Origin of the sequence: Pseudomonas sp. HB05 (assembly GCF_016756915.1) — a bacterium.
Classification (GTDB): domain Bacteria; phylum Pseudomonadota; class Gammaproteobacteria; order Pseudomonadales; family Pseudomonadaceae; genus Aquipseudomonas; species Aquipseudomonas alvandae.
In genome coordinates this window covers 1-192,412 of the sequence record NZ_JAESPG010000011.1, presented here as the reverse complement: position 1 = coordinate 192,412, position 192,412 = coordinate 1, and the positions used below count along the sequence as shown (strand labels likewise).

Genomic DNA, 192,412 nt, shown 5'->3' with positions numbered 1-192,412 from the left:
CTCGCGAATGCGGTGGATCAGTCGATACCTTTGTATCTGAAACACCGCATTCGCGAGCAAGCCCGCTCCCACAGGGTTTTGTGTTGATGTCAAGCCAGTGTGGGCAGCGGCCCGAGCTTGCCTTTGTGATAGATCATCGGCGTGACCGGTTGCTCGGGCAGGATCAGGTTCTTCACCGCGCCGACAATGATCGCGTGATCACCGCCGTCGTATTCACGCCACAGTTCGCACTCGATGATCGCCGTGGCTTTGCCCAGCAGCGGGTTGCCCAGGTCGCTCAGGTGCCAATCGATGCCCTTGGCCTTGTCCTTGCCTTTCCCGGCGAAGGCATAGGCTTCGGCGGTCTGGTCGGCGGACAGCAAATGAATCGCGAATTGCTTGCTGTCGCGCAACACCGGGTAGGTGTCGGAGGCGTAGTTGGGGCAGAACAGCACCAGCGCCGGGTCGATGGACAATGCGCTGAAGGCGCTGGCAGTGATGCCAACGATATTGCCGTCCGGGTCCAGCGTCGTCACCACCGTGACGCCAGACGGGAAGGAGCTCATGACTTCTTTGTAGATGCCGGGTTCGATCATTTCTCAGGACTCCTAGCGCATCACGAACGGGTCAGGCATGGAGGCCTGGGAAAGGTTGATCCACACCGTTTTCAGCTCGGTATAGGCCAGCACCGAATCGATGCCGCTTTCGCGTCCGTAGCCGCTGTTCTTGAACCCGCCGATGGGCGCCATGGCCGACACCGCGCGGTAAGTGTTGACCCAGATGATTCCGGACCGCACGTCTCGGGCGAGGCGATGGGCGCGGCCCAGGTCGCGGGTCCAGATGCCGGCGGCGAGGCCGAACTGCGAGTCGTTGGCGATCGCCAGGGCTTCGGCTTCGTCCTTGAAACGAATCACCGAGGCCACCGGGCCGAAGACTTCTTCCTGCATGATCTTCATGGAGTTGCGGTCGCATTCGAACAGGGTCGGTTCGTAGAACCAGCCTTCGCCCAGATGCGCCGGACGCTTGCCACCCAGGCGCAGGCGCGCGCCTTCGGCGATAGCGTCGGCCACCAGGCCTTCGACCACGGCCAACTGCTGTGCGGTGGCCATAGGGCCCATTTCGCTGGTGTCTTCCTGGGGGCTGCCGATGCGGATGCGCTTGGCGCGCTCCACCAGTCGCGAGACGAACTCGTCGTAGATTTCGTCCTGCACCAGCAGTCGCGAGCCGGAGACGCAACTTTGGCCAGAGGCAGCGTAGATCCCGGCAATCGCACCGTTGATGGCGCTGTCGAGGTCGGCGTCGGCGAAGATGATGTTGGGGGATTTGCCGCCCAGCTCCAACGACAGCTTGGCGAAGTTCTCGGCGCTGCTGCGCACCACGTGGCGGGCCGTGGCGGCGCCGCCGGTAAAGGCGATCTTGCGCACCAGCGGATGACGGGTGAGGGCGGCACCGGTGCTCGGGCCGTAGCCGGTGATCACGTTGACCACGCCCGGCGGAATCCCGGCTTCCAGGGCCAGGCGGGCCAGTTCCAGGATCGTCGCCGAGGCGTGCTCGGACGGCTTGATCACGATGGTGTTGCCGGCCGCGAGCGCCGGGGCCAGCTTGATGGCGGTGAGGTACAGCGGGCTGTTCCACGGAATGATCGCCGCAACCACACCCATGGCTTCGTGCACGGTATAGGCGAACAGGTCCGGCTTGTCGAGGGGCAGGGTGCCGCCTTCGAGCTTGTCGGCCAGGCCTGCGGTGTAATGGAAAAACTCCGGCAGGTAACCGACCTGGCCACGGGTTTCACGGATCAGCTTGCCGTTGTCGCGGCTTTCGAGCTGGGCCAGTTGTTCCTTGTTTTCGGCGATCAGGTCACCGAGGCGGCGCAGCAGTTTGCCGCGGGCGGTGGCGGTCAGCCCGCTCCAGGCCGGGCTGTCGAAAGCGCTTTGGGCGGCGTTTACGGCGCGATCGACATCGGCTTCGCCAGCATCGGGCAACTCGGCCCAGGGTTGGGCGAGCGCCGGGTTCAGGCTCTGGAAGGTCTTGCCGGACAGCGCATCGACCCATTCACCGCCGATACACATCGAAAAGCGTGTGAGTGTCATGCAACGATCCCCTTTATTGAATTTTGTCGGGTGCTGGCCGTGTCGAGGAATTCCAGCAACAACTGGTTGACCAGGCGCGGCGACTCTACCGGCATCATATGCCGCTGTTCGGCGAGCACGGCAACTGTCGCGCCGGGAATTCGCTCGGCCAGTTGCCGGGCCATTTGCGGGGTGGAACCAGGGTCCAATTCACCGGTGGCGATCAGGGTCGGCACCTGGATACTGCCCAGGTCGTCGGCGCGGTACATGTCCTGGGTGGCGAACAGTTCATAGGTGGTCAGGTAGCCCTGGGGGTCGTTCTGGGCCAGGGTCTGGCGCAGCGCGGCAATCTGCGCCGGGTTCGCGGCCTGGTACTCACGGCTGAACCACCGCGACAGGGCGGCCTCGGCGTTGGCGTCCGGGCCGTGTTCGGCGGCTTGCGCGGTACGGGCAATGACCCCGGCACGCTGTTCGGCGCTGCGGTTGAACACACTGTTGAGCACCACCAGGCCGTGCAGGCGCTGCGGGTAATGCAAGGCGAACGCACGCGCTACCAGGCCGCCCATCGAAAAACCGATGACCGTGGCCTGGGGCAATTGCAGATGATCCAGCAGTTCCAGCAACTGGTCGGCGTAGCCGAGCAGGTCGGTGCCGGTGGCGGGACGCGGGCTGGCGCCATGGCCGAGCATGTCATAGGCGATGACGCGGTAATTCGTGGCCAGGCCAACGATTTGGCCGCCCCACATTTCTTTGTTCAGGCCCACGCCGTGGATCAAGACCACGGGCTGGCCTTGGCCGGTTGCCAGGTAACTGGTGCCGGCCGGGGTGAGTTCAGCGGTGAGCCGAATCATGGAGCGCTCCTGCATGCCTTTTTTATTGTGGTTGCTTCGGCTGGATCACTGCGCCTTTTCGGCCGCCAGTTCTTCCAGGTCGATGTAGCGGTTGCCGATGCGTGGATGCAGGCGACCACCGTCGGCGCAGCCCAGCACCACGACGATTTCGTCGGCGCGCGGGGCGTCTTCGATCTGCATTTCCAGGGTGATGTAATGCGAGCGCAGGCCTTCGTCGTCCTTGTGCATCATCGGGATCTGGATCGAAGTGCCGGGGCCGCCGCGCTTGTTGGTGAAGCTCAGGTAGCTCTTGGCCTTGACCGCTTCGCGGTAGTGATTGCCGAAGCGCAGGGTATGGATCACAGCCGAAGCGTGCTCGATTTCACCGTCGGCGCCGACGACCGCAGCCTTGCCATAGGCTTCGATTTTTTCCGCACCGCCGATGATGCCCACCAGGCGCTCGACCATCAGCGCACCGAGGTCGGAGCAATTGGCGCGGATTTCCGGTTTCAGGTCTTCGACGAAACCACGGCCCAGCCAAGGGTTCTTCATGACCACCGCCAGCCCAACCATGGTCACCGGCTTGTCGGTGGCCTTGCCGCCTTCGATGAGGGTTTCTTCGACATAGCTGACGATCTTGCGAATTTCGAAACTCATGAGCTGCTCCGTGGGAGGTGAGAAGTGTCTGTGCGTATGATGGTATACCATAATACTGTTCGTGCAAGCGTCCACTTTGAATTTGTTCGAAGGGAGGCGACGGAAGGCTGGGGTTCGAGGAGATAGGGCTCTTGTGGCGAGGGGATAAATCCCCTCGCCACAAGAAATTCGCAGCTACAGTGAATGGGTATTAATTTCCCCTTTTCGGGGCGTTCGGCCTCGACTTCCCGTTTGTCTGCACCGATTCGACCCGTTTGCAGTGTCGACGCCTGAAATCGGGATAAGCGTTTCAGCCTGGAAATTCTTTTCCGTCGCAAAATCGAAAATAAATTTCGCTTTTTCGCCGTTTCGCGCCGGTTTTTCCAGCATCGCCTCGATCGGCCGCACTTAGGCACAGCCCTTGCTACGGCTCCACGACAACCCAACGAACAGGAGATTCGATACGTAGATAAAAGGGGGCGCACGTCATTCGGACGCAAAGGCCTGAATCAGAGACCCATGCCTGACGAGGTACTCGAAGAACCAGGGCTCACAAACTAGGCAAGGCTGCATTGGTGGAATGACGACGTAATAAGAAATGCCGTGTACGACACGGCTTGGAGTTGGCTATGCCCCACGCTTTTTTCAATGAAATGTACGACGCCAAGGGTGACTGCCGCCCGCATTACCAAGCTTTCTCGCGCTGGCTGGCGGACACGCCGCTGGAGTTGCTGGAGCAACGCCGCCGCGAAGCCGACCTGCTGTTCCATCGGGCCGGCATCACCTTCACTCTATATGGGGACGAGCAGGGCACCGAGCGCTTGATCCCGTTCGACATCATCCCCCGCAGCATCAAGGCCAGCGAATGGCAAATCGTCGAACGTGGCTGCATCCAGCGGGTCCAGGCCCTGAACATGTTCCTGGCCGACATCTACCACGGCCAGCGCATTCTCAAGGAAGGCATCATTCCGGCTGAGCAAGTGCTCGCCAACGAGGGCTATCAAATTGCAATGCAGGGCCTGGACCTGCACCGAGGTATCTACGCCCACATCGCTGGCGTTGATCTGGTTCGTGACGGCGATGGCAGCTACTACGTGCTGGAAGACAACCTGCGCACGCCCAGTGGCGTGAGCTACATGCTCGAAGACCGCAAGATGATGATGCGCCTGTTCCCCGAGCTCTTCGCTGCCCAGCGCGTGGCGCCCATCGATCATTATCCGAACCTGCTGCTCGATACCCTCAAGAGCTCCAGCCCGCTGGACAACCCGACCGCCGTGGTCCTGACGCCGGGGCGTTTCAACAGCGCCTATTTCGAGCATGCATTCCTGGCTCGGGAAATGGGCGTGGAACTGGTGGAGGGCGCGGATCTGTTCGTGCGCGACGACCACGTCTATATGCGCACCACCGCCGGGCCCAAGCAGGTGGACGTGATCTACCGTCGCCTGGACGATGCCTACCTCGATCCGTTGTCCTTCAACCCCGACTCCATGCTCGGCGTGCCCGGGCTGATCGCGGTCTACCGTGCAGGCAATGTGGTGCTGGCAAACGCCGTCGGCACGGGCGTGGCGGATGACAAGTCGATCTACCCCTACGTCGACGAGATGATTCGGTTCTACCTGACCGAAGAACCGATCCTGAAGAACGTGCCGACCTGGCAGTGTCGCAAACCCCAGGACCTGTCCCATGTCCTGGCGAACCTGCCGGACCTGGTGGTCAAGGAAACCCAAGGCTCCGGCGGCTACGGCATGCTGGTCGGGCCGGCTGCCACCAAGGCGGAGATCGAAGATTTCCGCGCGCGCCTCAAGGCTCGCCCCGAGGCCTACATCGCCCAGCCGACCTTGAGCCTGTCCACGTGCCCGACCTTTGTTGAAAGCGGCATCGCCCCTCGTCACATCGACTTGCGTCCCTTCGTGCTGTCCGGCAAGGAGACTCGCCTGGTGCCCGGCGGCCTGACCCGCGTGGCGCTGCGCGAAGGCTCGCTGGTGGTGAATTCGTCCCAGGGCGGCGGCACCAAAGACACTTGGGTAGTGGAGGACTAAGACATGCTTTCAAGAACCGCTTCGGACCTCTATTGGATGTCCCGCTACCTGGAGCGCGCCGAGAACCTGGCGCGCATGCTCGAAGTCAGTTATTCGCTGTCGCTGATGCCCCAGGCCGGGCGCGGCGACGGCCAGGCCGAGCTGGCGATGTCGCTGCTGGCGGCCGGTACGCTGGATGACTACAACGCCCGCTATGACGCGCTCAACACCGAACGCATGCTGCACTTTTTCGCCCTGGATGAAACCAACCCCGGCAGCATCTATAGCTGTCTGCGGGCGGCGCGGACCAACGCCCATGCCGTACGCGGGCGCATCACCGCCGACATGTGGGAGAACATCAACGCCACTTGGTTGGAAATGCGCAACATTGCCAGCAACGGCCTCGGCCGCTATGGCATCAGTCATTTCTGCGAGTGGGTGAAGGAGCGCTCGCACCTGTTCCGTGGCGCGACGTCGGGCACGATCATGCGCAACGATGCCTACTGTTTCATTCGCCTGGGCACCTTCATCGAGCGCGCCGACAACACCTTGCGCCTGCTGGACGCGCGCTACGAAATGTTCGGCGAGGAATCGGAGGAGGTCAGCGACAATTCGGCGCGCGGCTACTACCAATGGAGTGCCTTGCTGCGGGCATTGTCGTCGTTCGAGGCGTTCAACGAGATCTACCGTAATGCGCCGAATGCCGAGCAGGTGTCGGAGATGTTGCTGCTGCGGGCCGACGTGCCGCGCTCGCTGCACGCCTGCATCGAGGAGCTTGACCATATCCTCGCCAGCCTGCCGGGCAACAACGGCAGACCCGCTCAACGCCTGGCCGCCGAGCTGAATGCACGGCTGCGGTATTCCGGGATCGACGAGATCCTTGCGTCGGGCCTGCACCAATGGTTGACCGAACTCATCGGCCAGATCCGTCATTTGGGCCAGACCGTCCATGAGTCCTACCTGGAGGTGGTATGAAACTGTCCATACGCCACGACACCACCTACAGCTATGCCGATGAAGTCTGCACCAGCATCCAGTTCCTGCGCCTGACGCCCCGGGACACCCCACGCCAGCGCATCCTGCAATGGCACCTGGAACTGCCGCGCCTGGTGCGCAGCCAGCTCGATCCGTACGGCAATATCCTCCACGTCATGACCATGGACGAGCCCCACGGCGCGCTGATATTGACGGCCTATGGCGAGGTGCAGATCAACCAGACGGTGGAGATGGAGCCCGATGACCAGTCACCGCTGCCGTTCCTGCGCACCAGCCGACTTTCCCTGGCGGATGACAATCTCAGCGCCTTCGCCATGGAACAATGTGGAGACCGGCGAGATCGATCGGCGCTGGGCAACTTGATGAACGGCCTCGCCGACCGCATGCCCTACAGTCCCGGCGCGACGGCCGTCAGCAGCACGGCCGCCGAGGCGTTTGCCGGTGGCGCCGGGGTCTGCCAGGACCATGCCCATGCGTTCGTGGCCTGCGCCCGTAGTTTGGGCGTGCCGGCGCGGTATGTGTCCGGCTACCTGTGCACCGAGGACGAGAATCATTTGGCTAGTCATGCCTGGGCCGAGGCTTGGCTGGATGACGGTTGGTACAGCTTCGACGTGACCAATCGCTTGGTTCGTCCTGACCGCCATTTGAAGTTGGCGATTGGCCTTGATTATCTCGACGCCTGTCCGGTACGTGGAATGCGCCGAGGTGGCGGGGCAGAGCAGATGCAGGCGCGGGTGCAGGTGAGCTCGATGGTGCAGGTGCAGCATCAGTGATCTGACTATTGAAGCCCAAGGCCTTTTCGCGAGCAGGCTCGCTCCCACAATGGATGAGTTGTACCCAAACCCCTGTGGGAGCGGGCTTGCCCGCGAAGGCGGTCTTATAGCCGACCTGACTCTTCCCGTTGTGCGCCGATCCAATTGTGGGAGCGAGCCTGCTCGCGAAGGCGGCCGATGGAATACCGCTATCACAAGCTCGCCTGTGCAACGACCACCGGTTTATAGTGGCCGGCCATGTCGCGTCTCCAGGAAGGAGCCCAATGTCCGAATCCTCGATCACCCTTGCACGTTTTACTGAAGCCCATATCCCCGGCGTCACCGCGCTCTACAACGACCCTGCCGTTACCCGCCAGGTATTGCAGATGCCTTTTCAGTCCGCGGAGGTCTGGCGTCAACGTCTGTCAACAAATGACGAGCGCCAGTTGAAACTGGTGGCCCTTTACCAGGGCGAGGTCATCGGCAATCTTGGCCTGGAGCAGTTTTCTCGCGTTCGTCGCGCTCACTGCGCCAACCTCGGCATGGGTGTCGCGGTGGCTTGGCAGGGCAAGGGCGTGGGGTCGATGCTGCTGGCCGCGGCGCTGGACGTGGCGGACAACTGGATGAACCTGCGGCGGGTCGAGTTGACGGTGTATGCCGACAACGAAGCGGCCATCGGCTTGTACCGCAAGTTCGGTTTCGAAACCGAAGGCCTGCTGCGCGACTATGCCGTGCGTGACGGGCGCTGGGTCGATACGCTGGCGATGGCGCGGCTGCGCTGAACAGGCAAAACTCCGCACATTGGCTATACCTGTAGTTCCGCCCCCGTCAGGTGTGGCCTACAGGAGTAGCACCATGAATCTTGCGTCCATGATCGGCACCGTTTGCATCGCTTCACTCGCATTGATGGGCTGCGCCAGCAAAGTCACCCAGCCGAACGAGTATTCCGGCTTCCTGGGAGACTACAGCCGCCTAAAGGAAGAGAAATCACCGTCGGGAGCCGAGGTGATGCGTTGGGTCGATCCGAAGATCGATCTGGCCAAGTACTCCAGGGTGTATATCGAGCCGACACAGCTCTACCCCAAGCCACAACCGACCGTGAAGATTCCCGCCGCCACGTTGGCCGGTATTACCAGCTACTACGACCAAGCTCTCAAGCGAGAGGCGGGCAAATCCTTGCCCCTGGCGACCAGTCCCGGACCTGGCGTATTGGTGGTGCGGGCGGCTATCACTGCAGTAAGCAGCAAGACCGAAGGGCTGAAGCCTTATGAAGTGATTCCGATTGCCTTGGTGGCCGCCGCGGTCAGTACGGCCAGCGGCATTCGCGACCAGGAAACCACCCTGGGCACCGAAGCGGTTTTTCTCGACGGTGGTAATAATGCAGTGATCGCCCAGGTGGTGCGCAAGGGCACGGGTAAGCCGCTGTCGAACGACTCCCAGGTGATGAAGCCCGACGACTTCAAAAGCGTCATCGATGGCTGGGCGTCGGACTTGCATCAGTCCTACCTGCGTCTCAAGGCGAAATAGCGCCGTTGTAGGAATCGTCACTTTTTTCGTGCAGCCATAGGTCGGAGCACCATTTCATGGTTAACTCCGGCCTCACCATTTTTCAAACCTGTCAGAAGGAATCCGTTCATGGCTCAAGTCACCCTCAAAGGCAACCCGGTCCAAGTCAACGGCCAACTGCCACAAGCCGGTTCCAAGGCGCCAGCCTTTTCCCTGGTTGCCGGCAATCTGTCGGACGTTTCCCTGAAGGACTTCGCCGGCAAGCGCAAGGTGCTGAACATTTTCCCAAGCGTCGACACGCCGACCTGCGCCACTTCGGTGCGCAAGTTCAACGCCCAGGCCAACGACCTGAATAACACCGTGGTGCTGTGCATTTCCGCCGACCTGCCATTTGCACAGGCCCGTTTCTGTGGCGCCGAAGGCCTGGAGAACGTACAGAACCTGTCCACCCTGCGCGGTGCCGAATTCATCGAAAACTACGGCGTTGCCATTGCCGACGGCCCGCTCAAAGGCCTGACTGCTCGCGCCGTGGTGGTGCTGGACGAAAACGACACCGTGCTGCACAGCGAGCTGGTCAAGGAAATCGCTGAAGAGCCGAACTACGAGGCGGCACTCGCAGCGCTGAAATAACCAGTCTGAAATAAAGTATTTATTACAATTGTTAACGGCCTGGCCTGTCCAGGCCGTTTTCATTTGTGTTTCAAAGCCTTAGCCGAGTACGCGAAAGGTAAGCCCAAGGTAAATTGCCGGTAAAGGCGCTTTGCTAAAACCTCGACAGTGCTTATCGTTCAGCCTCCCGTAAAAGAAGCCCACGCGCCCAATGGTTGACCATTCAATGCAATCCTCTGTTTCCCGCAAATCCCGTCGCTGGTTGTTCGGCCTGTTCGTGGTATTGGTCGTCGCGTTGCTCGCCTGGAAATTCTGGCCCGCCAGCACCGACTCGAAAAATGCGGCAGGACAGAAGGGCGCGGCCGGACACATGGGGCGCTCGGGCGGCATGCGGCCGGGCTTCGGCGGTGCGACGGGGCCGATTCCGGTTCGGGTGGCACCAGCGGTCGCCGGGGATTTCCCGCTGTATTACAAGGCGCTGGGCACGGTCACGGCGCTCAACACCATCAACGTGCGCAGCCGCGTGGGCGGTGAGTTGGTGAAAATCGCGTTCGAAGAAGGGCAGATGGTCAAGGCCGGGGACCTGCTGGCCGAGATCGATCCTCGCCCGTACCAGAACGCCTTGCTCCAGGCCGAAGGCACCTTGCTGCAAAACCAGGCCCAGTTGAAGAACGCCCAGGTCGACCTGGAGCGCTATCGTGGTTTGTACGCCGAAGACAGCATTGCCAAGCAGACCCTCGACACCGCCGCTGCACTGGTGGGCCAGTACCAGGGCACGGTCAAGACCAACCAGGCGGCGGTCAACGACGCCAAGCTCAACCTGGAATTCACCAAGATCCGTGCGCCGATTTCCGGGCGTGTGGGCCTGCGGCAACTCGACCTTGGCAACCTGGTGGCAGCCAACGACACCACGGCCCTGGCCGTCATCACCCAGACCCAGCCCATCAGCGTGGTCTTCACATTGCCGGAGAACAACCTCGAAACCGTGCTCACCCGCTACCGCAGCGGGGCGAAGCTGCCGGTCGAGGCTTGGGACCGTGGCGATGTGAAGCTCCAGGCCAGCGGCGTGCTGCAAAGCCTGGACAACCAGATCGACGTCACCACCGGCACCTTGAAATTCAAGGCCCGCTACGAGAACCGCGACCAGTCGCTGTTCCCCAATCAGTTCGTCAACGTGCGCCTGCTGGCCGATACCCTGAAAGGCGTGGTGCTCGCGCCGACGGCCGCCATTCAATTCGGTACCAACGGCACGTTTGTCTATGCCTTGGACGGCGACAAGAAGGTCACGATCAAACAGCTCAAGATCGGCGCCAGCGATGGCGAGCATACGGTGGTCACCGAAGGGTTGGCCGCCGGCGACCGGGTGGTGCTCGAAGGCACCGACCGCCTGAAGGAAGGTAGCGAAGTGGAAGTGGTCAACGACAGCCAGGAAGTGCCGACTACGCCGACCGAGCACCTGCAAGGCAAGAGCGCCGCGGCCCCGACTGAGCCGGCAGTAGCCGACAAGGCGAAAAAGGGCGGCGCATGAATCTCTCGCGGCTGTTCATCCTTCGCCCGGTCGCCACCACCCTGAGCATGCTGGCCATTGTCCTGGCCGGCCTGATCGCCTATCGGTTGCTGCCGGTGTCGGCATTGCCCCAGGTCGATTATCCGACCATCCGCGTCATGACCCTGTACCCGGGCGCCAGCCCCGACGTGATGACCAGCGCCGTGACCGCGCCGCTGGAGCGCCAGTTCGGGCAGATGCCGGGCTTGACGCAGATGGCCTCCACCAGTTCCGGTGGCGCATCGGTGATTACCCTGCGGTTCAACCTGGACATCAACATGGATGTCGCCGAGCAGCAGGTGCAAGCCGCGATCAACGCGGCGACCAACCTGTTGCCCGACGATTTGCCGGCGCCGCCGGTGTACAACAAGGTCAACCCTGCCGACACCCCGGTGCTGACCCTGGCAATTACCTCCAAGACCATGCTGCTGCCCAAGCTCAATGATTTGGTGGACACGCGCATGGCGCAGAAAATCGCCCAGATCAGCGGCGTCGGCATGGTGACGATTGCCGGTGGCCAGCGCCAGGCGGTGCGGATCAAGGTCAACCCGGAAGCCCTGGCATCCGCCGGCTTGAACCTGGCGGATGTGCGCACCTTGATCGGCGCCTCCAACGTCAACCAGCCCAAGGGCAACTTCGACGGCCCGACGCGGGTCTCGATGCTCGATGCCAACGACCAGTTGACCTCGCCCAAGGACTACGCCGAGTTGATCCTGGCCTACGCCAACGGCGCGCCGCTGCGACTCAAGGACGTGGCAGAGATCGTCGATGGCGCCGAAAACGAGCGCCTTGCCGCCTGGGCCAACGAGAACCAGGCCGTCCTGCTGAACATCCAGCGCCAGCCCGGCGCCAACGTCATCGAGGTGGTTGACCGGATCAAGGCCCTGTTGCCCAGCATCACCGACAACCTGCCGGCCGGCCTCGACGTGACCGTGCTGACCGACCGCACCCAGACCATCCGTGCTTCTGTCACCGACGTCCAGCATGAGCTGCTGATCGCCATCGCCTTGGTGGTCATGGTGACGTTCCTGTTCCTGCGCCGGGTCAGCGCCACGATCATTCCCTCCGTGGCCGTGCCGTTGTCGCTGATCGGTACGTTCGGCGTGATGTACCTGGCCGGTTTCTCGATCAACAACCTGACCCTGATGGCCCTGACCATCGCCACGGGTTTCGTGGTGGACGACGCCATCGTGATGCTGGAAAACATCGCCCGTTTCATCGAGGAAGGCGACAGCCCGATGCAGGCGGCGCTCAAGGGCGCGAAGCAGATCGGCTTCACCTTGATTTCCCTGACGTTGTCGCTGATCGCCGTGCTGATCCCGCTGCTGTTCATGGCCGACGTGGTCGGGCGCCTGTTCCGCGAATTCGCCATCACCTTGGCGGTGGCGATCCTGATCTCGCTGGTGGTGTCCCTGACGCTGACGCCGATGATGTGCGCGCGCTTGCTCAAGCGCGAGCCGAAGGAAGAGGAGCAGGGCCGTTTCTACCGGGCCAGCGGTGCCTGGATCGACTGGTTGATCGCCGGTTACGGGCGCAAGTTGCAGTGGGTGCTCAAGCACCAACCACTGACCCTGCTGGTAGCAGTAGGCAGCCTGGTGCTGACGGTGGTGTTGTACCTGGCCGTGCCCAAGGGCTTTTTTCCGGTGCAGGACACCGGCGTGATCCAGGGGATTTCCGAGGCGCCGCAGGCGATTTCGTTTGCGGCGATGGGCGAGCGCCAGCAGCAGTTGGCCAAGGTGATCCTCGCCGACCCGGCGGTGGAGAGCCTGTCCTCCTACATCGGTGTAGACGGCGACAACGCGACGCTCAACAGCGGCCGCTTGCTGATCAACCTCAAGCCTCACCGGGAGCGGGACGACAGCGCCAGCGAAATCATCGCCCGCTTGCAACCGCAGTTGGACCGGCTGGTGGGGATCCGGCTGTTCATGCAGCCGGTGCAGGACCTGACCATCGAAGACCGGGTCAGCCGTACCCAGTACCAATTCAGCCTGTCGTCGCCGGACGCCGAGTTGCTCAGCCTCTGGAGCGGCCGCCTGGTCGAAGCCCTGGCCCAGCAGCCGGAGCTCACCGACGTTGCCAGCGACTTGCAGGACAAGGGCTTGCAGGTTTACCTGGTGATTGACCGTGACGCCGCCTCGCGGCTGGGCGTGTCGGTGTCGAACATCACCGATGCGCTCTACGACGCCTTCGGCCAGCGACAGATTTCCACCATCTACACCCAGGCCAGCCAGTACCGCGTGGTGCTTCAAGCCCAGGCGGGGGAGAAAATCGGCCCGCAGGCACTGGACCAGATCCACGTCAAGACCACCGACGGCGGGCAAGTCCGCCTGTCGAGCCTGGCACGGGTGGAGGAGCGCCAGGCGCAACTGGCGATTGCCCACATCGGCCAGTTCCCGGCGGTGATGATGTCGTTCAACCTGGCGCCAGGCGTGGCCCTCGGGCACGCCGTCGATCTCATTGAAAAGGTGCAGACGGACATCGGCATGCCCGTCGGCGTGCAGACCGAGTTCCAGGGCGCGGCGCAGGCATTCCAGGCGTCGCTGTCGAGCACCTTGCTGCTGATCCTGGCGGCGGTGGTGACCATGTACATCGTGTTGGGCGTGTTGTACGAGAGCTACATCCATCCGATCACGATTCTTTCCACCTTGCCCTCGGCGGCCATCGGCGCCTTGCTGGCGTTGATCCTCAGCGGCAACGACCTGGGCATGATCGCGATCATCGGCATCATTTTGCTGATCGGCATCGTGAAGAAGAACGCGATCATGATGATCGACTTCGCCCTCGACGCCGAGCGTAACCAGGGCATGGACCCGCAGACCGCCATCTACCAGGCCGCGCTGTTGCGCTTCCGACCGATCCTGATGACGACCCTCGCGGCCCTGTTCGGCGCCGTGCCGCTGATGCTCGCCACCGGCTCCGGCGCCGAATTGCGCCAACCGCTGGGCCTGGTGATGGTGGGCGGCTTGCTGGTGAGCCAGGTGCTGACGCTGTTCACCACGCCAGTGATCTACCTGTACTTCGACCGCCTGGGGCGCCGGTTTGCCAGGCCTGAGGAGAAAGAGGTGGGGGTATGACGCATTCCCTGAACCGCAGGGAGCTTTTGTGGCGAGGGGATTTATCCCCGCGGGGCTGCGTAGCGGCCCTTTTTGTGAGCGCTGCGCACTCAAGCGGGGATAAATCCCCTCGCCACGAAGAACCAGCCAAGTCTCGCGGACAGTCGCCTGGCGTCTGGAGCCGCTGCGAATGAACCTCTCCGGCCCCTTCATCCGCCGTCCCGTGGCGACCATGCTGCTGAGCTTCGCCATCATGTTGCTCGGCGGCGTGTGCTTTGGCTTGCTGCCGGTTTCGCCGCTGCCGCAGATGGATTTCCCGGTGATCGTGGTCCAGGCCAACTTGCCGGGAGCCAGCCCCGAGGTGATGGCTTCCACCGTGGCAACGCCGCTGGAGCGCTCGTTCGGCGCCATCGCCGGGGTCAATACCATGAGCAGCCGTTCGAGCCAGGGCTCCACCCGCGTCATCCTGCAGTTCGACCTGGATCGCGACATCAACGGCGCGGCCCGGGAGGTTCAAGCGGCCATCAACGCCTCGCGCAACTTGCTGCCCAGCGGCATGCGCAGCATGCCGACCTACAAGAAGGTCAACCCGTCCCAGGCACCCGTCATGGTGCTTTCGCTGACCTCCGATGTGCTGGAGAAGGGCCAACTCTATGACCTGGCCTCGACGATCCTGTCCCAGAGCCTGTCCCAGGTGGCGGGTGTCGGTGAGGTGCAGATTGGCGGCAGCTCCCTGCCGGCGGTGCGCATCGAGCTGGAGCCGCAATTGCTCAACCAGTACGGCGTGGCGCTGGATGACGTCCGCACGGCGATAGCCAATAGCAATGTGCGCCGGCCCAAGGGTTCGGTCGAAGACGACAAGCGCATGTGGCAAGTCCAGGCCAACGATCAACTCGAAAAGGCCAAGGACTACGAGACGCTGGTCATCCGTTACCAGGATGGCTCGGTGTTGCGGCTCAAGGACGTGGCAAAGGTCAGCGACGGCGTCGAGGACCGCTACAACAGCGGCTTCTTCAACGATGACGCTGCCGTGCTGCTGGTCATCAACCGCCAGGCCGGCGCCAACATCATCGAGACCGTCAACGAGATCAAGAACCAGCTGCCGGCCCTGCAAGCGGTGCTGCCCGCCAGCGTCAAGCTGAACCTGGCCATGGACCGCTCGCCGGTGATCAAGGCCACCCTGCACGAAGCGGAAATGACCCTGTTGATCGCCGTCGCCCTGGTGGTGCTGGTGGTGTTCCTGTTCCTGGGCAATTTCCGTGCGTCGCTGATCCCGACCCTGGCGGTGCCGGTGTCGTTGGTGGGTACGTTCGCGGTCATGTACCTGTACGGTTTTTCCCTGAACAACCTGTCACTGATGGCGTTGATCCTCGCCACCGGGCTGGTGGTGGACGACGCCATCGTGGTGCTGGAAAACATTTCCCGGCACATCGACGAAGGCGTGCCGCCGATGAAAGCCGCCTACCTCGGCGCCGAGGAGGTGGGCTTCACCCTGTTGTCGATGAACGCCTCGCTGGTGGCGGTGTTCCTGTCGATCCTGTTCATGGGCGGGATCATCGAGAGTCTGTTCCGCGAGTTTTCCATCACCCTGGCGGCTGCCATCGTGGTTTCGCTGGTGGTGTCCCTGACGCTCACGCCGATGCTCTGCGCGCGGTGGCTCAAGCCTCATGTGCCGGGCCAGGAAAACCGCTTGCAGCGCTGGAGCCATCACGTCAATGAACGCATGGTCAGGGGTTACGCCCGGAGCCTGGACTGGGTGCTGCGTCATCGGCGCCTGACCTTGCTCAGCCTGTTGGTGACCGTCGGTGTGAACATTGCCTTGTACGTGGTCGTGCCGAAGACGTTCATGCCGCAGCAGGACACGGGCCAGTTGATCGGCTTCGTGCGCGGTGACGACGGGCTGTCGTTCAACGTGATGCAGCCGAAAATGGAAATCTTCCGGCGCGCAGTGCTCAAGGATGAAGCGGTGCAGAGCGTGGCGGGTTTCATCGGCGGCAACAACGGCACCAACAATGCCTTCATGCTGGTGCGCCTCAAGCCGATCAAGGAGCGGGCGATGTCTGCGCAGAAGGTCATCGAGCGCCTGCGCAAGGAAATGCCCAAGGTGCCCGGTGCCCAACTGATGCTGATGGCCGACCAGGACCTGCAGTTCGGCGGCGGCCGCGAGCAGACCACCTCGCAGTATTCCTACATCCTGCAGAGCGCCGACCTGGCGTCCCTGCGCGAGTGGTACCCCAAGCTTGTGGCTGCCTTCAGGGCCTTGCCGGAGCTGACCGCCATCGACGCCCGTGACGGCGGCGGGGCTCAGCAAGTGACGCTGATCGTGGACCGGGACCAGGCCAAGCGCCTCGGCATCGACATGGACATGGTCACGGCGGTGTTGAACAACGCCTACAGCCAGCGGCAGATCTCGACGATCTACGACAGCCTCAACCAATACCAGGTGGTGATGGAGGTCAATCCGAAGTACGCCCAGGACCCCAACACACTTGAACAGGTCCAGGTCATCACCGCCGACGGCGCGCGGGTCCCGCTGTCGGCGATTGCCCACTATGAAAACAGCCTGGAGGACGACCGGGTCAGCCATGAGGGGCAGTTCGCGTCCGAGAGCATCGCCTTCGACATGGCCGAAGGCGTCACGGTGGAGCAGGGCTCGGCCGCCATCGAGCGCGCGATCGCCAAGCTTGGCATGCCCGAGGATGTCATCGCGAAAATGGCCGGTACCGCCGATGCGTTCGCCGCCACCCAGAAAAGCCAGCCGTTCATGATCCTCGGGGCGTTGCTGGCGGTGTACCTGGTGCTGGGTGTGCTGTACGAAAGCTACATCCACCCACTGACCATCCTGTCGACCTTGCCCTCGGCCGGGGTGGGCGCGTTGCTGTCGATCTACGTGCTGGGCAGCGAGTTCAGCCTGATCTCGTTGCTGGGGCTGTTCCTGTTGATCGGCGTGGTGAAGAAAAACGCCATCCTGATGATCGACCTCGCCCTGCAATTGGAACGCGCTGGCCAGACGCCGCTCGAGTCAATCCGCAGCGCGTGCCTGTTGCGGCTGCGGCCGATCCTGATGACCACGCTGGCGGCGATCCTCGGCGCCTTGCCGCTGTTGCTCGGCGGCGCCGAAGGCTCGGAAATGCGCCAGCCACTGGGCCTGACCATCATCGGCGGGCTGGTGTTCAGCCAGGTCCTGACGCTTTACACCACCCCCGTGGTCTACCTCTACCTCGACAACCTGCGCCATCGTTTCAACCGCTGGCGTGGAGTGCGCACTGATGCTGCCCTGGAAACTCCGCTATGACCGACCGTTCGCTTTTCAACCTTGCCGCACCGCTGGCAACCGCCCGTGGCTCGCGAGTATTGAGCCTGGCGCTGTGCGTGGCGCTGCTCAGTGCCTGCGCGATCGGTCCGGATTACCAACGTCCCGCGGCCGCTGCGCCGGTGCAATACAAGGAGGCCCAGGGCTGGCGCCAGGCCAACCCCAGCGACGCCCTGGCCCGTGGCGCCTGGTGGGAGCTATACGCTGACACTCGCCTCAACGAACTGGTGGAAAAACTCAACGGTTCCAACCAGACCGTGGCCCAGGCCGAAGCCCAGTACCGTCAGGCCCAGGCCTTGGCGCGCAGTGCTCGCGGGGCATTCTTTCCAACGGTCGATCTTACGGTCGGCAAGACCCGTTCCAGCCAGGGCACCGGCAGCAGCAGTTCGAGCCTGAGCAGTTCCTCCAGCGGCATTCGCGACACTTACAACGCCCAAGCTGGCGTGAGCTGGGAAGCGGACGTCTGGGGCAAGTTGCGCCGCACCCTGGAAGCCGACGAAGCCAGCGCCCAGGCCAGCTTTGCCGACCTGGCCGCAATGCGTTTGAGCCAGCAATCGGAACTGGTGCAGAACTACCTGCAGTTGCGGGTAATCGATCAGCAGAAGCGCCTGTTGCAGACCACCGTCGACAACTATCAACGCTCGCTGAAAATGACCGAAAACCAGTACCGCGCCGGGGTGTCCGGCAAGGATGCGGTGGCCCAGGCGCAGAATCAGCTCAAGACCACCCAGGGCGACCTGATTGACCTGATCTGGCAGCGGGCGCAGTTCGAGAACGCTATCGCCGTGCTGATCGGCTTGCCGCCCGCCGAGTTCAGCCTGGCCGAAACCCAGGACATCCCGGCACTGCCGCAAGTGCCAGTGGCACTGCCGTCGCAATTGCTCGAACGGCGCCCGGACATCGCCTCGGCTGAGCGCTCGGTCATGGCGGCCAACGCCAACATCGGCGTGGCGAAGGCCGCTTACTACCCGGACCTGACCCTGAGCCTGAGCGGCGGCTACAGCAGCAGTACCTACGATAACTGGGTAAGTGTGCCGAACCGCTTCTGGTCGGTCGGCCCGCAACTGGCGATGACCTTGTTCGACGGCGGCCAGCGCTCGGCGGAGGTCGACCGCAGCGTCGCGGCCTACGACCAGACCGTCGCCACCTATCGCCAGACCGTGCTCGACGGCTTTCGTGAAGTCGAGAACTACATGATCCAGCTCAAGGTGCTCGAAGACGAAGCCCGCGTGCGCCAGGAAGCCCTCGACGCCGCCCGCGAGTCCCTGCGCCTGACGCAAAACCAGTACAGGGCAGGGCTGATCGGCTACCTCGACGTGGTGACCGTCCAGGCCACCGCCCTGAGCAACGAGCGCAGCGTGCTGAGCCTGCAACAGAGTCGGTTGATTGCGAGTGTGCAGTTGATTGCGGCGCTGGGCGGTGGTTGGGATGGGCAGTTGGAGGCGGAGGGTAGGTAACAATTGCGCCAAGCTTTTGTGGCGAGGGGATTTATCCCCGCTGGGTTGCGAAGCGGCCCTAAAGTCTGCCACCTCGGTGTGTCAGCTAGGTTGCACTCAGCTTCCAGGGGCTGCTTCGCAGCCCAGCGGGGATAAATCCCCTCGCCACAGAGATCTCCTGAACATCCCGCGCAAAGTCCCGCTTTTGGCCGATGCACTGCCTACGTCCAATCGTAATCGCTTGGTATAGTTCAGGCCTCTTTCCAGCCGGTAAAAGGATACTGCCATGTCGCAATACCAAGCGTTCAACGTCGAACTTGCAGACAACATCGCCCATGTGCAGATCAATCGACCGGACAAGATCAACGCCATGAATGCGGCGTTCTGGAGCGAGATCGTCGATATCTTCCAATGGATCGACGATACCGACGAAGTGCGGGTGGTGGTCTTGAGCGGCGCGGGCAAGCACTTTTCTTCAGGCATCGACCTGATGATGCTGGCCGGCGTGGCCAATGAACTGGGCAAGGATGTGGGCCGTAACGCCCGCGTGCTGCGGCGCAAGATCCTGCAGTTGCAAGCCTCGTTCAATGCCGTGGACAACTGCCGCAAGCCGGTACTCGCGGCGGTCCAAGGCTATTGCCTGGGCGGCGCCATCGACCTGATTTCCGCCTGTGACATGCGCTACGCCGCCGAGGACGCGCAGTTCTCCATCAAGGAAATCGACATCGGCATGGCGGCCGATGTTGGCACATTGCAACGCTTGCCCCGGATCATCGGGGACGGCATGCTGCGTGAACTCGCTTATACGGGGCGCACCTTCGGTGCCGACGAAGCGCGCAGCATTGGCCTGGTCAATCGTGTCTATGGTGACACAGCCAGCCTGCTCGACGGCGTCATGGGCATTGCCCGGGAAATCGCCGCCAAGTCGCCGATCGCCGTCACCGGCACCAAGGAAATGATCAGCTACATGCGCGACCACCGCATCGATGACGGGCTGGAATACGTCGCCACGTGGAACGCCGCCATGTTGCAATCCAATGACCTGCGCGTGGCCATGGCCGCCCATATGAGCAAACAGAAACCCGAATTTCTGGACTGACCGATCATGATTTCACGCTGGACCACCGCAGTACTCGATACAGATAAACCCGGCGGCTGGGCCGTGGCCCGCAGCCCGGAAGGTTTCCTGTACGACGACAACGGCGCGCTGTTTCCTCGCGACTGGCTCAAGCGCCAGGACTTGTCGATCCTTGCCGAGCACGGCATCGGCCATCTCGATGGCGAGCCGGTCCACTTGCTGGAACTGCACAGCGCCTTGGACATTCCCGGCTGCAACTGGAAAGGCCTGCGGGCCTTCATGCTCGAAGATGACCACACGCTGTTCAAGGTGTTGGGTTATGCCGCGCAGATCGGCACCTGGGCCCGGGAGCATCGCTTTTGCGGCAGCTGCGGCCAGCGCATGAGCCAGGTGCCGCGAGAGCGGGCGATGTATTGCCAGGCATGCGACTTGCGGCATTACCCACGGATCTCGCCGAGCATGATCGTGCTGATCACTCGTGGCGACGAAGTCTTGTTGGCCCGTTCCCCCCGGTTTGTCACAGGGGTCTACAGCACCCTGGCGGGCTTTGCCGAGCCGGGGGAGTCGGCGGAAGATTGCCTTGTTCGCGAGGTCCGCGAGGAAGTCAGCATCGACGTGAAGAACATCCAGTACGTGGGCAGCCAGTGCTGGCCGTTTCCCCATTCGATGATGCTGGGCTTCCACGCCGAATACGCCAGCGGCGAGATCGTGCCCCAGGAGGACGAAATCGAGGACGCGCAATGGTTCAACATCCATGACCTGCCGCCATTGCCGGCGTCGCGCTCGATTGCCCGCTACCTGATCGATCTCTATGTGGCGCGGCGCCTAGGCCATGCTGAACCAGTGTTGCCAGGCTAGGCGTACGGTCAGGGCCAGCACCACGGTGATGAACACCGGCCGGATGAACTTCGCGCCGCCGCTGATGGCGGTGCGCGCGCCGAAGAATGCGCCGACCATCACCGACAGGCCCATGCTCAGCCCGATGATCCAATCCACCTGACCCGAGAAGATGAACACCGACAGGGCTGCGATGTTGCTGACGAAGTTCATGCTGCGGGCCACGCCGCTGGCCTTGACCAGGTCGATGGGGTAGAGCAGCAGGCTGCTGACGGTCCAGAACGCGCCCGTGCCGGGGCCGGCCACGCCGTCATAGAAACCAAGGGTAAAGCCTTGCGGCGACTGCCAGGTCTTCTTGATCGGTGCGTTGCTGTCCAGCGGTGCCTTGGGCGTGCCGCCGAACAGCAAGTACAGGCCGCAGGCGAAGACGATCACCGGCAGCATCTTGTTCAGCCACTCGGCGGGCAGGTAATGGGCGACGACGGCGCCGGCCAAGGCACCGACCAGCGTGCCGACGAGGGCGTGGGTCCACTGCCGCGGATGAAACAGCTTGCGCCTGTAGAACGTGAAGCTGGCCGTGGCCGAACCAAAAGTCGAGCTGAGCTTGTTGGTGCCCAGCACCAGGTGCGGTGGCAAGCCCGCGGTCAGCAGGGCAGGCGTGGTAAGCAGGCCCCCACCGCCGGCGATGGCGTCGATGAAGCCGGCGATGAACGCGACTACGGCCAGGATAGCGAGGGTGGAGAGGTCAACGCTGAGTTCAAAAGGCATGGAATGGGCTTATTCGGCAGGGCGCAGAAGGGCTGCGGGAAAGGCCGGTATGTTACCGATAATGGCGCTGGGCCGCGACTCTCCGGTGAGATGCCGCTAACTCCGTGGCGAGGGAGCTTGCTCCCGCTGGGCTGCGCAGCAGCCCTCTCAAACCACATCATCGACAATAATGTGCCGCTCCTGCCGCGAGCAGCGCTCGATCCGCGCCTGGACCCGGTACACGTCGCGCAGCATCTGCTCGGTGATCACCTCGTCACTCCGGCCGCAGCCTTGCGATGTTCCATTGGCAATGACCAGCACCTGGTCGGCAAACCGCAGGGCCTGGTTCAGGTCGTGGATGGCGATGAACACAATGACCGAGTGTTGGCGGGCGAAGTCGCGCATGAAACTCAACACCTGGACCTGGCGATGCATGTCCAGGGCGCTGGTGGGTTCATCCATCAACAACACCTCGGGTTCGCGCACCAGCGTCTGGGCGATGGACACCAGTTGCTGTTGCCCGCCGCTCAGTTCGCCAAGGTTGCGAAAGGACAGTTCGCCGATGCCCAGGGATTCGAGGATACGGTCCACCACTTCCAACTCGTCGGCCTGCACGGCCCAGCCGGGCGCTTGCTGCTTGCGCGCCAGCAGCACCGATTCGTAGACCGTCAGCCGGGCGCTGGCGTTGAGGTTCTGCGGCATGTAGCAGATGCCGCCCCGCCCTCGGCGCGACCCTTCCAGGCGGACCTGGCCGGGGCCGTCGATCAAGCCGGCGATGCGTTTGAACAAGGTGGATTTACCGGCCGCATTCGGGCCAACCACCGCCACCACTTCGCCGCCGCTGAGCACCGGCGTACTGATTCCTTCGAGTATCGACCGCTGGCCATACCGCGCGCCGACCCCTGCCAGCTCGATCGTTACCATGAGTTTTTCCTGCCGCCCAGAATCAGAGAGATGAAAAACGGCACGCCGATCAACGACGTGACCACGCCGATGGGGAAGATCGCGCCCGGTATCAAGGTCTTGCTCACCACCGAACTCGCTGACAGGATCAGCGCACCGGTCAGCAGCGAGGCGGGGAGGAAGAAGCGCTGGTCTTCGCCGATGAGCATTCGCGCGATGTGCGGGCCGACGAGGCCGATGAAGCCGATGGTGCCGACAAACGCCACGGGAAATGCCGCCAGCAGGCTGACCATGATCAGCGTCTGCAAACGCAACTTGCGCACATTGACGCCGAAGCTCGCGGCTTTCTCATCCCCCAGCCTCAGGGCGGTCATGGCCCAGGCGCGGCGTGCGAAAACCGGCAAGGTGACCAGGATCACCAGGCAGATCACACCGAGTTTCGGCCACGTAGCCTTGGTCAGGCTACCCATTGTCCAGAACACCACGGCGGCCACGGCCTGCTCTGTGGCGAAGAACTGCAACAGCGCCAGCAGGGCATTGAAAGTGAACACCAGCGCGATGCCCAGCAGCACGATGGTTTCGCTGGTCATGCCGCGACGCAAGCTCAGCACGTGGATCAGCAATGCAGACAGCATCGCCATCACGAAGGCATTGAGCGGCACCATGTACTGGGCGATCACCGGGACCAGGGCCACGCCGAATGCCAGTCCTAACGCCGCACCAAAACTGGCCGCCGCCGAGATGCCCAAGGTGAAGGGGCTTGCCAGCGGATTGTTGAGGATGGTCTGCATCTGCGCGCCGGCCAGGGACAAAGCGGCGCCGACGGCCACGGCCATCAGCGCCACCGGCAGGCGAATGTCCCACATCACCACGCGCACCTGGGGCGCCGCCGCGTCAGGGGAAAACAGCGCGCCCAGCACCTCAACCAGGCTGTAGCTGGCCGGGCCGAGGGCCAGGTCCAATAACACGCTGAACAGCAGCAACACCGCCAGGCCGACCAGGATCAGGCGCTTGCGCCAGACCTGCTCGCGATAGATCGTACCCAGGGCGATGTCATCGATTCGGCCGTTCATGGTTGTGCCTGCGCTGGCTTGAGGCTGACGAAGTAGCCGGGCTCGTAGGGCACGGGCAGGAACCGTTCGTGGAACTCGCGGAACGTCGCGTCCGGGTCGAGTTCGGCGAACAGGTCCGGGTGGAACCACTTGGCCAGTTGCTGGATGGCGATGAACTGGTACGGACTGTTGTAGAACTGGTGCCAGATGGCGTGGAACCCCTGGGTTTGCTGGGCCTTGATCCCGGCATAGGCAGGGCGCTGGGTGTACCACTGCAACTTGCGCCGCGCTTCGACCAGGTCGGCACCGGGACCGACGCCGACCCAGTGTCCGCCTGGGGCGAAGGCCTCCCAGTTGGCACTGGTGACCACCACTTGTTCCGGGTTGGCGACCACCACCTGCTCGGCATTCAACTGGCCGAAAGTATTGGGAATGATCGGACTGGCGATGTTGCGGCCGCCGGCCAGCTCGACGAAGCGGCCGAAGTTCTCATTGCCGAAACTCAGGCAGCAATCGTCCGTGTAGCCGCCGATGCGCTCGATGAACACTTTGGGTCGAGGCGGCTGGCGGGCCTGGATAACATCGATGACGCGCCGGATCTGCTGGTTGCGAAAGGTGATGAATGCCTCGGCGCGCGCCTCTTCGCCGAACAGTCGCCCGAACAGACGCATGGTCGGCTCGGTGTTCTGCATCGGGTTGTTGCGAAAGTCCACGTAGACCACCGGAATGCCAAGCGCATCGAGCTTCTCGATGTAGCGCGCATCTTCGGTGGCGTGCTGGGCCTCGATGTTCAGCACGATCACGTCCGGTTGCTGGCTGATCGCTTGCTCGATGTCGAAGGTGCCGTCTTCGAAACCACCAAACGTCGGGACCTTGGCAATGGCCGGAAAGCGCCGCAGGTAAGCGCCGTAGGTGTCCGGGTCGGACTGGATGAGGTCCTTGCGCCAGCCGACGATTCGGCGGATTGGATTATCGGTGTCCAGCGCCGCCACCAGGTACAACTGGCGGCCTTCGCCAAGGATGACCCGGCGCACGGGAATGCGTACCTGGACCTGGCGGCCAAGCAAGTCGGTGACAGTGGTCTTGGTGACGGGCGAGGTGTCCGAAAAACCAAAGCCGCTCAGCAGCAAGGTCGCGGCGCCAAGCAGCCAGGCGGTGAGCTTCGAACGCGTCATGGGTGGAATCAGCATGGTTTGAACCTTGTCAGGGACCGTCCCGCCAGCGGTGCACGCGCTGGCGGGGCGGGTCTCGATCAGAAGTCGACAGTCACCGACAGCAACAGCGTGCGTGGCGCGCCTTGGGAGAACGCGCTGTAGGACGCCACGCCGGACCAGTACTCGCGGTCGAAGACGTTTTGTACCGTGGCGCGGAACGTGGTTGGCCGGCCATCGAGCACGGTGCTGTAACGCGCGCCGGCATCAAAGCGGGTCCACGGGTCGAGTTCCTGGGTATTGGCCTGATCGACGTACTGGCTGCCGGTGTAGATCGCGCCGCTGGTCAGCGTCATGCCCTGGACCCAGGGCGTGTCCCATTCGGCCCAGAGGTTGGCCTGGACTTCGGGTACGCCCACCGGTTTGTTGCCACGATTGGCGGCGGTCCCGCTTTTGGTGAGTTCGCCGTCGAGCAGGGTGACGCCGCCCAACAGCCGCGTACCCTCGCGCAGTTCACCGAACATATTCAGTTCGATGCCGCGGTTACGCTGCTCGCCCTGGACGGAATACACGCTACCGGCCAAGCCATTGGTCAATTCGCCGGCGGGCTTCTTGATCTGGAATAGCGCCAGGGTCGAGGTGAACGTGCCGTAGTCGACCTTGACCCCGACCTCCTGCTGACGCGAGATGTAGGGCTTGAAGACTTCCCCCGAATTGCTGGCGTTGGCCGGCGCGGTGTCGCCCTTGCTCAGGCCCTCGATGTAGTTGTAGTAGAACGACACATGTTCCCAGGGCTTGATCACTGCGCCGAACAAGGGCGTGGTTTCGCTTTCGTCGTAGGAGGGCGAGGTGCGTGCGCCGGTGACGCTGTTGTAATTGTGTGATTCGACCCGTTGCTTACGCAGGCCCAGTGTCACCTGGACCCGTTCATCCAGGATCGACAGGGTATCGGCCAGCGCCATGCCAGACAGTTCGGTGTCGGAAATCTTCGACACGTCGGGCGAGGCAATGGACGGTTTGTCGCGCTCCACCGGGTGGTAGATATTCGAAAAGAGCGGGGCGCCTGAGTTGATCCCTCGTCGCAATTCGTCACGATAACGGCTGACCTGCAAGGTCGCACTGTGGCTGATCGCGCCGGTTTCGAACCGGGCCCGGGCGCCGGCATCGACGGTGTAACGCTCCACCTCGAACTTGTAATAGCCCGGTGTCGAGCGGGTGTCTCCGGCGCTGTTGAGGATCGTCGGTGTCTGGTCCGACAGCCGCGCCACATCGGACTTGCCGCCACCGGCGTGGCCAAACACGGTCAGGTTGTCGTTCACATCATATTCGCCGCTGAGCAAGGCCGATTTGTCGCGAGTCTTGGACCAGGCCCAATCCTGGGTCACGTTGCTGCGCCCGTTGGCCGCCGAAGGCACCTCGACGCCGCGCGCAATGTTGAACGGCCGCGAGGGGGCGTCCCATTGTTCTTCCTGGCTGATCAGGTCCAGGCTGGTCCTGAATCGGTCGCCCTGATAGTCCAGCGAGATGGCACCGATGCCGACGTCCCGGGACTGCTTGTCAATCGCGGTGTCGCCGCCCTGCAGGCTGCCGTTGACGCGCACGCCGAAACGACGTTCCTCGCCGAACCGACGACTGATGTCGACATGCCCACCGGCCTGGGTATCCATTGCGTAGCTGGCCGTCACGCGAGTCAGGTCTTGTTCCAGGGAGCGCTTGGGCACGATGTTGATCACGCCACCGACGCCGCTGTTGGGCGACATGCCATACAGCAGGGCGGCCGGGCCCTTGATGACTTCGATGCGTTCGGCGTACTCGGTGAACACTCGGTAGTTCGGTGCCACGCCATACACGCCGTCGAACGCCAGCTCGCCCAGGTTGCCTTCGCCCACCGGGAAGCCGCGGATGAAGAACGAATCGACGATGCCGCCGGTCTGGCCGGTGGAGCGCACCGAGGAATCGCGCTCCAGCACGTCGGCGGCGGTGACGGCCTGCTGGTCCTTCATCAGGGTCGATGTGTAGTTGCTGACGCTGAAGGGCGTGTCCATCAAGTCCTTGTTGCCCAGCAGGCCAACCCGGCCGCCACGGGCAACCTGGCCACCGCTATAGGCGGCCGGCAAATCACCGGGGCGCACTTCGGCGGCATTGATCGTGGTCTGCGCCAGCGCCAGCTCACCGTCGCCGGCGCTTTTTTGCAAGGTATAGCTGCCATCGTCCCGTAGGACCAGATCCAGGCCGCTGCCAGCCAGCAGCCGATCGAACGCTTCACGGGCGGTGAACTGGCCGGACAGGCCGGGGCTGTTCAACCCTTGCGTGAGGGAAGGCTCGAATGACAGGGCGATACCGGCCTGTACGGCGAACGCCGACAACGTGGCGCCCAAGGGGCCGGGCTGGATGTTGTAGGACTGGCTGGCGACGCTGTCCAGCGGCGCGCCCGGTGCCGCCCAGACCCCGGGGCTCAGGGTACAAAGTGCGACGCTGAGCATGGCACTGCGAATCGCCAGGGTCAGCTTGCGATCCGAACGCAGGGGGCGGGCAACGGGCATGGCGGGGTGATCCTGTTCAGAGGGTTTGCTCTCTAAGCCAGCCAGGATCGAAAAAAGTATCACCCTCGCACGATTATTTTTTCCAGCGCTCACGCCGGCGCCAGCATGACCCAGTAATCGCCCAGGCGGGAGCTCACGTTGATGGGGTAGGTCTGGGCAAGCATGTTCAGGGTGCGCCGGCTGTCGTTGACCGGAAAGGCGCCGGATATCCGCAGGTTGGCAATCGCCGGGTCGCAACGCAGGACGCCACTGCGATAACGGCTCAGTTCGTTCACGAAGTCCGCCAGGCGCATGTTGTCAGCCATCAGCATGCCCTGGGTCCAGGCCAACACCGATTTGTCGACGGGTGTGGGGGCGTCGAAACCCAATGCGCTGAAGCCGCTGCGTTGGCCGGCCTGCACCACCTGTTCGCCAATTCCCTTGACTTGAATGCGCACCGCGCCCTCCAGCACGGCGAGGCGGGTGTGCCCGGTTTCTTCGCGAACGCTGAAGCGCGTTCCAAGCGCTTGCATCCTGCCTTCGTTGGTTTGCACCAGGAACGGTCGGGCGACAGGTGAGGGATCTGCGGCTGTCTGGACCAGTATTTCGCCGCGACGCAAGAGCAGCAAACGCTGGCGATCGTCGAAATACACGTCGATCGCGGTGTCGGTATTCAACGTGACGTGAGTGCCGTCGGTCAGGGTCAAGTCGCGACGCTCGCCCACCGGGGCGCGGTAGTCGGCGGTCCATTGCTGCCAGTCGTTGAGCTTCCAACTGCCCCAAGTCAAGGGCGCCAGCGCAAGCAGGGCGGCGAGTTTGCCCATGGCGGCACGGCGTCCAGGATGGCTCGGCCGGTCCAGCGACGGCATCGCCAGCGCCGGGGGCAAGCCCTGCAGCTTGCTCAGCAATAGTTCGGCACGGGCCCAGGCCTGGCGGTGCGTCGGGCTGCTGTTTCGCCAATGCTCCCATTCCTGGCGCTCGGAGTCGCTGACGCTGCCCTCGCTCAGGCGCATAAGCCAGTCGGCGGCTTCGTCGAGGATGGACGGGTCGAGGGCGTGGCGGTCATGGGACGGCATTCAATCCACCAACGTCAGGCAGTGCAGGAATGCCTGTTTCATGTAGCGCTTGACAGTGATCAGCGAGACGCCGAGCTGCGTGGCGATGTCGTCGTATTTCAATCCATTGATCTGCGACAGAAGAAAGGCGCGTTTTACGTGAGTCGGCAGGGTATCGAGCATGGCGTCGATTTCATGCAGTGCCTCAAGTACCAGCAAGCGTCGTTCGGGGGATGGCACCTCAGGCTCCGGCAATGATGCCAGTGCCTGGAGATAGGCGCGCTCAAGTGCCTTGCGCTGGAACCAATTGACAAGGATGCCGCCGGCAACACAACTCAAGTACGCCCGCGGCTCTTCGATCACTGCCACTTTGGAGGCGAGAATGCGAATGAAGGTGTCGTGCGCCAGGTCGGCGGCGTCCAGCGCGTTGCCAAGCTTTCTATAAAGCCTGGCGTACAACCAGCCATGATGGCCGCTATAGAGGTCTGCGACGGTGCGCAGGTGACAATCATTGACCGCTGACCCTGTATCGCTCATGGCTGTTTATATTTTGTGATAGTGAGAATTATTCCCAATAGTAGTGGAGTCGTTCATCACCGCGCAAGGTCGATCTTGGGCGCGATGGAATTTTGGCCTCGCGTCGTTATTCGGGGGGCTCGCCGAGCATCTTTGCCGGTCTATAGCGCAGCAGGATCAAGGGAGGCAGTGCCATCGCATAGGCAAGACAGACATAGAGATATGTGTATTCCAGGCCATAAACCTGACTGAGCAATGCGCCGAGGGAGATGCCGATAATGGATGCGGTCTGCGAAACGCTCTGTGCCAGTCCAAGCACATGTCCCTGGCGGCTGTTGTCGGCGCTTTTGGAAATGAGCGCGGTCAGCACCGGTGTGGTCGCGCCCAATAGCAGACCCCAGATGAAATAGGCGAGGGCGAAGATTACCGGCTGGCGAGTCAGGCCGGCCACGGCGGTTGCAACGATGCAAGACATCACGATGCCGGTCATGGCGCGTAGCGTCTGCGCCGGATTGCGCTGCTCGAAGTAACGTGACCATGACGTAGCGCAGAGGATGAATCCCAGCGCCAGCAAACCGTAGCAAAGCCCGGTCATGGCATTGCTGACGTTGAAAGTCGACACCACGTACAGCGAGAAGGACGTCTGCGGCAGCATGCGTGCGAGCAGCAGAAGGCCCATGATCCCCAGCAACGATGCGATTGCCGGGCTGGAGACCCCGGGACGCGAGGGCTTGGGTTGGTCGGGCACGGTGGCCGGTGACTTGGCGGGGGGCACGTGGGGCAACGCCAGTGTGGCGACTACGGCACAAATGGCGCACAGGACCGAAGCCACGAGGTTGATCCAGAAAAATGTCGCGTGGTCCAGGATCAACCCGCCGACGACCGCGCCCAACAACGAGCCAACGTTGGTGGATATCTGCAGGATGGCGAAGAGCCTGGCCCGCCGCGAGGGCGCTTCGATGCTCACACCATAGGCCTGGGCGGGGGCGATATAGCCGGCGAATGCGCCTTGCAGGAAGCGCAGGATCAGGATGATCCAGATATCGTCGGCCAACGCCAATCCAAGCTGGGTCAACGACAGGCCCACCAGCGCACGGATCATCATCAGCTTGTGCCCATGCCGATCACCGATACGGCCCCACAACGCACTGGTCAGGATGATGCCCAGCATCGGCCCTACATACACCGCCGTGCTGGCGAAACTGAACAGTGCGTCGTTGGTCGTCATTTGGCGCAGGTGAACGGGCCAGAAGGGACCGCTCATTTCCATCGCACCCATGGAAACCAGTTGAATCGCAAATAACAGATAGACCAGCAAACGGACACTGGAACCCTGGGGGATACCGGCGTGGGACATGGGCAGACTCGCAAGGCGGCTAAGGCTGTGTCTTATCCGACAGTGCGCCGATCCGGGCAAGAAAAAAATGCATCAACCGATGCGTATAAGCTAACCCAGTGGCGAGGGAGCAAGCTTCCTCGCCACTGGATTGATTTCACTCCGGCCGAAAAACTGCTCGCAAACAATCCTGGCGTTTCTCCTTGAACATTGCATAACCCTCCACCGATTGTTCCAGGCCCATGGGGTGAGTCAGGAGATAGGAGGGGTCCAGTTCGCCTTTCTGGATGTGCTCGAACAGCCGCTTCACATAACGCTGCCCCGGTTGCTGGCCGGAGCGCAGGGTCAGTGCCTTGTTGACGATCGCCCCCATCGGGAATTTATCCAGCAAGCCGCCATACACCCCGACTACCGACACTGTCCCACCCTTGCGGCAGGCGCGGATTGACTGGCGCAACACCGTCCCGCGCTCGGTGTGCAGGCGCAGCATCTGCTTGGTCTTGTCGTAGAAATAATCGACTTCGGTGCCGTGGGCTTCCATGCCGACGCAGTCGATGCAGCGATCCGGACCTCGGCCGCCGGTCAGTTCCAGCAGGGCGGCGTGTATGTCCGTGGTCTCGTAGTTCAGGGCGATGGCGCCGGCCTTTTCCTCGGCCAGGCGCAAGCGATCGGGGAAGCGGTCGATGGCGATCACCCGTTCGGCGCCCAACAGATAGGCGCTGGACATCGCCATCAACCCCACTCCGCCGCACCCCCAGACCGCGACCGTATCGCCGGGCTGGATGTCCGCGTTATCGGCTGCGAAAAAGCCCGTGGGCACCGCGTCGGAGACGAACACGGCTTGTTCGTCGCTGACGCCCTCCGGAATGGTGAACAGGTTGACGTCGGCGAAAGGTACCCGGATATAAGTGGCGTGGCTGCCGGCATAACCGCCGAACGCATGGCTGTAGCCGATGATGCCGCAAGCCGGCTGGCCGTAGGCAATGTCCGTTGCGGTGGGGTTTGGATTGGAATTGTCGCAGCAGGAAAAGTCCGAGCGTTGACAGTGCTCGCATTCGCCACAGCCGACAATCGACACCGTGACGACCCGGTCGCCTTTCTTGATTTGCGTGACAGCCGAGCCGGTTTCCACCACTTCGCCCATGAATTCGTGCCCGATGATGTCGCCGGCCTGCATGGTCGGCACGTAGCCGCCCAACAGATGCAAATCCGAGCCGCACACCGAGGACAGGATCACCCGCACGATGGCATCGCGGGGGTTGAGAATGGACGGATCGTCGACGGTCTCGACTTGTAGCTTGTTGGGGCCTTGCCAAGTCAGTGCGCGCATCAGACGGTACCTCCATTGAGTTCGGATTTGTCAGTGGGTGAGTCATTGGCCGGTGCTCGCGTCGCGCTGGAGGCCGGATGTACGAAGAGGAAATCCTTCGTCTGCGGATCGCGCATCTTGTTGGTGCTGATTTCGCCCGTTTCCAACTGCTGTTTTATGCTGCGCAACACGTTCAACAGGGCTTTATCGGAGAACCGCGAGATGGCGGCCGCGAGTGCATAGCCGGCCGCGCCGAGGGGCGTCTCGCATGCCACGATGACTTTGACCTGCGTACCACGACCGGCCGGCGCATCGCTGAAATGCATCTGGATGTCGTGCTTGAAGCGTCTGTCCGGGCCGGCGATCCAATGCAGCTTGCGGCCTTCCTTGGGCTCGCACTGTTCGAGGTCACAATGCAGCGTCTTGTCCATCGGGCCATGGGCGACCCAGCGATAGGTCCGTTCGCCGGTCTGCTCGATGGTGTCGATCCACGGCATCAGCGCGCCAAGATTGGCCGGATCGCTGCAGAACGCATACACCGCCTCCCTGGGCTTGCCAATCGTGATACTGCGGGAAATCACTTTGCTGCCGTCCCAATCGCGATCCTGCTCGAACGTCTGCTCGAAGGGACTGTGGGTCATGGCCCGCTTGATCCTGCAGGTGCCGGAATAGGCGCGCCAGGTGGCGCACGCACCCAGCAGCAATTGCGGCAAGCCCTTGAGTCCTCCCTGACGAAGACCGTTGGCAATCAGCAATGAGCCGGCCGCCAGCGACACCAGTCGCTCCGGCGTGCCGAGATTAGGGTGGGAAGGCGTGGGTACCGGAGCTCGGCTCGCCACCAGTTTTGGGCGTTCAGTCATGATGGTTCTCCTTACTGATCCAGGGACGACATAAGGGATGAACCAAGGTAAAAGGCGGTTGTTCCGTTGGGGTCGGTGGTTTGCCGATGAGCTGGATAGGGGACTGGTTTTGGTTTGTTGCGTTGCCAGGAAAAACAGCCATCAGGTTGATTGCCAGGCAAATTTTTTTTGAAATCAAGGGGTTGTCAGCCTAGGCAAATGAGTACATAATTGCGCCCATCGAATGCATCGAGGCGTAAAAAACTTCAATGTTTTCAAGGGGATAGCTCGCTATTGGCGGCTGTATCCGGATAAGTTTTTATCCGTCTGATGTGGTTTCATTGCATTGGGCGTATTGAGGCCGAATAGCAAAATGGTTATGCAGTGGATTGCAAATCCACCTACGCCGGTTCGATTCCGACTTCGGCCTCCACTTTTAAAAAGCTCTGTAGATCCATGATCTACAGAGCTTTTTTATTTGCGGAGCAATGAAAGGTTTTGTCTTGAAAAGGGCAATGGCGACCTTGCTTCACAGGGGATGGATGTATATATTTCCCCCTCTGTTGTACCCGCCGCGAGCCTGTCAGATACTATTTGCCAGTTTCATGCGGCTTTACCGCGCTACCGCCCGAATGGCGAAACTGGTAGACGCATGGGACTTAAAATCCCCCGCTCGTAAGGGCGTGCCGGTTCGATTCCGGCTTCGGGCACCATCTAAAATCAAGGGTTTGCGGGCGAAAGCTGATGCAAACCCTTGTTTGTTTTCGCTCCGCAATTTTGGCGATGGTCCGCAATGACTGAAGGTGCTTTGCGACGTCTATAGCCTGCGCCGAAACGCCTCAAGTATTTCCCGCATTCCTTTTTTCATCTGCAGCTGGGCGATGGCCTCCAGCGGATGCCACACGCAGTCGCTGATTTCGTTCTGTGGCCTGGCCGCTGTCGAGTCGTTGACCGAAGCTTCGAACACATGATGCTCGGTGCTGCCTTCACTGAACTGCATCAGGTAAAGCAGGTTTTCGGCGCTCAGCCCGGTTTCTTCCGCCAGCTCCCTGAGCGCGGCGTCGGCATGGGTCTCGCCGCGCTCGACCGTGCCACCGGGCAGGGCCCAGCGACGCTTGGGTTTACGCACCAGCAGGATGTGGCGATCTTCTTCACAGATGACGGTCGCTCGAATTTTCATGCCTCGCCCAACCTCGACTGTCATTAAATTGCAATATTACTGCAATATTTGAGCCTTGCCCGATTCAAGTGTTCAACAAAGATTTTGTTACCCCATGACCGTAGGAACGCGGCCCATGGGAAAAGGCTGCGTTTATTTCGCGAACGGTTCGGGGGGACGGGGAGGAAAGGCTGCGCCAATGACCGATCATCGCCAAAAATGAATCAGCGCCGAAAAAACGCATCAATGTTGGGTGGACTGGCCGGCCCCGTCGTGGGGGAGCGAGGAGAGATGACCACCGTTGAAGATTTCAAAGTCAAATCCCATGAGCTCTTGGTCGAGCTCGATGCAGCGACGTCGGAAATGATGGCGCTGATCTGTATCCATCAAATGTCCGGGACCGCCTGGGATGAGGCGGTTCGGCGTCAACATGAGGCCTATGAGCAATGGGTCGACTACCTGAACGAGCGCTTGTAGCTGCACGATCGTCACCGCAATCAGCAGGGCAGATTCTTTGAACGGACCTACGGCGGCCATGCCTAATCCATAGACTGACAAGAGGATTAAGGCCATGTCTGAACTAGCCAGTTATTTCTGGATTGCCGTCGCGGTGTTGCTGTTGCTTGTGGATCTTTGGGCAATCGTCAGCGTCTTTCGGAGCGACAAGGCGGCAGGCACCAAGGCAGGCTGGGCACTGCTTCTGATCATCTTGCCTGTAGTGGGCTTGATCATCTGGGGAGTGGCCGGGCCGCGAGGTGTCAAGAATCCGCCTTCATCGCCGGAGCACAGCAAGGGCTGACGCAGGCGAAGCGAGCCACCCGGTCAGCGGTTTTTCCATTGGCCGCCGGTGGTCTCGCAATCCTTCCGGGCTTGCTGGAGCTTTTGCGTGTCGTAGTAATACCAGGTGACCTGCGCGTTGTCCGGGATATTCGCCGAACCGGCGCTTGGGTCTTTGCTGGTGGAGTGTGGGTTGGCCAGGGCTTCTTGGGTCAACCTGGCTTGGCAGGTGGCCACATAGCCCTCGGCGCAACGCTCGACGGGTTTCTTTTCGGTGCTCAACGTACCCTTGCTTTCGTTGCTGCACGACCAGCCAATGGCTTGCGAAGGCACGCCCTCGTACTCGTAACAACTACGGGTTTCGATTTCCGGGACTGCCTGGCTTTGGGATCGGCTAACGACCTCACACCCTTGCGCCATGACGGTGGCGGGGCAGGCGCAGGCGATGAGCAGCAGGACTCTGGCATTCATGGTGGTTCTCCCTTTTGACGGCTGTTGCATCGATACCTATCAATATCGAGGGGCAAAGGAATGCCGTTGTTCCATCGGGTTTCAACCGGTGGAGTTCAGGGGGAACCGGTGTGGCGCATCAGCGAAACTTTGGCAGTGGGCGTTCCGCAGGCCTGAGGGAAGACAAGGCGCTCTGGATCGAAGGGGCATCTTTTTCGATGTCATTGAGTCGGTCGCGGATGCGCACTGCGGCGGGGTGTCCGCCCTGGTGGTCGACCCAGTCGGCGATTTCCTTGCAGGCTGCTGTCAGTCGCGCCTGGCGCGATTCCAGTAAGGTGAGCAGGGTGGTGATGGACTCTTTTTCGGACATGTCACACCTCCATTCAAATTTGAAAAAAAGGGCAGCACGACGCCCGTCGGTAATGACGGCTCATGCTGAAGTTAAGCGTAGTTGAGTTATTTGCGGTCTGTCGAAGAATCCGGCGCACGACTGGACAGTCGGTGCGCCGGGAACCTTATTTGATTCAGCCAGACTCCTTGATCCAGGATGGCGCGACGGAGGCTCGCCAGCGCACATCGGTAATGCCATATTTCTCTGCCATGGGTTTGGAAACCCGCTTGACCTTCTCCCTGCCGAATTTGGGTATGCGCCCAACACCCGCGTCGCAACTGGCCCAATGCCAAGCTTCGGAGTTATTCATCACTTCCGCGCGAATGATGAAAGACTTGGGCTCGCCATGGAGCATGTAGTCGATGATGTAAAGCGATGGACCGCCCATAAATCCTCCCTAATTGATCCTATACGGATGGATACGGAGGCGTTCGGAAAATTCCATCGGATTTCCAGACGGTCAAGGCCGGGGGTGACAGAAAGGCGTCGCGCGTTGCAGAACAACCGTGCTCACGGTGTGGAACCAAACCCGGGTAACCTTCTCCAAGGTGAGCTTGAAAGCACCGGTGCCAGGGATCTAAGGCGACGCAATGTGGCACTGAATAAAGGCAAGACATGAAAAACATCGCCTGGGCGCTGATCGTGGCGCTTCTCGCCAGTGGCCTGTCGGGTTGCATCGGCCCGCCCATCGAACTGACCGCGCAGACCGAACAACGCTTGCGTGCGCAACCTCCCATCCGTTTCCTGCTGACATTCGATGACGGCCCCAGCGCATCATCTTTATGGAACCCGAGCGACGAGGTACTGGATGCCTTGGCGCAGAACCCGGTCCAGCCTGGGATCAAGGCGGTATTTTTTGTCCAGACGCGAGGGCCGCGAGCCGGCGGCAGTGAAATTGGCCGCTCGATCATGCGCCGTGAGCACTTGGAAGGGCATGTCCTTGGCTTTCATACGGCCACGCATTGGCACACCAACCATCGATTCCTCGATCCTGACGAGTTGGAGCAGTCCCTCGATAACGGCGAAGGCGATATCGCTGCGGTCACGGGCGCGCCGCCCAGCCTGGTGCGGCCGCCGTTCTGGAGCTACGACAAACGCACCTTCGCCGCCTACCAACGTCATGGAATGCACATATTGCTGACAGACCTGAGCGCCAACGACGGCAAGGTCTGGGGCATCACCCTGAGTCCGCGACGACGGATGAACCTGACGCGCCAGCTCTCGGAAGTACGCGAGCGTATCGCTGACGGACAGTTGCCTGTGGTCGATGGGGTGATTCCAGTCGTCGTGACCTTCCATGATCTCAATCGGTACACCGCTCGTCACACTCAGGAATACCTGGAGATTCTGCTCGACAGCGCCAGGCTCACCGGCTTGAAAACCGATGCCAAACCCTTTTACGACGACCAGCAGATGCTGGAACGGGCGGCCATGGCCCGCACGGTCAGGGACACGTCCCAACCGGTGCATTTGCCTGGTTTATGGGACTGGCTGTGGGATTCGGATTCCCATTGAGGCGTTTGAGCGCTTCCTGCTTGAGCGTGAATTGCGACGCTCGGTAGGCCGACCTGTGTCAACCGGTAGTAAGGTAGGCAACGCAACCCCGTTTTCCCAAGGAGGTTAGGTCTATGAGTACTGCAATGTTGACGAAAATGCACATCAATGGCTATGACGTGCTCAGCGTAAACAGCGGCCCCTGGAAGGTGTGCACCCAGGCTGACCGGCTGGGTTCCTTTGCTACGCGCGAAGAGGCGCTGGCCTATGCCGCCGCGTTGCCGACCAGGAGGGCACGTCGCGTGCGCCCTGGGAACATCCAGTAGCCAGGTGCAACGGCTGCACGGCGAGCATCAATGCCCGCCGCGCAGCCCAGCTGTTCAAGCGTCCGCCAATTCCAGCGGAATTTCGAGCGTAAACAGGGCGCCTTGCCCTGGTCCATCACTGTGGACGTAGAGGCGGCCATTCATTTCCACGGCGGCCAACGCACAGCTATGCAACCCGAACCCATGGCCGTCCTTGCGGGTGGTGAAGCCATGATTGAAGATCCGGGCCTGGTTCTCCGGCGCGATGCCTTCGCCGCGATCCTTGACGCTGATGTGCAATGTCGTCGGGTCGACGATGCGGATGCCCAGTGTCATTTCCCGTGGATGATCGACATGAGACATGGCGAACTTGGCGTTGCTGATCAGGTTGATCAGGATCAGCAGCAAGCGGTGTTTATCGCCCATGATCAGCGGGCTGTCCTGATAATCCTTGATCACCGTGACATGGTGTCGACTCAGCGCGCCCGAGTTCATGCGTAGCGCATCTTCGAACAGGTCGCTGACCTTCAGCGGTTCGATCAGCCGGGCAGCACCGGCATAGGTTTGTTGTGTCGTAACGATTTCCTTGATGTGGTCGATGCTCTTGGTCAGCTGCGCCAGCTCTTCAATAAGTTGCACTTGCTCGTTGGCAATGGAATCCACCAGCTCATTGAAATAGCGAGGCAACAACTTGCCTTTTTCGTCCTCGGTGATGAACTGGCCCAAGTCTGTGGCATGTTCATTCATCATCCTGACGGCTTTCCCCAAGCCCTGCGTCTTACTGTTCTTCAACTTGCGCGTCACCAGCTCCGCTGAAATATTCACGCTGTTGAGGACGTTGCCGACATTGTGCAACACGTTGGTGGCGATCTCGGCCATGCCTGCCATGCGCGCCGCGTCCACCAACTCCCGCTCGGCCTCCTTCAGCTCGCGGGTTCGCTCTTGCACGCGCTCTTCCAGCCGGTCGTTGGCGGTTTGAAGTTCATGGTTGATCTGATTGATCACTGAATAGCTGCGCACCAGCCGTACGGCCAGGTAGATCATCAGAAGCGCCATCAGGCTGGCGCACACGGCGAGGTACATATGGTATTGGCGGTCTGTCGCGGCCGTCCGGCGCTGGGTTTCGTTCAGCAGTTCATTGATGCTGTCCAGCTCCTGGGCCACCGGAATCACGCTGATGCGGTCCAGCAGGTCGTTGACTAGCGGCTGTTCCTGGATGACGGTGTTGGCGTGCTGCGTCAGGGAGACAAAAACGGGTCGGTAGGAGGCGGGCAGTTGCTCAATCGCACGTTCGAGTTCGCTTAATTGAGCCTGCACTTCCCTAGCTTTATCCGACGTCACGTAAAGCGCGTATTCCGAGGTGGTCAGAGCCAGGTCGAGCACACTGGAGGCAATGGTCAGGCGAGTTGCTTCGCTGCCGGACTTCTTGTCCTGCAGCAAGGTTTGAATCTCATCCTCGACGGTTGGGAGTTCATCCAGGGACTTGCGTAGGTTGGCGTTGTGTTGTTCGAACTGCTCTACCAGCAGGCGCTTGTTCTGGACGGCTTCTACATAACCCTGCCGGCGTGATGCCCAAAGCGATGCCAAGGGGCCCGAGTTGTTAAGCCGTTCCAATTGCTCCCAACGACTTTGTGCTTCAGGCGGTGGGGCCAGGGACAGGTTGTTGTTGACGCCGATCTTCTTCCTGAGAATTTTCACATTCCAGTTGGCGTCGGCCTGTTTGAGCTGGCGGATGAAATCGCGCGATTCGAAATAGGTCGATGAATCGTACGTATACGACTTGATCAAAAAGAATATCAATGCCGAGAAAACAACCAGCGCCGCAGCCAACAGGGCGGGCCATTTGTATTTCCTGATAAGAATGGTCACGTGTTTCTCCTGTCCAGGACGGCTGCCGGAGCAGATGCCGGGTGGGGGAGTGAAAAGCGGTTATTGGTACGAAGAGCGGAGGGAGGAGTATTGCGCAAGCGTTGCGTTGGTTTTTTGCCTGGGTACACGTTGAGCTCCCTGCTAACGGTAAACGTCTGGTCGTCAGTGAGCAAAGTGTAGCGTCAACCAACGAGGGGGCGATGTTTGTTCGGCTGCGTTGCGCAGGCAGGGTAGCGGAGGCGCGGCCAGAATTGACCGCGCCGATGCAACTTATTTCAGATCGATAAAAGGCAGTGCGCTGTTTGGCAGCATGGTGGTCGGCAATTCGCCGTTCCAGCGCTCGGCCTTGGTCAGCTCAACCAAGTTCTGGTTGCTGGCCAGCGCCTGGGCACGAGCCTTGATCGCCTCGGCTTCAGCCTTGCCGCGAAGCTCGGTGGCCAGGGCGTCCGCCTTGGCCTGGGCCACTTGCGAATCGGCCTCCGCCTGGGCCTGGGTCACGCGAATCTGGGCCTGGACCTGTTCCGTTGCGAGTTGTTGCTCGCGAGTCTTCACTTGGACTTCCGCTGCCATGCGCGCTTCGATGGCTTTTTCATAGGCGTCGCTGAAATCGATGTTTTCAACCTGGACGCTGTCGATGATCACCGGCCCGGTAATCGTCGATTTGATCGCAGCGGAAATATCATTGACCAACTGGACCCGGTTCTGCACAGCGGCGACGGCGTTGAACTTGCCGAACACGTTCTCCACCTGTGTCGGCACCTGCCGGCTGATCATCCGGTCGCGAATACCTTCCAGGTCCTTGAACTGGGTGTAGACCTTCGCCACATCGGAAGGCGCAATGTGCCATGACACGGACACCTTGAGCTCAGCTGATTGCTGATCCTTGCTGTAGGCCTGCAGATCGTCGTACGACGTGACCTGGCTCTGGGTACTGATCAGGCGGACCGATTCGATAAAGGGCGTCTTGAACGACAGCCCCGGCTCAACCACCCCGACCAGTGCGCCGTTACGCAGGAGCACGCCGCGCTCGGTTTCATCAACCGTGTACCAACTGCCAAAGAAGACACACAACAGGGCCACGCCGATAATGGCTGCGCTGATCGAACCGATGGTTTTACTGGTCACTTTACTTTCCTTGAGTGGTTTAGGAGATGGCATGCACTGTTTCCTTTGTGAAGACCGTCACTGTTTTTTTAAACGCCAGACACGAAAAAGCCCTGACAAGTCAGGGCTTTAACATTCAAATATGGCGGAGGCGATGGGATTCGAACTCATGGACCTGTTACAGTCGACGGTTTTCAAGACCGTTGCCTTAAACCACTCGGCCACACCTCCGTATTGCGTTGCGGGCGCCATAATACCCGAATGAAACACACTGTCAAACTCTCTACGTAGCTTGTTACAGAGCGTCTGTTATGATCCTTGCCACTGAATGTTTCAAAACCGGAGGAGTGTCGCCATGCGCGAACAGGATTACGCAGTGAACAACAGCGTGCAGGCTGAGCAGCTAGAAGTTAGCCGCGTCCTGCGCAACACTTATGGCCTGTTGGCACTCACGCTCGCTTTCAGCGGTGTGATGGCCTACGTCGCACAACAGATGCGTGTCGGTTACCCGAACATCTTCGTTGTGCTGATCGGTTTCTACGGCCTTTTCTTCCTCACCAACAAGCTTCGTGATTCGGCCTGGGGCCTGGTTTCGGCTTTCGCCCTGACCGGTTTCATGGGCTTCCTGCTCGGCCCGATCCTCAATCGCTACCTGCAAATGCAGGGCGGCGCCGAAGTGGTCAGCTCGGCGTTCGCCATGACCGCCCTGGTGTTTGGCGGCCTGTCGGCCTACGTGCTGATCTCCCGCAAGGACATGAGCTTCCTGAGCGGTTTCATCACCGCCGGTTTCTTCGTGTTGCTGGGTGCAGTAGTGGCCAGCTTCTTCTTCCAGATCAGCGGCCTGCAACTGGCGATCAGCGCCGGCTTCGTGCTGTTCTCGTCGGTCTGCATCCTTTACCAGACCAGCGCGATCATTCATGGTGGCGAGCGTAACTACATCATGGCGACCATCAGCCTGTATGTATCGATCTACAACCTGTTTGTCAGCTTGCTGCAGTTGTTCGGGTTGATGGGGCGTGATGACTGATATTGCCAGAATGCCTGGTGAGCTGTTGATTTGAGAGACGGCGCTTTTCCGAAAGGAGGGCGCCGTTTTTTTTGGTGTGGTGGTTTGTGTGCATATCCGTTTCTTCGGTATCGGCTGCTGGCGGTTCCGCTCTTACAGCGGGTCACTTTTTTCAGACGCCAAAAAAGTAACCAAAAAGGCTTTGCCCCACCACTCGGCACCTCGCCTAGGCTCGGTGTTCCCTCACTCCGGCCAGCGTGGTTTAACGGGGCGCAAAGATCAAGATCAAGATCAAAATCAAAGTCGAAAGCAGAGCAAGAACTGGGGCATCTGCCACCTGTGGCTGCGCCACTGCTATCCGAGCAAGCTCCACACTGGATTTTCATTAGCCACAACACTGACATGGACAAAAGACCCCTGTGGGCGCTTGTTTGCGCGCGATGAGGCCAGTACATCCAACATCATCATTGGCTGTTACATCGCCTTCGCGAGCAAGCTCGCTCCCACAGGGGAACCAGGTCGGCCACCACCAACGAAGCTCACTCCATCGGCGGCAATCGCCGCTTCACCGGCGTCTTCTTGACAATTGCCGTATTGGTCTCCGCAAGCACATTCAACTTGTCCAGCAACACATCCAACTGTTCCATCGATCGTACATGCAGCCGTGCGATGAAACAGTCCTCGCCCGTCACCTTGTCGCACTCGGTAAATTCACCGATGGCCTGGATCTGTCGCTCCACCTCCTGCAACTGCCCCGCCAGCGGACGAATCCGCACGATGGCCTGTAGCTGATAACCAAAACACTTCGGATCGACCTCAACCGTGTAGCTCCTGAGCACGCCACGTTCTTCGAGTCGTCGCAGGCGCTCGGCTACGCTGGGGGACGACAGGCCGCTCAGGTTCGCCAAGGCCTTGAGCGAACGCCGGGAGTCTTCCATCAAGGCGCTGATGAGGATTTGATCGATGTCGTCAGTCATTTCGGCTCCGTTAGGCAAATACGTGAAGCTGCCTTGATAAAAAAGGTGGAAAGCCAGTTTAGCCTTTTCCAAGCCATGGAGAAGCGGCCCGGTGGATGGGCATACTGTGCTCACTTGACGAAGGAGCCCGAAGATGGACAAGACCTTACGCCGCGGTTCGCTCGAAATGACCGCCGCCATGCTGATTTCCGGAACCATAGGCTGGTTCGTGCTGGTCTCGGGCCAGCCTGTGCTGGATGTGGTGTTCTGGCGTTGCGTGTTTGGCGCCGGCACGCTGCTGTTGATTTGCGCGGGCCTTGGCTTCTTGCGCCGGGACATTCTGACACGCACGACTTTCCTGCTGGCGGTGCTCAGCGGCGTGGCAATCGTCGGTAACTGGGTCTTGTTGTTCGCGTCCTATTCCCGCGCTTCGATTGCTATCGGTACGGCGGTGTACAACGTCCAGCCATTCATGTTGGTGGGGCTGGCGGCGTTGTTCCTGGGGGAGAAAATCACCGCGCAGAAACTGTTCTGGCTGGCGGTTTCGTTTCTCGGGATGCTGGCGATCGTCAGCGCCCATGGCGAACAAGGGCAGGGGGGCGGGAATTATCTGGTGGGTATTGCCTTGGCGCTTGGGGCGGCACTGTTGTACGCCGTTGCGGCGCTGATCATCAAGCGCCTGACGGGCACGCCACCGCATTTGATCGCGCTGATCCAGGTGAGCACCGGGGTATTGCTGCTGGCGCCATGGGCGAATTTCTCGGCGCTACCACAGCAGCCAGAGGCCTGGGCCAGCCTGGTGGCTTTGGGCATGATTCACACGGGCGTGATGTACGTGCTGTTGTACAGCGCGATCCAACGGTTGCCGACTGCCGTGACGGGCGCGCTGTCCTTTATCTACCCGATCGCGGCGATCTTCGTCGACTGGTTCGCCTTCGGCCATCGTCTCGAACCGCTGCAATGGCTGGGCGTGGCGGCGATCCTGCTGGCGGCTGCCGGCATGCAGCAGGGCTGGGGCCTCAAGTGGCGCCGCGCAGCCCTGTCCTGAACAACGGAGGCGGGTCAGAAGATGTAATCGGTGGTCAGGAAGTTTGAATCCCGTTCCCGGATGATGTCGCTGATCAATGCCTTGTTGTTCTCCTGGAACTTGGTCGCCACCAATGTGCGGATCGAAAAGGTGCGCAGGGCATCGTGCACCGACAACGTGCCTTCGGCGGAGTTTTTCCGGCCATTGAACGGGAAGGTGTCGGGGCCGCGCTGGCACTGGGCGTTGATGTTGATGCGCCCGACCTGGTTGGCAAAGGTGTCCACCAGCTTGCCGACTTCGGCCGGGTTGGTGCCGAAGATGCTCAGTTGCTGGCCGAAGTCCGACTCCAGTACGTAGTCGACCACGGTGTTGAGGTCGCGGTACGGCACGATGGGCACCACCGGGCCGAACTGTTCTTCGTGATAGACCCGCATCGCCGTGTTCACCGGGTAGAGCACGGCCGGATAGAAGAACGAAGCCCTGGATTCTCCGCCGTGCTGGTTCATGACACCCGCGCCTTTGGCGATCGCATCGGCCACCAGCGAATGCAAATAATCGACCTTGCCGGCTTCCGGCAAGGGTGTCAGGGCCACGCCATCTTCCCAAGGCATCCCGGGTTTCAAGGCGGCGAGCTTGGCATTGAATTTCTCGATGAATGCCGGGGCGACGTCTTCGTGAACAAACAGAATCTTCAGTGCCGTGCAACGTTGGCCGTTGAATGACAGTGAACCGGTCAGCGCCTCGCTGACGGCGTTATCCAGGTCGACATCACGCAGCACCAGGCCGGGATTTTTTGCATCCAGCCCAAGGGCGGCACGCAGGCGATGTGGGCGCGGATGAAGTTTCTTGAGGTCGCTGGCGGCTTTGTTGGTGCCGATGAACGCGAAGATGTCGATCTTGCCACTGGCCATCAGCGCGCTGACGGTTTCTCGCCCACTGCCGTAGATCACATTGATGACCCCGGCCGGAAAGCTGTCGCGGAAGGCTTCCAGCAACGGACGGATCAGCAGCACGCCAAGCTTGGCCGGCTTGAATACCACGGTGTTGCCCATGATCAGCGCGGGAATCAGCGTGGTAAAGGTTTCGTTCAGTGGATAGTTGTAAGGGCCCATGCACAGGGCAACGCCCAGGGGGACGCGTCGGATCTGTCCAAGAGTGTCCTGTTCCAGTTCGAAGCGGCTGGAGCGACGGTCCAGTTCCTTTAGGGCATTGATGGTGTCGACGATGTAGTCGCAGGTACGGTCGAATTCCTTCTGGGAGTCCTTGAGGTTCTTGCCGATCTCCCACATCAGTAGCTTGACCACGGCTTCACGTTGTTCGCGCATGCGCGCCAGGAAGGTTTCGACATGACGGATGCGTTCGGCGACGCGCATCGTCGGCCATGTGCCTTGGCCGCGATCATAGGCCCGGACGGCGGCGTCGAGCGCGGTGAGTGCTGTCTCGGCATCCAGCAGCGGTGTGCTGCCGAGGATGACCTGCTCATCGCCACCGGGGCTTGCCAGGTAAACCGGGCTGCGCACGGTGGCCAGGGGACCTTGCCAGGTTCTCAGGACGCCGTCGACCAGGTATTCCCGTTGTTCGACCGGGTCACCGAGACGGTAGGCCGGCGGAATATCGGTGGCGCTGGGGAATAGATCGGAAAGTAGGTTGGCTGTGGTCATATCGTTACTCCATCAATGAAATGAGCCATGGGCTGACAGTCTGCAGCGCTTTTAGCGTTATACGCCTTAATGGAGGTGTTTTCGAAGCGGCAAGGGGCGGGCGGCCGGGCTGCCTGCTCCCTCGCAGGGAATGCATCGAAGAGAAAGGCGGACGTTTACCAACGCATCCGCACGCCCAGGCTGGCGATGACGCCGTTGAGGTCGTTGTCATCGACGTCACTGCTGTAGTCGGCGCTGACATACAGGCTTACCACTGGCGTCACCCGGGCGACCAGGCCCAAGCCCACTTCAACGGTGGAAGATTTGCGGCTGCTGCTGATCTTGTCGACCTTGTCCAGGGTCAGGGTGTCGGCGCTCTGGACCGTGTGCCAGAGGTTCGTGCGCACGTAGGGCTCGACGCCCAGGCCGTTGACTTGATAGTTGCCTTTGAGCCGGGCGCCGACGCGACCGCTCCAGGTGCTCAATTCATTGCTGTCACTCTTTTCACTGGAGGGCGTATCCAGGCTGACGCGTTGATTGATCAACTGTGCCTGGGGCTCGACCACCCAGTTGTCACTGATGCCGATGGGAAATCCACCTTCGACCGACAGTGTGACGGCACTGCCCTCGGTGGCTTGGCGCAGACCCTGTTCATTCAGGCTGAAGCCATTGACCCGTCCACCGCTTGCGCTCAGGTCGACATGCCAGCCGGCGGGTCCGGTCAGGCTCCAATAAGCGCCAAGGTTTTCACCCTTCAGACTCAGGGAATCCTGGCCCGGCTCGGCCAGCGCAGGGGGCACGAGCATCCCGCTGCTATTGGCTGTGAGCTGGCTCTGGCCGCTGATCAGACCCATGCGTTGGGTGTGGCCGCTGACGTTTCGCAAGGTGAACAGCGCGGGGCTTTTGCCCGGGACGGGGTCATTGCTCGCCTGGCTGCCGGTGGGTGTCCGGCCATACCAGGGGGCTGTGAGGGGATCTTCCAGTTCGGCCTGTACTTGCATCGACGAGCACAACAACAAGGAAGTCGAGACGGTGCAGAAGGTGGTTTTGAATTCCTGTGGGCGGGGGGACGTTTTCATGGGGGTCTGCCTTGCAATCGCATGCATTTCTCGCTTAGGGCGTCTCTCCTACCCCGAATGAGGGGCGACCGAATGGGATGAGGCAAACCTCTGGCGGCCCGCGATGGCGGGTTCCAGAGGCCTGCCCCTGACTGTGTTCCGGGGGGTAGTACGTTGTAGTCAAGAGGACCGTTGCGGTCACGTCAAGAAATTGGCCGACAAATGGCAGAGTGAAATCACCTAGCGCTAACCCAATGATTTTACGCTTATAAAATCGACCTATTCTGGGCGTCAAATCCTCGTCGTTTCGCCTTACCAACTGATCCGCACACCAACATTCCCAGCCACGCTGCGTTGTTGGTTGCTGTCCAGATTGTTGCTGTAGTCCACACCCGCATAGGCACTGACCGAGGTTGCCAGGCTAACGATAACGCCAACGCCCAGGTCCGCCGTGGAGGCCCGCTGTTCGGTCTCGATGCGTTGGGCACCGTCGAAAGTTACCGTATCGGTGCCTGAAAAGGTGTGCCAGATGTTCGCCCGCAGATAAGGTTCGACGGGTATGTCGCTGACTCGATAAGAGCCTTTGAGTCGCGCGCCGAGGCGTGCGGTCCAGGTGCTGTCGGAATCGAACTTGACCTTGGAAATCCCGTCGTCCTGCGTGCCCAGGGTGATTTTTTGATGAATGATCTGGGCCTGGGGCTCAAGGACCCAGTCACGTGAAACCGCAAACGGATAGCCAGACTCCGCCGACAGGGTCAAGGCATGCCCGCGATTATCGATTTTTAGCCCGCGTTCGGAGCGGTTATCGCCATTCAAGCGAGTGCCCATCACCACCGCATCGAGATAGCCGCCGGATGGATCGATCAACGTCCAGTAGAGCCCGTAGCTGTCGCCGTCGAGTTCGACCTTGCCGGCGCGTCGACCTTTGAAGCCGAGGTTGAAGCCGTCGACGTTGCCGTTCAACTCCGTATGCCCGACAAAAAAGCCGATGCGCTGGGTCTGGCCGTCGGAGGTCGGCGCAGCGTATAGGTCATTACCCACCTGAAAGCCCTTGATGGAGCCATCGAAGCGCGGTGTCACCGTGCCGGCCCAGGTCTGGTCGAGGTCCTTTCCATAGGCTCGGCCCCAACCTGCGCCAAACGTGCCAGTTTCCGTCAGCAGGCGTTGATCGCCCTGGCGATCGTGGAACGTGCCCAGGGCCATCAGGGTCAGTTGCGCCGCCGCCGGAGGCAATACCGACCAGGTCGGTACTTCCGGGCGATACAGCGGAATCGGCGCGGCGCCTGGTACGGCGACTGGCAAGGGCGGCAGCGTTGGGCTGGGCGCGGCCACCGGGCCGGCCACTACCGTTGAGCGCAGGTACCAATTGTTGGCGTTGCCGGTCACGCCACCTTTGAACAGACGATAATCGAACGCCCCCGCCGAGACTGATTGCGCCAAGGAGAAGGCACTGCTGTCGCTGACGGCACCACCCTGTGCCCGGACGAGCTCGATGCCGTCCTGGGCAGTCACGGCTCCGGCGCCCCCCAGGTTCGTGATGGTAATGGCCGTGCTGCCGGTGAGCGTGCCACCGTTGACGATCAGTTTGTCGCTGGGTGAGTCATCGGCCCCGAGCACCGTTTGCAGGCGTAACTGGCCGCCGTTGCCTGCGTAATTGCCTTGCACCGTGAGGGTATCGTCGGTGCGGGTGTTGCCGTCGGCAAGGTCGATTGTCCCGGCGTTGTCGAGTGTGGTCATCTGCCCAGCAGAGAACGGCGCGATGATGCCTTGAGTCGCTGCCAGCACACTGCTGCTGTCGATATCGAGCACGCCTGTGCCGCTCGTGCTGTCGCCCAGGACAAGCGTATCGCTGAGGTCCAGGCGCGAGCCCTGGGAAAGCTTGACGGTCTCAAAATTGACATAGCGGGCGCCCATGCTCGAAGTGGTTCCCTCCAGCGCAAGGGCGTCCTGGCCCAACCCGCCGTCTACGCGTGGCGTAACCATCAACGCTGCCTCATCGAGGGTGCGCAACGAGGCTGTGTCATTACCGGCGCCCATCAAAACGGCCGAGTGGATCAGGCCGCCGCTCCACCCCAATCGGTCGTTGCCAAGGCTGGTGCGAACTTCACCAATGATCTCACCACCGCTCACGCTGATGCTGTCGTTACCATCGCTGACACTGATGTTGCCCCCGATGCGTCCTCCCGACACGATGATGGTGTCCTGACCAAAACCCGTCACCAGATTGCCAATGATATTCCCGCCCGACATGTCAAAGACGTTGTCATCCAGCTTCATGTTCACTCGCCCGATGTTGCCACCGGTCATCTTGGCAACGTCGCCGTCTTCGAAGGCGTCGACGATAGTGCCGCCCGTCATCAAGAACCTGTCGATGCCATCGCCCTGTGACAGGGACAGAATTCGGCCGCCGTTCATTTCGAACGCGTCTTCTTCTGAACCTTGCTCGACGTCACCGTCGATCACGCCGTTGGCATTGATCAGAACGCGGTCGTTTCCGGCGTCGAAGGTAACGTCGCCCTGGATAAAGCCGCTGCCTGAGACGGTCAGGTCGTTGTTTCCCGACAGGTCAGTCAGGCCCGCGGCGGCGGGTGCGCTGTCGCAAACATAGGTGTCGTCGCCTGCCGTGGGTACCAGAGTGCAAGCCGCCATGGTGGATGAGACGGGCAGCAGGAGCGGAGCTGCCACCCACAAGACATTCAACAAGCGATTGAAATGCCGATCGCGCCGACTCATGTGCTATCCCTCTGCATGGGCATCCATGGCATGCCTGTTTCAGCATGGGTTGCACGACAGATGGCACACAGGGCCCGGCAACGCTCGCTGTATGCAAAGCACGCTAACAACGAATGAAGAGGGTCGCTACTGTCAGATCTTACAGGTGGATGCGCTCAGGCCTGGCCGCTACAGATGGACTTCCACCGACAGTGGAAGATGATCGCTCAGGTGCGTCCAAGGTTTGTTGCCAAGTATTTGCGGGGCGTGGCTGGTGGCGTTGCGCAGGTATATCCGGTCCAGGCGCAGCAGGGGGAATCGGGCCGGGTAGGTCCGGGCGGGGCGCCCGTGGTGCTGTTCGAAGGCCTCATGCAGGTATTGGCGACGGGCGAGGGTGACGTTGCCGCGCAATTGCCAGTCGTTGAAATCGCCAGCGATGATGACCGGAGCGTCTTCCGGCAGGGAGTCGAGGAGCTTGCAGAGCAACTTGAGCTGCAATTGGCGATGACTCTCCAGCAGGCTCAGGTGCACGCAGATGCCGTGGACTTCGGCGTGGCCCGGTACGTCCAGCACACAATGCAGAAGCCCACGCCGCTCGGGGCCTGTGATCGACACGTCGAGGTTGCGAAACTGGCGGATCGGGTACTTGGAAAGCAGTGCATTGCCATGGTGGCCGTCCGGGTATACCGCGTTCCGGCCGTAGGCAAAGTCGCTCCACATGCTGTCGGCCAGGAATTCGTATTGGGATGTCTGGGGCCAATTGTCATAACGCGTGGCATGACGATCGTGTTCGCCCAGCACCTCCTGCAGGAACACCAGGTCAGCGCCTGTGCTGCGCACTGCTTCGCGCAGCTCGGGCAAGATGAAGCGGCGGTTCAGGGCAGTGAAGCCCTTGTGTGTATTCACCGTCAGAACACGCAGTCGATGAATCGCCGCGGGCGCTCCCAGCGGTACTGATTCTTCGGCCCGCCAGTCGGGATCGCGAGTCACGTTCACTCCTGAATCAGACGTCTCTGTTCATGCGACTGACGGCGGCTGCGGCAGTTCCGGAATTCTTGATGGGCAGGGTTTTGTGAACGATAAAAAACCAGGTGGGCGCGAGCTTGCTCGGGCCCACAGGTCCTGGGGATTAGATAAAGACGATTTCATAGGGCATGCCCATGCGGTCGAGGATGACCCGGGGCACGAGCGGTGCAATGCCGTTGGCGGGCTCGCCGTTCAGTTGGCTGGTGTAGGCATGCATGGCGTGACGCTTGCGTGCGGTGGTCCAGACGTCCAGGCGTAACTTGCGCGCTCGGTGCCAAGGAATCTTGTTCTGCTCGCGGACGGGCCAATGCCAGGCCCATACGGGCAGCTCATTGAAGGCCGCGCCGATATTGTCGGCGGCCTGGGCTCCGGCGCGGCCGACCGTCTCGTGGTCGCTGTCGCCATCCATGCGCCAGGTGCTGAATACCACGTCGCCGGGTCGCAGGTGATGACGGATGAATGCGCTCAGTTGCGCTTCATGTTCGGCCAGGCCTTTCTCCGGAAAACCGCCGCGCACCCACTGCAGCCCGTGGGACGGTACGCCCAGGCGGTGCAGGGCATCGACGCTTTCCTGGGGATGCGGGCGAAATGTGCGCAGTCTTTCATCGGACCATAATGGCGAGCCGGGAGGGCTTGGGAGGCCGTCGGTGACCGAGATCAACAGCATGGGTTGGCCCAGGTTGCTCAGCAATTGGAGCAGGCCACCGCAGGCACCGACCTCATCGCCGGGGTGCGGAGCCAGGATGACCGCGCGGGCGCCTGATGGGATCAAGGTCTGGGTACTGATGATGGGAATGTCGGCCAGTTGCGGCGAGCTGTTCCATATCTGCGGGTGCTGCCGGCCTTGCGAGTGAGAGGCTGGTTTCATCGGAGTACGTCCTTGTCGTGTTCAATCGTGCAGTCACACAGTGGGCCGGCCGCCCATTGTTGCCCGTAAGGGCCTGACTGTGATTTGCGCTGATCCGAGTCCTGGAGCTTCGCGCAGGGAAAGTATTGACCATGCTGACGGATTCGTCGCGTCGGAATGTGTATCTGAACTGCATTTTTTGCGTTCGAACTGCGCTGCATTGCGACAGAAATCGCGTCCTTGCGGTTTCCGCTGTCTTGTCGCCGTGTATCGCCTGCGCTTAGTCCTCTTCTTCGCGTTGCAATTCGAACAACAATAACGAACGTCCGGTCACTGAATATTCGCAATCAAATTCAAAGCGCTCCTGGCCGCGCACCAAGGGTTGGTTGGTGTCCACCATGCAGGTCCAGAAACTGCCTTCAGGTACCTCAGGCAGGCGGAAATTGACGATGTCATGGTGCGCATTGACCACCAGCAGCAACGTGGCGTCGCCCCCTTTGCGGCGGATGCCGGTTTCCTGGGCGCGTCCGTCCATCAGCATGCCCAGGCAGCGACCGTGGCTGTCCTGCCATTGCTCGATGGTCATCTCGCTGCCATCCGGGGCCAGCCAGGTGACGTCCTTGACGCCGATGTCCTCGTTGTAGTTGCCCACGAGAAAGCGTCCGCGCCGCAGGATCGGATAGGTCAGGCGCAGCTTGATCAAGCGCTTGACGAACTTGAGCAGCGCCTCGCCATCCTGGCTAAGGTCCCAGTTGACCCAGCCGATCTCGCTGTCCTGGCAGTAAGCGTTGTTGTTGCCATGCTGGGTGCGGGCGAATTCGTCCCCGGCGACGATCATCGGTGTGCCTTGGGCCAGCAGCAAGGTCGAGAAGAAATTGCGCATCTGCCGATGGCGCAGGGCGTTGATCTGCGGATCGTCCGTCGGACCCTCCACGCCGTGGTTCCAGGACAGGTTGTTGTTGCTGCCGTCCTGATTGTTCTCGTCGTTGGCTTCGTTGTGTTTATCGTTGTAGGACACCAGGTCATGCAACGTGAAACCATCGTGGGCGGTCACGAAGTTCACCGAGGCGTATGGCCGGCGCCCACGCTGGTTGAACATCTCGCCCGAAGCAGTCATGCGGCTGGCGAAGTCGGCAAGTTGGCCGTCGTCGCCTTTCCAGAAGGCGCGCACGGTGTCGCGGAATTTGTCGTTCCACTCGACCCAGCCCGGCGGGAAACGTCCGACCTGATAGCCGCCAGGACCGCAATCCCAAGGCTCGGCGATCATTTTCACCTGGCGCAGCACGGGGTCCTGTCGACAGGCAACGAGGAAACTGTGGCGCTCGTCGAAGCCGTCGTGGTAACGGCCGAGGATGGTCGCCAGGTCGAAGCGGAAACCGTCTACATGCATTTCCGTGGCCCAATAGCGCAGGGAGTCGGTGACCATCTGCAACACGCAGGGGTGGCTCAGGTCCAGCGTGTTGCCGGTGCCGGAGTCGTTGATGTAATAGCGTTTGTCGTCGGGCATCAGCCGGTAGTACGAGGCATTGTCGATGCCGCGCATGGACAGGGTCGGGCCCTGTTCATTGCCCTCGGCGGTGTGGTTGTAGACCACGTCGAGAATGACTTCGAGGTTGGCCTCGTGCATGTGCGCGACCAGCTCCTTGAACTCGGCGATCTTGCCGCTGGCCAGGTAACGCGGGTCCGGGGCAAAGAAGGCAATGCTGTTGTAGCCCCAATAGTTGGTCATGCCTTTGTGCAGCAGGTGCTGGTCGTTGACGAAGGCGTGGATGGGCAACAGCTCCACCGAGGAAACGCCCAGCTTGCGAATGTGTTCGAGCACATCGTCGACCATCAGGCCGGCGAACGTGCCTCGCAAGTTCTCCGGCACCGAAGGGTGGCGCATGGTGAAGCCGCGCACGTGGGTTTCATACAGGATGGTCTTGTCCCACGGCACGGTGACCCGGTGATCATGGCCCCAGGTATGGGCCGGGTCGATGACCTTGCACTTGGGCACGAACGGGGCGCTGTCGCGCTCATCGAAACTGAGGTCGCCGTCCGGGTGGCCGATGGTGTAGCCGAACAGCGCTTCAGACCACTTCAGCTCGCCAACCAATTGTTTGGCATAGGGGTCGATCAGCAACTTGTTGGGATTGAAGCGATGGCCATTCTCTGGGTCATAAGGGCCATAGACCCGATAACCGTAGATAAGCCCGGGATGCGCGTCTGGCAGATACCCGTGGTAGATCTCATCGGTGTATTCCGGCAGTTCGATACGCTCGAGCTCGACTTCGCCGGCGTCGTCGAAAATACACAGTTCGACCTTTGTGGCGTTGGCTGAGAACAACGCGAAATTGACCCCCAGGCCATCCCAGGTCGCGCCGAGCGGAAACGGCAGCCCTTCACGAATCCGCGAGGCCTCGATAACGGGCGGCGGCGTGGTTTTCTTTGGACGGGTCATAGTTGCTCCTGCAAAAGACAGATTCGGTAATGCGGTGCACGTGGGGCAGGGTGGTGCCCGATGCTTGTGGCGAGGAGACGAATCCCCAGGCCACAGGCGAGCCCCTTCGTTGAAAGAAGGACAGGATTGAAAACGATGAGTTCGGAGGATCAGACCGCTGGTGGTTTGCGCGCCGCTCGTGGCTTTTTCGCTGGGGCCTTGTCAGCAGGCGGGACCACCGCAGCGGTTGCTGCGGAAGGTTTCGCAGCAGGTTTGGCCTTGGGCGTCGTGCTTTTCGTGGCGGCCTTGGCAGCGGGGCTCTTGGCCGCGGCGGGCTTGGCGCCATCCGTTTTGCTGGCGGCGGTCTTGCTCGCAGCCTTGGGCGGTTTGCTCGGTGCCAGGGCTTCGGCTTCCGCCAGTTTGCGCGCCATCTCCCAGTGACGCTTTTCCTGCCCGGCGGGCTTACCCTCGGACTCCCAGATCTGGTAGGCAAATTCACGAATGCGTTTATCGTCGGTACTCATCGCAGTGCTCCTGACTTGACTCAAGATTGGATAAAGACATTGACCGGGAAATCCCCCAGCGCGGCGCTGACCATCAGCTCCCTTTGGGGTGTGACTGTTGCGCTTGCAAAAAGTCCCTTCAGTTTTTCGTCCTCGGCGGCAAACGGTAACGACACGCGGGTATCGCCCCAGTCCGATGCAGTGACCTGGGGCAGGGCACTGTTTTCCAGCAGGCTGGCCGTGTGAATCGGTACCACCACGATTGCCCGTTGCTGCTTGTGCTCGCGCATGAAGGCCAGTATTCGCCCGGCGTGTTCGCCTAGCACCGACAGCGGCTGGTAGCTGCCCTGGCGGAACAGTTGCGAGTACTCGGACCGCAGGGCCAGCGTGCGCGCGATCAGCGCCTGCTTGATCCGACCGTCACGCCAGTCGCGCAGCAGCGCCACGGGTGAGCTGTCGGCCTGCATCGCCTCGCGGCGGGCCGGGAAATCCACCGGGCGGCGGTTGTCGGGATCCACCAGGCTGAAGTCCCAGAACTCGTTGCCCTGGTACAGGTCTGGCACGCCGGGCACGGTCATGCGCAGCAAAGTTTGCGCCAGACTGTTGAGGGCGCCTGCCGGAGCAATGACCTGGACGGCTTCGGCGATGGCGCAACGCAACGGCAGGCCTTCATCGCACAGCAATAGCCGTTCAAGGAACATCTGGGTGGCTTGCTCGTAGGCATCGTTGACCGCCGCCCAACTGCTTTGCAGCTTGGCCTCGCGCAGTGCCTTGCGTTGCCACTGCCACAGGCGTTCGGCGTAGTCGCCCAGGGCTTTCTGATCCTGCAGGTCGAGGTCCAGGGGCCAACTGCCGAGCAGCGCCTGGTAGAGGATCAGTTCATCGCCGGCCGACGGCGCCGCGGGGTCGCTGTGCAGCGACGGCGAGAGGATGCGCCATTGCTCCACGCACGTGGTGTACCAGTCGGGACGTTCGCTGATCACCGCCAGCCGGGCACGGGTGTCCTCGCCGCGCTTGTGGTCGTGGGTGGCGGTGGTGATCAGGTTGTCGGGGAAATGTTTCAGCCGCTCGATGCAAGCATCGTGGAATTCTTGCGTCGGCGCGCTGAACCGCTCGGTGTTGTAGCCCACGTCGTTGCGTGACAGCAGCGCCGCCGAGCGATAGAGCGCGGTGTCCTCGACCGCCTTGGCGGCGGCTGGCGAGGTCAGTTGCTGGAAGCGCACGCAGGCATGCCGCAGGCGTTTACGCTGGCTCCCCCTCGGGCGTTGGCGCCAAGGCATGCCGCCGAGCCAGTTGGCCAGGCAATCGAGTACGGGCCAGTCGGCTTCGCTGAGGGTTTGCCGGGCGCCTTCAAGGGCCTTCTGGAAAAATACCTCGTCCTCGGCGGAGCGACCCAAGGGGCTGATATAGGTGCGATACACCGGGAAATGCACGATCAATTCCTGCAACGCCCGGCGAATCGCGCCGAGGGTCAGGTCGCGGGTCATTACGTCGTCCCGGGCCACTTGCAGCAAGGCCTGGGCGACGCTCTCGAAATCCCCGGCCAGGGAACCGTTGAGAATCTGCTGGCGGGCCAGGCGGGCTTCTTCGATGAAGTGCGCGGGCCGTTCGCTGTGTCGGCTCCAGAATTCGGCGAGGCGCTCGGCACCGGCCGGGTCATGCTGCAGCAGCGAAATCTGGTTCATGAACTCATAGCCGGTGCTGCCGTCGACCTTCCAGTCGCGGCGCAGCGTTTCGTCATCGCCGAGGATCTTCTCGACGAAAATCGGCAGGTGCCGCGAGGGCGAAAGCGAGTCGACGCGACGGCGCAGTTTGCGGCAGTAACCGCGAGGGTCGGCCAGGCCGTCGATGTGGTCGATCCGCAGGCCGTCGACCAAGCCATCGGCGATCAGCTCGAAGATCTTCGCATGGGTCGCCTCGAAAACCGCCGGGCGTTCGACTCGCAGGCCACCCAGTTCGTTGACATCGAAAAAGCGCCGCCAGTTGATGTCATCCGCCGCCGTGCGCCAACTGGCGAGGCGGTAGCTTTGGCGTTCCAGTAGCTGATGCAGGCGTTCGAAACCTTCGGGCTCCAGCGAATCATAACTGCGCAGGTTGTCTTCGATCGCGCCAAGGATGCCCGGCTCGCAAGCCAGGTCTCGCAGGTCCTGTTGCAGGGGCTGGGCCAGGGAATGGGCATCGGTCTGGTAGTTCAGCGTGGTGAAACGCTCGGCCAGTGCCCTGAGCGAGTCGACCTGTTCCGGTGGCAGATTGTCCGAGGGTTTGAGCAGCTCGCCGTACTGCATCGGGCAAATGGGAAAGCGGTGTTCATAGTGCTCGACGAAGAAGCTGCCTTGATCGGCGTCGAAGCGCAGTTTCAGGGTGCCTTCCTGCAAGGCCACGCCATAATCACTGCCCAGGAAAGGCAACAGCAACTGGCCTTCCATCAGCGGGTCGGGTGAATGCCACTGGATGTCGAAGAATTCGCCATAAGGGCTCAGGCGCCCCCATTCCAGCAGGTCGAGCCACCAAGGGTTGTCATTGCCGCCAACGGCCATGTGATTGGACACGATGTCGAGGATCAGGCCCATCCGATGCTCGCGCAAGGTGGCCACCAGGCGCCTGAGCGCGGCCTCGCCACCGAGTTCCGGGTTGACCTGGGTCGGATCGACCACGTCGTACCCGTGCATGGACCCGGCGCGGGCTTTGAGCAGCGGCGAAGCATAGAGATGGCTGATGCCCAGGGAAGCGAAATACGGCACCTGGGCGATGGCATCGTCCAGGGTGAAGCCTTTATGAAATTGCAGGCGCAAGGTCGCCCGCAGCGGTTGAATCAATGTCTGGTTCATCGGTCACGCTCGTTCGCCTGAAGTCTCGCGCAGGCGAGTATTTCCAGACGCCGCGCGGCGTCCGGGTCGTCCAGCAGTTCCCGGCTGTCCAAAGCCAGGCGCCGCCGCCAGTTGGGGTGGGTGTCGGTGGTGCCGGGCAGGTTGGCCTGTTCTTCGACGCCCAGGGCATCTTCGAGTGGCAGCAGCACCAGTGGCGCACGGGTATGCCCGAGGAAACGCACGCTGGCGTCCAGCACCTGGTCGGTTTCGCGATGTTCCTCGCGAAAATTCTGCGGATCCTGGTTCAGCGCGTTGCGCAGCCCGTCGCGTTCACGCTCGCGGTGCCGGCGCCAATCCATCTCGGTGTGGGAATCGATCAAGTCCAGCCGGGCGTTCCAATCGATGTCATGGCCGTGCCACCAGCCATTGAGCGTGGGCAGGTCATGGGTGCTGGTCGTCGCCAGGGCGTTGTCCGGCCAGTCGAGGATGGGCTTGAAGTGGGTGTTGTCCTGTTCGAACAACAGCACGCGCATGCCCAGGATGGAGCGAGCGATGAGCTTGTCCCGCAGGCCGTCGGGCACGGTGCCAAGGTCCTCGCCCAGCACGATGGCCTGGTGACGATGGGACTCCAGGGCCAACAGGCGCAGCAGGTCATCGATGGGGTAATAGAGGTAGGCGCCGTCGGTGGGGGGCGCGTCGTTCGGGATCACCCACAACCGTTGCAGGCCCATGATGTGGTCGATGCGCAAGCCACCCGCGTGAGCAAAATTGGCCCGCAACATCTCGATGAACGCGCGGAAACCATTGCGTACCAGCCCTTCGGGGGAGAAGGCCGAAATGCCCCAGCCCTGGCCCGAGCGATTGAGGATGTCGGGCGGTGCGCCGACGGTGAGCGACGCGAGCAATTCATCTTGCCGGCTCCAGGCCTGGCTGCCGCCACCGTCGGCGCCCACCGCCAGGTCGGCGATCAGGCCGACACCCATGCCACTGGATTTGGCCGCGCTCTGGGCGCGTTCCAGGCAGCGGGCAATCAGCCATTGGCAGAAGGCGTAGAAGCCGATTTCATCGGCGTTTTCCTCGGCTAAACGGGCGATTGCGGCGCTGCGCGGATCGCGCCATTCTGCGGGCCATCGGCGCCAGTCGAGGCTTTCGCCCCGGGCGGCGCGCTCGGCCTGCAGGGCTTCGAAGCGGCAATGGTTTTCCAGGGCTTCGCCACTGCTGTGGCGAAAGCTGCTGAAATCCTCGTGCAGCGGATGCTCGCCCTGGCTGAAACCGTCGTATAGCGCACGAAGAATCCGTTGCTTGGCCTCGGCGGCCACCGGCCAATCGATCAGTGGCTGTTGCTCAAGATTCTGCAGTTGATTGGCCAGGCCCGTGGCGTCGATGGCGGTGCGCAGTGCACGCTCGCCCAGGATGGTGCCCGGCGCGGCGTACAGGCTGTTGAGGAACAGTCGGCTGGACGGTGAATAGGGGCTGTAGCGTCCGGTGTCGCTGCTGAACATCGCATGCATCGGGCTGATGGCCAGCGCGTCGGCACCCCGTTCGCCGGCCACTCGCGCCAACTCTTCCAAGGCCTGGGTGTCGCCGAAGCCGCCATCACCCGGGCGGCGCAGCGAATACAGCTGGGCACTCAGGCCCCAGGCCCGAGGTGTCGGGTCATCGACCGCATCCGCCACGCTGTAGCAGCGAGCCGGGGCCACGGCCAAGGTGAAGTGCTGGCCCTGGATGCTGACATGCTGGTAACCCACCGGCACGATCCCCGGCAAGGCAGCAGCGGCATCGAGTTTCGAATTCAGTGTCGCGCCGTCCTCAAGCTGGATTTCGCAAGGTGTGCCGGGCTCGAAATAGCGGCTCAAATCGACATTGACCCCGACATCCGCCGTGATCAGCGGGGGCAGGCGATGGTTCTGTTGATCTTCCTGCAACTGCAGCAGGCTGGCATCGATTTCCTGGGCGCTGCCAGCGGGATGACCCAGGCCGGTCAGGACCGAGCGCAACACGGCCGGTGATACTTTCTGGGCTCGGCCATTGGCATCGATCCAGTCCACCGCCAGGCCCGCTCGGCCGGCGAGGATTTCCAGTTGCGCATCGCTCATAGGCGCTCTCCAGTAATTGTGGGCAAGGTGGCCGCTTGCGTCAGACTGACCAGCGCGCTATGGGGTGTGAGAACCCCCTGTTGCAACAGACCCATGGCCTGCGGTGGATGTTCGAAAAGAATCTGTGCCTCGTGAGGTGCGCTGTGTTCGACGGCTTGGTCACTGAGGTTCAGGTCGATACGCAGCACACTGCCGTCGCCCAGTTGCCAGCGTGCGCTCACCGCGCCATGACCCAGCACCTCGGCACCCAAGGCATGGGCAGCAGGCAGGCGCGGGACGATTTGCTCACGGCGAATTTTCAGCAATTGGCGATAAAGCGCTTCGCAGGCCAGTTGCTCCGGCTGGTGTGCTTCAAGGGTTGGTCGAGAGGCCTCGAAGGTGCTGGCCGCATTCGGATCAGGGATTCGCGCACGCTTCTCGGGATCGGCAAAGGCGCTGAAAGCCTTGAACTCGTTGCGTCGGCCTTCGCGCACCAGCTCTGCCAGCTCGCCGTGGTGGCTGGTGAAGAACAGGAAAGGCTGTTCGGCGACGACTTCATCGCCCATGAACATCAACGGAATCATCGGCGACAGCAGCAACAGCGCCGTCGCGGCTTGCAGGGCCTGCGGCGCGGCCAGTTGATGCAAGCGCTCACCGAGGGCCCGGTTGCCGATCTGGTCGTGGTTCTGCAGGAACAGCACGAACGCGCTCGGCGGCAGGTGGCCACTGGGTTCGCCACGGGATTCGCCATGGCGGTTGGTATGGCCCTGGAACACGAAGCCCTGGCTCAGGCAGCGCGCGAGTTTTTCCGTCGGTTGCTCGGCGTAGTCGGCGTAGTAGGCGTCGGTCTCGCCCGTGAGCAGGACGTGCAGGGCGTTATGCCCGTCATCGTTCCATTGGGCGTCATAGCCCTGTTCCAGCAGGCTGGCCTGGTTGTGTTCGTTCTCGACGGTCAACCAGACATGCCGCGTCGGGTCCACCTGCTGACGCACCTGGGCGGCCAGTTCCTGCAGGAAATCGGGGTCCTCGATGGCGTGCACGGCGTCCAGGCGCAGGCCGTCGAAACGGTATTCCAGCAGCCACATCAGGGCATTGTCGATGAAGAAGTCGCGGACCTCGCGGCGCCGGAAGTCGATCGCCGCGCCCCAGGGCGTGTGCTTGTCTTCGCGAAAGAACCCCTTGGCGTAGCGATGCAGATAATTGCCGTCGGGGCCAAAGTGGTTGTAGACCACGTCGAGGATGACGGCCAACCCATGGCCGTGGGCGCTGTCGATCAGGTGCTTGAGCTGGTCCGGCGTGCCGTAGGAGGCTTGCGGGGCGTAGGGCAGTACACCGTCGTAGCCCCAATTGCGATCGCCGGGAAACTGCGCCAGCGGCATCAGTTCGATGGCCGTCACGCCAAGCCCGGCCAGGCGAGCGAGTTGTTGCTCGACGCCTTCAAAACCGCCGAGGGCGCCGACGTGCAGTTCGTAGATGACGGCATCGTACCAGGGGCGACCGCACCAACTGGTGTGGCGCCATTGATAAGCATGGGGGTCGACCACCACGCTGTGGCGGTCGATATCACCGTCCTGGGACCGGGACGCCGGGTCAGGCACTTCCAGTTCCCCGTCGATGTTGTAGCGGTAGCGAGTGCCGGCGGCGCAACGGGCCTGGATCATGAACCAGCCATTGGCCTGGGGCAGCATCGGTATGGATTCTCCAGTGTCGAGTTCGACACTGACGTAAAACGCATCAGGGGCCCACAGGGCGAAACGGGTGTGCTCTGGATCAAGCAAGACCGCGCCGTGGGTCCGGGTTTCAGGCATCCTTGACGGCATCGGTTACCTCATTGTCTAGCCGATTTTCCCAATGATTTAGCGACCAGTTGTTCATAGAGTTCGGCGTAGGGTTCTACGGCCTTGCTCCAGTTGAAGGGGGCCGACATCGCGCGGCAGCGCATGGCATTGAGCAGTTCGGGGAATTCGAAAACCTTGAACGCGCGGCTCAAGGCCTGCTTGTAGCTCTCCACGGTCGACTCATCGAACAGGAAACCGGTGATGCCGTCCTCGATGGTGTCCGCCAGCCCGCCAGTGTTGCGCGCAACAGGCAGTGAGCCGAAGCGCTGGGCGTACATCTGGCTCAAGCCGCAGGGCTCGTAGCGCGAAGGCATCAACAGGAAATCACTGCCGGCGAACATCCGTCGCGCGTCGGTTTCGTTGAAGCCGATGCGCACGCCGATCCGCCCGGGGAAGCGCAGCGCCAGTTCGCGCATGGCCTGTTCTTCTTCCGGCTCGCCACGACCGATGATCGCGATCTGCCCGCCGGACTCGACGATGAACTCGGCCACGGCCTCGGTCAGGTCCAGGCCTTTCTGATAGACCAGGCGCGACACCACGGCAAACAGCGGGCCGGTGGAATCCTCCAGGCCGAACAGATCGCGCACATGAGCGGCGTTGGCGGCCTTGCCATCCCAATCGCCTATGGAAAACTGGCGCAGCAAGTGGGAGTCGGTGGCCGAATCCCAGCTTTCATCGATGCCGTTGGGGATGCCGCTGAGCAGGCCTTGTTGAGTCTTGGAAGCAAGGAACCCGTCGAGGCCGCAGCCGAACGCCGGGGTAGTGATTTCCTGGGCGTAGGTGGCGCTGACGGTGGTGATGTGGCTGGAATAGGCCATGCCGGCCTTGAGGAACGACAGCTTGCCGTAGAACTCCATGCCCTCCTGTTGCAGAGCATGTTCCGGGATACCCAATTCAGGGCAGGACGCGAGGCTGACCACGCCCTGGTACGCCAGGTTGTGGATGGTGAACAGGGTCGGGGTGCGTTGGCCGCGCCAGTGCATATAGGCCGGCGCGAGCCCGGCTGGCCAATCGTGGGCGTGGACCAGGTCGGGGCACCAGTGGATCTGCGCCAGGTTGGCAGCGATGTCGGCGGCGGCCAGGCCCAGGCGGGCGAAGCGGATGTGGTTGTCAGGCCAGTCGCGACCGTTGTTGGCGCCGTAAGGAGAACCTTCGCGAGCGTAGAGTTCGGGACAGATCAGTACGTAGATCACCAAGCCGTCGGCCATGTCCATGCGACCGATCTTGCAAGGAGGAAGCGCTGCGTGGCCACCCAGTTCGCCGATGATATGAATAGGATTGCCGCTGTTCATCACTTGCGGGTAGCCAGGGATCAATATCCGCACGTCGTGCAAACCGGCCATGGCGCGGGGCAGGGCGGAGGAGACGTCACCCAGGCCGCCGGTCTTGACCAGGTCGGCGATTTCCGACGTCACGAACAGGATTTTCTTGCGATTGGGATTCTGTCGAACGACAGGTAGCAGTGCCTTGCCTCCGGTGGCCAACACCGGTGCCGTCGGCGATTCGGCCGCCGGCGGTAGTTGAGAACGGACTTGCTGTGGTTCCAAGGCAGCACTGATCATAAATAACTCCTATTTCTCGATCTGTTTCCGGCAAGCGCCAGAGCTGTTGTTTCATTGGCCGAATCCTGCGGCCAGGCGCACGAGCGCTACGCAAGGAGAGCAAAGCGCTGCCCAATGCGGCGAAGCGAATCAGGTGAGGGGGCCGTTGCAAGGAATGCTCCAGCCGTTGTTGCCCTTCCTCTAACCTGACCTGTCGCCGTTGCGAAAAGTTTCGACTTTTTTTCCTCCGGATGACCGGTCGGTTTTCCCCTCGGTTCGGCAGTCTAGGTCAGAAGCTAGAGCGGTGCGGTTCGCTTCGTCGAATTGTCGGACAATCACGCGAACTGTCGGCAATGTCTTACACGACGCAGGGGAATTCGAGCCGACGAAATGCAGCTTGTTTGAAACAGTCGGGGTGTATGGAAGGGCGACGGTTCAATCGCGTGCGCGGTTCAGCGGCGCTGCGCACCATTAAGGGGCGGGCGGGATGGAGGCGTTTTGATGGCTTTCAGGACGAGCGCTTGCATGCCCCTTGTGGGAGCGAGCTTGCTCGCGATAGCGGTGTGTCTGGTCATGATTGTGCGACTGGTCCACCGCTATCGCGAGCAAGCTCGCTCCCACAGGGTACTAGCGGATTTTCAGATTGTGGTGGTCAACACCCGAATCGGTTTGCCAGCCGCCCAAGCGAGCAAATCCTCGATCATCTGGCCATAGAACTGCTGGTAGTTCTGTCGGCTGACATAACCCACGTGGGGTGTCGCCAGAACATTGTCCAGGGTCCGAAACGGGTGGTCGGCTGGCAGCGGTTCCTCGGCGAAGACGTCCAGGGCCGCACCGGCCAGACGCTTGTGCTCAAGTGCCTCGACCAGCGCAGCTTCATCGACGATCGGCCCGCGAGCGGTATTGACCAGCAGCGCCTCAGGCTTCATCCAGCCCAGCGCCTGGGCATCCACCAGACCGCGGGTGCGGTCGCTGAGCACCAAGTGGATCGAAAGAATATCGGCCTGCTCGAACAGCGCCTGTTTGTCGACATAGGTCGCGCCGGCCGCGGCGGCTCGTTCGGCGGTCAGGTTCTCACTCCAGGCGATTACCCGCATGCCGAACACCTGGCCGAACTGCGCCACGCGCGTGCCGATGCTGCCGAGGCCAAGGATCGCCAGGGTCTTGCCATGCAGATCGCCGCCCAGGCCCTGCTGCCACAGCCCGGCACGCAACGCGTTGGCTTCCGGGACCAGGTTGCGCGTCAGGGCCATGACCAGCGCCCAGGTCAGTTCGGGCGCGGCGTGCTTGTAGCTGTCGGTCCCGCAGACCTGGATTCCCAACGCCGTGGCAGCCTTGAGATCGAGCGCAGCGTTGCGCATACCGCCGGTCAGCAACAGCTTGAGGTTGGGCAGGCGACGCAGCAGTGCTTCATCGAAACGGGTCCGTTCGCGCATCACACAAATGACATCGAAGCCTTGCAGGCGCGAGACGAGAGTGTCTTGATCGGCGGGGTAATCGTGGAGAAAAGTTACCTGGCCAATGCTGTCCAGTGGCGACCAGTCCACCACGTCTTGCGCCACGCCTTGCCAATCATCGATGACCGCTATTTGCACCGCCATGGAACACCTCGTCAGGGAATGGGTTTGTCCAGCCAGCCGAGCAGGGCCTTGTGGAACCGATCCGGCTCTTCCATCTGGGGCGCGTGCCCCAAGTTGGGGAACTCCACCAGCGTCGACCGAGGGATCAATTGCGCGACCTGCTTGCCGAGCACCTCGTAGTGGCCAAGCTTGGCTTTTACGGCCGGCGGGGCAATGTCACTGCCGATTGCCGTGGTGTCGGATGTGCCGATCAGCAGCAGCGTTGGCGCCTTGAGGTTCTTGAATTCGTAATAGACCGGCTGGGTGAAGATCATGTCGTAGATCAGCGCCGAGTTCCAGGCGACTTGCGTGTGCCCCGGTCCCTTGTTGAGCCCAGCGAGCATGTCTACCCAACGGTCGAACTCCGGCTTCCAGCGTCCGCCGTAGTAGGTGTTGCGTTCGTAGGTGCGAATGCCCTCGGCGTTGAGTTTCAACTCGCGTTCATACCATTGGTCCACGGTGCGGTAGGGCACGCCGAGGGCTTTCCAGTCTTCAAGGCCGATCGGGTTGACCATCGCCAGGCGCTCGACCTGGTCGGGGAACTGCAAGGCGTAGCGGGTGGCGAGCATGCCGCCGGTGGAGTGGCCGACAACGATCGCCTTCTGCACGCCAAGCGCCTTGAGCAGGGTGTTGGTGTTGGTCGCCAACTGCTGGAAACTGTACTGATAATGGTCCGGTTTGCTGGAGGTGCAGAAGCCGATCTGGTCCGGGGCGATGACCCGGTAACCGGCCTCGCTGAGGGCCTTGATCGAGTCGCCCCAGGTGGCGGCGCAGAAGTTCTTGCCATGCATCAGCACGACGCTGCGCCCGTTGGCCTTGCCTTGGGCAGGCACGTCCATATAGCCCATCTGCAACGGTTTGCCTTGGGACTGGAGGGAAAAATGCTTGAGCGTGTAGGGATACTCGAAACCTTCGAGCTGCGGCCCATAGGCGGGGCCTTCGGGTGGCGTCTCGGCCTGGGCGAACATCGGCAGGGCAGCGAGCAAGAACAGGCTGGGCAGCCAGCGGGTGGTCAAACGCGGCATGATCAATCTCCTTGAGGCAACCGGCCGATCCTGGAACGGCTCGATTATGGCGACATTAATCACAGGCAACCGAACCGCTGGAACGTTCAACCCATCCAGCCCAGGGTCGCGAGCACGAGCACGCCATAACGCAGGCCCTTGGCGAGGGTGACGATCAACAGGAAGCGTCGCCATGGCTCACCCATCACGCCCGCCACCAGTGTCAGGGGATCGCCAATGATCGGCAGCCAACTGAGCAACAGGGACCAGTACCCGTAGCGTTGATAATGCCGACGCGCCTTGTCCAGGTGGGAAGGGCTGACGGGAAACCAGCGGCGATCCTTGAACTGTTCGAGGCGGGTCCCCAGCCACCAGTTCACCAGCGAACCCAGGACATTGCCCAAGGTCGCGATCCCCATCAGCAGCCAGGCTGCTTGACGCTCGCTGAGCACCAGGCCGACCAACAGCGCTTCCGATTGCAGCGGCAGCAGGGTCGCTGCGCCAAACGCGGTCAGGAAAAGCCCGACATAAACGCCAGCCATCAGTGGGCTGGATAATCCGCCACGACGGTTTGCGTGCCGTCCTTCTTCTGCCCGATCACTTGATAGGCATCGCCCATGCCATCCATTTCCATGCCCGGCGAGCCCATCGGCATGCCCGGCGCGGCCACGCCCAGCAAGTCATCGCGCTTGCTCATCGCCAGCACCTGATCGGCCGGCACGTGGCCCTCGACGAATTTGCCGTTGATCTCGGCGGTGTGGCAGGAGCGCAGGTTCGGCGCCACGCCCAGGCGCTGCTTGACCGAACTCATGTCGGCCTCGACATGGTCGTTGACCTTGAAACCGTTGGCTTGCAGATGGGAGATCCATTTCTTGCAGCAGCCGCAATTGGCGTCGCGGTGCACGTCGATGGTGACGGGTTCGGCGGCCTGGGCCAGGGTGGAGATAAAAACGGCGCTCAGGGCGAGCAGGTGCAGGGGATTGGCCATGGGGAACGGTCTCTTGGCGACGAAGTTTGGAAGGATAACAGACTAGCGGCGAGCGCCTGACGGTAGGCTGAGGGACGGATTACAGAATTGTCAGGTTGGAGACGGAACAGAACCCTGCGGGAGCGAGCTTGCTCGCGATAGCCGTCGAACATCCAACATTGATGTAGGCTGATCCGATGCTTTCGCGAGCAAGCTCGCTCCCACAAAAAGGTTGGGGTGAACTCGGGATGCGTGTCCAACCCCAGGAGTGTGTGGGGACGTTCTAGCGAACCTTGAACCGCCCCATAATCGCATTCACCCGACCATTGGCCTCCAGCAACTGCCGGGTATTACGCTCACTCGCCAAGCCGCTTTCCACCAGCTCTTCCACCATGTGACGAATCTGCACCATGCTCCGGTTGATCTCGTCGGTCACCGCACTTTGTTGCTCGGCGGCGGTGGCGATCTGCGTGCTGAGGCTGTTGATCTGGCTGACCGAGCCGGCCATTTCGTCCAGGCCCGAGTTCACCCGGGACGTGGCGTCGGCGGCCGATTGGCAACTGGCCTGGGTGTTTTCCATGGCCGCGACCGACGAGCTCACGCCTTGGGTCAGGCGGGTCAGCATTTCGTTGATTTCCGAGGTGCTGGCCTGGGTGCGGGCCGCGAGGGCGCGGACTTCGTCGGCGACCACCGCGAAGCCACGGCCCTGTTCGCCGGCCCGGGCGGCTTCGATGGCGGCGTTGAGGGCCAGCAGGTTGGTCTGCCCGGCAATCGCCCCGATCACGCCGAGGATCTCGGTGATGCGTTGTGCATCCTGCTGCATGTTCTCGACTTTGCGCGTGGCGCTGGCGACTTCATCGATCAGCGCCACGACGCTGTTGGACGCTTCGCCGACCACGACGCGAGAACGATCGGCATGTTCGTTGGCCCGCTGGGTGAACGCTGCTGTCTCCGCCGCATTTTGCGCGACGCTTTCAGCCGTGGAACTCATCTCGGTGATCGCCGTCACGGTCTGGTCGGTTTCCGAAGCATGACGCATGAGGATTTCGCTGGTGTGGGCCGAAGTCTGCTGCAGGTTGTCCAGGCTCGAGGCCATGGCGCCGGTGGCCTGGGTGACTTCGCCGATCATGTCTTGCAGGTAGGCGATGAACTTGTTGACCGAGTGACCAATGGCGCCCAGTTCGTCTTCGGCGCGGATGGTGATGCGGCGGGTCAGGTCGGCGTCGCCGGTGGACAGCGCATCGATGTTGCCCTTGAGGATCTTCATGCGGTGGGTCAACTGGCGGATCGCATACAGTTGCATCAGCACCAGCAGGATCACCATGGGAATCTGCAGCAGGCTCAGCGTGTTCAATACGTCATCACGCTGGGCGGTGATCAGGCGGGTCGGCAACGCGGTGGCGAGAAACCAGGGCGAGCCTTCGATGGGCCGCATGAAGAACGTGCTGGCTTCGCCCTTGTTGTCGAATTCGACGCGCTGCAGTTGGTCACGGTTGGCCAGGCCAGCCTTGACCTGGGCCGCAAACGGTGAGGTCGCCGCCAGCTCGCTGATGTTCTTGAGCACGATCGGGCCGCTGATCCGCGAGCTGTTGCTGATGATCTTGCCGTCGCCTTCGACGATCAGCATTTCGGCGCTGAGTTCAGCTTCCTTGCGGGCAATCAGGTCGTTGAAGAAACCCAAGGTCACGTCAATGGTGGAGACGCCATAAGGCGCGCCGTTCTTCTGGATCGCCATTGCACAGTTGGTGCGTGGCTCGGCACTGGCGTCGTCCTTATAGGCGGCGGCCCAGGCGCATTTGCCAGGCGGTGTAGCCATGCCGCCCTTGTGCCAGGGTTGCTCGTAATAGTTTGGCGCGGCGTCGCTGTTCCAGAACGTGTTGACGATCAGCTTGCCGGAGGCGTCGCGATGCCAGAAGGTGCTGAACTTGCTGCGGCCTTCCGCACGCTGGTTGGGCAACGGCCAGATCCCGCCGCCAAACACTTTCAGTTCGCCGTATTGATCCACCAGGCCTGGCAACACCTTGTCGATGGCGTCGCTGTCGAGCAATGGAATGGTCTGGGTGATGCTGCGTTGTTGGGCTTGGACTTTGTTCAGTTCGCCCTGGATCTGCTCGGCAACCTCGGCAATGCGGTTCAACGCCACTTGCTCCTCGGTGTGGCGCAGCTTGGGTGCGACCAGGTAGCTGATGCCAACAACGGTGAGGATGGACAACACCAGGATGAACAGAACCAGGAACAGCGTGTAGCGGGCCTGAATGGTGCGCAATGAGGGCATGGGGTGTTCCTTGCACGAGGGCGTCTTTCAGAAACAGTTGGTATGGGCGTACCAGGTTGTATCGGCTTCCTTGCCGATAGCTTAAGTGGGGAGGGGACGTGACGTCAGGCGGCCGAGCTGGCCTGCGTGGTTTTCCAGGCTTGGGCGTGGGCCTGCCACTCATCGTGGAGGCGTTGCATGGAGGCCGATTGCAGATGGAGCTGGCGCGGCTCTGCAAGGCGGTGGAACAGCGCCTGCCAACCTTGTGCGGTGTCAGTGGGCATTATCCCGGTGAAGAAGAACCCGGCAGTCATCAGCAGGCGATGGTCCGTGGCAAAGTGTCGACCGAGGCCGAGCCGTACCGACAATGGCCAATGGAGCGGCAGGCGTTGCAACTGCCCGACGAGGCAGGCGTCCACCCGTTCTGCCACGATGTCGACTCGGCCGGGTAGATGGCTGATCCGCAACGGTTGTGTCCCGGCAGGTCCCTCGTCGAGGCGGGTCCCGAACCGTGATGCCAGCGGCTCCATCAGCCATTGGCAGGGGGCTGGCCACTGGAGCCGCGGTAGCGGTGGGAGGCCGCCGTTGACCCGTTGGCAGCCGATTACAATGGTTTCGGCCTGGTCCGTGGCGAACGGCGAGGGCACGAAATCGGGTAGCAGGCCGACGTCATCAAATCCCAGCCGTCGAGACAAACGTTGGCTGAAGGGATGGCTCGTGACCTGTTTGATCGATAGCCGGGCGAGCCCGAGCGCCCGGGCGCCGTCCAGCAATTGTTGCCCCAGCCGCGAGGCAATTTGTCTGCCCTGCAGGTCGGGGTCCACCGCAACCAGCGCCAGTTCCGCGTCCAGACTGGCTTTGGCGTGTCGGCACAATGCGGCATGACCGACCACGCGGTCCCCCGTCACGGCGACCAGCGAATGCCAGCGCTCCTGCAAATTATGTTGGCAAATCATCTGCGGCATGTAGACGTCTGGCGAGACGTAGTGATCGCCGTATACCCGGCGGAACAGCTCGCAAGTGCTGACACTGTCCGCTGGCTGGAACGGTCGGATGAGCAGATTGTTCATACGGCGTCCCCCGTTGCCTTCGGACCGTACACCCGACGATCGATGATCGACAGATGCTTGCCGGAACGGGGATGACGGTCCAGCGCCTTCGTGTCGCAGATCTGCACGTCGACATGGAGTCGTTCGAGGCCTGGATATTGCTCGATCAGCGCGGCTTTCAGTGCATGCGATCGAGCCTGGCCTGCGTTCGCCTGTGCGTCGGCTACCCACTTGAATAACAAGCGGTCATTGCCCTGTGTGTGCTCGATGATCAGTTGCCATTGCGAACCACCGGCCACGCGCCGCGTGATGTCGCTGATCTCCTCGGGAAACAGCGACAGCACGCCAACACGGACGCGACGGCTTTCTGCGCTGCGTCCCTGGAGGGCGAACTTGCGCTGCGGGGCGCCGGCAGGTTCGCACCAGCTGGCGCGGTCTCCCACCGGATATTTGATGATGGGCATCAGGGTTCGGGTGAGGTTCGTCACCACCAGGTTCCCCGTTTGACCGCACCCCTCGATCACGTTGCCACTCAGGTCGTCGATAATTTCCACGCGTGTGTGTTGGTCGAACACCCGGTGCTCGCCCAAGCCGCAATCAGGCGTGCTGGCGCCCACCAGGCCGGCGTCAACGCTGGCGTAGCCGATGGACGCGAAGCGCGCGTTCGGGAGGACGCGCTTCAATGTCGGCATTTGGCTCTCGAAGAGATTCTCGCCACCAAACAGGACGGTGGTGATCTGCGGCAACACGCGGCCTTGCGCGATGAGGTGGCTGGCGAAGGCGAGCAAGTGCGCAGGAACGCCCACGAGCACGTTGATGCGGTGCGCGGCGATGGCATCGGCCAGCACGTCGAGTTCCACCGAGCCGGTGAAAGGAAATTCGGTGATCCCGACGTCGACGCTGCACAGGGCACCGTGGATAAACAAGAAGCTGGCGTAGAGGTCTCCCGAAAAAAACAGATTGGCGATGCGATCCCCCGCAGCCAGTTGGGCAGACAGGCTCTGGCCAAAACAATCGAGCATCAATTGCCATTCTGCGTGGGTATACACCGACAGCTTGCCTTGGCTGGTCGTACCCCCGGTCTTGAAAACCAGTGCGTCCTTCACGTGATCGGTCAGCACTGGCCAGCTATCCAGATCGTCACTGCCTTTCCAATATTCGCCGAGATTGACGACCGGCAATTGGTTGAATCCACAACCCTGCGTGGGTAGATGACGCAGTTGAGCGTTATAAAACGCCGAATGCGTGCGGATATGGTCGAGCCATTGCTCGTAGGGTAAAGACGCGCTCATCAGGATTTTCTCAAGGCTTTAAGGTCGGCTTATTGATTGGCGGGCGAGATCGACTGGTGGGGCATTCTGCTGTCGATCACCAGCGGGACTTTGCCGCTGTGTTTGTTGCGTTCGAAATGTTCGAGCGGGCAGTGCTGGACATCCAGGACGAGCAGCGTGGCATTGACTGACGTGCGTAGCGGTGCGATTGCCAACACGTTGCGTCGCACCGTGACGGGGTCGCCATCGGTACGAATCAGCAGTCGCTCGCAACCGCTGCTTTCATGGTCGAGCACGATCTGGACGGCCGCTTGCGCCCGTTCGGCCAGTTCGCCGGTATTGATGAACTCCGTGGCAATGCGTATCAGGCGGCCGTGGCGTTCACGCAGCTCGAATCTCGGCGACTCCAGGCCGCACGAGCAGGGGCCGGGCACCCAGCGTCCAAGATCGCCAACCTCATATCGCTGCAACGGATGCGCCTGGCGTATGCGGGAACTGAACAGCAAGCGACCGGTTTCCCCCGGACCGACGGGCGCATCCTGTTCTACATGGACGATCTCCAGGGATTGAATGCTGTCCATGAGATGGAACACGCCGTCACTGCTGTCGATGCAGGCATGGCCGAGCGGGCCTGCGTCCACGGTGCCGTAGATCGCCGAACGAATGCAGGTGACGCCGCATTGCTGGAGCAACGTGCGGCTCTCTTGCCCCAGGTGCTCGCCACCCAGCATGACTTTTCGAACGCCGCCGTAGCCTTGGAGTGCGGCGCGCTGGGAAGAGAACAATCGCTGCAAGGTACTTGGCATGCCGACCAGCGTGTTGATTTGGTGAGCGACGATCAGCGCTGCGATTTCTTCGAAGTTATCGTCCGGTGGCGCGCTCATGGGGTAATGCACGACGTTCATCTGTTCCAGGATCTTGCTGAAACTGAGGAATCCGCCGTACAGGCTGCCGCCGTAGAACAGGTTCATGACCCGATCCTGTGCCGGGTCAAGGCCCGCCGCGCGCAGCCCGTCGGCGGCGGCGCGCATATGGCGATCGAAATCGCGGTAGGTGTAGGGCGACAGCACAGGGGCGCCGCTGCTGCCGCCCGAGCGGAAGAACAGTTGCGCTTCAGGGGCCGGGGGCAGGGCGAGGAACGCGGCCTTGTCCATGATCGGCGTGCCGGCGCCTGGCGATAAAGCCGCCGCAGGCGCATCCAGCGTGACACGGTGACTCGCAGCATGGGCTTCAAGGCCGACCGATACCCGACGACTCAATCGCTGCAATCCATAGACCCCGTCGTGGGGCTCGCCGTCATAGCCCTGCTGGATCTCGGTCGTGGAGGTGATACGGGATACGCCGGCGCTTATCAGGCGGCGCGCCAACGCAGGTGCTCGCCCTGGCTCACAGACGAGGGCGCAACTCTGCAGCACATTGCGCCATGGCAGCAGGGCTTCAGCGAGCATCGCTTCGGGCACTGGCCTTAGCAGCAATGTTCGAAACAGCGGAGAGGGTTGCAGGTCGCGATGGTGTTCCCAGAGGATGCGCCAGCCGTCACCGGCCCAGACCTGACCGGTTTCGTTCGCGAAGCTGTAATCCAGGCGGGCCAGTGCCGTTCGGGTGGTGATTTCGCACGCTTCTGCGGCGGTGGCTTCCAGAATGGGCCAGTGCCCGGTCCGGCGTGCGAAGGCATCTGCCAGGGCGCAGCCCAATGCCTGTAGCTGCGCAGGCTCATCGCTGTCTACCAACAGCCATTGCGGGCTGGAACAGGCTTGTTGATCGAGGCGGCAGACTTCATCAACCAGGGCATCCAGGGTCTGTGCGGTGGCAGCGAACGGCGTGATGTAGGCGAAGCTGATCCGGTGACCCCAGTCAATCCAGCGGCAGCCACTTGGCATCTGTTCGCGCAGCGCCTTCAGGGCTGTTTCACCGCCCCATGCGCTGACGCCCTGGGCCAGTGCGAAGATACGGCCGACCTCCCGGGAGGGGACGGGCAACACCGCCAGGTAGTCTCGCAATCGCCCGCTCGCATCGCACCCGACGAATGCTGCCAGCAGCCGCGCCGTAAGGTCGCCATCACGGGTGCTGGGGCGCAACCAGTTCACGTTGCCCGCCAACAGGCCTTCCAGCGCTGCGCAGAAGCCCAGCAACGGTGAGTTGCTCGGCGTCACGTGCACCACCAGGCCGAGGGGCTGCCAACTTTCGAAGGAGCCGTCGCTGTAGTCGATTCGCCGCAGCGAGCGGCTGTCGGCGCCCAGCTCTCGCTCCAGTTTGAGCTCCAGCGCGGGCCGCCCGCAGAAGGCAACCAGGGCCTGGCGCTGATCCTCGTCGAGCAGTGGCCCTGCGGCTGCCGTGGGCAGCCATTGAACGAACGCCGCTGCACAGCCCAGCACCTCTTCGCTGCGAGGCGGGGCTTCCAGCAGGGCGGGGAGTTGGGCTTGCAAGCGCTCGAGCGCGGCGTCGAATGTCAGCTCGGCAGTCAACCGACCGTTGATGAGGTACATATCAGTTTTCCTTGATCATTTCGGCAGCGGCCATCGCGCAGCTTCGGCTCGCACGGGTGCCGGCCCGGCCATGCAGTTCGAACCACTGGGTTTGCAGGCCACACTCGCAGTTGGCCGGGTGCAGGGTCGCCAGATCGCTCATCACCACGGCGTGGGCGGGACTTGACGAGATGTAGGGCGAGACGAACGACAGCAGCCCTGGCTCGCCAAACGGCTGGACGCTGAAATCCGAAGGGTGACGCACGAAGACTTTCGAATAGACCGGCACGTGGAATCGATGGCGGGCGCATTCGATATAGGGCACCGCGTGTTCGACTGCACCGTAACCGTCGCGGCAGCGTTGGGGCTCGATACCCAATTGGCGGGTAATGCGTGCATAGACCAACTGACGAGGAATTTCCTCGGCTGCCTGTTTTTTCCAGCCGCCGCCCAGGAAGACCAGCGAGCCGGGCGCGAGCCTGAGGTCCTGCATGCCGGTTTCACGCATACGCTCAAGGACATGCCAGAGCAGCGCCGGGAAGCCGAAGATCCGCACCGGCAATCCTTCCTCGGCGAAGGATTGCAGGGCGCTGATAACGCCGAACACGTCGAATTCATGACCTTTTCCGGTGCGTCGTAACGCGTAGGCAACGCGGTTGGCCGGGGCGAATCGGCACAGGAACTGGTCGGTATACGCGGTGCCGAGCCGATTGGCCGCTTCGGGCTCATGACTGAACAGCAGGTAATTGCATGGCGCGTCCGGCGTGGACCAGTCGTAATGTTCGAAGATGTTGGCGACCATGCCTTGGGCCGCGGCCATGCTGCGCTCGTCATAGCGCATGCGACTTTTCTGGCCGCTGGTGCCCGAGGATGTCAGCTCCAGTGCGCCTTCGGCGGTGGGGCTGAGCAGCATCCTCTGTTTGAAGTAGCTGGCGTAGATCGGTGGCAGGCGCGACCAGTCGGCCAGGTGTTCGAGGTCATCGACCGAAAGCCCGTTGGCGTTGAGCCAGTGTTCATAGCCAGGTGTGTGATGGCTGTGGAAGAGGCTGATTTCCGCCATGGCTTTGTCGAACAGGCCCACGGGAACCGAATCGAGGGCATACGGGTGGGGCAATGCACACAGGGCATCTGCGTGTGGAAAATGAATCATCGGGTATTCCTCTGGAGCAGCGAATTCAGACTTGGGCGGTTGGCCGCGAGGCGAAGAGGCGCAAGGCAAGCAGGCAGCCAAGACCGGCGATGCCGACCATCAGCGCGAAGGATTCCAGGCTCGCTCCGGCGCCCAGCAGGGCCAGCAGCGAGCCCGTCGCGCTCATGACCGCGATGGAAATCATCCCGACCATGGCCGATACCAGGCCTTTGCTGTCGTCGCTGGCGAACAGGGCCAGCCGATACAGCGCGGCATTGCCCATGCCGAGCCCGATGGCGTACAGCGACAGGCCACTGACCAATACGGGCAGCGAAAGGGTGAACGGGCTGGCGACGATCAGCGCGACCAGACCGGCACAGAAGGGCCACAGGCTGTAATGGAGCACCTGGCGCACACCGACCCGGTCCACCAGCGCATTGAGGATGAAATTACCGAGGATGACCGCCGAGAAAACCGGAACCTGCCAGATTCCGTACGCCAATGGAGACAAGCCCTGGCCTTGGATCAGCAGCAGGGGCGACAGACCGATCCAGGCAATCAGCGGCAAGCTCATCAGCCCCAGTGCGACGCTGGCCGACATGAACCCCACATGGCCGAGCAGGGCGCCGTATCGCCGGACCAGCGAACGCAAGTCGAACGCTTCGACACTGGAGGCTCGAGCATGGGCGGGCACCCCATGGATCGTCCGAGGCATGAACCACCACAGGGCCAGCCAGCTCACCAGCCCGAGGCCGGCCAGCAACATGAACAGTTCGCGCCAGGACAACCATTGCAACAGCAGCCCGCCTGCCAACGGCCCAAGCAGGGGCGAGAGCAGGGCGAGATTGCCGAGCAACGCCATGACTTTCACGGCAGCGGATTCAGGGAATATTTCCTGGATGGCGGGATAGCTGACTGCAATCACGAAGCCCAGGCCCATTCCCTGGATCAGGCGAAGCCCATTGAAGCCGTGCATGCTGCTGACCTGGGTGATCGCAGCGCACGCCAGCACGAAGCCGGCGCAACCGACGAGCATGTAGGGGCGTCGTCCCTGGCGATCCGACTGGGGGCCGATCAACCACGGCAACAGGACGCCGCCCAGTAGATATAGGTTGAACGCGTAGGGAATCTGGTCCGGGGACGCATCGAGGTCCTGGGTGACCATGAGCATCGCCGGCATGACCAGGTCGCTGGCCATGTAAGTGAGGCATTCGAACAGGGCGATCGCCAGGCAGAAGCCTGCCACGCGAAGGGGTGAAAGAGTGCTTGGCTGAGTTTGCATGGGTTCCCAACGTTGGTTTCAAAAAAGAAGAAATCACTTCTTTTTCGAGAGTACGTTGGCGATATGCACGGTCGGAAGACGCCTTTACCTTTGTTGGCAGGGGAAAGTGCGCTTGTGTTTGTAGGAGGCGTCCTTCAGAGGAAGATTACGCAGCGAGATGGTAAATATTCAGGTGGCCGATGAAGCCGTTGATGATTTCCCGCTACCGCAGTCGCGCGTGTTACTCGGGCGGCGGTACCATAGGGCGCTGCATCGCCCCGTGACACTGGCAAGACGGTGTCTGGAAAACGGGTGAAAGGCAGAACGAATTACTTCAGGAAGCTGGCAAATGACTCATTCGCAACGTTTGAAATACTCGATTCTGGTGGTTGTCGTCGTCCTGGCGATCATGCTCGGACTGTCCTGGATGCAAGGCAAGGGCATGATCAGCGAGCAGCTGTTTCAATACATCGCCATTGCCGTGGCAGTCATCGTCGTGGTGATCAACGGCGTGATGCGGCGCAAGGTCAAGTCCTGAGCGCCGCTCATTCCCTGGCGCTGAGCCGGGCCACGGCCTGGTGATGCAAGCTGTAGCTTTTATCGAGATTGAGCGTGACCACGCCCTCGCTGCACAGGCGCTTCAGGACTTCGCGCACGCTCAGGAAGGACAAGGGAATGTCCAACCCCAACAACTGGCTGTGAACACCTCGCACACCCAGTCGACGGTTTTCATCGGCGGCCTTGAGCAAGGCGTCGATGACCTTCAGGCGAATCAGGCTCGTCCTGAGTCCGTAGCTCTTGAGCAGGCGCTTGATCTGCTCGTTGCTGCCTCGCTCCGCTGACCCGAAGACGCCATTGGACGCGGTCGGCGTGACACGGGACGAACCTGGCTTACCCTCCCTGGGTACTTGCGCGTTATGCATGTAAAAGACTCCATACCAGCCTGACAGAAAAGATCGGATGCTCTCCTGTAATAGGACGAACGAGAGCGGCCAATCATGAGGGGGATGATGTGAAAAAATTGCCTGGATACGCTCAATTCCCTGTAGAGGCGGGTCGCCGGGCCGTTAATTTTTTTTCATCCGGTTCGTTCTCAAGGAAGGTGCTTTTTGCGTTCAAGCACGTCGCCGTTGTATTTCAGGCCAGGCCGCCGGTTTCTACGGCCCTGGTTCTTGAGCGCTTTTGATCAGGAGTGAATGTGGGAATGTCCGGGCAGTTATCGAGGTTTTGTCTCGCCGGTGCCTTGCTGGGGTTGACCCTGGGCTTGAGTACCGTCGTCAGCGCACGAGGCGAGGCCGGGCAGGCCACTGCCGAAATTCGTCGCACCAGTTTTGGCGTGCCGCATATTCGCGCCCAGGATGAGCGGGGGTTGGGGTACGGCATCGGGTATGCGTATGCGCAGGACAACCTGTGCCTGCTGGCCAACGAGATCGTGACGGTCAATGGGCAGCGCTCGCGCTATTTCGGCCCGGAGCAGGTGACTGTCGAGCAGCGGGGAAACCGTGCCAGCGATCTGTTCTTCACCTGGCTCAATACGCCACAAGCGGTGTCCGGTTTCTGGCAGGCCCAGACGCCCCAGGTCCAGCAACTGGTCGAAGGTTACGCCGCCGGCTACAACCGTGCGCTGGCCGAACGCAAGGCGAAAGGCCTGCCGGAACAATGTGCAAGCGAGTGGGTTCGGCCGATCACCGCGCTGGATCTCGTCAAGCTGACCCGGCGCCTGCTGGTGGAGGGCGGCGTCGGCCAGTTCGCCGAGGCCTTGGCCGGCGCGCAGCCGCCCAAGGCCACCGCGCAGGCGGCCGTTTCGACGTCCGGCTTCGCGGTTGCGGCGGCACACCAACAACGCTTTGCCCTGGAGCGCGGCAGTAACGCCCTGGCGATCGGCAGCGAACGGTCATTCAACGGGCGTGGCATGTTGTTGGCGAACCCGCACTTCCCTTGGGTGGGAGGCATGCGGTTCTATCAGATGCACCTGACGATACCGGGCAAGCTGGACGTCATGGGGGCAGCGTTGCCGGGCCTGCCGATGATCAACATCGGGTTCAGCCAGCACCTGGCCTGGACCCATACCGTCGACACGTCCAAGCATTTCACGCTGTACCGCCTGCAACTGGATCCCAAGGATCCGACCCACTATCTGCTGGACGGCAAGTCCGTGCCGATGAGCCAACAGACGGTCACGGTGGACGCCAGGCAAGCCGATGGGCAGGTCAAGCCGGTTTCCCGGGTGGTCTACGGTTCGCAGTTCGGGCCGATCGTGCAATGGCCCGGGAAGTTGGATTGGGACAACCGGTTCGCCTACAGCCTGCGCGATGCCAACCTGGAAAACGACCGGGTGCTGGCGCAGTGGTACGCGATGAACCGCGCCGTCACGCTCAAGGACCTGCAGGATTCGGTCCAGCGGATCCAGGGCATCCCCTGGGTCAACACCCTGGCGGTGGACGATCAGGGACAAAGTCTGTACATGAACGTGTCCGTGGTGCCGAACGTCGACGCCAATAAACTCGCCCGCTGCAGCGATCCCAGGGCTGGACAGAAACTGATTGTACTGGATGGCTCGCGCAGCGAATGTGCCTGGGACGTGGACGCCGGCACTGCCCAGAAGGGCATCTTCGCAGCGGATAAACTTCCGCAATTGCTGCGTCGCGACTATGTGCAAAATTCCAACGATTCGGCGTGGCTGGTCAACCCCGCGCAGCCCTTGTCCGGCTATTCGCCAGTCGTCAGCCAGCAAGACCTGCCGCTGGGGCTGCGGGCGCGTTTTGCCCTGGACAGCCTGGCGCAATTGGCCAAGGCGGGACCGGTCACAGCGAGTGACCTGCAGCGTCTGGTCATGGACGATCAGGTATACCTGGCCGATCAGGTCATGCCAGACCTGCTGGCTTTTTGCGCCGCCGACCTGGGGCCCGACGCGCAGCCTTTGACCGAGGTGTGCACTCGCCTGAAACGCTGGGATCGCACCGCGAGCCTGGACACCGGCGTGGGTTTCGTTCATTTCCAACAGATCATGCAGGCGTTGCAGCCGGTGCCTGGCCTTTGGCGCGTGGCGTTCGACCCGAAGGATCCACAACATACCCCGCGTGGCCTGGCAGTCGAGCGGCCCTCCGTTGCCGAGGCGTTGCGTCAGGCCATGCGCGCATCGCTGGAATCGGTGAAAAAAGCCGGACTTCCGGCTGACAGCCGATGGCAGGATGTTCAGGTCGCCAGCCGTGCTGACCGTCGCATCCCCATTCATGGCGGACCGGGCGAGTTGGGCATCTACAATGCGATCCAGAGCGTGCCGGGTGCGAACGGTAAGCGGGAGGTGGTCAGCGGCACCAGTTATCTGCAAGTGGTGACGTTTGATGGCAACGGTCCCAAGGCCCAGGGATTGCTGGCATTCTCGCTTTCCAGCGATCCTTCATCGCCTTATTCGGTGGATCAGACCCAGGCATTTTCAAAGCGACAGTTGAGTGCGTTGCCGTTCACCGAGCAGCAGATCAAGGCCGATCCGCATTATCAGGCAGTGACCATTCGAGAGGATGAGCCAGTGAGCAGGGTCGTGACGCACTAATTGCGGGCCATGAACAAAAGCCGCGACCCGAAGGGGCCGCGGCTTTTCAGTTTTTGCTCGGTCGGGGGCCGATAGCGTTCAGCACCAGGTTGCCGTCCTTGTTCTGGGTCAGATAGACCGGCAACACCTTGGGCAGCGATGGCACGAGGTTCTTCACCTCGTTGAGGTTGTAGATCCCGCCGATGCGCAGGGTGCCGGTGGTGTTGTCGGCCAGCATGACCGGATGATCGAGGTAGCGGTTGATCAGCGGCAACGCGTCGGACAAGGCCAGGTTGTCGAGGACAAGTTTGCCATTGCGCCACGCCAGCGAGTTATCGTCGGCGGAAACCTCACGGACCTGCGGCTGGTAGTCGCCAGCCTTGTAGCTCGCCTGCATGCCGGGCGACAGTTGCGCCCCGTTGGCATTGGAGGCCTTGTTGCTGGTCACCCACACCGAACCTTCCAGCAGCGTGACCTTGACCTGATCCTGATACAACCAAACGTTGAAACGAGTACCGGTCACGCGCACCTGGCCCTGGCCTGCCCGAACGATAAACGGATGCTGCTTGTCGTGGCTCACGTCAAAAAAAGCTTCGCCCTTTTTCAGCGTCACGCGACGTTCATGCTTGTAATTGGCAAACACCAGTTCACTGCCCAGGTTGAGTTCCACCTGGCTGCCATCGTCCAGCGTGACCTGCCGTCCGGTCGCGCCCGCCTCGAATCGTTGATAGGTGTTCGGCACCCAGCCCAGGTTCCAACCGGTGAAAGCGGCCAAGGGCACGCCCAGCGCGAGCACCGTGGCGGCGACGGCCAGTTGGCTCCAACGCGTGCGAGGGCGACGGTTCGAAGCAGCAGGCGCAGGCTCGACGCGCGGCAGGTGTTCAGCCGTGCCCCAGATCTCCAGCATGGCTCCGTATTCGAAAGCGTGCAGGGGATCAGCGTCGTGCCAATGCTCGAACGCCAGCCGTTCGGCATCCGTGCAGTCGTCAGCATGCAAACGCATGCACCAATGCGCGGCCGCATCGGTGATGGCGTCGTATTCGGCTTCCGAGAGTGTACGTTCGGTCATTGACTCTTCCTGGTTTGCCGCATTCTAACCCTCGGGAGCCATTGTCGAGAACAGCGATGATGGCGTTTGCGCAGTAACTGCCCGGTTTTTCTCGTGTTTGAAAGGTATGCGCATTCGCTCCTGCATCGGACTGTCTCATAAGCGTCGTGAAAAAAAGATCAATGGGGAGGGCTCGGATCGAGTTGGCGTCCCAACTCGCAGATCAGCAGCGTAATGGAATCGGCGTTGCGCAGGATGACGTCGATACGTTTGTCTGCAGAAGTCGGATCGAGGAAGGCATCCCGTGCCGCGTCCATGTTCCGGGTACCGGTCGTTTTCAGGAGTTCCCTGGCAACCTTCTTGTGTCCAGGCAACTGATCAATGCTTTTGTAGGTGTTGGTTGTCTCATCCCAGTCGGTGAACAACTTGGATTTTGGCGTAGCCAGCGAAAGACCTTCCTCCTGCAACTCTTTTTGCTCGTCGTATTTCTTCTGTCCGAGGTGGCTTACCGTCGAGATCAAATCCAGAAAGGGATTCATGGTGTCCAGGTAGATGATATCGATCGTGTGCGTAAGCAGATGGGACATCTCGTGAATAATGACCGCTCCTTGAGCATGGGCGTCAACATCGAAGGGCTGTGGTACGGCGGATCTATACCAACCCAGTTTCATGTGGAAAAAGAATTGGGTGAGATAAATCCTTTTGGCGCCCGAGCCGTCGAACACAAAGGCTGTGGCCCTATCCTCCAGATATTTTAAATGGCCGACTACAAAGCGCTCCCCATTCTGTTTTCCCCAAGTGGGGTTGGCCAATGCCCGGCATATCGGTGAAATTGCTTTTTCTATTTTGCCGAGAAGCTTGGCGTCGACGCTGTTTACCCCGAACATGGTGGTCAGATAGGTATCCATCCGCGAGCCTGGAAGAACCAGTCGCTTCAGATGCCCGAGGTTATGGAGGGCATTGGATGTATAGAACCTTGCTGTTTCCAACGCCTGAACAATCATTTTGGCGCGGCTTGGGTACTTCCTCTGTATTTCAGCCATTCCCCTGGCTTCGATATTCAGTTCTCCCTTGGCTCTCAAGTCGCTGTAGACGACGGACAGTTTCGACGCAGCCTTGCCAAAGTGGATGGTCTGGCGCTCGGTATCGATTACCCAGGTCTCGCCGTCAGAAGAGCGCTTGAGCACTGGTCCCTGGGACTCACCGCGAACGATGCGCCAGGTTTGGTCGTATTTGGCGACCTGATAGACTTTGCCGGCCAGGGGGACATAAAGTCTGCTGGTTGCCAGTGACCTGAAGGTGCCATCCACAGCGTTTTTCTGCAGGTTCGCGAGGCTTATGTTGGTGGCTTCGAACACTTGCAGATCGGTGCGATTCGCCGAGGTGCTTGCGATATCTTTCCAGGCCGACTGTGTCGGGTTACTGGTGCTCGGCTCGATGGGGTCCAGAAGGCCAAACGTATCGTCGCGATTCAAGAAGCCCAATGACACCATCTCTGCCGCGCCGGCAATAAAGTCGTACAGGCCCGCTTTATAGTCATGTTCTTGCAAGGCTTCGGATGAGGCCTTGAAGTCCTCGTAACTCTCCCGAAGCGTTTCCAGGAAGTTGAGTTTGGCAGGCAAGTCTTTTCTTATCAGCTTTGCGCCAGAACTGAGCAGGTGCACGACCGTCGACCAGTCGAACGAGCCATTGTCCTGGTTTTGTGAGGTGAACAAGTTCGAGATCAGCTTCGCGTTATCGCTGTAGATTTCGTCAAGCGTATTAGTGTTGATCGGATTCGAAGCCAGGGTGATTTCCGATGTTTGCCCCAGGGTAGCGGCAAAAAGATTCTTGAAGGTGGCTTGCTGCGCCTCGGGCAGGCGGCGAATCAGCAGGTTCTGCAGCAAACCGGGCTGATTGAAGGCCGCGACGACACTCGCCTCATCCTTGAACTCGGTGAGCTGATGACCTTCGTAGTAGGGGGAGTAAAGGATATGGGAGCCGGTTGGCGCGGTGCTTGAACTGATCAAATAAAGCCCCAATGCCTTCACCGCCGTGGCGCCCTGGGTCGTGATCAATTCCAGGGGCCGAATAAGCGCTTGGGTGCCTTTTACCGCCCGGCGCGCGATCGCGTCCGGCATGTCAAGTACTTGGCGGACAAGGTCGAAGGCTGCCGGGGACAGGTATTGTTGTAGATACCTCGCATGGGCATATTGAAGCAGTTGCCAAGGTAACTGCTGGGCAAAGCGTCGACTGTTGGGCTGGACGTTCCCCGCGTCGCCAGTGAGTACCCGGCTAACGCTTGTTTTATAGGTGGTAGAAATATCCAGCGATGACAGAAGAGCCCTGACGGCTGCCTCGTTAAAACCGTCCGGCAGTTTCTCGGTCGATGTTGACGAAACCGTGAAGTCTTTTTCGGTCACCTCTTTGTGTTGCAGCGCAAAATCCGTCAAGGAGCAGGCTGGCCCGACAATCGCAAGCCTTGGCGTGATTTGAATGGTCTCCGGGTTCAGTTTTTTTCCCGGGAAGCGCGCGTCCATTAACGTCTTCAGTCTTTTCTGCACATAACTGCGCAGAGACTCGACCCCCTCCAGGTAGTCCTTGCCTTCGGCGGTGCTGTTCTTGTATTGCTCGAGTATTTCGATATGCAGGCGTTGCTCTTCAAGGGGGGCCGTGCCCAGCCAGGCGGGAAGCTTCTGCTGCCGCTCGTATGCCCTGGCAATGGACAGGGCGCGTTTCAGATTGGTGGGTGCCCCATTCTTCAAGAGCGCTTTAAGACCGTCGTTTAACTCCGACGGTGTCAGTTCGCTGTTCCCGATCTTCAATGTGCTGAGATAACCATATTCAGCCACCAAGTGGCTAATGAAGGAGTTCATTCGATTCAGAAGTACATTACCGGTGACCAGTTCAAAGTCTTCAAGCTGGTAATGTCGATGGGGCTTGCGTTCGGCTGGCTTCAAATTGACAAGCAAGCCAAAACGCCTCTGGCAGTCGAGCAGTTGCCGATTCAATTGTTGTGTAGCGACCTCGACCGAGCTGAAAGCCTGCAGTCCGTCAGCGGGTGTCCAGAGAATCGCCATGCCCGAATGAGGTGTGTCCAGTCCTCCTCGTTCGGTCAATAGGAAGCAATTGGCGAGCGACTGGAAAACAGTCACATCGTTTGATTTGCAGGACAGTCTCAACGAATAGACGTCGGGTCGAAATCCCCGGACTCCTTTGCGGTCCTCGCGCTGCGGATAATCATTGTCGAACTCAAAAACCGTTTCGATCAGTTCATTTACAATCGATGGCAGGGTTGCATTGGACGCTCTAAGTTCGGCTTCTGCACGGATGCCAAATGAAAAGGCACTGGTGAGTTTCGTACGCAGTTTGTCGAGCTCAACACTCAGATCAGTCACCTTGGTGATGGGCATCCGAGTGAGAAGCTCGTCGACGCCGCTTTCGATCTCCTCATACGTCGTCGCCTTTCGTTGCATTTGGTCGGCCATGTACGTTGAAGGCCGCAGTTTTCCGTAGAACGTAGGTTGGGTGCCCCAATGTCCGGTGACTGTCTGCTTCAGCAGGTCTTTATGGATAAAGGCGCGTATGTCGAGCGCTTTATCAACGAGCGCATGGATATCCACTTCGGCCTGGCGGGACATTTCCAGCGCATATCGCAGGTTCACACGCTGCTTATCAATGATTGTGTTGGCCAGGGACTCGGCGACCGGCAAGTTTATGGGCTTGCCTGAAATCTGCGGCTGGTCAAATTGCAGGAACCGGTTGCGCTCATCCAGGCTCAGGAGTTCATAGATCGCATTTTTTTGCTCGTCGGTATCAAACAGCGTCTCTTTAAAGTCGAGATAACTGTTCACTTTCAGTAGGCCTTGGTGAGGCGTAACCAGATAGTTTTCCTTGCCGCTGATCTTCAAGCTGCCGGCCAGTTCCACGTAGTTCGGTTCATATTCCCAAAGACGTACTGTTTCGATGGACAGCAGAGGTTCATCCCGGCGAGACGGCCTCAGCAGCCGAAGCAATTCCCCGCTTTGCGCGTCGGTCAGGCCCTCTTTTTCCCGTTCGACGAAAATAGTAGCCAACAGGCGGTCATGAATGACCTGGGAAAGAAATTTACGGCGAGAGATGTAGAGCGGACCGAGGGCATCCCAGAACTCAGTGATGCAGTCGGTCAGTTTCGGAATGAGTTTCGTAGCCGTTTCCCGGATTTTTTCTTCCCACGCTTGCGCGGTGTAGCTGGAGGCAGGGGAGCCGGGATGAGTCAGATCAATATCGTGCCCGGCAGGCCATCCTCGGTTGTGAAAATAGACCAGTACAGCATCGCTCAGCGCAATGCTCTCGGTGACCTTGACCGGTTTCACCGCTTGCGGTTGATCGGTCTTCGTAAGCGCAATACGAATCTGCCTGGGGTCAAGGTTCGGCAGGACTTCCTTGAGCGCCTGGTCCACCATCGAGACAAGCGAGGGCAGTGCGATCAGCTCTTTCACCATGGACGAGGCATTAAGGTCCTGGGCATCTTCGATGGATTCGATTTGGGTTTTGAAGATATCGCCATCAATGGTTCTTCGGCTCTGCTGGATAGCGATCGCGCCATTCAATTCGCTGCGTTGGACCATCGACAGGAGACTGAACAGCTTGTCGCGCTCCAAGGGCTTTCTCAGTGCTTGGGCAATGTTGTCCTCGAGTGATTTGGGGGCGTCGAACCTTTTGATTCCATCCCAAGGCGTATACAGAAAAGCGGGGTCGCCTTGCGAACCGTCGTCTTGTGCAGGCCTGCGCAGGGCGAAGCAGCCGGCCAGCGGAATGGGCGGTTTTGAGTCGCCTGCCAATAGAATCGTTTCGGCGATCATCTGCGGCGTTTGGGCTTGGCGCAGCGTGTGGCTGGACAGGGATGCATTTTGCAGCCAGTCGAGCTCTGCCTGCGTCAATCCATGGCCTGCCTTCAAGTCTTGCAGGTATCTGGCGGCCAGTACCTCGGGGAACAGGAGTGGCGTGGTTTCTGTACTCATCGTCGCTTCTCGGTCGTGGCGTCGCAGGGCGGCGCCCAGGTCTATGAAGCGGCCAGACTAGGGAGCGATGAATGAGCAGAGGCGGTACATAGTTACCGCACGTAGGGTTGGGAGGCCTGTCAGCCTCGTGGGGTTTCGAAGGACTTCTACAACGGTTGACAGCGCGCTCGTGCAGCGGTGTTTAATCACCTGGTCTTTCTCTTGCGCTGTTGCTACCTCCAATAAATCCATCAGGAGCTTCAGATGTCCGCGCTACCCGATCATGCCGGTTCTTGCACTTTATCCTTCGACGCTTTGGCGGGTCTGCTGGAGCTGGTTTTCAAACGCCATGGCACCTCGGCCGATGTCGCCCGCACCCTGGCCCTGAACTGTGCCGCCGCCGAGCGTGACGGTGCCCACAGCCATGGCGTGTTCCGCATACCCGGCTATGTCTCGACGCTGAACAGCGGTTGGGTCGATGGCCAGGCGGTGCCGGTGGTCGAAGACGTCGCCTCCGGGTTCGTCCGGGTGGACGCCTGCAACGGTTTTGCCCAGCCCGCCCTGGAAGCTGCCCGGCCACTGCTGGTGGAAAAAGCCCGCAGCGCCGGAATTGCGGTGCTGGCGATACGCAACTCCCATCACTTCGCGGCGCTTTGGCCGGATGTCGAGCCGTTTGCCTATGAGGGACTGGTGGCGCTGAGCGTGGTCAACAGCATGACCTGCGTGGTGCCCCATGGCGCGGACCGCCCGCTGTTCGGCACCAACCCCATCGCCTTCGCCGCGCCACGCGCCGGAGGCGAGCCGATCGTCTTCGACCTGGCCACCAGCGCCATCGCCCACGGTGATGTACAGATCGCCGCGCGCAAAGGCGAGCGTTTGCCACCCGGCATGGGTGTCGACAGCCTTGGCCAGCCGACCTGTGACCCGAAGGCAATCCTGGAGGGTGGCGCGCTCCTGCCGTTTGGCGGGCACAAGGGCTCGGCGCTGTCGATGATGGTCGAGTTGCTGGCAGCGGCGTTGACCGGCGGGAATTTCTCTTTCGAGTTCGATTGGCACAATCACCCGGGCGCCAAGACGCCATGGACTGGGCAACTGCTGATCGTGATCGACCCAAGCAAGGCCGCCGGGCAAGGTTTCGCCGAGCGTAGCCAGGAACTGGTCAGGCAGATGCACGGTGTGGGATTGCGCCGCTTGCCAGGTGATCGTCGGCACCGTGAGCGCAGCAAATCCAATGAGCAGGGGATCACGCTGGACGAGCAGACGCTGGCGCAGTTGCGCGAATTGGCCGGACTGTAAACCGCAAACGATTGTTTTTGTGGCGAGAGAGTACGCTCCCTCGCCATGGACCGGCGCTCAGCGACGCCCGAGCAACAACCCCACCACCAGCCCGAAGCCTGCGGAAATCGCGACGGTCTGCCACGGATGGCCGCCTATGTAGACTTCCGTCGCATCCACCATCGGTCGCGTGCGCTCCCGAGCGCTGGCGACTGCGTCCAGGGCCTGTTGCAGCTTCTGGGCGATCTGGCCGCGCAGGTCCTCGGCATCTTCACCCACCAGGGCGGCACTGCTCTTGAGTAACTTCTCCGACTCCTCGATCAACGCTTTCAGTTCGCTGAAGGCTTGATCCTTGATTTGCTCTCCGTTCGGTTGCGCGACGCTTCTACGAGCCATTGAGGTACTCCTTGAGGATGATGGCAGTGAACAGTGGAGTGTTGCGCTTGCTTGAAAGTTGCAGCATTGGGCGTGCGTCATGCTGGCGCAGTTAAAATCGTGGTTAAGACGTTTCCGCTCAAGGTGTAAGATGGCGCCTATTTACGCAACAGGTAATCCCCCATGAGTTTCAATCTGGCTGACAAGTCCCTGGCCGAGCGTGCGGCGCTGGAGGACGAAAAATCCCGGCTCTTCGAGTTGTGGCAAAACAACCTGGGCAAGGCCAAGGGCGACGCTGCCCGGTTGTTTGGCGAGCGTTCCAAGCGCAAGGGCAAATGGGCCGAATGGGTGCGTGCGGAATTGGACGGCATGTCGCCTCCGGAGTACGCCAACATGGTGCGCAGCGAGGTCAACCGGCTGATGGCCGCCAATAAATAAACATTCAAGCGAAGGTGGCGACGATCGCTTCGCGCACTTTGCTGGCGGCCGGGTCCATCGGCGTGTGGGTTCGCCATCCCAGTTCGATGGGGTAGCGGGGCAAGGCGAGCGGGCAGGGCAGCAATGCCAGGCCGCTGAGGGCCGCAATGGCCTTGGCGGCATGGCCCGGGATCGTCGCCACGGCCTGGCTGCCCTTGAGCAGGAACGGCAGCGCCGCGAAGTGCGTGGTCGAGGCACAGACACGCCGACGCAGGCCGAGCCCGGCCAGCCCCTCGTCGGTGATGCCGATGAAACCTCCAGACGACACCAACAGGTGCTCACGCGCTACGAAGGCGTCCAGGCTCAGGCCCTGCTCACCTTCCTCGAGGCTGGCCGGATCCACCAGGCAGGCGTAGTCGCCTTCTCCCAAGACCTGGCGACTGAGCAGCCGTTCGGTAAACCCCCCCGCCGTGATTGCCAGGTCGAGGCTGCGCTCCATCAAGGCGCGCCCGACGATCTGGCTGTGGGTCTGGCGAAAAATCAAGCGCAGGCCCGGCGCTCGCCGCGCCACTTCCTCGATCAGGCGCCGCCCATGGGCGATCTCGAAATCATCGGATAACCCGACAATGACCGAGCGGCCCTCATAGTGGCTGGCGCCCGGATCGACCATCGCCAGGCTTTGCCGGCATTTGTCCAGCGCATCGCTGATCACCGGCTTCAACTGATTGGCCCGCAGCGTCGGGGCCAGGCCGCGGCCCGTGCGCACGAACAGTTGATCGTCGTACAGCCCTCGAAGCCTGCGCAGCGCGGCGCTGATAGCCGACTGAGTCACGCCCAGGCGCAGGGCCGCGCGGCTGGCGCTGGATTCGTCGTGCAACGCTTCGAAGGTTTTCAGCAGGTTCAGGTCTACGTCGGCGATATTCATTTGGTTCATATCTTTTAGCAGCATGCTGGGCTTTATTCATGATCCGTCGACACTGGAGAATCGGCAACACCTGAAATCACGGAGTTCAAGACCATGCCTAAATCCATCGTCGCTGCCTTGCAGATCGGCTCGTTGCCGGGGGGCAAAGCCGAAACATTGGCACAGATTCTTTCCTACGAAGAGGCCATTCGTGAAGCTGGCGCTCGTTTGGTGGTGATGCCCGAGGCGCTGTTGGGCGGCTATCCCAAGGGCGAGGGTTTCGGAACCCAGTTGGGTTATCGGTTGCCGGAAGGGCGCGAGGCGTTTGCGCGCTACTTCGCCAACGCCATCGACGTGCCGGGCGTCGAGACGGAGGCGTTGGCCGGCTTGTCCGCGCGCACCGGGGCCAGCCTGGTACTGGGTGTCATTGAGCGTGCTGGCAATACCTTGTACTGCACCGCGCTGTATTTCGAACCGGACGCAGGCCTGGTGGCCAAGCACCGCAAGTTGATGCCCACCGGCACTGAGCGACTGATCTGGGGCAAGGGCGACGGCTCGACGTTGCCGGTGATCGACAGCCAGGTCGGGCGCGTAGGTGCGGCGGTGTGCTGGGAGAACATGATGCCGCTGCTGCGCACGGCCATGTACGCCAAAGGCGTGGACGTCTGGTGTGCGCCGACGGTGGATGAACGGGAGATGTGGCAGGTGAGCATGCGTCATATCGCCCACGAAGGACGGTGTTTCGTGGTCAGTGCCTGCCAGGTCCAGGCGTCACCGCAGGCGCTGGGCATCGACGTGGCGAACTGGCCTGCGGAGCGGCCCTTGATCGCGGGCGGCAGCGTGATTGTCGGGCCGATGGGGGATGTGTTGGCCGGACCGTTGAAGGGCTCTGCCGGGTTGTTGACCGCTGAAATCGATACCGACGAGCTGGTGCGGGCGCGCTATGACTACGACGTGGTGGGTCACTATGCCCGGCCGGATGTGTTCGAACTGGTGGTGGATGAGCGCGCCAAGCCGGGCGTGCGTTTTACCGGGTGATCACCAGGCGGCCGTGGATCCGGGCAAGTCGAGGGTTCCGCGGTCGACGAAGCGCATCGTGCCGAACAGTCCGCCAGCGAGTTTGCCCTTGAGTACATAAGGCAGGTTGTCGAGGCTTTGGGTCTGGCTCAGGCCCAGTGTCTGGCGCAACATCGAGAAAGCCGAAATGCTCACCGGTACGCTCAGGATGCCTTCGGAAAAACGCGGGATCGAGCCGGTCTGGTCACTGACCCCGGTCGCCAGGGTATGACCGTTGACCTCCAGGTCCAGCGCTACGCCGTTGTAGTCGATGGTGGTCTCGTTGGGGTTCTGCAGGCGCAGCTTCACCGCAAAACGCAGCTCCAGGCCCTGGCTGGGCAATGGTTCGATGCCGACCACGTTGATATTCAGTGGGTCCCGATGCTGGAACAGGGCGCAGGCGTTCAGGCCGAGTACCGCAAGGATGAGAGACAAACCGAGGATTTTGCGCATGGAGATTTTCTCATCGGGACTGTGGGGCACAACAATAACACTGGGTGGAAGCATCATCCGTGGCGGGAGTACCGTCCTCCTGACAGTTTCTGACACCAGCCTCTGCTAATCTGCTGCGAATTTCCTTCGGATCTTTTTCTATCGTGTCGCGAACCACTCGGCTGCTCACGTTGCTGCAAGTCCTGCGGGGCAAGCGATGCCCGGTCACCGCCGCGACATTGGCGACCGAGTTGAAGGTGTCCGAGCGCACGCTGTATCGCGATATCGCCGAACTCACGGCGATGGGCGCGCCGATCCAGGGCGAGGCGGGCATCGGCTATGTGTTGCGCAGCGGGCTGTTCCTGCCACCCTTGATGTTCACCGCCGATGAAATCGAAGCCATCGTGCTGGGCTTGCGCTACGTCGACCAGCGCGGCGATGAGGTGCTGGGCAAGGCCGCCGCCGACGCCTTGGCGAAGGTCGATGCCGTGCTGGCGCCCGGTTTGCGGGACGCCTTGCATAACCCGACGGTACTGCCGGGCCCCCCGGGTTATGGCTACCCCCAGAACATCGTCGACCTGAACGTCTACCGCCAAGCCATTCGCACTCAGGCCAAGCTGCATATCGATTACGCCGACGTGAACAAGAACCCGAGCCAACGCTTGATCTGGCCCCTGGCCCTGGGATTTTTCAACGAGGCCCGGGTGGTGGTGGCCTGGTGTGAGTTGCGCGGTGCCTATCGGACCTTTCGCACCGACCGGATTGCTGCCGCGACGGCCCAGGGTGAGCGTTATCCGGGCCGGCGCAGTGACTTGTTGCGAGCCTGGTTTGCACTGATGAACCTGGATGAAGCGGGGCGTTTCACTCCTGACAAAAACTGACATGACACTGTTTTAGCATGGCTGCGGATCGATACAACAAGGAGCCCTGACATGTCCAACCCCGTCTCTTCCCTTGCTCCGGCCATTGCCGGTTATATCGCCGCGGCCAACGCCCGCGACAGCTCGGCGGCGACGCGTTTCTTTGCCGAGAATGCCAACGTTTTCGATGAGGGCCATCACCGGGTCGGTACCCAGGCCATCGCCCAATGGATGGAGGACACCGCGCGACGTTACCAGCCGCGGGTCGAAGTCCTCGACGTTCAGCAGCGCACCGGGAGGGTGCTGGTCCACAACCTGATCTCGGGAACCTTCCCCGGCAGTCCGCTGGAGTTACGCTACACGTTCCGGCTCGATGAGCAAGGCAAGATCAGCCGGTTGGATATTTCTGTATGAGAAGTAGGAGCGAAGCTGTGGCGAGGGAGCTTGCTCCCGCTGGGCTGCGCAGCAGTCCCAAAAAATCTTGCGGTCGCTGCGCAACCGAGCGGGAGCAAGCTCCCTCGCCACAAGGTTTGGGGTGAACCATAGGCAGTGAAACGCTCACCGGGTTGCGCTGCATGGCATACTCCGCACCTTCGCCTTCCGGACCTGGGTCGCATGATTTCCAAATCCCCCTTGAGCGCTTGGCAACATGCCATCGAACATCACGGTTTCGTCCAGGATGAAGCCCAGGAGCTGGCCATCATGGCCTTGGAGCAGTGTCACAAGGCATTGCACGAAGGCCGCAAGTCGATCAAGGGTGTGTATCTCTGGGGCCCGGTAGGGCGCGGCAAGACCTGGCTCATGGATCGCTTCTACGAAAGCCTCGAGGTTCCAGCCCGTCGCCAACACTTTCACCATTTCATGGCCTGGGTCCACCAGCGCTCATTCCAGCTCACCGGCACGCCTGACCCGTTGCAGGCCTTGGCCCGCGAGTTGAGTCGCGAGGTGCGAGTGCTGTGTTTCGACGAACTGTTCGTCACCGACATCGGCGACGCCATCATCCTGGGTCGTCTCTTCCAGGTGATGTTCGAGTTGGGCATGGTCGTGGTCAGCACGTCCAACCTGCCGCCCGACGAGCTCTACGCCAATGGCCACAATCGTGAGCGGTTCCTGCCGACCATTGCCGCGATCAAGCAGTACATGCAGGTCGTTCCCGTGAATGGCTGGCAGGACCATCGCCAGCATCCGGGTGTCTTGCAACAGCGCTATTGGCTGCGCGATCCCGGCCTGGTCGATCCATTGGCGGATGTGTTTGCCCGGTTGAGCGCGGGGCAGGCGTCGAGCTGCGCGCCGGTCGAGGTGGGCCATCGCCTGGTCGTGCCGGTGCAGGCCAGCGACACGGTGCTTTGGAGTCGTTACCCGGACCTGTGCGAGCAACCGTTTTCGGCGGTGGATTTCATGGCGCTGTGCGACCGTTTCAAGGCGATCCTGCTCAGCGACGTACCCAACCTGAGCGCCGAGCAGCGCGAAGGGCGCATTGCCCGAGGCACCGAAGACGGGATCGAGCGGGTCGTGGCCGGTGATCGCGAACTGCCGCAGCTGTCGGTTCACGACGACGGCGTGCGGCGGTTCATCGCCCTGGTCGACGAATGTTATGACCGCAAGGTGCCGTTGTACCTGTCGGCCGAGGTGCCGATGGACCAGTTGTACACCGAGGGCTATCTGCAATTCCCGTTTCGCCGTACCCTCAGTCGCCTCCAGGAAATGCAATTGCAACGTTTCGGTCAGTTCGCCTGACCTGAACCCTGCCGGCGACCACGCCGCCGGCCTTATCGAAACGAGATGGAACAATCATGGAAGAAGCCAAGGACATCCTTGTACTCCAAGCCAGCTACACCAATCCGGTCCACGCGGAAGCGATCTGTCATGTGCTCAACGGCTATGCCGAGGACCCGATGGGGGGAGGTCATTCGCTGCCGGCCGAGGTGCTTGCGCACTTGCCTGAAGAACTGGCCAAGCGCGCCCATGCCTTTAGCGTACTGGCGTTCGTCAATGGCGAACCGGCGGGGTTGATCAACTGCTTCGAGGGTTTTTCCACCTTTGCCTGCCGGCCTTTGGTGAATGTCCATGACGTTGCCGTGATGCCGGCGTTTCGCGGGCTGGGCCTGAGTCAGAAGATGCTGCGCAAAGTCGAAGACATCGCTCGCCAGCGCGGATGCTGCAAGATCACCCTGGAGGTGCTGGAAGGCAATGCCGTGGCCCAGGCCAGTTACGCCAAGTTCGGATTTGCCCCCGGCATGTTCGAGCCGGCCCACGGCCTCATGCAGTTCTGGATCAAACCCCTGTAACAGCGGGCTTCAACCAGCTCCGATTATTTCTGTACGACCTGTCCCGCTGGCCCCGTGGGTTTCATGAGGCTGAAGTCGATCAAGGCCTTGTGCTGGTTCTGGTACGGATTGCCGATCAACAGTGGCCTGGCCTTGAACGCATCGCTGACCAGGCTTTTGCTGCGGTCCAGTTCGTCGAAGCTCAAGCCGGCCATGTCCGCCCAGGTATGGATCAGGTGCGAGCTGCTGTAGGGGCGTCCCAAGTCGCCGGCGAGGTTCCAGTCATGGGCTTCGCGCCATTTCGGCGAGGCCCAGGCCATGAATGGAATGGTATACATCGGCGCCGTTGGCTTGCCCTCGTTGCGCCCCAGGGTCTTATGCCCCGGCGAATCAAATACGTCTTCGCCGTGATCCGACAGGTACAGCAGGAAACCGTTGGGGTCGGTCTTGGCATAGTCCTTGATGAGGCTGGACACCACGAAGTCGTTGTACAGCACCGCGTTATCGTAGCTGTTGTAGGTCGGGACCTGGTCGTCACGCACGCCTGCCGGTACGCCTTGGCGATCGGTGAACTTGTCGAAGGTCGGCGGATAACGGTACTGATAGCTCATGTGCGTGCCGAGCAGGTGCACCACGATCAGCTTGCGCGGCGCGGTATCGGCCAATGCCTTGTTGAACGGTTCGATCACGTCGCCATCGTACTGGGCGGCATTCTGGTTGCGGTTGTTGTTCAAGTACACCTGCTCGTCGGCCTGCTGGGAGAAGGTCGTCAGCATGGTGTTGCGCTTGGTCATGGTCTGCTGGTTGGTGATCCAGAAGGTCTTGTAGCCGGCCTGTTTCATCATGCTCACCAGCGACGGCGTGCTCAGGTAGAGGTCCGGGTTTTCTTCGTCGGCGAAGGTCAACACCTGCTGCAGCGCTTCGATGGTGTACGGGCGCGGGGTGATGACATTGTCGAACACCGCGAGCTGGTCCTTGAGCTTGTCCAGTTCCGGCGTGGTTTCCCTCGGGTAGCCGTAGAGGCTCATGCGCTGGCGGTTGGTGGATTCACCGATGACCAGCACCAGCGTTGCGGGCTGGTTGGCCATGGTGTCCTTGAGGTTGCTCAGGGGCGCGATGGTGCTGGCGCTGTGAAGCATGCCTTGCATGTTCTCCAGCTGTTCAGTGTAGCGACGGTACGCCACGAGCATCTGCCACGGCACTGCCGGCTCGATGCGATCCTCGAATTTCTCCAGGCCGCGGGCGAGAGTGCCGGTGCGCAGGGTCTGCTTGATCAATGGATAACCCACCACGGCGACCATGATCACGGCGGCGGCGACCATGGCCTGGCCTCGCGGCAGATAAACCGGGCGCAAACGGGTCCAGAGGAAATAGCCCACCAATGTGTGGGCGAGGAATGCCGGCACCATCCACCAGGCAAAATACTGGGTCATGTATTCGCCCGCTTCGGCCACGTTCGATTCGAACATGATGAAGATGACGCTTTGGGAAAATTCCTGCTGATAAATGAAGAAATAGCCCAGGCTGGCCATGGAGCACGCCCACAGCACTACGCCGATCAGTGCGGCGAGCAGGCGAGTGCGGGTAGGGAAGAGCAGCATCGGCGCCAGCCACAGGGCACTCATCACGAAGGCCTGGCGAAAGCCGGTGAAGCCGGAGGTGTCGCTCAGCAGGATGAGTAATTGGGTGATGCCGGAAAAATACCAGAAGAATAGAAACAGCCAGCCGAGCCCGGCCCAGTCGAAACCTTTCGCAGTCGTTTTGCTGCGTTTGAACACACTCATCAAGCGCTCCAGCCCTCATCGACGAAGCTTCTGGCACCGGATTGGTGCTCATGCATTCGACGAAACAATTAAGTGCGCGGGAGTATTAAGGGGAGGATGTGAAAACTTTGTGAGTTTTTTGGTTACGAATTGCTTGTGGCGAGGAGCTTTTTGAAGTGACACCGGCTTGCCCGGTGTCACTTCAACTGCCTTGCCTCCGTGACAGGTGGGTTCAGCGAGCCAAAGCCTGGCCCTGGTAGGGAAGCTGTGCGTGTTGCAACTGCAAGCGCAACTGCGTCACTTCATCAAGCAGCAGATCACGCTCTTCTTTCAGCAGGCGTAATTCGTCGCGACGAATGGTCACGTAAAGGGTTTGGGGAGGACGTGCGGTAACGACTGGGCCCATTGCTCACCTCGCAAATGGCGTACATCAACTAGAGAGATGTCGCCAGTTTTTTGGTCGACACCTCTTTATCGGCGCCGATTCTGAATACTTTTGCTCGTGAATGGAACTTTTTTATTTTTCATGGTCGCCGTGTCTTCGGCCGGTTTTTGAACGTTATCCTTTGTGATCGGGCGATTTACCCGGAAACTATGCCGCAATGCTCTGGACTAACCTCCACAAGTCGTTTGAGCTAAACCTTTGACACACCTTTATTTGTAGTAGGGAGCATCAGCACATGCAACTCGGGATCATTGGACTGGGCCGCATGGGCGGCAATATTGCGCGGCGCCTGATGCTCAATGGGCACACCACCGTCGTGTATGACCGCAATGCCGCTTTCGTCGAAAACCTGAGCCAGGAAGGCGCAACGGGTGTCGCGGACCTGCCAGCGTTGGTCGCCGGCCTGGAGACGCCACGGGCCGTCTGGGTCATGTTGCCAGCCGGCGCGCCTACGGAAGACACCATCAACGCGTTGAGCGCGCTGCTCGAGCCGGGCGACGTGATCATTGACGGCGGGAACACGTATTACAAGGACGACATCCGTCGGGCCCAGGCCCTGTCGGAAAAAGGCCTGAGCTACATCGACGTCGGTACGTCCGGGGGCGTCTGGGGGCTTGAGCGCGGCTACTGCATGATGATCGGCGGGGATGCCGATGTTGTCCGGCGCCTGGATCCGTTGTTTGCCAGCCTGGCGCCGGGCATGGGCGATATCCCACGCACCCGCGACCGCAAGTCCGACGACGATCGCGCCGAGCGCGGCTACATTCACGCGGGTCCGGCCGGCGCCGGGCATTTTGTGAAGATGATCCATAACGGCATCGAGTACGGAATGATGCAGGCCTTCGCCGAAGGCTTCGATATCCTCAAGACCAAGTCCAGCGAAAGCCTGCCGCCCGAGCAGCGTTTCGACCTGAACGTCGCCGATATCGCTGAAGTCTGGCGACGCGGCAGCGTGGTTTCGTCCTGGCTGCTGGACCTGACCGCGGATGCGCTGGCCAGCGATCCGAAACTGGATGGTTTCTCCGGCGAAGTCGCTGACAGCGGGGAAGGGCGCTGGACCATCGAAGCGGCCATCGAACAAGCGGTGCCGGTGCCAGTGCTGTCCAGTTCGCTGTTCGCGCGGTTCCGCTCTCGTCAGCAGGCCACGTATGGCGACAAGATGTTGTCGGCCATGCGCTTCGGCTTCGGCGGCCACGTGGAGGCGCCGAAAAAATGACGTCGATCGGCAGGAAATCCAAGGCAGAACCCGCGCCGCCGACCACGTTGTTCCTGTTCGGTGCCCATGGAGACCTGGTCAAGCGCTTGCTCATGCCGGCCCTTTACCACCTCAGTCGCGACGGACTGCTGGGAGATGGCCTGCAGATCATCGGTGTCGACCACAACGCTATCAGCGATGTGGATTTTGCGAAAAAACTCGAGGATTTCATCCGTAACGAGGCGCAGGTCAAGGGCGGCGATCCTGATCGGGCGCTCGATCCCGCGCTGTGGGCCAAATTGGCCCAGGGCATCGGTTACGTTCAGGGTGATTTTCTCGACGACAGTACCTATGAAACGCTGGCGGCAAAAATCGCCGCCAGCGGCACCGGCAACGCGGTCTTCTACCTGGCGACCGCGCCACGCTTTTTCAGTGAAGTGGTTCGCCGCCTTGGCGCGGCCGGGCTGCTTCAGGAGCAGGATGACGCCTTCCGCCGCGTGGTGATCGAGAAGCCGTTCGGCTCCGACCTGCAAACCGCCGAGGCGCTCAACGCCTGCCTGCTCAAGGTGATGAGCGAGAAACAGATCTATCGGATCGACCATTACCTGGGCAAGGAGACGGTGCAGAACATTCTGGTCAGCCGTTTCTCCAACAGCCTGTTCGAGGCGTTCTGGAACAATCACTACATCGACCACGTGCAGATTACCGCCGCCGAAACCGTTGGCGTGGAAACCCGCGGCAGCTTTTATGAGCACACCGGGGCCCTGCGGGACATGGTGCCCAACCACTTGTTCCAGCTTCTGGCGATGGTGGCGATGGAACCACCGGCGGCGTTTGGCGCTGACGCGGTGCGTGGCGAGAAGGCCAAGGTGGTCGGGGCGATCCGCCCCTGGTCGGTGGAGCAGGCCCGCGCCAATTCGGTTCGTGGCCAGTACACGGCGGGGGAAGTCGGCGGCAATGCGGTCAAAGGCTACCGCGAGGAAACTAACGTCGCGGCCGACAGCAGCACCGAAACCTACGTCGCCCTCAAGGTCATGATCGATAACTGGCGTTGGGTCGGCGTGCCGTTTTACCTGCGCACCGGCAAGCGCATGAGCGTGCGCGACACGGAAATCGTCATCTGCTTCAAGCCGGCGCCTTACGCGCAGTTTCGCGACACCGAAGTCGACGAATTGCAACCTACGTACCTGAGAATCCAGATCCAGCCCAACGAAGGCATGTGGTTCGACCTGCTGGCCAAGCGGCCCGGGCCGGCCCTCGACATGGCCAACATTGAATTGGGCTTTGCCTATAAGGATTTCTTCGAAATGCAGCCGTCAACGGGTTACGAAACCCTGATCTACGATTGCCTGACGGGCGACCAGACATTGTTCCAGCGTGCCGACAACATCGAAAACGGCTGGCGCGCGGTGCAGCCGTTCCTCGATGCCTGGCGGGAAGACGCAACGGTCCAGCCGTACCAGGCCGGTGAGGATGGCCCGGCGGCCGCCGACGAATTGCTGACTCGCGATGGTCGCGTCTGGCATGGCCTCGGATGAGTGACCAGGTGAAACGCCCCATCCGCTTTTTGCTCAGTGACATGGACGGTACGTTGCTGCTGCCCGATCACAGTCTCAACCAGCGCACCATCCAAGCCGTTCGTTCGTTGCGCGAGGCTGGCGTGCTGTTCAGCCTTGCCACCGGGCGTCCCCCACGAGCCATGTTGCAGCAGATCGAAGCCCTGGGTGTCGACCTGCCCACGGCGGCGTTCAACGGCGGCACGCTGGTGCACCCGGACGGGACCTTCCTGGCTGTTCACTACTTACCGCCCGAGGCGGCACTGACCACGTTGGCGCTGTACGCCGATCAGCCCGGCATCGAAGTGTGGGTGTTTGCCGACGGCGACTGGCTGGTGCGCGACGCCAACGGTCCGATGGTGCCGGTTGAAACCCGCGGCCTGGGGTATCCGCCGGTGGAAGTGGAGAGTTTCGAGCCTTACCTTGAGCGCATCGACAAGATCGTTGCGACCAGCGCCAACACGGATCTGCTGGTGGAACTTGAGGCGCGCCTGCATCCGCTGCTCAAGGGCCAGGCCCAGGTGTCGCGTTCGCAACCGATCTACCTGGATGTAACGGCGATGAAGGCGAACAAGGGCGAGGCACTGTCGACCCTGGCGGAGTTCCTGGGCGTGCCGCTGGAGCAGACCGCCGCCATGGGGGACGGTGGCAACGATCCGGCGATGTTCCATCGCGCGGGACTGTCGATTGCAATGGGACAGGCGGAAGAGGCGATCAAGCGCCAGGCGGATGTCGTTACCGCAGCCAACACCGAGGACGGTGCGGCATTGGCGATCGAGCGGTACATCTTGCCGCGGTAGGCCGCCATATATTGTTGTGGCGAGGGGATTTATCCCCGCTGGGCTGCGTAGCAGCCCCTAACAGTGAACTCAATCTTTTTGACATACCGAGTTGGCTGGTTTGGGGGCCGCTACGCGGCCCAGCGGGGATAAATCCCCTCGCCACCGAGAGTCACGCCTCTTCAGGAATGGCGTTAAAGCCAGTAAGTCACCGCATACCAGCCCAGGCCACCCATCACCACGGTATAAGGCATCGCCATCCAGACCATGCGGCCATAGGACAGGCGAACCAGCGGGGCAATGGCCGACGTCAGCAGGAACAGGAAAGCCGCCTGGCCGTTGGGCGTGGCGACGCTGGGCAGGTTGGTGCCGGTGTTGATGGCGACCGCCAGGGTCTCGAAGTGTTCCTGGGTCATGTTGCCGGCGACAAAGGCTTGCTTCACTTCGGTGATATAGATCGTCGCGACGAAGACGTTATCGCTGATGGCCGACAACAGGCCGTTGGCGATGAACAGCATGCCAGGTTGCTGGTCGGCCGGCAGGGCCAATACCCATTGGATCAATGGCGAGAACAGGTGTTGGTCGTGAATGACCGCGACCACCGCGAAGAACACCACCAGCAACGCTGTAAAGGGCATGGCGTCCTTGAACGCGCTACCGAGCCGGTGCTCGTCGGTGATACCGGTGAATGCGGTGATCAGCACGATCACTGTCAGGCCGATCAGCCCGACTTCGGCCAGGTGCAGGGCCAGGGCCACGATCAAGATCAGCGCGGCGATACCCTGGACGATGAGGGCAGCACGCTGGCGTGCGGTGCGCTCACGGTTGTCTTCCTCGGCATAATCGGCTAATACCGCCCGGACATTATCTGGCAGCAGCGTGCCGTAGCCGAACCAGCGCAGTTTCTCCAGCGCCACGCAGGTCACCAGCCCGGCGACGAGCACGGGTAGCGACACTGGCGCGACCTTGATGAAGAAGTCGACGAAGTGCCAGCCCATTTCATGGCCGATCAGCAGGTTCTGCGGCTCGCCCACCAAGGTGCATACGCCGCCCAACGCGGTGCCCACGGCGCCATGCATCAGCAGGCTGCGCAGGAAGGCCCGGAACTGTTCCAGGTCCTGATGGTGCAATGATGGCAGGTCATGGTCTTCATCGACGCTGCTGTCCTGGCGCGGGTCATTGCCCGAGGCCACGCGGTGGTACACCGCATAGAAACCCACCGCGGCGCTGATAATCACCGCCGTCACGGTCAGCGCATCGAGGAATGCCGACAGGAACGCCGAGAGGAAGCAGAACATCAAGGCCAATACCGCCTTGGACCGCACACCCAACAGCAGGCGCGAGAACAGGAACAGCAGCAGGTCCTTCATGAAGTAGATACCGGCCACCATGAACATCAACAACAGGATGACCGGGAAGTTGTGGACCAGTTCGTCGTATAGCGCTTTTGGCGTGGTCATGCCCAGCGCCACGGCTTGCAGGACCAACAGTCCGCCAGGCATCAGCGGGTAGCATTTCAAGGCCATGGCCAGCGTGAAAATGAACTCCAGGACCAGCATCCAACCGGCGACGACCGGGCCCAGCGTAAAGAACGCCAGCGCATTGAGAATCAGGAAAACGATGACGCACGCTTTGTACCAGCGTGGAGAATGCCCCAGGAAGTTGTGCGCAAAAGCTTGAGCCATTTGACCGGACATTGGCTGCTCCTTTTAATTAGAAGCGCGCAACTTGCCGTAAGCCATGAGGAATATCAAGCGTAGGACTTGTTACCGCTAGCCGAAAGGATCGGAAATCAGGCGCTGTACCGCGTCAACACGGCCCTGGAGGTGCCTTGTAACGAATGTCCACCCACCAGTATTTTTCCGTCGGCCTGCACGGCCACGGCCGTCGCGGTATCGAGGCTGTAGCCCAGTCGAGTGCGCAGCCAACCCTGGCCCTGGCCGAACGCCGGATCAAGATTACCGTCCGGCAGGTGTCGAGCCAGAATGAAATCGGCCTCGATGCCGCCGATGGTTGCGCCGGCCGTCACGATTTTTCCATCTGCCTGCATCTGCGCGGCCGTCCACTGGCTGGCATGGTTGCCGATTGCCAGGAGGCGGCATTGGCCGCCGTGGTTGTCCGGCGTCGGCTGGCCGTCCTTGGGAATGCACGCTGACAGACAATGCATGGGGTCGCGACTGCCGCCAAAAGCATGCAGATCGCCGACGGCGTTTTGCACGACCTGGCTGACCATCACGCTGCGCCCCTGGGCCGTGAAGGACAGGAAACCGCCGTCGCCGAAGCGCTCGTCGAGTTGGCCGCTGGCGTCGTAGCGAGCCATCAGGCCGCGCTGGGGCCAATCGATGGCTCCGCCTACGACGATGTGGCCGTCGGCCTGCAGGGCCAGGCAGCTCAGCCAGCTGTTTTTCAGCAGTCGCCGAACCATCACGAAACCACGATGGTTGAACGAGTCATCCAGTGAGCCGTCCGGCAATAATCGAATCAACACGCCAACGTGATCGGACGTCTGGAAGTGATGGTTGGCCAGGATGAATATCCTGCCATCGGCTTGCACGCGCATGTCACAGGCTTCGACCCCAGGTACGCCAGGCGGTAGCCAAGGATCGCGCATGCCCTGGGACAGGTTGCCGCAAAGTCGCACGACTTGTCGCCCGGCATCGCCAAAACCATGGACGGCGTGACCGTGGGGATCGAACAGCGCCAGGGCAGGGAGGGTATTGTCGGCGCTTTCGTAATGCAGGCCGGATAGCAGGATATTGCCGTCGGGCAGCTCGGTGACCTTGCCTGCGGTGGCTTCGCAACCCGGTGCAAACGCGTCGACCACGTAGCCGTTGATGCCAAAGTCCCTGTCGATCATGCCGTTCGGGGTAAGCCGGGCAAGACCGAAGCGACTGCCCTGGGCGGTCATGACCCGCGCCGCCAATAGAATGCGGCCGGCATGGTCAACGGCCAATCCGGTGGTGAGCGTCGAGGTATTCCCTGGAAAACGAACCCAGGCTTTACCGCCGTCGGCAAAGCCTGTGTCGAGGTGCCCGGCCTGAGCCCGGCGTATCGGGAGTGCAAATGCGGATTGAACGGGCATGCGTGGCTCTCCTTGCGCATCGACCGGCCTGGATAATGAGGCGGCGTTGCCTGAGAGCAATATTCAATCCTTGAAACAGACAGTGCACAACTGTCAGGTTCTACAGGCACGAAGACTATTCGTGCCTAAACAATGGCTTTGCAATCCAATGCCAAGCCGGCAAATAAACAACCGGCTTGTCAGGGCATTATTCAGGCATGGACCAGGATTGCAGTTTGTAGCCTTCCTGGCTCAATTCGGCACGGGCCTGTTTCAACAGGTCGGCCAGTTGAGCAGGATCGGTATAAGCGCTGCTGGGAATCTGAGTCCGGCCAATATGCGTATTGGTGCGGTCGATGACGGTCAGGCTAAGTTCGCCGTTACCGTCTTGTGGGGCCCAGGCCACGCATTGGAAAGGACGGAATGCGCGGTCGGCAATCAAAAGAGCTTCGTTGATACGGAGCGGGGCGTTCATGGCGTTATCTCTCAAGGGTGCCCAATCAAATGATGTGCCGTCGGTTGGGCGGACCGTGCGGCGGGTTACTTGTACTGATGTCCCGAACCCGGGAGCAGGTCACACAATTGATGAATAAATTTCGATTTTCTTTCAGACCCGGCTTTTGGCCTTTTGTTTGAAAGGGTGGTGAAAGATTCCAGGTTCCAAGAACTAACGAAACGCTGCCTTATAACCGCTTCACGATCTTCTTGATAACTAATCGATACAAGCAAGTGTCAACTTCTTGCTACTGTTACATGCAGGTTCGCCAAACGCCTGTTTCTAATCATATTTCCTTATTTTTGGCGCCAAGGATCAGTCATGATCGAAGCCAGTGCGTTGCGTCGTTTGCTCGTGGTCGATCCTTGCGATGATTGTCATCGCCTGATGCCGGGGCTGCGTGCCATCGGCTGGAATGTCGACAGTTGTTCCCTGGAGCACGCCAGCGACCGAAGCTGCGACGTTGGCCTCTTGCGGTTGCAGCCTTTTCATCTGGAGCGCCCCGAAGCGGTCAAGGAATTGATCAGCCGCAGCGGCGCGGAATGGATCGCCGTGCTGAACCAGGAAGTGCTGCGCCTGAAAAACGTCGGCGATTTCGTCTGTGAATGGTTTTTTGACTTCCACACGTTGCCCTTCGATGTTTCCCGGGTCCAAGTGACGTTGGGCCGAGCCTTTGGCATGGCGCGGCTGAGGGGGCAGGGCTCGGTTCACATCGACCAGCCGGAACATGAATTGCTGGGTGACAGCAAACCGATCCGCGAGCTGCGCAAACTGTTGAGCAAACTGGCGCCCGCCGAGTCACCGGTGCTGATCCGTGGCGAGAGCGGTACCGGCAAGGAATTGGTGGCGCGCACCCTGCATTGCCAATCGCAACGGCGCAACAAGCCGTTTATCGCGATCAATTGCGGCGCGATACCCGAGCATTTGATCCAGTCCGAGCTGTTCGGCCATGAGAAGGGGGCCTTTACCGGCGCCCACCAACGCAAGATCGGACGGATCGAAGCGGCCCACGGCGGCACGTTGTTCCTCGACGAAATCGGCGACCTGCCGCTGGAGCTGCAGGCCAACCTGCTGCGGTTCCTCCAGGAAAAACACATCGAGCGCGTGGGTGGCAGCCAGCCGATTGCGGTTGATGTGCGAGTGCTCGCGGCAACCCATGTGGACCTGGAAGCGGCGATCGAACACAAGCGTTTTCGCGAAGACCTTTATTACCGCTTGAACGTCTTGCAGGTGGTGATGGCTCCGTTGCGAGAGCGTCACGGGGATTTGTCGATGCTGGCCAGTCATTTCGCGCATTTCTATAGCCATGAAACCGGCCGGCGGCCGCGCAGCTTCAGTGAAGACGCCTTGGTGGCGATGGGGATGCATGACTGGCCCGGTAACGTCCGCGAACTGGCCAACCGCGTTCGTCGCGGCTTGGTGCTGGCGGAGGGGCGGCAGATCGAAGCCCGGGATCTTGGCCTGGCGAGCCACCAGGGCGTCGCCGCACCGATGGGCACCCTGGAAGACTACAAGACCCGCGCCGAGCGCCAGGCCCTGAGCGATGTACTCAACCGCCACAGCGACAACCTGAGTGTCGCCGCCCGGGTGCTGGGCGTGTCGCGGCCGACCTTCTATCGGTTGTTGCACAAGCATCAGATTCGCTGATTCAACGCGGCGCAAAACCTGTGGGAGCGAGCTTGCTCGCGATGGCGGCCTGCCAGTCAACATCAAAGTTAGCTGAGAGGACCTCATCGCGAGCAAGCTCGCTCCCACAAGGGAGGGGCATCAGAAGTAATACGGGAATTTCAGGCTAAACGTGAAATCCGGCGCATCGTCCGTCAGCCCGATGGACAGGTTGGGCACGATGGTCAGGTTGTCGCTGGCAGCCAGCGTCATGCCGATGTTGAAGTAGCCGGCATTGGCATCGCTGGAGACCACCGATTCCCAGTCCCCGCCGTCCTGCTTGAGCTTGCTTTTCTTCTGGACCAGATCGGACACCGAGAACGACATGCTCATCTTTTCGTTCAAGGCAAAGGCGATACCCGCGCCGATCTGGAAGCTGTCGCCGATCCGCACCTTACCCGGTACCTTCTGGTTGACCGTGGAACTGATGTCGTCAAACGACTCCTCGAAGTTGTGGGTGTAGGACAGGCTGCCGAACAGCACCGCCGGATCGTAGGTCTTGACCAGCGAAATCCCCGGCGTGATCGACCAGACGCCGTTGCCAGTAGGCAGGTCCTCCGGCACGAACAAGTTGGTGTTGGCCTGGGATTGGCGCAGCTTGATGCCGAACGGGTCCTTGCCGGTGGGCGCCTTGACGCGCAGGGTCACGACAGCGTCCGGGCTGCTGACCGATTCGTCCATGAACTTGTAGGCGATGCCGAAATTGACGTCGCCGATGGTCGGGTCGCGAGTCACGGTTTCTTCGCTGGTGACCCCGGCCGCGCCTTGGTTGGCGCCGCCGGATTGATAGGTGGACTCGCGATAGACCACCGGCACGTTGAGGTCGAACTGCCAGCGATTGTCAAAGTTGTAGCGACCGGTGAGGTCCAAGGTCCAGGTGTCGGCCTTGATCCGATCCAGGTTGATGTTGCCGAGGAAAATCGAATCCAGGGCCAGGAAACCGTTGAGGATCAGTTGCCGCGTGTCGTAGCGCGAATAGGTCACGCCGGTTTCGAAGCTGAATTTGCCGCCGCCGAAAAAGCCGCTGGCCTCGTCATACAGGTTGGAAACGCTTTGCGCCGGTTGCGAATCGTCGGCCAGGGATTGCCCGTAGCCGCTGCCTCCCGCCGTTGCCCCGCCATTGCCGGCGACACCCTGGTTGCCTTTCAGGTCGGCCGGCGATTTGGCCAGGCGCTTGGGTTGTGGGGCGGCGGGTTGATCTTCTACCTGGCGGACGCGCTGTTCGAGTACCGCCAGGGCTTTTTGCTGGACCTCGTAACGTTGCCTGAGTTCGAGAAGTTCTTGTTTCAGTGCCTCGATGTCGCCATCGGGGGCTGCTTGCAGCAAAGTGGCCGGGAACAACGTGCTTAAACACATCACAGCGCGCAACGATACGGATCGATACATGAAATATGCCGTCCCTAGTTTGCCCAATGATCGGAGATCAGCGTAGATCAATATCCGAGATTTCGAAGGCCACGCAGCTGCGTCAGGTTGCAGTCCAAGGCCCCGGCGCTGGGGCCATTATTGTTCAGCACCACGTTGAGCTGGGTCATGTTGTTGACCAGGTTGCTGTTGCCCAGCAGGCGGGTGTTCTGCAACAAGCCACCCTGGGCCACCTGTTGCAAGGTGCTGCCCTGGTTGTGGCTGGCCTGGATCGCCATTTGCACGCCGCTGCCGGTGGCGGTGACCGCGACGCTGCCGGCGGCGTTGCTGCCGCTGATGGTCTGGCCCTTGGTCAGCAATTGGCCTTGGGATGGCGCCAGGGCAGGTGCCTGGCTGCTTTCCTTCACATTGATGCTGACGTTGTTGTAGGCGCTGTTGCCATCGCCCGCGGCTCGCACGCTCTGGGTCACGCCTTGGCCTGAGCCAAGGCCGGCACCGCCGGTAATCGTGCCGCTGCCCTGTTCCGGGGTGCTGCCGTTACCGGTTTGCTTGATGGTCGAGACGTAGAACTGCGGTTTGACCGTTGTGGACTGGATCTGCATGGAACTGGACGCGCCGATCACGTCGCCACTGGCATTGCGCCAGGTGCTGCTCATGACGATGCCAAAGCTGATGACCCTTCCGGGCATGACGTAGCGACCGCGCAGCTCGGCGAGCTCCTGGTCCTTGACTTCGATGGGTTTGAAACCGGCGTGGGCGAGACCCGACGTCGTTGCGGCCAGGCAGGCCAGCGTGAGCCAGTATGAGCGTTTCATGTGTTGCTCCCGGAGCATCCTGCTCCTTTTGTATTTTATTGGCAGTTGTACGGCGCTTAGAAAAAGTCGCTTTGGATGAAGCCGAAATCCATCAATTCCGCGTCCTTGACCGGGTTGAACCCGTCCAGTTTGTTTCGTGCCGTCAGCGGTTGCGGCGGGCTGCGCAAGGCGTTGGTCTTGTCGTAACCAGGGCCGACGATGGCAAAGACGATGCCGTTCCAGCCTTTGGCGAACTCATCATGGGCGTAGCGCTTGTGCCCAAGCACCGGGTCGGCGACGTAGACCCATTGCCTGTCGGCCCGCTGCAAGACCACAAAGTGCTTGTAGCCGCGGATTTCCATCAGGACCACGACCGGGATCGTTACCGCTTCGAGTTTTTCCGGCGGTATCCGATAGCCACGGGCGCGCATGCCGATGGTTTCCACGTAGCGCTTCATGTCCAGCATGGAAAAGCCCTGGGTGCGGACCAGGTCCTGGTCGGCGTTGACCAGCATGCCCTTGATGACGTGCTCTTCATCGACGTCAAGCCAGTAGGCCTGGCGCAACACAGTGGCCAGCGCGGCGGCGCCGCAACTGAAATCGGTTTTCTGTTCGACGATGTCGCTGAACTTGCGCTCGCGCACGCTTTGCACGGGTTTGTAGATGAGCATGCCGCCAGGCAGGGCGGCGACGGGCATCTGTGCGGCCTCGGTCGCGCAGGCAAAGCAAAAGAGCAGGCAAAGGGCAGTCGCACGCATGATCGATACGCCTGATGGACATCCGGGAAAAAAGCCCCTTTTTCCAGCAGCACCCTTCATCTAAAGCATTGAAATGAGTCCGTGGCGAGGGAGCTTGCTCCCGCTGGGCTGCGGAGCGGCTCCAAGATTTTGCGGTTGCTGCGCAACCGAGCGGGAGCAAGCTCCCTCGCCACAAGATTCATCCAAACCCTAGGGGAACAGCATTACTGTTGCCGGGGCTTCGTTTCATGCGCGTCTACATGCAAGCCTTGCAGCCGGCCGCAATCGACAGCGAGTTGCTTTGCTGGTTGCCCACGCCCGCCGACACGTTGGCGCCGCCGTTACCGGAGAAGCCGTTCATGGAGTTGGTCATGGTGGCGTTGTTGTAGACAGGGTTTTTCCAACCGTCGCGAGTCAACACTTGCTGGGTATTGCTACCGGCCAGTTCGAACGTGCCTGCGACGGAGATCTTGTCGCCATCATGGCCGCCGCCGTAGCCACCTTTGTCACCCCAGCCACCTTCTTCTTTGATGGTGCCTTTGGCCTTGAAGGAGCCCGAAGCTTCATAGGTGTTGGTAAGGGTGTCGGTCTTGTAGTTCTTCACGCCTTTATTGTCCACGACGAGACCGGTGGAGGACTGGTCAGCCGAAGCCGAGGCCTGGGCGACACGGCCGCCCGACACGGCAATGGCCAGGTTGTTTTTCTGCTGGTTGAAGTTGCCGGCGGTCACGTTGATGCCGATGTTGCCGGAGCCGTTGTTGCCCGCGCTGGTCAGCGAGGCGTTGTTTTGCGTGGAGTTGTTGTTCACATGGTTGTTGTTATTGACTTGCGTGGCGCTGGAAGCGGCGACAGCCGAACCGAAGATGAAGCTCTCGTCGGCGGTGGCCAGTGCGGCGGCGTTGTCTTGCTGGTTGCCGTCGCCAGCGGCGATGTTGGCGCCCATGTTGCCGTTGCTGCCGTTGAGCGAGTCAGTGGCTTCGGCGGTATTGCGGGTTGCCTGGTTGGTCACTACGTTGCCGTCGCTGTTCTGCTCATCCAGCACCGTGGCCCCAGCGCCGGCACTGATGGAGAGCAATTGTTCCAGCGTCGGCCCTTTGGGACCATGGTTGCCATGGCCATTGCCATGACCGTTGTTGTCGTTTCCTCCAGCCTGTGCAGCCATTGCCATGACAGCGGCGAGAGCGAAAACCAATGGTTTGAGCGCCATTGTAGGTTTCATGGTGTTTCTCCTTGCGTGTCGTTGGTTAAGTGTTGGTACTTTCTTATGTACTGCGCTTATGTGCTGCGCCGGGTCAGTCAGCGACCCGGATGCTCAGGGTGTTAGCCATGCGGTTCCCCACCCCGGCACTCTGGTTCACCTGGATCACCCCTCGGCTGCCGGTGAAGGCCTGGTCGCTGGTAGCGACCTGGCGACTGCCGGTTGGGGTGTCAGTTGTTCCGGAGTTCGGTACCAGCGCCACGTTCTGCTGGGAAAGGGCGCTGTCATCCATGCTCTGCGGGCGGGCACTGATGCCCACGCGCATGACATTGGCCATCTGGTTATTGGCGCCGGCGGACTGGTTGACGCCCAGCACACCGTTACCGTTGGTGAATGAGCTGCCGCCGATGCGCGCGCTGGCGTTCAGCGCCGGGCTGGCCGGTGTGTCGAGGCGTTGGCGCACGACGGTGGTCGCCTGGGCGTCGGTGCCGATGGCGATCGCACGGGTGTTGGTCTGCTGGGTCTGGTCGCCAGCCGCCTGGTTGAGGTTGAAGTTGCCGGTGTAGCGGCTGCCGGAATTCTGCAGGTCGGCGTGGCTGCTCACTGCCACGCCTGGATCGGCGAGTGCGGCGGATGAGCCGAGCAGGGCGATCATGAGCCAGGTCGGGTTCATCTCACTGGCCTCCCGCCAGCCGACCCAATGGGGCCAGGCCGGAACTCAGCGAGCGGTTGATCGTGCCGGAAATCGCGCCGCCGCTACCGCCGCCGTGGCCGGCACCCATGCCGGGCATGCCGTTGGGGTTGGTCACGACGTTGAGGCCTTGGACGCCGGTGTTCGGGTTGACCGTGTTACGGATCGTCGAGCCGCTGGCCACGCTGGCGAATTCGCCGTCGCTCAGCTCGGTGCTGGCGGTCGCCTGGTTGATCCGATCGGACGGATTGGCATTGACGGTGGTCGGGTAGGGGTCTTTGCCGCCATTTCGACCGATATGAACGGGTTGCACGTCACGGTTGAGTACGATGACGCCGTTGCCCTCGGCCTGCGCCGGCACACTGAGCGTCGCGCTGGCGGCGCAGCCGATCAACAACAGACAGATCAACCTTCCGTTGAATGTCCCCATGACATCGATTCCTTCTTCACTGGACGCTGGCCCTAGTCAGCGTTGCGAAGAGGAAGAGCAGGTGTTGTGCCGTGTTTTGAAAAGTCTTTGGATTCAACCGTTTGCAAGTAATGGCAAATGTCTGGCGCGCAACCTGTTTCATTCCTGAGACTGGGTTTGCGGCCCACGACACGCCGCCCGCCGTCGTATGGCTCTGGATCCAGGCTTGGGAAGAGGGTGTTTCAGTGACTTGACAGTCAGGCCGGTGATGACGTGAAGCGGCGTTGGATCCGGCTTTCGCGTGTGCTTGCTGTTTCAGCGATGTAACAACTCAAGCCTGGAGTAGCCGGGAAACGGCCGCAAACACCTGATCACGACGTTGGGCCCAATCACCTTCGATCTTGACGAAAGGTTGCCGCTGGCGAACCAGCCAGCCTTCGATGGCTTCGAAAAAAGCCACGCGTTCGGCTAGCGCTGGCTGACAACGCAAGCCATCACTGACCCATTCGACCTGCTCGGGACTGAGCAACAGGTGCAAGTCGTAATGACGCGCCAGCAAGGCCGGTTCGAGCCAGCTCGGGCAGTCGCCAAACAAGGTCTGGCTCCAGAGAATATTGCTCAGCAGGTGAGTGTCGAGAATCAGCAGCGCTGGCTGCCGGGCGCGGGCCGCGTCTTCCCGGGCCAGTTGCCCGGTGGCGATGTCGGTGATGTCGGCCAGGCAGGTGTCGCGCTGGGTCTGTTCCATGAAGTCGCGCACGTACTCATCCACTCGCAGGCCGCCAAAGTGGGCCTGCAATTGCGCCGCCAGCCAGCTCTTGCCACTGGACTCCGGGCCGGTCAGCACCACCACCTTCATACGCGCAACGCCGGGTCGGCGCGCCATTCCCGCCAGCCTTGCACTGCCAGCAGGGTAAACAGTGCATAGAGCGCGGCGGTCAGGTACAGGCCTTTGTAGATGAACAAACCCACGAAAATCACATCCAGGACGATCCACAACGGCCAGCATTGCACGCGTTTCTGTGCCATCCACCACTGGGCAACCAGACTGAACCCGGTGAGCGCGGCGTCGAGCCAGGGTTGCGCGGCGTCGGTCCAATGGGCCATTGCCGCGCCCAGCGCCAGGCTGCCAGCCGCACCGATGGCCAGGCCGAGCACCACCGACGGGCCTTCCAGGCGCGTCACCTGTCGCCCGTCGTGGTTGCGCCCGGCGCGGGTCCACTGCCACCAGCCATATAGCTGCAGGACGGCGTAGACGACCTGCAGCAACATGTCGGAATACAACTTCACGTCGAAGAAAATCCAGGTGTAAAGCAGCACCATGACCAGGCCGATCGGCCAGCACCAGGGGTTCTGCTTGACGGTCAGCCAGACAGCGATCACGCCGAGGGCTGCGGCAAACAGTTCAAGCCCGGACATGGCGGTTCCTTGGAGGAGTTGAGGAGGGCGGGGATTGTAAACGCTATGGGGCGCGGAGCTCCAACTTCAATGCTGAATGCACTGGCGCTATCGCGAGCAAGGGGGATGAAAGTGGACAACGAACCTGAAGTCAGCGCCGAATCAATGTGGGAGCGAGCCTGCTCGCGAAAGCGGAACTTCAGCTTGCCTCCATGCTGAATGTTCCACCGTCTTCGCGAGCAGGCTCGCTCCCACAGGGTGTTTCTTCCAGAGGTGCTTCTCAGACCCGGAATTGCTTGAGCAAGCCGTTCAGCTGTTCGCTGAGGTCCTTCAGGCGCGCGCTGGCCAGGCTCGATTGCTCGGCAGCCACGGCGGTGCTGTGGGAGAGCCCGGCGGCCTGGGTGACGTTCTGGTTGATGTCTTCCACCACGTGGGCCTGCTGCAGGGTGGCGCTGGCGATGGAGGCATTCAGGCTGTTGAGATTGCGCAGGGCCTGGCCGATGGCATTGAGGCTGGCGCCTGCAAGTCCGGCCTGCTCGATGGTCAATTGCGAAGCGCGGCTGCTGTCGCTGATGACCTTTACTGCCGCTTCGGAGTGGTTTTGCAGGCGTTCGATCATGGCCTGGATTTCGGCGGTGGATTTTTGCGTGCGCTGGGCCAGCAGGCGCACTTCATCGGCCACCACGGCAAAGCCGCGACCCTGTTCGCCAGCACGGGCGGCTTCGATCGCCGCGTTGAGCGCCAGCAGGTTGGTCTGCTCGGCGATAGAGCGGATCACTTCCAGCACGCTGCCAATCTGGGTGCTTTCACTGGCCAGGGTGCGGATCACCTCCACGGCCTGGTCGATGGTCTGGGACAGCCGGTCGATCTGTTGCAGGCTGCCGTCGATATTGACCTGGCCCTGCTGGGCCTGGGACTCGGCGTCGCGCATCTCGCTGGCCGCGTGTTCGGCGTTTTTCGCCACGTCCTGCACGCCGTAGGTCACTTCGTTGATGGCGGTTGCCACCAGCTCCATTTGCTGCGATTGCTGCTGGCTGCGCTGCTGGGCCTGGGCGGCGTCGTTGCCCAATTCGCTGGACGATTGGCCCAAGGCGCTGGCGGAGGTCTGCAACTGGCTCACCACTTGCCGCAGCTTGGCGGTGAACGCGTTGAAGTGTCGCGCCAGTTGCGTCACTTCGTCCTGGCCGTGGGTATCCAGGGTTCTGGTCAGGTCGCTCTCGCCGCTGGCGATATTGGCCATGGCGTTGACGGTTTCTTGAAGCGGGCGGACGATGCTGCGCACGATCAGCGTCAGCAGCAGGCCCATGACCAAGGTGATCGCCAAGCCGATCAACGACGCCTTGATCAACTGGGATTGAAATTCTGCCTGGACGTCATCCACGTACACCCCGGAACCGATGATCCAGCCCCAGGGTTCGAACAATTTGACGTAGGACGTCTTGCCGACCGGCGCTTCGGCGCCCGGTTTGGGCCAGAGATAATTGATCATGCCAGCGCCCTTGGCCTTGGCGATGGCCACCATTTCGTTGAACAGCGCGTAACCGTTCGGGTCGCGGATGGCAGAAAGATTCTGGCCTTCGAGTTTCGGGTTGGTCGGGTGCATGACCATGACCGGCGTCAGGTCGTTGATCCAGAAGTAATCGCTCTGGTCATAGCGCAGTCCCCGCACCGCGCTGAGGGCTTGCTTTTGCGCCGCGTCGCGGGTCAGGGTGCCTGCGGTTTCCAAGCCATGGTAGTAGTTCAACACACCACTGGCGGTCTGGACCACGTGTTGGGTCTTCTGCACCTTGGCCTGATACAGGTCCGTGTGGATCTGCTTGAGCATAAACGCGCCCAGCGTGAACAACATCACGATGGCCACGACCAGGATGAGCCACAAGCGTCGGCTGATCGATACACTGCGCAAGCTATTCATTCGCTGTCACTCCGGTTCTTATTCTTGTCATTAACGACGGCCGGCACTTTAACGCTCGGCGGCCCTGCTGAATTGACCTGGGTCATGACGCGGCAGCGTTATCAGGGCTTGTCTGATAGGATTTCGGCCCCGCAGCGCAAAACCTGAGTCGGTTCTGCTTTTTCATTGGTTTTTTTTGCAAGGTCGCGGTTATCGTGCAGCCGCTGCGTGCACCTGCATGACGTTTAAATAGTGATGAGGCCTGAACAGACAGGCGTTTTTGGGGGAAGAATGGATTTGTGGACGGCCTTTTCGGCATTGATTCTTGGCGTGGTTGAGGGGCTGACGGAGTTCCTGCCGATTTCCAGCACGGGGCACCAGATCGTCGTTGCCGACCTGCTCGAGTTCGGGGGCGAGCGTTCGATGGCTTTCAACATCATCATCCAGCTCGGCGCGATCCTCGCGGTGGTCTGGGAGTTTCGGCGCAAGATCTTCGATGTGGTGCTGGGCCTGCCGACGCAACCCGGTGCCCGTCGGTTTACCGCCAACCTGCTGATTGCCTTCTTTCCGGCGGTGATCTTGGGCGTGCTGCTCGCCGACTGGATCCACCATTACTTGTTCAACCCGATTACCGTCGCGACCGCGCTGGTGCTGGGTGGGTTCGTGATGCTCTGGGCCGAACGGCGCCAGCATCAGGTCCACGCCGAAACCGTGGATGACATGACGTGGAAGGATGCCCTGAAAGTCGGCCTGGCCCAGTGCATCGCGATGATTCCCGGCACCTCCCGCTCCGGGGCAACCATCATCGGCGGCCTGTTGTTCGGCTTGTCGCGCAAGACCGCCACCGAGTTCTCGTTCTTCCTGGCGATGCCGACCATGGTCGGTGCGGCAGTCTACTCGGGCTACAAATACCGCGAACTGTTCGTTCCGGCGGATTTCCCGGTGTTTGCCATTGGCTTCATCACCGCGTTCATCTTCGCCATGATCGCCGTCAAAGGCTTGTTGCGGTTTATCGCCAGCCACAGCTATGCGGTATTTGCCTGGTATCGGATCGCGTTTGGCCTGTTGATCCTGGCGACCTGGCAGTTTGGCTGGGTGGACTGGTCAGCGGCCAAGCCATGACCGAATCGGCCAGGCGCGCCGCGCATAAAACCGGCGGAGCCGTGCAGAACCTGCGGTTCAAATTGGCAGTTTTCGCGCTGCTGTGCGCGTTGCCGTTGACGGGGTCGCTTTTGCTCGGGCTGCAAGGCGAGTCCTGGGTGCCGATGGTCGCCTATGGCAGCGTCAGCCTGGTGGCATTCCTGCTCTACTGGAGCGACAAGCGCAAGGCGCGGGCGGACGCCTGGCGCACGCCGGAAAACGTATTGCACGCCGTCGAACTGGCCGGCGGCTGGCCCGGCGCGTTGCTGGCGCAACAGGTGTTTCGCCACAAGACCCGCAAGGTGTCGTTCCAGGTGGTGTTCTGGTTCATCGTGCTGTTGCACCAGGGATTCTGGGTCGACCAGTTGTTCCTGGGCGGGCATCTGTTGGCGTTGTTCTAGCCGCCACGCATCCCTTGTGGGAGCGAGCTTGCTCGCGATTGCGGTCTTCAATCCAATATTGATACTGGTTGGGCTGACCTCATCGCGAGCAAGCTCGCTCCCACAGTAGGTCGGTTGTACCCGCCAGCCACCGCTACAGCAACAACCCAACCTGCGTACGCTTCGGCAATTTGCTCACCACCAGTTGATGGGAGCGCTGCAGCAACCCGCGCAATTCATCATCGCCCAGCGGGTAGGGCACGTTCATGATGATCCACTGTGCCCGGGCCAGATAAGGCGCCGGGTGGATGCCTGGCCGGTCGCAATGACCGAGGAACAGGTCCTTGTCGACCTTGAACGCCAACGAATCGCTGCGCAGCCCCTGCAGGGCGAACATCTTGTTTCCGGCGATGGAAAACACCCGCACGCCACCCCATTTGTAATCCTCCCTGGCCCCTGGCAAGCCCAGGCAAAACTGTGCGACATCCTCTTCGCTCAAACTCATATCGTTTTGTCTCCACATTGTTCGAACGCCGCCACCAGGTGATCGATCCAGGCGCGCACCGCCGGCAGCATACCGCGCCGGTGAGGATAAACCGCCTGCAACCAGCCATCGGGCGATGACCAGCCGGGCAGCAGCTCCACCAACCTGCCATCCTGCAGTTCTTCTTCGCAATACATGCTGGGCAGCAACGTGAAGCCCAGGCCGGCGAGGGCGCAGGCGCGGCGCACGATGAAATCGTCGATGCCCAGGCGCGCTTCCAGGGCCAGATCGACATTTTGCCCCGTGCTGTCGAGCAGGCGCAGATGGACCAGCCGATCGGCCTCCAGCGCGCCCAACACCGGCAGTTGCCTCAGGTCGTCCGGGGTTTCGATCCGCCGTCCCTGGGTGAAGGCCGGGCTGGCGACCATCATCAGCCTGGCCTGGCGCAAGCGTCGCGTCATCAGCAACGGGTCTTCGTCGCCAAGATCGCGCACGCGCAAGGCCACGTCGATGCCTTCGCCGATCAAATCCACCCGCCGGTTCAGCAGGGTCATCTCCAATTGCACCTGGGGAAACTTCGCCAGGAAGGTTTCGATGATCGACGGCAAGAACTGATGCGCCAGCCCCACGGGGCTCGACACCCGCAACCGCCCGCGGGGTTCGCTGGACATGCTCGCCACTGCCTCGTCGGCCATTTCCGCTTCGAGCAACATCGCCTGGCAATGACGCAGGTAGCGTTCGCCGACGGCGGTGAGCTTCAACTGGCGCGTCGTGCGTTGCAGCAGGCGGGCACCGAGGCGTTCCTCCAACTCGGCGATGCGCCGCGACAGCCGGGACTTCGGGATACCCAGCAAGCGCCCGGCAGCCGCGAAGCCATCGGCTTCGACCACCTTGGCAAAGTAATACAGATCGTTGAGGTCTTGCATGTCCGGGCTCGATTGTCCTGTCAGTGGAACGAACTATCGCATTATTGCTGACTTATCGACCATTGGTTTCATCGATAGGATTGTTCTCAATTGATCGCCCAGCCGCGATCCTCACTTGGAGAGCACTCACATGAAACTGTTGCACATCGATTCGAGCATCCTCGGCGACAATTCCGCTTCGCGCCAATTGAGCCGTGAGCTGGTTCAAGCGTGGATAGCCGCCGAGCCGGACATTTCCGTCACCTACCGTGACCTGGCCGCCGACGCCATCAGCCACTTCTCCTCCCAGACACTGGTTGCCGCTGGCACCAGCGCCGAGCTGCGTGACGCCGCCCTCAAGCACGAAGCCGAGCTCAGTGAGTCGACCATGGCCGAATTCCTCGCGGCGGACGCCGTAGTGATCGCAGCGCCGATGTACAACTTCAGCATCCCAACGCAACTCAAGGCCTGGATCGACCGCATCGCCGTCGCGGGCAAGACGTTCCGCTACACCGAAGCCGGTCCTGAAGGCCTGTGTGGTGGCAAGAAGCTGCTGATTGTTTCCACCTCCGGCGGCTTGCACGCCGGCCAGCCGAGTGGCATCGGCCATGAGGAATACCTCAAGCTGGTCTTCGGTTTCCTCGGCATCACCGACATCGAATTCGTCCGCGCCGAGGGCCTGGCCTACGGTGATGACATGCGCGCCAAAGCCATGCATGAGGCCCAGTTGCAGATTGGCCAGCAGTTCGCCGCTGCGTAAGGCTTGCGTAAAAGCCCCAAGCATTACGGGCAACCTTCGCAAAACCCTGTATTCTCGTCGTCATTGGATGGCCGGGATGCAGGGTTTTCCTGCATTTGGCGTCGGTTTCTGGCGCAGGTTATGCACGGCCAATGTGCGAGCAGCGGGGCCTTCCCGCGCGCTGGTGAAGGTGGAAGATTCAAATGAAACGTCTTGGTGCAGCGTTGCTGCTTTGTCTGGCTACCAGTCTCGGTTCGGTGCACGCCGCGCCGGCGCCGCATCCGCATTGGAGCGCCGGTTTTCATGAGCTGAGCTTCCTCGATCCGCTGGATCAACAGCCGATGCACGCCATCGCGTTTTACCCCTCGACTGCCCGGGAGCAATCCAGCTCGCTGGGGGGCTATCAGATCGACGCGGCGCCGGAGGCCCAGATCGCCATCGGGCGGTTTCCGCTGTTGATGCTGTCCCACGGCAACACGGGCACGCCGCTGGCCCTGCATGACCTGGCCACGTCACTGGCTCGCAAGGGGTTCGTCGTGGTGGCGGTGATTCATCCCGGTGACAACGCCCAGGATCACAGCCGGCTCGGTACCTTGAGCAACTTGTACGGTCGGCCGATCCAGATTTCCGAGGCGATCACCGCGACATTGAATGACCCGATGCTTTCTCCCTTCGTGAATGCCGGCCAAGTCGGCGTCATCGGTTATTCGGCGGGTGGCGAAACCGCCTTGATCCTGTCCGGCGCCACGCCAGACCTCAATCGCCTGCGCCGCTACTGCCAGGAACGACCGGACGATCGCGACGCGTGCAATACCCAAGGTGAACTGGTTGCCGATCGTGATGACCTGTCCCCGGTGGCGGATCCCCGGGTTCGTGCATTGCTGCTGATGGCGCCGCTGAGCTTGAAGTTCGGGCGTCACACCCTGGCGGATGTGCATGTGCCTGTGCTGTTGTATAGCGGTGACGGCGACAAGCTGGTGGCGTTTGACAAGAATGCCGCCGCGCTGGCTCGCAAGCTCCCCACGGCGCCGGATTTCAAGACCTTGGCCGGGGCAGGGCACTTCGTATTCCTGGCGCCCTGCACCGACGAGCAGATCGCGGCGATGCCGGCGCTGTGCACCGATGCCGATGGCGTCGACCGCAAGGACATCCATCGCACCATGATCACCGAAGCCACTCGCTTTTTCAGCGACGCCCTCGGCAAGCCGACGCGGGCCGGCTTGAGGACGGCAGATCAATAATCGGCTTTTTCGGCCCGACGCCTCAGCAACAAGGCCAGTCCCAGGCCGACGACCGAAAGCAGTGCCGCAAAAAAGAAAATCGCGGGGTACCCCAGGTTCGACGCCACCGCGCCCATCAGTGGCCCGGCAATCGCCAATGCCAAGTCGAAAAACACCGCGTAGGCGCTCAATCCGGCACCCCGGCTGCTGTTGGGTACCTGCTTGATAGCCTCCACCCCCAGCGCCGGGTAGACCAGCGACAGCCCGAAACCCGCCAGTCCCGCGCCGATCAAGGCGAACGCGGTGGACGGCGCCAGCCACAGCAACACCAAGCCCAGGGTTTCGATGCTCATGCAGACAATCGCCGAGCTGAAACCGCCAAAGCGGGCGATGCTGGAAATGAACAACAGCCGCGACAGGATGAAGCAAATGCCGAAGACCGTCAGGCACCACGCCGCGCCGGTCCAGCCGCGGCTGACATAGAACAGCGTAATGAAGGTGGTGAGCGTGCCGTAGCCGATCGAGGCCAGGCACAGGCTCGTGCCGAACGGTGAGATGCGTCCGAACACCGCCCAGAACGGCAGGCGCTCGCCGCGCACGACCGGCACCGAGGGTTTGTTGCGAATCAGCAGCAGCGCCATGCCGGCCAACAATGACAAGGCGATGCCCAGGCTGGCGAAGCCGAGGCTGCCGACCATCACCACCCCCAGCGGCGCACCGATGGCGATGGCCCCGTAGGAAGCGATGCCGTTCCAGGAAATCGACCGGGCCGTGTGCTCCACGCCGACCTGGCCCATGCACCAACTGATCGTCCCTACGCCGATCAGGCCCTGGGCTACCCCGAGCAACAGACGACCGGCGATCAGGATCAGCAGGCTTGGCAGTGCGAAATCCTGCAGCAGTGTCGAGATCAATGTCAGCACGCCGCTGAGCAGAATCCCCAGCAAGCCATAGACGATGGCCCGCTTGGTGCCGACGCTGTCCGACAACCGCCCGGCCATGGGCCGGCTGAGCAGGGTGGCGAGGTACTGGGAACCGATGGTCAGCCCGGCGATGACCGCACTGAAGCCCAATTGCTCGTGGACATACCCGGGCAACACCGCAATCGGCAGGCCGATGCAGAGGAAGGCAATGAAGGTGTAGAAAACGATGGAGACGATCTGCAAGGTGATCGACAAGGAACTGGGAGCGGGCTGGGCTGTTGGCATGGGACTCGTTCGCGGGCAGCGGCAGGAGTGTTTCATCATGGCGTGTGACGGGAAGAAAAGGAAGCTGGCTAACGGTTTGCTTGTGTCATGGCCCTCGCCACAGGGGTATCCATGGATTCTGTGCTGTAGGAATGAAAAAGCCCCGTCACATGGACGGGGCTTTCACTTGCAGCTCGAAGCTTACAACTCGCGGCTGCTCTTAGAACATCACACCCTGGCTGCGCAGGTAGTCGTCATAAGTGCCGCTGAAGTCGACCACGCCGTCGGCGCTCAGCTCGATGATGCGGGTTGCCAGGGACGACACGAACTCGCGGTCGTGGCTGACGAAGATCAGCGTGCCCGGGTAGTTCTCCAGCGCCAGGTTCAGCGCTTCGATGGATTCCATGTCCAAGTGGTTGGTCGGTTCGTCCATCACCAGCACGTTCGGCTTTTGCAGGATCAGCTTGCCGAACAGCATGCGGCCCTGTTCACCACCGGAGATGACCTTGACCGACTTGAGGATCTCGTCGTTGGAAAACAGCATGCGGCCCAGGGTGCCGCGGATGATCTGTTCGCCCTGGGTCCACTGGCCCATCCAGTCGAACAGGCTGACATCGTCTTCGAAGTCGTGGGCGTGGTCCTGGGCGTAGTAGCCCAGCTCCGCGCTTTCGGTCCACTTGACCGAGCCAGCGTCCGGCGTCAGTTCGCCCATCAAGGTGCGCAGCAGGGTGGTCTTGCCGATGCCGTTCGGGCCGATGATTGCCACGCGCTCGCCGGCTTCGACGGTGAAGCTGAAGTTCTTGAACAGGGTCTTGCCGTCGAAGCCCTTGGACATGCGCTCGATGGTCACGGCCTGGCGGTGCAGCTTCTTGGTCTGTTCGAAGCGGATGAACGGGCTGACGCGGCTCGATGGCTTGACCTCGGCCAGCTGGATCTTGTCGATCTGCTTGGCGCGGGAGGTGGCCTGCTTGGCTTTCGAGGCGTTGGCCGAGAAGCGGCTGACGAACGTCTGCAGTTCGGCGATCTGGGCTTTCTTCTTGGCGTTGTCCGACAGCAGTTGCTCGCGGGACTGGGTGGCCGCGATCATGTACTCGTCGTAGTTGCCCGGGAACAGGCGCAGCTCACCGTAGTCCAGGTCGGCCATGTGGGTGCAGACGCTGTTCAGGAAGTGCCGGTCGTGGGAAATGATGATCATGGTGCTGTTACGCGCCGTGAGGATGTTTTCCAGCCAACGGATGGTGTTGATGTCCAGGTGGTTGGTCGGTTCGTCGAGCAACAGCACTTCCGGATTGGAGAACAAGGCCTGGGCGAGCAACACACGTAGCTTCCAGCCTGGCGCGACTTCGGTCATCGGACCGAAATGCTGTTCCAGGGGAATGCCCAGGCCCAGCAGCAGCTCACCGGCGCGGGATTCGGCGGTATAGCCGTCCATTTCGGCGAACTCGGTTTCCAGCTCGGCCACGGCCATGCCGTCTTCTTCGGTCATTTCCGGCAGCGAATAGATGCGGTCGCGCTCGGCCTTGACCTTCCACAGCTCTTCATGGCCCATGATCACGGTGTCGATCACGGTGAATTGCTCGTAGGCGAACTGGTCCTGGCGCAATTTACCCAGCCGTACGTTCGGCTCCAGCATCACCTGGCCGCCGGACGGTTCGAGGTCACCGCCGAGGATTTTCATGAAGGTCGACTTGCCGCAACCGTTGGCGCCGATCAGGCCGTAGCGGTTACCCGCGCCAAACTTGACAGAGACGTTTTCGAACAGTGGCTTGGCGCCAAACTGCATCGTGATGTTAGCTGTAGAGATCAAAGGTTTATCCTGCGGAACATTCAGAGTAGCTAAGGGTGCGGCAGTACCTGTTCAGTACCTGTTTGCGCCGATCCGCACCGCGCTAGAGGCTTCGCGGTCGCAAGCGCAAGGGTCCATCCGGCATAAGAGGACAGCAGCATACGGAGCGCCTGGCCCGAGTGCATATGCGCCGAAGTCGGGATTTCCGGCATCGGCCAAAGGGGGCGCGTGATATTTGGCGGCGATTGTACTGATCTGGGCGCGTTAACGATAGGGTGTTGCCCTGGCTAGACAGTTTTTCACAACTGAGGGATAACTTCAGGTTACAAACTGTGGCTAAAATGCCATCTCACTCGACGCCTCTCCCTTGCCGCTTGGCTGGCCTGGAGAAGTAGCCTCTTCACTTCTGGACCCAACCGATTCCGTGAAGCTCATCATCGTTGCGATCTATCTCCTCTCCATTGGCTATGTGCATCTGCGCGGACGCGTGCGGCACAAGCTCGGCCGTCAACTGAGCGACCACTCGTCCTTCCTCGCGCCGATCAATTGCCTGCTGTACTTGTGTTCCAAATGGCCGAACAAGCCGTTTTTGAATCCCGAGCAATTCCCGGACTTGAGCCCGCTGCAGGCGCATTGGGAAGAAATCCGCGCCGAAGGCCAGAGCCTGCTGCAGGCGGGGGCGATCAAGCGTTCCGACCAATATGACGATGTGGGTTTCAACTCGTTCTTCAAGACCGGCTGGAAGCGCTTCTACCTCAAGTGGTACGGCGACAGCCATCCGTCGGCCATGAAGCTGTGCCCGCGCACGACCGAACTGGTACAAGGCATCGGATCGATCAAGGCGGCGATGTTCGCCGAATTGCCGTCCGGCTCGAAACTGGTGCGCCATCGCGATCCGTATGCCGGGTCCTATCGCTACCACCTCGGCCTGCAGACGCCCAACGATGCCGGGTGCTACATCAATGTCGACGGCGAGACCTATCACTGGCGTGATGGCGAAGCGGTGGTGTTCGACGAGACGTTCATTCACTACGCCGAAAACACCACGCCGCAGAACCGCATCATCTTGTTCTGCGACGTGGAGCGGCCGATGAAATACCGTTGGGCCACGGCGTTCAACCGCTGGTTTAGCCGCACCGTCATGGCCGCCGCCGGCGCGCCGAATGATGCCGGCGACAAGACTGGCGGCCTGAACCGGGCATTTTCCCGGCTGTACAAGATTCGCCTGCAAGGCAAGGCGCTGAAGAAACGCAATCGCAAGCTGTATTACTTGCAGAAATGGGCGTTCTTTGGCGCGCTGCTGGCGATTTTCGTCTGGATCTGACGGATTCAGGGTTTTTCAGCCTCCAGCTGGTCCCACATCCTGGCGGTGATCCGCTGGCGATGGCTATAGCCTTCCCACGGATCGGCGCCCAGGCCCTTGGCCCGTTCCAGTGCAGTCTGGATATCCCATTGCTGGGCATTGCGCAGGTCTGCGAGCTCATCCCGGGCGATCGGCACCGACACCGGTAGCCCGGGCCTTGCGCGCACCGAATACGCGGCCACTGTACTGGCGCCGCGGGCGTTGCGCAGGTAGTCGACGAACACCTTGCCCACGCGGTTTTTCGGCCCCATGGTCGCGGTGATTCGTTGTGGCATCTGCCGGGTCAGGAATTGCGATATGGCCTTGGCGAAGGCCTTGGTGGTGTCCCATCCCTCGCTGCGGGCCAGCGGCACGATGATGTGCATGCCTTTGCCACCGCTGGTCTTGAGAAATCCTTGCAAACCCAGCTCGTCGAGGACCGACAAGGTCATGCGCGTCGCCTCCAGCATGGCGCTCCAGGGCAGTGACGGATCCGGGTCCAGGTCCAGGACAAACAGATCGGGCGCTTCGATCCGGTCATGGGTCGCCGTCCAGGTGTGCAACTCCACCGCGCCCATCTGCGCCGCGCCGACCAGGGCGTGGATACTGTCGATTTCCATCAACGGCGCATGGCCCGGGTCCAGGCGCGGATCCAGCTGTTTGATATGGGGGATTTCCAGGCGATCGGCATGTTTCTGGAAGAACAGCTCCTCGCCAATTCCTTCTGGTGCTCGCACCAGCGCAACCGGTCGCAACTTGAGGTGCGGCAGGATCCACGGAGCGATCTCCAGGTAATATTGCGCCAGCTCGGCTTTCTGCACGCCACTGACGCTATCGACCACGCGGTCGGGGTGGGTGATGACCACACCGTCGACTTTGGCGGTGTCGCCCTTGGTACGTCGCTTGGATTTGGGCGCCGCAGCTTTTATCGGCATGGGTTGCTCGCGGACCACGCGATTGGCCTGGCTGTCACCCGGCAGATCGAGGAACACCGCCTGGCGTATCAGGCCGTCGCCGGCCCACTCGGCGAATTCGACCTCGCACACCTGCGTCGGCTCGACCCAGTGCACACCGCGCCCCTGTGCGCCTTTGAGCGGCTGGTCCAGTGGTGAGGTCTGGCGTTCCTGGGCGCACAGTTGTTCATGCAGTTGCTTGAGCTGGGCCTGGCTGAAACCCGTGCCAACCCGGCCGGCATACGCCAGCCCCGACGGCCCGTTGACCGCCAGCAACAGCGCACCGAAACCGTTGCGCTTGCCCTGCGGGCGTGTGAACCCGACGATGACGAAGCATTGGCGCAGTCGACACTTGAGCTTGACCCAATCGGAGTTGCGTCCCGAGACATACGGGCTGCCCAGGCGTTTGCCGACCACGCTGTCGAGCGAGAGGGCTGAAGCGCTTTCGAAGATGTCATGTTGGCTGGCGGAAAACGCTTCGGAAAACCGCAGGCGCTTGCTGGCGTTGTTCTTCAACGCATTTTTCAGCGCGGCGCGGCGTTCTTCCAAAGGTTTTTCACGCAGATCGACACCGTTGAGAAATGGCGCGTCGAAGAGGAAGTACACCATGTCGACGCTACGACCGATCTCGAAGGCCTGGCGCAGGGCGGGGAAGTCGGAATGACCGGTGTCGTCGAGCAGGACCAGTTCGCCATCGAGCCAGCTGTCGCCCAGGTCCAGCTGCGTCAGGGCCTCGGCATGCAGCTTGAGGCGGTCGGTCCAGTCCGTGTGGTGGCGGTTGAACAGCCGGACCTCACCTTTTTCGATGCGCGCCAGAAGCCGATAACCGTGAAATTGCACTTCATAGCGCCATTCCCCGGCGGGTGGTTGTTCCACCGGCGTGGCCAGCTGCGGTGACAGGCGCTCCGGGAGCTGGCTCGTGTCTGCCTGCTTACCCCGTCGGGCGCGGCTGCGAGTCGTTGTGGCGTCCGCTTCCACGGCGGACAGACGGGCAGATTCACTCTCGGCCTTGGCCATGACAGATTCCCTTGTGTGACAGGCGCCCGGGGGTCAGCCCCGGGAGGCCTTGGTGGCTTTTTTAGCTGGAGCGGATTTGCGTGTTTTCGTCGATTTCGCCGCGGGTTTTTCGGCCGACTTGTCGGGCGCCTTGCCTTTGCCTCCCAGGCTGCGCTTGAGCAGCTCGGTAAGGTCGATGACGTCCGCGGTCTTGCGTTGTTCTTCGCCGGGGTCGGTTTCCACCGCTTCGAGCCGGCCTTCGGTGGCCTTTTTCTCCACCAGTTCCATGATCTTTTCCTGGAAGCTGTCGCGATATTCCTGCGGCTCCCAGTCGCCACTCATGTCTTCCACCAGGCGCTTGGCCATGTCCAGCTCGCCCTTGGCCAGCGTCGGGCTGGTGACTTCGTCGCCCAGTTCCAGGACGTCGAGCTCGCGCACCTCGGCGGGCCAGCGCAGCATCACCAGCACCAGGGCCGATTCCAGGGGCATGAGCGCCGCCAGGTGCTGGCGGGTATGCAACACTACATTTGCCAGGGCGACCTTGTTGGTCTTGAGCAGCGTCTCGCGCAGCAACGCATAGACCTTACCGCCACGCTTGTCAGGCGCCAGGAAGTAAGGTTTGTCGATGTTCTGCAGGGGAATTTTTTCGCTGTCGACGAAAGAGAAAATGTCGATGGTCTGGGTGGACTTGGGGTGGGCGGCGCGAATTTCCTCCTCGCTGATCAACACATACTGGCCTTTCTGGTATTCGACGCCCTTGACGATGTCGTCCTTGGTCACTTCCTTGCCCGTGGTCTTGTTGACGCGCTTATAGCCCACCGGGTCCATGGTGCGTTTGTCCAACCAGTCGAAATCCACCCCTTGGGAGGCCGTGGCCGACACCAGCGCCACGGGGATGTGGACCAGTCCGAAACTGATTGCGCCTTTCCAGATTGCCCGTGCCATGGTGCAGATTTCCTTACCGGTGAATGGTCTCTCTGGTGACACTGGGAGATTTGGAAAAGTTTCCATCCGGCGCCGGTTGGCTGCGGTTGGCGCCTGGGTTTGTCCAAAATCCGAGACGCTTGGTTACATCTTCGTCCGGACATTTCGCCTGACAACAGCGAACCTGCGGCGTAGCGTGCTTTCGATATATCGGTGCCGTATCCGTGAATCCGGGAGGTGTCCCATGAACAGGCTGATGTTCGCCATCGCAGGGTTATTGATGAGTACCGCCGTCCAGGCAACTACGCCTGGTCACGGTCCCGTGCTCCTGGCGCAGAACTTGCCGGGCAACAACAATCCCTACAACAGCCCGATTCGCCGGGCCAATCCCAACAGCATGCAGGGCACCCAGCCCAACGTGCCGACGCTACGTGACAATCCGACCGTGCCCGTTCCTCGGCCACCCACCTTGGAAAATGGCGGCATCGGCAATGGCTATCCGCGCTCCGGCCCGCCACCGGGCTCGCCGCGCCCCACCCTCGAATCACCGACGCCGCCCAGGAACCCGAACAATGGCAATCGCTGAGGCGCCGTCTGATCTACCCATCACCACAGAAGGAAGCGTGCATGTTGCGTAAAACCCTGATGACCACCCTTTGTGCAAGCGCTGTACTGGCCTTCGCCACAGCGGCTTCGGCCGCGCAGGTCCAGACATTCAAGAGTGAGGAAGGCACCGTCGAGGTCACCACCGTTGTCAGGGGGCTGGAACATCCCTGGTCGGTTGCGTTCCTGCCGGAGCAACAGGGCATGCTGGTAACGGAGCGCCCCGGCAACCTGCGTTGGGTTAGCGCCGAAGGGAAGTTGTCCGCGCCGTTGAGCGGCGTTCCCGAGGTCTGGGCCAAGGGGCAGGGCGGCTTGCTGGACGTGGTGCTGTCGCCGGACTTCAAGCAGGACCGCACGGTGTATTTGTCCTATGCCGAGGCCGGTGAGGACGGCAAGGCCGGCACTGCCGTTGGCCGGGGGCAGTTATCCAAGGACCTGAAGCGCCTGGACAACTTCGACGTGATCTTCCGCCAGCAACCCAAGCTTTCGACGGGCAACCACTTCGGTTCCCGCCTGGTATTCGACCGCGACGGCTACCTCTTCATCACCCTGGGGGAAAACAACGACCGGCCGACCGCCCAGGACCTGGACAAGCTGCAGGGCAAGATCGCGCGGATCTACCCCGACGGCAAGGTGCCGGACGACAACCCCTTCGTCGGCCAGAAAAATGTCCGCCCGGAGATCTGGTCGTACGGCTTGCGCAACCCTCAGGGCGCTGCGCTCAACCCGTGGAACGGAACGCTCTGGGAAAACGAGCATGGGCCCAAGGGCGGCGACGAGCTGAACATCATCGAACGCGGCAAGAACTATGGCTGGCCGCTGGCGACCCACGGCGACAACTATTCCGGCGCGCCGATTCCCGAGGCCCAGGGCAAGACCGTCGAAGGCACCGTCGGGCCGCACCATGTCTGGCAGGTGTCGCCGGGGCTCAGCGGCATGGCGTTCTACGACAGTGATCGATTCAAGCCTTGGCAACGCAATGCGTTCATCGGTGCGTTGGTGTCGCAGGACCTGATTCGGCTGGAGTTCGATGGCGACAAGGTCGTCCACCAAGAGCGCCTGCTGGGCGGGCTCAAGGAACGTATCCGCGATGTCCGCCAGGGACCGGATGGTTTCCTCTATGTGTTGACCGATGAGGAAGATGGCGCCCTTTACAAAGTCGGGCTGAAATAACCTCCAAGACTTCATCGGCCACAAAATGTGGGAGCGAGCTTGCTCGCGATAGCGGTGTGTCAGTTGATATCAATCTTGGCTGGCCCACAGCTATCGCGAGCAAGCTCGCTCCCACAGTTGTTGACGTGGCGCTACGCCCGGTTTAATTTCCAGCCATGACTTCCACCGTACTGCGCAGCCAGCCAAGCATTATTACCGCCATTCCTTATTTGGCGGGCTAGCTCACGAGTGCACCCAACCCGCCCTAGAGGCGGGTTTTTTCTTTCTGTCTCCTGGGCCTGATCCGAACCAGGAGACCACTATGACCCCCACCAGCGCCGAGCAAACCCTGCTGGAGCACTACGTCAAGAAGATACTCGCCGCTCCGGTCTACGAACTGGCGATCCCCACGCCATTGCAGGCAGCCCCGGCGTTGTCCCAAGCCTTGGGCAACCGGATCCTGCTCAAGCGGGAAGACCTGCAGCCAACGTTCTCCTTCAAGATTCGCGGGGCCTACAACAAGCTGGTGCAACTGACGCCAGAACAGCGTGCCCGAGGCGTTATCACCGCGTCGGCGGGCAATCATGCCCAGGGCGTGGCGTTGGCCGCACGGGAATTGGGCATCTCGGCCAGCATCGTCATGCCCCGGACCACACCGCAACTGAAGGTATCGGGCGTGCGCAGTCGAGGCGCCGAAGCGTTGCTGCACGGAGAGAGCTTCCCGTTCGCCCTGGCGTTTGCGTTGGACCTGGCTCGACAGACTGGGCGTGAGTTCATCTCGCCGTTTGACGATCCGGATGTCATCGCCGGCCAGGGAACCGTCGCGATGGAGATCCTGCGCCAGCATCCAGGCCAGTTGGACGCTGTTTTCGTGCCGGTGGGCGGCGGCGGGCTGATCGCGGGAGTGGCGGCGTATATCAAATATCTGCGTCCGGAAATCCGCATCATCGGCGTCGAGTCCGAACATTCCGCCTGCCTGCAGGCGGCGATGGCAGCCGGTAAGCGGGTGACGCTGCCGAGCGTGGGCACCTTCGCCGATGGCGTGGCGGTGGCGCAGATCGGCGAATATGGCTTCGATATCTGTCGTTTCTGTGTCGATGAGGTCATGACGGTCAGCGATGACGAGCTCTGCGCGGCGATCAGGGACATCTATGACGACACCCGCTCGATCACCGAGCCATCAGGCGCGTTGGCGGTGGCGGGGATCAAGCAATACGTGGCGCAAAGCGCAGCGTCAGGCCAGACGCTGGTGGGTATCAACTCGGGCGCCAACATCAATTTCGACACGCTGCGCCACGTGGTGGAGCGTGCTGGCGTGGCGGTTTCTTGAGAATGTGCGGGGCATCATGATTTTTTTTGAAGCAGGCGACGAACGCACAGGTGTGCAATCGAAATAGTGGCTAGTCTGAGCAATCAGGCAGGCCGGGCCAGTTGCACTTTGCATGGATAAAACGCCGCTTGCGTGCAAATTGCATGACCGTCTCGCTTGATGTTTTTGCTAAGTAATTGATTTGCAACAGTGTCGATGTATCGAGGTAAGGGCATATTTTTTGCGAGTTGATTCGAGAGTTCGAATAACGAGCTTTAACAACACAACAACGCCAAGATGAACGAACGGCACGGCATTCGTAGTCCTGTCCGCAGGGAAGAATCGGACGAAAATTCCGCCGTCGTGAACATAAGTTGGCTGCCTCAACAGGAGAGAGTTGCCATGTTTTTATCTGCCCTCGAAATGCGAAACATCATTGAAAGCAGCTTGCTGCCCAAGCGCTCGCAATGCACGTTGTCCCCGGATCTTTCCATGACGATCAAGATTTACGACGATCACGAAACCGACCGCGTAGCGCTGATCAAAAGTGATATCGATGCCACCAAGCTGACAGGCTGCCGGGCCATCAACGATCTGATTGCCGAGCTGCGTACAGAGCTGGACCATGGCAATAGCGGCGGCAACTACTTCCAGCAACAGCACCGGATGAGCGGCCGTTAATTACGTTCCTTCCTGAACCTGACGCCGGGATCGATGAGTTCGAGCCCAGCGTCCGGTTTCGATCCGCTTAGTTCAATTGTTCGCGATAGGGCAGGTCAGGCCCATTCCTCCCACATGTCAACGCCGCGGCACCCATGGCGAACGCCAGCATGCTGTCGATGTGTTCCCGTTCCAGCGAATTCACTGCTTCCACTGAATCCAGATTGTGCTCCGTGAGCCAGGCGATCAACGCCGCCTGGAAGGTATCTCCCGCGCCCACCGTATCGGCGATGGTCACTGGGCAGGCGGGCAGGGACCATACGCCATGCTGACGGCTGAACGCCGTCGCGCCCTGGCCGCCACGGGTCAGGAACACCAACTGGCAACGGTGCTCCAGCCATCCATCGATCACCTCCTGCGGGTCCCGGTCGGGATACAGCAGGTTCAGGTCTTCGTCACTGACTTTGATCAGGTCGGCGTAGCGCACCAACGTCGCGATCCGCGAGCGCCACAGCTCGATATCCGGTTGCGGGTTGAGCCGCACGTTGGGGTCCAGGCTGATCAGGCGCTTGCCGCTTTCCCGTTGCACGAGCGCCAGCAGCGTGTCGGCCACCGGTTGCACCACCAGGGAAAACGAGCCGACATGCAGGCCGCGCACCTCGGGACCTAGCGCCGGCAGATGTGCCAGGCTCAGTTGTCGGTCGGCGCAGCCTTCGCCACGAAAGCTGTAGTGCGGCGAACCATTGGCCCCGACGGCGACCATGGCCAAGGTCGTTGGCGCGTCGAAATCGTGGGCAAATTGTGTGTTGACGCCTTCATTGACGAGCACTTGCTGCAAGCGACGCCCCAGATAGTCCGTGGAAAGCCCGGTAAATAGCGCCGACTCGACCCCCAGCCGACGCAACCCCACCGCCACGTTGAACGGCGAGCCACCCGCGATCGCCTTGTAATTCACTTGCGACGCTGGCGCTCCAGCATCGTTTGCGCTGAAAAAATCAAACAGCGCCTCACCACACACCAAATACATAATTGCCTGCTCTCAAAGGGTTGCGACGTGTTGCCGGTAACGTTCGTAGGCGTGTTGCGACGCCGTGACATGTTCGGTGACGGGCCGGGTTTCGCTGGCCGGATCGAGCTTGACGCAGCGCTGGCACAACTCAGCCAGGGATTCTTGCGCATTGCCATGACACCACGCCGCCTGGATCGCGCCGCCGAGGGCGGCCGCCTCGCTCTGCTCGGTGCAGATGACCGTGGTGTCCATGATGTCGGCGACGATCTGCCGCCATACCGCACTCTTCGAGCCACCGCCGATCAGGCGGATGCTCTCGGCCTTGAGCCCGTTGGCGCGTAGCAGGTCGAGGCCATAGCGCAGGCCGAAGGTCGTGCCCTCGACGACTGCGCGGCACAGATTGGCCCGGGTCAGGTTGGTGGTCGTCAGGCCCAGGAGGCTGCCGGTGGCATGGGGCAGGGCGGGGACGCGCTCGCCATTGAGAAATGGCAGCATGCAGACGCCCTCGGCGCCGATCGGTGCCTGGGTCACCAGGGTGTTGAAGCTATCGATATCCAATTCCAGCAGCTCGCGCACGGCCCCGGTGGCATTGGTCAGGTTCATGGTGCAGATCAGCGGCAACCAGCCGCCGCTCGAAGAACAGAACGTTGCCACCGACGCCTGCGGGCTGACGGTGGGATCCGCTGCATAGGCATACACGGTGCCGGAGGAGCCGAGGCTCATGGTGATGACGCCGGGCTGGATGTTGCCGGTGCCGATGGCGCCCATCATGTTGTCACCGCCACCGCTGGACACCACGGCTTCGGGGTTGAGGCCCAGGTGCGTGGCGATTTCGGGCAGGATCCTGCCGACAGGCTGGTGAGCCTCGATCAGTTCGGGCAGCGCCGATTGCAGCCGGCCGCTGGGGTCGATATGCCGTAGCAGTTCCATGTCCCATTGGCGGGTGCGCACGTTGAAATAGCCGGTGCCCGAGGCGTCGCCGTATTCGCTGCAATGGCGGCCGGTGAGCCAGTAATTGAGGTAATCGTGGGGCAACAGGACGCTGGCGATACGGTCGAAAATTTGCGGATGCTGCTCTTGGGTCCACAGCAGTTTGGACACGGTGTAGCCGGGCGCGATGACCACGCCGAGGCGTTCAAGGGCGCCGCCTTCGCCGCCGAGGTGCGCCAACAGACGGTCGTTTTCCGCCGTGGTCTCGGTGTCGCACCACAACTTGGCCGGGCGCAGCACCTCGCCTTGGTCATCCAGCAGCACCAGCCCGTGCTGTTGGCCGGACACCCCGATGCCAAGGATCGCGTTTCCATCGACCCCGGCGGCATTCAAGGCCTGATGAGTCGCCTGGGTGAAAGCGTCGAGCCACTGCTGGGTGTCCTGTTCACGGCGACCGTTGGCACCGCTGATCATGCTGTGGCCAGCGGCGCCCTGGCCGAGTACCTCGCCGCTGATCGCATCGAGGATCAGCGCCTTGGTGCCTTGGGTGCCGCAGTCGATACCCAGGAACAATTGTTGGTTTGCCATGGAAATCCTCGGGTCAAAAGAGCAAAACACAGAACCTGCGGTTAACGGCTTTACCTGTGGCGAGGGAGCAAGCTCCCTCGCCACAAAAGCGGATCGCGTCGAGATCAGTTTGTGTCAGCCAGCACTCGCTCAAGCGTTCTCGTCACCCCATGCTCGCGCAAGCTGTTGCAGCACCACTCGAAGGCTGCCACGAATTCGGGTGAACGGGGAATCGCCGTGCCAAAAATTTCTTCCACGTCCAGCATCCGCTGGGTCACCAGCACATCGTCGGCCACCAGCGCCTGGCAGAACGCCGCCCGTGGGTCGGGAATCGAATAGGTTGTGCCATTTTCATCCACGCCCTTCAGGTACACGGCCCAGGCCGCGACGACCAGTGCGGCACGGCGGGTCTCGCCCCCGTCGGCAATCAGCCGATTGATCGTCGGTACGGTGAATTTCGGGAATTTCGACGAACCGTCCGAACAGACCCGTTCCAGCTGGTCGGCGATGGCCTGGTTCGAGAAGCGCTCCACCAGGGTGTCCTTGTATTCCGTCAGGTCGATGCCGGGCACGGGCGCCAGTTGCGGCGTGACATCCAGGTCCATGTAGGCGCGGATATAGCGCACGAACAGCGGGTCATTCATGGTTTCGTGGACGAAGCGATAGCCCTTGAGGAAGCCCAGGTAGGTCAGGGCGAGGTGGCTGCCGTTGAGCAGCTTGATCTTCATCTCTTCATAGGGCGATACGTCGTCGGTGAACTGCACGCCGACTTTCTCCCAGGCCGGGCGACCGTTGACGAACTTGTCTTCCAATACCCACTGCACGAACGGTTCGCAGACCACCGGCCAAGCGTCATCGACGCCGTGCTCGTCATGCAATTGCAGACGATGGGCGCTGCTGGTCATCGGGGTGATGCGATCGACCATGGCGTTGGGAAAACCCACGTTCTGGCCGATCCATTGCTGCAACCCAGGGTCGCGCAACGCGGCAAAGGCGAGCAGTGCCTTGCGCGCGACGGCGCCGTTGTGGGGCAGGTTGTCGCAAGACATCAGGGTGAACGCCGGGATGCCCGCCGCGCGACGCTTGGCCAGGGCGGCGCAAAGAAAGCCGAACACGGTTTTCGGTTCGTCGGGGTGGCTCAGGTCGTGCTGGATCTGCGGCAGATGGGCCATGAACTCGCCGTTGCTGTCGTCGATGCAATAGCCACCCTCGGTGATGGTCAGCGAGACGATGCGAATCTGCGGGTCGGCCAGTTTGTCGATCAGCGCCTGGGCGCCGTCTTCGGCCAGCAGCATGTCGGTGATGGCGCCGATCACGCGGACTTCGGTGTCGTCGGTGTCGCCCAATTCATACAGGGTGAACAGGTAGTCCTGGCCGGCCAGGTCATCCCGGGCGCGGCGATCTTCGGCGCGCAGGCCTACGCCGCAAATGGCCCAGTCGAGACCTTCTCCAGTGTTCATCAGCGCATCGGTGTAGTACGCCTGGTGCGCCCGGTGGAAACCGCCGACGCCGATGTGGGCGATGCCTTGGCGACGGTCGCCCAGGTTGTAGGCGGGCAGGACGACCTCGGCGTTGAGGTTGTGCAGGTTCTGTCGGTTGAGTTTCATCGCAAAAAATCTCGGCAATCAGGCGGCGGCGCGCAGCGCGCGGGAAACCGCAACGCCCTCGGCATCGAATAAGTGGCAGTGTTCGGCGTCCAGGTGCAGGTCCAGTTGCTCGCCGAAACGGCTCGCCAGGTCGCCACGCACCCGCATGGTCAAGGCTTCGCCGGACGCGGTGACGACGTGGCAGAAGGTGTCGCTGCCCAGGCGCTCGCTGACATCGGCGGTGACGCGTAGCGTGCAGTCGCCCGGCTGGGCCAGGTTCAGGTGTTCAGGGCGGATGCCGAGGGTCACGGCACCGCCAACGCTCAGGTTGGCGCCACTGCGCGGCAGGTTGATGCGCGTGCCGGCATCCAGCAGCACTTCACAACCCTGGCTGTCCAGAGCAGTGACCTTGCCCTTGAGAAAACCCATCTTCGGCGTGCCGAGGAACCCGGCGACGAACAGATTGGCGGGCTGGTGGTACAGCTCCAGCGGCGAGCCGACCTGTTCGATGCGCCCGCCGTTGAGCACCACTACCTTGTCGGCCAGGGTCATGGCTTCGACCTGGTCGTGGGTCACGTAGATCATCGTCGCTTGCAGTTCCTTGTGCAGGCGCGCCAGTTCCAGGCGCATCTGCACCCGCAGGGCGGCGTCGAGGTTGGACAACGGCTCGTCGAACAGGAAAATCTTCGGATTGCGCACGATGGCCCGGCCGATCGCCACGCGCTGGCGCTGACCACCTGACAGTTGCTTGGGCTTGCGCTCCAGCATCGGCCCCAGTTCGAGGATGCGCGCCGCTTCGTTGACCTTCTTCTCGACGTCGGCCTTGGGCACGCCGGCCAGATCGAGGGCGAAGGACATGTTCTTGCGCACGCTCATGTGCGGGTACAAGGCGTAGGTCTGGAACACCATCGCCAGGTCGCGCTTGGCCGGGCTGACTTCGGTGATGTCGCGGCCGTCCAGTTCGATGGTGCCGTCGCTGACCTCTTCCAGGCCGGCAATCAGCCGCAGCAACGTGGACTTGCCGCAGCCCGATGGGCCGACAAAGACCACGAATTCACGGTCGTTCACCTCAAGGTCGATGCCCTTGATGATGGAAAATCCTTCGAAGCCTTTTTGCAGATTCTTGATTTTCAGGTTGGCCATGATGATGGGCCTCCACTTCTGATAATGGTATAGGGCGCGTTACTTCACCGCGCCGAAGGACAAACCGCGCACCAGCTGTTTCTGGCTGATCCAGCCGAAAATCAGGATCGGCGCGCAGGCCAGGGTCGAGACGGCGGACAACTTGGCCCAGAACAAACCTTCCGGGCTGGAATACGAGGCGATCAACGCCGTCAGCGGCGCGGCCTTGGAGGAGGTGAGGTTCAGCGACCAGAACGCCTCGTTCCAGCACAGGATCAGCGAAAGCAACACGGTGGAGGCCAGGCCGCCCTTGGCAATCGGCAGCAGCACGCGGACCATTTCCTGCCACAGGGTGGCACCGTCCAGGCGCGCAGCTTCGAGGATGTCGCGCGGGATGTCCTTGAAGTAGGTGTAAATCATCCAGACCACGATCGGCAGGTTGATCAGCGTGTAGATGATGATCAGCGCAATCCGGGTGTCCAGCAGGCCAAACTGCTTGGCGAGCAAGTAGATCGGCATCAGCACGCCCACCGGTGGCAGCATCTTGGTGGAGAGCATCCACAGCAGGGTGCCTTTGGTGCGCTGGGTTTCATAGAACGCCATGGAGTAGGCCGCCGGCACCGCGATCAGCAGGCAAAGGGCGGTGGCGCTGAAGGAAATCACCACCGAGTTCCAGGCGAAGCTGAAGTAGTTGCTGCGCTCGTTGATGTGCAGGTAGTTCTCCAGCGTCGGCGCGAAAATGAACTGCGGCGGCGTGGCGAAGGCGTCGATTTCGGTCTTGAAACTGGTCAGCACCATCCAGAAGATCGGAAAGAAGATCACGATCGCGATGGCCCAAGCCAGCGTGCCCAACAGCAGGCTTTGCAGGCGACGGGATTGTTGAAGAGTCATGGCGACGGCCTCAATGCTTGTCGGTGAGGTTTTTGCCGATCATCCGGACCAGGATGATGGCAGCGATGTTGGCGATCACCACGGCGATCAGGCCACCGGCCGACGCCATGCCGACGTCGAACTGCACCAGCGCCTGGTTGTAGATCAAGTAGGCGAGGTTAGTGGAGGCGTAGCCGGGGCCGCCGTTGGTGGTGGTGAAGATTTCGGCGAACACCGACAGCAGGAAAATGGTCTCGATCATCACCACCACGGCAATCGGGCGGGCCAGGTGCGGCAGGGTCAGGTGCCAGAAAATCGCTATGGGGCCGGCACCGTCGAGGCGGGCGGCTTCTTTCTGTTCCTGGTCGAGAGACTGCATGGCGGTCATCAGGATCAGGATCGCGAACGGCAGCCATTGCCACGACACGATGATAATGATCGACAGCAGCGGGTAATGGGCCAGCCAGTCCACCGGCTGCGCACCGAAGAGCTTCCACACCGAGGCGAGGATCCCGGAGACCGGATGGAAAATCAGGTTTTTCCAGATCAGCGCGCCGACGGTTGGCATGATGAAGAACGGCGAGATCAGCAGCACACGGACGATGCCGCGACCGAAGAATTCACTGGCTTCCAGCAGCGCACTGATCAGTACGCCGAGGACGATGCTGATCAACAGCACGCTGCCCACCAGCAGCAACGTATTGGTGGCGCCGGGCATGAACCCCGAGTCGGTCAGGAAATAAGTGAAGTTCTCCAGCCCGACGAATTCGTTTTCGCCGGGATAGAGCAGGTTGTAGCGGATCATCGAGAAATAGACGGTCATGCCCAGCGGCACGATCATCCACAGCAGCAACAAGGCGACCGAAGGGCTGACCAGGAACCAGCCGGGGTTGGCCAGGCGGATCTTGCGGGCTGGCGGGGCTATTTCGATGGGGGCTTTGACTGTCGTTGTTGAAGTATTCATGGCATTGAACCGATTTAGACAGGCCTACGAAAATCCACTGTGGGAGCGAGCTTGCTCGCGATGGCGGAGCGTCAGGCAACAAAAATGTTGATTGTGCCGAACTCATCGCGAGCAAGCTCGCTCCCACATAAAGGCGAAAAGCGGATTACTTGGGATACCCAGCGCGCTTCATCTCGCGTTCAGTGGTGGACTGCGCGGCGGTCAAGGCCTGGTCCACGGTCTGCTGGCCGGTCAGCGCGCCCGAGAAGAACTTGCCCACCTGGGTGCCGATGGCCTGGAACTCGGGGATGGTCACCAACTGGATGCCGATGTAGGGCACGGGCTTGAGGGTCGGGGCTTTCGGGTCAGCAACTTTCAACGATTCCAGCGTCACCTTGGCAAACGGTGCGGCCTTCATGTATTCGTCGCTGTAGGTCGAGGTGCGGGTACCCGGTGGGACGTTGGCAATGCCGTCGGTCTTGGCGACCAACTGACCGTACTCCTTGGACGTTGCCCAAGTGGTGAAGACCTTGGCCGCATCCTTGGCTTTGGAGCTGGTCGGAATTGCCAGGGACCAGGAGTACATCCACGAGGTGCCCTTGTCGGTTTTCTCGTGGGGCGCGAAGGTGAACCCAACGTGATCGGCCACCTTGCTCTGGGTCTTGTCGGTCACGAACGAACCGGCGACGCTGGCATCGACCCAGACCGCGCACTTGCCGCTGTTGAACAGCGCCAAGTTCTCGTTGAAACCGTTGCTGGACGCGCCCGGCGGGCCGGATTTCTTCATGTTGTCGACGTAGAAGTTCAGCGCATCCTTCCACTCGGGTCCATTGAACTGCGGCTGCCACTTCTCATCGAACCAGCGCGCACCAAAGCCGTTGGCGAGGGTGGTGATCAGCGCCATGTTCTCGCCCCAACCGGCCTTGCCTCGCAGGCACAAGCCGTATTGCTCCTTGGATTTGTCGGTGAGTTTTTCTGCGAACTCACCGATCTGGCTCCAGGTCGGGTGTTCGGGCATGGTCAGCCCGGCGTCCTTGAAGAGGTCGGTGCGGTAGTAAGTGATCGAGCTCTCGGCGTAGAACGGCAGGGCGTACAGCGAGCCTTTGACCGACAAGCCATCGCGCACGGAAGGGAAGACGTCCTCTAGGTCGTAGGAAGCCGGCAGGTCTTTCATGGGTTCCAACCAGCCCTTGGCGCCCCAGAGTGCAGCTTCGTACATGCCAATGGTCAGCACGTCGAATTGCCCGCCCTGGGTGGCGATGTCGGTGGTCAGGCGCTGGCGCAGGACGTTTTCTTCGAGCACCACCCAGTTCAGCTTGATGTCCGGGTGCTCGGCCTCGAAGGTCTTCGAGAGCTTTTGCATGCGGATCATGTCGCTGTTGTTGACGGTGGCAATGGTCAGGGTTTGTGCGCCGAAACTGACGCTGCTGAGGGTCATGCAGGTGGAGACAAGCAGAGCTTTTACCGAAGGTTTCATCGCGCACTCCTTTTCCGCGCCCACGGGCTGCAGAAGGACAGTTATTGTTTTTGTGTCTTCCGGATGAGTGGAAGAATGTGCGCTGATTACAGCCCTCAATGAACGGTGTGACAAATCATCCGTCACACTTTTACTGATACTTTTTTGCACTGGATAGTTTTGTGGTGATGGGAATTGTGGCGAGGGGATTTATCCCCGCTGGGGCGCGAAGCGGCCCCCGAGTCCTGTCTGATACAACGCACTGGCAGACATACATGGGGCTGCTGCGCAGCCCAGCGGGGCGGTGCGACGTTTCGCTAAATCCCCTCGCCACGGGAGCTGTCCCAGGGTGTTCAGCCCTGGTTCTGCTCGGTCAACCGTTGCACCGCCAGCCGCCGGTAATGAGAAGGGGTCATGCCCTTGAGTTGCTGGAAGCGCCGGTTGAAATTGGAAATATTGTTGAAACCCGATTCAAAGCACACGTCCGTCACCGGTTTGTCGCCATCGGCCAGCAGCTCGCAGGATTTGCTGATGCGCAGGCGATTGACGAATTCGATGAAGCAGCGCCCGGTGGCTTGCTTGAAAACCCGGCTGAAATAGGTGGGTTTCATGCCCAGGTGCTCGGCCACTTCCTCCAGGGGTAATTCGCGGGCGTAGTGGGCGAAAATGTAATCCACCGCGCGGTTGGTACGGTCAATGCTGTGCTCGTCCGCCGCCTGCGTGGAGGTGGCGCCTGAAAGCAGTTGGTAGTCGTCGCAGCTCGCCAGCAATTCCATGAGGATGAAAAAATAGCCCAGTCGGCTCATGCCCTGGGAATCGGCAATGCGCTGCATGAGTATCATCGCCTGGCGGACGGTGCGCTTGCAGCGGAACTCGATGCCGTATTGGGCCCGTTCCAGCAGCGGCGCCAGGGTCTTGAGTTCGGCAAATACCTGGTTGCCGCTTTCGAACAGCTCATCGGTGAAATTCACCAGCATGTCACGCTTGGGCACCACTTCATCCTCCTCCACCTGGCTGATCCAGTTGTGGGGCAGGTTGGGGCCGGTGAGGAACAGCGACTGAGGGGAAAAGTTGCCGATGTAATCGCCGATGAAGACCTTGCCCGAACTCGCGACGATCAGGTGCAGCTCGTATTCCTTGTGGAAATGCCAGCGTACCAGCGGGCAGGGGAAACCGTGCTGGCGGTAGATGATGGACAGGCCGTTATGATCGTCCATCAACTCGTAGGAAGGGTCGGTGACTCTGGCTGTGCGGGTCATGTGCCTGGCGCTTTTGTTGTTATCGCCGCTGGATAATGCCCCCTTCGCCGTCCGGGTTCCAGCCCTGGCGAACGAAGGCTGGCTCAGCTGTTGCGGTTCTTTTCCTCGATCCATTGGGACATGTACTGGGTGCTCTTGTGCTGATGGTGGCGCAGCATGCTGCCGAGGAAGTTGTCCCGGCGGCGTCGTGCCAGGTCGGCGCGGCAGGCGTTGAGGCTGTCGATCAGCGCAGGAGCGTGGACCTGCCGACGGAAACGCTCCGCCAGCAAGGCCAGCCCCGCCTCTTGGGCATGGGCCCAGCGGGCCGGGTCGGTATACAACTGCACGGCGGCGTTGGCGATGTCCTCGGCGCTCTGTGCGATCTCACCGGGCCAGGGCATTGCGCCATGCATGGCTTCGGCGCCGATGGGCGTGGTGACGCTGGGTGTGCCGCAGAGCATGGCTTCGATCAGCTTGCCCTTGATGCCGGCGCCGAAACGCAGCGGCGCCAGGCAGATACGCGCCGCGGACATGACCTGCAAGGCATCCTCGGCCCAGTTCATGATATGAAAGCCCTGGGTCGGGTTGTGCAGCGCTGCGGCCTTGGGCGGCGTGTAGGCGCCGTAGAGATGCAGCTGGGCGCCGGGCAACCGTTGGCGAATCAATGGCCACACTGCGTTTTTCATCCAGAGCACGGCGTCCCAGTTCGGTGCGTGGCGGAAATTGCCGATGCTGAGGAAATGCGCCCGATCATCGAAGGGCACGAACGGTTCGGTGGGCAGGTCCAGCATCAACGGACACCAGAGCAGCAACTCGCGGGGCACCTTGAAGTGTTCAACCAGCAGCTCGATCTCGAATTCGGAGACCATCAGGTTCAAGTCGCAACGCAACAGGGCGGCGATCTCACGCTTGGCCATGTCAGTGTCGGCCATCAGCTCGAACTCCTCGCGCAGGGCCGGGGCGAACAGATCGCGGAAATCCTGGCAGGCCTCGTCGACTTTCAAGCGATCCTTCAGGCGCTGATGCCGGGCATGACGCAGGCTCTGCAAGTCCGATGTTTCCAGCACTCGCAGGGCGTCGGGGCAGTGTTTTTCCACCCGCCAGCCAAACTGTTCTTCCATCATGAACTGATCGAACAGGACGATATCTGGCGCCAGCTCGTTGATGAAAGCGTCGAAACTGCTGTTGTTGAGCTCGATCGGTACTTCCCGGATGCCCAGGCCGATCAGGTCGGCGCGGTTTTCACCGGGCTTGGCGGGGCTGCTGAAGGTGATGTCCCAGCCTTGTCCGACAAAGGCTTCCAGCAGTTGCATGACATGCCCACCCGCCGCCGATGAGCGTGGCTCGGGCCAGACATAGCCGATAACCAGGACTTTGGTGGTGGGGTGAGGCATGGCGGGTAATCCTTGGAGCGTTTCAGGCGCAGTCGGCGCGCGGGGCGCCGATAGTGACCAAGAATGCGCCTGGGCTCAAGAAAGAATCCTTTTGACCTTGTCGCGCAATTGATCAATGGAGAACGGTTTGCCAATCACGTTCATGCCTTCCGGCACGTCGATGCTTTCGGCGTAGCCGCTGGCGAACAGGATAGGAAGGCCGGGGCGTACGCTGCGTGCTTCTTTGGCGAGTTCGCGACCGTCCATGATCGGCATGTTGACGTCGGTCATCATCAGATCGATGGAGCGGTCCGTATCTTTCAACAGCGCCAGCGCCTCTTCGCAACCTTCTGCCTCCAACACCTTGTATTCCAGCTCTTCCAGCACATCGACAATCAACATGCGCACGATGCTGTCGTCTTCGACTACCAGAATGGTGGGAGGGGTGACAGGAGCGGGGACGGACATAATAGACTTCTCGGAAGATGGAATCGGGAGGGCATGGTAAAGAACCGGCCGTATGCTTGAGTAAGTCGCGAGGCGGCACAAGTTCCCGAACTTGTACAAGAAAGGATCTATAGTACAAGAGCTGACAAGGATAGTCGCATCCTTGAGACCCAGGCTAACGGCCTGGGTATTTGCGTCCTGGACTTGTCGGAAGTGTGGATCCAACCCGTGTTTTTGGGCAAACTCCACGGTTTTCAACTATTCACCAGGGCCATTTCCAATGCCTCTTTCGTCTTCGGTCGACGAGCACAGTTTTCGCAAGCTCCTGAGCCGCAATATCAGCCTGCCCCTGGGCATGGGCGCCCTCAGCGCCGTGTTTTTCATTGCGTTGATCACGTACCTGCTGTCGGTGATCCAGTGGGTCGGGCACACCGATCGGGTCCTCAACAACGTCAACGACGCCATGAAGCTGAGCGTGGACCTTGAAACCGGCATGCGCGGCTATTTGTTGAGCGGCGACGAGCACTTTCTCGATCCCTACGAGGTGGCCAAGCCGCGCATCGCGGTGGCACTGGATACATTGTTGGAACTGACAGCCGACAATCCCGTGCAGACTGACCGTCTGCACAAGATCCAGGCGCTCCAGGTGGAATGGGGCAACTACGCCCAGAGCATGATCGATCTGCAACGCAGCAGCGGTGATTACCGAGGCGCTGTAAAGGCCGGGCGCGGCAAGCGATTGACCGACGAGATACGCAAGACCTTCGAGGACGTCGTCGAAACCGAACAGCAACTGCGCGCACAGCGCAACGAGCAAGTGCGCACCACGACGGTCTGGAGTATCTCGCTGTACTTGCTGTTTGTCGTGGCCGTCAGTGGGCTATTGGCCTACGTTGGTCGCCGGGACCTGTTGAACCTGTCGCGCAGCTATAGCGCGACCCTCCAGGTCCAGCAGCAGAGCGCCGCCCACCTGGAAAAACAAGCGTGGCTGCGCAACGGGCAGACTCAGTTGGCCGAGCAGGTCCTGGGGCAACTGACCCTGAACCTGCTCGGCCGCAACATCCTGCAGTTCTGCGCGCAATACCTGGACACCGTGGTCGCGGCACTTTATGCGCGAGAAGAAAACGGCGTCCTCCGGCGCGTCGCTACCTACGGCATGTCCCGGGAGGATGACGAGCAGCAACAGGTCATCATCGACGGCGAAGGCATCGTCGGACAGGCCGTGCGGCAAGGCCGCGTCATTCGTCTTGATGATGTCCCGGGCGACTACCTGAAAGTCAGTTCCGGGCTCGGCAAGGGGCGACCCAACTGCGTGCTGGTGGTGCCGACCCGTGACGACGACCGGATCAATGGTGTCGTCGAGTTGGGCTTCCTGCGACCCTTGACCGAGCGGGACATCGAATTGCTGGAGCTGGTGGCCGGCAACATTGGCACCTCCATCGAAGCGGCTCGTTATCGCCAGCGCCTGCAAGAAGTATTGGCCGAGACCCAGCAGTTGAACGAAGAGCTGCAAGTGCAGCAGGAAGAGCTCAAGACCGCGAACGAGGAATTGGAAGAGCAGTCGCGCATCCTCAAGGAATCCCAGGCGCACCTGGAAGCCCAGCAACAGGAGTTGGAACAGACCAACGAGCAGTTGGCCGAACAGCGCGACGCCATGGATCAGAAGAACAGCGAGCTGAACCTGGCCCAGATCCAGTTGCAGGAGCGCGCCGAAGAGCTGCAGCGTTCGAGCAAGTACAAGTCCGAGTTCCTGGCCAACATGTCCCATGAACTGCGCACCCCGCTGAACAGCTCGTTGATCTTGTCCAAGTTGCTGGCGGAAAACCCCCACAAGAACCTCAGCGAAGAGCAGGTCAAGTTCGCTGAGTCGATCTACTCCGCCGGCAATGACCTGCTGAATCTGATCAACGACATTCTCGATATCTCCAAGGTCGAGGCCGGAAAGCTGGAGGTGCGCCCGGAAAACACCGGCGTTGCGCGCCTGGTGGAAGGGCTGCGCGATCTGTTCACGCCGTTGGCGAGGGAGAAAGGCCTGGACTTCGACGTGCAGGTGCAGCCCGATGCGCCGGCGATGCTGTACACCGATCGCCAGCGCCTGGAACAGGTGCTCAAGAACCTGTTGTCGAATGCGGTGAAGTTCACCGAACACGGCTCTGTCCGGCTCAACGTGGCGGGCCAGCCGGGTGGCGGCATCGCGTTCATGGTCCGCGACTCGGGGATTGGTATCGCCGCCGACCAGCAGCAGAGCATCTTCGAGGCGTTCCGCCAGGCCGACGGCACCACCAATCGCCGTTACGGCGGCACGGGGCTGGGGCTGTCGATTTCCCGGGACCTGGCGATTTTGTTGGGCGGTTCCATCTCGGTGACCAGCGCGCCAGGGCAGGGCAGTGAGTTCACGCTGGCAATGCCTGGGCGCTACGTTGAACCCGGGGACCACCCTATCGCGCCGATGACGTTCAGCCCGCCGGCAGCGTCGCCGACACCGGTCCAGGCGCCCGCACCCGCGCCGGCGCCGTTGGTCGCCGAGGTGGAGGCGCCTGTCCCGCAATTCGCTGATGACCGCGAGAAGGCGCCTTTCGACAGCCGTTGCATCCTGGTCATCGAAGACGAGCCCAAGTTTGCCCGGATCCTGTTCGACCTGGCCCACGAGCTCGGCTATCAATGCCTGGTGGCCCACGGTGCCGACGAAGGGTTTGACCTGGCCTCACGGCTCAGCCCCGACGCGATCCTGCTGGACATGCGCCTGCCGGACCATTCCGGGCTGACGGTGCTGCAACGTCTCAAGGAACAGGCTGCCACCCGGCACATCCCGGTGCATGTCATTTCCGTCGAGGACCGCGTCGAAGCCGCGATGCACATGGGCGCCATCGGTTACGCCGTCAAGCCGACCACCCGCGAGGAGCTCAAGGACGTGTTCGCGCGCCTGGAGGCCAAGCTGACCCAGAAGGTCAAGCGGGTGCTGCTGGTGGAAGACGATGACCTGCAGCGCGACAGCATTACTCGCCTGATCGGCGACGAAGACATCGAGATCACCGCCGTCGGCCTCGCCCAGCAAGCCCTGGATCTGCTGCGCGACAACGTCTATGACTGCATGATCATCGACCTCAAGCTGCCAGACATGCTCGGTAACGATCTGCTCAAGCGCATGTCCACCGAAGAGATCTGTTCGTTCCCGCCCGTGATCGTCTACACCGGGCGCAACCTGACGCGCGATGAAGAAGCCGAGCTGCGCAAGTATTCGCGCTCGATCATCATCAAGGGCGCACGTTCGCCGGAGCGCCTGCTGGACGAAGTGACACTCTTTCTGCACAAAGTCGAATCCAGGCTGTCACATGAACGGCAGCGGATGCTTCAGACTGCCCGCAGCCGCGACAAGGTTTTCGAAGGCCGCAAGGTGCTGTTGGTGGATGACGATGTGCGCAACATCTTTGCCCTGACCAGCGCCCTGGAGGCGAAAGGCGCGATCGTGGTCATCGGTCGTAACGGCTACGAGGCGATCGAACGCCTGAATGAAGTCGAGGACATCGACCTGGTGCTGATGGACGTGATGATGCCCGAGATGGATGGCTTTGAAGCCACCACGCTGATCCGCAAGGACCCACGCTGGCAGAAACTGCCCATCATCGCGGTGACGGCCAAGGCCATGAAAGATGACCAGGAGCGGTGCCTGGCGGCCGGCTCCAACGATTACCTGGCCAAGCCGATCGACCTGGATCGCCTGTTTTCACTGATTCGCGTGTGGTTGCCGAATATGGAAAGAATTTAGTGGAACGTAACACTGACATTGAACTTCGTCTGTTGATCGAAGCGATCTACCTGAAGTACAGCTACGACTTCCGTGATTACTCCGGCGCTTCCATCAAGCGCCGGGTCCTGCATGCGTTGAGCCAGTTCGATTGCAAGACCATCTCGGCGCTGCAGGAGCGGGTGCTGCATGATCCGGGGGCCTTCATGCAATTGCTGCAACTGCTGACGATTCCCGTCAGCGAGATGTTCCGCGACCCCTCGCATTTCCTGGCGATCCGCGAGGAAGTGGTGCCGCTGCTCAAGACCTATCCCTCGATCAAGATCTGGATCGCCGGCTGCAGCACCGGGGAAGAGGTCTACTCCATGGCGATCCTGCTGCGCGAGGAGGGGCTGCTGGAGCGCACGCTCATCTACGCGACGGACATCAATCCGCGGTCGTTGGAAAAGGCCAAGCAAGGCATTTTCTCCTTGGAAAACGTCAGGGCCTACACGCAAAACTATCAGCGGGCGGGAGGCCGGCAGTCATTTGCCGATTACTACACCGCCGCCTACGATTACGCCATGTTCGATAAAACCTTGTGCCAGAACGTGACGTTTGCCGACCACAGCCTGGCGACCGATAGCGTTTTCTCGGAAACACAGTTAATTTCCTGTCGTAACGTATTGATATATTTCAATAAAAAACTGCAAGATCGTGCCTTCGGCTTGTTCCACGAATCCCTCTGCCATCGTGGTTTCCTGGTGTTGGGCAGCAAGGAAACGCTGGATTTTTCGGTGTTTGGCAAGCAATTTGAACCGTTGGTCAAACAGGAACGGATCTATCGCAAGTTATGAAATCAATGACGGACAGGTCCAGGCCCGCGATCGAGGCCATTGTCGTCGGCGCGTCTGCCGGCGGCGTCGAAGCGCTGCTGAAAGTGTTCAGCCGATTGCGCCCAGGGTTCAGCTTGCCAATCCTGGTGGTGTTGCATCTGCCGGACGAGCGTCATAGCCAACTGGCCCAAGTATTCGGTCATCGCCTCGCGGTACCGGTGGAGGAAGCCCGGGACAAACAGGACATCGTGCCCGGAACCTTATACGTTGCGACGCCCGGTTATCACCTGTCGATCGAGGCTGACCGTAGCCTGTCCTTGAGCCTGGAAGAACCGGTGCACCACTCTCGCCCCTCCATTGATGTGTTGTTCGAGTCGGCCGCCGATGTCTATGGCGGTCATTTGCTGGCAGTCGTGCTGACCGGTGCCAATAGCGATGGTGCACGGGGCCTGGCCAAGGTCAAGGCGCTGGGTGGCATCACGGTTGTCCAGGACCCGGAGGAGGCGCAGGTCCCAACCATGCCCGAAGCGGCACTTACCTTGCACGAGCCCGACCACATCCTCACTTTGCAGGGCATCGGCCAATTGCTGGCCGGCCTGGAATGAATCACATGCCAAGAGATATTCAAGCCAAACTGCTGATCGTCGATGATCTGCCTGAGAATCTGTTGGCCCTGGAAGCGTTGATCAAACGCGACGACCGTCAGGTCTATAAAGCGTTGTCGGCGGACGAAGCATTGTCCCTGCTGTTGCAACATGATTTTGCCCTGGCAATCATCGACGTACAGATGCCGGGCATGAACGGTTTCGAACTGGCCGAGCTGATGCGCGGCACGGAAAAGACCCGCAGTATCCCGATCATCTTCGTCAGCGCCGCCGGCCGCGAGCGCAACTACGCCTTCACTGGCTACGAGAATGGCGCGGTGGATTTCCTGCACAAGCCACTGGACAACCATGCGGTCAAAAGCAAGGTCAACGTATTCGTCGAGCTTTATCGCCAGCGCAAGGCGATGAAGGAGCAGGTGATTGCCCTCGAGCAGAGCCGTCGGGAGCAGGAGCAACTGCTTCAGCAACTGCAAGCCACCCGCAGCGAGCTCGAACAGGCGGTGCGCATGCGTGACGACTTCATGTCGATCGTCGCCCATGAGGTGCGTACGCCGCTCAACGGGCTGATCCTGGAAACGCAGTTGCGCAAGATGCACCTGGCCCGGGACAACGCCGCGGCGTTCACCCTGGACAAGGTGAAGGCGATGGTCGAGCGTGACGAGCGCCAGATCAAGAGCCTGATCCGCTTGATCGAAGACATGCTGGACGTGTCGCGGATTCGCACCGGCAAACTGTCCATCCGTCCGACTCGCTTCAACTTGACGGCGCTGGTGCAGAACCTGCTGCATAACTTCCAGCCGCAGATCGCCGCCGCCGAATGCACGGTGACCTGTACCGCCGAATCATCGGTGGAAGGGCATTGGGATGAGTTTCGCATCGAGCAGGTGGTTTCGAACCTTTTGACCAACGCGTTGCGCTATGGCAGCAAGAGTCCGATCGAGGTGCGGGTCTACCAGACGCCCGATCATGCCTGCGTCGAAGTCCAGGACCATGGCATCGGCATCAGCGAAGAGAACCAGGCGCGCATTTTCCAGCAATTCGAACGGGTGTCATCCAAGGCTGCCGCGACGGGCCTGGGGTTGGGGCTGTTCATCTCCGAGCAGATCGTCACCGCCCACGGCGGTATCATCACGGTCAATAGTCGCCTCAACGAAGGGGCGTTATTCCGCGTTTGTCTGCCTTTTCAGAAAACTGGCGAACGGACGCAACCTCTGAGCGACCCCAAGGTCGTATCAGCAGCTATTGATCCAACAAAGGCTTCTCATGAGTGAAGATGCGCAAGACGTTGTACTGATCGTCGAGGATGACCCATCGATCCTGATGGTGCTGTCGGCCTACTTGTCCGGCGAGGGTTATCGGGTGTTGCAAGCCGAAAACGGTGAGCAGGCGTTCGAGATCCTGGCGAGCAAGCCTCATCTGGACATGATGATCACTGACTTCCGCTTGCCCGGTGGCATTTCCGGGGTGCAGATTGCTGAGCCTGCGGTGAGGTTGCGTCCGGACTTGAAGGTTATTTTCATCAGTGGTTATGCGCAGGAAGTGCGTGAGACTGACAGTCCGATTACGCGCAAGGCGCCGATTTTGGACAAGCCGTTTGATTTGGATGTGTTGCAGGGCATTATGCAGGGGATGTTGTCTTAGTTCTTTTGGTGCGGGTTGCGTATAGCCATTTCTGCGGTAACAGCTGATTGAGTACATATCCGTTTCTGCGGTAACGGCCGCTGGCGGTTCCGCCCTTACGGCGGGTCACTTTTTTCAGACGCCAAAAAAGTAACCAAAAAGGCTTTGCCCCACCACTCGGTGCCTCGCCTAGGCTCGGCATGCCCTCACTCCGGCCTTGCTCCGTGGGCCCGCCGCGATGGGCCATCCATGGCCCTGCGCGGCTATCCCGGCATCCATGCCGGGATGCCCACTCCACAAGGCCTGCGTTCGGCCAGCGTGGTTTTACGGGGCGCCAAGATCAAGATCAAAAGCAAAAGCAAAAGCAAAGCAAGTCCGCTTCCACACTGGATTTCCAGCAGCCACAGCACTGATGTGGACCAGATTCCCTGTGGGAGCGAGCTTGCTCGCGAAGAGGCCAGCACATCCAACATCATTATCGACTGTTCCATCGCCTTCGCGAGCAGGCTCGCTCCCACAGGGGGGGACGCGATCATCAAAGAGCCCGGCCGGCCTCAAACCTTGATCATCTCCCGCACCTTCGCCGTCAGCAGATCAAACGTAAACGGCTTGGTGATCATCTGCATGCCCGAATCCAGGAAGCCACCGCGCACCGCCGCGTGTTCAGCGTAACCGGTGATGAACAGCACCTTGAGATCGGGGCGGATCTGGCGGCCGATTTCCGCCAGTTGCCGGCCATTCATGCCAGGCAAGCCCACGTCGCTGATCAGCAGGTCGATGCGCTGGCTAGACTGCAGGATCGGCATCGCGCCGTTGGCGTCGCCGGCTTCGACGAAGGCGTAGCCCAACTCGCTCAGCACCGCGCTGACCAGGACACGCACCGCCGGGTCGTCCTCGACGATCAGCACGGTTTCGCCATCTTGCGCATAAGGCGCCTGTTGGGCGTGGACCGGTGGTTCGTCTATTTCTTCGCCAATGAAGCGTGGCAGGTAGAGATTCACGGTCGTGCCTTTGCCGACCTCGCTGTCGATGGTCACGTGGCCGCGTGACTGTTTGCTGAAACCATAGATCATCGACAGCCCCAGCCCGGTGCCCTGGCCGATGGGTTTGGTGGTGAAGAACGGGTCGAATGCACGATTGATCACCGCTTCGGGCATGCCGCAACCGGTGTCCTGCACGCTCAGCACGACGTAGTCACCGGGCTCCAGGTTGGTATAGGCGTCGGTGAAGCCGGTGTCCAGGTATTGATTGAAGGTCTGCACCACCAGTTTGCCGCCGTCGGGCATGGCGTCGCGGGCGTTGAGGACCAGGTTGAGCAGGGCGCTTTCCAGTTGGTTGGGGTCGGCTTCGGCGATCCAGAGTTGTTCGTCCAGGCGCATTTCCAGGCCGATGCTCTCATTGAGGCTGCGTTGCAGCAGCTCGCCCATGGACAGCACCAGGGTATTCATCTGCACGGCCTTGGAGTCCAGCGATTGCCGCCGGGAGAATGCCAGCAGTCGGTGGGTCAGGCCGGCCGCCCGATTCGCCGACGTCACGCCCAGGTCGATCAGGCTGTCGAGGTCTTCGGTGCGACCGCGGGCCAGGCGTCGGCGCAGCAGTTCGAGACTGCCGATGATGCCGGTGAGCATGTTGTTGAAGTCATGGGCGATGCCGCCGGTGAGCTGGCCGACCGCTTCCATTTTCTGCGATTGGCGCAAGGCTTCCTCGTTGTGACGCAATTGGGCGGTGCGCTCCTCGACTTGCTGCTCAAGGGTTTCAAGGGTGTTCTGCAGGCGCAGCTCACTGTTGCTGAGGTCGATCAGGCGGTCCCGTGCGTCATATTGCCTTCGACGCCCGCGCAAGGCCGTGGTGACCAGGCTGACCAGCGTCACCGGGTGGAAGGGCCGTTCCAGGAACGTCACGTTGCCCAACTGGGTGCCGATGCGTGCCACCGGGTTTTGCTCCGGTCCGCCATGATGCGTCAGCAGGACGATGGGCAGATCGGACCAGGCCGGTTGCTGTTCGATGTACTGGAACAGGGTTTCCAGGTCCGGCCCGACCAGGGCCTCCGAGGAAATCACCAGCAGGCCTGCGCCGTGCTCCAATTCCTCACACAAATGTCCCAAGTGACTGCAGACAAGGCCGCTGAAACCGGCTTCCTTGAGAATCATCAGGGCAATCTGGCTGTCCCGTCCCAGCGGCGCGAGAATCAGCGCCCGCTCGAACAAGGGTTCGGCCGACGTCACTGGGAATCATCCTCGAGCAGCGGATTATCCGCTCCCATATAAGTCGGTACTCCACGCAATACACCCTGGAATGCTTCCAGCGGCTCGCCAATGGTCATCCCCAGCTTGCTGATGCGGTATTCACGAATCGTCGATTCATGGCTGCCGGTCCGTTTCTTGATGATGGAAACCGCTCGGCGAACCTTGCCCAGCGCCTCGAAGTAGCGCAACAGGATGACGGTGTCGGCCAGGTAGGTGATATCCACCGGCGCCTGCATGTCGCCTACCAACCCGTGCTGCGCAACCGTCATGAACGTCGCCGCGCCCTTGCGGTTCAGGTAAAGCAGCAGCTCATGCATGTGCAGGACCAGGGCGTTTTCTTCCGGCATGGCGGCCTGGTAGCCGTTGATGCTGTCGATGACGACGGTCTTGATGTTCGCGTCATTGACGCAACGCCGTACCCGATGGGAGAACTCACCGGGAGACAGCTCGGCGGCGTCGACTTGCTCGATCAGCAAGTTGCCGGTCTTTTGCAGCTCCAGCAGGTCGATGCCGATATTCTTCATCCGCTCGAACAGCAAACCCAGCTCTTCATCGAAAATGAACAGCGCGGCTTTTTCGCCGCGATGTACTGCCGCCGCTGCGAAGATAAGGGAAATCAATGATTTGCCGGTACCGGCCGGGCCCAGGATCAGCGTGCTTGAGCCGGTCTCGATACCGCCACCCAAGAGGGCGTCCATTTCCGCGATGCCGCTGGAGAGTTGTTGGCGAACGTATTGGCCTCGATGTTCGGCGGCCACCAGGCGAGGGAAGACATGCACGCCGTCGCCCATGATCGTGAAGTCATGGTAGCCGCCCCGGTATTTCTGCCCGCGGTATTTCACCACCCGGAGTCGGCGTCGTTCGGCACCGTAGTTCGGGGTCAGTTCTTCGAGGCGGATGACACCGTGAGCCACGCTGTGCACGGTCTTGTCGAGGGACTCGGTGGTCAGGTCATCGAGCAGAAGCACGGTAGCGTCGTAGCGCACGAAGTAATGCTTGATCGCGAGGATCTGTCGGCGATAGCGCAGGGAGCTTTGCGCCAGGAGACGGATCTCCGAGAGGCTGTCCAGCACGACTCGAGTCGGCTTGAATCGCTCGACCACTTCGAAGATCTGCCGGGTCGCTTCTCCCAGCTCCAGGTCCGAGGAGTACAGCAGGCTTTGCTGGTGTTCGGCGTTGAGCAGGCTCTCGGGTGGGGTCAGCTCGAAAATGTGGATATTTTCATCCAACGTCCAACCGTGGGAGGCTGCGCCCTGGCGCAATTCACGCTCGGTTTCCGACAGCGTGATGTACAACGAGCGCTCGCCGGCTTCGGCGCCGGCCAGCAGGAAGTGCAACGCGACCGTGGTCTTACCAGTGCCCGGTTCTCCCTCAAGGAGGAACACGTGGCCTCGGGACAAACCACCGGAAAGAACATCGTCCAGTCCTTCGATACCGGTGGCGGCTTTTGCGCTGATCAACTCGTTAGATGTAGTCAAAAATAACCCTCTCATGACTAGGGAAGTGGGCAGCAGGCGGGGGAGCGCCTGAAATGAAACTGCCTGAACACTTGACCTTTGACAGTGATGGCGGTTCCGCTTTCTTTGACAGAACGTGTACTGCTGCACAACTTTCCGAGCGCGCTTCCTTGGCTATAAACCCTGCTGTATCGCCGGGTCATCAGGGTTCAATTGTTCCAGCTGGGCCAACAGGACCTGGACGTGCTGCAACTGACCGGTTTCCTTCCAATAATTGATCAGCAACACCCGCGCGTTGCGGTCGGCGGGGTTGCGCTGGACGATTTCCTGCAGTTGTTTCTGCGCGGCTTCCACTTCCTGCTCGGCGTGCAGGGTGGTCGCCAAGTCGTAGCGATATTGCCTGTTGTCAGGTTCCAGTTCCACGGCCTTCGCCAAGCCTAGCACTGCATATTCACTCTGGCCGTGCTGCAGCAGCCACATCCCCAGCGCATGTTGCAGGTAAGCCGATGCGGGTTGGGTTTGCAACTCCCGGGCGAGCAATCGACGTGCAGCTTCCCCCTGGCCTTGTTTGTCCAGCACGTCGACCTGCATGACCAGCGCCGGCAGGTTGCCCGGTTGTAACTTCAGCACCTGTTCCAGCGCCTGCTGGGCTTTTTTCAGCTCGGCGTTGTGCGCATACAGCCGGGCGAGCTGATAGAGGGATTCGGGGGAGGGTGGATCGTCGTTCAATACCTGCTTCCAAGTATCGACGGCGATCTGCATCGCTCCGAAATACAGGCCCAGTTCGTCGGGCGACAGGCCCAGCAATGCGTTCACGGCGGCGAATCGGACGTCCGGCTCGTTGTCATCCAGGAGCGGGCCTAGCAACAGGCTGCGCTGGGCGTTTGGCACCAGTCCGACGATGCTGCCGATGGCCGCGCGGCGCACGTCCGGCGATTCGCTTTGCAGATCCGCCTGGGCCAGTTTCAACGCCTGGGGGCTTGGGTAGTTGGACAGTTCCGCGTGCAGCCGGACACGGCGCTTGGGCGACAAGTCCGGCCGTCCCAATTGCTGATACAACATTCGCGCGGCACCAGGCTGGCCATTGCGGGCGTGTTCCAGGGCTTCGCTGTAGCCGCGCTTGATGGCCTCGGGGATCTGCGGTGTGGTGCTGCGCAGCCATATCGCGACGAGACCGATCGCCAATACAACGGCAAGACTGAAAAGCACATAGCGGCGAGACGAAGGCATGCAGGTAATCCATAACCAGAAGCGCGAAATGTCGCAAGCTTCGGTCAGGCGGCGGCTTGAGTCAAACCTTGTAACAGCAGTCATGAACCTGTGGGAGCGAGCTTGCTCGCGATGGCGTCGGATCAGTGAGGTAGATATTGACTGACACACTGCTATCGCGAGCAAGCTCGCTCCCACAAAGGGCGTTTCCACAGCGGGCCTTGGGCGATAAACAAAAAAAGCCCCGCGTCCGAATGAGACGCGGGGCAAACAATTGGTTGGTTGCGGCCAACCAAAGGAGCTCGGTTGGGAAGGGGGTTATCAGTTGCTGGCGACGGTTTCCGGTTGCCAGCCGCCGCCCAGGGCCTTGTAGATTGCGACGATGCCGCGATACAGGTCCACTTCGGCCTGGGCCTGGCTGTCTTCGGCGGCCAGGCGTTCACGTTGGGCGTCGAGCAGCACGAGGAAGTCCTCGGTGCCTTCGCGGTAGCGAATCTCGGCCAGGTCGGCGGCGGCGCGGCTCGATTCGCTCTGGCGGATCAGCGAGATCAAGCGTTGCTGACGTTTGCCGTAGTCGCTGAAGGCGTTTTCCGATTCTTCCAGGGCCAGCAACACTTGCTGTTCATAGTTCGCCAGGGCGCCATCCGCTTCGGCGTTGGCACCACGCAAGCGAGCGCGCACGCTGCCCAGGTCAAAAGCGGCCCAGGTAATGCTCGGGCCCAGTGCCCAGGCGTTGGCCGCGGATGAGCCGATCTGCGAGCCGCGTCCGGCGGTAAAACCGAGGAAACCGCTCAGGCTGACCCGCGGGAACAGGTCGGCCTTGGCCACGCCGATGCGCGCCGTGGCCGCAGCCAGTTGACGCTCGGCACTGAGAATGTCGGGACGGCGTTGCAACAATTGTCCCGGATCGCCAATGGGCAGAGCCTTGGCAATGGCCGGCAGCTGTCTAGGGCTCAAATCCACCGTCAACTTGTCCGGGCGCTCGCCCAGCAAGGTCGCGATGCGGTTGCGTTGACGGGCCTGTTCGGCCTGCAATTGCGGCACGCTGGCTTCCACTGCGGCCAGGCGGGCATCGGCGCGCACCACATCGAGTTGATCGCCGACGCCGGCTTCGCGCAGGCTTTCGGTGATCTTGCGCGACTCCTGCTGGTTCTGCAGGTTCGCCAGGGCGATTTTCTCCCGCAGTTGCGCGCCGCGCAGTTGGCCGTAGGCGTCCACCAGCTCGGCGATCATGGTCACCTGCAGTTGGTAGAGATCGGCCTCGGCGGCTTGCTGGTCGGCATCGGTCGCTTCCAGGTTGCGCCGGATGCGTCCGAACAAGTCCAGTTCCCAGGCCATGTCCAGGCCCAGGTCGTAACGCTCGGAGTTGACCCGGTCGTCCGTCTGGCCCATCGGGTTCTGGCCTTTGCCGATGTTGCTGCTGGCGCGGCTGGTAATGGTCGGCATGACGTCGTTGCTGGCGTCGTCGCGAATCGCCCGGGCGGCCCGCAGGCGGGCGAAGGCCACGCGCAACTCACGGTTGCCTTCCAGCGAACGGGTCACCAGCGCATTGAGGGTCGGGTCGTCGAATTGCTGCCACCAGACGCCTTCGAAGCGGGCGCGGTCGAAGTTCTTCTGGCCGGCGGCGCCGTCGGTAGCGGTGGTGACGTTCGCCGCCTCCGTTTGTGGCGCCTTGTAGTCCGGGCCCACGGCACAGGCGCTTAACGCCAACACCAGCAAGCTCGGCAGGAACGCTTTCACACTCATTGTTGCGCCTCCAGTTTCAAGGCACGGGCCGCCTTGCGGGCCTCGCTGCGCTCGACGAAGTTACGGATCAAGACGTAGAACACTGGGGTGAGCAGCAGGCCGAAGAAGGTTACGCCAAGCATCCCGGAGAACACCGCGACACCCATGGCATGGCGCATTTCGGCACCGGCGCCGCTGGAGAACACCAGGGGCACCACGCCCATGATGAAGGCGAACGACGTCATCAGGATCGGCCGCAGACGCAGGCGGCAAGCTTCCAATACGGCTGCCAGCGGGTTCAGGCCTTCAAGCTGCTTGTCCTTGGCGAACTCGACGATGAGGATCGCGTTCTTACAGGCAAGTCCCACCAGTACGATCAAGCCGATCTGGGTAAAGATGTTGTTGTCGCCACCGGACAGAATCACCCCGGTGATCGCCGACAACAGGGTCATCGGCACGATCAGAATCACCGCCAACGGCAGGCTCCAGCTTTCGTATTGCGCCGCGAGCACCAGGAACGCCAGCAATACGCAGAGCGGGAACACGAACAGCGCGGTGTTGCCCGAGAGAATCTGCTGGTAGGTCAGGTCGGTCCACTCATAGGTCATGCCGTTGGGCAGTTCGTCCTTGAGCAGTTTCTCGATGGCTTTCTCGGCCTGGCCGGAGCTGTAGCCCGGGGCGGCGGCACCGTTGATTTCAGCGGTGATGAAGCCGTTGTAGTGCATCACGCGGTCCGGGCCCGAGGTGTCGCTGACCTTGATGAAGGTCGCCAGCGGGATCATCTCGCCACGGTTGTTGCGCACCTTGAGCTGGCCGATCTGGTCCGATTCGAGGCGGAACTGTTGCTCGGCCTGGACGTTGACCTGATAGGTGCGGCCAAAGCGGTTGAAGTCGTTGGCATACAGCGAACCCAGGTAGATCTGCAGGGTGTCGAAGATGTCGCTGACGGCCACGCCGTGGGTCTTGGCTTTTTCACGGTCGATGGCGGCATCGACCTGCGGCACGTTCACGGTGTAGCTGGTGAACAAACCGGCCAGTTCCGGCACGCTGCGGCTCTTGGTGATGATGTTCATGGTTTCTTTGTACAGCTCGTCGTAGCCCAGGTTGCCCCGGTCTTCGATTTGCAGGCGGAAACCACCGATCGTGCCCAGCCCTTGTACCGGCGGCGGCGGGAAGATCGCCATGTAGGCTTCCTGGATTTCCGAATATTTGCCGTTCAACGCACCGGCGATGGCGCCGGCCGACATGCTCGGGTCCTTGCGCTCGTCAAAGGGCTTCAGGGTGACGAACACGATGCCGGCGTTCGGGCTGTTGGTGAAACCGTTGATCGACAGGCCGGGGAAGGCCACCGCGCTTTCAACACCCGGTTGCTTGAGGGCCAGGTCCGACATGCGCTTGATCACGTCTTCGGTGCGGTCCAGGCTCGCGGCGTCCGGCAGTTGGGCGAAGGCCACCAGGTATTGCTTGTCCTGGCCGGGCACGAAGCCGGTCGGCGTGGTGGAGAAACCGAAGAAGGTCAGCACCATCAGGCCAGCGTAGAGCACCAGGGCGATGCCGCTGCTGCGGATCACTCGAGCGACCGTGCCCACGTAGCCATGGCTGGCACGTTCGAAGAAACGGTTGAACGGACGGAACAGCCAGCCACCAAAAATCTTGTCCAGGAACTTGGAGAAACGGTCCTTGGGCGCGTCATGGCCTTTGAGCAACACCGCGGCCAGGGCCGGCGACAGGGTCAGGGAGTTGACTGCCGAGATCACCGTGGAGATAGCAATGGTCAGGGCGAACTGTTTATAGAACTGACCCGTCAGGCCACTGATGAACGCCGCCGGAACGAAGACCGCGCACAGCACCAGGGCGGTGGCGATGATCGGGCCGGTCACTTCGCCCATGGCGCGCTTGGTCGCCTCCACGGGGGTGAGTCCCAATTCGATATTTCGCTCGACGTTCTCCACCACCACGATGGCGTCGTCCACCACGATACCGATCGCCAGTACCAGGCCGAACAGCGACAAGGCGTTCAATGAGAAGCCGAACAAGTGCATGACCGCGAATGTACCGATCAGCGACACCGGTACGGCGACCAGCGGGATGATCGAGGCGCGCCAGGTCTGCAGGAACAGGATGACCACCAGCACCACGAGGATCAGCGCTTCGAACAGGGTGTGGACCACCGCTTCGATGGAGCCACGAACGAAGATCGTCGGGTCATAGACGATGCTGTAGTCCATGCCGGCCGGGAAGCCTTTCTTCAGCTCGTCCATTTTCGCGCGCACATCGTTGGAAATCTGGATGGCGTTGGAGCCTGGACGCTGGAAGATCGGGATTGCCACTGCCGGTTGATTATCGAGCAGCGAGCGCAGGGCGTATTGGCTGGAACCCAGCTCTACCCGTGCGATGTCCTTCAGGCGGGTGATTTCACCGTTGGCGCCGGAACGAATGATGATGTTCTCGAACTCTTCTTCGTTTACCAGGCGACCCTGGGTGTTGACCGACAGCTGGAACGCCGTGGCGTTAGGGGCTGGCGGCGCACCCAGGGCACCGGCGGCAACCTGGCGGTTCTGCTCGCGGATCGCCGTGACCACGTCGGTGGCGGTCAGGTTGCGCGAAGCGGTCTTGTTCGGATCCAGCCAGACTCGCAGGGAGTAGTCGCCCATGCCGAACAGCTGCACGTCACCCACGCCACCCAGGCGCGCCAGCTCATCCTTGATATTGAGCAAGGCGTAGTTGGACAGGTAGAGCATGTCGTAGCGTTTGTCCGGCGAGGTCAAGTGCACGACCATGGTCAGGTCGGGCGATGCCTTGTCCACCGTGATACCGATGCGGGTCACTTCCTCCGGCAACTTGGGCTCGGTGCGGGTGACGCGGTTCTGCACTTGCACCTGGGCGTTGTCCAGGTCGGTGCCCAGGGCGAAGGTGATGGTCAGGGTGATCTTGCCGTCAGCAGTCGACTGCGAGGACATGTAGAGCATGTTCTCGACGCCGGTGATGGCTTGTTCCAGGGGCGCGGCAACGGTTTCGCCGATGACCTTGGGGTTGGCGCCCGGGAAGTTGGCGCGCACGACCACGGTCGGCGGCACGACTTCCGGGTATTCGCTGATCGGCAACTGGAACAGCGAAATGGCGCCGGCGATCAGGATCAACAGCGAGAGCACCGCTGCGAAGATCGGCCGCGAAATGAAGAACTGGGAAAATTTCATCTTGGATTCAGTCCCTTAACCGCGTGGGGACGCAGAGGCCAGTTTGCCTGCCGAGCTGGACGCTGCCTTGGACGGCGCGACTTGTGGCAGGTTGCTGGCTTCGAGCGCTTTACGTTGTTGTGCCAGGGCGGCGAGGGTTTGCTCGCTGGCCATCGGCACGGTTTCAGGCGTGACCGGCGAACCCGGACGGGCCCGTTGCAGCCCCTTGACGATGATGGTGTCTTCCTTGTTCAAGCCGTTGCGAACGATGCGCAGGCCTTCGATCTTCGGACCCAGCTCGACGGCGCGGTAGGCAGGCTTGTTCTCGGCGTCCATCACCAGGACGAATTTCTTGCCCAAGTCGGTGCCCACGGCTTCGTCGTTGATCAGCACGGCGGAATAGGTGCCGCTGCCCACCAGTTTCAACCGAGCGTAGAGGCCAGGGGTGTAGGCGCCGTCCTTGTTGTCGAACACCGCGCGACCACGGATGGTGCCGGTTTGCGGGTTGACCTGGTTGTCGACGAAGTTCATCTGGCCCAGGTGCGGGTTGCCCTCTTCGTTGGACAGGCCCATGTAGACCGGCGTGGCCTGGCCGCGCTGGCCCTGGCGGGCGAGTTGGGTGTACTTGAGGAACACGCGTTCGTCGGCGTCGAAATAGGCGTAGACCTTGTCGGTGGACACCACGCTGGTCAGCGGCGTGACATCGGCGGTCACCAGGTTGCCAGCGGTGATTTCCGCCCGGCTGACACGACCGTTGATGGGCGAGGTGACCCGGGTAAAGCTCAGGTTCAGCTTGGCCAGGTCCAACTGCGCCTGGATGCCCGCCACGGCAGCGCGGGCTTCCTGGGCGGCGGTGGTGCGCGAATCCGCCAATTCAGCGGAAATCGCATTGCTCAAGCGCAGGCGTTCGCCACGCTGGGCTTCGTTCTCGCTGCGAGTCGCGGTGGCGCGGGCCTGGGCCAGTTGGGCTTCGAGACGACGCACTTCAGCCTGGAAGGGGCGAGGGTCGATCTGGAACAGCAGGTCGCCTTTCTTGACCAGCGCGCCTTCGGTGAAGGCGACTTCATCGATCTGCCCCGAGACACGTGGGCGAATCTCGACGGTTTCCGGTGCTTCGAGGCGCCCGGTGAACTCATCCCATTCGTTGACGGGCTGCTCCAGTACCTTGGCCACACTGACTTTGGCCGCCGGCATGGAAGCTGCCGTTTCGGGGGTCTTGCCGCAAGCGCTGATCACCAGCACCGCCAACAGTGCGAGGGGAAAGCGCAATTTAGAAAGTGAATGTTCCATGGATAGCATCCGCCAAGTGTATTGAGATGGGCGGATGATGCGTGTCGAGGCGCAGAGGAACGAATCGAATGAAACAAAGGTAACTATCATTCGGAATGATATAAGCCATCGATGAGCCCTCTAGTCCGGGGCTTTCGTTAGTAGGCTATCAATTTGGCTGATGTCTCGTCAGGTTGGCCTTGTCATTTGTCACGGCAAGTAAATGTCATGGATTCGCTTGATTTCGCCTTCTTTGCGAAGGGCCTCCACGGCCCCCCGCAAGTCTTCGACGATTTTGGGCGAGCACTGCCGTGAACAGGCGAGGTAAAGCTCGGCGCTGCTGCCAACCGAACTCATCAGCAATTTGCGCTTGGACACTTTCGGCCAGATATAGCGGCTCTCGGGAACACCGTTGAACCAGGCATCGATACGCCCCATCAGCAGCAGTTGAGCGGGATTGTCGCCAATGGCCAGGGGGTAGATCTGCTCATCGCTGAAGCCCTCGGCACGCAGGATATCCTCTTGCGCGCTGCCGAGGCCGACCCCGATCTTGCGGTAGGTTTCTCTCGCTTGGGCGAAGCTGTTCACTCGCCGGTCAAGGCTGAAGAAGGCACGCTCCATGGGCATGATCGAAGCGATCCAGGTGAAACGATCCTCACGGGAGGGAATGCGCGAAAGAGGGGTGATCAGGTAGTCATGTTCCTCGCTGACGTGCTTTTGCGCCCGGGCCCAGGGCAATACATGGATTTTGACCGCGTAGCCGGCCTTGGCCATGGCCGCCACGGCAACATCGCCAGCAATCCCGTGGCCCCTGGGGTCGTCGACGAATGTCAGCGGAGGCGCATCGGGGATATGCAGCTCCAGCTCCAACGGCTCACCGCCCGCATGAGTCATGACCAACAGCGGCATCAATAGACAAAGCCCGCATAGCGCTTTGATGGGCAGATTCGAAACGCGCTTGCTTGGGGTCATGATGGGGACTTCAGGCATTGAAAAATAATGTGCCCATTCTACGGGGCGGCGCCGTAAACAGGTGCTTCAGGCCTATGTTATGTGATGCAGCACACCCAAAAGTGGTTCGCCGCGTTCGTTTCGTCCGGACACGTCATCTGTTACGTCGGCCTGACTGCGTGTCTATGAAAGGTATAGATCATTTGGGCGACAAAAGCCTGGGCCTTTGTGATCGGTCTTTCAAAATGGAGACCTCGAAGAATGTTTAAAGTCGCGTTGTTCCTAATCTCGCGTCTGTAATTCTTTTCCTACATAAGTTGTTTGTTGGAGTATTGCGCGTTCATTTCGCGTTCATTTCGCGTTTTTTGTAAGTTTTTTCTGTAGGGCCCCGTCCGCCTTTTTGTGAGCCTATTCCTTTTTATTCAAAGGGGTGGATTTAAGCTATCCGGCGTTGTATTTCGTCGCTACATTAAGACGGCGAAAAGCGTGAATGCAGGATGCGGGATGCAGGGTGAAGAGCAACGAAGATGTTCAATCATTGCCTGCCAACATTTCAAAGGAGCAAGTATGGCATCGTACAGTTTTCAAAATGAAGTGCCCAAAAGCAGGGTCAATATCAAACTCGATCTACACACTGGGGGCGCACAGAAAAAAGTTGAATTGCCGCTGAAGCTGATGGTGATGGGGGACTACAGTAACGGCAAGGAGCAGCGCCCGTTATCGGAGAGGGGGAAGGTCAATATCGATAAACACAACGTCGACAACGTCCTTGAGGAATTCTCCCCCCGCCTGGCATTCGCTGCGCGCAACACGCTGACGGGTGATGGGGCGGATATGTCGGTTGAACTGAGTTTTCAACGGATGAAGGATTTTGAGCCGGAGCAAGTGGCCCGCCAGATTCCGCAGTTACGGGCGCTGTTGGCCATGCGCAACCTGTTACGCGACCTTAAGTCGAACCTGCTGGACAACATGACCTTCCGTCACGAATTGGAGCGCATCCTCCAGGATGAAGCCCTCAGTGATGAACTCCGAACTGAGCTGGCGGCATTGGCGCCAAAAGAAGTCCGCTAATTCATTTCGCCGGCAGGCCATAAGAGTAACTATATATGTCTACTGAAAGTTCTAACGTGCAATCGCGCGGCGCTACAGTGTTGGCTGAAGACAAGGGCGTTTATGCGGCGCTGTTCAGCAAGATAAATTTGAACCCTGTCGCTGAGCTGGGAAGTATCGAAACTTTCCAGCACGCCGAGGCGTTGTCCGAGGCATCGGTTGATGAACGGGTCACTGCCGCTGTCAGTGTGTTCCTGAAGTTGCTCAAGGAATCACCGCAGAAAGTGGAGCGATTGGACAAAGTGCTCCTCGACGAGCATATCGCTTCGCTGGACACGCAGATCAGTCGTCAACTCGATGCGGTCATGCATCACCCGGACTTCCAACGCGTCGAATCAACCTGGCGCGGCGTCAAGTCCTTGATCGACCAGACGGATTTTCGCCAGAACGTGCGCATCGAATTGCTGGATATCAGCAAGACTGACCTGGTGCGGGATTTTGAAGACGCCCCCGAAATCGCCCAGAGCGGTTTGTACCTGCACACCTACACCCGCGAATACGACACGCCAGGCGGGGAGCCAATCGCGGCCGCCATTTCCAATTACGAATTCGATCGCAGCCCGCAGGACATTGCCTTGCTGCGCAATATTTCGAAAGTGGCCGCGGCGGCGCACATGCCCTTTATCGGTTCGGTGGGGCCGGCATTCTTTGGCAAGCAATCCATGGAGGAGGTGGCCGCCATCAAGGACATCGGCAATTACTTCGATCGAGCCGAGTACATCAAGTGGAAGGCCTTCCGTGACAGTGACGATGCGCGTTACGTCGGCCTGACCATGCCGCGGGTCCTGGGGCGCCTGCCCTATGGGCCGGATACGATTCCCGTGCGCAGCTTCAACTACGTCGAAAGCGTCAAGGGCCCTGATCACGACAAGTATTTGTGGACCAACGCGTCCTTCGCGTTTGCCGCCAACATGGTCAAGAGCTTTATCGCCAATGGTTGGTGCGTGCAGATTCGTGGGCCTCAGTCGGGGGGCGCGGTCACGGACCTGCCGATCCACTTGTATGACCTGGGTACCGGCAACCAGGTCAAGATTCCTTCGGAGGTGATGATCCCGGAAACCCGCGAGTTCGAATTCGCCAATCTCGGCTTCATTCCCCTGTCGTATTACAAGAACCGCGACTACGCCTGTTTCTTCTCCGCCAGTTCAGCCCAGAAGCCTGCGTTGTACGACACGCCGGATGCCACCGCCAACAGCCGCATCAATGCGCGCCTGCCTTATATCTTCCTGCTCTCGCGCATTGCCCATTACCTGAAATTGATCCAGCGCGAAAACATCGGGACCACCAAGGACCGTCGCTTGCTGGAGTTGGAACTCAATAAATGGATCGGCGGGCTGGTGACCGAAATGACCGATCCCGGCGATGCCCTGCAGGCCTCGCACCCCCTGCGTGATGCCAAGGTGACGGTGGAAGACATCGAGGACAACCCTGGTTTCTTCCGGGTCAAGTTGTACGCCGTGCCGCACTTTCAGGTGGAGGGCATGGACGTCAACCTGTCGCTGGTTTCGCAAATGCCCAAGGCGAAAGCCTGACTTAATCCCGAGGAAACGACGCCATGAAAATCGATCGTCCCTTGTGGACGTCCGGCACCCTATTGTCTGCGCAACAGTTTCAGCAACAAGCGCGCTGGGAAGCGTGGGTCAACGAGCAGCTCGCCAGCCTGGCCTTGGCGCACCCTTGGGGCGTGAAGGCTGTTGAGTTCGACGCCGATGCATTGCGCCTGGGCAAGCTCAAGGCTACCCGCCTGAGCGTGCGCATGCCCGACGGCAGCCTGCTCGACAGTGAACGGGTGGATCGCCTGCCGCCGGGGCTGGAGTTGTCGCGGTTAATGAGCGACGACGCCGGGCAGGCGCTCGTGCTGCTGGCCTTGCCCTTGGAACAGGCCAACGGCAACAACTGCCTGATGCAGGAGGGCCGGGCTGACCGGCCAACCCGCTATCGCCAGGACTGGCGACCGGTCCAGGATCTGTATGCAGACGAAGTCCAGTCGATCGCCGTGCTGGAACATGCGCTGACGCTGCGCCTGGATACGGACGACAACGGCGACTACCTGACCTGTCCCATCGCGCGCCTGGTGCGTGAAGGGCAGGGCAGGTGGAGTCTTGATCCGACCTATGTGCCGCCGCTGCTCAGTTTTGCCGCGCATCCGGGGCTCCTGGTCCAGCTGGACAATCTGTTGACGCAGTTGTCCGCCAAGCGACAGCGCCTCATGGGCATGCGTCGGGAAAGCAACCAGCGCATGGCCGATTTCGCCGTCGCCGATGTGTCGTTGTTCTGGTTGCTCAATGCCTTGAACACCTACCAGCCGATACTGGCCGATCTCAAGGCATATCCGCAACGCCACCCCGAGCAGGTCTACCTGGAACTGGCCAAGCTGGCCGGCAGCCTGCTGACGTTTTCGCTGGAACACGACATCGACAAGATTCCAGCCTATCGCCATGAACACCTGGAAACGGTGTTCCCGCCGCTGATGCGCTGTATCGCTACGTTGTTGGAAGCGAGCCTGCCGTCGCGCGTCATCGCCCTGGCGCTGGAGCACAGCGCCAATCGCTGGCAAGTGACGCTCAACGATGCTCGGCTTCGTGAGCCCGACGGGGCTGACTTCTACCTGTCGGTGCGCTGCCAGTTACCTGCGGCACAGCTTCAGGATCAGTTTCCTCGCCTATGCAAAATCGGCGCGCCAGCGGATGTCGACGAACTGATCAACGCGGCGCTCGATGGCGTCCCGCTGAAACCCCTCAACCATGTGCCGGCGGCCATCCCGCTGCGCCTGGAAAACCAATACTTCGCCCTCGACCTTGGCCATCCCAAGGGGCAAGCCATGCTGACTTCGGGGACTTTCGCTTGCTACGTGCCCAGCACCTTGTCGCAAGTCCAACTTGAACTGTTTGCGGTGCTACGCACATGACTCTGAATTTCTCGAAAAAACCAGGCGCACTGACGACGGATATCGACGCCTTGCTCCAGGACAGCTATCTGCTGGTGGTCCAGCTACGCCAGGGCCTGTCGGTGCCGGACACCAAGGCCCTGCAACAACTCTGCCTGGACCAGGTCGAGCAGGTCCGGGAGCAGCTTGAACAGATCGCCATGGACCCGCGCGACATCGAGCACATCAACCACGCCCAATGCGCACTGCTGGATGAGGCGGTGCTCCTCTGTACCAAGGGCGAGGTACGGACTGAATGGACCTGTGAACCGCTGCAGGCCAAGTTGTTCAACCGGCATCAGGCCGGTGAGTCCCTCTACGAGGAGATTCGTCTGGTGTTGTGCGAATTGTCACCGGATCCGCGGGTGCTGACGGTGTTTCATCGAGTCCTGATGCTGGGTTTCAAAGGTCGTTACGCGGACCTTGCCGACCCTGGGCGCGAGCAAGTATTGGAGGCCCTCGAAGCACGGGTCACCTCGCTGAAAATCAGCGCAAACCTGGTGACCCGAAAGGGCGGTCGCCTGGCCCGGTACCGATCCCCCTGGATGCACGGCATGGCGGTGGCGCTACTGCTCGCCGGCGTCTGGTGGACGATGGACCGCTGGCTGACCGGCGTGGTTGCTTCCCTCATGCCCGGCCAGGCGTGAGGCGCCTTATGACAATCCAGTTGCAACGAGTCCTTTGGCTATGGGCCGGGATCCTTGTCCTGGCATTGCTGCTCATGCTCCCGCTTGCCACATGGATACGCGTGGTCGTCATGCTGGGCATGGTGAGTGTCACGGCGGTGGGTTGGGTCGTGGCCAACCGGCGTGTCGCGCGTTTGCGTGAATCGGTGAAACTCGCCGCCAACGTGTCCGTGCCCCCAGCCTCGTTTCGTCGGCCTGTGGTGCTGGTCTGCGGCGATGGCCTGGACGGTTTGTTCGGCAGTATCCCCGAACTGGAGTTGGTCGTACGGGTGACCCATCAAGGTTGCTATGTACGTGTACCAGGGCTCGATCAGCTCCCCAATGTGACCGAGAGCATCCTGGCGTTGCGTCCGGGATGGGGCGCTCAGCTCAGCGTCATGTTCATCATCAACCCCGCGGCACACAGCGATGAAGCTGAACTGGCGGGGCGGATACGGACGTTTCGTCATCAAGTCACGCTGGCGGGTCAGGGGACGTCAATGCCGCTGACGATGGTGAGCTATTTCCATGCACCGCGGGGCGAGGCTCCGTGGTTCTGTTGGACGGGTGGCCAGCCGAGTCCTCGCGTTCTTGATGCCGGAGCCAGCGTCGACCTGGCCGATTGGCTCCGGCAGCCCACCGACTCAGCCTTGCGGGCGATGCGGATGCAGGTCGGCGTGCAGTTGAACAACGCAGTGCAATGGCTGCACGAGAGTGTGCTGCCGCACTTCAATGCACGTGCCGTCGGTGCTGATCGAGGCTCGGCGGTGTGCTGGGTCATCAGGCCGGTACCCGCATCGACTGGGGGTGTGGAAGGGAATCTGTGGGAGCAGCGGCTACGCGACAAGGTGGCGCTGGTCGACCCCAGGCGAGCCATCACGAAGGCGGTGTTGCCGTTTCCGGATCCTGTGCTGAGCCTGATTCCATTGCGTGCCCAGCGTACGTCTCGACAGCACGCCAGCATCCTTGCGATGTGGATGTTCGGAATCGCTGGCGCGGTCGCCCTGGTCAATTCGGCATGGCAGAACACCTTGCTGGTGCGTCAAGTGACTGATGACCTGCGTCGTTATGCGCCGCTCCTGGCGGTGGAGTCGCAACTGCAACGAACCTCCCCTCGGCGACAGGAAGCCGAGGCCATCCTCGGTGAAGCCGCGCATCGCCTGGACACTTATCACCGACATGGCGAGCCCCTGTCGTTGGGCCTGGGGCTGTATCGCGGTGCCCCTCTGCGTGAGCCGTTGCTGGCGGTTCTTTCCCATCGCCGGGTGTCGTCCGGGTCCATGACTTTGCCGGCTTCCCAGCCGGTGAGACTGGACAGTTTGTCGCTGTTCAGTCCGGGCAGCGCGCGGCTCAAGCCTGACTCCACCAAGGTGCTGGTCAATGCGCTGGTCGGGATCAAGGCCCAGCCCGGCTGGTTGATCGTCATCGCCGGGCACACCGATGCCACGGGCGATGCCGCGCAGAACCTGCGGTTGTCCCGCGAACGTGCTGCCGCCGTGCATGAATGGATGCTGCAGGTGGGCGGCATTCCCGACAGCTGTTTTGCCGTGCAGGGGTTCGGCGCCAGCCAACCGATTGCCGGCAATGATACCGAGGCGGGGCGCGCAGCCAACCGTCGCGTCGATATCCGTCTGGTACCTGAGGTGGGCGCTTGCGTATTCCCCACGACAGGGCCGGACAGTCACCCCCCCGTCGCATCCCGCGACGATCTATGAAAAGGAGCTTCACATGGCAATTCCCGTTTACCTCTGGCTGCAAGATGACGGCGGCGCAGAGATCAAGGGTTCGGTGGACGTGCAAAAGCGCGAGGGCAGCATTGAAGTCATCGCCCAGGACCACAGCCTGTACATCCCGACCGACAACAGCACCGGCAAGCTGACGGGCGCGCGGGTTCACACGCCGTTCCTGTTTTCCAAGGAAATCGACGCTTCCAGTCCCTACCTCTACAAGGCCGTGACGACCGGCCAGACCCTCAAGAGCGCCGAGTTCAAGTGGTACCGCATCGATGATGCCGGGCAGGAGGTCGAGTATTTCATCACCAAGCTGGAGAACGTCAAGGTGGTGAAAGTCGCGCCAAAAATGCACGACGTCAAGGACCCGACCAAGGAGAAACACAACCACCTGGAACAGATTGAGTTGCGCTACGAGAAGGTCACCTGGACCTACAAGGACGGCAACATCATCCATTCCGATTCCTGGAGCGAGCGCCAAAGCGCCTGACGCGCGGGCATCGACAGGCCGCCTGCGCCTGTCGATTGCCGGTGTGCTGGGTTGAGCGTCCGTTCGCGGGCGCTCAGCCAAGCACATCCGTTTTTCGCCCATCGCTGCCCGATCACTACCGAAACCCGCACAAGGATGCCACCCATGGTACAGAGCCCCACGCGTCTGCTTCGCCGTCTGAATCCCTATTGCGCCCAAGCCCTGAGCGACGCGGCGTCGCTGTGCCAGAGCCGGGCCCATGCGCACATCACCATCGAGCATTGGCTGCTCAAGTTGCTGGGGCAGGGCGAGGGCGACCTGACCGTCATCGCGCGCCGTCACGAATTGGACCTGGAGGCGCTTTGGTGTGGCTTGCTCAGCCACCTCGATAACCTGCCGCGCAGCGTCCAGGCCAAGCCACAGCTGTCGGAGCCGTTGCAGCAGTTGATCAAGAATGCCTGGTTGCGCGCCTCGCTGGATGATGACAACGAACGGTTGCGCTCCGCCCATCTGCTGGGGGCTTTGATGGACGCGCCCGGCCTGCTGGCCTGCGAAGCGGCCTGGCCATTGCTCAGCCTTGGCGAGCCGCAGTTGCAGCGGTTGTCCGGGTTGCTGGATCACATCTCCGAAGAGCGTCCCGATGCGCAAGCGCTCGTCGTCGGCGGGACGGAGGGGATGCTGAGCGAGTCTGCCGCCGACGCTACCGCGATGCCCGATGCACGGCGGGCGCTGTTGGACAGATTCACCCAGGACCTCACTGCCCGGGCCGGGGAAGGGCAGATCGATCCGGTGTTCGGTCGCGACGATGAAATACGCCAGGTCATCGACATCTTGAGTCGCCGACGCAAGAACAATCCGATCCTGGTCGGCGAGCCCGGCGTGGGCAAGACCGCGCTGGTCGAAGGACTGGCGCTGCGCATCGCCCAGGGCGACGTGCCCGACAGCCTCAAGTCGGTCAGTGTGCGGGCGCTGGACTTGGGGTTGTTGCAGGCCGGCGCCGGGGTAAAGGGCGAATTCGAGCAGCGCCTCAAGAGCGTGATCGATGCGGTGCAGCACTCTGAAACCCCGATCCTGCTGTTTATCGATGAAGCCCATACGCTGATCGGCGCCGGCAACCAGGCGGGGGGTGCGGATGCGGCAAACCTGCTCAAGCCCGCCTTGGCCCGTGGCGAGTTGCGCACCATCGCCGCCACCACCTGGAGTGAGTACAAGCAATACTTCGAACGCGATGCGGCATTGGAGCGACGCTTCCAGCAGGTCAAGGTCGACGAGCCGGATGACGCCAATGCCTGCCTGATGTTGCGCGGGCTCAAGGCCCGGTATGCCAGCCACCACGGTGTGCACATCCAGGATGCGGCGGTGCAGGCTGCCGTCAGCCTGTCGCGGCGCTACCTCACGGGGCGCCAGTTGCCGGACAAAGCCGTCGACCTGCTGGACACTGCCTGCGCACGGGTGCGCATGAGTGTCGATTGCGAACCCCAGGCGCTGGTCCGGATCAAGGCGCGACAAGTCGCCCTCGAACTGGAGCGCCAGGCCCTGGACGCGGACCAAGGCCTGGGCGGTAGCGTCGACACCGAACGGCTGATGCAAATCGCTGCGCAACACGCCGAGCTGGAACACGCTCGGGTCGAGCTGGAGTGTCAATACAGCCAAGTGCTTAAGTTGTCCCAACAGTTGCTCGACGCTCGCGAGGCCGAGCCCATGCAACGGGCCGAGTGCGCGCGGTTGCAGCGGCAACTGGACGCAATCCAGGGCAAGCAACCCTTGTTGTTCCTCGACGTCGATGCCCGCAGCGTGGCTGAAGTGATCGCTGATTGGACCGGTGTGCCCCTGGGCAGCCTGCTCAAGGATGAACAAACCAATCTGCTGGAGCTGGAACAACAATTGGCCGAGCGTGTCATCGGCCAGGCCCCGGCGCTCAATGCGCTGGCCCAGCGCCTGCGGGCGGCGAAGACAGGGCTCACCGATGACAAGGGGCCCCTGGGCGTCTTCCTGTTGGTGGGCACCAGCGGCGTCGGCAAGACCGAAACCGCCCTGGCCCTGGCCGACAGCCTGTTCGGCGGGGAAAAAGCGCTCATCACGCTCAACCTTTCCGAATATCAGGAAGCCCACACCGTCAGTCAGCTCAAAGGATCGCCGCCCGGTTACGTGGGGTATGGGCAGGGCGGTGTGCTGACCGAAGCCGTGCGCCAACGGCCTTACAGCGTCGTGCTGCTCGACGAGGTGGAAAAAGCCCACCACGACGTGCTCAACCTGTTCTACCAGGTGTTCGATCGCGGTTTCATGCGTGACGGGGAAGGGCGCGAGATCGACTTTCGCAACACCGTCATCCTCATGACCTCCAACCTGGGCAGCGACGCACTGCAAGGCTGTCTGCTGGAGCAACCCGACGCACCGGACAGCACGCTGCATGAGCTCATGCGGCCGATCCTGCGCGGACACTTCCAGCCGGCCCTGCTGGCGCGCTTCCAGACGCTCATCTATCGCCCGCTGCACGTCGACGCCCTGCAATGCATCGTCGCCATCAAGCTCGATCAGGTGGCCAAGCGTTTGCAGCGCCACTACGGCTTGGACTGTGACATCGATGACGCCCTGAACGAGGCCTTGGTTGCGGCTTGCCTGCTGCCCGACACCGGGGCGCGCAACATCGACAGCCTGCTCAACGAACAGATCCTGCCGGTGCTGAGCCAACAATTGCTGCAACGTCGGGCCGCGCAGTTGCGCACACGCGGGGTGCACCTGGGTTATTGCCAGGAGGAGGGGATTACCCTGCGCTTCGTCGATGGCGCGGACGCCGCCGAGACTGTCGTCAAGGAGCCTGCGCAATGAACATGCCCATGCCGACCTTCTTCGACCACAGCCGCCACACCTTGCGAGTTTCCGGCCTCGACGCCCACCTCGACGTCCTGGCGTTCACCGGCGAGGAACACCTGAGTCGTCCCTACCTCTACCGCATCGAATTCACCTGCACCGAGCGCGACCTGGCGGCCACCGACGTGCTCAACCGGTGGGGTTATTTCAACCTGTACGCCGTGCCGCCACCGCCGACGCCCAAGGGTTTCACGCCGCCGGTGATCAAGCCGCTGCGCGCCTTTCATGGCGTGATCTCAGGCTTCAAGCGCCTGTCCGGCTCCAACGACGAAGCCCGCTATGAAATCACCTTGCAACCGCGTTTCGCGCGGCTTGGGCGCGGCAAGCAGTTTCGCATCTACCAGCAGCAGTCGGTGCCCGAGATCGTCGAGCACATCCTGCGCACGCGCCACGATTTTCGTGGCGAGGAGTTCTATTTCAACCTGGTGCGCCAGTACCCCCGGCGCGAACAGGTCATGCAATACGACGAGAGCGACCTGGCCTTCGTCGATCGCCTGCTGGCCGAGGTCGGCATCTGGTACCGCGTCACCAGCGACGATCGCCTGAACATCGACGTGGTGGAGTTTCACGACGATCAGCGGCACTACCAGCGCGGCGTCACGTTGCCGTGCCGCCCGCCGTCGGGCTTGTCCGCCGATGGCCAGGATGCCGTCTGGAACCTGCAGACCGCCCACCGGATGGTCGAGAAAACCATCAATTTTCGCGCCTACCATCACCGCGAGGCCCATGCCTTTTTGGACGGCGAAGTCGACCACACCCGAGGCGCCAAGGGCACCTACGGCGAGGCCTATCACTACGGCGAACCCTACACGGTGCTGGGCGAGCGCTACGCCCTGGACGAAGACCTGCAAAGCGAAAGCGGTTTCTTCTACGCCCGCCTGCGCCATGAGCTCTACCTCAACGACCAGACCCGCCTCAGCGGCACCACCAGCAGCGCCATCCTGGCCCCGGCGCAGCGCCTCGACATCACCGGCGGCGCGCCGAAGGCCTTCGGGACCGGCGCGGTGATCGTCAGCCTGCGCACCGAAGCGGCCCGCGACCGCAGCTTCGTCGCCCACTTCCAAGCCATTCCCTACTCGGAAACCGTGTGCTTTCGCCCCGCGCTGCTGCCCAAGCCGCGCATGAGCGGCACCATCCCCGCCCGCGTCAGCCACCCGGTCGTCAACCCGCCGTACGCCGACCTCGACTTCGAGGGCCGCTACAAAGTGCGCTTCCTGTTCGACCGCGACACCTGGCAACCCGGCCGCGAAAGCGCCTGGCTACGCCTGGCCCGACCCTACGGCGGCGACACCCACGGCCTGCACTTCCCACTGCAGGCCGGCACCGAAGTGGCCATCGCCTTCGAACACGGTGACCCCGACCGCCCCTACATCGCCCACGCCCTGCACGATGACCGCCACCCCGACCCGGTCACCGCCCGCAACGAACGCCGCAACGTCCTGCGCACCCCGACCAACAACAAACTGCGCCTGGACGACACCCGCGGCCAGGAGCACATCAAGCTCAGCACCGAACACAGTGGCAAGAGCCAGTTGAACCTGGGGCATCTGGTGGACGCCGCGCGCAAGAAACGTGGGGAAGGGTTTGAGTTGCGCACCGATGGCTGGGGGGCGATTCGGGGTGGCAGGGGGGTGTTTATCAGTGCGGATGAGCAGGTCAAGGCTAAGGGTGAACAGCTGGATATGACGGCCGCCATTGAACAGTTGGAAAGCGCGCTCTCCCTGGCGCGCTCCTTGGCCGAAGCGGCCCGTAGCGCTCAAGCAACGCCAAGCGACATCGACAGCCAGCAACGCCTGAACCAGGCACTCAACGGATTGAAGCAACCTGGCGTACTGCTGCACGCCCCAAGCGGGATCGGCATGGTCAGCCCCGAAGCCGTATGCCTGGCCTCCGGCGCCGAAAGCGTTGGCATCATCGCTGCGCACAACGCTGATATCGGCGCAGGCCACAATATCACCGCCACCGCGCAGGGCGGCATCAGCGTAGTGGCCAAAGAAGCCGGCCTACAACTCAAGGCTGCCAAAGGGAAGGTCGAGCTACATGCTCAAGGCAACGATCTTCATGCCTTGGCGAAGACCGACGTGAAGATCGAAAGCGTTCAAGGGCGCGTGGAAATCAATGCTCCACAGGAGTTGGTACTCAACTGTGGCGGCGCCTACATCCGCCTGAAAAACGGAGATATCGAATTGGGTGCGCCGGGCAATATTTATCTGAAGGCCACCCATGTGGAAAAAACCCAAGGGGCCAGCCTGAACACACCCGCATCCCCTTTACCAGCCGGTTATGCCGCCGGCTATACGCTCAAAGACGACGCCCAGGCAGCGATGCCGTTTGCCCGCTATCGCGTTACGACCCAACAGGGGGATGTGTTCAATGGGGTAACGGACAGGGATGGGCGGACCTTGAGTGTCAATACCTTGGTGCCGGGGGATTTGCGGGTTGAATTGCCTGAAGCAGTTTATGACGAACAACTTCGCTTGATCGGTCCTAACGGTGATTTGGCAAGCAATCTCAGATATTCGGTCACCTTGGTGGATGGCAGCACCGTGGAAGGCGTGACGGATGAACAGGGCTACACGGGGCGCCTCGTAACCGAAAAACCCATACAGGTCACTCAGCTGAAGCTCTTTCCTCCTGAAAAAATGGAATCTTTCTGCTGCGCGGCACTTAACGCCCAGACGTCACTGGACATTGATTTGAGGCCCTTGGACGTTTCTACCAACGACACGAATGTCGGTACTTCCACCCGAAACATCCCGCTGCCTGAAGGCAAAAAACGAGCGCTGACTGCGGGCGAGATCGCCATGGCTAGAACCGTATTCAAGGATGCAATCAACTATACGAAAGTCAAAGTACACCACGGTGGGTGGTGGTTGTTTCTGGGATTTCAGAATACGGCTGTTACGCCCAATGGGGAGATGTATTACCCAGCAAGTACCGAGTACTACAGGGACGATTTCTCCAATACGATTGACGGCGAGTACAAGGCTTTGTTTATGCATGAGATGACTCATGTTTGGCAGCATCAACTTGGCTATCCTGTGAAACATAAAGGTATGTCAGTGAGTAGTCGCGGGGCAGAGGCGTACAAGTATACTTTGAGTGCTGGCGGGGTTTTTTCTGATTACAACATGGAGCAGCAGGGGGAGATTGTTTCCGACTATTACATGATTTGCATTATGAGGGATGCCCGTGCTGTATGGAATAAGCGGAACTCTACACAGAGTCCTAGTCTTCTCGCCTCAACAGTAGCGGGGCTTCTAGCAGCCCCTGCCAACAAGGCTAATCTTCCCAATAAGGCGTAGAACATATGAAGTGCGCAGTATTTTATCTGTTTGGTGTTTCTCTGGCGCTTGGTGCTTCGGCTAACGCGACATCATTTGGGCGCAAGGCTAATGCCGATATTGCTACGATTGACAACAAGCCGGCCATCTGTTTGCCAAACAAGGAAAGTCCAGTATTCAGGTTGGGATGGGTATCCCTATCCGAGGGGGGCGTCAGAAATCCCGCATCCTGGGGGATCGCACTAAGAGAGGGTGCTCAGCCGACAGTACTGCATCCCGGCGACTGCGTTGTTTTTGGTACGGTTCCAGACGGCTATGAGAATGACGATCTAAAAGTAAAAGCTAGACCTTTGAAACTTGAGATTAATAGGGTCTATATCTTTCGATTGAGTGACGCTTACCGTCCAAGAGATACGTATGCAGTTATTTTTTTCATCGGTAGGGCCGCGGATGGAACCCTGGAATATCTTCAGTACGATCGAACCGTTGAGTATGGCGAGCTGGTTCCACCTCGCCACGCTACTCAGGGCGCTAATGATAAATAACCTTTGCCAATTTGCGGAGTGTCGATGACTCAGTGGTCTTCAATAAGATTTATCAGTATTCGCGCTCGCTAAAGGTATTGAAAATTGGCTCCGTTCATTTTTACAGGGATGACTTTATTTTTGTGAGCAAATGAACTGCTTTGGCTGGCTTGTTTGCGAATAGCGGCATGGTTTATCTGCGTTGGGCGGAGACCCATTCGCTACGTAAGGACACATTAATTATTAAGGATCGATCGATATGAATGACACCCGGCACCGTACGGATACGCTTAATCCATTCAAAGTCATTACCGTGGGCAAACAGAAACAGCATTGGATCGAATTCCAGTTGCTGGACGAGCAAGGTGACCCCTTGGCGAATATGCCCTTCCGTGCGCAGAACGAGGCCACGCGTACGGCCTATGTTCCCGAATACGCTGGCATCAGCGATGCCGACGGGGTGATCCGTATTGACGGCTTGCACCCATTGGCCATCACCTTGTTGCTGGAGGCGAATTCGCTGGCCGGGCAATTGCAAGCCCGTCGTTTGCGCGCCGAACGGCCTGAGCCACACAGGCCTATAATTGGCGACCGTACCCCGCTGTACAGCCCGCAGCGTTCGGGCTTTTCTCCAATCGAACGACAGGCCATTGAAGCCGGGCATGGCTACCACTACCTGCGAATCGGCCAGCTGTGCGATCGGCTCCCCGATCTGTCCCCGCCATTGACCGACGCCAGTCAACCGCCGGCCTTTCATTTTCCGGACCGGACGTTCAGTGGTTTTACGATCGACGATGAGCAACTGGACCGCCGTCATGTGCTGGAGATCTGTCCGCTCCGGGCCTGGTCGCTGGTGCTGCATCACCAGCCCCATTACAGCCTTGCCAACGCCTACAACCTGGGGCTGATGAGCATCTTGTCGTACAGCACATGGCCGGAGCAGGACCGAGGTTCCGTCAAGGAATTTTTCGACCAGCAATGCGTGGACCTGTCACGTACGCCGAGGATATGGGACGAGGGCCAGAATTGGCCTTGTCTGGTCAGTGATGTGCCTTTTGATGAGCGCTATACAACGGCTAAACCGTTGGACACCCGTCAGGCGCGCGCCCCGGAAGGAGATACACAACTGTTCTATGCCATCAGTGCAACCCAGGTGCTGGTGGCTTGGCGCGGCACCGAGATGGCCTACCCCTTTACCGACCTGGCGACAGACGTGACCTTTCGACCGGTCCAGCCGGAAATTGCTGCCAACTGCGAACCCAAGGTGCCCTGTGCGGACCTGACGCCGGAAGGTAGCGTGCATCTAGGCTTTCGCGATGCCTATGAAGTCGCAAGAAGAATTTTTACGGAGGATTTGGGCAGCACAATCCCCAAGGAGGCTCAGTTTAAAGAGCTATTTATTTGCGGCCATAGCCTTGGCGGCGCCCTCGGCCTGATTCATGCCACCTCGCTGAAAGCGCGCAACCCACTGTTGTACACCTACGGCATGCCGCGCACCTTCACCCTCAAGGCCGTACAGGACCTAGACGAGTTGCAACACTTCCGGCATGTCAACGACACCGACACCATCCCCAGCGCACCGCCCGAAGCGGCGCTGGATAATTACCTGTACGACCTGTACGGCCCGTTGGGCACCACCCTGGGATTTACCTGGTCGTTGCTTCAGCTAACGGCCAGCGCGGTGTTCAAGCATGGCGATCCTTTTTGTCACCACGGCGAAATCGCCATGTTCTTCAGGGCCGAACAACACCTGCAGGAACGTGGCTCGCAATACCCGGCCTATCGCAACAAGGACGGGCTCGGCGCGCCTTACTACACCACCATCGCTCGTCCCCTGCATCAAAAGGCCAAGTTCTACCTCGTACCCAGCCTGAGTCCTGAGGACGACCAACAGGCCAAGCAAGCGCAAGAAGGCCTGATCGGCACGCTGCGACCGGGTGATCGGGCCCGATATTTCCCACCCCACGGCAACCCCAAGAAGGGCCGACTGAGTGGCCTCGGCAACCATTTCATGTCCGAGTATCAACCCTACCTGCATAACCATCTGCTGGAGTCGATCAACCCCGAGCGGAAGCCCTTGATGAAGGAGCAGCTTGAGCGACAACTTTTCGAGCAGCAGATGCACGAGCATTACAGCCACATCCACGAACACGAGCGGGATCGTAATCGGGTCTTCCTGGGTTTGCAGGGTTTGCTGCCCCAGGCGTTGGGCACCACACGGGAGGTTGAGGGCGGTATCGAGGCGTTACAGCGCTTCGATGCCGTGGCCAACCCGAATACCTACTTTACGAAAACCTGGGGCTGAGTCCGTCGACACGACCAAGGAGTGGATCATGATCAAGAAAATACCCATCGCCATAGTGGCAATGCTCATCAGTCTCAGCGGTTGCGCCAAGGACTACAGCCTGGCACCACCTGCGGACAGTGAAAAAGTAACAGTGACCGTGAAAGTGCCTAAGGATCTGACAGCGAGACCCATGCAGGTCATTTACCGTTCCACCATCTGTACCTTCACCGACCACACGGCAATGGGTAAGCCTTATCAACGTGACGATTATCAGCGAACTGATATATGGCCTGTGCGTCAAGGACAGGGTGACCTCTATCGAGCCGAGCTGCCTATGGACGGTGGCGGCGCGTGCCAATGGCGCTTGAGCAATGTGACTTTCGGAGTTACTTATACTGATCCGACTCGCTTTGGTGAGAACGTAACCTATGGAGCAGGCGGCGGAGTTGTTGTGATCTTCGATAGAAACAACTCACCACGGGGAGGAGCGGATTTCAAAGTTGATGGAGATCTGTTAATCAAAGAAGACTATTACCCTTGGGTCAGCGAATCATTTATTGGTGCGTATGAAAAGGATATTAGCTTGTTGGGTAAAAGCCAGAATTATTATCTGACTTACCAAGCTACGCGAGCAACCAAGGTGTTTTTTGAACCTGTCCTGCATTCCAATTTCCTAACTAAATCAATAGGTCCGAAAGAAAAAAAGAAGGGGAACTATGCGACGTTTACCTATCCCGACGGCAGCATCCAGCAGGCCCCTCACGCCACTCCGGATTTCCGCAAGCTGCAAGCCATTCGCCTAGCCGCGGAGAACAAAAAATGAGATCAGTTCTCCCGGTTATATTTATCACTTCGTTCACGAGCCTCAGCGGCTGCGCCAAGGACTACAGCCTGGCGCCACCGGCGGACAGCGAAAAAGTGACGGTAACGGTAAAACTGCCCAAGGAGCTGAAAACCGAAACCATGTGGGTGATGTATCGCTCGGCCACTTGTAAGCGCATCAGCTATGGCGCTAGCGGCCAACGTACCGAACGGGATGGCCATAACTCCGTTTATAAAGAATTCGAACGCCAGGGGCAGAGTGATATTTATCAAGTCGAGTTACCCAAAGATGGGGGCGGTGCATGCCAATGGCATCTGGCCAATGTCACCTTCGGTGTTGCTTATGCCGATCCCGCTCGCTTTGGTGAAAACGTAATTCCTGGAGGAGGCGGTGGAGTTGTGGTGATCCTTGACCACAACAACTCCCCACGAGGAGGAGCTGACTTCAAAATAGATGGAGACTTAACGATACAAAAAGATTATTACCCATGGGTGAGCGAGGCATTTCTGGGGGGATATAAAAAACACATTAGCCTGTTAGGTGAGGGGCATTTATATCTTAAATATCAGGCGCTGCAAGCTCAGAAAATATATTTCGAACCCATCCTGCACACCGACTTCATGCTGCATTCAACTGAGCCCAAGGAAAAAAAAGAGGGCAACTACATTGCATTCACCTTCCCCGATGGAAGTGTTTGGGCCGACGGTCGTCTGGACTCGAAGTTCCAGAAGCTCCAAGCCATTCGCTTGGCAGCGGAGAATAAAGAATGAAGTCACTTGTTCCCGTTCTGCTTGAAGCAAACCTAACAGTCATTAACCAACCTCAAGAACAGGAGTTCTGAACATGTCACAGGGATTCGTTTTGCTGGGTGATAAAACCACTCACAACGGAGAAGTCATCTCGGCTTCTTCCACGATGATTATCAGAGGCAAACCCGTAGCGCTGGTTGGCGATAAGGTCCGCTGCCCGATACCGGGGCATGGGGTCAATCCCATCGTCGAAGGTTGCGGGGAATGGTCCGAGAATGGTCGCGAAATGGTGGTCAACGGTTGCCGCAGCGAGTGCGGTTGCCAGTTGATTTCCAGCGCTTCCGATTGCGCGGTGGGCTGAGCCATGGGTTGGGATCGTCAGGCACCCGAAGTGGTGGAGGCCCCGGCGCCTATCGTGCTGGGTCGCTGGGTATTGGTGGCAGGCGCGGCAGTGCTGGCGTCTGTTTTGCTGTTTTTGTTGTATACCGCCGGACACATGCCGGTATTACAGGCAATGAACATCTGGGCATTTTCCGGTTTGCCGTTGCTGGCTTGGGCATTGGCGTTCAGCGCTCGCGCCTATGCCTACGGCGGCGCGCTGAGTCATCACCAGTTCCTGCAAGCGGAGGCGCAAGATGCGCAGCACGCTTGGCAGGACTGGGCGCATCGCTATCTGGCGGTGCAGGCCAGCTGTGTGCTGTTGCCGGATCGCGTCTCTGCCAGCGTGGTCGTTCAAGACGGAATCAACCTGCCGCCTCGAACGGGACAGGCTCGGCGCGTTACCGAGCTCCCGCAGCAGCCAAAACGCGCGCCCGCCGGACTGTTATTGCTGTTGTCGGCCCTGGAGCCGGTCGTACGCGTTTTGCCGGCAAGACAACCGTTGCGGGTCACTCTGCTAAGCGATGTCGAGCCCGAGGAATACGCTGTGTTGCGCGACACGTGGCATCAAATCTGGGCCACCGACATGGGGTTGCCGCCGCCAGAGTCGGTCACCGTATCAGCTGAATTGTCATACCGGTGGATCGACGAGACGCTGAGGACAGGCAGTACCGCCGTTGAGTTGATCCTGGTGCTGCAACTACAAGGCGAGTCGGCTTACTCGGACGGCTTGGCTGCCTTGCTGTTGTGCCCGGATAAGTCGGCGCTCGCGTGGGAGCTGCCGGTAATCGGTGGTTTGTTGCGCCCCATGCCACTGGATATCAAGCGCTTGCCCCACGAATTACCGATATTCCTGCAAACCCAAACCAACGCTCGCCAAGCGACCGGCTTGTTGGCCGATAGCGCCGACTGGCAACCATTGATGGGCCAAGCCTTCGCCGCCGGCGGTGCTCTGGACGCTTCGCTCGAAGTAGGGCAGCAGTGGGTTCAGGAGCGCCTGTGTGGGGTGACAGGGCCGTTCAGTCATTGGCTGACGGCAGCGCTGGGCGTGGAGATGTCCAGGCATCAACAACGTCCTTTGTTGCTCTTGGCCGAAGATGAATCAGGGCATTGGATCAGCACCGTGACGACCGGAGAGATCGCATGAGAACCTTCACTAATTTATGGCGCCGCACGGGTGCGGCGGTATGGCTCGTCACCCTGACGGCACTCTTGGGATGGGCTATTTGGTCGTACGGCGAACGGGTGGGCTTGGTGGAAGATGCCCAGAAGCTGTTGGCTTTGTTATTCACCATGACCATGGCTGTGATGGGGTATCTGGCACCTCTTTTGTTGATCTATCTCAAGCGGCAGTTCCACCGTGAGCACGAACTGGCGGGAAAAGCACGCCCTGACGCGGATGCGAGTTCGGTGCTGCCACGCCGATCAGGTTCTGAACACTTGGAGCTCCGCGAAAACCTCCGCCACCAATATGGCCCCCTCTGGCGCCACAAAGTCCGCCTCCTGCTCATCGTTGGCGAACCCACCGAGATCACCGCCATCGCCCCGCATCTGGCGGATAAAAAATGGCTCGAAGGCCAACGCACCGTGCTCCTGTGGGGCGGCAGCCTCCAAGAGAGTCTGGAAAATCCTGTGCTCGACCCGTGGCTCAACCTACGCCGATGGCGCCCCTTGGACGGGGTCGTCTGGGCATTGACCCCCGAGCAGATCGCCGATGCAGTGCCGCTAGCCAAGGGCATGCGCCATTTGCAGGGACTGGCTCGTCGGATGCGCCGGCAGGTGCCGTTGCACCTCTGGCAGGTGTGCGAAAGCACCTGGTCCCAGGAAGGTCGCGAGCGTCAGCCGGTGGGTTGTCTGCTGCCGGCCAAGGTCACGCCGGCGACGCTGGAGGATTGTCTGCAGGAGTTGGTCGAGCCTTTGCGTCACCAAGGCATCGTGCAGATGAAGTTCAAGAAGCAACTGCACCACGATTTCCTCCTGCGCTTGTCCCGGGATTTGCACGCCGATGGCATTGCCCGTTGGCGCCAGGCGCTGGCGCCGTCGTTGAGTGGGTTCAATCCAGGGGTGAGGCTGCGTGGACTGTGGTTCAGCCAGCCGCTGCGCGAGACCCGGAGTGCTGAAGATGAGCATTTCTGGTGGCCGGATCCGGTGTGGCAGGGCGTGCAGCGCGACAAGGCGGTCGGCGCGCGGCTGGGCTGGGGGGCGCCGCGGGTCGTTTATGCGTTGTGCCTGGGGTTGGCCGTGGTGTGGGGCGTGGGAATGGCGCTGTCCTTTGTTGGCAATCGGGCGCAGATCGTTCAGGTGCAAGCGGTGTTGGCGGGGCTGGACGCGTCGTCGCGGGCCGATGAGCAATTGCTCGCCTTCAACGAGCTGGTCCACGTGCTGGCGCGCCTGGATCACCGTGCCGTGGCCGGTGCGCCATGGCATCTGCGCTTTGGCTTGAACCGCAATCCCGTCCTGCTTGAAATGCTCTGGCCGCGTTACGTCGAGGCCAATAATCGCCTGGTGCGCGACCCGGCGGCGGCGCGCTTGCGCGAGCAACTGGAGGCGTTGGTCAAGTTGGCGCCGGGCAGTGCCGAGCGCGTCGAGCGCTCGGCGGTTGCCTACGATCAGCTCAAGGCGTACCTGATGATGGCGCGCCCGGAAAAAACCGAGGTAGACCTTCTGGTCAAGACGCTCGCCCATGTCGAACCCACCCGGGAAGAGGTTGCCCCCGCGCTCTGGCGAACGCTGGCGCCCGGCTTCTGGCAGTTCTACGCCGAGCAGTTGGCCGCGCACCCGGACTGGCGCATCGAGGCCGACCCTCGGTTGGTGGCGCAGGTGCGCCAGGCCTTGCTCGATCAGTTGGGCCAGCGCAACGCCGAGGCCAGCCTGTATCAACAGGTGCTGGATGACGTCGGCCAGCATTATTCGGCCCTGGGCCTGGCGCAGATGGTCGGCGACACCGAGGCCGCCGGGCTGTTTTCCAGCAAGGCCAGCGTGCCGGGGGTGTTCACGCGCCAGGCCTGGGAGGGTCAGGTGCGCCAGGCCATCGACGAAATCGCCCAGGCGCGGCGTGAGGAAATCGATTGGGTGCTCAGCGACAAACCCGGCGAGGTCGATCCCCGGTTGACGCCGGACGAGCTGAAGGCGCGCCTGACCGAACGCTATTTCCAGGACTACGCCAGCGCCTGGCTCGGGTTTCTCAACAGCCTGCGCGCCCGCCAACCGAAAAACCTGGAGGGGGTGATCGAGCAACTGACGCTGATGAGCGACGTGCGTCAGTCGCCGCTGATCGCGTTGATCAATACCCTGGCCTATCAAGGCCAGGCCGGCAGCCGCGCGCCGGCCTTGGGCGACTCGCTGATGAAGTCCGCGCACAAGCTGATCGGGCCGGACAAGGCGCCGGTGATCGATCAACTCGTGGAATTGCCCGGTGGACCGCTGGACGCCACCTTCGGACCGTTGTTGACCCTGATGGGCAAGGGCGCCGAAGACCGAAACGCCAGCGACCATCTGAGCCTGCAGGCCTACCTCACCCAAGTGACCCGCGTGCGCCTGAAGCTGCAACAGATCAGCACCGCCACCGACCCCATGGAAATGACCCAGGCGCTGGCGCAGACGGTGTTCCAGGGTCGCGGCATCGACCTGACCGACACCCAGTCCTACGGCCGATTGATGGCCGCCAGCCTCGGCGCGCAATGGGCCGGCGTTGGCGAGACGCTGTTCGTCCAGCCGCTGGATCAGGCCTGGCAGCGAGTGCTGCAACCGTCGGCGGCGGGCCTCAACAGCCAGTGGCAGCGCTCGATCGTCGAGCACTGGAACGCGGCCTTCGCCGGACGCTATCCGTTTGCCGCGACGGCCAGCGATGCGTCACTGCCGATGCTGGGGCAGATGATCCGCGCCGACACGGGGCGCATCGAGCGCTTCCTGCACAGCCAGTTGAGCGGCGTGCTGCGCAAGGAAGGCAACCGCTGGGTGGCCGATCCGCGTCATGGCCGTGGCTTGCGGGTCAATCCGCAGTTCCTGACGGCAATCAACCAACTCGGCGACTTGGCCGACGTGCTCTACACCGACGGCGGCCTGGGCCTGAGTTTTGAGCTGAGCGGCAAAGGCGTGCGCGATGTGGTGCAGACCACCTTCATCCTCAACGGTGAAAAACACGAGTACTTCAACCAGAAGGAACGCTGGCAGCGCTTCGGCTGGCCGGGGCGCAGCGACTATCCCGGGGTCAGCCTGACCTGGACCAGCGTCCACACCGGCGAGCGGTTGTTCGCCGACTACGCCGGCACCTGGGGGCTGATCCGCTTGCTGGAACAGGCCAAGTTCACGCCGCTGGACGATGGCGACAGCCGCTACCGCATGGTGCTCAAGGCCCCCGATGGCCTGGGCCTGACCTGGCACCTGCGCACCGAACTCGATGCCGGACCGATGACGCTGCTGAAGTTGCGCGGGTTCAAGTTGCCGGGGCGGATATTCCTCGCTGATGGCGGGGCAGAGGCGTCTCATGCGCGCAAAGAGGTTTTCGAATGAGCCTGCAAAGCTTGATCACCCGTTGCCTCGGAGAGCGCGACGCGGTGGCCGTTGCCCGTGAACAGGCCGCACGTTGGCAGCCCTGGTTGCAACCGATCAGCGAGGCGTCACCCGTCGGCGACGACCCTGGCTATGACGATGACTTCCAGCGCATGCGCGAAGAGGTCGACAAGTTGTCCGGTGCCGATGCCGAGCGAGTGGCCCAACTGGCTGAGAAGCTGCTGACCCGGGCCTGCAAGGATCTGCGCGTGGTCACCTATTACGTGTGGGCGCGCTTGCATCGGGACGGTGAGGCGGGGCTGGCCGACGGCCTGTGCCTGCTGGCGGCTTTGGTGGAGCGGTTCGCCGACAGCGTACTGCCGGCGCGCGCCACCAGTCGCAAGGTGGCGCTGCAATGGCTGGCCGGCGCCAAGGTACTGGACACCCTGTCGCTGTACCCGGAGGTGGTCAAGGCCGAGGCCGAGCGCACGGCCGCGGCGTTGGCCTGGCTTGAGCAGGGGCTGGAGGCTTGGCCGGAAGATCAACGTCCTTGCCTTGGCGCGCTGCATGCCGCGCTGTCTGCCCGCCTGGCTCAATCCGGCGGCGTGGAGGCGGTGGTTCCGCAGAATGCGGCCAGCCAGGAATCGAATGCCCAGGCAGGCACGCCGACCGTTCCCGCGATCAAGTCCGGTCGGGATCTGTTGGACCACGGCCGGGCCTTGGCCGGTTATTTGCGCGATCAACCCCACGGCTGGCTGGCAGGCCATCGACTGATGAAAAGCCTGCGCTGGGACACGGTGCATCAGGCGCCGCCCGAGGACGCCGAGGGCAATACGCGGTTGACGCCGCCGAGGGCGGATTATCGGGCGCAGCTCAAGCGTTTGTACCTGCAACAAGCTTGGCGGCAGATGCTCGATCAAGTGGAGCGGATCTATGCCGAGGGCGTGAACCATTTCTGGTTGGACTTGCAGTGGTACGCGTGCCAGGCCTTGAGTAAACAACCCGCGCCACAGGATGGTTGGGCGGACGTCGTTCAGCGTGACTTGGGCATGTTCCTCGAGCGGTTGCCGGGGATCGAGCTGCTGCGCTGGAGTGACGGCACGCCCTTCGCCGATGAGGCCACCCGTGAATGGATCGCCCAACACATCAGCGGCAATGGTCCTGGGCAATGGCTGCCGGCTCCATCGTCGACGCATGGCATCGGCGATGCCGACATCTTGTCGTGGGAGGGCGAAGCCTTGGCGCAGGCCGACAGGGAAGGGGTCGAGCCCGCATTGGCCTGGTTGGCGGCGCGTCCGGACATTCATGACGGGCGGCAACGTTGGCTGTTGCGTCTGCTCATGGCGCGGGTCGCCGAACAGTTCGGCAAGACCGATCTGGCCATCCACCTGCTGGGGGAGCTGGACGCCGCCGTTCAACACCACGATCTGCGCGGGTGGGAGCCCGAGCTGTATTTCGAAGTCAAGGCTCGTCTGCTCAAGCTGCTGCGCCTCAAAGCCCAACGCAATGACACCGACAAACCCGCCCTGGCTCGACACATGGAAACCTTGCTGGCGGCGCTCGTAGCCATCGATCCGGTACGTGCCGCCGTGCTGTGCGGCTGACCCTCATTGATCAGGATGCTTTATGAACATGGACAATCTGACACTGCGCTATTTCGACGCCGAAATGCGCTACCTGCGCGAGGCCGGCAAGGAATTCGCCGAGGCGTTCCCGGACCGTGCGGCGCTTCTCAACCTGGACAAGCCGGGGGCGCAGGACCCCTATGTGGAGCGACTGTTCGAGGGCTTTGCGTTCCTGATGGGGCGCCTGCGGGAAAAGCTCGACGATGATCTGCCGGAGCTGACCGAAGGCCTGGTGAGCCTGTTGTGGCCGCATTATTTGCGGACCATTCCGTCGCTGTCGATCATCGAGCTGGTGCCCGATCTTGCCCAGATCAAACGCAGTGAACGGATCGGCCGGGGGTTCGAGATCCTCTCGCAACCCATCGGGCCGCAGCGCACATGCTGCCGCTATACCACCACGCAAGACGTGACGTTGCAGCCGCTGGCGTTGGCGTCGGTGGCGCGTGACCACGAACCGGATGGTCGCTCGCTGCTGCGCTTGCGCTTTGCCCGCAGCGAATCCGTTCCCTGGGCAGAGATCGACCTGAGTCGCCTGCCGTTGTACTTGAATGCCGATGCACCGCTGGCCAGCGCGCTGCACCAAGCCCTGACCTTGAACCAGCAGGCTATGTACGTGCGCGTGGCGGGGCAGCCTGGTCGCACGCCTATGGATGGTTACTTCGCGGCCAAGGGCTTTGCCGACGAGGATCGACTATGGCCCAAGGGTGACAGCGCCTTCAGTGGTTACCAGTTGCTGCTGGAATATTTCACGTTCCGGGAAAAATTCATGTTCGTCACGCTCTGCGGGTTGGATCAGTTGGCGATTGAACCCAACGCGCTCTGGTTCGACCTCGAAGTGGTACTGCGTGAACCCTGGCCCCATGCTTTTGACCTGAGCGCCGAACACATCCGCCTGCACGCGGTGCCGGTGATCAATCTGTTTGTGCTGGAGGCCGATCCGCTGGAGCTGGACCCCTTGCAAACCGATTACCTGCTGCGTCCGATGCGCTTGCAGGACGGCCATCTGGAAATCTATTCGGTGGACGAGGTCACCGCCTCAAAGGAAGAACAGCGCCTGGACTACGTGCCGTTCAGCAGCTTTCGCCACAAGGGCGGCATGCTGCGTGACGAAGCGCCGGAACGTTATTTCCATACTCGCTTGAAGCGCGCCGCCAATGGCTTGCACGACACCTGGTTGATCCTCGGTGGCGAAGGTTTCGACGAGGATCGGCTGCTGCGGCCCGATAAACGCTTGTCGCTGCGACTGACCGGCACCCACGGCCAACTGCCGCGCAAAGCGTTGCAGAGCACGGTGCTCGATACGGCGGTGCAGCTCACCCAGTTCGGCCTGCGGGTGCGCAACCTGTGTGCCCCGACGTTGCCCTGCTATCCGCCAAATCGCGACCGTTTTCATTGGCGCATCCTCAGCCACCTGGGCTCGAATTTCCTGCCGATGCTCGACAGCGCCGAGGTGTTGCGCGGGACGTTGGCGTTGTACGACTGGACGGGCAGCGAGCTGAACCGGCGTCGGCTGGCGGCGATCGTCGAGGTAAGTCATCACCTGGTCCAGCGCTTCGAAAAGGGCTTCCTGCTGCGTGGGGTGGATATCGAAATCACCCTGGACACCAACGGATTCGCGGGGGAGGGCGATATCAGTCTGTTCGGCGAAATGCTCAACCGCTTCTTTGCGCTCTACGCGGACGTCCATCTTTACACCCAGCTCACGCTGGTCCTTCAACCTACTGGAGCGTGCCTGCGATGGAGCGAGAATCACAGCCAGCGTATTCCCGGTTGAACACCGGCGGTTTGCTGAGCACAGTGCAGGAGCGGGTGGCCGAGGCCAGCCTGTACCGTTTTTGCCAGTTGCTGGAACAAGCGCTGCCCGGAAATCCTCTGCTGGGTAGCACCGCGCGTCCGGCGGACGACCCGGTGCGTTTTCGACCCGATCCCGGCATGGGGTTCCCGGCCGGCGAGCTGAAAGCGATCGAACTCGATCCGGAGAATCCGGGGCGTCCGGCGACGGTGCGCACTCGTGTGCTGGGGTTGTACGGTGTCGACTCGCCAATGCCGACGGCGTTCCTCGATGACATCGCCCAACGTCGGGAAGGGCATGAGGCGCTGGAAGCATTCCTCGACATTTTCAATCACCGGATCTTTACCCAGTTCTACCGGATCTGGCGCAAGTATTCCTACCCGGCCACGTTCGCAGCAGGCGGCACCGATGCGACGTCGCAATGCCTGTTGGGCCTGATCGGGCTAGGCATTCCCGGAAGCTCGCGACGGGTCGCGACGCCGATTTCGCGTTTCCTTGCGTTGCTCAGCGTCATGCGCCTGCCGACCCGCAACGCCGAAGGCATCGAGGCATTGGTCAAGCTGCTGGCGAGCAAGACCCAGGCGCGAGTCAGCCCGCACTGGCCGCAGAAAATTCCTTTGGCGCATCCGGCCAGCCTTTGCCCGTCCCGTCTGGTGACACTGTCTGAAGGCACGCCGCTGGGCAGTGTCGGGCGGGACGTCAACAGCCAGTTGCACCTGATGCTTTGCACCGATGACGCGAAGGAGGCCAACGGCTGGTTGCCTGGCGGAACGCTGCACAGCGACCTGCTGGTACTGCTGCGGGTGTACCTGGGATGGCGTTGCAGCGCGACGCTGCAATTGACGGTCGCGCTGAGCAGCCTGCCGACCCCGGTCCTGGGCAATCCCCGGATTCGATTGGGCATGACCGGTGTGCTGGGCTTGGGCACAGACACCTGGCGGGCGAAAGAACACGAAACCCTCACGATCAATCTGGGCCGTTATCAAGGCCTTTCGATCCATTCTCGGAACAGGGAAACACAGCATGTCTCGTACCCTTTTTAATCTATCGATATTGGCAGTGATCGTCACCGCACTGGGCGGGTGTGGATTGACCCAGACCGTCACGCAAGGCACTGCATCCGCCGCCGAGACGATTTTCCATAAGCAAGTGAAGACCCTGCATCTGGACTTCAACGCGCGCCCGGCGCTCAACACCGACGTTGCGGACATGAATGCGCTGTCGTTGCCAACCCTGGTCCGCGTGTACCAATTGCGCGATGGCAAAGCGCTGGACCGGGCGACTTACGAGGGGCTGGTGAGGGGTGACGAGGGGCTGCTCGACGGCGCGTTGCTGGACAAGCGAGCCGTGGTGGTGAAACCCGGAGCAGGGACGCAGTTGAGCGTGCCGATGAATCCACAGGCGCGGGTAGTCGCGCTGGTGGGCCTGTTTCGCAATCCCGATGCTCAACCCGACACCTGGCGCCTGCTGCTGACACGCGATGACTTGGACCCGGATCGGGCACGGCTCATCGAGATGGGAGACAACCAACTGACCTTGCGTCCCTTGGCGAAGGAATAAGCCATGACCGAGCCCAACCCCTCGCTCTACGAAATGTTGCTGCAAAACTTCGACGGAGAACTGGATGTGCATCGCGTCAGCGAGCAGGACCAGCACACGCTGTCGGTCCTGGACAACCTCCAACGCATCCTCAATTGCCGGGCGGGCGCACTCAGTCATTTGCCGGACTACGGACTGCCGGATATGGGCACGGTTCTGCAGGGGTTGCCAGCAACGGCGCATACCTTGATGAAGACCATGACCGACACCTTGCTCAAATACGAACCACGGTTGGCGGAGCTCGCCATCGAGCTGCTGCCCCAGGTGCTGCCGGGGCATCTGGAATGTGCGCTGGATGTGCAGTTGAAAGGCGGGCGGCGGGTGAGTTTCGGGTCCACTGTGGGGCCGGAGGGCAAAGTCCTTGTGCGCCACCTGACGCGGCAGAACTACTTTTCGACGCCTGGAATGGATCACCCAAGGGGCGGGCGATGAGCGCGTTGTTCGAGGTGCATGTTCGACTCGGCGGCGATCCGCGCGGTTATGCTGAGTTCGTTGCCCTGCGGGGTGAGTTGGCGAAGCTGGGCCATGGCGCCTGTCCCGATGTGGATTGGCAGAAAGTGGAGCAGTTGTGCCTCGTGCTACTGCAGTTGAACGGGGCAGAACTGCAGACCGTGTGCTTTTATGCGCTGGCGCGGGGGCAGCGTCACGGTTTGGATGGCATGGTCGAAGGCATGAGATTGCTCAAGACTCTCTGTGGCCAATGGTCCAGTCTTTGGCCGGCGTCGGTCCCCGTTCGCCTGGATATGCTCGGGTGGTTGTTTGCCCAACTGCAAACGCTGCTGCGCAGCTTCACGCTGACGACCAATGACCTGCGGGCATTGCTTGAATTGGACAGTGCGCTGGCCGGCTTGAGTGCTCGGTTGGCGAGTCAGATATCCGTGCCGCTGGCCACACTGCAGGCCTTGCAGCTGCAGGTCCGTCACCTTGTCCAGCGCTGGGAACGGAGCGACTTCGGCACCGAAACGGCATTGCTCCCCCTCAGGGTGGCGGAACCGGCGCTGATGATGCCGATCGTGCTCGTGCCGCCGCCCGATGCGACAAGCGGCAAACGACGGTTATTGCCATGGCTGTGTACCGCGGTGTTGCTGCTTACCGTCGCCGCTGGCGTTGCCGGGTGGTGGCAAGGCACGCAGGCGGATGTCGTCTGGCCCGATCCGGTACAGCTCGACAGCCTGTCGCTGTTCGACGCCGGCAGCGCGGAGCTCAAGCCCAGCTCGACCTCTGTCCTGGTCAAGGCCCTGGTCGACATCAAGGCCCAGCCAGGCTGGTTGATCATCATTGCCGGGCATACCGATGCCACAGGTTCATCGGAGCAGAATCTCCGGCTCTCCCATGCCCGGGCGTCTGCGGTACGTGACTGGATGCAGAGCGTGGGCAGCATTCCCGCCGATTGTTTTGCCGTGCAGGGCTTTGCCGCCCATCAACCCATCGCAGGAAACGATACCGAGGCCGGGCGAATCGCCAATCGACGTGTCGACATCAGCCTGGTGCCGCAAGCAGGAGCTTGTGAGCTTCCAGCAAACCGCAGGCCAGAGAGGCTCCTTTGAAATTCCTCCTTAAGAACCGCAAGGATGTGCCGATACAGCGCGGTAGATCCGATTGTGCGGGCACTGCAGTAGTGTCCAAGAAAAGATATTCCAGGCGTTTGCGCGCCTGTGCCCTTTTGATTTTTTCCAGGTTTGACCCTAATCGGACCTCAGGGAATGAACCATGCCAGCCCACTCCAGGACCGAGTTGGAGGATGCCCTTGCCGCGTGCAAAAGCAGCTTTCTTTCCGTTGCCTTCTTCAGTTTTTTCGTCAACCTGCTGATGCTGGTTCCCTCGTTCTACATGCTGCAGGTCTATGACCGTGCGGTCGCCAGCGCCAGCCTGTCTACCTTGTTGATGTTGACGCTGATCATGTTGCTCCTGTTGACCACGATGGGCGGACTGGAGTGGGTTCGGTCGCGGATCATGGTGCGGATCAGCACGCGCCTGGATACGTTGCTGGGCCAGCGCCTGTTCGACGCGAGTTTCAAGCAGGCGCTGACAAGCTGCGGCATGAACGCCACGGCCCAGCCCCTGAGCGATTTGAACGCGTTGCGCCAGTTCCTGACCGGCAACGGCCTCTTTGCGTTTTTCGACACGCCCTGGATTCCGATCTACCTGGCCGTCATGTTCATGTTCCATCCCTGGTACGGCTGGATGGGGCTGTTGAGCGCGGTGCTGTTGGGTACGCTGGCCTACGTCAATGAAAAACTCACCCAGGCACCGCTGCATGCGGCCAACCGCGAGCAGATGGCGGCTACCGCTTTCACCAACAAGAGCTTGCGCAACGCCGAGGTGGTTGAATCCATGGGCATGCTTGCCAGCTTGCGTCAGCGCTGGAGCGAGCAGACCCACACCGTTCTTTCCCTGCAGAGCCTCGCCAGTGACCGCGCCACGACGGTCGCGACCGTCTCCAGGACGTTCCGCCAGGTCGTCCAGTCGCTGGTGCTGGGCTTGGGTGCGTACCTGACGATCAATCACGAGATTTCGTCTGGGCTGATGATCGCCGGCTCCATTCTGCTGGGGCGAGCCCTGGCGCCCATCGATCAATTGATTGGTGTCTGGAAAGGCTTTCTGGGCGCACGATCGCAATATGCAAGGCTGCACCAATTGCTGGCAACGATCGCCGCCGAACCTGAGCGCATGTCCTTGCCGGCACCCGAGGGCGCGATCCGGGTGGAAGGCCTTTCGGTTGGCGCGCCCAACCAGCGCAAACCGATTATCCGGAGCCTGACGTTCGAGGTGCCGGCGGGTTCCGTGGTGGGCATCATTGGTCCGAGTGGCGCGGGCAAGTCGACGCTGGCCAGGGCATTGCTCGGCATCTGGCCAAGCCTGGCGGGTACGGTGCGCCTGGACGGTGCGGACATCAGCCAATGGCGGCGGGACGAACTTGGCCCCTACATCGGTTATCTGCCGCAGGACATCGAGTTGTTCGAAGGCACCATCAGCCAGAACATTTCACGCTTCGGTCCGGTGGACGCACCAGCCGTGGTCGCTGCCGCGCGCATGGCCGGGGTGCATGAACTGGTTCTGCAATTGCCCGATGGCTACGACACCTTGATCGGGGCCAATGGCGGTGGCCTGTCCGGCGGCCAGCGCCAACGCATCGGCCTGGCTCGCGCGCTGTACGGCGAACCGCGCCTCGTATTGCTCGATGAGCCGAACTCCAACCTGGACGATGCGGGCGAAAAGATGCTCGCCGAGGCGCTGCAAAAACTCAGGCAGAGCCGCGCCACGGTGTTTGTCATCACTCATCGGTCCGGCGTGCTGGCGCAGGTCGACAAACTGCTGGTCCTCAATCAGGGCGAACTGAGCCTGTTCGGGCCGCGCGACAAGGTCCTGGCGCGACTGCAGGCTGCCACGCCCGCGGCGCACCCGGCCGCCGCCATTGAATCGTAGGAAGCGGATGAGCCATTCGATGCAACAAATCAAGCCATCATCCGCCCCTGTCACCGGGTTTTCCATTGACGACAAACCGATACGGCGCATTGGCTATCTCATGTTGCTGGTGACATTCGGCCTGTTTGGCGGCTGGGCCACCCTGGCGCCGCTTGACAGCGCGGCGCTGGCGCCGGGCGTGGTCACCGTCAAGAGCTACCGCAAGACCGTGCAGCACCTGGAAGGGGGCATCGTGCGCGAGCTGCGCGTGCATGACGGCGACCTGGTGAAGGTCGGTGATGTGCTGCTGGTGCTCGACAACACCCAGGCGCGCTCTGAAATGGAAGCGATGCGCAGCCAGTTGATCGCAGCGCTCGAACTTGAAGCCCGACTGGTGGCCGAGCGTGATGGCTTGTCCGAACCGCTGCCCGTTGCCGCCCTGGACCTCGCTGATGCTCGGGTGCGCGAGGCGCGCGACAGCGAAGCACGGATCTTCCAGACCCGGCGGACCTCCTTGCTCGGGGAAATCGCGTTGCAGGAGAAGTCCATCGGGCAAATCGAGGAACAGATTCGTGGCTATAGAGCCGTCGTCGCCAGCAAGCAAATGCTCGCGGCTTCCTATCAGGAAGAGATCGTCGATTTACGCGCGTTGTTGTCCGAAGGCTACGTGGACAAGCAGCGTTTGCGCGAGCAGGAGCGCAGCCTGGCCCGGCTGCAGGCCGAAATTGCGGAAAGCCAGTCTGCCAGCGCGCGGGCCAGGGTCCAGGCCGACGAAGCGCAGTTGAAGATCTTGCAGCTGAAAAAGACCTTTGCCAGTGAAGTCGCGGGTTTGCTGGGTGATGCCCGGACCAAGGTCTACGAACTGCGCGAGCGGTTGGCCACCCTGCAGGATCGCGATCAGCGCACCGATATCCTCGCGCCGGAATCCGGAAAGGTCATGGGCTTGACCGTGCATACCCTGGGCGCGGTGGTCAGCCCCGGGACGGCGCTGCTCGACATTGTCCCGGCCAACGAGGAGCTGATCGTCGAGGCCCAGGTTTCGCCAATGGACATTGACCGCATCGCGCCGGGCAAGCTGGCTGGCATCCGCTTCAGTGCGTTCAAAAGCAGTACCACGTCGGTCATCGAGGGCCAGCTGGTACAAGTATCTGCCGACCGCTTGGTCAACAAGGACACCGCAACGCCGTATTACCTGGCACGCGTGGTCTTGACCGATAAGGGGAGACAGGCATTGGGCGGTCTTACCCTGGTGCCCGGAATGCCCGTCGAGGTGTTGATCAATACGGGGTCGCGGACGTTGCTGGAATACCTGATGCAGCCGGCCAGCAATGCATTTGCCCGTTCGTTGATCGAGGATTGATATGAAATCTCTGGTCGCGCTGTGGTTGGTCGCCCTGTCGTTTGGCGCCCTTGCGGACAATGGGCAGGTGTCTACCTATGTCGATCTCTGGCAGTTGCATCAAGAGGCGCAGGGCGCCGATCCGCGTGTCCTGCGGGCGCAGGCCTTGACTCGCAGTGGCGAAGGCAACGAGCGTGCGGCCTTCGGTCAATTGTTGCCGCAGCTCAATGCCAGCGGCAGCGTCAACCGCAGCCGGCGCGACGATGAGCTGAGCCGTATCCAGTACAACGGCAAGCGCATGGCGGTGATGCTCAACCAGGTCATCTACGACCCGCAGGTCTGGCGCAGTTACCAGCGCTACGTGGAGCTGGCGCGCCAGAGCGAATTTGAGTCCGATGACACGCGAGTGCAGGCCAGCATTGACCTGTCCGAGCGGTATTTCGCCGTGCTTGCCGCCGAGGACGAATTGGCCCTGGTGCGTAGCGAGCTGGGCGCGACCGAGCGCAATCTCAAGCGCGTCAACGCCCTGTATGCGCGGCAGATGGCAATGGTGACCGACACGCTGGACCTGGAGGCGCGCGTGGATGCGCTCAAGGCTGACGAGATCGAAGCCGTCAACAAGGTCGAGGTCAGCCGCGAAGCCATTTCCGAATTGGTGGGGCGCGAGGTTCGCGAGCCGTTCAAGCGCATCGCCGAGAGTCCGGCGTTCAGTCTGCCGGCCCAAGCGCAGGATTACTGGGTGCAGACGGCGCTGGACAGCAACCCGGCGCTGCACGCTCGCGAACACAGCATTCGCGCCGCCGAAGCCGCCATCGGAGAAGCCAAGGCCGGCCATCTGCCCAAGCTGGGCCTGAACCTGATGGCGCAACGCAGCGACATCGGCTACGAAGGTGCGCTGGCGCCTCGTTCGGACAATCTGGTCGCGTCCCTGGACTTGCAGATGCCGCTCTACAGTGGCGGTTCCACCCGCGCCCGAGTGTCCAGTTCCGAAAGCGACAAGGAGGCCGCGCAGCAAGAACTCGAGGCGTTGCGGCGCCAAGTCATCAAGGAGACTCGCACGGCTTATCTGGGCATGACCGCCGAGCTAAGCCGTATCAAGGCGATGCATCGCGCGCTGGAGTCGGCCGAGAAGTCACGACTCGCCACGGAGAAGGCTTTCTCCTATGGCGTCAAGAATGCCGTAGACGTGCTGGACAGCATCAAGGAGGAGTTTCGCGCGCGGCGTGATTTCTATCAGTCGCAGTACCGCTTCGTGACCAGCCTGCTTGTCCTGCATCGCTGGAGCGGCCGGTTGGGGGAGGGCGATATACGCAAGACCAACGAATGGTTGGTTACCCCTGATTCGGATATGCGGTAAAAAAAATGATGGCTAAGTAATATTATTGACGCCATTTTTCGGGCAATATTAATCACTTGTAGCGGCCGCATCCGGGAAAGGCCGCAGATTGCTTATAGGAAGCTTGTATGCCCAGTCCCCTTGGTTACTCCTCCGTTTCGTCTGCAAAGTTGACCACTAACGTGCAGGTCAATAGTTTGTTGGTTGGCACTTACTGGACCGGAAGTGCGACGACGGGCACGTCGTTAACCTACAGCTTCTTAACGATGAATTCGTATTTCGCCAGGGATTACAGCGACTACGACGAATATCTGGCCAGTTACACCCTCACTTCTGCCCAGCAAAGCAGCATTACCAGCGCGCTCGGCAGCTGGAGCGCCGTCTCTAATATCAAGTTCACCAAGGTCAACGACACAATCTCCAACGTCGGGGACTTGCGATTTGGCGGCTACGGGGACATGCCCGATAGCTTCGCCGCCTGGGGTTACTATCCTGCCAACGCCCCAAGCGGTGGCGATGTCTGGATCGGGCCGGTCACCAACGACCCGGCTCCCGTCAAGGGCACATACGACTACATGACGTTCATGCATGAGATCGGCCACGCGCTGGGTCTCAAGCACCCGTTCTCGCCAAGTGCTACGAACAGCACCGTGTTGTCCTCTCAGTTCGATGACGTCCGTTACACGATCATGAGCTACAACAACAACTATTCGTATGAGCCCACCACACCGATGTTGCTGGACATCGCTGCCATCCAAAGCCTGTATGGCGCGAACAAGCAGTGGCAGGTCGGCAACAACAGCTATAGCTGGGCGGCCGATCAATCGGTTTTCGAGACTATCTGGGACGCCGGCGGTGTTGACACCATCGATGCGAGCAACCAGGCGCAAGCTGTGCGTATCAACCTCAATGAAGGCCAGTTCAGCAAGATCGGCGCGACTTTCCAGAATCTCACTACCCAGACTGACTTCAACGAAGGGCTGGCGATTGCCTACGGTACCAAGATCGAAAACGCGATTGGCTCGGCCAACGACGATACGCTTATCGGCAACGCGTTGGACAACGTACTGAACGGTCGCGCTGGCGCAGACGTCATGATCGGTGGGTCAGGCAACGACACTTATGTCGTCGACAATATCAATGACGTCATCCAAGAAACCAGTGCGCTGAACAGCGGAGTCGACACTGTCCAGGCTTCCAGCAGTTACGTCCTGAGTGCCAATATCGAGACGTTGATCCTGACTGGCTTCGGCAACATCAACGGCACCGGCAACGCACTGAACAACCGCATCACCGGAACGCTTGGCGCCAACGTCCTGGACGGCGGCGCTGGCATCGACACGCTGGTCGGCGGCACCGGCAACGACACCTACGTGGTCGACAACCTCAAGGACGTGATCAGCGAAACCAGCACCCTGGCCAGCGAAATCGATACGGTGCGCGCCTCCTTGACCTGGAGCCTGGGCGCCAACCTGGAAAACCTCACGCTCACCGGCACCGCCAACCTCAACGGCAGCGGTAACGCGTTGAACAACGTGCTAACCGGCAACGCTGGCAACAACCTACTGGACGGCCTCGCCGGGCGCGATACCCTGGTCGGTGGCGCGGGTAACGACACGTATACCCTCGACAACGCGGGCGACAGCGTCGTAGAGCTTGCGGATGAAGGCATCGACCTGGTCCGGACAGCGGTCAGCCATACCTTGTCCGCCAACGTCGAGAATGCAGTGTTGCTCGGTATCGCCGCGCTCAACCTCACCGGCAACGCATCAAATAACAGCCTGATCGGCAACGCCGCAGCGAACGTGCTCAACGGCATGGACGGTGCGGATACCCTCGACGGCGGCGCCGGCATCGACACCCTCATTGGTGGCACGGGCAACGACACCTACGTGGTCGACAACCTCAAGGATGTGATCAGCGAAACCAGCACCTCGGCCAGCGAAATCGACAGCGTGCGTTCCTCGGTGAGCTGGACCCTGGGCAGCAACCTGGAAAACCTCACGCTGACCGGCGTTGCCGCGATCAACGGCAGCGGCAACGCGCTGGACAACGTGCTGATCGGCAACGCCGCCGCCAACGTGCTCAACGGCCTGGGCGGCGCGGATAGCCTGGACGGCGGCGCCGGCAACGACACCTATTACGTCGACAACCTCGGCGACACGGTGATCGAGCGCGGTGCGGCGCTG

At 61.1% G+C, this 192,412-nt stretch carries 155 protein-coding genes and 3 tRNA genes; 71 read left to right on the top strand and 87 right to left on the bottom strand.

The window, feature by feature from the left end; genetic code table 11:
* Window positions 1–89: 89 nt before the first annotated feature.
* The 4 genes from JMN22_RS13205 to JMN22_RS13190 are packed head-to-tail and all read right to left on the bottom strand — an operon-like array spanning window position 90 to window position 3,535.
* A complete protein-coding gene (locus tag JMN22_RS13205) occupies window positions 90–575 on the bottom strand; it encodes a flavin reductase family protein (RefSeq protein ID WP_030142561.1) in 486 nt (161 codons plus the stop codon).
* Between the two features lie 12 nt (window positions 576–587).
* On the bottom strand, window positions 588–2,069 hold the full coding sequence (locus JMN22_RS13200) for an aldehyde dehydrogenase (protein WP_198796997.1): 1,482 nt from the start codon (window positions 2,067–2,069) through the stop codon (window positions 588–590).
* Window positions 2,066–2,899, bottom strand: a complete 834-nt coding sequence (locus tag JMN22_RS13195; protein ID WP_030142559.1) for an alpha/beta fold hydrolase — start codon at window positions 2,897–2,899, stop codon at window positions 2,066–2,068. The genes JMN22_RS13200 and JMN22_RS13195 overlap by 4 nt, the downstream gene beginning before the upstream one ends.
* A 45-nt stretch (window positions 2,900–2,944) precedes the next feature.
* On the bottom strand, window positions 2,945–3,535 hold the full coding sequence (locus JMN22_RS13190; protein ID WP_030142558.1) for an amino acid synthesis family protein: 591 nt from the start codon (window positions 3,533–3,535) through the stop codon (window positions 2,945–2,947).
* Between the two features lie 608 nt (window positions 3,536–4,143).
* Here JMN22_RS13190 and JMN22_RS13185 point away from each other — a divergent pair.
* The 12 genes from JMN22_RS13185 to nudC all read left to right on the top strand — a co-directional run bounded on the left by JMN22_RS13185 (window position 4,144) and on the right by nudC (window position 20,679).
* On the top strand, window positions 4,144–5,553 hold the full coding sequence (locus tag JMN22_RS13185) for a circularly permuted type 2 ATP-grasp protein (protein WP_030142557.1): 1,410 nt from the start codon (window positions 4,144–4,146) through the stop codon (window positions 5,551–5,553).
* Window positions 5,554–5,556: 3 nt separating this feature from the next.
* Window positions 5,557–6,507, top strand: a complete 951-nt coding sequence (locus tag JMN22_RS13180) for an alpha-E domain-containing protein (RefSeq protein WP_030142556.1) — start codon at window positions 5,557–5,559, stop codon at window positions 6,505–6,507.
* On the top strand, window positions 6,504–7,301 hold the full coding sequence (locus JMN22_RS13175; RefSeq protein ID WP_030142555.1) for a transglutaminase family protein: 798 nt from the start codon (window positions 6,504–6,506) through the stop codon (window positions 7,299–7,301). The genes JMN22_RS13180 and JMN22_RS13175 overlap by 4 nt, the downstream gene beginning before the upstream one ends.
* Before the next feature lie 263 nt (window positions 7,302–7,564).
* Entirely contained in the window at window positions 7,565–8,062 is a 498-nt protein-coding gene (locus JMN22_RS13170) for a GNAT family N-acetyltransferase (RefSeq protein ID WP_030142554.1), read from the top strand.
* 73 nt (window positions 8,063–8,135) lie between these two features.
* Window positions 8,136–8,807, top strand: a complete 672-nt coding sequence (locus JMN22_RS13165; protein WP_030142553.1) for a DUF3313 domain-containing protein — start codon at window positions 8,136–8,138, stop codon at window positions 8,805–8,807.
* Window positions 8,808–8,915: 108 nt separating this feature from the next.
* The gene (gene tpx / locus JMN22_RS13160; protein WP_198796996.1) at window positions 8,916–9,416 is read left to right on the top strand and encodes a thiol peroxidase; all 501 of its coding nucleotides are present in this window, start codon (window positions 8,916–8,918) and stop codon (window positions 9,414–9,416) included.
* 190 nt (window positions 9,417–9,606) lie between these two features.
* On the top strand, window positions 9,607–10,923 hold the full coding sequence (locus JMN22_RS13155) for an MdtA/MuxA family multidrug efflux RND transporter periplasmic adaptor subunit (protein ID WP_030142551.1): 1,317 nt from the start codon (window positions 9,607–9,609) through the stop codon (window positions 10,921–10,923).
* Window positions 10,920–14,015 carry an MdtB/MuxB family multidrug efflux RND transporter permease subunit gene (locus JMN22_RS13150; RefSeq protein ID WP_198796995.1) on the top strand — a complete coding sequence of 1,032 codons (3,096 nt, stop codon included), beginning with the start codon at window positions 10,920–10,922 and terminating at the stop codon, window positions 14,013–14,015. Before JMN22_RS13155 ends, JMN22_RS13150 begins: the two co-directional genes overlap by 4 nt.
* Before the next feature lie 169 nt (window positions 14,016–14,184).
* Window positions 14,185–17,289, top strand: a complete 3,105-nt coding sequence (locus JMN22_RS13145) for an efflux RND transporter permease subunit (RefSeq protein ID WP_030142549.1) — start codon at window positions 14,185–14,187, stop codon at window positions 17,287–17,289.
* Complete coding sequence (locus JMN22_RS13140) at window positions 17,286–18,764, top strand: efflux transporter outer membrane subunit (RefSeq protein WP_030142548.1); 1,479 nt, start codon at window positions 17,286–17,288, stop codon at window positions 18,762–18,764. Before JMN22_RS13145 ends, JMN22_RS13140 begins: the two co-directional genes overlap by 4 nt.
* Window positions 18,765–19,029: 265 nt before the next feature.
* On the top strand, window positions 19,030–19,842 hold the full coding sequence (locus JMN22_RS13135; RefSeq protein ID WP_030142547.1) for a crotonase/enoyl-CoA hydratase family protein: 813 nt from the start codon (window positions 19,030–19,032) through the stop codon (window positions 19,840–19,842).
* Between the two features lie 6 nt (window positions 19,843–19,848).
* Window positions 19,849–20,679 (top strand): NAD(+) diphosphatase, encoded by an 831-nt coding sequence (nudC, locus tag JMN22_RS13130; RefSeq protein ID WP_198796994.1) that lies wholly within the window; start codon window positions 19,849–19,851, stop codon window positions 20,677–20,679.
* Here the strand turns inward: nudC and JMN22_RS13125 are convergent.
* The 10 genes from JMN22_RS13125 to JMN22_RS13080 all read right to left on the bottom strand — a co-directional run bounded on the left by JMN22_RS13125 (window position 20,647) and on the right by JMN22_RS13080 (window position 32,109).
* A complete protein-coding gene (locus JMN22_RS13125; RefSeq protein ID WP_030142545.1) occupies window positions 20,647–21,426 on the bottom strand; it encodes a TSUP family transporter in 780 nt (259 codons plus the stop codon). The genes nudC and JMN22_RS13125 overlap by 33 nt on opposite strands.
* Before the next feature lie 147 nt (window positions 21,427–21,573).
* Complete coding sequence (locus tag JMN22_RS13120) at window positions 21,574–22,329, bottom strand: ABC transporter ATP-binding protein (RefSeq protein WP_198796993.1); 756 nt, start codon at window positions 22,327–22,329, stop codon at window positions 21,574–21,576.
* A complete protein-coding gene (locus tag JMN22_RS13115; RefSeq protein ID WP_198796992.1) occupies window positions 22,323–23,381 on the bottom strand; it encodes a FecCD family ABC transporter permease in 1,059 nt (352 codons plus the stop codon). Before JMN22_RS13115 ends, JMN22_RS13120 begins: the two co-directional genes overlap by 7 nt.
* Window positions 23,378–24,550, bottom strand: a complete 1,173-nt coding sequence (locus JMN22_RS13110) for an ABC transporter substrate-binding protein (protein ID WP_198796991.1) — start codon at window positions 24,548–24,550, stop codon at window positions 23,378–23,380. Before JMN22_RS13110 ends, JMN22_RS13115 begins: the two co-directional genes overlap by 4 nt.
* Before the next feature lie 62 nt (window positions 24,551–24,612).
* Window positions 24,613–27,054, bottom strand: coding sequence for a TonB-dependent receptor (locus JMN22_RS13105; protein ID WP_198796990.1), 2,442 nt, complete (start codon window positions 27,052–27,054; stop codon window positions 24,613–24,615).
* An 89-nt stretch (window positions 27,055–27,143) separates the two neighbouring features.
* Window positions 27,144–28,109 carry a FecR domain-containing protein gene (locus tag JMN22_RS13100; RefSeq protein WP_198796989.1) on the bottom strand — a complete coding sequence of 322 codons (966 nt, stop codon included), beginning with the start codon at window positions 28,107–28,109 and terminating at the stop codon, window positions 27,144–27,146.
* Window positions 28,110–28,625, bottom strand: a complete 516-nt coding sequence (locus JMN22_RS13095; RefSeq protein WP_198796988.1) for a sigma-70 family RNA polymerase sigma factor — start codon at window positions 28,623–28,625, stop codon at window positions 28,110–28,112. It abuts the gene before it with no gap.
* Window positions 28,626–28,731: 106 nt separating this feature from the next.
* On the bottom strand, window positions 28,732–29,961 hold the full coding sequence (locus tag JMN22_RS13090) for an MFS transporter (RefSeq protein ID WP_198796987.1): 1,230 nt from the start codon (window positions 29,959–29,961) through the stop codon (window positions 28,732–28,734).
* A 136-nt stretch (window positions 29,962–30,097) separates the two neighbouring features.
* Window positions 30,098–31,270 carry a zinc-dependent alcohol dehydrogenase gene (locus tag JMN22_RS13085; protein WP_030142544.1) on the bottom strand — a complete coding sequence of 391 codons (1,173 nt, stop codon included), beginning with the start codon at window positions 31,268–31,270 and terminating at the stop codon, window positions 30,098–30,100.
* On the bottom strand, window positions 31,270–32,109 hold the full coding sequence (locus JMN22_RS13080) for an SRPBCC family protein (protein WP_080628632.1): 840 nt from the start codon (window positions 32,107–32,109) through the stop codon (window positions 31,270–31,272). Before JMN22_RS13080 ends, JMN22_RS13085 begins: the two co-directional genes overlap by 1 nt.
* A gap of 338 nt (window positions 32,110–32,447) precedes the next feature.
* On the opposite strand from JMN22_RS13080, the gene JMN22_RS13075 reads away from it, so the two are divergent.
* Both JMN22_RS13075 and JMN22_RS13070 read left to right on the top strand, forming a co-directional pair.
* A tRNA-Cys gene (locus JMN22_RS13075) sits at window positions 32,448–32,521 on the top strand.
* Window positions 32,522–32,714: 193 nt separating this feature from the next.
* Window positions 32,715–32,801, top strand: a tRNA-Leu gene (locus JMN22_RS13070).
* Between the two features lie 104 nt (window positions 32,802–32,905).
* On the opposite strand, the gene JMN22_RS13065 is transcribed toward JMN22_RS13070, so the two are convergent.
* Together JMN22_RS13065 and JMN22_RS26705 are read right to left on the bottom strand one after the other, a co-directional pair.
* The gene (locus JMN22_RS13065) at window positions 32,906–33,268 is read right to left on the bottom strand and encodes an NUDIX hydrolase (protein ID WP_198796986.1); all 363 of its coding nucleotides are present in this window, start codon (window positions 33,266–33,268) and stop codon (window positions 32,906–32,908) included.
* A gap of 222 nt (window positions 33,269–33,490) precedes the next feature.
* Window positions 33,491–33,784, bottom strand: a complete 294-nt coding sequence (locus JMN22_RS26705) for a hypothetical protein (protein WP_198796985.1) — start codon at window positions 33,782–33,784, stop codon at window positions 33,491–33,493.
* Between the two features lie 34 nt (window positions 33,785–33,818).
* On the opposite strand from JMN22_RS26705, the gene JMN22_RS13055 reads away from it, so the two are divergent.
* Entirely contained in the window at window positions 33,819–34,046 is a 228-nt protein-coding gene (locus tag JMN22_RS13055; protein ID WP_198796984.1) for a PLD nuclease N-terminal domain-containing protein, read from the top strand.
* A gap of 23 nt (window positions 34,047–34,069) precedes the next feature.
* On the opposite strand, the gene JMN22_RS13050 is transcribed toward JMN22_RS13055, so the two are convergent.
* The 3 genes from JMN22_RS13050 to JMN22_RS13040 form a co-directional block, all read right to left on the bottom strand.
* Entirely contained in the window at window positions 34,070–34,495 is a 426-nt protein-coding gene (locus JMN22_RS13050) for a hypothetical protein (protein ID WP_198796983.1), read from the bottom strand.
* A 118-nt stretch (window positions 34,496–34,613) separates the two neighbouring features.
* A complete protein-coding gene (locus JMN22_RS13045; RefSeq protein ID WP_030142538.1) occupies window positions 34,614–34,844 on the bottom strand; it encodes a hypothetical protein in 231 nt (76 codons plus the stop codon).
* A gap of 154 nt (window positions 34,845–34,998) precedes the next feature.
* Window positions 34,999–35,253: a DUF6555 family protein gene (locus tag JMN22_RS13040; RefSeq protein ID WP_003181556.1), complete on the bottom strand. Its 255-nt coding sequence runs from the start codon at window positions 35,251–35,253 to the stop codon at window positions 34,999–35,001.
* Window positions 35,254–35,480: 227 nt separating this feature from the next.
* Here JMN22_RS13040 and JMN22_RS13035 point away from each other — a divergent pair, with 227 nt between their 5' ends.
* Together JMN22_RS13035 and JMN22_RS13030 are read left to right on the top strand one after the other, a co-directional pair.
* The gene (locus JMN22_RS13035; RefSeq protein WP_198796982.1) at window positions 35,481–36,380 is read left to right on the top strand and encodes a polysaccharide deacetylase family protein; all 900 of its coding nucleotides are present in this window, start codon (window positions 35,481–35,483) and stop codon (window positions 36,378–36,380) included.
* Between the two features lie 113 nt (window positions 36,381–36,493).
* Window positions 36,494–36,685 (top strand): hypothetical protein, encoded by a 192-nt coding sequence (locus tag JMN22_RS13030; protein WP_030142536.1) that lies wholly within the window; start codon window positions 36,494–36,496, stop codon window positions 36,683–36,685.
* Between the two features lie 54 nt (window positions 36,686–36,739).
* Here JMN22_RS13030 and JMN22_RS13025 read toward each other — a convergent pair whose 3' ends face one another.
* From JMN22_RS13025 to JMN22_RS13015, 3 genes are all read right to left on the bottom strand, one after another.
* Window positions 36,740–38,533, bottom strand: coding sequence for a DAHL domain-containing protein (locus tag JMN22_RS13025; RefSeq protein ID WP_030142535.1), 1,794 nt, complete (start codon window positions 38,531–38,533; stop codon window positions 36,740–36,742).
* Between the two features lie 270 nt (window positions 38,534–38,803).
* Window positions 38,804–39,658, bottom strand: coding sequence for a prohibitin family protein (locus JMN22_RS13020; protein WP_030142534.1), 855 nt, complete (start codon window positions 39,656–39,658; stop codon window positions 38,804–38,806).
* Window positions 39,659–39,780: 122 nt separating this feature from the next.
* A tRNA-Ser gene (locus JMN22_RS13015) sits at window positions 39,781–39,868 on the bottom strand.
* Window positions 39,869–39,992: 124 nt separating this feature from the next.
* Here JMN22_RS13015 and JMN22_RS13010 point away from each other — a divergent pair.
* On the top strand, window positions 39,993–40,664 hold the full coding sequence (locus tag JMN22_RS13010; protein ID WP_030142533.1) for a Bax inhibitor-1/YccA family protein: 672 nt from the start codon (window positions 39,993–39,995) through the stop codon (window positions 40,662–40,664).
* A gap of 518 nt (window positions 40,665–41,182) precedes the next feature.
* On the opposite strand, the gene JMN22_RS13005 is transcribed toward JMN22_RS13010, so the two are convergent.
* The gene (locus JMN22_RS13005) at window positions 41,183–41,620 is read right to left on the bottom strand and encodes an Lrp/AsnC family transcriptional regulator (RefSeq protein WP_198796981.1); all 438 of its coding nucleotides are present in this window, start codon (window positions 41,618–41,620) and stop codon (window positions 41,183–41,185) included.
* A gap of 133 nt (window positions 41,621–41,753) precedes the next feature.
* Between JMN22_RS13005 and JMN22_RS13000 the strand changes: the two genes are divergently transcribed.
* Window positions 41,754–42,647: a DMT family transporter gene (locus JMN22_RS13000; protein ID WP_030142754.1), complete on the top strand. Its 894-nt coding sequence runs from the start codon at window positions 41,754–41,756 to the stop codon at window positions 42,645–42,647.
* 14 nt (window positions 42,648–42,661) lie between these two features.
* Here the strand turns inward: JMN22_RS13000 and JMN22_RS12995 are convergent, their stop codons facing one another.
* From JMN22_RS12995 to JMN22_RS12895, 21 genes are all read right to left on the bottom strand, one after another.
* Complete coding sequence (locus JMN22_RS12995; RefSeq protein WP_198796980.1) at window positions 42,662–44,287, bottom strand: NADP-dependent glyceraldehyde-3-phosphate dehydrogenase; 1,626 nt, start codon at window positions 44,285–44,287, stop codon at window positions 42,662–42,664.
* Window positions 44,288–44,442: 155 nt separating this feature from the next.
* A complete protein-coding gene (locus tag JMN22_RS12990; protein ID WP_198796979.1) occupies window positions 44,443–45,345 on the bottom strand; it encodes an autotransporter domain-containing protein in 903 nt (300 codons plus the stop codon).
* 291 nt (window positions 45,346–45,636) lie between these two features.
* Window positions 45,637–48,057, bottom strand: coding sequence for an autotransporter family protein (locus JMN22_RS12985; RefSeq protein ID WP_198796978.1), 2,421 nt, complete (start codon window positions 48,055–48,057; stop codon window positions 45,637–45,639).
* 168 nt (window positions 48,058–48,225) lie between these two features.
* Window positions 48,226–49,026: an endonuclease/exonuclease/phosphatase family protein gene (locus tag JMN22_RS12980; protein WP_030142750.1), complete on the bottom strand. Its 801-nt coding sequence runs from the start codon at window positions 49,024–49,026 to the stop codon at window positions 48,226–48,228.
* Between the two features lie 139 nt (window positions 49,027–49,165).
* Entirely contained in the window at window positions 49,166–49,930 is a 765-nt protein-coding gene (locus tag JMN22_RS12975; RefSeq protein ID WP_030142749.1) for a PIG-L deacetylase family protein, read from the bottom strand.
* 259 nt (window positions 49,931–50,189) lie between these two features.
* Complete coding sequence (gene glgX, locus JMN22_RS12970) at window positions 50,190–52,349, bottom strand: glycogen debranching protein GlgX (protein ID WP_030142748.1); 2,160 nt, start codon at window positions 52,347–52,349, stop codon at window positions 50,190–50,192.
* Between the two features lie 149 nt (window positions 52,350–52,498).
* Window positions 52,499–52,852 carry a DUF2934 domain-containing protein gene (locus JMN22_RS12965; protein ID WP_030142747.1) on the bottom strand — a complete coding sequence of 118 codons (354 nt, stop codon included), beginning with the start codon at window positions 52,850–52,852 and terminating at the stop codon, window positions 52,499–52,501.
* A gap of 20 nt (window positions 52,853–52,872) precedes the next feature.
* Window positions 52,873–55,659 (bottom strand): malto-oligosyltrehalose synthase, encoded by a 2,787-nt coding sequence (locus JMN22_RS12960; RefSeq protein ID WP_198796977.1) that lies wholly within the window; start codon window positions 55,657–55,659, stop codon window positions 52,873–52,875.
* On the bottom strand, window positions 55,656–57,734 hold the full coding sequence (gene malQ / locus JMN22_RS12955; protein WP_198796976.1) for a 4-alpha-glucanotransferase: 2,079 nt from the start codon (window positions 57,732–57,734) through the stop codon (window positions 55,656–55,658). Before malQ ends, JMN22_RS12960 begins: the two co-directional genes overlap by 4 nt.
* Window positions 57,731–59,533, bottom strand: a complete 1,803-nt coding sequence (gene treZ, locus JMN22_RS12950; RefSeq protein WP_198796975.1) for a malto-oligosyltrehalose trehalohydrolase — start codon at window positions 59,531–59,533, stop codon at window positions 57,731–57,733. Before treZ ends, malQ begins: the two co-directional genes overlap by 4 nt.
* An 8-nt stretch (window positions 59,534–59,541) precedes the next feature.
* Complete coding sequence (gene glgA / locus JMN22_RS12945) at window positions 59,542–61,113, bottom strand: glycogen synthase GlgA (protein WP_030142743.1); 1,572 nt, start codon at window positions 61,111–61,113, stop codon at window positions 59,542–59,544.
* Between the two features lie 617 nt (window positions 61,114–61,730).
* Window positions 61,731–62,693 carry a D-2-hydroxyacid dehydrogenase family protein gene (locus JMN22_RS12940; protein WP_198796974.1) on the bottom strand — a complete coding sequence of 321 codons (963 nt, stop codon included), beginning with the start codon at window positions 62,691–62,693 and terminating at the stop codon, window positions 61,731–61,733.
* Window positions 62,694–62,704: 11 nt separating this feature from the next.
* On the bottom strand, window positions 62,705–63,736 hold the full coding sequence (locus JMN22_RS12935) for an alpha/beta fold hydrolase (RefSeq protein WP_030142741.1): 1,032 nt from the start codon (window positions 63,734–63,736) through the stop codon (window positions 62,705–62,707).
* An 86-nt stretch (window positions 63,737–63,822) separates the two neighbouring features.
* The gene (locus JMN22_RS12930) at window positions 63,823–64,257 is read right to left on the bottom strand and encodes a YqaA family protein (protein WP_198796973.1); all 435 of its coding nucleotides are present in this window, start codon (window positions 64,255–64,257) and stop codon (window positions 63,823–63,825) included.
* Window positions 64,257–64,703, bottom strand: coding sequence for a DUF411 domain-containing protein (locus JMN22_RS12925; RefSeq protein WP_198796972.1), 447 nt, complete (start codon window positions 64,701–64,703; stop codon window positions 64,257–64,259). Before JMN22_RS12925 ends, JMN22_RS12930 begins: the two co-directional genes overlap by 1 nt.
* 262 nt (window positions 64,704–64,965) lie before the next feature.
* The gene (locus JMN22_RS12920; RefSeq protein WP_198796971.1) at window positions 64,966–66,957 is read right to left on the bottom strand and encodes a methyl-accepting chemotaxis protein; all 1,992 of its coding nucleotides are present in this window, start codon (window positions 66,955–66,957) and stop codon (window positions 64,966–64,968) included.
* A gap of 104 nt (window positions 66,958–67,061) precedes the next feature.
* Window positions 67,062–68,006, bottom strand: coding sequence for a GNAT family N-acetyltransferase (locus tag JMN22_RS12915; protein ID WP_030142737.1), 945 nt, complete (start codon window positions 68,004–68,006; stop codon window positions 67,062–67,064).
* Complete coding sequence (locus tag JMN22_RS12910) at window positions 68,003–69,277, bottom strand: phenylacetate--CoA ligase family protein (RefSeq protein ID WP_198796970.1); 1,275 nt, start codon at window positions 69,275–69,277, stop codon at window positions 68,003–68,005. The genes JMN22_RS12915 and JMN22_RS12910 overlap by 4 nt, the downstream gene beginning before the upstream one ends.
* 29 nt (window positions 69,278–69,306) lie before the next feature.
* Window positions 69,307–71,742, bottom strand: a complete 2,436-nt coding sequence (locus JMN22_RS12905) for an acyl-CoA reductase (protein WP_198796969.1) — start codon at window positions 71,740–71,742, stop codon at window positions 69,307–69,309.
* Window position 71,743: 1 nt separating this feature from the next.
* The gene (locus JMN22_RS12900; RefSeq protein WP_030142734.1) at window positions 71,744–72,871 is read right to left on the bottom strand and encodes a LuxE/PaaK family acyltransferase; all 1,128 of its coding nucleotides are present in this window, start codon (window positions 72,869–72,871) and stop codon (window positions 71,744–71,746) included.
* 25 nt (window positions 72,872–72,896) lie between these two features.
* Window positions 72,897–74,132, bottom strand: coding sequence for an MdfA family multidrug efflux MFS transporter (locus tag JMN22_RS12895; protein WP_030142733.1), 1,236 nt, complete (start codon window positions 74,130–74,132; stop codon window positions 72,897–72,899).
* Between the two features lie 328 nt (window positions 74,133–74,460).
* Here JMN22_RS12895 and JMN22_RS12890 point away from each other — a divergent pair, with 328 nt between their 5' ends.
* Window positions 74,461–74,649, top strand: a complete 189-nt coding sequence (locus JMN22_RS12890; protein ID WP_030142732.1) for a hypothetical protein — start codon at window positions 74,461–74,463, stop codon at window positions 74,647–74,649.
* Window positions 74,650–74,656: 7 nt separating this feature from the next.
* On the opposite strand, the gene JMN22_RS12885 is transcribed toward JMN22_RS12890, so the two are convergent.
* On the bottom strand, window positions 74,657–75,034 hold the full coding sequence (locus JMN22_RS12885) for a fe2+ zn2+ uptake regulation protein (protein ID WP_030142731.1): 378 nt from the start codon (window positions 75,032–75,034) through the stop codon (window positions 74,657–74,659).
* A 281-nt stretch (window positions 75,035–75,315) separates the two neighbouring features.
* Between JMN22_RS12885 and pvdQ the strand changes: the two genes are divergently transcribed.
* Complete coding sequence (gene pvdQ, locus JMN22_RS12880; protein WP_198796968.1) at window positions 75,316–77,664, top strand: bifunctional acylase PvdQ; 2,349 nt, start codon at window positions 75,316–75,318, stop codon at window positions 77,662–77,664.
* Between the two features lie 46 nt (window positions 77,665–77,710).
* Here the strand turns inward: pvdQ and JMN22_RS12875 are convergent, their stop codons facing one another.
* Both JMN22_RS12875 and JMN22_RS12870 read right to left on the bottom strand, forming a co-directional pair.
* On the bottom strand, window positions 77,711–78,712 hold the full coding sequence (locus tag JMN22_RS12875; RefSeq protein ID WP_030142729.1) for a FecR family protein: 1,002 nt from the start codon (window positions 78,710–78,712) through the stop codon (window positions 77,711–77,713).
* Window positions 78,713–78,870: 158 nt separating this feature from the next.
* A complete protein-coding gene (locus JMN22_RS12870; RefSeq protein WP_198796967.1) occupies window positions 78,871–83,673 on the bottom strand; it encodes a dermonecrotic toxin domain-containing protein in 4,803 nt (1,600 codons plus the stop codon).
* Window positions 83,674–83,916: 243 nt separating this feature from the next.
* Here JMN22_RS12870 and JMN22_RS12865 point away from each other — a divergent pair, with 243 nt between their 5' ends.
* Window positions 83,917–84,948 (top strand): Ldh family oxidoreductase, encoded by a 1,032-nt coding sequence (locus JMN22_RS12865; RefSeq protein ID WP_030142727.1) that lies wholly within the window; start codon window positions 83,917–83,919, stop codon window positions 84,946–84,948.
* A gap of 57 nt (window positions 84,949–85,005) precedes the next feature.
* Here JMN22_RS12865 and JMN22_RS12860 read toward each other — a convergent pair whose 3' ends face one another.
* Entirely contained in the window at window positions 85,006–85,323 is a 318-nt protein-coding gene (locus JMN22_RS12860; protein WP_030142726.1) for a DUF883 family protein, read from the bottom strand.
* 162 nt (window positions 85,324–85,485) lie between these two features.
* On the opposite strand from JMN22_RS12860, the gene JMN22_RS12855 reads away from it, so the two are divergent.
* The gene (locus JMN22_RS12855) at window positions 85,486–85,740 is read left to right on the top strand and encodes a hypothetical protein (protein WP_030142725.1); all 255 of its coding nucleotides are present in this window, start codon (window positions 85,486–85,488) and stop codon (window positions 85,738–85,740) included.
* 4 nt (window positions 85,741–85,744) lie between these two features.
* On the opposite strand, the gene JMN22_RS12850 is transcribed toward JMN22_RS12855, so the two are convergent.
* Entirely contained in the window at window positions 85,745–86,653 is a 909-nt protein-coding gene (locus tag JMN22_RS12850) for a LysR substrate-binding domain-containing protein (RefSeq protein WP_198797000.1), read from the bottom strand.
* A gap of 84 nt (window positions 86,654–86,737) precedes the next feature.
* Between JMN22_RS12850 and JMN22_RS12845 the strand changes: the two genes are divergently transcribed.
* A complete protein-coding gene (locus tag JMN22_RS12845; protein WP_198796966.1) occupies window positions 86,738–87,661 on the top strand; it encodes a carbon-nitrogen hydrolase family protein in 924 nt (307 codons plus the stop codon).
* On the opposite strand, the gene JMN22_RS12840 is transcribed toward JMN22_RS12845, so the two are convergent.
* Window positions 87,662–88,132, bottom strand: coding sequence for an LEA type 2 family protein (locus tag JMN22_RS12840; RefSeq protein WP_198796965.1), 471 nt, complete (start codon window positions 88,130–88,132; stop codon window positions 87,662–87,664).
* A gap of 143 nt (window positions 88,133–88,275) precedes the next feature.
* Here JMN22_RS12840 and JMN22_RS12835 point away from each other — a divergent pair, with 143 nt between their 5' ends.
* The 4 genes from JMN22_RS12835 (at window position 88,276) to JMN22_RS12820 (ending at window position 91,259) form a co-directional block, all read left to right on the top strand.
* Window positions 88,276–88,992, top strand: coding sequence for a helix-turn-helix transcriptional regulator (locus tag JMN22_RS12835; RefSeq protein WP_030142721.1), 717 nt, complete (start codon window positions 88,276–88,278; stop codon window positions 88,990–88,992).
* Between the two features lie 51 nt (window positions 88,993–89,043).
* Window positions 89,044–89,385: a nuclear transport factor 2 family protein gene (locus tag JMN22_RS12830; protein WP_030142720.1), complete on the top strand. Its 342-nt coding sequence runs from the start codon at window positions 89,044–89,046 to the stop codon at window positions 89,383–89,385.
* 201 nt (window positions 89,386–89,586) lie between these two features.
* Window positions 89,587–90,708 carry a cell division protein ZapE gene (gene zapE / locus JMN22_RS12825; protein ID WP_198796964.1) on the top strand — a complete coding sequence of 374 codons (1,122 nt, stop codon included), beginning with the start codon at window positions 89,587–89,589 and terminating at the stop codon, window positions 90,706–90,708.
* 56 nt (window positions 90,709–90,764) lie between these two features.
* Window positions 90,765–91,259, top strand: a complete 495-nt coding sequence (locus tag JMN22_RS12820) for a GNAT family N-acetyltransferase (protein ID WP_030142718.1) — start codon at window positions 90,765–90,767, stop codon at window positions 91,257–91,259.
* A 23-nt stretch (window positions 91,260–91,282) separates the two neighbouring features.
* Here the strand turns inward: JMN22_RS12820 and JMN22_RS12815 are convergent, their stop codons facing one another.
* Window positions 91,283–93,022, bottom strand: a complete 1,740-nt coding sequence (locus tag JMN22_RS12815; RefSeq protein WP_030142717.1) for a phosphoethanolamine transferase CptA — start codon at window positions 93,020–93,022, stop codon at window positions 91,283–91,285.
* Window positions 93,023–93,233: 211 nt separating this feature from the next.
* Window positions 93,234–93,407, bottom strand: coding sequence for a DUF6026 family protein (locus JMN22_RS12810; protein ID WP_187293371.1), 174 nt, complete (start codon window positions 93,405–93,407; stop codon window positions 93,234–93,236).
* Window positions 93,408–93,657: 250 nt separating this feature from the next.
* Between JMN22_RS12810 and gnd the strand changes: the two genes are divergently transcribed.
* Genes gnd through JMN22_RS12795 form a run of 3 tightly spaced genes read left to right on the top strand, consistent with a single transcriptional unit; the run spans window position 93,658 to window position 96,997 of the window.
* A complete protein-coding gene (gene gnd, locus JMN22_RS12805; protein WP_337248691.1) occupies window positions 93,658–94,662 on the top strand; it encodes a phosphogluconate dehydrogenase (NAD(+)-dependent, decarboxylating) in 1,005 nt (334 codons plus the stop codon).
* The gene (gene zwf, locus JMN22_RS12800; protein WP_030142715.1) at window positions 94,659–96,179 is read left to right on the top strand and encodes a glucose-6-phosphate dehydrogenase; all 1,521 of its coding nucleotides are present in this window, start codon (window positions 94,659–94,661) and stop codon (window positions 96,177–96,179) included. Before gnd ends, zwf begins: the two co-directional genes overlap by 4 nt.
* Window positions 96,176–96,997, top strand: a complete 822-nt coding sequence (locus JMN22_RS12795) for an HAD family hydrolase (RefSeq protein ID WP_198796962.1) — start codon at window positions 96,176–96,178, stop codon at window positions 96,995–96,997. Before zwf ends, JMN22_RS12795 begins: the two co-directional genes overlap by 4 nt.
* 173 nt (window positions 96,998–97,170) lie before the next feature.
* On the opposite strand, the gene nhaB is transcribed toward JMN22_RS12795, so the two are convergent.
* The 3 genes from nhaB to JMN22_RS12780 form a co-directional block, all read right to left on the bottom strand.
* The gene (gene nhaB / locus JMN22_RS12790; protein ID WP_030142713.1) at window positions 97,171–98,673 is read right to left on the bottom strand and encodes a sodium/proton antiporter NhaB; all 1,503 of its coding nucleotides are present in this window, start codon (window positions 98,671–98,673) and stop codon (window positions 97,171–97,173) included.
* A gap of 95 nt (window positions 98,674–98,768) precedes the next feature.
* Window positions 98,769–100,058: a hypothetical protein gene (locus tag JMN22_RS12785; protein ID WP_198796961.1), complete on the bottom strand. Its 1,290-nt coding sequence runs from the start codon at window positions 100,056–100,058 to the stop codon at window positions 98,769–98,771.
* A gap of 187 nt (window positions 100,059–100,245) precedes the next feature.
* Entirely contained in the window at window positions 100,246–100,512 is a 267-nt protein-coding gene (locus JMN22_RS12780) for a hypothetical protein (protein WP_030142711.1), read from the bottom strand.
* A gap of 342 nt (window positions 100,513–100,854) precedes the next feature.
* Between JMN22_RS12780 and JMN22_RS12775 the strand changes: the two genes are divergently transcribed.
* Window positions 100,855–102,180, top strand: a complete 1,326-nt coding sequence (locus JMN22_RS12775) for a sigma-54 dependent transcriptional regulator (protein WP_030142710.1) — start codon at window positions 100,855–100,857, stop codon at window positions 102,178–102,180.
* A 120-nt stretch (window positions 102,181–102,300) separates the two neighbouring features.
* Here JMN22_RS12775 and JMN22_RS12770 read toward each other — a convergent pair whose 3' ends face one another.
* From JMN22_RS12770 to JMN22_RS12730, 9 genes are all read right to left on the bottom strand, one after another.
* A complete protein-coding gene (locus tag JMN22_RS12770; RefSeq protein ID WP_198796960.1) occupies window positions 102,301–103,584 on the bottom strand; it encodes a hypothetical protein in 1,284 nt (427 codons plus the stop codon).
* A gap of 47 nt (window positions 103,585–103,631) precedes the next feature.
* Window positions 103,632–104,378 carry a hypothetical protein gene (locus JMN22_RS12765; RefSeq protein ID WP_198796959.1) on the bottom strand — a complete coding sequence of 249 codons (747 nt, stop codon included), beginning with the start codon at window positions 104,376–104,378 and terminating at the stop codon, window positions 103,632–103,634.
* Window positions 104,379–104,434: 56 nt separating this feature from the next.
* Window positions 104,435–105,115: a C39 family peptidase gene (locus tag JMN22_RS12760; RefSeq protein WP_198796958.1), complete on the bottom strand. Its 681-nt coding sequence runs from the start codon at window positions 105,113–105,115 to the stop codon at window positions 104,435–104,437.
* A gap of 235 nt (window positions 105,116–105,350) precedes the next feature.
* Window positions 105,351–106,313, bottom strand: coding sequence for a heme utilization protein (locus JMN22_RS12755; protein WP_198796957.1), 963 nt, complete (start codon window positions 106,311–106,313; stop codon window positions 105,351–105,353).
* Between the two features lie 73 nt (window positions 106,314–106,386).
* The gene (locus JMN22_RS12750) at window positions 106,387–106,965 is read right to left on the bottom strand and encodes an adhesin (protein ID WP_198796956.1); all 579 of its coding nucleotides are present in this window, start codon (window positions 106,963–106,965) and stop codon (window positions 106,387–106,389) included.
* Between the two features lies 1 nt (window position 106,966).
* On the bottom strand, window positions 106,967–107,413 hold the full coding sequence (locus JMN22_RS12745; protein ID WP_030142704.1) for a hypothetical protein: 447 nt from the start codon (window positions 107,411–107,413) through the stop codon (window positions 106,967–106,969).
* Between the two features lie 310 nt (window positions 107,414–107,723).
* Window positions 107,724–108,248 (bottom strand): AAA family ATPase, encoded by a 525-nt coding sequence (locus JMN22_RS12740; RefSeq protein WP_198796999.1) that lies wholly within the window; start codon window positions 108,246–108,248, stop codon window positions 107,724–107,726.
* A complete protein-coding gene (gene pnuC, locus JMN22_RS12735; protein ID WP_198796955.1) occupies window positions 108,245–108,808 on the bottom strand; it encodes a nicotinamide riboside transporter PnuC in 564 nt (187 codons plus the stop codon). Before pnuC ends, JMN22_RS12740 begins: the two co-directional genes overlap by 4 nt.
* Window positions 108,809–109,067: 259 nt before the next feature.
* Complete coding sequence (locus tag JMN22_RS12730) at window positions 109,068–110,702, bottom strand: methyl-accepting chemotaxis protein (RefSeq protein ID WP_198796954.1); 1,635 nt, start codon at window positions 110,700–110,702, stop codon at window positions 109,068–109,070.
* 270 nt (window positions 110,703–110,972) lie between these two features.
* Between JMN22_RS12730 and JMN22_RS12725 the strand changes: the two genes are divergently transcribed.
* Window positions 110,973–111,803 carry an undecaprenyl-diphosphate phosphatase gene (locus JMN22_RS12725; RefSeq protein WP_030142700.1) on the top strand — a complete coding sequence of 277 codons (831 nt, stop codon included), beginning with the start codon at window positions 110,973–110,975 and terminating at the stop codon, window positions 111,801–111,803.
* Window positions 111,800–112,222, top strand: a complete 423-nt coding sequence (locus JMN22_RS12720; RefSeq protein WP_030142699.1) for a DUF1294 domain-containing protein — start codon at window positions 111,800–111,802, stop codon at window positions 112,220–112,222. Before JMN22_RS12725 ends, JMN22_RS12720 begins: the two co-directional genes overlap by 4 nt.
* A 133-nt stretch (window positions 112,223–112,355) precedes the next feature.
* Here JMN22_RS12720 and JMN22_RS12715 read toward each other — a convergent pair whose 3' ends face one another.
* Window positions 112,356–112,706 carry an MmcQ/YjbR family DNA-binding protein gene (locus JMN22_RS12715; RefSeq protein WP_030142698.1) on the bottom strand — a complete coding sequence of 117 codons (351 nt, stop codon included), beginning with the start codon at window positions 112,704–112,706 and terminating at the stop codon, window positions 112,356–112,358.
* A complete protein-coding gene (locus tag JMN22_RS12710) occupies window positions 112,703–113,611 on the bottom strand; it encodes a LysR substrate-binding domain-containing protein (RefSeq protein ID WP_198796953.1) in 909 nt (302 codons plus the stop codon). Before JMN22_RS12710 ends, JMN22_RS12715 begins: the two co-directional genes overlap by 4 nt.
* Window positions 113,612–113,741: 130 nt before the next feature.
* Between JMN22_RS12710 and JMN22_RS12705 the strand changes: the two genes are divergently transcribed.
* On the top strand, window positions 113,742–114,350 hold the full coding sequence (locus JMN22_RS12705; RefSeq protein WP_030142696.1) for an FMN-dependent NADH-azoreductase: 609 nt from the start codon (window positions 113,742–113,744) through the stop codon (window positions 114,348–114,350).
* Window positions 114,351–114,532: 182 nt separating this feature from the next.
* Window positions 114,533–115,570, top strand: a complete 1,038-nt coding sequence (locus JMN22_RS12700) for an alpha/beta hydrolase family protein (RefSeq protein WP_030142695.1) — start codon at window positions 114,533–114,535, stop codon at window positions 115,568–115,570.
* Here JMN22_RS12700 and JMN22_RS12695 read toward each other — a convergent pair.
* Together JMN22_RS12695 and JMN22_RS12690 are read right to left on the bottom strand one after the other, a co-directional pair.
* Window positions 115,564–116,757 carry an MFS transporter gene (locus JMN22_RS12695; RefSeq protein WP_030142694.1) on the bottom strand — a complete coding sequence of 398 codons (1,194 nt, stop codon included), beginning with the start codon at window positions 116,755–116,757 and terminating at the stop codon, window positions 115,564–115,566. The genes JMN22_RS12700 and JMN22_RS12695 overlap by 7 nt on opposite strands.
* A gap of 199 nt (window positions 116,758–116,956) precedes the next feature.
* Window positions 116,957–118,543: an ABC-F family ATPase gene (locus JMN22_RS12690; protein ID WP_030142693.1), complete on the bottom strand. Its 1,587-nt coding sequence runs from the start codon at window positions 118,541–118,543 to the stop codon at window positions 116,957–116,959.
* A gap of 403 nt (window positions 118,544–118,946) precedes the next feature.
* On the opposite strand from JMN22_RS12690, the gene lpxO reads away from it, so the two are divergent.
* Window positions 118,947–119,846, top strand: coding sequence for a lipid A hydroxylase LpxO (lpxO, locus tag JMN22_RS12685; protein WP_198796952.1), 900 nt, complete (start codon window positions 118,947–118,949; stop codon window positions 119,844–119,846).
* 5 nt (window positions 119,847–119,851) lie between these two features.
* On the opposite strand, the gene ligD is transcribed toward lpxO, so the two are convergent.
* The gene (gene ligD, locus JMN22_RS12680) at window positions 119,852–121,834 is read right to left on the bottom strand and encodes a DNA ligase D (RefSeq protein ID WP_030142691.1); all 1,983 of its coding nucleotides are present in this window, start codon (window positions 121,832–121,834) and stop codon (window positions 119,852–119,854) included.
* A gap of 33 nt (window positions 121,835–121,867) precedes the next feature.
* Window positions 121,868–122,758 carry a non-homologous end joining protein Ku gene (ku, locus tag JMN22_RS12675; RefSeq protein ID WP_198796951.1) on the bottom strand — a complete coding sequence of 297 codons (891 nt, stop codon included), beginning with the start codon at window positions 122,756–122,758 and terminating at the stop codon, window positions 121,868–121,870.
* A gap of 223 nt (window positions 122,759–122,981) precedes the next feature.
* Between ku and JMN22_RS12670 the strand changes: the two genes are divergently transcribed.
* From JMN22_RS12670 to JMN22_RS12655, 4 genes are all read left to right on the top strand, one after another.
* Window positions 122,982–123,323 (top strand): hypothetical protein, encoded by a 342-nt coding sequence (locus tag JMN22_RS12670; protein ID WP_030142689.1) that lies wholly within the window; start codon window positions 122,982–122,984, stop codon window positions 123,321–123,323.
* Window positions 123,324–123,364: 41 nt separating this feature from the next.
* The gene (locus JMN22_RS12665; protein ID WP_198796950.1) at window positions 123,365–124,513 is read left to right on the top strand and encodes a PQQ-dependent sugar dehydrogenase; all 1,149 of its coding nucleotides are present in this window, start codon (window positions 123,365–123,367) and stop codon (window positions 124,511–124,513) included.
* Between the two features lie 301 nt (window positions 124,514–124,814).
* The gene (ilvA, locus tag JMN22_RS12660) at window positions 124,815–125,822 is read left to right on the top strand and encodes a threonine ammonia-lyase, biosynthetic (RefSeq protein WP_080628639.1); all 1,008 of its coding nucleotides are present in this window, start codon (window positions 124,815–124,817) and stop codon (window positions 125,820–125,822) included.
* A 381-nt stretch (window positions 125,823–126,203) separates the two neighbouring features.
* On the top strand, window positions 126,204–126,482 hold the full coding sequence (locus JMN22_RS12655; protein WP_030142686.1) for a DUF1652 domain-containing protein: 279 nt from the start codon (window positions 126,204–126,206) through the stop codon (window positions 126,480–126,482).
* Between the two features lie 67 nt (window positions 126,483–126,549).
* Here the strand turns inward: JMN22_RS12655 and JMN22_RS12650 are convergent, their stop codons facing one another.
* From JMN22_RS12650 to JMN22_RS12605, 10 genes are all read right to left on the bottom strand, one after another.
* Window positions 126,550–127,488: a carbohydrate kinase family protein gene (locus tag JMN22_RS12650; protein ID WP_030142685.1), complete on the bottom strand. Its 939-nt coding sequence runs from the start codon at window positions 127,486–127,488 to the stop codon at window positions 126,550–126,552.
* A gap of 12 nt (window positions 127,489–127,500) precedes the next feature.
* Window positions 127,501–128,988 (bottom strand): xylulokinase, encoded by a 1,488-nt coding sequence (gene xylB, locus JMN22_RS12645; protein ID WP_198796949.1) that lies wholly within the window; start codon window positions 128,986–128,988, stop codon window positions 127,501–127,503.
* A 104-nt stretch (window positions 128,989–129,092) separates the two neighbouring features.
* The gene (locus tag JMN22_RS12640) at window positions 129,093–130,574 is read right to left on the bottom strand and encodes a mannitol dehydrogenase family protein (RefSeq protein WP_198796948.1); all 1,482 of its coding nucleotides are present in this window, start codon (window positions 130,572–130,574) and stop codon (window positions 129,093–129,095) included.
* Between the two features lie 18 nt (window positions 130,575–130,592).
* Window positions 130,593–131,696, bottom strand: a complete 1,104-nt coding sequence (locus JMN22_RS12635; RefSeq protein WP_198796947.1) for an ABC transporter ATP-binding protein — start codon at window positions 131,694–131,696, stop codon at window positions 130,593–130,595.
* Window positions 131,697–131,735: 39 nt separating this feature from the next.
* Complete coding sequence (locus tag JMN22_RS12630; RefSeq protein ID WP_030142681.1) at window positions 131,736–132,566, bottom strand: carbohydrate ABC transporter permease; 831 nt, start codon at window positions 132,564–132,566, stop codon at window positions 131,736–131,738.
* A 10-nt stretch (window positions 132,567–132,576) separates the two neighbouring features.
* On the bottom strand, window positions 132,577–133,509 hold the full coding sequence (locus tag JMN22_RS12625; protein WP_030142680.1) for a carbohydrate ABC transporter permease: 933 nt from the start codon (window positions 133,507–133,509) through the stop codon (window positions 132,577–132,579).
* A 145-nt stretch (window positions 133,510–133,654) separates the two neighbouring features.
* A complete protein-coding gene (locus JMN22_RS12620; RefSeq protein WP_198796946.1) occupies window positions 133,655–134,965 on the bottom strand; it encodes an ABC transporter substrate-binding protein in 1,311 nt (436 codons plus the stop codon).
* 332 nt (window positions 134,966–135,297) lie between these two features.
* The gene (locus JMN22_RS12615) at window positions 135,298–136,203 is read right to left on the bottom strand and encodes an AraC family transcriptional regulator (RefSeq protein ID WP_030142678.1); all 906 of its coding nucleotides are present in this window, start codon (window positions 136,201–136,203) and stop codon (window positions 135,298–135,300) included.
* Between the two features lie 83 nt (window positions 136,204–136,286).
* Entirely contained in the window at window positions 136,287–137,576 is a 1,290-nt protein-coding gene (locus JMN22_RS12610) for a glycosyltransferase family 4 protein (RefSeq protein ID WP_198796945.1), read from the bottom strand.
* Between the two features lie 75 nt (window positions 137,577–137,651).
* Window positions 137,652–138,023: a response regulator gene (locus JMN22_RS12605; RefSeq protein ID WP_030142676.1), complete on the bottom strand. Its 372-nt coding sequence runs from the start codon at window positions 138,021–138,023 to the stop codon at window positions 137,652–137,654.
* Window positions 138,024–138,282: 259 nt separating this feature from the next.
* Between JMN22_RS12605 and JMN22_RS12600 the strand changes: the two genes are divergently transcribed.
* From JMN22_RS12600 to JMN22_RS12580, 5 genes are read left to right on the top strand one after another with little or no spacing between them, the layout of a single operon-like run.
* The gene (locus tag JMN22_RS12600; RefSeq protein ID WP_198796944.1) at window positions 138,283–141,768 is read left to right on the top strand and encodes a response regulator; all 3,486 of its coding nucleotides are present in this window, start codon (window positions 138,283–138,285) and stop codon (window positions 141,766–141,768) included.
* Window positions 141,768–142,583: a CheR family methyltransferase gene (locus JMN22_RS12595; RefSeq protein ID WP_030142674.1), complete on the top strand. Its 816-nt coding sequence runs from the start codon at window positions 141,768–141,770 to the stop codon at window positions 142,581–142,583. Before JMN22_RS12600 ends, JMN22_RS12595 begins: the two co-directional genes overlap by 1 nt.
* A complete protein-coding gene (locus JMN22_RS12590; RefSeq protein ID WP_030142673.1) occupies window positions 142,580–143,167 on the top strand; it encodes a chemotaxis protein CheB in 588 nt (195 codons plus the stop codon). The genes JMN22_RS12595 and JMN22_RS12590 overlap by 4 nt, the downstream gene beginning before the upstream one ends.
* 5 nt (window positions 143,168–143,172) lie before the next feature.
* Window positions 143,173–144,438, top strand: a complete 1,266-nt coding sequence (locus JMN22_RS12585; RefSeq protein WP_198796943.1) for a hybrid sensor histidine kinase/response regulator — start codon at window positions 143,173–143,175, stop codon at window positions 144,436–144,438.
* Window positions 144,431–144,808 carry a response regulator gene (locus JMN22_RS12580; RefSeq protein ID WP_030142671.1) on the top strand — a complete coding sequence of 126 codons (378 nt, stop codon included), beginning with the start codon at window positions 144,431–144,433 and terminating at the stop codon, window positions 144,806–144,808. Before JMN22_RS12585 ends, JMN22_RS12580 begins: the two co-directional genes overlap by 8 nt.
* Window positions 144,809–145,341: 533 nt before the next feature.
* Here JMN22_RS12580 and JMN22_RS12575 read toward each other — a convergent pair.
* The 7 genes from JMN22_RS12575 to JMN22_RS12545 form a co-directional block, all read right to left on the bottom strand.
* Entirely contained in the window at window positions 145,342–147,012 is a 1,671-nt protein-coding gene (locus tag JMN22_RS12575; RefSeq protein WP_198796942.1) for a response regulator, read from the bottom strand.
* Window positions 147,009–148,511 (bottom strand): ATPase domain-containing protein, encoded by a 1,503-nt coding sequence (locus JMN22_RS12570; protein WP_030138660.1) that lies wholly within the window; start codon window positions 148,509–148,511, stop codon window positions 147,009–147,011. Before JMN22_RS12570 ends, JMN22_RS12575 begins: the two co-directional genes overlap by 4 nt.
* Window positions 148,512–148,664: 153 nt before the next feature.
* Complete coding sequence (locus JMN22_RS12565; RefSeq protein WP_030138661.1) at window positions 148,665–149,720, bottom strand: tetratricopeptide repeat protein; 1,056 nt, start codon at window positions 149,718–149,720, stop codon at window positions 148,665–148,667.
* 300 nt (window positions 149,721–150,020) lie between these two features.
* On the bottom strand, window positions 150,021–151,445 hold the full coding sequence (locus JMN22_RS12560; RefSeq protein WP_030138662.1) for an efflux transporter outer membrane subunit: 1,425 nt from the start codon (window positions 151,443–151,445) through the stop codon (window positions 150,021–150,023).
* Entirely contained in the window at window positions 151,442–154,621 is a 3,180-nt protein-coding gene (locus tag JMN22_RS12555) for an efflux RND transporter permease subunit (protein ID WP_030138663.1), read from the bottom strand. Before JMN22_RS12555 ends, JMN22_RS12560 begins: the two co-directional genes overlap by 4 nt.
* A gap of 15 nt (window positions 154,622–154,636) precedes the next feature.
* Window positions 154,637–155,890: a multidrug efflux RND transporter periplasmic adaptor subunit MexE gene (gene mexE, locus JMN22_RS12550; protein ID WP_198796941.1), complete on the bottom strand. Its 1,254-nt coding sequence runs from the start codon at window positions 155,888–155,890 to the stop codon at window positions 154,637–154,639.
* Window positions 155,891–156,079: 189 nt separating this feature from the next.
* Window positions 156,080–156,841 (bottom strand): substrate-binding periplasmic protein, encoded by a 762-nt coding sequence (locus JMN22_RS12545; protein ID WP_030138665.1) that lies wholly within the window; start codon window positions 156,839–156,841, stop codon window positions 156,080–156,082.
* A gap of 546 nt (window positions 156,842–157,387) precedes the next feature.
* On the opposite strand from JMN22_RS12545, the gene tssB reads away from it, so the two are divergent.
* The 25 genes from tssB to JMN22_RS12420 form a co-directional block, all read left to right on the top strand.
* Complete coding sequence (tssB, locus tag JMN22_RS12540) at window positions 157,388–157,891, top strand: type VI secretion system contractile sheath small subunit (protein WP_030138666.1); 504 nt, start codon at window positions 157,388–157,390, stop codon at window positions 157,889–157,891.
* 35 nt (window positions 157,892–157,926) lie between these two features.
* Window positions 157,927–159,462, top strand: a complete 1,536-nt coding sequence (gene tssC / locus JMN22_RS12535) for a type VI secretion system contractile sheath large subunit (RefSeq protein WP_030138667.1) — start codon at window positions 157,927–157,929, stop codon at window positions 159,460–159,462.
* Between the two features lie 23 nt (window positions 159,463–159,485).
* Complete coding sequence (gene tssK / locus JMN22_RS12530; RefSeq protein WP_198796940.1) at window positions 159,486–160,838, top strand: type VI secretion system baseplate subunit TssK; 1,353 nt, start codon at window positions 159,486–159,488, stop codon at window positions 160,836–160,838.
* The gene (gene tssL, locus JMN22_RS12525) at window positions 160,835–161,503 is read left to right on the top strand and encodes a type VI secretion system protein TssL, short form (RefSeq protein ID WP_198796939.1); all 669 of its coding nucleotides are present in this window, start codon (window positions 160,835–160,837) and stop codon (window positions 161,501–161,503) included. The genes tssK and tssL overlap by 4 nt, the downstream gene beginning before the upstream one ends.
* Before the next feature lie 8 nt (window positions 161,504–161,511).
* On the top strand, window positions 161,512–163,236 hold the full coding sequence (locus JMN22_RS12520) for an OmpA family protein (RefSeq protein ID WP_198796938.1): 1,725 nt from the start codon (window positions 161,512–161,514) through the stop codon (window positions 163,234–163,236).
* A 13-nt stretch (window positions 163,237–163,249) separates the two neighbouring features.
* Complete coding sequence (locus tag JMN22_RS12515; RefSeq protein ID WP_030138671.1) at window positions 163,250–163,741, top strand: Hcp family type VI secretion system effector; 492 nt, start codon at window positions 163,250–163,252, stop codon at window positions 163,739–163,741.
* Between the two features lie 144 nt (window positions 163,742–163,885).
* Window positions 163,886–166,549 carry a type VI secretion system ATPase TssH gene (tssH, locus tag JMN22_RS12510; RefSeq protein WP_198796937.1) on the top strand — a complete coding sequence of 888 codons (2,664 nt, stop codon included), beginning with the start codon at window positions 163,886–163,888 and terminating at the stop codon, window positions 166,547–166,549.
* Window positions 166,546–169,896 (top strand): type VI secretion system Vgr family protein, encoded by a 3,351-nt coding sequence (locus JMN22_RS12505; protein ID WP_198796936.1) that lies wholly within the window; start codon window positions 166,546–166,548, stop codon window positions 169,894–169,896. The genes tssH and JMN22_RS12505 overlap by 4 nt, the downstream gene beginning before the upstream one ends.
* Window positions 169,897–169,901: 5 nt before the next feature.
* The gene (locus tag JMN22_RS12500) at window positions 169,902–170,420 is read left to right on the top strand and encodes a hypothetical protein (protein WP_198796935.1); all 519 of its coding nucleotides are present in this window, start codon (window positions 169,902–169,904) and stop codon (window positions 170,418–170,420) included.
* A gap of 238 nt (window positions 170,421–170,658) precedes the next feature.
* Window positions 170,659–172,704, top strand: a complete 2,046-nt coding sequence (locus JMN22_RS12495; RefSeq protein WP_198796934.1) for a lipase family protein — start codon at window positions 170,659–170,661, stop codon at window positions 172,702–172,704.
* Between the two features lie 28 nt (window positions 172,705–172,732).
* On the top strand, window positions 172,733–173,509 hold the full coding sequence (locus JMN22_RS12490; RefSeq protein WP_030142759.1) for a hypothetical protein: 777 nt from the start codon (window positions 172,733–172,735) through the stop codon (window positions 173,507–173,509).
* Window positions 173,506–174,279: a hypothetical protein gene (locus tag JMN22_RS12485; protein WP_198796933.1), complete on the top strand. Its 774-nt coding sequence runs from the start codon at window positions 173,506–173,508 to the stop codon at window positions 174,277–174,279. The genes JMN22_RS12490 and JMN22_RS12485 overlap by 4 nt, the downstream gene beginning before the upstream one ends.
* A gap of 73 nt (window positions 174,280–174,352) precedes the next feature.
* Window positions 174,353–174,619, top strand: a complete 267-nt coding sequence (locus tag JMN22_RS12480; RefSeq protein ID WP_198796932.1) for a PAAR domain-containing protein — start codon at window positions 174,353–174,355, stop codon at window positions 174,617–174,619.
* 3 nt (window positions 174,620–174,622) lie between these two features.
* Window positions 174,623–175,783: a hypothetical protein gene (locus tag JMN22_RS12475; protein ID WP_206768533.1), complete on the top strand. Its 1,161-nt coding sequence runs from the start codon at window positions 174,623–174,625 to the stop codon at window positions 175,781–175,783.
* Entirely contained in the window at window positions 175,780–179,148 is a 3,369-nt protein-coding gene (locus JMN22_RS12470; protein WP_198796931.1) for an ImcF-related family protein, read from the top strand. Before JMN22_RS12475 ends, JMN22_RS12470 begins: the two co-directional genes overlap by 4 nt.
* On the top strand, window positions 179,145–180,731 hold the full coding sequence (gene tssA, locus JMN22_RS12465) for a type VI secretion system protein TssA (protein ID WP_198796930.1): 1,587 nt from the start codon (window positions 179,145–179,147) through the stop codon (window positions 180,729–180,731). The genes JMN22_RS12470 and tssA overlap by 4 nt, the downstream gene beginning before the upstream one ends.
* A 22-nt stretch (window positions 180,732–180,753) precedes the next feature.
* Window positions 180,754–182,526, top strand: coding sequence for a type VI secretion system baseplate subunit TssF (tssF, locus tag JMN22_RS12460; protein ID WP_198796929.1), 1,773 nt, complete (start codon window positions 180,754–180,756; stop codon window positions 182,524–182,526).
* Window positions 182,490–183,587 carry a type VI secretion system baseplate subunit TssG gene (gene tssG / locus JMN22_RS12455; protein ID WP_030138682.1) on the top strand — a complete coding sequence of 366 codons (1,098 nt, stop codon included), beginning with the start codon at window positions 182,490–182,492 and terminating at the stop codon, window positions 183,585–183,587. Before tssF ends, tssG begins: the two co-directional genes overlap by 37 nt.
* Window positions 183,568–184,104, top strand: a complete 537-nt coding sequence (gene tssJ, locus JMN22_RS12450; protein ID WP_030138683.1) for a type VI secretion system lipoprotein TssJ — start codon at window positions 183,568–183,570, stop codon at window positions 184,102–184,104. Before tssG ends, tssJ begins: the two co-directional genes overlap by 20 nt.
* A gap of 3 nt (window positions 184,105–184,107) precedes the next feature.
* Window positions 184,108–184,575: a type VI secretion system baseplate subunit TssE gene (tssE, locus tag JMN22_RS12445; protein WP_030138684.1), complete on the top strand. Its 468-nt coding sequence runs from the start codon at window positions 184,108–184,110 to the stop codon at window positions 184,573–184,575.
* A complete protein-coding gene (locus JMN22_RS12440) occupies window positions 184,572–185,690 on the top strand; it encodes an OmpA family protein (protein WP_198796928.1) in 1,119 nt (372 codons plus the stop codon). The genes tssE and JMN22_RS12440 overlap by 4 nt, the downstream gene beginning before the upstream one ends.
* Before the next feature lie 163 nt (window positions 185,691–185,853).
* Window positions 185,854–187,569: a type I secretion system permease/ATPase gene (locus JMN22_RS12435; protein WP_030138686.1), complete on the top strand. Its 1,716-nt coding sequence runs from the start codon at window positions 185,854–185,856 to the stop codon at window positions 187,567–187,569.
* Between the two features lie 7 nt (window positions 187,570–187,576).
* The gene (locus tag JMN22_RS12430; protein ID WP_198796927.1) at window positions 187,577–188,908 is read left to right on the top strand and encodes an HlyD family type I secretion periplasmic adaptor subunit; all 1,332 of its coding nucleotides are present in this window, start codon (window positions 187,577–187,579) and stop codon (window positions 188,906–188,908) included.
* A gap of 1 nt (window position 188,909) precedes the next feature.
* The gene (locus JMN22_RS12425) at window positions 188,910–190,244 is read left to right on the top strand and encodes a TolC family protein (protein WP_198796926.1); all 1,335 of its coding nucleotides are present in this window, start codon (window positions 188,910–188,912) and stop codon (window positions 190,242–190,244) included.
* Window positions 190,245–190,489: 245 nt separating this feature from the next.
* Window positions 190,490–192,412: M10 family metallopeptidase (locus JMN22_RS12420; RefSeq protein WP_236010336.1), on the top strand; the 1,923-nt coding region annotated here is incomplete at its 3' end.

Excerpts from the sequence above, each read along its gene's own strand:
- JMN22_RS13205 (WP_030142561.1), bottom strand. The coding sequence starts at position 575 with ATGATCGAACCCGGCATCTACAAAGAAGTCATGAGCTCCTTCCCGTCT.
- JMN22_RS13200 (WP_198796997.1), bottom strand. The coding sequence starts at position 2,069 with ATGACACTCACACGCTTTTCGATGTGTATCGGCGGTGAATGGGTCGAT.
- JMN22_RS13195 (WP_030142559.1), bottom strand. The coding sequence starts at position 2,899 with ATGATTCGGCTCACCGCTGAACTCACCCCGGCCGGCACCAGTTACCTG.
- JMN22_RS13190 (WP_030142558.1), bottom strand. The coding sequence starts at position 3,535 with ATGAGTTTCGAAATTCGCAAGATCGTCAGCTATGTCGAAGAAACCCTC.
- JMN22_RS13185 (WP_030142557.1), top strand. The coding sequence starts at position 4,144 with ATGCCCCACGCTTTTTTCAATGAAATGTACGACGCCAAGGGTGACTGC.
- JMN22_RS13180 (WP_030142556.1), top strand. The coding sequence starts at position 5,557 with ATGCTTTCAAGAACCGCTTCGGACCTCTATTGGATGTCCCGCTACCTG.
- JMN22_RS13175 (WP_030142555.1), top strand. The coding sequence starts at position 6,504 with ATGAAACTGTCCATACGCCACGACACCACCTACAGCTATGCCGATGAA.
- JMN22_RS13170 (WP_030142554.1), top strand. The coding sequence starts at position 7,565 with ATGTCCGAATCCTCGATCACCCTTGCACGTTTTACTGAAGCCCATATC.
- JMN22_RS13165 (WP_030142553.1), top strand. The coding sequence starts at position 8,136 with ATGAATCTTGCGTCCATGATCGGCACCGTTTGCATCGCTTCACTCGCA.
- tpx (WP_198796996.1), top strand. The coding sequence starts at position 8,916 with ATGGCTCAAGTCACCCTCAAAGGCAACCCGGTCCAAGTCAACGGCCAA.
- JMN22_RS13155 (WP_030142551.1), top strand. The coding sequence starts at position 9,607 with ATGGTTGACCATTCAATGCAATCCTCTGTTTCCCGCAAATCCCGTCGC.
- JMN22_RS13150 (WP_198796995.1), top strand. The coding sequence starts at position 10,920 with ATGAATCTCTCGCGGCTGTTCATCCTTCGCCCGGTCGCCACCACCCTG.
- JMN22_RS13145 (WP_030142549.1), top strand. The coding sequence starts at position 14,185 with ATGAACCTCTCCGGCCCCTTCATCCGCCGTCCCGTGGCGACCATGCTG.
- JMN22_RS13140 (WP_030142548.1), top strand. The coding sequence starts at position 17,286 with ATGACCGACCGTTCGCTTTTCAACCTTGCCGCACCGCTGGCAACCGCC.
- JMN22_RS13135 (WP_030142547.1), top strand. The coding sequence starts at position 19,030 with ATGTCGCAATACCAAGCGTTCAACGTCGAACTTGCAGACAACATCGCC.
- nudC (WP_198796994.1), top strand. The coding sequence starts at position 19,849 with ATGATTTCACGCTGGACCACCGCAGTACTCGATACAGATAAACCCGGC.
- JMN22_RS13125 (WP_030142545.1), bottom strand. The coding sequence starts at position 21,426 with ATGCCTTTTGAACTCAGCGTTGACCTCTCCACCCTCGCTATCCTGGCC.
- JMN22_RS13120 (WP_198796993.1), bottom strand. The coding sequence starts at position 22,329 with ATGGTAACGATCGAGCTGGCAGGGGTCGGCGCGCGGTATGGCCAGCGG.
- JMN22_RS13115 (WP_198796992.1), bottom strand. The coding sequence starts at position 23,381 with ATGAACGGCCGAATCGATGACATCGCCCTGGGTACGATCTATCGCGAG.
- JMN22_RS13110 (WP_198796991.1), bottom strand. The coding sequence starts at position 24,550 with ATGCTGATTCCACCCATGACGCGTTCGAAGCTCACCGCCTGGCTGCTT.
- JMN22_RS13105 (WP_198796990.1), bottom strand. The coding sequence starts at position 27,054 with ATGCCCGTTGCCCGCCCCCTGCGTTCGGATCGCAAGCTGACCCTGGCG.
- JMN22_RS13100 (WP_198796989.1), bottom strand. The coding sequence starts at position 28,109 with ATGCCGTCCCATGACCGCCACGCCCTCGACCCGTCCATCCTCGACGAA.
- JMN22_RS13095 (WP_198796988.1), bottom strand. The coding sequence starts at position 28,625 with ATGAGCGATACAGGGTCAGCGGTCAATGATTGTCACCTGCGCACCGTC.
- JMN22_RS13090 (WP_198796987.1), bottom strand. The coding sequence starts at position 29,961 with ATGTCCCACGCCGGTATCCCCCAGGGTTCCAGTGTCCGTTTGCTGGTC.
- JMN22_RS13085 (WP_030142544.1), bottom strand. The coding sequence starts at position 31,270 with ATGCGCGCACTGACTTGGCAAGGCCCCAACAAGCTACAAGTCGAGACC.
- JMN22_RS13080 (WP_080628632.1), bottom strand. The coding sequence starts at position 32,109 with ATGACTGAACGCCCAAAACTGGTGGCGAGCCGAGCTCCGGTACCCACG.
- JMN22_RS13065 (WP_198796986.1), bottom strand. The coding sequence starts at position 33,268 with ATGAAAATTCGAGCGACCGTCATCTGTGAAGAAGATCGCCACATCCTG.
- JMN22_RS26705 (WP_198796985.1), bottom strand. The coding sequence starts at position 33,784 with ATGGCCGCCGTAGGTCCGTTCAAAGAATCTGCCCTGCTGATTGCGGTG.
- JMN22_RS13055 (WP_198796984.1), top strand. The coding sequence starts at position 33,819 with ATGTCTGAACTAGCCAGTTATTTCTGGATTGCCGTCGCGGTGTTGCTG.
- JMN22_RS13050 (WP_198796983.1), bottom strand. The coding sequence starts at position 34,495 with ATGAATGCCAGAGTCCTGCTGCTCATCGCCTGCGCCTGCCCCGCCACC.
- JMN22_RS13045 (WP_030142538.1), bottom strand. The coding sequence starts at position 34,844 with ATGTCCGAAAAAGAGTCCATCACCACCCTGCTCACCTTACTGGAATCG.
- JMN22_RS13040 (WP_003181556.1), bottom strand. The coding sequence starts at position 35,253 with ATGGGCGGTCCATCGCTTTACATCATCGACTACATGCTCCATGGCGAG.
- JMN22_RS13035 (WP_198796982.1), top strand. The coding sequence starts at position 35,481 with ATGAAAAACATCGCCTGGGCGCTGATCGTGGCGCTTCTCGCCAGTGGC.
- JMN22_RS13030 (WP_030142536.1), top strand. The coding sequence starts at position 36,494 with ATGAGTACTGCAATGTTGACGAAAATGCACATCAATGGCTATGACGTG.
- JMN22_RS13010 (WP_030142533.1), top strand. The coding sequence starts at position 39,993 with ATGCGCGAACAGGATTACGCAGTGAACAACAGCGTGCAGGCTGAGCAG.
- JMN22_RS13005 (WP_198796981.1), bottom strand. The coding sequence starts at position 41,620 with ATGACTGACGACATCGATCAAATCCTCATCAGCGCCTTGATGGAAGAC.
- JMN22_RS13000 (WP_030142754.1), top strand. The coding sequence starts at position 41,754 with ATGGACAAGACCTTACGCCGCGGTTCGCTCGAAATGACCGCCGCCATG.
- JMN22_RS12995 (WP_198796980.1), bottom strand. The coding sequence starts at position 44,287 with ATGACCACAGCCAACCTACTTTCCGATCTATTCCCCAGCGCCACCGAT.
- JMN22_RS12990 (WP_198796979.1), bottom strand. The coding sequence starts at position 45,345 with ATGAAAACGTCCCCCCGCCCACAGGAATTCAAAACCACCTTCTGCACC.
- JMN22_RS12985 (WP_198796978.1), bottom strand. The coding sequence starts at position 48,057 with ATGAGTCGGCGCGATCGGCATTTCAATCGCTTGTTGAATGTCTTGTGG.
- JMN22_RS12975 (WP_030142749.1), bottom strand. The coding sequence starts at position 49,930 with ATGAAACCAGCCTCTCACTCGCAAGGCCGGCAGCACCCGCAGATATGG.
- glgX (WP_030142748.1), bottom strand. The coding sequence starts at position 52,349 with ATGACCCGTCCAAAGAAAACCACGCCGCCGCCCGTTATCGAGGCCTCG.
- JMN22_RS12965 (WP_030142747.1), bottom strand. The coding sequence starts at position 52,852 with ATGAGTACCGACGATAAACGCATTCGTGAATTTGCCTACCAGATCTGG.
- JMN22_RS12960 (WP_198796977.1), bottom strand. The coding sequence starts at position 55,659 with ATGAACCAGACATTGATTCAACCGCTGCGGGCGACCTTGCGCCTGCAA.
- malQ (WP_198796976.1), bottom strand. The coding sequence starts at position 57,734 with ATGAGCGATGCGCAACTGGAAATCCTCGCCGGCCGAGCGGGCCTGGCG.
- treZ (WP_198796975.1), bottom strand. The coding sequence starts at position 59,533 with ATGCCGTCAAGGATGCCTGAAACCCGGACCCACGGCGCGGTCTTGCTT.
- glgA (WP_030142743.1), bottom strand. The coding sequence starts at position 61,113 with ATGATCAGTGCTGCCTTGGAACCACAGCAAGTCCGTTCTCAACTACCG.
- JMN22_RS12940 (WP_198796974.1), bottom strand. The coding sequence starts at position 62,693 with ATGGCGGTGCAAATAGCGGTCATCGATGATTGGCAAGGCGTGGCGCAA.
- JMN22_RS12935 (WP_030142741.1), bottom strand. The coding sequence starts at position 63,736 with ATGCCGCGTTTGACCACCCGCTGGCTGCCCAGCCTGTTCTTGCTCGCT.
- JMN22_RS12930 (WP_198796973.1), bottom strand. The coding sequence starts at position 64,257 with ATGGCTGGCGTTTATGTCGGGCTTTTCCTGACCGCGTTTGGCGCAGCG.
- JMN22_RS12925 (WP_198796972.1), bottom strand. The coding sequence starts at position 64,703 with ATGGCCAATCCCCTGCACCTGCTCGCCCTGAGCGCCGTTTTTATCTCC.
- JMN22_RS12920 (WP_198796971.1), bottom strand. The coding sequence starts at position 66,957 with ATGCCCTCATTGCGCACCATTCAGGCCCGCTACACGCTGTTCCTGGTT.
- JMN22_RS12915 (WP_030142737.1), bottom strand. The coding sequence starts at position 68,006 with ATGAACAATCTGCTCATCCGACCGTTCCAGCCAGCGGACAGTGTCAGC.
- JMN22_RS12910 (WP_198796970.1), bottom strand. The coding sequence starts at position 69,277 with ATGAGCGCGTCTTTACCCTACGAGCAATGGCTCGACCATATCCGCACG.
- JMN22_RS12905 (WP_198796969.1), bottom strand. The coding sequence starts at position 71,742 with ATGTACCTCATCAACGGTCGGTTGACTGCCGAGCTGACATTCGACGCC.
- JMN22_RS12900 (WP_030142734.1), bottom strand. The coding sequence starts at position 72,871 with ATGATTCATTTTCCACACGCAGATGCCCTGTGTGCATTGCCCCACCCG.
- JMN22_RS12895 (WP_030142733.1), bottom strand. The coding sequence starts at position 74,132 with ATGCAAACTCAGCCAAGCACTCTTTCACCCCTTCGCGTGGCAGGCTTC.
- JMN22_RS12890 (WP_030142732.1), top strand. The coding sequence starts at position 74,461 with ATGACTCATTCGCAACGTTTGAAATACTCGATTCTGGTGGTTGTCGTC.
- JMN22_RS12885 (WP_030142731.1), bottom strand. The coding sequence starts at position 75,034 with ATGCATAACGCGCAAGTACCCAGGGAGGGTAAGCCAGGTTCGTCCCGT.
- pvdQ (WP_198796968.1), top strand. The coding sequence starts at position 75,316 with ATGTCCGGGCAGTTATCGAGGTTTTGTCTCGCCGGTGCCTTGCTGGGG.
- JMN22_RS12875 (WP_030142729.1), bottom strand. The coding sequence starts at position 78,712 with ATGACCGAACGTACACTCTCGGAAGCCGAATACGACGCCATCACCGAT.
- JMN22_RS12870 (WP_198796967.1), bottom strand. The coding sequence starts at position 83,673 with ATGAGTACAGAAACCACGCCACTCCTGTTCCCCGAGGTACTGGCCGCC.
- JMN22_RS12865 (WP_030142727.1), top strand. The coding sequence starts at position 83,917 with ATGTCCGCGCTACCCGATCATGCCGGTTCTTGCACTTTATCCTTCGAC.
- JMN22_RS12860 (WP_030142726.1), bottom strand. The coding sequence starts at position 85,323 with ATGGCTCGTAGAAGCGTCGCGCAACCGAACGGAGAGCAAATCAAGGAT.
- JMN22_RS12855 (WP_030142725.1), top strand. The coding sequence starts at position 85,486 with ATGAGTTTCAATCTGGCTGACAAGTCCCTGGCCGAGCGTGCGGCGCTG.
- JMN22_RS12850 (WP_198797000.1), bottom strand. The coding sequence starts at position 86,653 with ATGAACCAAATGAATATCGCCGACGTAGACCTGAACCTGCTGAAAACC.
- JMN22_RS12845 (WP_198796966.1), top strand. The coding sequence starts at position 86,738 with ATGCCTAAATCCATCGTCGCTGCCTTGCAGATCGGCTCGTTGCCGGGG.
- JMN22_RS12840 (WP_198796965.1), bottom strand. The coding sequence starts at position 88,132 with ATGCGCAAAATCCTCGGTTTGTCTCTCATCCTTGCGGTACTCGGCCTG.
- JMN22_RS12830 (WP_030142720.1), top strand. The coding sequence starts at position 89,044 with ATGTCCAACCCCGTCTCTTCCCTTGCTCCGGCCATTGCCGGTTATATC.
- zapE (WP_198796964.1), top strand. The coding sequence starts at position 89,587 with ATGATTTCCAAATCCCCCTTGAGCGCTTGGCAACATGCCATCGAACAT.
- JMN22_RS12820 (WP_030142718.1), top strand. The coding sequence starts at position 90,765 with ATGGAAGAAGCCAAGGACATCCTTGTACTCCAAGCCAGCTACACCAAT.
- JMN22_RS12815 (WP_030142717.1), bottom strand. The coding sequence starts at position 93,022 with ATGAGTGTGTTCAAACGCAGCAAAACGACTGCGAAAGGTTTCGACTGG.
- JMN22_RS12810 (WP_187293371.1), bottom strand. The coding sequence starts at position 93,407 with ATGGGCCCAGTCGTTACCGCACGTCCTCCCCAAACCCTTTACGTGACC.
- zwf (WP_030142715.1), top strand. The coding sequence starts at position 94,659 with ATGACGTCGATCGGCAGGAAATCCAAGGCAGAACCCGCGCCGCCGACC.
- JMN22_RS12795 (WP_198796962.1), top strand. The coding sequence starts at position 96,176 with ATGAGTGACCAGGTGAAACGCCCCATCCGCTTTTTGCTCAGTGACATG.
- nhaB (WP_030142713.1), bottom strand. The coding sequence starts at position 98,673 with ATGTCCGGTCAAATGGCTCAAGCTTTTGCGCACAACTTCCTGGGGCAT.
- JMN22_RS12785 (WP_198796961.1), bottom strand. The coding sequence starts at position 100,058 with ATGCCCGTTCAATCCGCATTTGCACTCCCGATACGCCGGGCTCAGGCC.
- JMN22_RS12780 (WP_030142711.1), bottom strand. The coding sequence starts at position 100,512 with ATGAACGCCCCGCTCCGTATCAACGAAGCTCTTTTGATTGCCGACCGC.
- JMN22_RS12775 (WP_030142710.1), top strand. The coding sequence starts at position 100,855 with ATGATCGAAGCCAGTGCGTTGCGTCGTTTGCTCGTGGTCGATCCTTGC.
- JMN22_RS12770 (WP_198796960.1), bottom strand. The coding sequence starts at position 103,584 with ATGTATCGATCCGTATCGTTGCGCGCTGTGATGTGTTTAAGCACGTTG.
- JMN22_RS12765 (WP_198796959.1), bottom strand. The coding sequence starts at position 104,378 with ATGAAACGCTCATACTGGCTCACGCTGGCCTGCCTGGCCGCAACGACG.
- JMN22_RS12760 (WP_198796958.1), bottom strand. The coding sequence starts at position 105,115 with ATGCGTGCGACTGCCCTTTGCCTGCTCTTTTGCTTTGCCTGCGCGACC.
- JMN22_RS12755 (WP_198796957.1), bottom strand. The coding sequence starts at position 106,313 with ATGAAACCTACAATGGCGCTCAAACCATTGGTTTTCGCTCTCGCCGCT.
- JMN22_RS12750 (WP_198796956.1), bottom strand. The coding sequence starts at position 106,965 with ATGAACCCGACCTGGCTCATGATCGCCCTGCTCGGCTCATCCGCCGCA.
- JMN22_RS12745 (WP_030142704.1), bottom strand. The coding sequence starts at position 107,413 with ATGGGGACATTCAACGGAAGGTTGATCTGTCTGTTGTTGATCGGCTGC.
- JMN22_RS12740 (WP_198796999.1), bottom strand. The coding sequence starts at position 108,248 with ATGAAGGTGGTGGTGCTGACCGGCCCGGAGTCCAGTGGCAAGAGCTGG.
- pnuC (WP_198796955.1), bottom strand. The coding sequence starts at position 108,808 with ATGTCCGGGCTTGAACTGTTTGCCGCAGCCCTCGGCGTGATCGCTGTC.
- JMN22_RS12730 (WP_198796954.1), bottom strand. The coding sequence starts at position 110,702 with ATGAATAGCTTGCGCAGTGTATCGATCAGCCGACGCTTGTGGCTCATC.
- JMN22_RS12725 (WP_030142700.1), top strand. The coding sequence starts at position 110,973 with ATGGATTTGTGGACGGCCTTTTCGGCATTGATTCTTGGCGTGGTTGAG.
- JMN22_RS12720 (WP_030142699.1), top strand. The coding sequence starts at position 111,800 with ATGACCGAATCGGCCAGGCGCGCCGCGCATAAAACCGGCGGAGCCGTG.
- JMN22_RS12715 (WP_030142698.1), bottom strand. The coding sequence starts at position 112,706 with ATGAGTTTGAGCGAAGAGGATGTCGCACAGTTTTGCCTGGGCTTGCCA.
- JMN22_RS12710 (WP_198796953.1), bottom strand. The coding sequence starts at position 113,611 with ATGCAAGACCTCAACGATCTGTATTACTTTGCCAAGGTGGTCGAAGCC.
- JMN22_RS12705 (WP_030142696.1), top strand. The coding sequence starts at position 113,742 with ATGAAACTGTTGCACATCGATTCGAGCATCCTCGGCGACAATTCCGCT.
- JMN22_RS12700 (WP_030142695.1), top strand. The coding sequence starts at position 114,533 with ATGAAACGTCTTGGTGCAGCGTTGCTGCTTTGTCTGGCTACCAGTCTC.
- JMN22_RS12695 (WP_030142694.1), bottom strand. The coding sequence starts at position 116,757 with ATGCCAACAGCCCAGCCCGCTCCCAGTTCCTTGTCGATCACCTTGCAG.
- ligD (WP_030142691.1), bottom strand. The coding sequence starts at position 121,834 with ATGGCCAAGGCCGAGAGTGAATCTGCCCGTCTGTCCGCCGTGGAAGCG.
- ku (WP_198796951.1), bottom strand. The coding sequence starts at position 122,758 with ATGGCACGGGCAATCTGGAAAGGCGCAATCAGTTTCGGACTGGTCCAC.
- JMN22_RS12670 (WP_030142689.1), top strand. The coding sequence starts at position 122,982 with ATGAACAGGCTGATGTTCGCCATCGCAGGGTTATTGATGAGTACCGCC.
- JMN22_RS12665 (WP_198796950.1), top strand. The coding sequence starts at position 123,365 with ATGTTGCGTAAAACCCTGATGACCACCCTTTGTGCAAGCGCTGTACTG.
- ilvA (WP_080628639.1), top strand. The coding sequence starts at position 124,815 with ATGACCCCCACCAGCGCCGAGCAAACCCTGCTGGAGCACTACGTCAAG.
- JMN22_RS12655 (WP_030142686.1), top strand. The coding sequence starts at position 126,204 with ATGTTTTTATCTGCCCTCGAAATGCGAAACATCATTGAAAGCAGCTTG.
- JMN22_RS12650 (WP_030142685.1), bottom strand. The coding sequence starts at position 127,488 with ATGTATTTGGTGTGTGGTGAGGCGCTGTTTGATTTTTTCAGCGCAAAC.
- xylB (WP_198796949.1), bottom strand. The coding sequence starts at position 128,988 with ATGGCAAACCAACAATTGTTCCTGGGTATCGACTGCGGCACCCAAGGC.
- JMN22_RS12640 (WP_198796948.1), bottom strand. The coding sequence starts at position 130,574 with ATGAAACTCAACCGACAGAACCTGCACAACCTCAACGCCGAGGTCGTC.
- JMN22_RS12635 (WP_198796947.1), bottom strand. The coding sequence starts at position 131,696 with ATGGCCAACCTGAAAATCAAGAATCTGCAAAAAGGCTTCGAAGGATTT.
- JMN22_RS12630 (WP_030142681.1), bottom strand. The coding sequence starts at position 132,566 with ATGACTCTTCAACAATCCCGTCGCCTGCAAAGCCTGCTGTTGGGCACG.
- JMN22_RS12625 (WP_030142680.1), bottom strand. The coding sequence starts at position 133,509 with ATGAATACTTCAACAACGACAGTCAAAGCCCCCATCGAAATAGCCCCG.
- JMN22_RS12620 (WP_198796946.1), bottom strand. The coding sequence starts at position 134,965 with ATGAAACCTTCGGTAAAAGCTCTGCTTGTCTCCACCTGCATGACCCTC.
- JMN22_RS12615 (WP_030142678.1), bottom strand. The coding sequence starts at position 136,203 with ATGACCCGCACAGCCAGAGTCACCGACCCTTCCTACGAGTTGATGGAC.
- JMN22_RS12610 (WP_198796945.1), bottom strand. The coding sequence starts at position 137,576 with ATGCCTCACCCCACCACCAAAGTCCTGGTTATCGGCTATGTCTGGCCC.
- JMN22_RS12605 (WP_030142676.1), bottom strand. The coding sequence starts at position 138,023 with ATGTCCGTCCCCGCTCCTGTCACCCCTCCCACCATTCTGGTAGTCGAA.
- JMN22_RS12600 (WP_198796944.1), top strand. The coding sequence starts at position 138,283 with ATGCCTCTTTCGTCTTCGGTCGACGAGCACAGTTTTCGCAAGCTCCTG.
- JMN22_RS12590 (WP_030142673.1), top strand. The coding sequence starts at position 142,580 with ATGAAATCAATGACGGACAGGTCCAGGCCCGCGATCGAGGCCATTGTC.
- JMN22_RS12585 (WP_198796943.1), top strand. The coding sequence starts at position 143,173 with ATGCCAAGAGATATTCAAGCCAAACTGCTGATCGTCGATGATCTGCCT.
- JMN22_RS12580 (WP_030142671.1), top strand. The coding sequence starts at position 144,431 with ATGAGTGAAGATGCGCAAGACGTTGTACTGATCGTCGAGGATGACCCA.
- JMN22_RS12565 (WP_030138661.1), bottom strand. The coding sequence starts at position 149,720 with ATGCCTTCGTCTCGCCGCTATGTGCTTTTCAGTCTTGCCGTTGTATTG.
- JMN22_RS12560 (WP_030138662.1), bottom strand. The coding sequence starts at position 151,445 with ATGAGTGTGAAAGCGTTCCTGCCGAGCTTGCTGGTGTTGGCGTTAAGC.
- JMN22_RS12555 (WP_030138663.1), bottom strand. The coding sequence starts at position 154,621 with ATGAAATTTTCCCAGTTCTTCATTTCGCGGCCGATCTTCGCAGCGGTG.
- mexE (WP_198796941.1), bottom strand. The coding sequence starts at position 155,890 with ATGGAACATTCACTTTCTAAATTGCGCTTTCCCCTCGCACTGTTGGCG.
- JMN22_RS12545 (WP_030138665.1), bottom strand. The coding sequence starts at position 156,841 with ATGACCCCAAGCAAGCGCGTTTCGAATCTGCCCATCAAAGCGCTATGC.
- tssB (WP_030138666.1), top strand. The coding sequence starts at position 157,388 with ATGGCATCGTACAGTTTTCAAAATGAAGTGCCCAAAAGCAGGGTCAAT.
- tssC (WP_030138667.1), top strand. The coding sequence starts at position 157,927 with ATGTCTACTGAAAGTTCTAACGTGCAATCGCGCGGCGCTACAGTGTTG.
- tssK (WP_198796940.1), top strand. The coding sequence starts at position 159,486 with ATGAAAATCGATCGTCCCTTGTGGACGTCCGGCACCCTATTGTCTGCG.
- tssL (WP_198796939.1), top strand. The coding sequence starts at position 160,835 with ATGACTCTGAATTTCTCGAAAAAACCAGGCGCACTGACGACGGATATC.
- JMN22_RS12520 (WP_198796938.1), top strand. The coding sequence starts at position 161,512 with ATGACAATCCAGTTGCAACGAGTCCTTTGGCTATGGGCCGGGATCCTT.
- JMN22_RS12515 (WP_030138671.1), top strand. The coding sequence starts at position 163,250 with ATGGCAATTCCCGTTTACCTCTGGCTGCAAGATGACGGCGGCGCAGAG.
- tssH (WP_198796937.1), top strand. The coding sequence starts at position 163,886 with ATGGTACAGAGCCCCACGCGTCTGCTTCGCCGTCTGAATCCCTATTGC.
- JMN22_RS12505 (WP_198796936.1), top strand. The coding sequence starts at position 166,546 with ATGAACATGCCCATGCCGACCTTCTTCGACCACAGCCGCCACACCTTG.
- JMN22_RS12500 (WP_198796935.1), top strand. The coding sequence starts at position 169,902 with ATGAAGTGCGCAGTATTTTATCTGTTTGGTGTTTCTCTGGCGCTTGGT.
- JMN22_RS12495 (WP_198796934.1), top strand. The coding sequence starts at position 170,659 with ATGAATGACACCCGGCACCGTACGGATACGCTTAATCCATTCAAAGTC.
- JMN22_RS12490 (WP_030142759.1), top strand. The coding sequence starts at position 172,733 with ATGATCAAGAAAATACCCATCGCCATAGTGGCAATGCTCATCAGTCTC.
- JMN22_RS12485 (WP_198796933.1), top strand. The coding sequence starts at position 173,506 with ATGAGATCAGTTCTCCCGGTTATATTTATCACTTCGTTCACGAGCCTC.
- JMN22_RS12480 (WP_198796932.1), top strand. The coding sequence starts at position 174,353 with ATGTCACAGGGATTCGTTTTGCTGGGTGATAAAACCACTCACAACGGA.
- JMN22_RS12475 (WP_206768533.1), top strand. The coding sequence starts at position 174,623 with ATGGGTTGGGATCGTCAGGCACCCGAAGTGGTGGAGGCCCCGGCGCCT.
- JMN22_RS12470 (WP_198796931.1), top strand. The coding sequence starts at position 175,780 with ATGAGAACCTTCACTAATTTATGGCGCCGCACGGGTGCGGCGGTATGG.
- tssA (WP_198796930.1), top strand. The coding sequence starts at position 179,145 with ATGAGCCTGCAAAGCTTGATCACCCGTTGCCTCGGAGAGCGCGACGCG.
- tssF (WP_198796929.1), top strand. The coding sequence starts at position 180,754 with ATGAACATGGACAATCTGACACTGCGCTATTTCGACGCCGAAATGCGC.
- tssG (WP_030138682.1), top strand. The coding sequence starts at position 182,490 with ATGGAGCGAGAATCACAGCCAGCGTATTCCCGGTTGAACACCGGCGGT.
- tssJ (WP_030138683.1), top strand. The coding sequence starts at position 183,568 with ATGTCTCGTACCCTTTTTAATCTATCGATATTGGCAGTGATCGTCACC.
- tssE (WP_030138684.1), top strand. The coding sequence starts at position 184,108 with ATGACCGAGCCCAACCCCTCGCTCTACGAAATGTTGCTGCAAAACTTC.
- JMN22_RS12440 (WP_198796928.1), top strand. The coding sequence starts at position 184,572 with ATGAGCGCGTTGTTCGAGGTGCATGTTCGACTCGGCGGCGATCCGCGC.
- JMN22_RS12435 (WP_030138686.1), top strand. The coding sequence starts at position 185,854 with ATGCCAGCCCACTCCAGGACCGAGTTGGAGGATGCCCTTGCCGCGTGC.
- JMN22_RS12430 (WP_198796927.1), top strand. The coding sequence starts at position 187,577 with ATGAGCCATTCGATGCAACAAATCAAGCCATCATCCGCCCCTGTCACC.
- JMN22_RS12425 (WP_198796926.1), top strand. The coding sequence starts at position 188,910 with ATGAAATCTCTGGTCGCGCTGTGGTTGGTCGCCCTGTCGTTTGGCGCC.